Here is a 199,882-nt window from a genome sequence, read left to right on the forward strand (position 1 = left end):
CGATGCTTTTTTGGGATGTCAACAACGGAATTTCAAGACGCAGCTGGGCAAGAAACGAAGGAGCTGTTTTTGCTATAAAAAGAGCTATGGAAGCAGAGCCTTTGTTAAAGGTTACATTGCCAAATTTGGTAGATGATAAATTATTAGAATAATATTTACAGCAATAACACAATTTGTTAAAAGCTTTGTAAAGTAGAAATAAATCATCTAACTTTAAGAAACTAAACTTGGTACGATTTTTGAACCAATTTATTAGAACATAAAATCACATAAATCATGAAAACATTTAAATTCCTTCCTCTTTTATTACTTTTCATAGCTGCCTCTTGTGACTCAGTACAAGTATATTCTGATTATGATAAAGCGGTCGATTTTAAGCAGTACAAGACTTTTGCATTTATGAAATCGGGTATTGACAAAGTTGAAATTTCCGATCTGGACAAAAAAAGAATTCTCAATGCTATTGATCAGCAATTGCAAGCCAAAGGATTTACCAAAAGTGACAATCCTGATTTGTTAGTTAATATTTTCACCAAATCCCGTGAGGAAGTGAGTGTAAATCAATTCAACGCTGGATGGGGTTACGGCTGGGGTTATGGCTGGAATCCGTATATGATGTATGGAGGCCACACGACCGTTAGCTCATCTACCGAAGGAACATTATACATTGACCTTATCGATGCCAAAAAGAAAGAATTGATCTGGCAGGGCGAAGGAACTGGAACTCTTTCTAAAAACATGGATCGCAAGGACGAGATTGTCAATAATATAGTAACTCAGATTTTAGCACAATATCCGCCAGCTCTTCCAAAAGCTAAAAAATAATAGTTTATTTTCTTAGTCAAGTCAAAAAATGAATACATTTGCAGTCTAAGCACAAAAAATGAAGAACTTAATTAACATCATCATTGTCATTATTATAATTATCATTCGATAATTATGGCGGGGTGTTATATAAAAAAGTAATCAATATACAATTTATGAAACCTCCCGCCTCGGGAGGTTTTTTATTTTAAACAAACATGAAAAATTCAGCAGCAATTATCAGCATCGTAATTATTATTATTCGTTTCACATGACGAGTCAGGATTCTATTTTCTAATAAAGCCTTTCTCCGTTCAAATGAAGAAAGGCTTTTTTTTATTCAAAAAACAAACTATCCAATAATGAAACAAGAATTTACAATAACACTTTTCAGTGAAAAACAGGAAGGATTAATAAACAAAGTAGTCCTTATTTTGACTCGAAGGAAAACAAACATATACAGCTTCACAGTATTTTTCTGTAAAACAGTAAATTTATATCGTTTTACGATTACGCTTATTGAAACAGAATCGGCCGTTCAAAACCTAGTGCATCAAATGGAAAAAATCATCGAAGTTTTTAAATGTTATTCACAGACTGAAACCGAGCTTTCTACTCATCAGATTCTATTATTAAAGTTTTTAAATTTTGACGAAAAAGCAAAGCAGATCATATCAATTATCAATACCGTTCCTATTATTCAGGAAAATGATTATTGCATTTATACGTGTAAAACAGACAACGAAACAATCCAGCAATTAGACCTGATAAATTCTTTTTAATACCTTTTATGAATATAAAACATTCTTTTTGTTTTTCCTCACCCTAGCCCTCTCCCAAGGAGAGGGGATAAAAATTAGATTATTTTATATTCATAAATGATAAAATTCAAAAATTTTAAATTCCAAATACTGCAAAAATGACTTTATTTACAGCAATACAGCAAGCACAAAAACAGCTTCAGGGCGTAATCTCTCCTACCCCGCTGATAGAAAACATGAATTTATCCGAAGAGTTTTCATCGAGAATATTATTAAAACGTGAAGACCTGCAGGTAGTCCGTTCCTATAAAATAAGAGGAGCCTACAATAAAATGTCTATCCTGACCGATTCTGAAAAAGAGCGGGGAATCATCTGTGCCAGCGCTGGAAATCACGCTCAGGGAGTTGCTTATTCCTGCAATCTTTTAAAAATAATGGGCAAAATCTACATGCCAAAAACTACTCCAAAACAAAAAGTAAAACAAGTACAATTATTTGGTAAAAACTACGTAGAAATCGTTTTGACAGGCGATACTTTTGATGATGCTTACGCAAAATCTGTAGCAGATGCCACCGAAAACAACAAAGCCTTCATCCATCCTTTTGATGACTTAGAAGTAATAGCAGGACAAGGAACTGTTGGACTGGAAATACTGGACGATTACCATGAACTTATTGATTATGTTTTTATCCCCATCGGTGGAGGTGGACTGGCTTCCGGATTATCAACAGTCTTCAAACAATTGAGTCCAAACACTAAAATTATTGGAGTCGAACCTCAAGGCGCTCCGTCTATGAAAACCTCAATTGCCAACTACAAGAATACTCCATTAGACACTATCGATAAATTTGTCGATGGCGCAGCGGTAAAACAGGTTGGCGACCTGACTTTTGAAATCTGTCAAAAAAACATAGACGATATCATACTCGTTCCCGAAGGAAAAGTCTGCACTACCATATTGCGTTTGTATAATGAAGAAGCCATGGTCGTGGAACCTGCAGGAGCATTGACTATAGCAGCACTGGATTTTTACAAGGAAGAGATAAAAGGCAAAACTGTAGTCTGCATTGTTAGCGGCAGCAACAACGACATCGAAAGAACCGCCGAAATAAAAGAACGCTCCCTGCTTTACGAAGGATTGATGCATTATTTTATGATACAGTTTCCGCAGCGTCCCGGAGCTTTAAAGGAATTTGTAAATGATATTTTGGGTCCTGACGATGACATCACTTATTTTCAGTTTGCCAAAAAGAACAGCCGCGAAGTAGGATCGGTAGTTGTGGGACTGGAATTAAAGAATCCGAATGATATTGATGCGATCAAAAAAAACATGAATGTTAAAGGATTTGAGTATCGTTATCTCAACGAAAGACACGACCTATTCACCCAATTGATAGGATAAATTAACAATTCATTTTCTATCGCTTTTTAATTATACCGTATCTTTGGAAGAGCATTTTTACAATAAAAATATCATGACAAACAAAGACATTTCAAATATAGAAGACATCAAATTATTAGTCAATACCTTTTACTCAACCGTGCAAAAAGACGAGCTGATTGGTGCCATTTTCAACGAAAAAATAGGCGACCGCTGGCCAGAACATCTGGAAAAAATGTATCGTTTTTGGCAGACTATCCTACTGGAAGAACATACCTATTCTGGAAGTCCTTTTCCGCCACACAGACAGCTGCCGGTCGAAAAACATCATTTTACCCGCTGGATGGAAATTTTTACGGAAACAGTCGACACTCTTTTTGCAGGCCCATTGGCCGAAGAAGCCAAACTTAGAGCAAAAAATATGGCCGAAATGTTCAACTATAAAATTGAGTATTTCAGACACGAAGGAAGGCATCCGCTTTTGTAAGACAAAAACTGATTATAAATTACCGCAGATTCACAGATTACAAAACAATAAAATCTGCGAATATGCGGTAATTAGTTTCAAGACATTGTAATACTGATTACAATAAAAAAGATATAATATCTTAGTTTGTTAAAGTCATAACTAAAAAATTCATTTTCGTGTCCTAAAATTGTACTTTTGCTTAAAACTACATCGTTTTCGTTATGAACTCAAAAATAAAAAGCAATCCTTTACTAGACCGTTTGCCAAAGCATTTAAAGCAATTTATCAAACCTCAGGATTACAGTGAATATACTCCTGTAAACCAGGCTGTATGGAGATATGTAATGCGTAAAAATGTAGATTATCTTTCAAAAGTAGCTCACAGTTCATATCTGGATGGTTTGAAAAAAACAGGAATTGAGATTGACCGCATTCCGAGCATGTACGGAATGAACCGCATTCTCAGTGAGATTGGCTGGGCTGCGGTGGCCGTTGATGGTTTCATTCCGCCGAATGCTTTTATGGAATTTCAGGCGTATAATGTTTTGGTTATCGCGTCCGACATTCGCCAACTCGAACATATTGAATACACTCCCGCTCCCGATATTATTCATGAAGGTGCCGGCCACGCTCCTATTATTGCCAATCCTGAATATGCAGAATACCTGCGCCGTTTTGGAGAAATAGGATGTAAGGCGATTTCTTCGCATAAAGATTACGAAATGTACGAAGCGATTAGGTTGCTTTCTATTTTAAAAGAAGCTGAAGACACTCCGCAAAGCGAAATTGAATCTGCCGAAAAAGCTGTCGAAGACCTGCAGAATAATATGGGTGAACTGTCTGAAATGGCACAAATCCGAAACCTGCATTGGTGGACGGTAGAATATGGTTTGATTGGCACATTGGAAAACCCAAAAATATACGGCGCCGGTTTATTATCATCCATTGGTGAAAGTGCTTGGTGCATGACCGATAACGTCAAGAAAATCCCTTATGATTTTTCGGCTGTCCATCAAAGCTTTGATATCACCAAATTACAGCCACAGCTGTACGTCACTCCCGATTTTGCTTATTTGAGTCTGATTCTCGAAGAATTTGCCAATACGATGGCGTTACGAACAGGAGGCTTGTCTGGGGTTGAAAAACTGATTCATTCCAAAGCTTTGGGAACTGTTGAGTTAAGCACTGGTTTGCAGATTTCGGGTGTATTTACGAATGTTATTGAGCATGATGGAAAACCGATTTATTTTCAAACCACAGGAAAAACGGCTCTGGCCTACCGCGAAAAAGAATTGGTTGGACACGGAACCGAAACACATCCAGAAGGTTTTGGAAGCCCGATTGGCAAACTGAAAGGTATCAATCTAGCCATCGAAGATATGAGTCCGCGTGATTTAAAGGCATACGATATTTATGAAGGACAAACTGCAACTTTGGAATTTGAAGGTGACATAAAAATAGTTGGAGAAATCATTACAGGAAAGAGAAATCTGCATGGGGAAATCATTTTAATATGTTTCAAAAACTGTACGGTTACGCACGGAGACACTGTTTTATTCAGACCCGAATGGGGCAATTATGATATGGCGGTGGGCAAAAAACTGGTTTCGGCTTTTGCAGGCCCTGCTGATGTGAATAGCTTTGATTTGATTTCACATATTCCTTCGAGCAAAACGATTAAAGCCAAACAAACCGCTGAAAGAGATGATTTAGAAATTTTATATCAAACAGTCAGAAGCATTCGGGAGTCTAATGATACTTCGACTTCATTGGAACCGATTTTTAGAAAACTTCAAAATAACCATCCGAACGACTGGTTACTTTCTGTAGAATTGGCTGAACTTTTGCACTCCCGAAACGAAGAAAACTTGATGGAGGAAGTGCTTCTTCATTTGGAAAACCTAAAAAAGCAGCGTCCCGAAATCGAGAAATTAATTTCGAATGGACTGGAATTGATTTTTGAAAATGAGATTGTTTAAAAAAAATAAAACACGAATTCCACGAATTGACACGAATTATATTGTGTTAAAAATTAGATTTCACGAAATGGCTCTATTTAAAAAATTGAACACGAATTACACGAATTACATTGTATTAAGGTAATGTCGTCAAAATAATTGGTGGATTTAGTAAATTTTAAAAGTCCCGATTATTACGCATCATATTCTCAATATTGTCATTCCGTAGGAATCTCCGTTGGTAAGTCACGTTGTATGAGATTCCTACGGAATGACAAATAAGGACTTTTTTTAAAAAATTCGTGCTAATTCGTGAAATTCGTGTTTAAATCCTGTTGTAATTCTTTTTCGCTTGAGATTTCTTTACCGTTGTACTGCAGTTTCCAGCCCATGGTATTCGTCAGAATTAAAATCTTGGAAAGTTCGCTAATGAGACGATTTTGCGCATTGGATTTCAAGGAAGATTTCTCTATTTTCTTGGCTAAATTTGCTCTCACTGATTTGTTGATTTTATTATAATCATCGCCTGTAAACGGATTCATCTGACTTTGCTCCACATCATAAAATTTGATGTCGGGGCTGATTTTTATTTCTTCTTTTGGGATGTTTAGAATAGTGATGGTTTTATTGGCTTCGTCGATATCGTATTTCATTTGATGCAGATCATACGAAACAGTTACATCTGCGTTGACGATTATCAATGCTTTTTTCTCGAACGAAAGCATATCCATCATGTATTTCTGCTGATTTTTATAGGTCACGACTTCCGAAAAATGTCCTTCGGTAACAACTAATTTGCCAACATTGACAATTTGTTGCTGAATCAGGTTTGTATTATAGTCCAAAGATGAGTTATCTTCTTTCTTGAACTCACAAAATTTGAAAGCCAAAATTATTATGACTACGACTACAGCTGCAGCTATTATTCTTTTAATTAAGTTTTGCATTTCATTCTTTTATTTTAGCCAAATTAATTCTTTTTTTTAAAATGTCCAATGTTTCACTTTAGCCCTAAGACAAACAAGATGATTTTCGATTAAAATAAAAAAGGAATTTATGACATTTTTTCAACCTCATTCTGAAAAAATGTCATTTTTTTAAAATGGCATATATTTTGTTTTTAAGTATATATCTTGCGCAAGATTAAATATAATATTTGTTTAACAATTTAAAAATTAAACCGTTATGAATCTTATTAAAAGAAATGCTGGTCAATTACCACCTGTAAATCGTTTGTTTTTTGATGATATTTTTGGCCGTGATTTTTTCAATTGGGAAAATAACAATTATTCAACAACAAGTACAACACTGCCTTCGGTAAACATCAAAGAAACATCAGATAACTACGAAGTTGAAGTCGCTGCTCCAGGAATGGATAAAAATGACTTCAAAATCACACTAGACAGCAACCGTCTTACAATCTCTTCTGCCAAAGAAAATGAACAAACAACTAAAGACGAAAATTATACCCGTCGAGAGTTTAGTTATCAATCATTCCAGAGAAGTTTTGAATTACCTAAAAACATTGTGGATGAAGATAAAATTCAAGCCCGTTATGAAAATGGTATTTTATTATTATCTATTCCAAAACGTGAAGAGGTTAAACCAAAACCTGCAAGAATGATTGAAATATTATAAATTTAATTGATAGTAAAAAGGAAAGTTGTCATTATGTGACAGCTTTCTTTTTTTTATAAAATCATTCTGTATGAACATTTAGCCTTCATCCAAATCTTTTTAAAAAGGATAACCAATCGCAATATTGAGAATCAGATTTTCTTTTCGCCAAGAACTGCTTCCGAAATCAATATCGTCAATTACCCACCTGTCATTTTCGGGTAACCAAGGTTTTCTGAGCGGAAGTGCCAGATCTGTCCTCAAAATAAGGAACGACAAGTCAAACCGCAGACCGGCTCCGGCACCAACAGCAATATCTTTCATGAAATCTTTGGAAATTTCGGCTCCGGGCTTAAGGGGATCGGCGTTCAAAAGCCAAATATTTCCAGCATCTACAAACAGCGCTCCGTTGACAATACTAAAAAGTTTTGCCCGATATTCGGAACTAAATTCTAATTTTAAATCCCCTGATTGGTCAGGCAAATAAGAAGAATTCGGTGTTGCTGTATTGAAAAAATTTCCGGGACCGAGTGTTCTGGCTCTGAAGGCACGAATACTATTGGTTCCGCCTGATACAAATTGTTTTGATGTAGGCATAACACCTGAATTTCCATAAGGCAATCCGACGCCAACGATGATTCTGCTTGCCAATTCAGTGTCTTTACTGAGTTTTAAATAATGTCTAAAATCTGTTTTCACTTTTGCGTACTGGCTCAGCGGAACATCAAATATTTTTACGGTATCTTTTTTCTTGATATTGGCTCCAGTCAGCAAACCCGTTATGTTTCCAGCCAAATCCAATTCTCCGTTAAAATAGAAGGTATGTTTTTTACGCTTCTGCATCGTATTGGTGTACGTGTACGAATAGGTTGGTCCAAAAATCAACTGCTTCTCGATTATTTTTCCTAATGCCGGATCATCTTTAATATCTTGCTGATATTCTGGCGTTACATTATTTGGACTTACATAGGTAATATCCATGACGTTTAACTGATGTTCTTTCCTGATACTTTCCCGCCACAAATAACCCCACGAAGCATTAAAGGAATTCAGCGAATACAATTGTGTTCGGTTTTGATATTCATACCGAAGCGTAGCTTTGGTTCTGGGAACAAATTCGCTATTCCCCTGAATATTAAACGGCGTAATAAATCTGGGCCACGTCAGGCTGGTTTCGGTTCCTAGCTTGAATATATTATGACCTTTGTTTTCGCCTGCAAGCTGAAAATCGGCACCGCCAAAAACAGAAACAGTAAGTAATTCAGCGCCTCCGAACAGGTTTCGATTATTCCAGTTTACATTGACTTCAGAACCGGTATAACTCGCCGAATTGGTTTTGCCCAAAACTTCAAAACGGATGAATTTCTTTGGCAAAAGCGTTAGATAATAATACGAATCCAAAGTGTTTTTTACACTATCGGATGGCTTGAATTCATTTTTTACAAAATTAAAAGTACCCAGATTTACAAAACGATTCAACGTAAGATTATGATCTTTCCGATTATATAAATCTCCTTTTTTGAAAAGTATTGCCCTATCGAAAACCCTCGGATTAAAAGTATGTGCCGTGTCAATAATAGTAAAATCATTGTATTGAACGATGTCTTCTTTTTTATATCGAATAGTGTCTTTCGAAACCGAAAAATTGGGATATACTATAATTTTATCAATCTTATAAGCCTCTCGGGCTTTTTCGGGAGTTTCCTCTTTTATTTTTAATTTGATATTGACTAAATGATCACCTTTGGTACTATCAACCTGAGCCAGGATATAATCGGGATTAAAATAGTAAAACCCTCTTTCTTTTAGTCTGGCGTCAATGCGTTCGCGTTCGGTCTTTATAATATCCAGATCGTATGGATTTCCTTCTTTCAGCAATGATCTGCGTTTGGTTCTGGCGATGGCTTTTCCTAAAGCGGATGAATCTTCCGGAAATTTAACTTCTTTTATTTTGTACTGCTTTCTCGGCTGAATGGTATATTCTGCTGTTGCTCTTTTGTTCCGAACAGTAGAATCGGCGCTGACTCTGGCTTTAAAATAACCGTGGTTTTCTGCAAAACTTCTCAAAACATTGGCATTGTAATCGAGATCGACTTTGCTAAAAAGCACAGGTTCTTCTCCGACTTTATTTCGGAGCCAATATCGTATTCCTTTATCTTTCGTGGGTTCTCCGGCTATATTGTAAAACCATAATTTTGGGCGAAAGCCTAAGAATTGTTTATTCGGTTTAGGACGTAATAAGCCTTCCAAAGCTTTCTCCAGTTCTTTTCTTTCTTTCTTTTTCATAACAGAATCCTTCACTGTCACAGAACCGCCTGTATACAGCAGATCGCCCTCTGGAAGATACTTGGTATTACTGCATCCATAAACAAAAAGTAAGGACAGCACTATACAATATTTTAAATGTTTGATTTTCATATTGCTATGTTTTTTGCTCATTACCCTGAATTTGTTTCTCGAATTTTTCTTCTTGTTTTTCTATTCGTTTTTTTCTCTCTTTACGTTCCTTTTCATCCTGAATTATACGTTTTTCTTCTTCGGTGCGATGAAAAAGTTCACGGAATTTATTGTAACTCATCGTGATAACAAACGCCACTCCAGTTTCAATAACCTGACCCTCAACCGCCACCTGATATTCATTTTTGCGGTAAGCGCGAACCATATATCTGCCATCTTTGGTAAGCTGATAATCCAGAGAAACGTCGCCGGCTATATTCGTGGTTTCTTCATTGGCACGTTCCTTGCCTTCAACTCCAAAACTGCTTCCTACGGTAACTTTCAATCGGTCATCAAGCAGTTTTTTAGAAACAGCCACATTCAGATCGGTTCTGTTTTCCATTGATCCCGAAGTATAATCTTCGGTTGATTCTACATCAAATTCTAATTGAACACCGCTTATTAATTCTGCCGAAAGATCATTTAACTGCTGGGAAAGTATCTTGCTCACACTTTGTCTTGCCAAAGATTCGGCATTGGTACCACCACTTTCGCTTGCAAAAGGATTTTCACCAACAAAACGGTTCAGCAATAAAAGCGCAAAAACCTGTTTGTTTAACTCGGCCGGTTCTTGTCGCAATTGTTCCAGTTTTGTCTGAGAAGCCGAAACAATATCGGAGGAAACTCCATAATTTCCATCAGGAAGTATGATGTCAAAAGTGATTTCGGGTTTTAGCAGTTCGCCATTCATTTTCAATAAAGTCTGAAACGGAATTTTCTGCTTGTACGTGTTTTTTACTGTCGGACTTACTGCTCCCAATTGGTTTCCGAGCAAATCAATTGGCGGAGCCTCCACTTTATAAATCGCCGTAATATTTAAAGTTGCCATTGTTGGCTCGCCGTTCCAGATAATGTAGCTTCCTTTCTGAATATTAAATTTTCTTCGGATGGCATTAAAATTCATTTCATAAGCGCCATCCGCAACCTCGTATTTACCTGTAAGAGTGGTTTTCCCCGAAGGATCGATTCCGCCAGTAAGTTGGGCTTCGCCTTTCAAGTTAAGGTAATCACCATTTCCTTTATCGATAATCAATGTCAATTCGGCTTCTTTGTCTAAAGAAATATCAACACTGACATTCATCCCAATTAAGTCCGATTGATTTAATTTTTTTTGCATTGCAACTGTTTGTTTCAGATATAAATTATCTTCATTTACAAACTCTACAATCCCTTCTCTCTCGGCAATCGATGGATCGGATTGAGGCAAAACAACGGTAAATTTGGTTTCTTTATTTATTTTGAGATCTCCATCAACGATAGGATTTTCGAGCGTTCCTTTTATGTCTAATTTTGTATCCAAAAATAAATCTCCGTAGAACAAATCATTGTCAGTTGCTTTCGAATGTATGGCTCTGAAATCATTTGCATTTACCGTTAAATTGAAATTATAATTCCTGAAATCCGGAGATTGTATTGTTCCGTTTAGCACCATTTCATTAGCATTTTCATCGTAAAGCGTAAAGGTGTCAAACGTAATTACTTCGTTGCTGAAAGTAATTTTTTCATTCTCGGTTTTAAAATAAGAGTTAAGTTTGGTAATCCTGAAACTGCTGTCATTAAAATTCAATTCACCTAAAACTTTTGGTGCTGATGCATTTCCTGTGATTTTAAAATTACCTGACAAAAATCCAGCTCCATCAGTCACATTTCCCATCGAAAAGCCCTGAATGCTTTTAATATTCAGCTTATTGATGTCGGCATTCAAATCTAAATTTCCATCAGCGATTCTGTAATTACCATTGATTTTTACATCGTTTCCTTCGCCACTCAAAACCACATTTGCCGTAAGTACATCTGCCGTTTTATTATCTACTTTTATTTCGATGTCCCCGACAGGTTCCGCCTTGAAAGCAAAGTCATCAATTTTTATATCCGAAGTAAAAATAGGTGAAGTCATCACGTTATTTACAACCGCATTTCCGTTGATTAAACCCTGCATCAGCAGTTTGTCTTTTTTGACAATATTCAGAATGGTTTCAATTTTGAAATTCTCAAAATCAACCTGAATCGGCGCATTATTATGTGTCCCTTGCGATTGAATTTTGAGTTCGTTGCCCGAATTATCTAAGAAAAACTTATTGATATAAAGCCTTTTGTTTCCAAATTCAATGGCATTTTCAGGATCGATATTCCATTTATCATAATTTAAAACAAAATTATCAGAGTTGATTTTCAGGATATTTTTAGCATCCTGACGAAGGAATTCTCCCGCGATCATATACTGTTCTTTGTCTTTGGTATCTTTAACCTGCAAGGCGTATGAAAGAATATTGTTCTCGACTTTGCCTGATAAACTGGTAAATGGAATTTTTAATTCCCCGCTTTCTATTGTGGCAAATGAAATTTGGTATTCCAAAGCATTTTCTTTGGCTTCGACATTTATTTTACCGTCAGCGATGGTATTATTGGCATAAACAATTCTCGGAATAGTTCCTTTTATTTCTAAAGAATCGGCAACATTATTGTATTTACCAGTTATTTTTAAAGGTTCTAAACCTGTTAATTTTGGTAAGATTTTAAAAAGTATTGGATCATTATCTACCGAAATTGTAAAGGCCAATCGTTGCTCATCAGACTCACCATTTACTTTCGGATTTTGCAGATCCATGTATTTTGACAATGATTTTTTTACTGCCGATGCTAATGTTGTTAGCTTGTATTTCCCATCAACTTCGGCTTTTAAAAACTGGGATGATATTTTGATATTGTTTTGAGTATTATCTGAAAAAGCAATTACACGCACCGAATCCAAAACGATTAATTCTTCCTGCAAAATCTGAATGTTCGAAAGAAACACTTTTCCGTTCAGAAAATCAGGGTTGCTGTTAGCAATATCGGCATCAACATTTCCGCGCAGTTTCAATGGTCCAGCGTGAAGATTCAGCTTTTCCAAATCGGCAATATCGAGGTTTAATTTTAGTTTTACCGATGGATATTTATCTTTTGTATTTCCGTTGGCAGTCAAATCAAAAGTCAGGTTTGGATCTTTCATTCCCGATTTTATATCAAAAGTGCCATTGGCAATATTTCCTTTTAAAGCCAAATCTCTATAAGTATATCTGTTGAATACCACTTTTTGAATCAAACCATCCAATTCGGCCTGAGCCGTTTTTGGATCCAAACCTTTGCCTTTTACTTTCGCTTTAAGCGTGATTTTTCCGATAGAATCATTTTTAATCAATCGCCCTAAATTAAAATCCATTAAGGAAATATTGGCATCGTATTTCTCTTGTTTTTTAATTCTTTGGTCAAATAATGCATCGACTTTTGCGCTTCCAAAACTGCTGTTTAAAGCCACATTCGTTTTGAAATTCTGTACCGAACCTTTGAATTTTCCTGCTAAATTAAACTGCGAAGGCAATTGAATAGTCGCAGGAATGGTTCCCTTTGGCACAAAAGAATTCACATCTTTGGCAGTGCTTGACAGTTTTTTAATATTCAAATCATAATAGGCTTTTTTGCCATCGGGCAAACCTTTGATTTTTCCCGAAAGTGAAACTCTAGTACTTCCAATTCCGCTCATTTCGAACAACGGAATATTCAAGTCTTTTATCTTTCCGTTCAAACGGGTATTCAGATACAAAACCGCATTTGGATTGCTTTTGAAAGGGTTTGTTTTTTGCAAATCGGGAGCAAAAAGTAAAATGTCTTTGAAACCAATTTTTGATTGGTTCAAATTGGCATCAACCGAAAGATTTGCAATGTCTTTTTTCAGAGCATCAAGAGATCGATAGGTGATTTTAATTTTATTCTGAAGAAGTGTCTGCGGTGATTTCAAATACAAATTATTCAGCTCCGCATTTTTCGGGCCGTAAAAGAAATCGGTTTTTAAAGCCTGAACCTGCAGACCGCTTTTTTCATTGACGGTAAATGATTTTATATTTCCCGAAATTCTATCATTCCCATAGTATAATTTTTCGGCTTTGAAATTTAATTTATCTAAATCGAGATGACTGTAATCAATTCCTTTTGCAATTGGTTTCGACTGCATATCATCAAATTTGAAAGCGGTATTTTGGATATCAACATCGTTCAATTTCACTTCCCAGCCCGCTTGTTTAATGGCAGTCGAGTCCAAATCGGGGGTTTTAATTTGTTTTTCCTTGGCTCCCAGCCTCAGATTTACTTTTAGATTTTTTAATTCGAAAGAATCAAAAGCCAAAAGCTGTTGGTTTAAATCAATCTCGTTAACGGCTAATTCCAGACTCCCCAAACGTATTCCCGAATCCAGTTTGGAATCTTTATTATCGTATGCAATATCAATTTTTGACAAGCTGATTTTGTTGAGTCTTAATTTGAAATCTTTTCTTTTTGAAATCGTATCAACGGTTTTTACAGAGACTTCAGCAATTTTCTCTACAGCATCCTGATTCAAGACTAATTTCAGTCCGTTTAAATTAATTTTCGGAATATTGAAATCCATTTCGTCTAAATCAAACTTTTTGAATTTGGTATCAAAATGCGTGAGTTTTACCCGAATATCATTTTTGGAATAATCGTCTTTGAAATTAAAATTAACATTGTCGAGATTTATTTTTACAACGGATATTTTAAATGGTTTACTATCGGGATTTTTGGGTTCTTTCGATTCAAAAGCTTTAATGATATAATCGAAATTGAAAGTTCCTTTATTATTTCTGGAAATATTTGCAGTAGTATTTTGTAAAGAAACCGAATTAATTTCAAGTTCGGAACTTATTAATTTAAACAAATCAACATCCAGTTCTAAACGTTTTCCGGCAAGTAAAGTATCTTTTTTTTGATCTTCAAAATAAAGGCCTTCGAGAACTATATCTTTCGGAAATTTGATGGAAATATAGTCTAAAGCAACTTTGGTTTTTATTTTTTCATGGAGATAGGTAACGGCCTTGTTTTTTACAAAATTCTGAATTGACGGCACCTGAATTAAAACTATAAGAAGAAGTAAAACAGCAATTATCGAAGCGACACACCAAAGCAGTACACGTAGTGTTTTCTTAAGATAATGAATGGATTTTTGATTCATAAGTCAATAAAACACGTTAAACAAAAGCCTTATCATGAAGCACAATTATACAATTTACAAAAATGTAAAAAATATACTTCAACAAGTTACATAATTTAGTGTAAATGTTCTAAAATTTACTGAACGTATTTTATTACTGATGAACGAAACTTAAAACTTAATATGACTGTCCGCAAATAATACCATGTATTTTTTTTTCGCCACTGATTACACAGATTCTCACAGATTTCATTACAGTTATTTTTTTAATCTGTGTAAATCTTTTTAATCTGTGGCTAATTCGATCTGTTTGATATTAGTTAAGGAAAGTTATAAAACTTTATATGCGGAAATTTTTCCTTTACAAAATTTATCTTCTGATTTAGGTTTGCCAAGAATTTAAGATGCTGTTCAGATTCCGGATTAAAACTGCGGTGGCTGAGACCTTTCTGGATTTCCAGCACATCTTTCATCGTCTGGAAACTGTTTTCGTTAATACAGCTTTCACTAAAACGCTCCCAGATATAATCAATAGCGGTCTGGTTTGGGTGCAACATATCCTCGGCATAAAAACGATAATCGCGGAGTTCGTCCATCATGATTTCGTAACTGGGGAAATAGTTTATTGTTTGTTGTTTATTGTTTGTTGTTTGATAAACTGCCGTAATTAAATGTGCTTTACTGACTTGATTTTCGACAAAACCATCTTTGAGATGTCGCACTGGAGAAATGGTAAAAATGAAACTGCAATTTGGATTCAATTTTTTAATTAAATCAATAGTATTTTGAATTGATTTTTCGATAGTTTCAGCAGAAAGTAATTCTTTGCTAAACTGCTTTTGAGGTACTTTATGGCAGTTGGCAACGATGCTGTTTTTTTCGATACTGCGGTATACCCAAGAAGTTCCATAGGTAATGATAATATGACTGGCTTCTTGTAATTGTTTCTTGGTTTCCACCAAAATTTGATTCAGATTAGCAATCAATTCTGCCTTATTCGAATGACTCAAATCGGAATGCACCTCAAAACAATGCCAGCGTTCGTTATGAAAAAAAACATCTTCCTCGGTAAATACTTCATCATTCACAGCCCTATCGATAATTCTCTCAATCGAAACTGGATTGAAAATAATTCCGAATGGGTTTGTCTTACTTTGAAATTTAAAATATTGGAATTTATTGCCCATATTTTCTGCAAAGCAAGAACCCAATGAGACTATTTTAGAATTGTAGTCTATTGGGTTGGGATTTTTAGGAATGGGTATTTTGGTTGTAAAATTCATAATTTTTTCTCGCTAAAGCTGAAATTTCAAGCAAAGTACTTTTTTCTCGCAAAGGCGCAGAGTCGCAAAGAAAAACACTAATCTTTGCGACTCTGCGCCTTTGCGAGACAAATTTAATAAAATCTTTGCGAGTTGAATACTAAAGATTGTTCACAATTCTAGTAATTCCGTTTTTAATTAATGATTCATTGAAATTAATCAACAAGCCTAATTTCATACCAGTTACTTTTAAATATGTGAGAAGCTGTTTTGGATGAACATTTGAAATCTGTTCAACTGATTTTATTTCTATTATTACTTTTTCTTCAACTATCAAATCAGTTCTAAAACCAATATCCAAAAATATTCCATCCCAAACTACAGGCAGTGGTTTCTGTCTTTCAACTTTTAAATCACGTTTAGACAATTCATAATAAAGAATAGCTTCATAAACCGATTCTAACAATCCTGGTCCGAGTTTAGTATGAATTTTATACGAAACATCAACAACAATTCTAGAGATTTCATTCTCGCTCATCTTTTCTTACAAACATAATATAAATCTTGCAAAAAAAAACAATTGTTTATTTCTCACAAAAAAATTCATACGCTTGCAAATACTTTACCACTTAATAAAAAAATCTCGCAAAGACGCAGAGACACAAAGATTAGACTTGTTTTTCTTTGCGTCTTCGCGCCTTTGCGAGACAATACTATAAAAATTCAGCGAGAACTACTTCACAAGGACTTAAAATAATCAAATTTTCTCCTATGTTTTTCGCAAAACAGGAACCAATGAGGCTATTTTAGAATTGTTGTCTATTGGGTTCAAGTATTTTGGAATAGTGATTCTGGTTGTAAAATTCATAGTTTTAGACACGTAAATATCCAGCAGAAATTATACTGGCTTCAAACGTAAAGAGAAATATTAAATCTTACATAAAACTCTAATTAGCTACTTCACTAATGAATTTTATACGCATCAGTCGCAATTCATCAATATCGTAATCGCCGTCAAACTCTTTGAGGGCTTTTTCGATATTATCAGATTCGGATTCCATAAAGTAGTCATGAATTTCTTCCTGCTGGTCTTCATCAAGCATTTCGTCCAGCCAGTAATTGATATTTAATTTAGTCCCCGAATAAACGATCTGTTCCATCTCTTTGATCAGATCATCCATTTTTAACCCTTTTGCGGAAGCGATATCTGTTAAAGCTAATTTTCTGTCAATATTTTGAATGATATATAATTTATTGACAGAGTTAACACCTGTAGATTTTACAACCAGATCATCTGGGCGTATAATATCATTTTCCTCTACATAACGGCTGATTAACTCTATGAATTCTTTACCATATTTTTTGGCTTTGCCTTCTCCAACACCATGAATATTGATCAATTCGGATTGCGAAATTGGATATTTCAAAGCCATATCTTCTAAAGAGGGATCTTGAAAAACTACAAAGGGAGGAACGCCAAGTTTTTTCGCAACTTTTTTGCGTAATTCACGCAGCATTGACATCAGCAATTCATCGGCAGTTCCTGAGGATTTTGATGCAGTAATAATAGCTTCGTCCTCAGACTCGCTGTATTCATGATCTTCGGACATCAAGAAAGATTGCGGGTTTTTCATGAAAGCCAGACCTTCTTTTGTAATTTCGATAATACCGTAGGTTTCAATATCTTTTGACAGCAGTCCTGCCACAAGAACCTGACGCAATAATGCCATCCAGAATTTTTCGTCATGATTAGAACCTGAACCAAAAAACGACTGGGAATCGGTTTTATGTGCATTGATGACCGCATTTACACGGCCAATTAATGTAAAGACAATCTCTTTGGATTTATAAATATGCTTGGTTTTTTTGACTACTTCCAATAATTTGAGAACTTCGTCTTTGGCCTCTATTTTTGTTTTTGGATTACGTACATTATCATCCATATCAGCTCCCTCACCTGTTTCGCTGTCAAATTCTTCACCAAAATAATGCAGTAAAAATTTTCGTCTGGACATTGAAGTTTCGGCATAAGCCACCACTTCCTGCAGTAATGCAAAGCCTATTTCCTGCTCAGCAACTGGTTTTCCCGAAAGGAATTTTTCTAATTTTTCAACATCTTTATACGAGTAATAAGCAAGACAGTGTCCTTCACCTCCATCACGTCCTGCTCTTCCTGTTTCCTGATAGTAGCTTTCCAATGATTTTGGAATATCATGATGAATTACAAAACGCACATCTGGTTTATCTATCCCCATTCCGAAGGCGATGGTGGCGACAACAACCTCTACGTCTTCCATCAAAAACATATCCTGATGCTTGGCTCTTGTTTTAGCATCCAAACCTGCATGATATGGAACGGCACTTATTCCGTTTACCTGTAACACTTCTGCTATTGATTCTACTTTTTTACGGCTCAGGCAGTAAATAATACCCGACTTTCCTTTGTGCTGTTTTATAAAGCGTATAATATCAGCTTCAATATTTTTGGTTTTAGTACGGACTTCGTAGAATAAATTAGCTCTGTTAAATGAAGCCTTAAAGGTTTTTGCATTGGACATCTCCAAGTTTTTCAGGATGTCTTCCTGCACTTTTGGAGTTGCGGTAGCGGTAAGCCCAATAATAGGAACTTCTCCTAATTGTTTAATAATATTTTTTAGATTTCGGTATTCTGGCCTAAAATCATGCCCCCATTCTGAAATGCAGTGGGCTTCATCAATCGCTACAAATGAAATAGGCACTGTCTGAAGAAAAGCAACATACTCCTCCTTCGTTAACGATTCAGGAGCGACATATAATAATTTAGTTATTCCCGCTTGAATATCGGATTTAACTTGAGCAATTTCGGTCTTGGTAAGTGAGGAATTTAAAACATGAGCAATCCCATTTTCGGAAGAAAGGCTTCGGATAGCATCGACTTGATTCTTCATTAATGCTATTAAAGGAGATACAACAATTGCAGTTCCTTCCTGAACTAAAGCAGGTAATTGGTAGCAGAGCGATTTCCCTCCTCCTGTTGGCATAATTACAAATGTGTTCTGTTTATTAAGCAGGCTTTTTATCACATTTTCCTGCAAGCCCTTGAACTTGCTAAAGCCAAAATACTTCTTTAATTCTTTGTCTATGTCAATTTCGTTTGAATTCATTCTTTAATATGTGGTATTTTATTTAAATTTGCGGCACATAAAGATACAACTTTCTTTTACACTCACAAATTTTAAATTATCAGTTTTGATTACAAAAGAAAACATATTGGCCAGCGCAAAAAAAACAATTGCATCAGAAAGCCAGTCTATCACTAAATTAATTGACTTCATTGATGATACTTTTGCGGAAGCAGTACAATGCATCTACAATTCCAAAGGGAGATTAGTAATAACAGGAATTGGCAAAAGTGCTATTATTGCTCAAAAAATGGCAGCATCATTCAATTCGACTGGTACACCTTCCTTGTTTTTGCATGCTTCTGAAGCCATACATGGTGATTTAGGAATGCTTCAGAAAGATGATGTTGTCATCTGCATATCCAAAAGCGGTAATAGTCCTGAAATCAAAGCATTAGTTCCTCTTTTGACCCGTTTTGGGAATAAACTCATTGGCATGACTGGAAATATGACTTCCTTTTTGGCCAAAGGCTCTCATTATGTTTTAAACACAACCGTGGAAGCTGAAGCCTGTCCGCTAAATTTAGCACCTACTAACAGCACAACTGCACAATTAGTAATGGGTGATGCCATAGTGGTATGCCTTATGGAAATGAGAAATTTTAAAGCCGAAGATTTTGCAGTGTATCATCCTGGCGGCGCTTTGGGAAAAAAATTACTGCTCCGCGTAAAAGACATGCTGGAACATACATTAAAACCAGAAGTTACCCCTGATACTCCTGTAAAAAAAGCTATTTTCGAAATTTCAGAAAAACGTTTAGGTGTGACAGCTGTCGTTGAAAACAATAAGGTTGTGGGAATAATTACTGATGGTGACATACGCAGAATGCTTAACGACAGAGATACTTTTGCCGACTTGACTGCCAAAGACATTATGACCAGAAATCCAAAGACCGTACAATCAGCTGACATGGTCGTGGATGCTTTTAATATTATGGAGGATTTCTCCATAACTCAATTGATTGTTGTTGACAATGGCGAGTATAAAGGCGTATTGCATTTACACGATATTTTAAAAGAGGGAATTGTATAATGGCAAAGAAAAATCTGGGCGAAATGTCCTTTTTAGACCATCTGGAAGAATTAAGATGGCTTTTAGTAAGAAGCACTACAGCTGTAGTGATTATGGCTTGCGTAACGTATTTTATAAGTGATTACCTGTTTGATACTATCATATTTGGGCCAACTAGACCAACTTTTTTTACCTACCGTTATTTTTGTGAATTATCACACCAATTGGGATTTGCCGATAGCATCTGCATAACCGAAATGCCTTTTATCATCCAGAATACCGAAATGGAAGGCCAGGTTAATATTTTTGTATGGATGTGTATACTGGCAGGTTTTATTTTAAGTTTTCCTTATATCCTTTGGGAAATCTGGAAATTTATTGGTCCTGCATTGTATGAAAAAGAAAAGAAAGGTGCCAAAGTATTTATATTTACTTCTTCACTGCTTTTCTTTATGGGCGTGATATTTGGCTATTATGTAGTAATTCCAATGTCTGTGAATTTTGTCGCCACCTTTACAATAAGTGATGTTGTCAAAAATCAATTTACACTAGACTCTTACATTGGCATGGTAAAAACAAGTATTCTGGCTAGCGGATTGTTCTTTGAACTCCCAATAATCATTTACTTTTTAACAAAATTAGATTTAGTTACCCCTGAATTTTTGAGAAAATACTGGAAATATGCAGTTGTAATCATCCTGATTGTAGCCGCAATTGTAACACCTCCAGATGTAGTGAGCCAAACAATTGTTGCTATTCCAATGCTGCTTATTTATGAAGTAAGCATCTTGATTTCAAAAATTGTAGTATTAAATAAAAAGAGAGCAAATGCCTGATATCGTACAAGAATTCAATGACTACCGTTCTAAAATGAACGAAAAATTATTGGCCGACAATAATAAAATTGTAAAGCGTATTTTCAATCTGGACACCAATGCTTATGCTGCGGGAGCCTTGGATGTAAAAACCAAAGAGCTTTTAGGACTAGTTGCATCTGCTGTTTTACGCTGCGATGACTGCGTAAAATACCACTTGGAAACAAGTTATAAAGAGGGGGTTACCAAAGAAGAAATGATGGAAGCCATGGGAATTGCAACCCTAGTAGGCGGCACAATTGTAGTGCCTCATTTACGCAGAGCTTATGAATTTTGGGAAGCACTGGAAGAAGCCGGAACTAAATAATTGTTAATAGGTTTATTTGTTGATTCGTTTATTTGTTAATTTGTGACAGTTAAACGATTAAACGATTAAACGGTTAAACTTAAAAGATGAAGCTAAGAGCAGAAAATTTAATAAAAACCTACAAAGGCCGATCTGTTGTAAAAGGGATTTCTGTAGAAGTGAATCAAGGTGAAATTGTGGGGCTTTTAGGACCTAATGGTGCTGGAAAGACCACCTCATTTTATATGATTGTAGGCTTGGTAAAACCAAATTCCGGCAATATTTATCTGGACGAATTGAATATTACCGATTATCCAATGTATAAAAGAGCCCAGCAGGGAATTGGATATCTGGCACAGGAAGCTTCTGTTTTTAGAAAATTAAGCATCGAAGACAATATTTTGAGCGTACTGCAATTGACCAGACTTTCAAAAGAAGCACAGATTGCTAAAATGGAAAGTTTAATTGCCGAATTCAGCTTGGAACACATTCGCACCAACCGTGGGGATCTGCTTTCGGGTGGAGAGCGCCGCCGTACCGAAATTGCCCGCTGTCTGGCTACTGATCCAAAATTTATCCTGCTTGATGAACCTTTTGCCGGAGTTGACCCGGTTGCAGTAGAAGATATCCAGAGGATTGTGGCGCAGTTAAAAAATAAAAATATCGGAATTCTAATAACTGACCACAACGTCCAGGAAACACTTGCCATTACGGACAAAACCTATCTGATGTTTGAAGGAGGAATCCTAAAAGCGGGTGTTCCCGAAGAATTGGTTGAAGACGAAATGGTGCGCCGTGTATATCTGGGCCAGAACTTCGAATTGAGAAAGAAAAAACTGGAGTTTTAATTTAATTTCTAATGTTAAAATGGTAAATTTACCTTCATTGTCTTAACACACAAACAAATGTCATTAAACGAAGAACCTTCAAAAGAAACCTCAGATAAATGGAAAAATGACCCAAGCAATTGGATCTGGGGAATTTTCTACTATAACAATGAAGATCCACGCATTTTTCCTCCGAAGAAAATTGAAGAAATGGGTGTTACTATAAATTTTGCTAACCCAAAATCCGTATTGAGTTTGTTAGGTGCTTTGGCTTTTTTTGCAATGGTAATTTTCTTCATTTTGAGAAATAAGTAATTTACAGACTTATTCTACCGTAATATATTGCAGCTGCTGCAAGTCCCCATTATAGACATTAACATCAACTCTGGTATCAATTCCAGGAACGGTGGCTTTCTCTGTGAATTGCCAAAAAAGCCAATCATCTTGAATTTCTTCACGATAAAAATTATAATTTGCAATCCAGAAAAGATAATCACTAAACTCTTCTTTCAGGAAATCGTCATAATATTTTTCGCCGGTATAAATTATAGGCCTCACGCCATAATGCAGTTCTACAGCTTTTAACCATCGTTTCAGTCCTACTTTAAGCCTTTCTATTGACTGCTCTTTAGGAAGTTTTTCAATATCCAGAACTGGAGGCAGATCTCCTTTTCCAAGCTTTACTGTTTTTATAAAAAGTTCGGCCTGCTCAAGAGAATTTTCATTGGGACGATAATAATGATAAGCTCCTCGTATCATTTTATTTTTTTTGGCGCCAAGCCAATTTCTTTTATATTGCCGGTCAGGCCTGTCTTTTCCAACAGTTGCACGGATAAATACATAACGCAGTGGATATTTGTCTTCAATCGTATCCACATAGGACCAGCGGATTTTACCCTGATATTCCGAAACATCAATACCGATAGTTTTCCCATCGCTTTTTTCTAAAACTTTTAGATTACGGGCTTCAGAAAAAACATTGGTTTCATTTTCTGCATGCGATTTAAAACCGAGATAATCAGCTAAACCAGCGCGGTAATGATAGCCTATTAGAACAAGCAGAAGAATGGCTATACCAATGAAAAAGAAATCAATCCATTTTCCTGAAAAAACGCTTTTATTCTTTTTTGGTTTACGCCTTGGCACAGTTCTGCTGCTTTTTTTCATCCAAAAAATTTACTTTTTAAGCAGTTTATTATTGATTACCGAAAGTAAAACATAAAACACAATTACTAAAGCAACTCCCAAATAGCGCAGAAAAACCAGCAATAAAACAGAGATTGCCAAGAAAATAACCTGCAGTGCATTGTCCTTAAAATTAAATTTTTTGATTTTTAAGGAAAACAAAGGAATTTCAGCATTCAGCACGTATGCGCTAAACAAGGCGATTAACAATAAAACCCATTTTTCGGTCAGGACTTCCAGCACTAATAATGAATCTGCAGCATAATACTCTAAAATCAGAGGAAGGCTTAATATAAAAAGAGCATTGGCAGGTGTTGGCAGTCCTATAAACGAATCGGTTTGGCGAGTATCAATATTAAATTTTGCCAGACGCATACACGATCCCAATGTAATGATAAATCCTAAATAAGGAAAATACTGCAGATAGCCATCAGTCATAGAAGCATTACTCGAAAGCATCATTTTAAACATAACAAATCCGGGAACAACACCACTGGTAACCATATCGGCAAGGGAATCCAGCTGCAGGCCCAAAGGTCCCGAAACTTTAAATAAGCGTGCAAAAAAACCATCAAAAAAATCAAGAAAAATTCCAAGACAGACAAAAAAGAATGCCGTTTCAAATTGATTATTGCTCACGAATACCACAGCGATACAGCCACAAAAAAGATTTAACAAAGTAATCGTATTCGGGATGTGTTTTTTGATGTTCATAGTGTTTAAATTGAAGGATAAGCGTGGCAAATTTAATACTTATAAGAGAAAGTCTTGCTCGTTTTGTGGAGAGAATTTAAATTCTTTTATACAAAAATTAGTATTTAATTGAATTAAAGCAGTTACATCATCAAAAAACTTTATTTTTGGAAAATAATTAAAAAGCACTTTTTTAGCTTTCAAAATGCATCTTTTGAAATGAGCATAATCATAAAATGACCGCAAACAACTAATGCAGCTATGCGAATTCCATATTCCAATAAAAAAACATGTATTATCTCACTATGAAAAAAACACAGCTTCTTTTATTCTTTTTTATAGTGAATATCATTTACTGCCAGACCGTTCGGAAATATTCGAATGAGTTTATGAATATTGGTGTAGATGCGGCTGCTTTGGGAATGTCAAATGCTGTTGCCGCTTCGACTTCAGACGTTAACTCCTGTTATTGGAATCCAGCAGGACTGATTCATCTGGAAGAAAATCAAATCTCTTTGATGCACTCCAACTACTTTTCTAATATTGCCAAATATGATTATATCGCTTATGCCAGCCCTATCGATGATCGAAGTGCCTGGGGAATTTCGTTAATTCGTTTTGGGGTAGACGATATTATGAACACTACTGACTTAATTGATAACGAAGGCAACATTGATTACAATCGAATCGAGCTTTTTTCAACCGCTGATTATGGCTTTACATTCTCCTATGCCGTAAAATTGCCCGTTCCAGGATTTCAATATGGAGCAAACGCAAAAATTATACGAAGAATAATTGGCGATTTTGCCACTTCTTGGGGATTTGGGTTTGACTTCGGTTTGCAATTTGAAAAAAATGACTGGCAATTTGGATTAATGCTTCGGGATATAACGACCACTTATAATATCTGGAACATAAATGAAGAAGCTTATAAAAAAATAGCAGATGCTATACCTGGGCAAAATCAGGAAATGCCAGAGAGCAGTGAGATTACATTGCCCAAAGCTCAATTAGGCGTTGCAAAAAAATTTATTTTCCATAACGATTACAGCCTTTTGGCTGCTGCTAATCTGAATATGCAGTTTACGGAAACAAATGATTTAATTTCGAGTGAGTTTGTAAGTATTGATCCTGCTGTTGGCTTAGAATTTGGCTATACTGATCTTGCTTTTCTAAGAGCAGGCGTTGGAAATTTCCAGCATGTGACCCAATTGGATAATGGAGAAAAAATAGGATTCCAGCCTAATATTGGCCTAGGATTTAAATATAAGGGAATTGCTATTGACTATGCATTGACAGCATTAGGAAACCAAAGCACTGCTCTGTATTCAAACGTATTTTCTATAAAAATTGATTTACCCCTTTTTAGAAACTAACTTTGAATTATGTTAAATTCCAAAACAATCAAAATCAGTCACAGATTCACAGATTTGCAAATTCTTTTTAATCAGCAGCTCGAGCAATAAGCTAACGGTCAAAACAATTCTGTCAATCTGTGTTAAAATAAACATTATATCATGAAAACCGCATTATTAAAAAAAATATTCGTTTGCATCCTTTTTTTGGGTTCTGTTTATAATTCATTTTCTCAAAATATTTTATTATCAAAAAATGCTGCTGTCAGTGTAATGACCTGCGGAACTGGAAATGAGCTTTATTCCCTATTTGGCCATACCGCTATAAGAGTACGTGATATTGATAACAATCTTGATGTAGTTTACAATTATGGTGCTTTTGACTTTGACACCCCGAATTTTGCAATGAAATTTGCCAAAGGAGACTTAGATTATTTCATTACAAACAACCGATATGACGATTTTATCAGCCAGTATAATTATGAAAAAAGGGACGTTTACGAACAGGAATTGAATATTCCGCTATCGCTCAAGCAGAAATTATTTGACAATCTGGCTCAGTCAATGCTTTCTGAAGAACGTTTGTATCAATATAAATTTATTGATAATAATTGTACTTCAAAAGTGGTTGATGTAATCAATAAAACATTAAACGCTAAAGTAATAACTAAAAAAACAGATACTGATCAAACTTACAGAGCAATTTTATTTCCCTACTTTGACAATCATTTTTATGAAAAATTAGGAACGAGTATTGTATTTGGGACAAAAGTAGATCAGATGGGAACTAAAATTTTCCTGCCTTTTGAACTTCAAAAAAACCTGGAGCTCATTACATACAATAATCAGCCTTTATGCAAAGAAAACCAGACTATTTTAGACTTTAAAGAAGAAGCTCCAGTTTCATGGTGGAATAACTCCTACACTTATCTCTTTATTTTAGGTTTTGTAACATTGACAAACAAAAAAAGCATTGATTATATTTATCTATCCTTTATTGGGATATTAGGCCTGCTGTTTGTCTTTCTGGGATTTTATTCATCACATCTGGAATTGGGCTACAATTACAACATTTTATTATTCAATCCCGTTCTCTTGGTTATTTTGTATTGTGTAATCACAAAAAACTCAAAATGGACTTACAAGCTGGCTGCTTTCACTATTGTGTTAACGATTATGTATTTTTGTTTTATTAGCACCAAAATTCATTTGGTAATTGTTTTGCCTTTAATCATAACTAATCTGTTTGTACTGATCCGATTGGCATTCAGGCATAAAAAGCGTATTCCAATAATTATTTAATAGACTATACTAATACAAGTCTGACATATTGAAAATCCTTTGCGTCGTTGCGTGAAATTTGGCTCGCAAAGACTCAGGGACGCAAAGAATAGAGAGAATAAAATTTGTAAAAAATATACAGCAGCTAATTTATTCTGAGAAATGGTACTAGTTGCGGATAGTCATATTATTCAATTACTGTCCTCTATAAAACAAAACAGTAGAGATGGTTTTGAAAATGATATCTAAGTCCAGATAAATGCTTCGGTGTTTAATGTAATACAAATCATATTGCAGTTTAATCAAGCTTTCCTCTATTGTTTCCCCATAGGAGTAATTCACTTGAGCCCATCCCGTAAGCCCAGGTTTGATAATATGACGGGTTTCATAAAATGGCATGATTTGCGCAATTTCCCTAACAAAAACTGGCCGTTCTGGCCTAGGACCAATTACTGCCATGTCACCTTTTAGAATATTGATGAACTGTGGAAACTCGTCTATTCTCGTTTTTCTCAAAAATTTTCCAAACTTAGTAATGCGTGAATCATTGGTTTTAGCAAAAACAGCTCCTGAAGCTTCAGCATTTTTCATCATCGTCCTGAATTTTATTATTTTAAAAACAGCTCCATCTTTACCAACTCTTTTTTGAGTATAAAACAATTTGCCCTTATTCCAGAATATATTCCCTATGAAGATTATTGGAATTAAGGCAATACCAATACATAGTCCAGCTAGTGACAGAATAATTTCAAATAATCGAGAGGACAATAAATATAATTTATTTTGATTGCTGCGGCTAAATGGAAAAAAACGATAAAAATCTCTGGCAATATACTGCATGGGTATACGCTGCGTCTTGCTTTCGTAAATATGCGTATACTCTCTAATACTCTTCCCCGATTCAAGCAGGACAATCAATTGATGATATAAATCAGCTGTAATTCCATCCGTTTTTTGAGAAGCGACTACTATTTCAGAAATACCATTTTTGGCAACAAATGAAGTTAAGTCTTTTATTTCAATATGTTTTACGTTCTGATACTCTTGATCGGAATTTGAATCGCTGTCAAGATTTATATATCCGATAATTTTATAATGAGGATCAACACTTTCTAATCCTGAAACAAGTTCTTCGACCTGATCTCTATCGCATACTAAAACGGCATTTTGAACAAACCTGTTAGAGGCTAGAAAATGCAGGTAAATCATTCTCCAGGCATATAATGCTATAAAAAAAGTAATGTAAAAAAATACCAGCTGTAAACGGTTTTTAGGCAGCTCAGGCGAAAAAACAGGTGTCAGCAGATAGAAAAGCACTGTTGAGGTGGTAGTCAGAATGGTGCTTTGCAATACTTGAAGATTATTGCTGGCTACCTGCAGATTGTACATTTCAAAAATGCCTCCAAACAGATTAATATAAATGGCCAAAACAATAACCCAATAGTAATTTGCTGTTGAAAATTGAAAATAATTGAAGTTAAAAACAAATCCTAAACAATACAGGCCTATTAAAACGAAAAACACATCAAAAATCCGTAATAGCAGTTTACGCTCAGATATTTCGAAATGCATTTTTTTGGAATTACTCATTATATTTAAACTTGGGGTTCGGAGCGCAAGTTAGCTATTATATAAAAATAATCCTTTTTTTATTTCAGAATTGTGAGCCATTTCAGCTTGACATCTTGCCATTTAAATTGTTCTGATTTTTTTCTTGCGTTGGAGGTAATTTCACTATACAGATTGGAATTCTCAAGCAATCGATCAATAGCCTTTACCATTTTATCAATATCATTATCCGGTACCAATAAAGAATCTTTTCCGTTTTCTGCTAAAAACGGAATGCCCCCAACATCTGTTGAAACAACAGCCAAACCTAATGACATTGCTTCAATCACGCTCACAGGCATATTATCAAAATGTGTGGTATTTATAAAAATGGAATAATGCCTAGACAAATCAATCCAGTCTGGTTTAGACAGTCTCCCAGTAAAAAGAACATCAACATCCAAATCTTCAGCTCTTTGCCTGGCTTCCAATAAGCTGCCGTCTTTATCAGGACCAACCATGCAGAGTTTGGCCTCTGGATATTTTTGCTTAAGAGAAGCAAATACTTCTACTGCCATTACAGGATTGTATATTTTGGCAAAAGAACGCACCCATAATAAGGCAGGCATTGCTTTTTTTCGTTCGAGAAAAGGATAATTTTCCAGTTCAATTGCATTGGGAATATAAGTTACATTATCATATCCTTTAGCCCTGAACACATCGATCAAAAAAAGTGATGGAGAAACATTTTCAAAAGAATACTTAAAAATCATTTTGCATGCCACTGGATTATTTTTCAATCGGAAAGATAAATTGCCTCCATGCAGAATAGGAATATATTTGATCTTTAAAAAACGGCACAATTGGGAAGCTGCAAATGCATACCAGAAATTAGCTGTGCTGTAAGTATCAATAAGAACATAGTCTGCTGTTTTATTTTGAAATACGCTCCACAGCATGCCAAACAGCCTTAGAAACTGATTTTTTTGAGAAGAACTGTACTGTACACTATAACCTTCTTGCTCCAATAACGGGCCAAGAGTTTCAATAGTGGTAGGTGTAACTCCATGCTTGGATAATTTATTTCCTATGTACAGCAGGTTTTTCAACAGTATAAACTTTTAATAATGAAAGGGCATAAACAAAAGCAGGTGCGGCTAACCGCATGGCAGCATGATTAATTGTTAACAGCCAAAAAGCTAAAAAAGACAAAGCTAAAATATTCTGCCTGTTGATTATAAATAAAACTATTGGAGTACATAATAGAATAATTAAATCAATCAGTCCAAGAGAACCGTGTTCTGCCAGCATTCTAGTGATTTCATTATGAGAAGCCGATACAATTCCTGTTTCTTTTTCTCTGATTTCCTTATTCCTGCCCACTCCTACGCCCAAAATGGGATTGTCCCAGAACATCTGCATTTCCGAAGCAATGAGAGTTTCTCTTCCTGTTAACTGGCTCTTCTTTTCACGTCCACTTGCATCTTGATTGGCATATCGTTTGTTAATCAATCCTCCCGTTTGCATAGAACTATATCCCCATACTCCCAAGCCTGCAACAAATGATAACATGATAATAATTCCTATCTTAAATTTCACAGCATAATTTGCCTGATAATACAGCACTGCCAAAAAAATAAAAATCATTAATACAGCAGTCAATATACCTCCTCTTGAGAAGGTCACAATTCCCCTGAAAGCAAAAACGACAACCAATCCTGCATTAATTAGCTGCATTAATCTGCTTCTGGAATTTAGCACCAATTGAACAAAAAATATAAAAGCTCCTAATCCTAAAATAGTTGATACCTGATTGGGACCAAATCCGCCAGAAGTCTCAAAATTAGACTGCGTACCTGTTACCACAGCCTTGACGCTTGGTGTATATAAAAACAAGTAAACAGCAAGTGCTGCAAGTGGTATAGCAAATGCCGTAATTATCCCTAATAATCTGTCAAAAGATAGTTGCCGTTGGTAACAGTATATAGCACTAAATCCCAAACAGACTGGACCTGATAAATTAAATGCAATTGCCTTTCTTACGTCTGTATCCAAATCTAAAGTTAGTGTTGCCAAAACAATTCCAGGAATTAATAACCCTAAAAACAACCAATACAAAAAAGCATTTTTAGAAAATCCAGAATAAATCATGCCCATAAACATAAAAACCAGCACACTATATTTACCATATTCATTAAGAAAACCTCCTCCTGTCATCCTCAAAAACACTTCAGCACTTACCACATATGCAGAAATCAGCAAAGCTTCATTATTTCTGTTTTTGGTTCTTATGATATAATAAATACCAAAAATAAATATAACAAGCGTATATAACTTTGAAATAAAAGGCAGTACAAATATCGCTATACCCAGCAGAGCGTGGAATAACAATAAGTAGATATAGGATAACTCTTCTTTCTTCATTCAACTATTTTGCAGCCAGTTTAAATATTTTTTCATAACGGTCTCTTCTGTATAATCCCTCTGGATGGTATCAAAAAGAGCTTTGCCAAAATCATCTCTTAAAATCTCATTTTCTATCAAATTAACCAACGCTTGATAAAATAAATCTTCTCTGTCTGCATCAACAATAAATCCATTCTTGCCATTTTGAACAATTGTTGGAATTTCGCCGACACGAGTAACAACAGCTGCTTTTTTATACAAACCATATTCCAAAAGAGACACTGGTAATCCTTCTGATTTTGAGGTTAAAATTGCAATTGATGCCTGATTAAGTATGTTTCCTATATCTTGTTTGGAACCATACATAAAAACATTGTTTTCCAAACCATATTCTTTAATTAATTGTTTTATCTGAACGGCATATTCATCCTCAAAATCTTTTCCAGCCAAATGAAAAGTCCAGTCTGGATGAGATTCTTTTAGCTTTTGAGCTACTTTCAATAGAAAAAAATGATTTTTTTGTTCTCTTAAATTAGCCAAAGATACTATCCGTTTGCCTTCACCCCCATTTAAAATAGTATGATTAACAAAATTTGTTTCCTTTACTGTGAAATTAGGCAAATAAATAACGTTTTTAGCTTTAAGCTCTATCTCAGACCAATATTTCAGTTGTTGATTCACAGTAACAACCCCTGTAAAAAAAGAAACTGTCCATTTTAATATTAAATGAGGTCTTGAAGCTAAAAATTCGTTATTCCCATAATGGTCATGCCGAATAATTAATAATGAGGGGCAAGTTAATTTCAATAAAAAAGCAAAGAAAAAAGAAGTGCTATGGGCATGAACATGAGTAACCTTATTTTTTAGAACAAAAGACCTAAATCTAAAAAGAGCGGCAAAATCCAGCTTCCTCTTTTTATTCAAAAACAAATAGGATACTTTTGGACTAACTTGCTGTAATAATGAACCTTCCTTTCGAGTAGCTGTCAATCCTGAAAATTCAATTTTATCAGCCAAGGCATTAGCATAATTAACTGCCATACGCTCTGCCCCTCCCGCTTCTAAAGAATCAATTAATTGAACTATCCGCATTGCAGTATCTTTTTTATTTCTGTATCAAAAACATCAAGTGTATATTTACGTGACCAATCAGAAGCCTTTTTACTTTTAGTAACAAAATCTAATTCATTTTTTAAGAGTATTTCTAATTGCTGAACATCTTCATCTATTACCATTTGCAGCAACAACCCCCTATTTCCAAAATCCAGCATAAAAGGTACACAGGAAATTTTAGTTGCAATGGGAACACAGCCCCAAAACATTCCTTCAGCAATAGCTTTTGGCCACCCTTCACTTTTAGAAGGCAAAATAACAAAATGACTGTTTTGATACGCTTCCTTTACAATATCTTTAGATTGATTTCCTTTCAACGTTACAACTTTCCCTAAATTAGAATTTATAATATAACGTTCTATATTCTCTCGTTCCGCTCCTTCACCATATAAATCCAAATGAACGGAATACCCTCTCTTAAATAATTCTTCTGCTAATTGAATCGCATATAGTGGATTTTTACCTTTCACTAGTGCACCGACAAAAACAAAACGAATCGTTGGAGTTAACGATTTCTCTTGAATCATTTTTTTATCGGATTCCAAATAGGTCGCAGTAAAAAAAGGTTTTATGTTTTTAGACTGATTTTCCCATTCGCCATACACCAATACTTGCATGTTTCTGGTCAAAAAAGTATTGCTCAAAATCCATTTCTGCAAACGGTAAGTCCAAGGCTGTTTTGCTTTCGGATCCCAATTTCCAGCATATTTTGCCGTTTTCTTTTTATTGGGAAATAAAACCTGTATAAAGCAACCCAATAATCCTATATTACCAGGACAACGCAGATGAATATGATCTGCTTGGCGCATGGCATTGTATATCTTCCAACTAATTTTTGGTATTCTAATAATAGTTCTCAAAACCTCAAGAAATCCTAATAAACTTATTTGATCAATTGTTACGAATTGCAAATTATTATGATTATAAGCACAGTCTATAACGGATTTTCCTTCTTTTTGCAAGTGAGCTACTATAATTAATTCCTCGACATATTTAGTCCAGATATTCATTTCATTTACATAAGGTGCATAAGCAAAATATTGATTATTTTCTTGACTATGTGAAACATGAGTTATTATGGCTAGTTTCATCTTAAATACTACAGTATAAGTTTCATTTGAATTTATAAAATTTTAAAATTTAGTTTATAATACATATCCTAAGTAATTACCTACTCTATATCCTATGTAATTACATAAATTAGGAAATTGATGAAGTGCCATTAAAAAAACAAGCTTTTAATTATTATTTTTCTTCCTATTAACGCCAGTATCCTTTTTAAATAATTTTTTGGATGTAAATATTCATTACTCCAGTCAAGATTATTTTGAGCAATTTCAAGATATTTTTTATCCTTTAACAAATATTCAATTTTTTCGGGTATTTCTAAATAAGCTGAACGCGATGAAACCTTTTCATAATTAATATGTTCATTAAAATTTTCGACAGCAACATTTATTGGTGTTGTTACTACTGCTTGTCCATATAACAAGTATTCTCCAATCTTCCATCCGGGAGTATCTTTTAAACCATCATCTGCAATGCCGATATTACACTGTCGAAGAAGTCCAAAATATTCTTTTAATGATGTTTTATTTTTATCTAATAATAAATCTGGTGCTAATTTAGAGGATAGTAAATCAGGAAATAAACCTACTGAAGCATTTTTAAAATTCTTCCTTATTATTCTGCACGACTCTATCCTAAATTCATTTTGTAACCGTCTCCTTTCTTTTTCCTCCAAATCTATGTGATTGTCAGGATTCCACAATCTAGTATAAAAAATAACTTTACCATCATTATCCTTTGCTTTATTTAATAACCTTCTGACATCAATTGCATTATGTGATAAATTTGTAAAAGTATTAAAATAGTCAAGGGCTCTTATAATTTCAATTCTATTTATTTTATTTGTTAGAAATTTTAAATTTAACTTTGACAATAGTTTTAATGATTTATACGAATAATTTACCTGCAGATTGAGTGGAAAAACATTCTGATTCACATCTGCTATTTTCAATGATCTTTTTAGATAAAAATCATATTTTTGAGGATCGTCAATAAACTGAATATCATCAGAATAATCAAAATAAAAAGTTTTATTGCTAAAATAAAGTATAGCTCCGTTCCAAGATATTTGAGGATTAATCTGAACATCAAAATTAATATCATTTTCTTCACAAAAATATAGAGACGAAAAAACAATCATGTTATGATGAGGAGTCCAATGATGAAATTCTAATCTCATAACTGTTATTTTAAATTTATTTTTGGCTTATTAAAAATCAAACTCCACCAGCCTGCTGTTCTCCCGATCGTTTCGGTAAATGACTGTTTTCTTTGGTTTGTCGTCAAAGTATTGGAAAACCGAACTAAAGTCAATAATATAGTTATAGCATGCCACTTTAATTTTGCTCTTAGCAATGGTTTCGGATTCTTAACTCTCCAGACATACCAGCCGTTTCTTACCACCATTTTCCCGTAAAGGTATTGGTTAGGTCTGCCTGAAGCATCATGATAATGATTTAGATTAGCAGCCGTATTTACATACAACGTCCCCATTTTAGCCACTCGCAGCGTAAAATCAGCATCTTCGTACAAACCATACCCTTCAAAATAAGTGGAGAATTGTATCGTATCGAACACTTTTTTTCTAAAAGAAGAAACTCCTCCCATAAGCATTTCTGTTTGATAAATTTTACCGCTTGGAGGTAAAAAACCAACACTCCTGCCGTGAGAATACAATGACGAATATCCTGGGGGACAATCACTGTCTAAACCCAATTTTTTCCGAAGGACAAAACGGGAACCATCGTTTCGCTTCCAGCCATCGAAATAAAATTCATTAATAGGAGCGTTATAATTCTCTCCAACAAAATTCCACTGGGTTTCATTACTAATATAACCTCCAACACCCAATGCTTCTGGATATACTTGATAGGTTTGCAGTAATTGCTCAAAATAATCTTTTTCTAAAACAGTATCATCATCCAAAAAACAAACAATTTCAGAACTCGAATTCACTTTAGAAATACCAAAATTACGTTGTTTCGTTAAACCTCTATCGGCATAAGAAACTAGAAAATATTCTAAATTATCAAATTGATTTTCATGTAAAACTAATTCTGTTTCTAGATTAGTTGATCCATCAATAATCAAAATTTCATTAGGATATAATGATTGTTCCTTTACCGATTGCAACAATTGCAACAAAGGTTCTGGACGCATATAAGTGCAAATGATTAAAGTAAATTTCATAAACTAATGGATTCTTTTCCCTAAAGCCAACAGATTTTTGGCATAAAACAAGGATTTTTTAAATTGAATATTTTTATACGGAATCCGAATCAATCGGTATAAAAATGAAGCTTTTTTTCCTTTAAAAAGGTACAGAAAAAAATATTTTTTCTTATACTCTATAACTTGTTGAGGCGTAAAATGTTTTAGAATCCCATACATCACCGTAGGACTTGGCACAGGCTTAATTTTTTTTACGGGAACATCTAATTCCCAAGGCTGTACTTTTCTTTTCTTTCCTGTAATTTTTGCTTGAATGCCCCAAAATCGGTAACCTCCTGCAGGAGGCTTAAGATGCAGATTTACAGAAAAAGGATTGTGCAATACCGTGACTCCTATTTTTGATAAGGACATTCCAAAGTCGCTGTCTTCACCGTAACCCCCATCAAAATTAATGTCATTGCCTACCAGCTGTGATACATATTCCTTTTTTACACAGGAATTGGCATTACTGAACATTTGGGTACAGCCAGCAATCCATCTTTTATCTCCAAGTGTATTTAATTTATTTTCTAAATCTTGCAAATCTTGTTTTTGATGGTCGGCTCTAATATCCAGACCATTGCAGGCTCCCGAATTATTGGTTTGCAAAAAACGTATATGATTTTCTATAAAATCATTTGGAACTCTAATATCATCATCTCCAAAAACGATATAATCTCCCGTACATAAAGCAATCGCTTCATTTCTTGCTCGACAACTGCCTTTCGATTCCTGCCATTTGACAATTAGTTCAAAAGAATACTTTTTCTGTTCATATAAACTCTCATCACGATCATTTTCTGGTGTTGCATCAACTACAACTACTTGAGTAACCTTATAAGTTTGACAAGCTAAATCTTCTAATAATTGCAAAGTAAAATCTTGTCGAAACATTGTTGGAATAATGTAACTCACTGAAGGATTGCTTTCAATGGGTTGTAATTCCCTAGGTTTTAATACTGCTTTTGGTAATGTTTTTTTGAATTTATTTTTAGCATAAAAAAATGCGTCCCATTCTTTCCATTTCCAAAAACCTTTTCTGTAAATCATAAATAACGCATGATCTACTTTGAAATTTTTTATAAAAAAAGTATAGCGGTCTCTCGTTGATATATTTATTTTTTCTATTTCATTGATTGTAAATAAATCTTTTACATATAATGAAACTGCCCCAGAATTACGTACCGCATTGTAACCAAAATCTAATGCTTGTATCTGAGGGTTTTCATATTCATCATCAAAACCTTTTAGTGTTTCCCATGTTGATTTTCTAATAGCAAATGCATTAGGATTAATTCTCCAGCTCACACATTCCTCCAAATCATCAAAATCATTGATGTACCAAAAGAAAACCGCGGTTTGATATACTAATTCTGGAAAGGCATTTTTATAACCTTGTTCAAAAGAACTATGCCAGATATCTCCTGCTCCATTGGAAAGCTGTTCTAATTTGTCAAAATCTGGATTTCCATTATAATAAATAATTTCTCCTGAATTGGTTTTATATTCTTTTACTATCATCTTCGTGAGAACTGTTTATAAAATGCTAAACTCTGTTGTGCTACTGCCGAAATACTGAATTGTTGAGCCACTTTTTCTCTAGCCGAAATCCCAAATTCCTCTCGCATGGAAGTATTGCAAAGCAATGTATTAATTTTTGAGGCATATTCGGCATGACTCTTAGGATTAACCAAAAAACCATTGATTCCATCATCAACAACAGCTGTCGCCCAGCCGATATTTGAGGCTGCAATTGCTTTTTGCATCGCCATAGCTTCTATCCAAGAAACTGGTAACGCTTCCGCAAAAGAAGGAAACACACAGACTGCTGATTCACTAATATACTTTTGAATTTCCTGATAAGGCACACTACCTAAATAGCTTACATTTAACAATGCTTTTTCTGTAAATAATGGTTGCATCATTTCCCAAGTTGAAGACGATCCCGAGATAATATCTGGCACATCTTTGCCTACTAAAACTAATTTTGCTGATGGATTGAATTTTATTAATTCATTAAAAATTAGAGGCAATTCCAAAAGCCCTTTTTTGCGAATCAAACTCCCAAAATACAAAACGGTATTGGGTACTTCTGTGATTGACTTATCCACTTCAAAAGAAGTAATATCTATTGAATTAGGAATAACCGTAAACTGTTTTTGCAAACCAAAAACCCGATTTGTTTCATCTGCTGTAAACTCACTTACAGAAAGTAAAGCATCTGCCTTTTGCAGCGCTCTTTTTTCGTGAAATTTATTATGCCATTTCACAGGACGATTATCCAAATGACAAAAATAAGTATCTGAGCCATGCAATTTTATAACAATTGGGCATTTTTTAGGTTGAATAAACGAAGTAATTCCTGTCCAATCTGGCGCTTCAACTAAATCTATTTTTTTTTCAGAATAAAGCTGGTTGATGATTTTTTCTATTTTTTTTTGAGTCAAAAACCAGGATAATCCTTTTACTTTTATATTTTTAATCTGCTGGATTACAATACCATCATCTTCAAAAACACTTTCCTCCTTCTGTCCATAAATCAATACACGGACTTGACAGCCTTCCTCCAAAAGTCCTTTAGCTAAATTTCTGATACTCGTACCAATTCCTCCTGAATTTCCTGTTCTGGCATGTGGATATTCAGGAGTAAGAAAAGCTATTTTCATCACTCTCGTTCGGTCTTCAGAGGAAAGAGTAGAGTTATTTTTCATTGGTCTTGTAAATTATTAATAATTTTTAAATTCATTCTCTCACCTCTTTAGACTCCCTCTCCTTTGGAGAGGGCTGGGGTGAAGAAAAAAATCTTTTATAATACGGGCGGTAAACATCCTTGCTCCAGTATCATTCATGTGTCCGCAAGAAGAAAAATATTTATTTTCGACAACTGCATTTTCATAATTATGAATTTCTGGATACATTTTTTTTACCTTATCGAAATAATTCATTCCCGCTACATTTTCACACATAGGTGTCATCACAACAATTAGATTGATGTTGTTTTCTTTGCAAATTTGCTTTATTTCCTCATAATATTTATTGTGAGGCAAAGGATTTAAACTCGCAATATTGTTTTTCATATTACCTTTTTTGTGCTTCACTAACGGGTAATAACCTTCATTTTCTAAAGCACTTGTTTTTTCTTTTTGAATGTTTTTTATTACTTCTCTAAAACCAATTTCAGGGTCAAAAACAATGTAGCGATAAAAAGGAATATAATATAAATAATTAAAATCTTCTTCGGTTAAAAAATGTTGCTCTATAGTTTTGGAGTCGTGCAAATAGGGTAAAAACTTCGAAGAAATCCCATCAGCCCGATGGTCATTGGTCAAATTCAAATCGGCTTCTAGTATAACATTTTTTATTTTATAATGACGCTCAACCATCAATTTCAATAACAGATCAGCTTCAAACAAATGCCCGCCGCTCATTCCAAAATTGAAAGTTTTTAAGCCCCTGTCTTCAAACAGTTGAGAAACAAAATGGTTATTCGCTCGGGAAGAACCCAAAATGACTACATCATAATTTCTAGGTTTTGAATTGTAGATATAATCTATTTTTCCTCTACTAGATGATTGCAAAAAAACGCTGGTGTAGGCAAAATCAAATAAAGCCAACAAGACAAGAATGGTGGAGAAAATCTTAAAAATTAAGAAAACAAAATATTTCATTCAGGAATGTTTAATAACATTTTTTTAATTATAATTTCAGTAAAAAAATCTGCACCTTCTTTATTCAAATGGGAACAATTTTTAAACAATTCGTCACTTTTAACAGCTTGTGAAAAATCACGTAAATCAGGTATTTTCTTCTTAAGCTTTTCTACAAAATTTAAGTTTTTAGTATGTTTACAAAAAGGAGCGCAGAAAAACACTATGTCCATTTTATTTTTATAAGCATATACTTTTATTTTATCAAAATAGCGGTTTCTCTGATTTATGTAATCTGGTAAACTATTTGTATGTTCTGACGAATTCCCTTCTAAACCAACAAAACCATAACTTTCAGTAATTTTTGTTCTTTTATTAATCAAATTCATAGAAAACTCTCTTGAACCTATCTTTGCATCAAAAATACAATACCTGTAAAAAGGAAAATAAAACAGTTCTTCCTTTTCTTTAAAATGGCTTTTAAAATATTCTTTTGTTGTTTTATTTTCCCTCACAAAAGGCATCAATTCATATTGAAAAACATTCGAATATCCATCTTCAGCATTAAATATATAATCTACTTGAATAAAAATTTTATCGACGCTAATATTATATTCTTTAGTAAGCTGTAAAACTGTATAAATATCACTAAGTTTAGATGCTTGAAAGCCAAGATTAACGGCACTTTTGCCTGTTTCATCCTTTATCAATTTAGGTATTATAGTGTTTTCAACTCTTGAAGAACCTAAAAATAGATAATCTATTTTTGCATTTTTCAAACTTCTCAAATACTGGAATTTTGTTCGAGACATCGTTGCTGTCTCATAAACTTTTGTATAAACAAAATCAAATACTATAGAAATTGTTATTACAAAAAAAAGAATCAATGCTATATGTCTTGTAAATCTATTCATTAAAACTGAAAATAGATGAACTCTTTATAATCCGAATAAGTTCCAAGCGCAATTATAGACGCTAAACACAAAACCAGCCTTAAATAGGAGTATTTTCCTGAAATAGGTTCTATCTTTGTTCGGTTGTTCCACTCTACCAAAACAAATAAGCCAACCATAATCAATAATTCGTAATTGTATCTTTCATTGGAAAGGTATTGAGAAGCAAACTCTCCATTAACTAAGATTCTTTTCAAATACAATAGGGCATCAGTTATCGTTTTGGCTCTAAAAAACACCCAAGCTACACAAGAAAGTAAAAAGGTCAGCACAATATTAAGTCGCACTTTAATAGATTCTAAATTCCAACTCAAATGGGTACTTTCAATATTGTTTCTATTCTTTTTCAGTAATAATAACGGTAAAAAATATACCGCATTGATAAAACCCCAAGCCAGATAAGTCCAGTTAGCTCCATGCCAAAAACCGCTCACTACAAAAATGATAAAAGTATTCCTGATTTTCATCCAGATACCGCCTTTACTGCCACCAAGAGGAATGTACAGATAATCCTTAAACCAGGAAGACAACGAAATATGCCAACGGCGCCAAAACTCGGCAATGTCTCTGGAGAAATAAGGATAATTGAAATTCTTTAGTAAATCAATTCCAAACAATTTAGACATTCCCAATGCCATGTCGGAATAACCTGAAAAATCGCCATAAATTTGGAAGGCAAAGTAGACAGCTCCCAAAATTAAGGACAGTGAATTCATACTGCTGTAATTATCAAAAATGGCGTTGGCATAAGTGGCACAAGTATCGGCAATAACCACTTTTTTGAGTAATCCCCATAGGAACTGATAAATTCCTTCTTTGGCTTTTTCATAATCAAATGTTCGCTTCACTTTTACTTGTGGTAGTAAATGAGTCGCTCTTTCGATGGGCCCCGCAACCAATAAAGGAAAATAGCTCACGAATAAGGAGTAATCGACAAAGTTATATTCGGCTTTGATTCGTTTGTAATAAATATCAATTACATAAGATAAGCCGTGAAAAGTGTAGAATGAAATCCCAACAGGCAAAACAACATCTAACAAAAAAGGACTTGCCTTGAAACCTACTCCTGAGAGCAATTCAGCAAACGAGTTAGCGAAAAAATTATAATATTTAAAAACTCCTAGAAAACCAAGATTAATAGAAATACTTAGCCAAAACCAAAATTTTCTTTGTTTATCTGAAGCGCTTTTTTCAATTCGAATACCTGTATAATAATCCAAAAAAGTGGAGAATACCAACAGAAATAGAAAACGCCAGTCCCAGCAGGAATAAAAATAATAACTCGCTCCAATCAATACCGCGTTTTGTGTGCTTTTCGTTTTATTGAAAACAAACCAATAGAGTAAAAATACAATGGAAAAAAAAATAGCAAAAGCTAAAGAATTAAAAAACATAAATTAAAATAAGGGAATTGGGGAGCAAATTTAAGATTAATTATGGATTAGTAAGGCAAAATGTTGGTTAACCATTTGCTGTAAAGAAAAACGATTTTCTATTTCATTTCTAGTATTCAAATCGATTTTTTTAACTCCTAGATATACTTCTTCAAGAATAACAGTCAAAGCAAAAACATCTTTAGCTTTAAAAATATAACCATTAACAGCATCAGATATTGCTTCTTCATTGCCGCCTACATTGGTAGTAATAACAAGAACATTTGCGGCCAGACTCTCTAGTATAGATAAACTGAAACATTCCATGTGGGTAGGTTGCAGCATATAATCATAATGGCAATAAACAGATTTTAAGTCAGCACTGCTTCCTTTGAAATTAAAACAAGATTCTAAACCGTGGCTTCTGACTTGATCTTGCAATTGGGCTCTATAAGGGCCGTCACCATAAATATCAATGACTATTTCTTTTTTAATTGTGTCTGGCAATAAAAAAACTGCCTGAATCAAATCTTGGATTCCTTTGGATTCCCTCAAATGCGATGCGGTTAGAAAACTAGGCTTTGTTTGATTCCGTTTTTGCCTGATCTTTATTTCGTCCAATGCAATCCCGTTATAGATCACCTGTGTCTTCTTTTTTAGTTGACTACCAAAGTCCTTTATCAGCTCTTTCTTAGTATAATCTGAAACGCCGATAAACGTGTCGATGAATTTAGAATAGAGTAATCCTTTAATTCTTTTCTTTATTTTTTTTTCGAAAGAATATCCATTTATTGGTCTTGGGTTATGATCTACAGCAATGGTTTTTGCATTTGAAAATTGTTTTACTTTTTTAAAGAAAGGGGTGCACAACTCTATAAAATGAGTAATAACATATTCGTATTTTGAATTATTTCGCGAACAATAATTTAAAAAAAAAGACTCTAGACTTTCATCCTTGCTGTAAAAAATAGTGAGGGTATTATATTCTCCATGATTGGATTGATTTGGAAAAAACCAATCCACCTGAATATTATTTTCTTTGCACTTTTTATCAAACTGCCAGAAAAAGTAATCCATTCCCCCCACGCGATCGGTGATAAGTTTATAATTACATAGTACTGCTATTTTTTGAGACATATTAATAATTATAATAATTGGTTAAAAACTTCCCAAATCCGTTTTGACGCCAATTCAGGTTTTTCTCCTGCTACTATGACAAACCATTTTTTACACTCAGATACATTAGAAACTTCATTATTAATAACTTTTTTTACGACTCCTTTTAATTTCTCTTTGTCTGTGCAAAAAACAGCAGATTCATTACTGGGCATAGACCTAAAATGCACATATTCATAGTTTTGACCAATGTCACGAATTCCTTTTTTTAATTGTGGCTGTTCGTAATTTAAATAAACACAAGGCTTATTATGCGTAACAAAATCAAAAACGGTAGTTGAACAGATGTTCACAACCATTTCACTATGTTCGCAGATATTATACAGCAATTGTGCGTCTTCGGCCAAAGGCATTAAATCACCAACCCCGTGAACGCGCTCCCATAATGGATTAATTACCTTTACTACGTCCTTATTTTGCTCTAAAACCAAATCATACCTGTCAGAACTATCAAAAGGACATTTTCTATAAATAACTCCTAAATTTTCTCCTTCTAAATTTAGACTTCTTATTACATTAATTAAATCTTCTAAATAGTACTGATCTAATGGAGAAGTAGTTACATCATCTCCTGAATAACAAATGTATCTTTTAGAGTTATCCAAGCCATGTTCTTCAAAAAAAGCTTCTCTCGACAAAGCTAAGCTCTCATCAAAATGTGTTTCAAATTGTGGAGTTCCTGTAACAAAAACCTGATTTTCGACTATAAATGGATAATACATCAGTAACTCTTTTTTCATCAAATTACTCCATACCAAATAATAATCGGCCTCATAGACATTCATTGCCTTAGGCACATTATCCCAAGATTGTATAAAACAAACTGTTTTAATTGCTAAATCTTTTGCTGCCAAAATTATACTTATTGCCTGCGAATTCCTTTGATTAGAACAAAATACTATTTGGGGTTTATTTTCTAACAATTGTTCCTTACAAGCTTTATATCTTTGAGTTTTTCGCTCTTGTTTTTCAATTTTTTTTCTTAACCGAGCCAAGCCCTTTTCTGAAGCATAAATTTGAATCAATAAAAGAATAAAGAGACTTTTAAAAGGGTTTTTAACTCCTTTGAAACTTAAAGGAAATTTATATTTATCATAAACTAAATCAGTAAATTTTTTTTTCCAAAGATTTAATTCGATATGTTTTTTAGCTCTTAAGAAAAGAGGAGTTAATGGACGGACCTTCGCGTTTTTAATTTTTATTTCATTAAACCCTAAATTTTCTTTAATTGGGAAATTACTAGCATTCCAATAAATTGTTTCAAAACCCAATTCATCGCCTAATTTTTTAAATGAAGAATATGCAAAATTTCGCAATCCTCCTCCATCAGGAAACAGAACCATTATTTTTTTTTGAGACATATTAAAAATTTGTTAACATAGAAATTTAAACTTTTTGATTTTTTAATTTATCTCTTTGTACCTGTTCAATTGGTAGGACATCTTGTCCTTTAAAAGTTAAAGCTTTATGAACAGCTTTCAAATCACGAACCAATTTGCGCAAGCCTTCTGGTTCTAATGAAGCAGCATGATCAGTTCCTTTCCAGGTTCTATCCAGAGTGTAATGTCTTTCAATGATATTGGCTCCCAAAGTAAAAGCTGCTACATCTACTGCAATACCCAAGTGATGTCCAGAAAAACCTATATATTTTACCCTATCTTCATATTTTGATTTTAGTAAATTAATATCCAACAGGCACACATCTTCGAAAGGAACAGGATAACCTGAAGTACAGTTGTACAATACTAAATCTTGATTTCTTTTTTTTTGGATAAAGAAATTTACTAAATCTTCCGTTTCATTTTTTGTAGTCATTCCTGTCGAAATGTGCAATTCACCAGTATAATTTTCACAAAGCCAAGTAAGCATTTCATAATTATTATTACATGCAGATGGAATTTTGATAAACTCTGGTTGCAAAGAAGCAATTTCTTTTGCCGAAGTGGTATCCCAAACAGAAGTTGAGTAAACAATTCCAATTTCTTCGCAATACTGTTTTAAAATTGCATGCTGTGCCACATCAAATTCTAAATATTCACGATGTGCCCCATAAGTATCACCGTATGAATTAGAAGCATTAGGATGAGGAGCATTATACTGATCTTCCGTCAACAATTCTTTATTATTTCTTTTTTGAAATTTAACCGCATCGGCATTACAAAATATTTTTGCAATTTTGATTAATTCTTTAGCAATCTCCATTTCTCCTTTGTGATTACAGCCAATTTCGGCAATTACATAAGGTTTTTTATAGTTATTCATATCTTTCATTATAAGCAATTATTTTTTCACACGCTTCTCTAATAGCTCCAGCAGCAGCAGATTTTGTTAATAAGTAATCTGCTTTTTGTTTAACAATTTCTGTACCATCCGCAGGAGTAAATGACCAGCCCACGCTACAAATATTAGCCAGATCATTAACATCGTCTCCAATATAGGCTACTGTGGCAAAACTACTATTTCTATCTTTAATAAATTGTTTCAAAAATGAGTATTTATCTTTAATACCTAAATAAGTATTAGTAATCTGAAGTTTTTTCATCCTTTGATCAACTAGCTCTGAATTTTCAGAAGTCATAACTATTACTTCTACCTGATGCTGGCGCAATATTTCAAGTCCCATACCATCCCGCATATCAAAGGCTTTAGCTAACTCCCCATTGGCAGAATAAGATACTTGTCCATTGGTAAAAACACCATCAACATCTAAAACCAAATAATCAATGCGCTGGTGAACTTTTTCTTTTTTAAGTCGATTTGCTAACAACTCCTCAATTATTTTCCAATCAGTCATTGAGTCGATCTCTACTAAACTCGTTTCATCCATTTTTACAAGCCCGATTGTTCCGCTCACCCGGTTATTACTTTCTAAAAAAGCTTCTTTTGTTGTAGCATAAACAGCACCATTCTCTATTAGTAAACCCTCAAAGTCCTGTCGCCTTGGACGCTTAAAAACATCATAGTTTTGAGGCGTCCCGTCTGAATTCCAAGTAAATCGGTGTGTATTAACCACTGTTAATGCTGCTGTTTTTTTATTAGATATGATTTCATACAAAACAGCATTAATATCTTCTGAAGTTGTCATTGGAGATGTGGCTTGAAGCAGGCAAAGGATATCAAAATCATTTGTTACAGAATCAACAAATTCCATCATAACGCTTTCTGTAGTAGCAGTATCGTTAGCATTTTGCTCGCTCCGAAGTTCGGCCTTAACTTTTGGCGACCAGTAATATTCCTTTTTTATAAATGATATGATTTCTTCATCATCTGTAAATACAAACACTTCATCTAATTCAGAGAAAATTGCAGCCGTTAGTACCCATGAAAACAATGGTCTCCCTAATAACTTCTTTTTATTTTTTCCAGGAATCCCTTTAGAACCTTTACGTAATGGTATTATTGCTGTTTTTTTCATAAAATTTATTTCATCTTAATTTTGGGTTTTTTTTACTTTATTTTTATAGAACTCTCCTAATTTAAAAGGCACATATTAAATGTTTAAATACCTTTTTTAGGCTGGAAATGAATAAAATAATTTTGATCTTAAGAATTACTTTTCAGGTTGCCAATAGATTTTAGTTTCTGGAAGTTGCTTATACAATTCATATTCTTTTTTTGTTAGTCGTCTACTGTTTTTTATGATTTTTGGAACCGACCATATTAAATCTAACAAGGCTAAATTAATAGCCCTTAAAGCTTTGAAGTCTCCTTTGAATACTTTTAATTTAAACTGCATCCATATAGAATAAAACCATAATCTCGGGATACTTCTTTTAGGATAAAACAAGAAAAATAAATACCACCCTGAACGTAAAGATCTTCTCAATCTCATAACATAATCAGCATTGTTTTTTCTTGATTTAACATCTACTCTGTGATTTACCAAAACTTCAGGAAAATAATGAATTTCTATTTTTTTCTTGAATAATTGGTAGGAAGCAAAATTCTCTTCACCATAAAAAACAAACCATTCTGGATAATTGGGAATAGTACGCCAAATATCCATTCGCCATACATGAGCACAGCCTACAAAGCCTTGTACCTGATGAGGCTTTTCAATAGACAATTTAAATTTAGGCTCTTCAAGTCCCCAAAAAATACGGAGAGCAATTAACCCACAATTTATATTGTTATCAAAATAAGTTTTTATGGATTCTAGTGGATTTTCGGTAACAAAATGAGAGTCATCGTCCAGTGAAATAGCATAATCAGCTTTCGTTTCATTCAGCATTTTATTTCTACAAAAAATATAGCCTTTGGAAACAGCATTTCGTTCGAGTTGTATATTAGGAAACTTTTCTTTTACATATTCATAAGTTCCATCTGTCGAACCATCATCAATAACCACACATGAAACTGAATCATGATCAAGTAAATAACTGATTTTATTTAGACTAAAAGCTAAATCTGTTATACGATTTTTGGTAGTAATGAGTATAGAAAAAATAGAATTTGACATAATTAATTATTTTCTAAACCAATAATAATCTTTTTTAAATAATCTGCTGATAAATAATTTACTAAATCATTTCTATTCAATAACAAATTGTTTGGATTTTTCTTCCACAATTGGTATAGTTTTTCAATCAGCAATGCAATTTTTATTACATCATCAACTTCTGACCAAAAGTAATAATCTTCTCCTAATAATCTTCTTGTTTCGCTATAATAAGGAGACAAAGAAAGAATCGTCCTGTTAGCTTCTACACAATGAGCAAATTTCGCTGGTAAAAAAGGACTTATTTCTCCTTTTGCCTCTAAAATAATATTTACCGAAACATTTTTTTGTAACTGATAAACCTCATCAAAAGCTACATTGCCGTTATAAATATAAACTCCCAAAATATCCTTTTTGTAATTTTCAAGCATTTGGCTATGATAAGATGCATTTCCTAATAAAATAAGTTTTGCATCGTTTTTTGCTGTGGGATTGTTTTTCAAAAAAAGCAAGAAGCCTTTTAGTAAACCTTCTGGCGAACGCTGTTTCATTAAGTTTCCAGCATGTAGCATATTGAATTTTGAAACATCGAAATAAGAAGGAAAACTATTATTCTGTACCACATATTTTGCATTTTGATGTGGAATAACAATTCCCGTTTGAGCAAAACCAGAAAAATAACTTGACATCCATTCTTTTAATAGCAGACTCGGAAAAGCGCTGTATTTTGCTTTTCGTGATAATTTCTCAAAGAAAATCTCTTTCAAATCATATCCCGGTTCGACCCAATTGTAAGGTCTTGGATAAAAATGAAAAGGATATGGATCATGTATGTATGCCATCCATTTATTATGCAAATTTGGCAATTTAAGGACTGCATAATGAGATCTGAAACTGGCACCTTTACTTAAGGTAATGACTAAATCAGCTTCAAAAGATTGTTTTTTTAAAACTCTGCTTATACTTCTTGTATCATTAAAAAAGGTAAATGAAAACCCAAATCTCTTTTCTAAAAAGGGTGCAAGATTTATTTTGAAATTTCGAGTAAAAACTCTCTGAAATCTACTCAAAAAGTACAAAATACTCCATTTTATTTCAGGAATCACGACTGTATCTATATTCTTTAATTGTATATTTTTGCGGGTATAATGATAAACTAAAAGTTCAAATTCAGCTTCGTTTAAATTATTAATCAGAGCCACATTTGCTTTTGATCCGCTGCTATCTTCTATATCTATTGAATCGACTACAATAAGTATTTTTTTTATCATTTTTACCAATTTGTTCTTCAATCAGAATCTTAGTTTATTTTTCTTAAAAAGCTAATAATATTTTTAGAAGCGTTACCATTTCCGTACGGATTTGATTTATTTTCAAAACCATTAAAATTTTCTAATAAATCTTGTATAACATCTATTATCTTACCTTTATCCGTCCCAACTAATTTTGAAAAACCGACCGTTACCCCTTCCGGTCTTTCCGAGATATTTCTGGTTACTAAAACAGGTTTTCCTAACGAAGGCGCTTCTTCCTGAATACCTCCCGAATCTGAAACAATTAAAAATGATTGTTGCATTAACCATACAAAAGCTGGATACGATACAGGATTTATTAGCAGGATATTTTCTTTATCTGATAATAATTGATTTACAACATCTTTGACATTCGGATTCAAATGCACCGGATATACAATTATAACATCCTGACGCTTTGAGATTGTTAATAATGATTCGCATAGATTTTCCATCCCTTTACCAAAATTTTCCCTGCGGTGACCTGTTACAAGCACAATCTTTTTATTTGTTGGAATTATATTTTTTAATTCTTCTATTTCCGGATGACTAAAGTTTTCTTTTCCGATTTTGTTAAGCGTCCAGAACAAAGCATCAATGACAGTATTTCCTGTTTGGATGATACTTGATTGAGAAATTCCTTCTTTTAACAAATTAGCTGTTGCTTCGTTTGTTGGTGTAAAATGAATATCGACCAATCTTCCTGTCAACTGGCGATTGATTTCTTCCGGAAAAGGAGATTGTTTATTATAAGTTCTTAGTCCAGCTTCAACATGAGCTGTTTTTATACCGCAATGAAATGCAGCCAAAGCCACCATAGAAGAACTAGTTGTATCTCCGTGCACAAAAACTATATCTGGATTAACTTCTAAAAACACTTTATCCATTTTACTTAAAATAAGTGAACTTAGATTATTTAGTGTTTGGTTTGGCTGCATTAAATCTAAATCGTAATTAGATTTAATATCAAAAAAATCCAATACCTGATCAAGCATTTCACGATGCTGTGCCGTTACGCAAACTATAACTTCAAAATTATTCTCTTTGAGTTCGTGATATAAAGGCGCCATTTTTATGGCTTCAGGACGTGTTCCGAAACAAAGAAGAATTCTCATTTTCTAATATTTTTTTTCATTTTGTAAATTGGCAAGCGCAAAAAATAAGATTGATAATAAACAGACCATTTTATTTTTTGCAGCAAAGGCAATTTTAAAATTTTCATAATCTGATTGAATAAATCATATTCTTTATAATCTAAAGAAACTGTGATAAAATAACTAAGCAACGAATCTGTGAGTATTTGTTTTTCTTTCAGGTTTTTAATTACCAAAATTACTGCATCGCAATGCGATTTTCTTCTGAAAGGATTGTGGGTGAAAAATTCTCCGGTATTTGATTTTAAATGTTTTCTCCCGTAAAATAAAGTCTTTTTTACAGAAATCCCTTTCACTCCTGACGACAATATTCTGGAATACAATTCCCATTCTTCAGCATACATTAAATGTTCTACAAAGCGATTGTTTGCAAAATATTCTTTTTTCCACATTACAGCACAGGAATTGAAGGGCAGGCTATTATTTAACAATTTCTCTACATCATTACTATTAATATAAAATGATGAATATTCTTTTGAGCAATCAAAATTATAATCGAAATCTCCTGTAAAAACTTCTCTTTCGTATCTACAGAAAGAAATTTCTGTTTTTTCTAATTCATTTACGCACAATTCGAGGTTTTGAGGATGTACAATATCATCATCATCAAAAAAAATAATATACTCTCCTTTAGCTAGATCCAGTCCATAATTGCGGCACCCTGGCAAACCTTTTAAATAACAATTAGGACGTTTTAAAAATTGAAAACGACTATCTTTTTCTAGAATGGGAGCTATTACTTCTTTTGTATTATCTGTTCCGCCATCATCAATAATTAGGCATTCCCAATTAGTATAGGTTTGGGCCGAAATTGAATTTAAGGTTTCCCCAATAAAATGAGCTCTATTATAGGTTGCCATGATTATTGATACCATAGGATTCATATAAATAGAGATTTTAAAAACCGAACTGGTTTTAAAATTGCTTTTCCGATTTGAAACTCAAGCCGCAAGGTGTTCTTAATCTTTTCTTTTTCTTCTCTTTCAATCCTATTCAGTAAGGATTTAACAAAAAGTTCGAAATTTTCTTTATACAAATCTTGATGTTTTAAATAAATATACTGCAACAATTCATATTTCTTATTATTTGCTATTGCTGTTGTTGAATTATTTCGTTTTCTATAATTGTATAACGGCTCCTTAACTACTTTTACATGTCCTCCTTTTTTCAATAAACGAATGAAAAACTCCCAATCTTCATATCCTTTTCTCATAGTTACATCATAGCCACCAGAATTTTGCCAATCTGCTTTTTTGAATAATGATGTGCCTAATGCATTATTTGTATATAAGAAATCTAAAATCATACCTCCTTGCGGTTTGTAAACAACTGAGCTACCATCATCAAACAGTAAATTTGCAAAACAACTTACAATTTTTACTTCATCATCGTTCAAAAAAAGAGAAATTGCTTTTACACAAAACGAAGGTTCAAAAAAATCATCACTATCTAGTAGTAAAATGTAATCACCTTTTGCTTCCCTAATCCCAATATTTCGAGCTGTACTTTGTCCTTGATTTTCTTGTGTAATTAATTTAGTGATTTTTGATTCAATCTTCTTTAAAACACTTTTGGTTTTGCTATCTGAACCATCATCAATAACAATAACCTCTTTATAAGGATACGTTTGATTTAAAGCTGAATCTACAGCCTGCTCAACATATTGCCAATCGTTATAGCAAGGGATTATTATTGAAACTAAACTATTTTGGTTCATTAAATAATATTTTATATATCATTTCCCATTTTTGATCAATGATTTTCTGTGAAAAATTTTCATTCACAAAAATTACTGCTTCATTACTCATTTCTTTTAACAACATTGGTGTTTCAATAAACTTTATAACATTTGTTACAACGGCCTCGACATCGAATTCATCACATAAAAATCCAGAAAATTTATCTTTTAAAGTATATTTAATCCCCCCTGAATCAAATACAATAACAGGTAATCCGCAGGCTTGTGCTTCTAAAGTAGCAAGCCCTTGTGTTTCTCTTAGTCCATTTGTAGTTGCTTGTCCAGTTAATAAATAAACATCATGCTTCCACAATTCCTGTCGAATGTCGTATTGAGATTTACTTCCTTTCAAAAACACACAATCTTCCAATTGATATGCTTTAATCAGATTTTCTAAACTTTTTCGTTCCACTCCTTCTCCAATAATTGTCAACGAAACATTTACACCTTTTTTAACTAAAATATTGACGGCCTCTATACAAAAAATTTGTCCTTTCATCTTGTCAAGTCTTCCAATGGTAATCAATTTAAACTGATCTTGTGCTTGTTTATCACCTTTATAAGAATAAAAAAAATCGGTATTTACACTTACAGGTATTAGTATTAATTTTTCACTTGGACAGCCTAATTCTAAAAGCTTTTGTCCTAAATAAGGTGTATTAGCTGTTATTAAATCTCCATATTTAAACAAATTGTCATAATAGCCATAATTCTGAATGTAACCGCTAATTGGGAAGAAAGCATCATGACCATGAAAAGTTACTATTAAAGCTGGTTTAAAACCTGCCTTTTTTAAGATTGGCAAAGGACTAGAATTGGTTCCGTATTGAACATGAAATATTTTGGCATCATTAAATCCATTATAGAAAGACCACTCGAATAGCCAAGTAAGGTTAAATCTAGATTGTTCTTTATAATACTTTAAAATAAAACTAATTTCTTTTAAATTAAAAAATAAAATTTGAAGCCATTTTAAAATTCTTACCAGTTTATTGAATGGTATTTTATAATCTTCAATTATTATTTTGTCCAATAGATTATATTCTTCAATCAAACTATAACGTTCATTTATCTCTATTAACTTTCGAGTAACAATTTGTATATCATACCCCAAATTAATAGCAGTTACAATTTGTGCCGTTATAAATGTTTCCGACAAATGTGGAAATTCAGGAACTTTAAAAACTATCTTCTTATTCACTTTTATTATTTCATTTTTTTTTAATTAAATCTACCCAACTAGCAAATTACTAAACTTAAGTTTCTTACAAAAATGAATAATCACAAAACAAAGAGAAAAACAAGACAAACTTACCAGTAGAATACTTATAAGCGGAGTTGAACTATTTACATCAAAATTATTTATTTTAAAAATTTCCAACACTAAAGGATGCATTAAATAAATACCAAAACAGGCTTGATTTAATTGTGTTACTCGTAAAGCAATTTTTAAATTAGCACTTTCAATCTTATTAAAGAACATGAACACACCAGCACTAACTATAAAAGTATTTAAACACAAATATTCATAAAAATAATTATAGAATTTACCGTTTTTGACGGTGAAATAATAAGTTCCGAGAAAAGTAATTGTACTACCAAAAAAAATTAAAAAAATGGAGATTTTTTTTTTAAACTTAAATAAAGACAAAAAATACCCCAAAACAAAGTAGCCAATAAAACCTGAAAAATAGGTGAAATCAATTTTAGGAAAATAAATTTTGAATTTAGGTATTGTAAGGAGTAAGGTAATTGACCAAATAATTAAAACGTAAATAATCTCCTTTTTAGATGCCTGTTTGATCCATTTTCTTAAAATTGGCACTGTCAAATAAACACCGAATAACGCAAAAACGAACCATAAGTGATACTTAGATCCATAGAAAACATCTTTAATGATCTTAATTAAGCTAAAATACTCTCCTCCAAACACATAACGTTTTAAAAGACTATATATTAAAGACCAAAAAACAAATGGAGGGATTATCTTTCCAAATCTTTTTCTTAAAAAATCTATCAGTTCATAATCTTTACCTAATAATAATGCACCACTTATCATAAAAAAAACTGGAACCGAATACCGACTGATACTATCAAAAAAATTAGCAACATTCCAGTCAAACATAGATACTATCCCAAATTGATTAACTAAAGAGCCACTAACATGAATAACAATAACTGAAAAGGTTGCTAATATTCTCAAAAGAGACAAACCAAATTGTGTTGGAAAATAATTATTTCCTTCTTTCATTTTAATATTTTATTTTTTTTTAAAACTTCTCTAAATTTAATCTCTAAAATATAAAAAATCTCCTCCAAGGGCAATCTAAATAGCATCTTTAATCTCCATTTTTTGTCAATACCAATCGAAGTCTTTTTAAAGTAAAGAGAAAACAAAATACTTCTTATAATCCTTTTTATTACCGATTTAAATTCTTTATGAGGATAACTATTATTCTTTTGATTTAATTGCAACAACTCTTTTATCCATTTTAAAAACAAGACGAACTCATACGTCTCAATTGGCTGATTCAACAAAAACACCTTAGAAATTAGTTTATCAGGATATTTACAGGAATCATAATTTATTCTTTTGAATAAATATAATTTAATTTGAACATCATCAATAATTTGTTGTGGTTTGTGTTTTTTAGAAGCTTGTGTTTCATGTACTCTATACAATAACAGTACTTCTTGAATATTATAAAACTCTCCTAACCAAGCTATTTTAGTCCAAAAATCATAATCTTCACCACTGTTTTTGGCTATATCATAATAATGGCCTTCTAAATCTTTTCTTCTAAACATTGCTGCTCCCATACAAATGGAACAAGAAATTAACAATTCTACAATTATTTCATTATGTTTTTCTTTGTGTGGAATTATAGCATTAGTTCCTCCTAAATATTTTACAAGTCCTCCACAAACTAAAACATTGGGATTGTTTTCAAGAACAGTAAGCTGTTTTTCAAATCGCTCCTTGACTGAAATATCATCTCCATCCATTCTTGCAATATATTTACCATTTGCAATTTTAAATCCATCATTTGTAGCTTGTGAAACACCCTGATTTATTGGCTTGTAAATCGTTCTAATTCTTGGATCAGAATACTTTTTTATAATTTCAGAAGTACCATCAGTAGATGCGTCATCTATTATTAGTAATTCAAAATCCCGTATTGTCTGATTTAAAATACTATCAATAGCATCTTCAATATATAATGCACAGTTGTAAACAGGCATAACTACAGAAATAAGAGGATCAGTATTCATATTCTGCGAATAAATAACAACAATAAACTTTTAATCTTTAATTCAAATTCATGTATTGGATTTGCAAAAATAGATTTGAATAAAAAATAATATTTAGTTTTATTTTTTTGTGAAAATTTTAATTTTATAAATCTTGACAAATAATAATTAGAGCGATACACTCTCATATATTCGCTTGTGAAATTATCTATTTTTTGCTTTTTCCTTCGTTGATATGCTTTGTTTATAGCATAAAAATGCCAATAGTCAGCTTTGTATAAATTATCATTATGCGAAATACTGTTTTTATGAATCCTATAGCGATACAATATTTTATTAATAAATAAATGCTGTCCTTTCTCTTCCAACTTATAATATAAATCCTGATCTACGGCACGCTTCATAACAGGATCAATTCCACATGACTGAAAATAATGTTTGTTTTTAAATGTTGCAAAATGGGTTAATGCCCCATTTGCGTATGTTAAAAATGACTTGTCGAATGGCAGACTACAGCCATAAAGTCCATTAGATATAAAATTCATTTCTAAATCAACTAACTCATACTTTGACGTAATAATTGATGCTTTCCTATTTAAACAATGCGCCTCTACCATAACACTTACTGCATCATTTTTCAAAGCATCATCAGGATCTAAAAAACCTAAAATTTCTCCTTGAGACAACTTAGCACATCTATTTTTAGTATAACCACAGCCCTTATTTTCAGCATTTAAAAACAGTTTGAATCTATGGTCGTTTCTTATAAGTTGTTTTATAATAGCAACTGAATCATCAGTCGAGGCATCATCCACAATAACAACTTCCCAATTAGAATACGTCTGATTGATGATGCTTAAATAACAATCCATAAAAAAATGACCATTATTATAATTTGCTACCAAAATGGAAAAAAGAGGATTATTCATTTAATTTAAAAATGCAAGTTTAGCTGTTTTACTTTCATTTCTTCTGCTTAAAATACTCTTTTTGTCTAAAGTATTTATTAGTTTTATTTGGGAAATAATTTTCAAGAACAATTTAAATCTAAATGAAAACATAGCCTTTAGAGCATATCTATAACGTTTTTTAATTTCAGTTTGAAACGAAAACTCCAAAAAAGGATTAGATGCTTTCAATACAATTCTTCGCTTATAAAGCAATATAGAATCTTCAAAATAAACATTACTACTGCGTTCTTCTCTATCATGATAAAGCATAGCTGTACCTAAAACACCAACCTTCAATTGGTGAAAATGTACTCGGTCTATATAGTTATCATCTTCACTATAATGAAAAAAAGAAGGACTAAATCCGCCGACTATCTCAATACATTTTCGTGATAATAACCATCCAGCTGCATTTACAAAGTTCACTTTATAAATACTCTCTTTTACCTTATTTAAATATATATCTGAATACAATCCTTTACATTGAAAAGGAATTATGTAGTTAGAAAAATTATAATCCAACTGATCTCCTTTACCGTTTAAATGCATTGGGCTAACAATACCAAATTCAGGTTCCTTCTGTTGTGCAGAAATTAATTTTTCAATAGTATCTGTTTGCACCCACGCATCTTGATTTAATAAAAAAACGAAATCAGCATTAGTATCATATGCTTTTTTAATACCAATATTATTAGCGGCTCCAAAACCTAAATTATTAACATTCTGTACAAGTTGTACATTAGAATAATTAGATTTTAAAATTTCCTGAAAACCATCAGTTGAATTATTATCAATAATCAAAATATCAACTGGAATAGAACTAAATACTAAGCTATCCAAACATTTTTTAATCCATTGTAATGGATTGTATGTTACAATTACAACTATTACTTTCATAACAAGGCTTCTAGATATGCTGACTTCCATTTTTGGCATGGTTCTAAATGATTCCCTTCGGCCCATTCATTCCATGCATTAATAAATATAAATGAATCATCAAGATCTTTAAAATTTTTAGCTGTCGTTTTATTTTTATACCAATATCTAAATAAATCAGGTGTACTATTATCAAGTATAATAGCATTTTGTCCTTCCCTTCTAGATGAATTGTCCCACATTGGAGTTATGCCTGGATATATTCCTTGATTACTATTTTGAAGGTCAAAATCAACAAATTGTTTATAATCTACTATAAAATCTTTATTTTTTTTAACTCTATGCTTTAATTTAAATTTTTTACGCAATTTATTTTCGATGCGCTTAAGAATAGTCTGTTTTCTGTTTTCCAATTGATTTCTAAAGTTCTTCATCGATCTTGATAAAGGCTGAAATTCAATTATCGCATCAAAATCAAACATGGACATTTTTTCTCTGTCCCATCCAATCCAGCGTTCAAAACATCCCAAATAAAGTTCAATATTTTCTTTTCTTGCCTCTTCTCTAAAAATAGCAATTGTATTTGCCATATCTGGGAACAAGTCTGGCTTATAAAAAATAAAGAAAGGTTTACCGTTTACACGAATATATCTTTCATCTTTGAAAAAAGTCAATAAAAACTTTATATGTTCACGATCATCCTCGGCCGAATAATTTTGCTGTAATAAAACATCGTTAATACTTCCATCCCAAGCTCTGGTCCAATTTTCATTTGCCCAGCAAAACATAAAGGGAAAGTCTTCTTTCGGATTTTTCATTTTCCTGTCAACAGGCTCATTCATAACACGTTTCCCATTGAACCAATAATGGTAATAGCAAAATCCATAAACTCCATATTGCTTAGCTAATGATTCTTGAGCCAAACGCGATTCTTCTAGTCGTAAATCATAAAATCCCAAATCTGCCGGCAGATGAGGCTGATAATGTCCTTCAAATCTTGGTTGAGCTTTAGTCACATTAGTCCATTCTGTAAAGCCTTTTCCCCACCATAGATCATTTTCTGGAATGGGGTGGAATTGAGGCAGATGAATGGCTATAGGTTTGACTTTATTCATTATATTAATTTATTAAAAACAGAAGCTATATTTTGTATATAAGCATCTTTAGAAAAATAATCCATCGCTAATTTGTAACCTGCTTCTGAAGATTTTTTGTAAAAACCAGAGTCATTTATAAGATTGTTCATTTTAGTTATTGCCTCATCAGCATCATTATATAAAGACAAATCATAATTCGAATTTAGAATTTCAGATGGCCCGCCGCTATTTCTGGCTAATACTGGTATTTTATTACTCATTGCCTCTATCAGTGTTCTTCCAAAAGCTTCATTTTTAGCACAACTGATTAATATATCTATTTGCTTATAAATTTGAGTATTATCAACATATCCTAAAAAACTAACAACATCGGACAACTTATTTTTATCTATAAAATCCATTAATTCTGAATAATAATTTTGATCCGAAACTCCTCCGTATATATCCAATCTTAAATTATTATTTTCTCTATAGCATTCTTTAAATACTTGCAGTGCGAAATCTTGTTCTTTAAGACTCATAATTACACCCACGATTCCAACTGTCGTTAGATGTCTGTTTTTTTCTTTAAAAGAAATTTCTTTGGCTTCCAAAACACCATTATAGATAACTTCTGAATTATTTTTTTCTTGCCCTAACCAGTGTTCTTTAAGCAGATTTGTTGTAAAAATTGAAACATCACTTTTTTTAATTTTATTTACAACTGCCTTTCTTAATGGAATATATGAAATATTAAAATCCTTATCTCCATATTCTCTAATATGCCAAACGTGAGGTTTCTTTATTTTTTTTGACAAATCGTAACCAAAAGATAAAACAGAAGTATTCGTATAAACTAAATCCGGAAGAAATTTCTGTGCTGTTAAAAACAGTTTTTTTTCTAAAACTCTTTTATTTCTATAATAATTTATTGTCTTCTTTAAGTGATTTTGAAACGACAAATAATTAAAATAGCCACATCTTGGCAGATTTAATATTACATAATTCACACCTATCCTATGCAGTTCATCAGTCATTAAACCATTATCTGGTACAATGACCAAGAATTCATACATCGTCTTCAATCCTTCTAAAACAGTAATTAAAGAGTGAGATGCCCCATTTAGATACTGTTCATGAGCTAATACTAATATTCTAGGTTTTACAATCATTTCAAATTTTGTAATTGGACCATCTTCTATTAACTTTTTTACATTGCAGTTTTAAATTAATTACATACTCATATTTTCTAATTAGCTAATTAAAATTTTCTTTAATCAATTTACTAATATCCGGTTTCGAACCCTTTGAATTTAACTTATACTTTAATCTTTTCTCTAATATATTAACTAAATCATCTTGACTATTAATAAATAAATATTTTTGAGATTCAATCTCATTTTGATACGTCACATATCCTTTATCTCCATAGATAATATTTGTCACATCAAAATAATCGGCCTCAATGGCGGAACCAGAATAATTAGTTAAATGATAATCTGAAAAAGCTAAGAGTTCATGTAATGTTAATGAATTCGCGATATCAATCTCTACTTGTTCCTTATATTTTAATTTAAGAATTTCGCACATCTCTCTATCTTGAGGGTAACGTGGGTGTAATCTTAAATATAGTATCAAATTGGAGTTCTTATTAAGACAATCAATTATATAATCGGGCAAACCTATTCCCTGCAAAGTTACTAATACTCTAATATTAGAATCAGTTTTTAATACTTTGACAATTTTTGATGAAATTAAAGATAGATTGCCTCCTACAACATATTCTATTTTTTTTATATCTTTAAATTGATCTGTCAAATATTCTGCATCACTTTCTCTCCAGACCCAAATCTTTGAAGGAAAAAAATCTTTACTATTTTTTGTATTACTCCCCCAGCTGCTGTATGCAAAATGATTTGACGTTACTTGACTGTGTTGATATTCTACTGTCTCAATATTTAATCGATTTGCCGCTCTTATAATACTCATCATAGTATTATTATAGTAACAATATAACAGAATGTTTTTTATCCTTCCTTTTTTCAGAATATAGAAATACATTAAATACTCTGCTTGATTAATAATTATATTTTGCACTAAATGATTATATAACCTAAAATCATCCCCATAATGCAGAGATAAGAAATCACAAAACTGTCTTAATTGCCTTTGAATTTTAGAATTCCTGCTAAATTTTTGTTTAACTTCTTCTAAAAAGATTTTTTTTAAAACTTTTAAATTATAACCTAATAAAAATCCTTCTTTTTTAAAATCAAAAAGGGTAAAGGTAATTTTCAAATTTTCGAAATAGTAAACAAATGGGTCAGTATAAGGGTTAATACCTGTTTTTATACCAATATCAGAATCATGTTTGTGAGTAAAATCAGTAACAATAATGTTTTCAATATATTTATTACTTGTAAAAATTTGCTTGTAAAATTGTAATTTATCTTTTAAGGTTATTTTTATTTTAATTTCATTATAACTCTTACCTTCATTTAACTTAAAAACTTCGGTTCTTTTTAAATGGAGCTGATAAGCAGTCTGAATTTTTATAAGAGGCCACCAATCAATATCACAAAAATTAAATTCCTGATTTTCAAACTCATTAATAAAAATTTCCTGTTTTAGCATAATAAACTCAAATTCTTTAGAACAAATCTTCCTTTGGTTTTACAACATCTGCTATTTAGAATTCAATACCATTTCAGCGATTTTCCAATCTAAAGGAGTATCAATGTCAATAGAATGTTCTTCGCTCATGATATATTTTTTTATTTTTGAAAACTGAGCCATTTTACTCTTTTTCAAAGAATTAACATTTATAACATATATGGCCCCATTATACTCATATACTTTTGGACAATCTTGTCTTCTAGTATAATTACTAATTTTTGATTGATTTAAATAACCTTCTGAATTTTCTTCAAATAGTGTAAAATAGGGATTTGATTTTGTTTCTTTTACAGAAACGACCATATCTAAATCATCATTCATGTATAAATCAATTGCCTTTTTTAAATTCTCTTCCGTTCTTAATGGAGAGGTAGGCTGTAATAAAATAATAGCATCATATGATTTTCCAATATTTTCATAATAATCAATTGCATGTAAAATTACTTCATGAGTCCCAGCTTCGTCTGTCGCTAAATCTTCAGGCCTTACAAATGGGACAGTAATTTTTTTCTGTTTCTGAACTATATCAATTAAGCCCAAGTCATTTGAAGATATGCAAATATCATCATCTTCTAAAATAGTCCTAGCTATATCTATTGAATAAAATATTAAAGGAACACCATTCAGTAATTTACTATTTTTCCCTGGAAGACCTTTAGATCCTGCTCTTGCAGGAATTACTGCTAAAAATTTAATTACTGACATTATGTATTTATGACTTAGAATACTTATTAATAAATTTTTTCAAGACTTCACATATCCTTTCCAAGTCCACAGCTGTCAGACTAGCGGATGATGGCAGGCTAAATCCTGCTATTGAAGTTTTTTTTGATATAATTAAGTTTTCTTTTTTTCCATATTCCTTATATGGAGGCATTTCATGTGCTGGATAAAAAACAGGTCTGGTTTCTATTCCATATTGATCCAGATAAGACATCACATCATCTCTTTTAAACGGAGAATTTTCTTTCACCAAAACAGTATAAAGCCAATATGAATTGATTGTATCCGAATCCTCATATGGTAGTTGAAAATAATTACTCTTTTCTATACAATTATTATATGTTTGAGCAATATGTCTTTTGGCTGCTACAAAATCTGAGAGGCGCTCTAATTGGGCAACTCCAATTGCGGCCTGAATATTTGTAAGACGATAATTATATCCTACCTCTTCATGCCAATATCTTTTTGTTTTTTTCATACCATGATCTCTAAGCATAGCTGCTCTATCAGCTGTTTTTGAATCTTTAAATATGACCATGCCTCCTTCACCAGTTGTTATGGTTTTGTTTCCATAAAAACTAAAAGTAGAAACATCTCCAAAGGTTCCCAATGGCTTTCCTTTGTAATAACTTCCCAAGGCCTCTGCACAATCTTCAACAATAAATAAATTATGCTCTTTCGCAATTTGCATAATCTCATCCATATCACATGGATTACCATATAAATGAACAGGCATTATAGCCTTTGTTTTATTTGTTATAAGTGAAGTTATTTTCTTTGTATCTATATTTAGGCTTTGGGGATCTATATCTGCTAAAACTGGAGTAGCCCCTGTATAAATGATGGCGTTAATAGAAGCGACAAATGTTAAATCAGGAACAATTACCTCGTCTCCTTCTCCTATATTTAGTGCTTCGAGAGCCAAATGCAGTGCTACAGTACCATTACTTACAGCTAATGAACTGAATCCTGAATGAATTTCAGAAAACATAGATTCAAATTGTTTCACATATTTCCCTTGAGACGAAATCCAATTCGTTCTCAGGCAATCAGTTACATAAGCAAGCTCATTTCCTGATAAAACAGGTGAGGCAATACTAATTGTGCGAAGTTTTTTTATAGTTGCATAATCAACAACCCTTCCTTTATTATCAACTAAAGGAATATTTTTAATTTTATTAGATAAGTACTTTAACACAGCTTCACTATCCGTTTCAACAGGCAATGAAATAAAATTTGAATTCATAACAGCCTGCACATTACTGTCTAGATTATTCCCTTTTAATAACGCTCTTCGTGCATCACCATCTGATAATAATCCAAGCATTTTTTTATCAGAATCTACAATAAATGCTATTCCCATAGCATTTTTATCTATTAATTCTAAAGCTTCTTTCAAAGAGCTATTTCTATCCAGCAATAATTTATCTACTTCAGGCATTTTTCAAAATTTCAATATTCTGTTTGATCTCGGATACCGATAATCTTTTAATTTCAAGTACATGAATGACATTTTCATATTTATTCATTTGCTGTAAAAACCAATATGATTCATCTAAAACCCCATTAGTATCTGCCAATCCATCATTATCACTATGATGTATACCTTTAATATAACTGCTAATCTTATTGAATTCCTGAATTAGATCTAACTTAAGAGTAACACAGCTCACTTTTAAATGAGCAGTGTCTAACAATAAAAAAAGCCTATCTGATTTAATCTTACTAAATAAAAAATCAATATCACTGCTTTCACAGCATAATAAAGGATTTACATTTCCAGCTAAATTAAACTGAGCTATAACATTATTCTCAATCAAAAAATCTATTTCATTTTCTTCCGCAATCTTCAAAATTTTATTTAAAGAATCAAAGAATAATTCCCAATGTTTTTCTTTATTAAAATTACCTGTGTAATTAATTTGCTTTCCTAACTCATGTGGATTAGGGTCGATACAAAAACCAGCATGCGCAGAAAAAAAAGGAGCATTTACAGCTTTTGCTAATTTAATTCCATTGATACAATGATTTATAGAAATATTTCTAATAGCTGAATTAGAACTGGCTAAATTAAGAACAAATGGAATTTTAGGAGCAGGAAAATAATTATGAGGCAGTTTATTTTTAATTGGAGCTTTTAGAAAAAAATCTTCCATATTTTCATAATAGTCCATCCCGGAACTAAATTCGATATTAAACTCATTTTCAACGGCAATAGCAGCTATTTGCTCGGGAGTTTTTCCTAAAAAAGCTAAAGTACTTATATATATATTATTTAATATCAACTTATTTAAATTTAGCAAACATTCTTTCCCAATTTTTTCAGCTCTAATTCCATTAAAATAATTCCAGGTTTAATTTCATTACAAATTACAAACCCATATTTAACGTACATCTTTACTGCATTGTGATTATTAATATCAACAGATAAATTGATACGAGAAATATTTTTTAATTGTGCTTCTTCAATTAATCTGTCAATTATTAATTTCCCATATCCTTTTCTTTCCTTATTTTCACTCACACATATACCCAGCCATATTGTTTCACCATCCTTATCTAAATGTCCATATCCTACAGGATTTTGATCTTCATATAACAAAATAGTTGTTATATGGTTATTTAATATTGATATTGTCCTGGTTGAGAAATAACGAAAAGTATTAAGTGAACTGCCAGCATTGTTCAAAAAAGAAACCAAATCCTTTTCATCCTCAATTCTAATATTTTTTAATATTACTTCCAATCTATAAAACTATATTGTAATGCTTCATCTTTAAGCATATCTTTATTAATTCTTTTACCTATTACCATATCAAGCATATTAACAGGTAATCCATTAAAAGGGCGTTTATATCCGATATGCTCTTCTTTTATAATTGTTCCTGATAACAAATCTACATTCAAGACTAAGCTTCTCTTCATGCCATAACTATTTTCAACTTCAATTGTTGTAGGTTTTTTTAATCCTGTTCCAAGTGCTTTTTCAATATTTCTGATACCGACTACCAAGTCTTTAAATTCATCGGGATTTAAAGATGAGGAATGATCTGGTCCGTCCATATTTTTATCAAGTGTAAAATGTTTTTCAATAATTTCAGCACCTAATGCTGCTGATGCAAAACAGGCATAATTATTTTGGACATGATCTGAATAGCCTACCCTTACTTTACACGCTTCTTTCATACTAAGCATTGCTAAAAGATTAGCATCAGATATTTTTGATGGATAATTAGTGGTACATTGTAAAACAACAATATTTTCGTTTCCTTGAGAACGAATAGTCTCAACTGCCGCAAATACCTCTGACATATTCGCCATACCAGTCGAAATAATCATTAGTTTTTTCTTTTGGGCTGCATATTTTAAAAAAGGCAATTCAGTTAGCTGCCCTGAGGCAATTTTATAAGCTGTCACATTTAATTCTTCTAAAAAATCAACATCTTTTATATTGTAAGGCGTAGACAAAAAATCGATATCAAGCTCTTTACATCTTTTTATCAACAAATGATAATCATCAAGAGACAGCTCCAATTTTTTAAGCATATCAAACTGTGATTCGTTTTTATCAGTAACCTCCAATTGATACTTTGCTTTAGGTGAAGCTGCAGTAACAATTTCTTCTGCTTTAAATGTTTGAAATTTTACACAATCTGCACCAGCTTTTTTAGCCTCGTTAATTAATTCTAATGCTAAATTAATACTGCCATTATGGTTAACTCCAGCCTCTGCTATAATATATATTGATTTCATTTTAATGTACTATTAATCCCACTCACTAGGCAATAAAAAATCTGCTCCAATAGCAATCGTTGGTTTTACAATAAAATGACCAACATTACTCTGCCTTAATATTTTTTTATTTGTATCTAGATTTGTTACATGCAAATGAATACTATATTTTCCATACCTCAAATACAAGCCCTTAATAACAGTAACGACTTTAATTTTCCCATCGATTACCTTCCCTACAAAGTTTACTGAATCTGAATCTGCTTCAGCCAAAAGTTTATATTCAATATTAAAAAAGCCTAATCGAAATTTTAAGTTTTTAACATCGCTATCAGCCTCAATTTCAAATTCTACTTTTAAATCTTCACCATTTTTTATAGAAACCTCTATATGTTTTTCAGAATTTTCAATAAAATTGAAGCACTTTAATTTTACACTTCCATCTCCAATCAATTGTTCATCACTGGTTTGAAACTTTAAAAAATACTGTTCAACAACTTCTCCAACATCTTTGCTGTAAAAATCTAAATTACCATGTTCTAAAAGCATTGCTTCATTACAAACTGTAGTTACCTGAGTCATTGAATGGGATACAAATATGACTGCAGATTTAGCTAGTAGCTCGGTAATCCTATTCATACACTTTACTCTAAAACCTAAATCCCCCACAGAAAGCACCTCATCTATAATCAAAATATCAGGTTCCATCTGTGCAGCAATAGCAAAACCTAAACGCACTTTCATACCAGAGCTGTAATTTTGCACAGGCATATCAATAAATTCTTCAATTTCGGCAAAAGCAACAATTTCATCAAATTTGGCTTCAATTTCCTGTTTACTGAAGCCTATTACAGCTGCATTGTTGTAAACATTCTCCCTCCCTGTCAATATAGGATTAAAGCCAGCGCCTAGTTCTATCAAAGCGCCCACTTTACCGTACATAATCACACTTCCCTCATCGGGAGCAATCAGTCCATTCAATATTTTCAGCAGCGTGCTTTTTCCAGCACCATTATGACCTATAAGCCCCAGACATTCTCCACGTCTTACTTCAAAACTAATATCTTTCACCGCCCAGAATTCGTCTCTTCGCAGTGACTTATCTTGTTTTCTTCCTGTAATACCGCTAAAAACATCGCTTAACCCATAAAGCAGGCTTTTTTTGAGGTCCTTGGCAAATTTCTTAGAAACACCTTCGGCTTTTATCAATACTTCTCCCACAATTAACTCATTCTTTCGGTTAGTATTGGCATCGAAACTCTATAAACGACTACTGCTATTGTGCTTAAAAAAGCTGTTACAACAATTCCTAAAAACCAAAATACAGGATTTTCTAACCCGTAACCAGTTAATACATTTCGCAAATCAGTAATTATATAACTTAGAGGATTCAGTAACATTATTTTTCGCATCACACCATCTGCTGGCATTGCATATACGACAGGAGTAGCATACATTAAAAACTGTAGTCCAATAGGTATCAAACGGTTAATATCAGTATAAAGGAGACTTATTGGCATTAACAAAGTGCCAATCGCAACAAAAAATACTATAGACAAAAACAAAAGAGGCAAAAAAAATAAAATTTCTATAGAGGGTACAATTTTAAAGAAAATCAAAAAGACTATTATTAATCCCATTTTTATTAGAAAATTAAAAAAAAACTTAATTAACCCTAATGTAATTAAAGCTTCTTTGTCAAAATTGATTTTAGAAATGATACTTCTATTAGCATTGACACTTGCAGTGGTCAGGTTAATACATTCTCCTATAATTCCCCATAAAGTAGTCCCTATTAACACAAAAGCAGGATAAGGAACACTAGTAGTTGTAACGGCAATAGTTCCAGATGACTGCAAAAAAATCCAAACTAAAGAATTAATAAGTGCTGGAAAAATAGCCCAAAACACACCTAAAAAAGATTGGCGGTATTGCGCTTGTATGTCTCGCTTTGCTAATTGTCTAGCCAAATAAAAGGAGTCTTTGTATCCTTTGACACTGTCCTTTAGTACGTTCCAGAAACTATAACTATTGGAACTGGTATAAATATGTTTTTCTAAATTCATTCTTGTTGCAGCTTTTCAAAAAGCAGTTGTTATTATTTTCTTTTTAATAATAAATTTATAAGTCTTATTGAATACATTTTAACTAAAAAAGTATAATTCCCAAAAGGGTTATACAATTTGTTCCCTAATAATTTATGGTAGGTAACAAATTCTATAAAATTGTTGATGTAAAATCAAAAAAATAACTGATACTTTTTGAATTCATTTTTTTTACAAAAGTTCCAGATTTAACGGCACCGCTTCGCGATTCATACTCACATAATCAGTTGAATTCACTCGAAATTTTATCGGCAAATATACTTAAATTAACTTATGAGCCGAATTAATAAAAAAGACATTTTACAGTTTTTTTGTGTGCGAAAAAACAAACAATAAAAGTAAAATAACTAAACGTAGCTGTCGAAATAAATCCCAAAAGCCAGCCAAGGCAGTGGCAATCCAATTTATAAATAGAAGAATTAGAAACTTAAAACAATAGATTAATGGTTAAAGAGTTGATAGATTTTGAAAAAAAACAAATAAACTGTAATTAATTTCATACTTTTATTTCAAAGTAATAATAAAGTATGGCCAAAGTAATTGCACCCTTCAAAATTTCAGGAACTCTGGACGATATCAATTTTGTAAACACCCCTGAAGGCAATATTGCCCGGATGAAAAGAGACAAATTCATGACTTCTAAAGAATTTATGGCTAACCCAATCTATGACAGGATTAGGGAACAAGGAAAGGAAATGGGATATGCCTCTCGGAAATCCAGGATATTCCGCTTATTGGCAGTACAATTCTATAAAAAATCAAAAGATGTTAGCTTTGCAGGCAGAGCCAATAAAATCATACTCGAAATCCTCAAAGAAGACAATCTCAACCCTAAAGGACAACGGACTCTCGAAGAAGGAATGAAGTCACCATTCCTGTCCGAAATCCTGATTGGATTTGAAGGTAACAAAAACAGATCCTTAACCCGAACACTTCAAACAAACTTCAGCTATTCTCTGGAGCAAGCCAGCATAACAATAACGGACTTTATTCCAAAAATCCATTTAGACTGGCCAGACGAAGCAACACATGCCCATCTAGCATTGGCTGTAGCCAATTGGGACTTTGCCAATGACAATTTCGAGACCTGCTATAGCGAAGAAATCATCTGTGATAAAGAGTCCGAAAAACAGGACATAGTACTGACTTCCGAAAATCCAGAAGAAAATCATTGCCTGCTCACATTTATGTTCATTGGCTTTTCAAAAAAACAGCGTGGCAAGCATACAATGTTACACAGAAGAAACAATACCGTTTCTATTATTGCATGTCAAATGCCGAAAAAATCTTAAAATATTAAAAAATATAACATTCTGCCTCTCCCACTCTCCCAATGTCATTAAGTTAAGGATTTCTTTTTAAAGGTTATCCAAATATAATTCTCACAAAGGCGCTAAGACGCAAAGAAATTCAATTTTAACTTTGCGCCTCTGCGTCTTTGCGAGAGTAAAATAACGTTTAACTTAATGACACTCCCACCTCTCCTTGGGAGAGGGGGTTAAGGGGTGAGGTCATAATCAAAAAAGGTTCACAAGAAATCCTTGCAAACCTTTTCCACCAATATCATCTTTAACTTTTTTATTTATCTAAAACTTCAAAAGTAGAATTCATACTCTTAAACTCAGGTACAATAGCTTTCATTTTTGTAACTATGTCATCATTAGGAAAAAAATTAGCAATCCCTATTAATTCCTCAATTTCAATATGCAAATTTTCAAACTCATCTTGTATTTCTTGGGCAATCATGATTTTCTCATGATAAGTAGGTATCGTCTTAGCAGTATCATTTAATAATTCCTCATATAGTTTTTCACCAGGACGCAGTCCTACGATCTCTATCTTGATTTCTCTATCTGGTATAAACCCTGCCAATTTAATCATCTTTTTGGCCAGATCTAAAATACGGACAGGCTTGCCCATATCAAAAATATAAATCTCGCCACCATTCCCCATGGCTCCTGCTTCCAGAACCAGCTGGCATGCCTCAGGAATAGTCATAAAATAACGGATAATATCAGGATGCGTTATGGTAACAGGCCCTCCATTGGCAATTTGTTTAGTAAATAAAGGCACTACAGAACCATTAGACCCCAACACATTTCCAAAACGGGTTGTAATGAATTTAGTCGCTTGTGGTTTATTCTCTTTTTGATTCTTTATTTGTAAAGATTGGACATATTTTTCTGCAATTCTTTTGCTGGCTCCCATCACGTTGCTTGGGTTTACAGCTTTATCTGTCGATACCATAACAAATTTCTTGACCCCATACTCACAGGATAAGTCAGCTAAATGCTTAGTACCTTCAATGTTTGTCAGGATAGCTTGAGATGGATTTTCCTCCATCAAAGGCACATGTTTATAAGCCGCCGCATGATACACAACCTGTGGCTTATACAATTTAAAAACCCTTTCCATCATTTCTTTATTTCTGACATCAGCAATAATGTTACGGATCTTGGATTTCGAATATGTTTTTTCTAATTCAAGGCTCAAATGATGCAATGGAGTTTCAGCTTGATCTAATATAATTACCTTTTGTGGATTAAAAGTCAATACTTGTCTGACAATCTCGCTCCCGATAGAACCTGCGGCACCTGTAATCAAGATCGTTTTATCCTTTAATTGCTTAGATATAGACTTATTATCTAGAACTATAGGTTTTCTTTCCAGTAAATCCTCAATCTGGATGTTTTTTACTTTTTGAGAAATTTCTTTTTGATTTTCCCAATCCGTAATCAATGGAACCGTATATACCCTGTAATTAAATTCCAGACATTGATCAACAATAATTAACTGCTCATCTTTGCTAATGCTTTTGTCTGCCATAATTACAGCCTCAGCCCCTACTGAACGCATCAATGAAGGCAGTTTTTTCTTTTGGACTAAAATTGGCAGATCCAGCATCCTCTTTGATGCATTCTGATTATTCCTGTCAACAAAACCAACAATCTTAAAACGGGTAGGCGTCTCAAATTTTAATGCATTGGCTACCGAAATAGCATTGGCATCAGTGCCATATATAACTGTACGTATTAATTTGGTTGTATTTTTTTCAGATAAATACAATTCAAAAGTCTGCTTGACAACAACACGGTATAGGAATAAGCCACAAAAAGACAGTACAACATTGATAAAAAAAGCAGTAGTAAGGAAGACTCTTTCATCGTATAACAGTTCATAAGCAAAATTAAAAACCAGAAATACAATTAAGACAGAAATTTGTGAAAACAAAAGCTTTACAGCATCAATATAGGACGAATGCCTGATAATTCCAGAATAAGTTCTATAAATCCAGAAAAACATAACATTTACACCAAAAAAACATGCCGTAAAAAAAACATCATGAGTAGTTATAATATATTTTAATCCAGTACCTCTAAATATAAGCAAAGTGAAGAAGAAAGTGATTATCAAAACAGATAAATCAATCATTACTATAATCCATCTAGGGAGATAACTCAAATTGCGAATGCTCAATTTCAGATGATTCCTGGATAAAAAACGAGTATATATGAGGTTTTTAAACATATTGCATTATTATATATAAAATGAATGAAAACAAAAATACAAATTATTATTCTTGAGATTATAATTAATCAGCAAAAAACCAAATATGATAATTTGGGCACATTCATAATGAGAGAAAACTCAAATAGTCTAGATGAATAAATTTTAAATCTTTTCTACAGCAGCTTTTTGAACTGCCCAATTTCTAATCCATAAATAAAATACGATTTGAAACAGTAAAAAAGAAACTATCAGTGGTAGTGTTAATGCTCCTGCTTTATCCAGATATAACAGCAAAATATTAATTAGCAACTGAATACCTGAATACAATATAGAGACTGAGATATGTGAATACCCTAATTCATTGGCTAAATACTGATACAAGTGAGATCTGTGTGGCTGAAAAATATTCTCTTTCTTTTTGATTCGCGTAAAAATAGTTATTATACCATCTAGACCATACACAGAAAAAAACAAAAGATAACCTATCTGATTAGTCTCAAAAATTGTTTTCAGCATAAAATAACCCAAAAACAAAGCCATGCTGATGCTTCCTACATCTCCCGCAAAAGTTTTAGCTTTTTTTCTAACATTAAAAAAACCAAAAGCACCACATGACAACCCCATAGTAATTAACAATGGCAGGCTCTCTTTGTTTATTTCAACAAAAGATAAACTCAAAATTGTAATAAATGCGTACAGTACGGTAATTCCATTGATTCCGTCCATGAAATTAAAAATATTCACCCAGCCAATCGTGAGCACAAAAATAATAGGCAAAACCCAGACTGCTTGAGAAAGAAAGCCTAAATCATAAAAAATTAGGGCTATTGCTATTGCATGACAAATAAATCTCGGCAATTGAGATAAAGGTTTGACATCGTCTATAAAACTGACAAGAGCTACTAAAACCACTGCAATGGTAACCACCCAAGAAACATACCCTAAGAAGCAGGCGATCAAAATTGCTATAGGAAAAATAATGCCACCTCCACGCAAAGTAATTGACGAATGTGAAGAACGGCTGTTGGGCTTATCAATAATATTGAAGTGATCTGCTATCTTAAAATAAATAAGTTCAATGCTAATAAATAAAAGTAGTAGGATAATATAAGTCATGTAATAATTATCTGTTTTGAGCTATAAATTTTGTTATTCCTTTGTTTTTTTAAACAATTGTTTTTTTCCAATGATGCAATATAATTTCGCATCAGTGCTGTATCTTGATTTTACTTGTCACTTAAAGTTTGTACTTCAAAAGTCCAAGAAGGTATTCACCATATCCTGATTTTTTCAAAGGTTCTGCCAAATCTTTCAATTGCTGTTCACTTATAAAACCTTGTCTCCATGCAATTTCTTCGATACAGCCTACTTTTAATCCTTGACGTTCCTCAATCACTTGAACAAATTGCCCAGCTTGCATCAAACTGTTAAAAGTTCCAGTATCCAGCCAGGCAGTACCTCTGCTTAAAATTCCAACTTTCAACCTGCCTTTCTCCAGATATACTTTATTTACATCGGTAATTTCATATTCACCCCTTGCACTTGGCTTGATGTTTTTTGCTATTTCAACAACCGAATTGTCATAAAAATACAATCCTGGGACGGCATAATTAGATTTAGGCTCCAAAGGCTTTTCTTCAATAGAAATGGCTTTTAGGTTTTTATCAAATTCCACCACACCGTACCGCTCTGGATCTGAAACATGGTATGCAAAAACAACTCCGCCTTGAGGATTTGTGTTCGATTGCAGCAATTCTTGCATATTAGCTCCAAAGAAAATATTATCCCCCAAAACTAAGGCAACAGAATCTGAGCCAATAAATTCTTCTCCAATCACAAAGGCCTGTGCCAGGCCATTTGGAACAGCCTGTTCTGCATAACTGAATTTACAGCCGATTGCTGATCCATCACCTAATAATTTCCTGAAATTTGGCAGATCATGTGGAGTTGAAATAATTAATATTTCATTTATACCCGCCATCATTAAAGTTGACAATGGATAATAAACCATCGGTTTATCATACACTGGCATCATTTGCTTGCTCATCGCAAGTGTTAATGGATGAAGTCTGGTACCTGACCCCCCGGCTAATATAATTCCTTTCATTTATTTTATGTTAAGAAGACTTCATACAAAATTAAGCATTCATCAATAATTCCATACATTTAATTAAACTTTCCTTATAAGGCGGGACATCAACATTAAATGTCTGTTTAATTTTAGATTTATCTAATAAAGAATATTGAGGACGCCTAGCAGGAGTGGGATAAGCACTGCTGGGAATTCCCGAAACCGAACAGTTAAAAACGCCTATTTCTTTAATAGCCAATGCAAATTCATACCAGCTGATTTCTCCATCATTAGAAAAATGATAAACTCCAGCTTCCCATTTTGGATGGTTGATAATAGTAAGGATAGCTTGGGCCAGATCAGCCGCATATGTTGGGCTTCCTATTTGGTCATTAACCACACTAAGATTATCCTTTTCCTGCATCAAACGAGACATCGTTTTTACAAAATTGGCACCAAAACTTGAATATACCCACGAAGTACGAAGAATAATTGCATTCGGATTTTCACGCATACAGGCAATTTCTCCAGCCAATTTGGTTTGCCCATATACGTTTATTGGTTTCGTATCTGCTTCTTCTTTAAGTGGCACTGAAGCGGTACCGTCAAAAACATAATCTGTAGAAATATGAATAAGTTTGCAATTATTTTCATTACTCCAATTTGCCATAACAGCAACTGATTTATGATTCAAGATATCAGACAATTCAAACTCGGATTCTGCTTTATCGACAGCTGTATGTGCTGCACAATTGATAATAATCTGAGGGTTTATTTGAATAATTTTAGCTTTCAGATTTTCCAAATCGCACAAATCCAGTTCTTGCCAATCAGTAAAAACCCATTCATAATTCCTATACTCACTAGATAATTTTCTTAACTCTGAACCTAATTGTCCATTGGAACCTGTTACTAATATTTTTTTCAAAATTATCTTTTTTTGTTTCTTTCTTCTTGACTCTTTTATCTTAATTTGTACGTTTCACTAGAACTCCCAATCAATCGCATCAAAACCAGGCAAAATTAAATCTTTTTCCGAAACGATAACTTCGCTTGGATTCAACTGCCAGTCAATAGCCAATGTAGGATCATCATAACGGATTCCTCTCTCGCTTTCCTGATGATATTTTTGATCAACTTTATACATTACAGATGCAGTTTCACTAAGAACAGAAAAACCATGTGCAAAACCATGCGGAACCATTAATTGTTTTTTATTTTCAGCATTCAAAATTACACTGAAATGTTGCCCATAAGTTGATGAGTTTTTGCGCAGATCTACAGCAACATCTAAAATTTCTCCTTGCAGTACACGAACTAATTTTGCTTGTGCACAAGGATTGATTTGCAGATGCAAACCTCGAATTACACCTCTTTTAGAAAAGGATTGGTTGTCTTGGATGAAATCAAACGTGATTCCATTTTCATTGAATTTAGCCTTATTATATGCTTCAAAAAAATACCCTCTCGAATCTTCAAACACGGTTGGGTTTATAACAACTAAATCGTTTATAAATGTTTTTTCTATTATCATTTGATGCTCTGATTATTTAAAAGATTCAAAAGTGATTAACAATCCTTCTCTAGACGAAACAGGTAATTCTTTCCCGATGGCTTCTCTTATTTTTTTGTTTGAAACAACATAATTCTCAGTTAGTTTTTGAAGACGTTCAGAGTTAAGAGGAAGTTTTAATATATCACCCAAAGAAGCTGTTTTTTTTATAAATGACGCTGAAATATTCCAAATTCTATTTTGTTTCCCTAAACTTTGCCCCAGCAATTCTATTAATTCGTTAGTTGATAAAGGCTCATTATCAGCTATATTATAAATTCCTGAAGAAATATCAGCTCTTTCTAATAATTCTTTGACAATAAAACATAAATTATCTATACTTAAAAAAGAACGCTTGTTTTCAAACGCTCCCAAAGGCCATGGTAAACCTTTAGAAACAATTTTATACAATAAATTTAAATTTCCTTTATTACCTGGGCCGTGAATCATACAGGGTCTAATAATAAAAACTCTTTTACCGTCTGGTATTTCCTTTGATAAAATATAATTTTCTGCTTGCAATTTTGATTGTCCGTAAGGTGTTTTAGGATTGGGAACGGTATTTTCAAGCAAAACATCCGAAACATCATCAGCAGCAGCTTTTACACTACTGAAATAAATAAAATCTTTAACATCACTCTCTAAAAATATATCAAATAATTCTTTAGTTAAATCTGTATTTACTTTAAAATATTCTGATGCATCACTTGTGTTTTTAGTATCATGAGCCTTTCCTGCAAGATGAATAATTGCATCTGCAGTAAACTTATCTTTCCAATCTGAATTTCTTAGTGAAATAGAATTTATTTCAAAAAAATGCTGTGATAAATAACGAGATAAATTTTGCCCGACAAATCCAGAAGCACCTGTTATTATCGTTTTCATTTTAATTGACAATTAGTTTGTTATAAAATTCTAACTGAGCTTTCCATATAATTTCATTTTTAAAAAAATTTACTGCAAATTTTCTTCCATTAAGCCCATGTATAACAGCAATATCAGTGTTGGTAATATAAAACTCAAAAGCATTTACTAATTGCTCGACAGACATCGGATTAACCAAAATACCAGTTTCCCCATCTAAAATAGCATCTTGACAACCTGCTCCTCTAGAAACTACTATAGGTACACCGCTAGCAGAGGCCTCCATAGCAACATTACCAAAACCTTCTCTAAAATTATGAGAAGGTAATGAGAAAATATTCATTAAATGATATAAATAGTCTACATCTTTTCTTTGACCAGTAAAAATGACATTTTTATTCTCTTCCATCTTTTTCAAAATAACGGATGAAATTGAGTCACTAGTATTTTCTATAGGCCCAATAACTAATAATTTTAAATTTGTATAAGTTCTTGATAAAGTATCAAAAGCTTTATAGATTTCCTCCACTCCTTTTGACTTTACTACTCTACCCACAAAGCCTATTACAAAATCATTTTCATTTATTGCAAATTCTTGTTTTAATTCTTCTATTCTAAATTTATCTTTTTCTAAACTAAATTTCTCCACATTTATCCCATTACTGCTTGCTTTTGCCAAGATCACAGCTTTTTTTTTGTCAAGAATATTATTTTCAATTGCATAATTTGCCATTGATGGAGTTATACTTATTACATAATTAGCGCAATTGTGAGTGAATTTTTCCATAAATTCAACTATTTTTTTAGTTCTTCCTTCGGGCTCTGCTGTAGAACGTAATCCTCTTAATGTGAAAATTCTATTTTTGATACCGAGTATTCTTGCTGCCAAAACACCAATAAGTCCTGATTTAGGAGTTCCAACATTTATAATATCAGGCTTAATCTTATGAAAATGCTTTAAGGTCAGAATTAGACATTTTAAATCACTAAATAACGAAATTTCTCTTTTGTAAGGTATTTCAACTACAATACATCCTTCACTTTCACCATACTCAACTAAACCTTCACCAGAAGGTGAAAATAAATATACATCAAAGCCATTTTCTTTTAAAAATTTGGACTGCCCTCTTAAAAAACCCAAACAAAATGTGGAGCTGATAGATAATACTATTTTAGGTCTATTTTGCATTCTTATTATATTAATTAGTTGATGTACTTTCTTTATACTTGTTTTACTCTCTTTTATTATTTACTAAGTCCATTTTAGTAAATAATGTTGCTTTACCCTCTGTGTTTTCTTTAATTAATTTAGCTGGGACTCCTCCATAAATTACATTATCAGGAATATCTTTCACAACAGATGCATTTGCTGCAACAATACTTCCTTTTCCGATTTTTGTGTTGCATTTTATAGACGAATGAGACGCAATCCAAGTTCCTTTCCCGATATGAACCTGACCTGATATACTCCCTCCAAATCGGACTGAATTATTTTTAAAAACATGCTGAAGAGTACTAATAATAACATAAGGAGCCAAAACAACTTCATCTTCAATTGTTAATCCACCCAATGCATTATACCATCCTCCCTTAGCAATGTAAACATCATTTCCAATATATAGATTAAAAGAATTTAAAAGCGTAACATCTCTACCTATCTGAAGGTTTTTGCCACATTTTTTTATAAAAAACTTTGCTAAAAAACCTCTGATTTTAAAAGAAATTTTATTATCTGGCAGCCAGGATGTTAATAAAAAAACCAACCATAAAGGTAATGTATATCTAATTTGCAAATATAATTCAGACATTATTTTCTAAATTTATTAATCTCATTTCTAAAAAAATCTTTTCTCCTTTGTTGTAAGACTTCTTCAATGTATTCACAAGCCTTATCTATATTTTGTTTTGATATTGTCTCCCAATTTTCTCTCGAATTGTATATATTCACAATATCAAAACTTAATTTTCTCCAATCTCCGGGCTTATGTAAAAACGAATCGCGTAATAATTCAGGTATTCCAGCTGCCGAAGATCCTAAAGCTAATCTTCCTCTACTCATTGCTTCAATAACTACTCTTGGAAGGCCTTCTTGTTTTGATGGATGAATATACAAATCAATTTGGTCTAAAAAAGGAAGAATACCCTCTTCACCTGCTTTTAAAGTACCTACAATTTCAACTTTATCTTCAATCTTTAATTTTTTGGCAAGATTTAGAACCCATTGTGAATCTCCAGTGCCAACTAAATAAAGTTTTACATTTGGAATCTGTTTTTTATCACTAATTTTTTTCAATGCCCTTAATGCTTCTAAGTGGCCTTTATATTTAACATGAAAAGAACCAATTAAGCCTATTCTAAATTCTCCTTCATTTTGAGAAGTTGTTCTATAAAAAGTTTCTGCGATTTCAGGATTGATTACATTCTCAATTCTTACATTCGATATTGCAATGCTTTTGCCTTTTGTAGGATATCTACTTTGTAGAAACTCTTTAGTTACGTATACACAAGCAGGAGATTTATTTGCTACAGATTTGAGCTTCCACCATTCGAAAGGAGCCATTAATTTTGCCGTTATCTTTCCATAATTCCAATAAGCATCCCACGGACAGGCAACTATTTCCAATATGTAAGGCTTTTTGATATCCTCACAGACTGATTGTGCTAAATATCCTAAAGTGCTTGGCACTCTAATTATTGCAAAATCAACTTCCTGAATAATCTTTTTAAGTTTTTCTTTTACAATATTTTGTTTGATAAATCTGTCTTTCCCTGATTTTAAATCATCAATTAAACGAAACACAACATTCTCTGCAGAAGAAACGATCAGCTTATTTGGCAGCTTATCCGTTTTTCTTCCTACCACTGTTAACCAATCAAAAATTGCTAAATATCGATTCCATAATTTGTAATCAAAAACACCACCTGAACCATCGTAAACCAAATTCTCTTGTTCATTCAAAACAAAGTAATGATCATGTATAAAAACTGCTTTCATATTATTATTTCATCATTTATTAAAATTCTCCAATAAATGATAATCGTTTAAATTATTAAAAAATCTATTTTATTCGTTTTCTAAACCAATTAAGTATTGGTTTATCTATCATTTCAAATATCAGAATACTACCTATACAGACAACAACAAAAGCAATAATTAATTTAAAAAACTCGATTAAAAAAAAATCAGATTTACCAATAGTAGATGGATACACAAGTCTCGTTAAGAAAAAAACCATAAAAGGATGAAATAAATACATTGCATAACTTGCATCCCCTAGTTTTAGCCCTAATTTTATAAAAACATTTTCTTCATTGATATAATTTTCCAAAACTAAAAATGCATTTACAAATAGCAAGGCTGGGATACCTCTGGAAATATTACGCCCTAAAAAAGAAAATTCATGTGTTAAATCATTAAAAATCATAAAAACTAATGACAAAACCCCTAAAATCAATGCTGCATAAGTAAATACTAGTGTTTGTTTTGATTTATAAAGTTCCCAAAAATAATATAGTATTAATCCAAAAATAAATTCCGGCAAAAGTCCTTTTTTATAAAAATTTAATACATACAAATTTGTATTTGTAAAATAAAGACTTAGCAAAAAAAGGCCAATTAAACTACCGCAAGCTATTACTAAAAATTTTTTATTTTTAATAAAAACAATACAAACAAACATGACAAAATAAAAAAACATTTCATTGTTTAATGTCCAGCCTAAAGATAAAATTGGCCCACTGCTATTAATTCTATAAGGAATATAAAAAATGGATTTAAGAACTGCTTCTCCGTTAACCACTACATTTTTAAACCATTCAGGTTTAAAAAGAGCCAACGATAATGTAAACGCAGTTGCTATATAATAAAGTGGTGCAATACGTACAATTCTTTTTAGCATGAAATTATGAGTGTTTTTATTTACCATATATGCGATAATAAAACCACTAATTATAAAAAAAATATCTACCCCAAAACCACCCGTATCTAAACCATAAAAATTATAGTGGCTAAAAACTACACCCAAAGCTGCTACTGTTCGTAATAATTGAATACTTTTTATCAAAACTTTTTTGTTATGTAAATTAATTAATATCGATTTTGGCATTACTTTTTAAGCCACTACTTACTTTTGCTGATTTTTTTATTTTGGAAACGCTTAAATTTTCTCCATTTTTACTCTTAGATTTTAATCCTTGAATTGAAATTTGAGGCGCGAGAGACTGATTAGGTTCAACAACTAAAGTACCATAGCTATTTTTATCCCATTGAGGATTTATTATAGAAATTTTACCCTCAATAGGAGTTATTGTACTTGAAGGGTACAAATCCTTATATCCCGCTATACGCAAACCAGTTGCAGACAAAAGATCTTTATGATTTTCAATAACTACATTAATTTTCTTGCTTTTATCTTTTCCAATATCCTTTAACATCAAATCAATACCACGTGCCCCATTATTGTAGGTATTTGTATTTACAATTTTAACATTATCAACTTCACCCGGTTCAATATCTATTCCTGCTTTTGGAAAGGTACCGATACTATTGGCAAATAATGAATTATATACATTAATTCCATCTACAGCTACAATAGATAATCCATTTCTTCTGCAATAATCTACAGACGTATTATATATATTCACATTTTCTGATGGCTCCAACAATTTAGCTTTTTTTCCCTTTTCCCGAATCCAGATTTGACCAACATAAATGCCATCTCCCCAGCATTTTTCTATTTTAGAATTTAGTATTTTAACATTTTTACTGCTCCTAATCGCAATACCCATACCCCATTCACCAGTAGTTCCTAGATGCATTTCTCGATCACCTATAATGTGAGCATTATTAATAATTATATTTTCAACCTGATGAAGTCTCAACATTTCATACGTTTCTTTACTGCTAGGTTTTAAAACCAATACCGAATTATCTTGAAAATTAACAGTAGAATTACTTTCAATATCCAAACCTGCATCATTAATTAAGACTGGAAAATTAGGGAATATAGTTTTTTTGTGTTCTTTTAGACCTTTTTGCAAAAATTCAGTATAATCAACAGTTGCATCAGTAACATAATTTTTAGGAAGACTATTTGTTAAATCATAAAATTCATCTTTAGTATTAATGGTGTTCAGTAAAACAGAGCCAAAATTGTATTTATCTGGAACCATGAATTCAGGAATAGGGCTGTACTTAATTTGCGAATGACAACTTGCAAATATCAACAAAAATAAAAAGCTTAAATTTTTCATATTTATTTATTTTAAAATCCTTTTATAGCAAAATATGCCGAATAGATTGTAATAAAAAAAAGTGTAATCCAATTAACAATTTTTTTTCGAATAGCACTATCTATTTTTTCATAGAAAATCATCGCAACAACAAACATTACAGGAAATACACAGTATATCCGTCTTGTATTAATAGAGGAACTTGAAAGCAACAATAATAAAATTGCAATTCCAAATAAAATAAGTAATTCAACTTTTACAATTTTATATAATTTACGATAAAATCCATATATTAAAAAACCCCATATATAAATCCATACTATCGCAGCAATACTTTCCATAAAACGCCATGGAGTGTAATATCCTTCCTGTGTATGTTTAACTTTTACCAAATTACTGCCTTCTATAAACCAGCCACGCCAGAATGGAACAGCAGGTGCAATCTGCCCATTAATCATCATCAAAGTTTGTTTAATTCCTGGAGGTAAATTAGCAAAAGCCGCACCAAATGATACTTCCTTTCGCTCTACCCTCTCCGTTTGATTTTGATATGCCTCGGTATTTTCATCATATTTAGCAATCAATAATGGAAATAAAACAGAAAAAACGAGTACGACAGCAGTACCACCAATAATAATGAATGTCCTGTTTTTTTTAGTAACAATAAAAATATGAGTAACCAAAAAAGTAATAAAAAAAAGTGCATGTTCAATTCTAAAACCTATTAACAAAATCATTATAAAAAATAACTTTAAAAGAACATATTTTTTTTCTTTATGATACACAATTAAATAACTCCCTAGTGTATATAGAAAATAGACATGAGGATCCCTGTTAAATACAACAGAGTATATACACACAAAAGAAAAAACAGCAAAAAATAATGTATAAGTATACGCTTTTTCTTTATTAATATATTTTTTTAGCATTAAATAAATATAAGGCATCGAAAATGCCCCTAAAAAAACACTTTGAAGCTTTTGCACCAATATATTATTTTCATCCGTTAACTGAGAAAGATACGCAGCAAAAATAGAAATGAAATTAAATAACTTATATCGTAGAACAGCAGTTTCTACAGTATTGAACTTATCCCAAACATCTTCAAGAGAATTCATTTTGAAATTAGAGTTTTCCCAAAATTTCATCGAATCAACCATCATAAAAAAATCAATCTGAGGATTCTTTACATATATAAAATTCGTAATATACATGTAAATAGAATAGAAGCAGTAAGTAAAAATAAAAATAGAAAACAATACCCGATTTTCATTTTTATGTCTAAAAGTCAAAAATGTAAAAACTAATAAAAGACATAGAACCCAAAAAATCAAATAGGAATACCATCCTTCATATATAGAGTAAAAAAAGGTAAGACAAATGCCTATTAAAACGGTGAGTCCACGTGAATTTTGATAACTACATGTCATTAATTAAATATTTATGATTTCAATATAGAGCAAAATCTATTTTGTTATTTTCATTTTTAAATAAATAATTTTAATCCTTATTTAAGCAAATGTTGTAAAGCATAACTATGTCATTTACCATACTCTCAACAGAAAAATTCTTGGCAAACTGATAGGCTATTTCTTTTTTTTCCAACAACTCTTTTGTTTCAAACTCATTAATCATTTTTTTTATTTTTGATAATGCATCTGATTTAGTTTTTAAATCAAAAAAATAGTCATGATAAACACAATTTACGGCTTCATAATGTGGGGTAATATCTGAAGCAACTATCGGCAGCCTCATATATTGTGCTTCAATCAAAACATTTCCAAATCCTTCATATAATGAAGGAAACAAAAACATATCTGAAACTTCCATATATGGCTTTATATTAGTCTCCATACCAGTCATATAGATATAATCTTCTAATTCTAATTCGTTTATTTTTTTTTGAATCAGTGAAAATAATTCACCAGTACCTAATAAAATTAATTTATAATTATTCCTTTTAGGATTTAAATCATTAAACACTTCGATTAAAAAAGAATGATTTTTTTGTTCTTTAAAACTACCAATATGTATAAAAACCTTTGAAGAAATATTTTTAAAAACTTTCAATCGATTAATTTTTTCTGCGTCTAATTCTACTGTATCGTCCAACTTAGAAAAATCAATACCATTTGATACTACATAATATTTGTCTGGAAATCTCTCCCAATTCTGGGTGTAATACTTTAAATTGGCATTAGAGTGCCCAATGATTTTTTCTGAATTTTTAATAGATAAATATTTATGCAAGTTTAGATACATCTTTCTAATAGCCTTAAGTCCAAACTTCTTTTCCCATGTCAATTTAAACATAGCTTTTTGATTATGGACAGAAATAAAAAAAGGAACAGAATTGAGTTTACAAATAATTGCAAAAAAACCAGAATTATGACTGTATTGACTATGGACTATGTCATAATATTTTTTCTTTAAAATTTTATTTAAAGAATAAGCCTCATAAAGAGGGTTTCCCTTTCTTTCAAAATCAATAAGATTTACTCCAGCCTCAATAAACGATTTATCTAATTCTCCACCAACCTTACATAAAATATCAATTTTTACACCTTGAACATTATAATATGGTATAGAAGAAAGCAACATGTTTTCAATCCCTCCCATATTCAAACCGCTTGCGATAATTAAAACTCTCATTCTGATTTAAAAAATGTATTCAAATTATTAAAAACTGCCTCTTTAAAAATTATTGGGCTTTTGTTTGATTCAATATACTCCTTAACAAAGGAGCTTAATTTTTTTGACGTTAAAAATGCTTCAACCGTACAATTTTGATTCATTCCTAAAATTAATGCATGCATTCTACCTGAATATACGAAAGATGCATTATAAAAGATTTGATTTAAATCACTTAAACTATTTGCATTGAGTAATGGTATATCTAACCCATAATTTGCTTTCAAATATTCTTGAAAATTAATAGATTCAATACTGTCTGTTTGAGTTGTATAGAACAGACCAACATCATAACCTAATGAAATTAAATTTTGAATCTTCTCAACCCAACTATTATAAAATGAATCTATAGTAATTTTATCTTTATTATGTTTCACATTATATTCATGAAAACTAAAAATACCAACTAATGCTAAATTATTTTTAATCTTGTCTTCCTCAACAAACAAATAAAATGCCACATCTGGAATAACTTCTGATACGACCTGAAATTTTTCACTTAAAACCTGTTTTGAAAATTCATCTCTAACCCATATTTTAACTGCTTTTTTTAAAGCCCTTTTATATAAGAAAAATTCGAAAAAATTAAACTTGGCAGCTACACCAATTCCAACGAAACAAAGCTTAACAGACTTATTTGTATATTTAGCCCAAGTAAAAGCAGCGATAGAAAATAAACTTGGAGAAATTCTATCAGAAGAGTTTATCAATTGTCCTCCACCAATAATAACATAATGGTATTCGTTACTTTTAATTCTCTCTTTAATTAAATTTTTATTTTTAAAATACCATTTAAGAACAGCTAAATAATTTTTAAAAATTAATCCTAAATTTAAAATAATATTATTTTTCCACTTTAATCTTAGTTGTATTAATCTTGATGTTTTTTTTGAACTATTTAAATAATAATAATTGGGGCAACTTGTAATTAATGGTTTTGAATAATAATAAAAATCAACTTCATAACCCAGATCTACAAATAATTTCAACATACTTTTTTTAATTGCCTGATCACCTAAATTATCACTAAAACCTTCATTTACAATTAAAATTTTCTTCATAATATTATTTGGTTACTATTTTTTTATAAATTTTAACAAATATTTCTTTATTCATAATTAATGCTAAAATTAAAGATATTACCATTAAAATATAATTTATCCAATATATATTCAAAAGAAGCATTAAAGAAAAACAGATACATAAAATGGTCATCCAAAATAGTTTCAGGTAATTAACCTTAACAAAGAAAAAATTTTTTGTTTGTCTAACCCGAATAAAAAACATAATAAAAAAGCTAACAAAAGTTCCTAATGCCGGAGCATATAGCCCTATTTTCTTCATTAACATAAAGCTAATTATTATATTAATCATTCCTCCCATAACACTGGAAATGAAAACTCCTTTGGTGTTTTTTTCTCTCAAAAAAGCCGCTCCAAAATATCCAGAAAAAGCTGAATAAGCTACGCCTATATATAAAAAAGGCATGTATTTATATGAATCATAATATTTATTATCTATTAAATGAGTTACTAAAAATTGTGATGTTGCAATAAAAAACAAAGCCATCGATAATTCAAAATTAACATATCGATCAAATACCTTTGTATCATATAAATGCTTATCCTTTTCTTTAGTCGCAATAGTATGATCCTGCCAAGCAAGAATAAAAACAGAATTAAAAAGAGTCAATATAGTAGGAAATCTACTTGAAACCGCATAAATACCATTATATTCTGCAGAAAGAAAATATAAAATTATAAATTTATCAGATGCATTGATTAACCACCAGCTTATCATATTAGGGACTAAAGGCAAAGAAAATCTCAGCATCTCTTTAATTTTAAATAAATTTAATTCGACCCACAAAATATACTTCCAAATCTTAACTCGAAAAGCAATAAAGAAAATAGTTGTTGAATTTGCTATAATTAATGCTATAAATAATGACTCCAATTTTAATTTGAAAAACACTAAAAAAGTCACATTCAATACTAAAATCAAAAAAGCATTTATTAAGCTAGTGATAGAATACAATTTTGTTCTTCCAAGACCTCTCAAAATACATTGAAAAAAAGGCATGAAAGAATAGGTAATTATCAGAATAGGAAAGTATTTTGTAAGATGAAGCTTTAAATAAGCTGCTAAGAGATAATAAAACAAATTAAATATAATTACTCCAATAGTAATTATTGCAAAGCCATTTGAAATAATCTTTCTTTTATAATGAAAATCATCTTTTTCACATGTTAGAAGCCATCTATATACTGCATCAGACACTTGCAAAGTTATTATTGGAACTAATACACTAAGAGACGATACTACTAAATCATATGTACCAAGATCAGATAAATTCAAATAGAATGAAAAAAAAGGCAATAAAAGAAAAGTTAATATTTTAGACCCAAAATTTCCTATAGTGTAAATTAAAGTATTTTTTAGTAAGTTTTTAGACTGGCTCATTATTTTTTATATCTTTTGTACCATTCTACAAATTTACTTACCCCTTCTTTCAATTCTGTACTTGGCTTATAACTAGTTAACAATTCTAATTTTGACGTATCTGCATAAGTAACTTTTACATCTCCAGGCTGCATCGGATACATTTCTAGTTTAGCATCAATACCAATGGATTTTTCCATTGTCCTGATAAAATCCATTAACTGGATGGGTTTTGAATTTCCAATATTAAAAAGATTATAGTAAGGCTGAGTATTGTGCTGGTTAGGTGCTTTTTCAATTACTTTTACAATGCCTTTAACTATATCCCCTACATAAGTAAAATCACGCAACATATCGCCACCATTAAAAACTTTTATAGCAGTTCCTGTATAAATTGCATCAGCAAAAAGCATTGGTGACATATCTGGCCTTCCATAAGAGCCATAAACCGTAAAAAATCGTAATCCTGTTGTAGGTATTTGATATAAATGGCTATATGTATGTGCCATCAGTTCATTACTTTTTTTAGTAGCAGCATATAGACTTACTGGAAAATCAACTTTATCATCTTCTGAAAAAGGAATCTTAGCATTCATTCCATAAACAGAAGAACTTGAAGCATACACTAAATGCTCTATTTTATATTTTCTTGAACACTCAAGAATATTGACAAAACCTACTACATTAGACTGGATATAAGCATGCGGGTTTTCTAAGGAATAACGAACCCCAGCTTGAGCAGCTAAATTAACAATATGAGTGAAATTTTCTTGGGCAAATAAATTCTCTAAGCTTTTTAAATCGATTATATCAATTTTGGCAAATTTAAAATTTTCATAACTTACGCTATTACTTGATTTTCCTTCCTCAGAAATTGATTCTCTGTTGATTCCTAATTCATGTAAACGGTCATATTTTAAATTAACTTCATAATAATCATTAATATTATCAATACCTATAACATTGATACCTTTTACAAGTAAGTCTTTAACCAAATGAAATCCAATAAATCCAGCGGCGCCAGTAACCAATATTTTCATATTAATAATTTTGATTTTATAAATAGTTATATATTTAAGTTTTAATTATAAACTTGTCTAAATGATTATTAGATAAAAACTTATATTTTAGATAATAACCTATTTGTAGATTCATTTTCAGCGACTTCAAACTACTTGAAGAAACGATAATTTCTTGAATTACAATATAATTCGATGCCTTATTCTTACAATATTCTCACCCAGTAATTTTATGTCACAACATACATTTCTTATAATTTTACGCAAATCTTATTTCTAGCATACTATATAATCTCATTGGCATACTTACAGCCACTAAGCTGAATATAATACTCTATAGTGTTGTGTTACCTACTTTTTTTTTAAAAAGACATGTGAATGGTAATGGTAGAAATCTGTTTATCAGATAATCACATTGACTTTTGGTTTCTTCAAATATCTTTATATCACTGAACTAGCAAATCAGAAGAGCTTAAAGCTATTGTTTTCATAGTATCTTTTAACTAACAAACCTTTAATTATAAAGCAGGAATTTAAATTTTCTTTTTATAATTAAAAATAAAATCATCAGAAACTCTGCTACAACAAATCCAAGAACAATTCCTTTTACTTTACTAATATATTCTTTTTGTAATGGTAAAATTGGCCTGTCAACAACCTGAATTAAAGGAGTATCATTTCGCAAAGTAACTTTAGACAGCTCAAATTGCTTAACCAATTCAGCTAAGATAGCCGAATTTGCCTGTACATCTACTTGACGTTTGGCTGAAGGAGCACGTCTTACATTAAGAGCTGGATTTAACATAAAAGTATTATCATTAGCAACAGCAACACCTGTAATGGCACTATTGAGTTCAGCTCGAATTGAATCCGTCTGTCTACTTAGGCTCTCCATATTTATACGTGCCTTTTTACTTTTTGTATCTACATAAAACCTGCCTACTTGTTTTGCTAATGATTCACAAAAATACAAAGAAAACATCTCATTTGTTGAAGAAACATCCATTGAAATAATACCTACTTTTTGATCCTTTTGTTCAACTGACAAAGATTTGTCTGAGAGATTTTTATAAATCTCACCCAAAATACTATCATGTACTCTTGTAAAATATTTCCTCTTCGTATTGGGTAAAAATTGTATTTTTTTTAATTTAGAATCATTATCCCAGTTATCCCTCCAATTATTTTCCTGTATATACATCTCCGCTAATGAAATCACTTTTTCATTAACTTTAACTGGTGTCATCAAAGTTTTTTCAACCATAGTCCGAGATTTGAACAACTGGGTCAAATTAGCACTCGAAAATATTCCTCCACCACTGGCGCCAAGATTTATTCCAAAAGAACTAGCTATACCCAAAGCACCACCTAAACCTCCACCCGATTTTTCATCCTCAAGAGCAAATGATAAAGTAGCTGTATATATTGGTTTTTTTATGCATGAATAGGTATAACCTAAACTTGCTCCTATCACACCAACCAATACAATAATTTTCCATTCTGAAAACAAATAAGAAAATAGCTCCTTTGCTTTTTTAAATATTTCATTTAATGAAATTTCTTCATTAACTTCAGTTATATTGTCCATACTAAAATCCTATTTTATTTAAATGCAGTTACAATTAATAAAGCTAAACTAGTAATGACACTGCCTATACCCACCCATTCAGCAGTACTCATTTTTTGTACTTCTGGTTTTTCTGGTACTACTATTTGAGAATCCGGTAATACTTTTGGATAGGATCTGAAAAATAAAAAAGATTTAGCTACATCAGCTTTTCCGTTTGGATAAATTACATACGCTCTTTTTTTCCACCCTTTACTATCAATTCCTCCAACCGCATCCAGATAATAATTAAAATTTTTACCTTTTCGATAAGGAATTTCCGAAGTAAGCAATACATTTCCCACAACTTTAACTCCCTCATTATACTTAGACACTATAATTTCATCTCCAGGAAATAGTGTAACATTCGAATAATGATCATTATCTTTTATAATTTTTTCCCAATTGATTGGAATTGTTGCAAATTGTATATCGTTTTTCAGTTTTTTTGATAAACTTTCTTCTGAATTATTTCCTTCAACATTAACACTTGTGTTTTGTATGTCCTCTATTTGATCTTTTTGAATTGGGCGCTTAATTTTCATGCCTTCTATATTCGCAGTACTTGTTAATCCGCCAGCACGCATAACAATAGAATAAACAGATTCCTTTTTATTAGCTAAAACATATTTTCCAGGATAAACAACCGAACCGGTAACACTTACTGCTGCAGGTTTCTCATAAACAGCTATTCTGCGGATATTAATTACATCAAAAGACTCTAATGCAAAATTCTTGATTTGCTCATTATTTTCGGGAGTAAGTTCTAGATTAAAAACTTCTACTCTTTTTAAATCTTTCTCATTAATAGATTCTGCTTTAATCATTCTGGCAATTTCTACTCTTTTTGATGCAGAACCAGTCAATCCACCAGCCTGAATTACCAGATCATTTAACGTAAGATTGTCATAATAGGGATAAATACCTGGATTTTTCACCTCTCCATCAATAGTAATTTTATATTCCTCCCTGAATTCCAAAATAGAATACACAGTAAGGACATCTTCTCTTTTTAACTGAATATTGGCACTGATATCGCCATTGATAACTCCATTTAAATCAACATTTACTATTTCTGAGGTTAAATCTGGTTTCAAACGGATTATTCTGGCTCTTTTGGTATAGGCATCTTCTTTTAATCCTTCAGCTCTGCTGATCAATTCAGATACTCGCATACCTTCTGTAAAAGAATAAGTATCTGGTCTGAAAACTGCTCCCTCAATTTTTATGCGGTTTTCAAATCGGTCTAAGATTCTGGAAATTTTAAAAACATCACCTGATTTAGGAATATAGGTGGAATAATCTGCTTCATTAATATCAGCTACCTTAAACTCCTTACCTGTTTTTTGTTCAACATTTACCGATGCAGTATAGGCAAATTCATTGAATCCTGAAGCAAATGATAATAAATCTGAAAAAGACTCGCCTGCTTTCATTTCAAAAATCCCAGGTCTCTTTACCTCTCCAGACAAAGTAACCCTGTGGTTATAAGCAGGTATCCTTACAACATCATTATCCCTGAGGCCTATATTATCAGACTGATCTCCTTTTACCAAAAAACGATACAGGTCAATTTTTTTTAAAACTTTATTATTTCGAATTAATTCGATATTTCTGTAACTCCCATTTTTGCCTGGACCACCTGCCAGATGCAAAGCGTTAAAAACAGTAGCCAATGAAGAAACAGAATAATTTCCAGGCTGATTGCCACCAATCACAGTTACTTTAATAGTCCTTATTTTATTCAAAGTAACACTTACTTGTGATTGACCAGATTTTACAGTACTATATACTCTGGCAATAGCTCCTTTTATTTTTTGGGTTGCTGCTTCAATAGTGATTCCAGAAACTGAAATTTGGCCAACATATTGGATACTGATTTTGCCCTCAGGCGAAACTGTTATGCTGCTGTTATATTCCTGAACTCCATATACTGCTACTTGCAATTCATCACCTGGTCCCAATATATAATTGACCGGTGTAGCTAATTTCAAATCAGGAGCAAAAGTAAGAGCTGAATTATTAAACAGTTCTGAGCCAAAAACTAATATATCATCATTTTTCTTTGGATTTATATATTGTTCAGCGTTCTGAGTACTTACTGCTGTTAAATCACCAGTTGTCCCAGCACTCGAGACGTTATTCGAATTTATAGTAGAAGATGCTATTCGCGCTTTTAATTTAGCAAATTCAGTAGGACTCATGCCTTTTGACAATGCCATTGGTTCCGCTTGATCGATCGATATCTGGTTATTTGCCAATTGAGATTTTATTTTGGCAATGTCATTTTCTGTGAGATTATCAACATTAATAGTACTTAAATCATTTCCTTTTAAAATATCCTGGGCCATTATAGTACTGGCATGTAAGAGAGACATAAAAAGGACAATAACTGTAATTATTTTTTTCATTGCTTATTTTTTTTAACTTTATAAAACCTCTACATATGATTCAAACTTAATTTGAGATCATTATTACTTAATTAACTCTTTATATTATTATATTAATATAGACTATTTTTATATTTTCTATACGGCTTCGCCGCAGTGAATCCCATATTTGGCCCACCTTTTCATAAGAGTTTGCGAATTTACATTAAAAAAAGAGTTTTTTTCCCACTTTCTAAAAAATAAATCTGACACTTCATTTATTATTTGTAATAAAAAATAAACTACTTCTTTTCAACTTTAAGAATATATCCTAAAGATTCTAATATAAGTATGTAATGATTATGTTTTATTTCCTGTACAATAGCAGAATGAGTTGCAAATGGACCAGATTCTAGCATTATTTTCTCTCCTCTTTGCCATTTATCAACTACAATTTCAAAATCATCTGGTTTCATTAACCAGTTTTTTATGGCTGTAATTTCTTTATCTTTAACAATAGCAGGCTTTCCCAGCCAAAATAAATATCTTATGGCTCCTGGAATTTCAAAAACAGCATTACGGTCTTTTTCTTCTATTTTCACAAAAATATAGGAATTAAACAGTGGCACTTGTATTTTCTTTTTACGATCAGACCATTGGCTAATTTTGGTCACTAATGGACAGTATGCGGTAATTCCAATTTGATTTAACCGTTCCGCAACTTTCTTTTCCCACTTGGGCTTAGTGTAAACTACGTACCAGTTCATTTTTTTTATTTTTAAATACCCTATATACCTGTAATGTTTAACGGATTAAACAATTTAAACTTTAAACTTTTAAACACTTTTAAGAATACTGTTTCTCATAATATGATATATATGCTCCAGAAGTAACATTATATAGCCATTCTTCATTATTCAGATACCAGTCAATTGTTTTTTCTAATCCTTCTTCAAAAGTAACAGATGGTTTCCATCCCAACTCAGAATTTATTTTAGTAGCGTCAATAGCATATCGCAAATCGTGACCAGGCCTGTCTTTTACATAAGTTATCAATTTAGCTGATTCACCATTAATCCTGCCCAATTTTTGATCCATTAATTGGCATAATACCTTTACCAGATCTATATTTTTCCATTCATTAAACCCTCCTATATTATAAGTCTCATGATTCTTTCCTTCATGAAAAACAAGATCAATTGCTGCAGCATGATCCTTTACAAACAGCCAGTCTCTAGTATAATTTCCATCACCATACACTGGTAACGGTATATTATGTATGATATTATTAATAAATAAAGGAATTAGTTTTTCTGGAAAATGATTCGGCCCATAATTATTGGAACAGTTGGTAATTACATAAGGCAATCCATAAGTTTCACCATAAGCTCTCACGAAATGATCGGAGCTTGCTTTGGATGCGGAATAAGGAGAATTCGGATCATAAGCAGTAGTTTCTGTAAACAACCCTTCAGCTCCCAATGATCCATAAACTTCATCAGTGCTCACATGATAAAAGCGTTTTTTATCAAAATTTCCTAACCACTGCTTTTTGGCCGCATTTAATAAATTCATCGTTCCAATCACATTGGTCTTTACGAAAACCAAAGGATCCTCAATAGAACGGTCAACATGAGATTCTGCTGCTAAATGAATCACTCCGTCAAATAAATGATCTTGAAACAATGTATTTATAAACCCTTCATCGGATATATCGCCTTTTACAAAAATGTAATTAGGTTCATTTTCAATATCCTTGATGTTTTCTAAATTTCCTGCATAGGTTAAAGCATCCAGATTAAAAATTTGGTAGTTCGGATAAGCAGTAACAAATCTCCTTACTACATGCGAGCCAATAAATCCAGCTCCCCCAGTAATCAGTATCTTTTTCATCATTCTCTTTTCATTATATTTTTACAGTTGATTACAAAATATCTCCTAATCTTCTTTGATAAATTAATCAAAGTCCGCCATCAGCATCAAGCAAAACTCCCTTAACATCATAAAGCACACTGTTCTTTTTTCTTAATGAATCTATATTTAAATTTAAAAAATCAGAATGGGCAACACCCAAAACCACCGCATCAAAAGACTCATTCGGTACTTGATTTACAGTAGTCAAGCCATATTCATCATTAACCTCTGCAGGATTAGCCCATGGATCAAAAATAGTTATTTGAATTCCATAATCTTCCAATGCTTTAATAACATCCACTATTTTTGTATTCCGAACGTCTGGACAATTTTCCTTAAAAGTAACCCCTAGCATCAGTAAATTGGCACCATTTATAATTATTCCTTTTTTTATCATCAGCTTTACTACTTGTGAAGCGACATAATCTCCCATGCTGTCATTCAAACGGCGGCCTGCTAATATAATTTCTGGATGGTAACCTTTTTCCTGTGCCTTTTGAGCTAAATAATACGGATCTACTCCTATACAATGTCCGCCAACTAATCCTGGTTTAAACGGTAAAAAATTCCATTTAGTTCCTGCTGCTTTAAGTACAGCAGCAGTATCTATATCTAAAAGGTTGAAAATTTTAGCCAATTCATTAACAAAAGCAATATTAATGTCTCGTTGGGAATTTTCAATTACTTTAGCAGCTTCAGCTACTTTTATCGAAGGAGCGAGATGCGTCCCTGCTATAATAACCGACTGGTACAATTCGTTTACCTTTTGTCCAATTTCTGGTGTAGATCCTGAAGTAATTTTTAGAATTTTTTCAACGGTATGTTCTTTATCACCTGGGTTAATTCGCTCGGGTGAATATCCAGCGAAGAAATCAATGTTAAACTTTAAACCCGAAGCCTTTTCTAAAACTGGTATACATTCTTCCTCTGTAGCTCCAGGATATACAGTAGATTCATATATTACTATATCGCCCTTTTTCAAAACAGAACCAACTGCTTCACTCGATTTATACAATGGAACTAAATCAGGGCGGTTATTTTTATCAACCGGTGTAGGAACGGTAACAATAAAATAATTACAATGTGAAATCTCTTTTAAGACTGAAGTGCAATATAAACCTATTTTATCCGTATTTTTTTTGACTAGTACTTTTTGCAGTATTTCTCCATCAACTTCAAGTGTTGTATCAATACCTGACTTCAATGCTTCAATTCTTGACTCATTAATATCAAAACCTACAACTGAAAATTGTGTAGCAAACAATCGGGCCAATGGCAAACCGACATATCCTAAACCTATTACAGCAATTTTTATGTCTTTATTCAATTTCTTTAAACTATTGTTGATATTCAAATTCCAAATTATAAAAATAGATAAAAGAATTATTTATTACCAAACTATAACTCTCCTCTAAATCAAGCTGACAAAGGTAATAAAAATAAGAATCTGATTTGATCAAAAAATGAATCCAAAAAAACTAAAAAAAGATTTATAAAAACTAAAAGCATAAAGAGTTAATAATCAGTAAAAATTATTTATTCATCTTCGGTATTTAAAAATAAAAATCACTGTTTTTAGTGATGCAAATATTTTAATATAAGAGCAAAATATTACTTTAAAAACTTAGTATTTGAATACAATATTTCTCAGTCATGATAAAAAAACCACCATAAATAACTTTAAAAAAACTTTTATCTATTACAAAAAAGGGCTTAATTTAAAAATTAAGCCCTTCAAGTTTAGCAGAGTAAACTGTATTATATACAATAATTTAAAACACTAAGATCCGATAGCTTGATATACAAATCCGATATTTTCCAGCTTTGCTTTGTCTAAGATATTTCTTCCATCAAATATAAAAGCTGGTTTGTGCATATCATCATAAATTTTTTGCCAATCATAATTAGCAAATTCATCCCATTCTGTCAATATAGCAATAGCATGTGCCGCTTTGCAAGCATCATAGGCATTATTATATGAAGAAACAGTATTAGCATTTTTTTCTGCACTTCTTGTTTCAAGATAATCCAGATCAGCTAAAACTTTTCTTTCTGAAACCTTAGGATCATAAACTGCAATTTTTGCTTGTTCATTTATTAATTCATCGGCAATATAGATAGCTGCTGATTCTCTTGTATCGTTTGTGTCTTTCTTAAATGCCCATCCTAAAAATGCAATTTTTTTATCGGCTACTGTATTGTAGAGTGTTTTAACGATATTATTTGAGAAACGGCGCTTTTGATGGTCATTCATAATAATTACCTGTTCCCAGTAGTCTGCAACTTCATTTAATCCATACGATTTAGCTATATAAACTAAATTCAATATATCCTTTTGAAAACAGGATCCTCCAAATCCTACGGAAGCTTTTAGGAATTTTGGACCAATTCTGCTATCCATTCCTATAGCTTTTGCTACTTCATTAACATCGGCACCAGTTTTTTCACAAAGTTCAGAAAGAGCATTTATGGAAGAAATTCTTTGAGCTAAAAAAGCATTTGCTGTTAACTTCGATAACTCCGATGACCATACATTTGTAGTTAAAATTTTATCGGCTGGAACCCAATTGGAATAAACATCAACTAAAGCCTGAATTGCTTTTTGTCCTTCAGAAGTTGTATCACCGCCTATTAATATCCTGTCTGGATTTAACAAATCTTCAACTGCAGTTCCTTCGGCCAAAAATTCTGGATTGGATAAAATCTGAAATTGAACTCCATTGCCTGTATTATCAAGAATACTTTTAATAGCTTCTGCTGTACGAACTGGCAAAGTGGATTTTTCAACAACAATCTTATCGTTTTTAGCAACCCTCGCAATTTGTCTAGCACATAATTCAATATATTTTAAATCTGCTGCCTGGCCTTTTCCTTTACCATAGGTTTTTGTAGGAGTATTTACTGATATGAAAATAATTTCCGCTTCATCAATCGCCTTGTCTACTTCTGTTGAAAAAAACAGATTTCTTCCTCTTGCTTCTGCAACAATTTTATCCAAGCCTGGTTCATAAATTGGAATATTATCCGTATTCTTGTCATTCCATGCTGCAATTCTTTCTTCATTCAAATCTACAACTGTAACTTTAATATTTGGACATTTTTGGGCTATAACGGCCATAGTTGGCCCTCCAACATATCCTGCTCCTATACAACAAATTTTGGTGATTTTCATTTATTAAGTTTTAATTTACAAATATACTATAATCAATTTATTTTTACTTTTAAAATGTGAACTATCTTATTTTAGAGTTTTCCAATACCAATGAATCGCTTCTTTTAAACCTTCTTGCAATGAATATTTGGGATTATAGCCCAAAAGATCCTTAGCTTTATCAATACTGGCTAACGAATGAGGAATATCACCGGCTCTGTTAGGGCCATATTCAATCTTAACAGCAGCAATCTGTGAATCATACCCTGCTAAAAATGTTTTTAAATAACCTGCTAAATCATTTAAGGTGTTGCGGTCACCATAAGCTGTATTGTAAACTGTATTGACAGCTTCTGGATTTTGAGTATTCATAGCCAGCTCATTCATCTGGATCACATTATCAATATAAGTGAAATCCCTTGAATAATTTCCATCACCATTTATTTTTGGGCTTTCATGCTTCATCAATTGCATCACAAACTTTGGAATTACTGCTGCATAAGCACCATTAGGATCCTGCTTTCTTCCAAAAACATTAAAATACCGCAAACCAATGGTTTCCAATCCATAAGTTTTGCTGAAAATAGATGCATATAACTCATTTACATATTTTGTAATGGCATAAGGAGAAAGTGGTTTACCAATAACATCCTCTACTTTTGGCAGGTTATCCGAATCTCCATAAGTCGAAGAACTTGCTGCATATACAAAACGCTTCACATTGGCATCTCTGGCAGCTACTAACATGTTTAAAAAACCAGAAACATTGACATCATTTGTTGTTATAGGATCATTTATTGACCTTGGCACAGAACCTAATGCAGCCTGATGCAAAACATAGTCAGCACCACGAACAGCATTATGACAAGTTTCTAAATCACGTATATCTCCTTCAATCAGCTTGAAATCAGCATTATCAATAAAGTCCTTTAAATTATGACGATGGCCAGTTGAAAAATTATCTAGGCAAATGATATTATACTTTTTTGATAAAAAATATTCACATAAATTAGATCCTATAAATCCTGCTCCTCCCGTAATTAGAATTGTGCTTCTATTATTTTCAGCCATTTTTTATGATTTTGAATGAAATATTATTTCAGCTTCTTATCTTTAATTTTGTCTAGTAAAGATTTCTTCTTTTCAACTTCGTGATAACCGTTTGAATAATTTCCGCTGCCGTAACCATAGCCATAACCATAGCCTCCCCCATACTTAGCCTTATTTTCAAATCCATTCAAAATAATGCTCGTGTTTTTTAATTCTTCTCTGCCAATCCTGTTATTTAATAATGTAATCATTTCTTTCTTGGTAAAGTTCTGCCTTACTATATATAAATTCACATCACTATATTGCACTAATTCTAACGAATCAGATACTAATCCTACTGGCGGCGTATCTAAAATAATATAATCATACTTTGTTTTGAGCTCATCCATTAATTCTTTCATTGCATCACTCAAAATCAACTCTGAAGGATTTGGCGGTATTGGACCAGATAATATTACATCCAGATAAGGAACTGAAGTATGATTTATAATTTCATCCAATTTTTTATCCTTAATCAGATAATTTACTACTCCAACACTATTAACCAGACTAAATTCGTCAAATAATTTTGGCTTTCTCAAATCCATGCCAACAATAACAGTCCGTTTTTCGCTTAAAGCAAAAACAGTTGCAATGTTTATTGAACAAAATGTCTTCCCCTCTCCACTTACTGAAGAAGTTATCATTAACGTTTTTGCTCCTGCTACATTATTTTTTTTATACAAAAATTGCAATGACGATCGAATAGCTCTAAAGGATTCTGACAAAGCTGATTTAGGTTTATCAAAAACAGCCAATTCGCTTTTATCATGATTTACGCCAATAATACCAATTAAAGGAATAGAAGTTATTTTACTAATGTCTTCTGGATTATGAATTGTGTTATTAAGGAAAAAAATTATCGTGATAACAAGCAATGGCAGCAGTAATCCGAGAAAAATGGCTAATATATAATTCACACCTGTCTTAGGTCCTATAAGCCCTCCACCAATATCTTTTGCTGGATCTATAAAATGAATATCTGATAGATTTGCTGCTTTTACAATATCTGCCTCGCTTCTTTTTTGCAAAAAAGTACTATAGATATTATCATTCAAATCATACTTCCTTTTTATTTTAATTAGTTCCTGCTGATCGTCTGGAAGATTTTTTATTTTGCTTTCTGTCTCATTGATCTTGCTCTCGACCAAAGCTAAATCATATTCCAAAGATGCTTTGGCTGTAATTATATTTTCTAACAAAACATTTTTAACAGCTTCCATCTGATTGTCAAAATCACGAAAAATCTTTTCACTTTTAACAGCATAGGCCATCTCAGATCTTTGAGTAGAAAGTGCAATCAGCTTAGAAACATTGACAACAATATTCGGATCTTCAATTCCCGCAACTGATGGAGCAGGGAGTTTAGAATAATCTACACTGTTTTTTAAATACGATTTTAAGGAATTATAATAAGTTATTTTTCTGTTTACCGCATCTTTCTCTACATCAAAATCAAGAATCTTATCAGAGAATTTCTCACCTCCATTTCCTTCAACCTCAAAAATATTTTTACCTTTTCTAAAAGATTTTAATTCATCGCCCGTTTTTTTCAGCTGAGATTCCATTGCAACAAGCGTACTGTCAATAAAATTAATAGTATTGGTTGCAAACAAGTTTTTATTATCAAGCTGTCTTTTCATCAGCATCTTAACCGTAGAATTTAGGTACTCAACCATCCTGGCTTTATTAGTACCTTGCATACCCAGAGTGATTATAGAGCTTCCTTTATCATCAGCTTTAACATTCAAGTTTCTATAAGAAGCAACGGTTCCGTTGAAATCATTGAAACGAACAAAATATTCATTCCCTTTGTACAATCCTGGCTTGTCCTTTATTTGCAATTTCCAGTTTAAAAAAGGAAGCGTTACTAGTTGTCCAACTTTATACTTTTTTACAAAATCACCTTCAACTACTGAAGTATTGGTGTAACTATTATCTATATAATGAATTACAGAAACTGAATTTGTATCAAAAAAAATCTTTACTTCGTATTCATCTTCACTTAAAAATTTAATTGCAATAAGCTTTCCCGCTAATTGTCCTTGCTTCTTATCAATAGCTACATAAAACGGAACTGAACCATAAGCATCAATGAGGTTATACTCACCTTGAACTAAATAATCAATATAAAACTGCAATTTATCTACGACTAGTTCATTATGAGAACGAGATTGCAATGTTGTCAAAATAGTCTGTATTTGATCTGAAGCACCTCCCCAATTAAAGACAAGATTAGTGTTAGAAGTAAAAAGAGGATTGGTCTCTTCCTTTGCCGAAATCAATGTTTCAATACTATAAATCTTTTCCTTGCGTATATTAACCTGATAAGCAATAGTTAAAGCAATAATTATAGATACTAAAAACCATTTCCAATAACTAAGTATTTTAAGTAAAAATCCCTTAAAATCAAAACTTGGTCCATTTTCAAAAACCGAAAAATCTTTAATATCTAACATACTGGGGCAATGATTTTAATTTTTAAGCAACAAATAAGTTGTAGAAAGCAGGGACAATAGTGTAATAATAGTAGACAGCGACTGAATTCCTGTGCTGCCTGTTCCCCAGGTTTTCTGTTTAAGAGGTTTTACATATATATAATCATTTGGCTGTAAAAAATAATATGGTGAATTCATTACCTTTATATCTGTCAAGTCCAAATTTTTCATCTCAGTTCCATTGGGAGTTTGACGAATAATAGTCACTGATTTTCTATCACCTGTTGTGGTGATGTCTCCAGCATTAGCGACAGCTTCCATAATATTTACTTTTTCCTGAAATAAAGTTTTGGTACCCGTACTGCCCACTTCACCATTTATAGTGTAACGAAAACCTGCCAATTTTACTATAACAAAAATACTCGCCTCATCCTTAAAATATTCTGCCAGCAATTGTTTTTCAATATTGATTCTTACTTCTTCCAGTGTGAATCCCATAACATTCATTTCCCCCAGCACAGGAATTCTGATATTTCCATGATCGTCTACAGTAAAACCATCAAAATAAAGCCCAGATTCGGAATGGCTCGATGCAGAACCAGTAGCAGTTGGGTTAAAAATAGTAACAAATTTAGGATCGGATGCTTTGATTGAAATACTTATTACATCATGTGTCTGCAATCGATACGGTTTAGATTCAACCATTGTTATCGGGTGTTCATTTACAGAGTTATCTTTTTTTTGAAGATAAACTAACTCTTTTGTTGAAATACAGGATGTAAATAATACACTGATAAATAAAAAGATATAGATTAAATGCTTGTTCATTCGTATTGATTTAATGACAAATATAGTTTTTTAGTACTATTTAAAAAATTATGATATTTGATAACTGTTAATTCGTTTTTAATGATTTTTCGAAAGGTACCCGCTGTAATATACTTCGACCCAGTGTAACTTCATCTGCGTATTCCAGTTCGTCTCCTACAGCAATTCCACGGGCAATTGTCGAAACTACTATTTCTAAATCAGCTATTTGTTTATAAATGTAAAAATTTGTTGTATCCCCTTCCATGGTTGAGCTTAAAGCAAAAATAATTTCCTTGACCTGTCCCAGCTTGGCTTTCTCCACCAATGAATTTATAGTAAGCTGATTTGGTCCTATTCCATCAATTGGCGAAATCTTACCTCCCAATACATGGTAAATTCCTCTAAATTGACCAGTATTTTCGATAGCCATAACATCCCGGATATCCTCAACCACACATATTATCTGATGATTACGTCCTGGATTGCTGCAGATTTCGCAAATTTCTTTGTCTGATATATTATGACAGCTTTTGCAATACTTAATTTCGTCTCGCATTGTGACCAATGCCTGAGCTAAAAAAGCAGCCTGCTCTTTAGGCTGTTTTAAAATATGTAAAACCAATCGCAAAGCAGTTCTTTTCCCGATTCCCGGCAATTGAGCCATTTCATTAACTGCTTTCTCTATTAATTTTGAAGAAAATTCCATGGGCACAAAAGTAAGCAATTTGAGAAACTGTTTTTTAGGAAATACGTCTATTTTAAAGAGTAATCAAACTATGGAAGTACATAAAACAATTAATATTTATTTAATGTCAGCAAAACTAGAGTACAGGCAGCTTCAAACTTTATATTATTTAATTCCAATAACTGATAAAGTTCTGGATTTTCGGTTCCAGGATTAAATAAAACACGTTTTGGTTTTGCTTCGACTATATAATTATAATAATCTCTTTGACGGCTCGGATTAATGTATAACGAAATAGTATCAATATTTGTTACAGGGATTGCTTTGGTATTAATTTTGATTCCTGCCACTTCGCCGCTATTCTGCCCCAATGCTATAACAGAATGTCCATTGGCAACAAGCAGTTTGATTGCTTTAAATGCGGCTCTATCTGGCTTTGTGGTAGCACCTATAATTAATGTCTTTTTGTTTTTTGTCATTTCAAAATCTTTATGAACTGCAAAAGTAATCAAAAACCATCAAGCACTAGCTAAATAGTTATTTTTAAACCCGCATTTGGCATGCAAATTTGCAATACATTTCAAAACTCTTTTTTTAATTTATTTGATATTTGCTTAAAGAAACAATAATCTAACTCTTATATAAACTTATTTTATAGAGAAAATCGTAATTTTACATCAAAAAAAAGAAATGCATGGATTTATTTATTTACTTATTTGTTGCTTTATTTTCTGTATTAAATCCAATTGGGACTGTTCCTATTTTTGTAGGCTTAACTCAAGATGATTCTAAACAGGAATGTTCAAGAATTTCGTTATGGACCTCAATAAATGTATTTTTAATTCTTATAATTTCATTTTTTATAGGAAAGTATGTTTTGAGCTTTTTTGGAATCAGCATTGATTCATTGAGGATTGCTGGAGGCTTAATCATTGTAAGTTCTGGGTTTTCTCTGCTTTCGGGGAAATTCAACAAAAAGCGCGGTATCAACAAAAAGATAGAAACCGATGCACAAAAACGAAATGATATTGCATTGACTCCGCTTGCTATCCCGATGCTTGCTGGACCGGGTTCAATATCATTATTAATTGCTTTTTATCAGGAACATCACGAAACGAACGAACTTATAATTGCCAGTCTGGCTATATTAGCTATTGCAATTGCTATTTTTATTATTTTAAGAAGTGCTCATTATTTAGCTCAAATACTTGGGGCCTCTGGTATTGTTGCCATTTCAAGAATTGTTGGTTTTATAGTTGTCGCTATCGGTATTCAATATATTGTGAGTGCACTAATCAATATCATCAAAAGTAATTTAATGTAATTTTACAAAAAATCCCAAATTCAAATAACTGGAATTTGGGATTTAAACTTTTGAAACTTGGTTATAATTATTCTCTTGGCAAAAAAATCTCAGCCATCATACAGCGCGCACTTCCTCCGCCACAAGCTTCAATTGTATCTAAATTTGAACTCAAAATTGTAACATGCTCTTCTATTTGAGCAATCTGTTTTTTGGTAAGGCTTTGATGAGCCGAAGCACTCATTACTAAATATCTTCTGTCATCAGCTCCTTTTACTTCGAGCATATTGCCCGCAAAATTATTCACTTGCTCTTCAGTAATCAAAATCACTTCTTTTTCATCTCCTTTCAAGCTGTCAAGAACCATTTTTCTCTCTTTTTTATCATCGATGCAATCTGCACAGATAACAGCAAATGTATCTCCAATACACATCATGACATTGGTATGGTAAATCAATTTTCGTTCACCATTAACTGTTTGAAAAGCTTCAAAAATTACTGGGGTAAATTCAAAATCTTCACAAAACTCAATAAATAATTCTTCGTCTGCACGTGGAGAAAGAGCACAATAAGCTTTACTGTTTTCCCTATCCAGTAATAAGCTTCCCGTTCCTTCCAGAAAAAAACCATCATCCTCGGCAGATGTATAATCCATAATATTATTGATCACGAATCCTTTTTCTTCCAAAATATCCAGAATATCTTCACGGCGTTCTGGTCGACGATTCTCTGCAAACATTGGATAAAGTGCGACATCCCCGTTCTCATGAAAAGAAATCCAGTTATTTGGGAAAATACTATCTGGAGTATCTGCATTTTCTAAGTCATCAACTACCGTAACATCCACCCCAGCCACACGAAGCTTTTCAACAAAAACATCAAATTCCTGCTGTGCCTTTGCATTTACCGTTGCTGGCAAAAGACCTTCTAAAACTTTTTGATAATAATTATTCACTGCCGTTTGCTCATTCATTCGAAAAGCAACGGGGCGAATCATCAAAACGGAGTTTGTTGTCTGTGTCATATTCTTATTGTTTTATTGTTTCAAATCTATTGTCTAAAGTTAAACAATTAAAGCCAAAACATTATATTAATCTCTTATTAATGGTAAAGTTGAACACCTTAACAGCCCCTCTTGTTTTGCAATTTCAGCGTATGGAATTTCTTCAACAATAAAACCACTTGCTCTTAGCCAATTATTTAATCTGGTGAAATTTTTTTCAGACACTACTACATTAGTATCTATCGAAAAAACATTAGAATTCATATTATACATTTCGTCTCTTGTGATGTGGAATAAATTATCCTTCCCAAAAAGATCCAACAGAAACATATAATCAGCTTCTTCTCGAAAACCTCTTTTATATATTATTCCTTTATCATGACCAACAGGTTGAAAACAGCAATCCAAATGCAATGCATTATCACGAGCTTCAATTCTCGACTTTACTAAATCAAATTCTTTGACAATTTTATTTGGAAACAGCTCTTTTATGAAATTGACTCCATGAATATTAGTTCTTGCAGTGATATAGCTTGCATAATCACTGCCTTTGTAAGTTCCAACAAAAACATAATCATTCCAAAGCATTACATCCCCTCCTTCTATATGGACTTCTTCTGGCGGTCTAACTACTTTTGCAGCATCTATTTGATCAATTATATACTGAATGGCATCTAATTCTCTTTCCCTATCTGGCAGAATATTGGATTTGATAAAGACATCATCAATTACAAAACCAATATCTCTAGCAAATATCTGGTTATAATTCTCAATCATTTCTGGACGTAAAACCGTAACATCATATTTTTTAAAAACAGAATTAAAAGCTTCCATTTCAACAACCATATCAGCTTCAATTGGATAGGTGTTAGCCAAAATATGTTCTAATGACTTTGGATCATAAGCTTCATCTGCCTTTGGAGCAGGACCATTGCTAATTGCAGATCCTAATACCACAGTCCTCAGTCTCGAAGTTTCATTTTTAACATTTAATTTAAGCATTGTTATAAATTTTGCCAAAGATAAAAAAAAAGCTTCACTAGAATAGTGAAGCTTAAATTATCTGTTAAGAATTATTATTTAACATACTTTCTTAATGGATAACCAATATAAACTTGTCTTGGTCTTCCAATAGGTTCTTTGTTTTCTCTCATTTCTTTCCATTGAGCGATCCATCCTGGCAATCTTCCAATTGCAAATAAAACAGTAAACATATCTGTTGGGATTCCTAAAGCTCTGTATATGATTCCAGAGTAAAAATCTACATTTGGATACAAATTTCTTGATTTGAAATACTCATCCTCTAATGCCGCTGCCTCCAATTTTTTTGCAATTTCAAGAATAGGATCTTTAACCCCTAAAGTCGAAAGCACTTCGTCTGCAGCTTTTTTGATGATTTTTGCTCTCGGGTCAAAGTTTTTATAAACTCTATGCCCAAATCCCATTAATCTAAAAGGATCATTTTTATCTTTAGCTTTTGCTAAATATTTGTCAGCATCACCTCCATGAGCATGGATTTCTTCTAACATTTCTAGAACAGCCTGGTTTGCACCTCCATGCAAAGGCCCCCACAAAGCTGAAACCCCAGCAGATATTGAGGCAAAAAGACCAGCATGCGATGAACCTACCATTCTAACTGTCGAAGTTGAACAGTTTTGTTCATGATCCGCGTGAAGAATAAACAATTTATCTAAAGCATCAATAATTACAGGATTTGCAGTGTATGGTTCTGTAGGTAATTTGAACATTAAGCTCAAAAAGTTCTCTACATATCCAATTGTGTTATCATAATAATTTAGTGGATAACCCATACTTTTTCTATAGGTCCAAGTAGCAATAACTAAAAATTTAGCAATAGTCTTGCAAACAGCTTCATACATATCTTTCTCATTGCTCGCATCAACAGATTTAGGATTAAAAGCTGTTAAAGCACTAGTCAAAGCAGACAATACTCCCATTGGATGTGCGGTTCTAGGAAAACCATCCAAAATGATTTTCATTTCCTCACTTACCAAAGTGTGTCTTCTAATATCATTTTCAAACTGTTGCAATATTTCATCAGAAGGTAGTTCTCCAAATATTATTAAATAAGAAACTTCTAAAAAATGAGATTTTTCAGCTAGTTCCTCAATTGAATACCCTCTATAACGTAAAATACCAAGTTCTCCATCCAAAAAAGTAATTTCACTTTTGCACGCTCCAGAATTTTTATAACCTGGATCAAGCGTAATTACACCAGACATATCACGTAATTTACTAATATCAACGGCAGCTTCATTTTCACTTCCAACTATAACTGGAAGCTCGAACTTATTACCGTCGATTTCTAATATTGCTATTTTTGACATATTGTTTATGAAATAAAATTTAATTTATAATTTACCAAATCTAAGTAATTTCTAAGTAATTTAAAAACTTATTAAGTATCGAATTTGTTAAAAATTCAATAAAAAAGCCATTCATCATAGACGAATGGCTTAATTACTATAAATTCATTACAATTACTTTATTTTAAAAGCTTTTTTTCCAGGAAAATATGCTGAATTCCCTAATTCTTCCTCAATTCTTAATAATTGATTGTATTTTGCCATACGGTCAGAACGAGAAGCAGATCCAGTTTTTATTTGGCCACAGTTTAATGCAACTGCCAAATCAGCAATTGTATTATCTTCTGTTTCTCCAGAACGGTGAGACATTACTGAAGTATATCCAGCATTTTTAGCCATATTTACCGCTGCAATTGTTTCGGTTAAAGTTCCAATCTGGTTTACTTTAATTAAAATTGAATTTGCAATTCCTTTTTCAATACCAGTAGACAAACGTTCAACATTAGTAACAAACAAATCATCACCAACTAATTGTGTTTTACCACCAATTTTTTCTGTTAATAATTTCCAGCCGTCCCAGTCATTTTCATCCATACCATCCTCGATAGAAATAATTGGATATTTAGCAACTAATTCGGCCAAATAATCTACCTGCTCTGCAGAAGTTCTAACTTTACCAGTTGGCCCTTCAAATTTAGTATAGTCATATTTACCGTCAGCATAAAATTCTGAAGAAGCACAATCTAATGCTACTACAATTTCATCACCGAAAGAATAACCTGCTTTTTCAACTGCTAATTTGATAGTATCTAAAGCGTCTTCTGTTCCACCAGCTAAATTTGGAGCAAATCCTCCTTCATCACCAACAGCAGTACTCAAACCTCTATCGTGTAATACTTTTTTAAGATTATGAAAAACTTCAGTTCCCATTTGCAAAGCATGAGTAAAAGATGCAGCTTTTACAGGGAAAATCATGAATTCTTGAAATGCTATAGGTGCATCAGAATGCGAACCTCCATTGATGATATTCATCATCGGAACTGGCAAAGTATTTGCAGAAACACCTCCTACATATCTGTATAAAGGCAATCCTAATTCATTAGCAGCAGCTTTTGCTACAGCAAGAGAAACACCTAAAATAGCATTTGCTCCTAAATTAGCTTTGTTTGGAGTACCATCCAAATCAATCATTGCTTGATCTATCAGGTTTTGCTCAAAAACTGAAATTCCAATTAACTCTTCAGCAATTTTAGTATTTACATTTTCAACCGCTTTTAAAACGCCTCTTCCAAGGAAAGATTTTCCTCCATCACGTAATTCAACAGCTTCGAATTTTCCAGTTGAAGCTCCAGAAGGAACTGCAGCTCTTCCTAATACTCCGTTTTCTGTTACAACATCTACTTCTACTGTAGGATTACCTCTTGAATCGAAAATTTGTCTTGCGTGAATTTTAACAATAATACTCATTATTCTTATTTTTTATGTTATTAATTTGTATTTTACTCAAAATTAAGTAAAAAAATTCATTAGTCTTCATTATTTAGCCGCTAATATAATTTTATTTATTAACGATAACGTTTTAGGTCTTATGCTGATTTGATATTTTCTATAAACTGGTCAAAAAGATAAGAAGAATCGTGCGGACCTGGGCTTGCTTCTGGATGATACTGCACAGAAAAACAATTTTTATTTTTCATTCGCATACCAGCTACAGTACCATCATTTAAGTGCAAATGTGTAATCTCTAAATCAGGATGCTGATCTAATTCTTCTTTATTTACAGCGAAACCATGATTTTGAGATGTAATCTCACCTCTGTCTGTAATTATATTTTTTACTGGATGATTTATTCCTCTATGCCCGTTAAACATTTTATATGTAGAAACACCATTTGCCAAAGCAATAACCTGATGTCCTAAACATATACCAAACAGCGGTTTATTATTTTGAAGTATCTCTTTAGCAACTTGTATCGCACTTTCTAAAGGATCTGGATCTCCAGGACCATTCGACAAAAAGAAGCCATCCGGATTAAAAGAAGACAAGTCCGTATAGGTAGCATTATATGGAAATACTTTAATATAACAATCTCTTTCAGCTAAGTTTCTAAGAATGTTTTCTTTTATTCCCAAATCCAAAGCAGCAATTTTATACGTTGCATTTTCATCTCCATAAAAATACGGCTCTAAAGTAGAGACTTTCGAAGCTAATTCTAAACCTTTCATATCTGGAACTTCAGCCAGCAAAGCTTTCAATTCTTCAACAGACGTACCATCTGTACAGATAACCGCATTCATTGCACCATTTTCACGTATGTAACTCACCAAAGCTCGTGTATCAACATCAGAAATGCAGATCAAGTTTTGTTTAGCGAAATAATCTTCTAAACTTCCAGACGAATCAGTTCTAGAATAATTAAAACTAAAGTTTTTACAAACCAATCCAGCAATTTTTATACTGTTGGATTCAACTTCTTTATCATTTACTCCATAATTTCCAATATGAGCATTTGTAGCAACCATCAATTGTCCATAATATGAAGGATCTGTAAAAATCTCTTGATATCCAGTCATACCAGTATTAAAACAAACTTCACCAAATGTTTTTCCAGTGATTCCAATTGATTTACCGTGAAAAATAGTTCCGTCACTTAATAAAAGAATAGCGCTTTTTCTTGTTGTATATTTCATATCCTAATTTAATATTGTGCAAATTTAAATTTTTAAAACAGTGAACGCAATGTTTTTTAGCAATAATTATATCTATTTAAAACCGCAGACATCAGAGTAACAAAAAGATATTAAAATGTTTTAAAAATAGTCTAAATCAATTATATTCTCTGCTCCATTTAGTTTTGAGAAAAAATGCTCATTTATTTTTCAAAAAAAAGGGATAAACTATAAATAGTTTATCCCTTTTTATTATTGAATTATTATTCTCATAATTATTCAGCAGCATCAGTTGTTGGTTCAGCTTCAGCAACAGGAGCTTCAGTAGCCTCTTCTGCTTTTTTAGCTTTCCCGCCACGACGGCTTTTTGCTTTTTTAACTTCTTTTTTTCCTCCGTTGTAAAGTTCATTGAAATCAACTAATTCGATCATTGCCATATCAGCATTATCTCCTAAACGATTTCCAACTTTAATGATACGAGTGTATCCACCTGGACGATCACCTACTTTAGCTGCAACATCTCTGAATAAATCAGTTACTGCATATTTACTACGTAAGTAAGCAAAAACGATACGACGATTATGAGTAGTATCAGATTTTGATTTTGTTATAAGCGGCTCAACAAATTGTTTAAGCGCTTTAGCTTTAGCAACAGTAGTATTAATACGTTTGTGCTCGATAAGAGAACAAGCCATATTAGCTAACATAGAACTTCTATGTGCAGTCTGTCTGCTTAAGTGATTGAATTTTTTTCCGTGTCTCATGACCAATTTATTTTAACTTCATCTTGCTTCAATCCACTATGGAGAGCAAAATATGAAGTAAATTATTCTTTATCTAATTTGTATTTTGCTAAATCCATTCCGAAAGTTAAATTTTTAACAGCAACTAGTTCATCTAGTTCAGTTAAAGATTTTTTACCAAAATTACGGAATTTCATTAGGTCATTTTTATTGAACGATACTAAATCACCAAGTGTATCAACTTCAGCCGCTTTCAAACAATTTAATGCTCTAACAGAAAGATCCATATCAACAAGCTTAGTTTTAAGCAATTGTCTCATGTGCAATGATTCTTCATCATATGATTCTGTTTGTGCAATTTCGTCAGCCTCAAGTGTAATTCTTTCATCAGAAAACAACATGAAATGGTGAATTAAAACTTTTGCAGCTTCAGTAAGAGCATCTTTCGGATTAATTGATCCATCAGTTTTTATTTCAAAAACTAATTTTTCATAATCTGTTTTCTGCTCTACACGGAAGTTTTCAATAGCATACTTAACATTTTTTACCGGAGTAAAAATTGAGTCAGTAAATATAGTTCCTATTGCAGCATTCTGTTTTTTGTTTTCTTCAGCAGGAACATATCCTCTACCTTTTTCGATAGTTAAATCGAAATTCAGTTTAATTTTACTATCTAAATTACAGATAACAAGATCTGGATTCAAAACTTGGAAACCTGAAATAAATTTTTGAAAATCACCTGCTGTTAATTGATCTTTACCAGAAACAGATATAGTAACTGATTCATTATCGATATCTTCAATTTGACGTTTAAAACGTACTTGTTTAAGATTAAGGATAATTTCGGTAACGTCTTCAACAACTCCTGAAATAGTAGAAAACTCATGATCTACACCTTCTATGCGAACAGATGTAATTGCATAACCTTCTAATGCTGAAAGCAAAACTCTTCTAAGTGCATTACCAACAGTCAATCCATATCCAGGTTCTAAAGGTCTAAATTCAAATTTACCTTCAAAATCGGTTGAATCGATCATGATAACTTTATCGGGCTTCTGAAAATTAAATATTGCCATAAATTTCGACTAAGTCAATTATTATTTGTTGTACAACTCTACGATTAATTGTTCTTTAATGTTTTCAGGAATTTGAAGTCTTGCAGGTAGAGAAACAAAAGTTCCTTCTTTAAGATCTTGATTCCAAGTAATCCATTCATAAACATGACTTGAATTTGATAAAGAACGTTCGATAGCCTCTAAAGATTTAGATTTTTCACGAACAGCAACTTTATCACCAGGCTTAAGGTGGTAAGAAGGAATATTAACCACTTCACCGTTAACAGTAATGTGTCTGTGAGAAACGATTTGACGAGCACCTCTTCTAGAAGGAGCAATACCCATTCTAAAAACTACGTTATCAAGTCTTGCTTCACATAATTGTAATAAAACTTCACCAGTAACACCTTTAGTAGCTGATGCTTTTTCGAATAAATTTCTGAATTGTTTTTCTAAAATTCCGTAAGAATATTTAGCTTTTTGCTTTTCCATTAACTGAACAGCATACTCAGATTTTTTTCCTCTTTTTTTAGCCATCCCGTGTTGCCCAGGAGGATAATTTCTTTTTTCGAAAGCTTTATCATCTCCGAAAATTGCTTCGCCGAATTTACGTGCGATTCTTGTGCTTGGACCAGTATATCTTGCCATTTTAAAAAAAATTTAAGGTAGAGATTATGAATTCAGGTCTTATCCTTCGATAATCGTTATTCTACCTTTATTATACTATAAATTTGTTTGAGTATTATACTCTACGTCTTTTTGGAGGACGACATCCGTTGTGAGGCATTGGAGTAACATCGATAATCTCTGTAACTTCAATTCCACCGTTATGCAAAGAACGGATAGCAGACTCACGTCCATTTCCTGGTCCTTTAACATAAACTTTAACTTTTTTAAGTCCAGCCTCAAGAGCTACTTTACTACAATCTTCTGCTGCCATTTGAGCTGCGTATGGAGTATTCTTTTTAGAACCTCTGAAACCCATTTTACCAGCTGATGACCAAGAAATAACTTCACCTTTTTTGTTAGTCAAAGAAATGATGATGTTATTGAAGGTAGCAGAAATATGAGCCTCACCCGTTGATTCAACGATAACTTTACGTTTTTTTGCAGTTGCTTTAGCCATATTACTTATTATTTAGTTGCTTTTTTCTTGTTAGCAACAGTTTTTCTTTTACCTTTTCTTGTTCTAGAGTTGTTTTTAGTTCTTTGTCCTCTCAATGGAAGACCAGATCTATGACGAATTCCTCTGTAACATCCAATATCCATTAAACGTTTGATGTTCAAAGAAATTTCAGAACGTAATTCTCCTTCAATTTTGAAAGATGATACAGCTTCACGAATTGCTCCGATCTCGTCATCATTCCATTCTTGAACTTTTTTATCTTGGCTAACTTGAGCTTTTTCTAAAATCTCAATAGCTCTACTTTTCCCTAATCCAAAGATATAGGTAAGTGCTATAACACCTCTTTTGTTTTTTGGGATATCTACCCCTGCTATTCTTGCCATAATTATCCTTGTCTTTGTTTAAATCTAGGATTCTTTTTGTTGATTACGTATAATCTGCCTTTTCTACGCACAATGATGCACTCGGCGCTTCTTTTTTTAACTGATGCTCTTACTTTCATTTTGAATATCTTTAATATCTATAAGTAATTCTTGCTTTTGACAAATCATAAGGACTCATTTCCAATTTCACTTTATCACCAGGTAATAATTTGATATAATGCATTCGCATTTTTCCAGAAATATGAGCAATTACAATATGTCCATTTTCTAACTCTACACGGAACATTGCATTAGACAATGCCTCAATGATTGATCCGTCTTGTTCTATTGCTGATTGTTTTGCCATAAGTTAAGCTACTGCTTTTCTATTTTTACCACTTTTCATCAAACCATCATAATGCTTATTCAACAAGTATGAATTAATCTGTTGAATAGTATCTATTGCAACTCCAACCATAATTATCAATGAAGTCCCTCCAAAAAACATTGCCCAAGATTGTTGAACATCCATAAGACTCACAACAATTGCTGGGAACACAGCTATCAAAGCAAGAAATAAAGATCCTGGAAAAGTTATTAAAGACATCACCTTATCAAGATAATCCGAAGTCTCAACACCTGGTCTAACACCTGGTATAAAACCACCACTTCTTTTTAAATCGTCAGACATCTTATTAGTAGGAACTGTAATTGCAGTATAAAAGAAAGTAAATACAACTATTAATGTTGCAAATAAAAAGTTATACCAAAATCCAAACATATCACTAAAAGTGCCAACAATAGATTGTGAAGCATCTGATTTAGACAAACCAGCAACAGCAGCAGGAATAAACATAATAGCTTGTGCAAATATAATTGGCATTACACCAGATGCATTAAGTTTTAACGGAATCCATTGTCTGTTACCACCCATCATATCTTGCTCGAAATCTCCAGATGTTGTACGACGAGCATACTGTACTGGTATTTTTCTCACTGCCATAACAAGTAATACACAAGAAATAATTACAAGCAGCCAAACAATGATTTCAACAACCAATAACATTGGACCACCATTATTATTAGTTACTCTTGTTGTAAACTCTTGTATAAAAGCTTGTGGTAACCTAGCTAAGATACCAACCATAATCAAAAGGGAAATACCGTTTCCGATACCTTTATCAGTAATTTTTTCTCCTAGCCACATGGCAAAAATTGTACCTGTAACTAAGATTACAACTGATGAAAATAAAAATTCAAAAGAATCAAATCCCAAAATGAAAGCTGAACTAGGTAAAGTTCTGTAAAGATTGTAGATATAAGTTGGCCCTTGTACTAAAGTTATTAAAATAGTTAACCAACGGGTAATTTGATTGATTTTTTTTCTACCACTCTCTCCATCACTTTGCAGTTTTTGCAAATAAGGAATCGCTATTCCCATAAGTTGCACAACTATAGATGCAGAAATATAAGGCATAATTCCTAAAGCAAAAACTGACGCTTTAGAAAATGCACCTCCGGTAAACATGTCCAGAATAGATCCTAATCCATTTTTGGTTTGTCCAGCTAAGCCAGTTAATTGAGTTGCATCAATTCCTGGTAACGTTACGTGGGCACCAAAACGATAAACTAAAAGCAGACCTAAAGTAATTAAAATTCTATTCTTTAGTTCCTCTATTTTCCAAACATTACTTATTGATTCAATAAATTTCTTCATCTTAATTCTAGGAATTACATGATTACAGCCTCTCCACCAGCAGCTTCAATAGCAGCTTTTGCAGTAGCAGTAAATTTGTGAGCAGTTACTTTTAATTTTGCTTTCAATTCTCCTCTACCTAAAATCTTAACGATTTCATTTTTAGTAGCAAGACGATTAGCCACATAAACTGTCATATCAACAGTATCGGTAATTACTCCATTATCAACCAATAATTGAAGAGTATCAAGATTAACACCTTCGTATTCTTTACGATTGATGTTAGTGAAACCAAACTTAGGCACACGTCTTTGAAGTGGCATTTGCCCTCCTTCAAAACCAATCTTTTTAGAATAACCAGAACGAGATTTTGCTCCTTTGTGACCACGTGCAGCGGTACCACCTTTACCAGAACCTTCACCTCTACCTAATCTTTTATTTTGATTGTGTGTAGAACCCTCAGCAGGTTGTAAGTTACTTAAATTCATAACAGTATTTGTTATTTAGCTTCTTCAACAGAAACTAAGTGTTTAACTTTATTTATCATACCAAGGATAGCAGGATTTGACTCATGCTCTACAACTTGTCCCATTTTGCGTAGGCCTAAAGCTTCCAAACCTCTTTTTTGAGTAAGAGGACAATTGATTTTGCTTCGAACTTGTTTTACTAATAATTTAGCCATAATTTCCTTGAATTAACCTTTAAAAACTTTTTCTAAAGAAATACCTCTCTGTTTTGCAACAGTGTGAGCACTTCTCATTTGTAATAAAGCATCAAAAGTTGCTTTCACTACGTTGTGAGGATTTGAAGATCCTTGTGATTTAGACAATACATCGTGAATTCCAACTGATTCAAGAACCGAACGAACAGCTCCACCAGCAATAACTCCTGTACCATGAGAAGCAGGAATTAAGAATACACGTGCACCACCAAATTTACCTTTTTGTTCGTGAGGAACTGATTGACCATTCAAAGGAATCTTAACTAGATTTTTCTTAGCATCTTCCACTGCTTTCGCAATTGCTTCAGAAACATCTTTAGATTTACCTAATCCATGACCTACAACTCCATTTTCATCACCTACAACTACAATAGCAGAAAAACCAAAAGCTCTACCACCTTTTGTAACCTTAGTAACACGATTAACACTCACCAAACGATCTTTTAATTCAAGACCACTTGGTTTTACAATCTCAATATTCTTGTATTTAGACATAATATATTAGAATTTAAGTCCAGCAGCTCTTGCGCCTTCTGCTAATGATTTAATACGACCGTGGTATAAATAACCTCCTCTATCAAAAGTTACCACATCAATACCAGCTTTCAAAGCTTTTTCAGCAACTAGTTTACCTACTGCAGTAGCAACTTCTATATTCGTACCTTTACCTATTTCTTTTTCTCTTGAAGAAGCTGCTAACAAAGTAACACCGTTTACATCATCAATTAGTTGAGCGTAAATTTCTTTATTACTTCTAAAAACAGATAGTCTCGGGTTAGCAGCAGTACCACTAATCGTTTTTCTAATTCTGAATCTAATACGTTGTCTTCTTTCAGGTTTTGTTAATGACATAATCTTATTTTTTAAGCTGATTTACCTGCTTTTCTTCTTAATACTTCACCTACAAATTTAACACCTTTACCTTTATATGGCTCTGGTCTGCGGAAACCTCTAATTTTAGCCGCTACTTGACCTAAAAGCTGTTTATCTAACGATGTTAATTTTACAATTGGGTTTTTACCTTTTTCAGATATTGTCTCAACTGTTACCTCAGGAGCTACTTCTAAAATGATATTGTGTGAGAACCCAAGCGCTAAATCTAATTTTTGTCCTTGATTTGAAGCTCTATAACCTACCCCAACCAATTCTAATTCTTTAGTAAAACCTTCTGTTACCCCAATAACCATATTATTGATTAAAGCTCTATACAAACCGTGTTTTGCTCTTTCATCTTTATGATCAGAAGATCTTTCTACTAAGACTTGATCTCCTTCAACTGTAACAGCTACGTCCGAAAACTCCTGTGATAGTTGACCTTTTTTTCCTTTTACTGTAATAATACCGCCAGCAACTTCAACAGTTACCCCAGCTGGTATTGTTACTGGGCTTTTACCTATTCTTGACATCTTATATAGTCTTTAAAATTAGTATACGTAACAAATTACTTCTCCACCAACATTTAACTGCTTAGCTTGTTTCCCAGTCATTAGACCTTTTGAAGTTGAAACAATAGCAATTCCCAATCCATTAAGGATTCTTGGCAATTTGGAAGCGCCTGCGTACTTACGTAAACCTGGCTTACTAATTCTTTGAATATCTTTGATAACCGGCTCTTTAGTATCTTTATCATACTTCAAAGCAATTTTGATAGAACCTTGAACAGTGTTCTCCTCAAACTTGTAACTTAAGATATAACCTTGATCAAATAAGATCTTTGTTATCTCTTTTTTAAGATTAGAAGCGGGAATTTCGACAACTTTGTGGTTTGCAGCCACAGCGTTTCTAACTCGCGTCAAATAATCTGCAATTGGATCTGTATACATATGTATAAAATTGCGGTTTTGGTATTCTTGTCGGACCATCCGAAAGAACCTGAAACCATTAAACTCATTAATTAATCAACAGATAGTTGTCAATTTACCGACAAAAATCCGGCAAACTTACAACTATCTGTTGAAATATCAAAATCGCAAATAATATTTATTACCAGCTTGCTTTTTTAACACCTGGAATTAGTCCATTATTAGCCATTTCACGGAAAGTTACACGTGAAATTCCGAATTGACGCATATACCCTCTAGGTCTTCCTGTCAATTTGCAACGATTGTGCAAACGAACTGGAGAAGCATTTTTCGGTAATTTCTGTAAAGCTTCGTAATCTCCAGCTTCCAATAAAGCTTTTCTTTTCTCAGCGTACTTTGCTACCGTTTTTTCTCTTTTCACCTCACGGGCTTTCATTGATTCTTTAGCCATATCTTAATTCTTTTTAAAAGGTAAACCTAATTCAGCCAACAATGACTTTGCTTCTTTATCTGTTTTTGCAGTAGTAACAAAAGTAATGTCCATTCCAGATATTTTATTTACTTTGTCAATATCAATTTCAGGGAAAATGATTTGCTCTAAAACACCTAAATTGTAATTTCCTCTACCATCAAAACCAGTTGCTTTAATACCACTGAAATCTCTAACACGTGGTAATGAAGAAGTGATAAGTCTATCTAAAAACTCATACATTCTTTCACCTCGCAAAGTAACTTTTGCTCCAATAGGCATCCCTTTTCTCAATTTGAAAGACGCAACGTCTTTCTTTGAAATTGTAGATACTGCTTTTTGTCCAGTAATCTTTGTCAATTCATCAACTGCATAGTCAATCAATTTTTTATCAGATACTGCTGCACCAACTCCTTTACTCAAAACGATTTTTTCCAATTTTGGAACTTGCATTACGTTTGTGTAACCGAATTCTTCTTTAAGAGCAGAGATAACTCTACTCTTATATTCTTCTTTTAGTCTAGGTATATATGCCATTACTATAGTACTTGATTAGATTTTTTTGAAAATCTTACTTTCTTATCTCCCTCAACTCTAATACCTACTCTTGTTGTTTCCTTAGTTTTAGGATCAATTAGAGAAATATTTGATATTTGAATAGAAGCTTCCTTTTTTACAATACCACCTTGAGGGTTTTTTGCACTTGGTTTCGTATGTTTAGAAACTAAGTTTACACCTTCAACAATTGCTTTGTTTTTCTCTTTGTACACGCGTAAAACTTTACCTTCAGCACCTTTATGGTCACCAGCGATAACTCTTACGATGTCTCCTGATTTTATTTTTAGCTTTATCATCTTAAAAACGAATTAAAGCACTTCTGGTGCTAATGATACAATTTTCATGAATTGTTTTTCACGAAGTTCTCTTGCTACCGGACCAAAAACACGAGTTCCTCTCATTTCCCCTGCAGCATTCAAAAGAACACATGCATTGTCATCGAAACGGATATAAGAACCATCAGCTCTTCTCACTTCTTTTTTGGTACGTACAACAACTGCAGTTGAAACAGCACCTTTTTTCACGTTTCCGTTTGGTGTTGCGTCTTTAATTGATACTACAATCTTGTCTCCAACAGAGGCATACCTTCTTTTGGTACCTCCTAAAACACGGATAGTTAAAACTTCTTTAGCTCCTGTGTTATCTGCTACTTTTAGTCTTGATTCTTGTTGTACCATAATTATTTAGCTCTTTCTAGGATTTCAACTAATCTCCAACATTTTGTTTTACTTAAAGGACGCGTTTCGCTGATTCTTACAGTATCTCCAATGTTACAGTCGTTTGTTTCGTCATGTGCAACAAATTTCTTTGTTTTCAACACGAACTTACCGTATAATGGGTGTTTTACTTTAGTTACCTGAGCAACTACAATGGATTTATCCATTTTGTTTGAAGTAACAACCCCAATTCTTTCTTTTCTTAAATTTCTTTTTTCTTCCATCTTTCAGCAGAATACAATTATTGCAATTCTTTTTTAGTAAGCTCTGTAGCTAATCTTGCAACTGTTCTTCTAGCACTTCTAATTTGAAGCGGATTCTCAATTGGAGAGATAGCGTGAGCTAATTTTAGGTCAGCATGTGCTTTCTTAGCTTGGCTAAGTGCATCTTGCAACTCAGCTATAGAAAGATTTTTTATTTCTGATTGTTTCATAATATAATAATTAATTATGCTTCGAAATCTCTAGCTACGACAAATTTAGTTTTTACTGGAAGCTTTTGAGCTGCTAGGCGTAAAGCCTCTTTTGCAACTGACAAAGGAACTCCTCCAACTTCAAACATAATTCTTCCGGGTTTAACAACGGCAGCCCAATATTCAACGGCACCTTTACCTTTACCCATACGTACCTCAAGAGGCTTCTTAGTGATAGGTTTGTCTGGAAATATTTTAATCCATAATTGTCCTTCTCTTTTCATGTAACGAGTAGCAGCAATACGAGCCGCTTCGATTTGACGAGAAGTTAAGAACATTCCATCTTCATGCACAGATTTAATACCAAACATTCCATTAGAAAGTTCGTGTCCTCTTTGGGAATTCCCTTTCATTTTACCTTTTTGTACCTTACGGTATTTTGTTCTTTTAGGCTGTAACATTTTTCTTTAGTTTAAAAATTTACTTTCTTTTACGAGCGTCTGATTTTCCACCTTTATTAAAAGGTTTTCTGTCTCCTCTTGGAGCATCACCACCTTTAGCGCCAGCTTGTTTTTTGTCCATTCCGGCAAGCGGAGAAAGATCTCTCTTTCCGTAAACTTCACCTTTCATGATCCATACTTTGATCCCCATTCTACCATAAGTAGTATGAGCTTCAGCCAAAGCATAATCAATATCAGCTCTGAAAGTTGATAGAGGAATTCTACCTTCTTTGAAACCCTCTGAACGAGCCATCTCAGCACCATTCAAACGACCAGAAATCAAAACTTTGATACCTTCAGCGTTCATACGCATAGAAGCAGCAATAGCCATTTTGATTGCACGTCTGTAAGAAATACGGCTTTCGATTTGACGACAGATGCTTGTAGCAACTAGATACGCGTCAAGTTCAGGTCTTTTAATTTCAAAGATGTTGATTTGAACCTCTTTATCAGTAATTTTCTTAAGTTCTTCTTTCAACTTGTCTACCTCTTGCCCGCCTTTCCCGATAATAATACCAGGTCTTGCAGTAGTGATAGTAACGGTTACAAGTTTCAAAGTTCTCTCGATGATTACTTTTGATACACTAGCTTTTGATAAACGAGCATGGATATACTTTCTGATTTTTTGATCTTCGGCTAATTTATCACCGTAATCATTTCCACCATACCAGTTTGAGTCCCATCCTCTGATGATACCAAGTCTATTTCCAATTGGATTTGTCTTTTGTCCCATGCTGCTTAAGAATTGCTTTGTGTGTTATTGATAGCTCCTAACACGATTGTAACGTGGTTAGAACGTTTTCTTATTCTGTGTGCTCTACCTTGTGGCGCTGGACGAAGTCTTTTCAACATCATTCCACCGTCAACACGGATTTCTTTAACAAATAATCCAGCTTCTTCAAGATTACCTTCACTATTTTTTTGCTCCCAGTTATTGATTGCAGATAATAATAGTTTTTCTAATTTTCTTGAAGCTTCTTTAGGACTGAATCTTAATATGTTAAGTGCTCTTTCTACCTTCTGACCTCTTACCAAGTCCGCTACTAAGCGCATTTTTCTAGGTGAAGTAGGGCAGTTATTCAATTTCGCGAAAGCAATAGACTTATTAGCCTCTTTTCTCGCATCTGCTGTTTCTCTTTTACGAACTCCCATTGCTTCTTATTTTTTACCTTTATTTTTTGCTCCAGCATGACCTCTAAAAGATCTAGTTGGTGAAAATTCTCCTAATTTGTGACCTACCATGTTTTCTGTAACGTAAACTGGTACAAATTGACGACCGTTATGAACTGCGATAGTCTGTCCAACGAAGTCAGGAGTAATCATAGAAGCTCTAGACCATGTCTTAACAACTCCTTTATTTCCACCTGCAATGTTTTCTGCAACTTTCTTGTCTAACTTATAATGAACAAATGGTCCTTTTTTTAATGAACGTGCCATATCTTAATTATTTCTTTCTACGTTCTACGATATACTTATTACTCGGGTTTTTCGGAGAACGAGTTCTATAACCTTTAGCTGGTACTCCATTTCTTGAACGTGGATGACCTCCAGAAGAACGTCCTTCACCACCACCCATTGGGTGATCAACAGGGTTCATCGCAACAGGTCTTGTTCTAGGTCTTCTTCCTAACCATCTTGTTCTACCTGCTTTACCAGATACAACTAATTGGTGGTCTGAATTAGAAACCGCTCCAATTGTAGCTGAACAAGTCAACAAGATCAATCTTGTTTCACCTGAAGGCATTTTAATTGTAGCATATTTTCCATCTCTTGCCATTAATTGAGCAAATGTTCCAGCAGAACGAGCAATTACAGCTCCTTGACCTGGTCTCAATTCAATACAAGAAATAACAGTTCCTAAAGGAATTCTGCTTAAAGGCAATGTATTACCAATTTCTGGCTGAGATTCTGGTCCAGAAACAACTTTCTGACCTACTTTCAATCCATTTTGTGCAATAATGTATGTTTTCTCTCCATCAGCATAAGCTAATAAAGCGATAAATGCAGTACGATTTGGATCGTATTCAATTGATTTCACTGTAGCTGGAATTCCTTCTTTAGTACGTTTGAAATCAATAATACGATATCTCTGCTTGTGACCACCACCCGTATAACGCATGGTCATCTTTCCTTGACTATTTCTACCTCCAGAGTTTTTTATCGGCGCTATCAAAGAGCGTTCCGGCTTATCAGTTGTAATGGCGTCATAACCATTCACAACTCTAAATCGCTGACCTGCGGTAATAGGTTTTAATTTTCTTACTGACATTTTATCTTAGATATTGTTGTAAAAATCAATTGTTTCTCCTTCTTGTACTTGTACAATTGCTTTTTTAATTGCATTTGTCTTTCCACTGATTAAACCACTTTTAGTGTATTTGGTAGTTCTATCCGGTCTCACATTCATTGTATTAACACTCAAAACATTTACACCGTAAGCAGCTTCAACAGCTTTCTTAATTTGTACTTTGTTAGCTTTTCTGTCAACAACGAATCCGAAGCGGTTTAAAACTTCACTTTCTTTGGTTACTTTTTCCGTTACTATAGGTTTAATTATGATGCTCATATCCTATTTATTTACTTAAATTTTCTTCAATTACTTCCAAAGAACTCTCCAAAAGCACTAAATTATTAGCATTCAAAATAGCATAAGTACTTAATTCATTGGCACTTACAGCGTTTGACGCTTTTAAATTTCGTGACGACAAATATACATTTTTATTCGTATCACCCAACACAAACAAAGATTTTTTGTTTTCTAACTCTAAAGCTTTCAAAACATTAACAAAATTCTTAGTGTTTGGCGTTTCAAAATTGAAATCTTCAAGAACAATAATGTTTGATTCTTTTGCTTTAATTGAGAAAGCAGATTTTCTAGCCAAACGTTTCAAGCTTTTATTCAATTTAAATGAATAACTTCTTGGTCTTGGCCCAAAAACTGTTCCACCGCCTTTAAACAAAGGATTTTTTACACTTCCCGCACGAGCAGTACCTGTTCCTTTTTGTTTTTTTATTTTACGTGTACTTCCAGTCACTTCAGCTCTTTCTTTAGCTTTATGTGTTCCCTGTCTTTGATTAGCAAGATATTGCTTAACATCAAGATATACCGCGTGATTATTTGGCTCTATACCGAATACTGAATCAGAAAGCTGCACTTTTCTTCCAGTATCTTTTCCGTTGAAATCTAATACTTTTGCTTCCATTACTTCTGAATGATTACATAAGAGTTTTTGCTTCCAGGAATACACCCTTTAACAACAAGCAGATTCTTTTCAGCTACTACTTTTAAAACTCTAAGATTTTGAACTTTTACATTATCTCCTCCCATTCTTCCAGCCATACGCATTCCTTTGAATACTCTAGATGGATAAGAAGAAGCTCCTACAGAACCTGGTGCTCTTAAACGGTTGTGCTGACCATGAGTTGCTTGTCCAACACCACCAAATCCGTGACGTTTAACAACCCCTTGAAAACCTTTACCTTTAGATACACCTTGTACATCTACAAATTCTCCTTCTTCAAAAATTGAAACCTCAATAAGATCTCCTAATTTTTGTTCAGTTGCAAAACCTTGAAATTCAACGACTTTTTTCTTAGCAACAGTTCCAGCTTTTTTAAAGTGACCTACAGCCGCTTTTGTGGAATGTTTCTCGTTTTTGTCATCGAAACCAAGTTGCAACGCTTCGTACCCGTCAACACCTTTGGTTCTGACTTGGGTAACAACGCATGGTCCAGCTTCAATTACTGTACAAGGAATATTCTTCCCGTTTTCATCGAAAATACTAGTCATGCCGATTTTTCTACCAATTAACCCAGACATAAATATTAATTATTAATTATTAAATATAAATATAGAACGCAGCTTTTAAGCAAATCCTATTTTTAAAGTGGGTGCAAAGGTATAACTTATTTACACACAAACCAAAAAAATATTTTTTACTTAAAAACAGCGTTCCTTTTTACTCTTAAAGTACTTAAACTTTGATTTCAACTTCAACTCCACTTGGCAATTCAAGCTTCATTAAAGCATCAATAGTTTTAGAAGAAGATGAATAAATATCAATTAATCTCTTATATGACATTACTTCAAATTGCTCTCTTGCTTTTTTGTTTACGTGCGGAGAACGCAATACTGTAAAAAGTTTTTTGTGTGTTGGTAATGGAATTGGACCAGTTACAACAGCACCAGTAGTTTTTACTGTTTTTACAATCTTCTCAGCAGACTTATCCACCAACATGTGATCGTAAGATTTTAGTTTTATTCTGATTTTTTGACTCATTTTCTTAAAATTAAGCGTTTCCTTTTGCTTTTTTGATTACTGCTTCTGAAATATTAGAAGGCGTTTCTGCATAGTGTGAAAATTCCATAGTAGATGTTGCTCTACCAGAAGACAATGTTCTTAATGTAGTAACATATCCAAACATTTCTGATAATGGAACATCAGCCTTAATAGTTTTTGCACCATTTCTGTCACCCATGTCATTCACCTGACCTCTACGACGGTTAATATCACCTACGATATCCCCCATGTTTTCTTCCGGCGTAATAACTTCCATTTTCATTATAGGCTCAAGAACGATAGCACCTGCTGCTTTCGCAACTTCTTTATACCCCATTCTAGCTGCCAATTCAAAAGAAAGTGCATCAGAATCCACTGGGTGGAAAGATCCGTCCAACAACGTAACTTTCAAACTATCTACTTGATAACCAGCCAAAGGTCCTGTTTTCATAGCTTCTCTGAAACCTTTTTCAACAGCAGGGATATATTCTTTCGGAACGTTTCCTCCTTTTACTTCATTCACAAACTGCAATCCAACTGGAACTTTACCATCAACTTCATCAGCAGGCTCAAGCCTAAATACGATATCACCGAATTTACCACGACCTCCAGATTGTTTTTTATAAGTTTCTCTATGCTGAGCAGATTTAGTAAACGCTTCTTTGTACTCAACTTGAGGCTCACCTTGGTTCACTTCAACTTTAAATTCACGTTTCATACGATCAACCAAGATATCTAAGTGAAGCTCACCCATACCTGAGATAATTGTCTGTCCTGAAGCCTCATCAGTTCTAACTGTAAATGTTGGATCCTCTTCAGCCAATTTAGCCAAAGCCATACCCATTTTATCTACGTCAGCCTTAGTTTTAGGCTCAATAGCAATACCAATTACCGGAGCAGGGAATTTCATTGACTCAAGAATGATTGGGTGTTTTTCATCACACAATGTATCTCCAGTTTTGATATCTTTAAATCCAACAGCAGCACCAATATCTCCAGCCTCAATATATTCGATTGGATTTTGTTTGTTAGCATGCATTTGGTAGATACGAGAAATTCTTTCCTTGTTTCCAGAACGAGTATTCAATACATAAGAACCAGCATCCAATCTTCCTGAATAAGCACGGAAGAAAGCTAAACGACCTACGAATGGATCAGTAGCAATCTTAAATGCCAAAGCAGCGAAAGGCTCTTTTACATCTGGTTTACGTAAAATCTGTGTTTGATCCTCTTCTAATAATTCAGCATCATCTGGATGAATACCAGCAATACCTTCCTTATCCATTGGAGATGGCAAGTATTTACATACTGCATCTAACATGAATTGAACCCCTTTATTTTTGAAAGATGAACCAGCAAGCATTGGAATGATTGCCATATCAATAGTAGCTGCTCTTAAAGCATTATTGATTTCTTCTTCAGTAATAGAGTTTTCATCCTCCATATACTTATCTAAAAGATTTTCATCATAAGTTGCAATCTCTTCGATAAGGATAGAACGATAATGTTTTACATCATCAATCATATCAGCAGGAATATCAACGATATCAAATGTAGCTCCCTGCGTTTCATCATGCCATACAATAGCCTGATTTTTAACCAAGTCAACAATACCTTTAAAATCAGCTTCATCTCCGATAGGCAAAGTAATTGCTACTGCATTTGATTTCAACATATCTCTAACCTGTCCGCAAACTCCTAAGAAGTTAGAACCTTGACGGTCCATTTTGTTTACGAATCCCATACGCGGTACACGGTACTGATCAGCTAATCTCCAGTTAGTTTCTGATTGAGGCTCAACACCATCAACAGCACTAAATAAAAATACCAATCCATCCAATACACGCAAAGAACGGTTTACCTCTACTGTAAAGTCAACGTGACCAGGAGTATCGATAATGTTAAAGTGATAAGGTTTTGATTCAGGTAAAATTTTACCTTGCTCAGTTGGAAAATTCCATTCACAAGTTGTAGCAGCAGAAGTAATAGTAATACCTCTTTCCTGCTCTTGTGCCATCCAGTCCATTGTTGCAGCACCATCGTGCACCTCACCAATTTTGTGTGATTTTCCAGTATAGAATAAAATACGCTCAGTTGTTGTTGTTTTACCAGCATCAATGTGAGCAGCAATTCCTATGTTTCTTGTATATTTAAGATCTCTAGCCATTTCTTTAAGAATTAAAATCTAAAGTGAGAGAAAGCTTTATTAGCCTCTGCCATTTTGTGAGTATCCATTCTTTTCTTAACAGCAGCTCCTTCTTCTTTAGCCGCGGCTAAACATTCTGAAGCCAATCTCTGAGCCATAGATTTTTCGTTTCTTCTTCTTGCATAAAGAATCAACCATTTCATAGCCATAGAAATTTTTCTGTCCGGTCTGATCTGCATTGGAATTTGGAATGTAGCTCCACCTACTCTACGGCTACGTACTTCTACGTGAGGCATAACGTTTGTTAAAGCATCTTTCCAGATTTCTAATGAAGTTTTTTCGTCATTTTGCTTTTTAGTTTCAATGATATCAATTGCATCATAAAAAACTTTAAAAGCTGTTGATTTCTTACCATCCCACATTAAGTTGTTCACAAAACGTGTTACCAATTGGTCATTAAACCTTGGATCCGGTAAAAGTGGTCTTTTCTTTGCCGCTCTTTTTCTCATGTCTTTTGTTTTTTTACGTAGTTACGATAAATCGCATCTTTACGTGAGTTGATTTACTTTTTAGCTTCTTTTGGACGTTTTGCACCATATTTTGAACGACGTTGCGTTCTTCCTGCTACACCTGAAGTATCAAGTGCACCACGAACAATGTGATACCTAACTCCTGGTAAATCTTTTACTCTTCCGCCTCGCACTAATACTATCGAGTGCTCTTGTAGATTATGTCCTTCACCTGGAATATAAGCATTTACCTCATTTCCATTAGTCAAACGTACACGCGCTACTTTACGCATTGCAGAGTTTGGTTTTTTTGGAGTAGTTGTGTAAACACGCGTACATACACCACGACGTTGTGGACAAGAATCTAAAGCAACCGATTTACTCTTCTTAGTGATCTGAGTTCTTCCTGTTCTTACTAATTGTTGAATAGTTGGCATAATTAAATACTAAAAATTACTTGTTTATAAAATTCCCGCTTTTTACGGGGTTGCAAATGTATAAATTAATTTCCACTATACAAACCATAATTGATTTATTTTTGAAATAAGTAAACATTTGGCTTTTAACAAAATACAAATCCAGAAAATACTCGAAATACCCAGAAGAAAGATCCGAACAAAGAGAAACTTAAAAGACAAACGTTATGATTATTGTAACAAACAATAGATATTTGCGTTACCAATTCTCAAAAAGAAATCAAAATTGAAATCTAAAATCCTAATTCTGTTTTTTTCCCTTACATACATGGCTATTCTTAGTCAAAATCTTCAATTAAGGATGATTGGAAAAACTTCAATTGAAACCAGAACAATTGATTCTATTGGATATTCAATAAAACACCAAAGCATTAAATTAATAAATGAAGAAATAGATTTGTTTAGTAAAAAACTAACCGAGACAGGCTATATTAATCATCAATTTTTTGAAAAAAAAAAAGAAAATGACACCTGCTACACCGTAATGATTTCACTTGAAAAAAAAATCAAAAAAATATACATATATATAGGTATAAAAAACAATGCCTTTTTATCTAATTCATTTGAAACAAAACAAGATACCATCATATTGCCATATTCAAAATCAGAATCTTTTCTAAAACAAACCATACAAGATGTAGAAAAAAAGGGATATGCGTTTGCAAAAGTAAAACTCATTAACATCAAGCAGAAAAATCAAAACCTGCATGCAGATTTATCCATTTCAATTGGTTCCAAAAGAAACTTAAACTCAATTGAAATTAAATACACCGATCAGCAGCAAAAAAAACTTTTCCCAAAAGGAGCCGAAAAACAAATCAATAAAAAATATAAAAACACCATTTTCAACCAAGAAACGGTAAAGCAAATTAATCAGGATTTTGAACAATTCGGTTTTATCAATCAAATTAAGTTTCCTGAAGTATTATTTACAAAAGACACAACAAAAGTATTTGTATATCTAGAAAAAAGAAAAGCAAATAACTTTGATGGTTATTTAGGCTTCAACAGTACAGAAAATAAAAAAGTTCAATTTAACGGATATTTAGATCTAACCCTAATAAACGCAATTAGAAATGGAGAAGAATTATCTATTTATTGGAAAAATGACGGAAACAGTCAAAAAATTTTTAATGGCAATTTAAACATTCCTTATCTATTCAACAGCCCGATAGCCATAAAGGCACAAATCAATATTTTTAAACAAGACAGTATTTTCCAAAACACAAAGACTGCTTTACAATTAGGCTACTTTCTAAATTACAATAAACGGTTTTATATCGGATACGAATCTACCGAGTCAAGCGATATCCAAAATCAGAATAGTCAAAATTTGACCGATTACAAAAACACATTCTACACTGCTTCTTTTGAATTCAAAAAAAACAATTCAAAAAACAGAATATTTCCAATAAAATCATTTGCAAACTTCACAATCGGAACAGGAAACAGAGCGACAGCGACCAGCCCTTCATTGAACCAAAATTTTGTAAACTTTAACATAATGAATAATTTTTATATTAATGAGAAAAATATTATAAATATAAAAAATCAAAATTATATTTTAAAAAGCCAAAATTACATCACAAATGAATTATACCGGTTTGGAGGCATTAATTCAGTAAGAGGATTTTCAGAGAATAGCCTGCAGGCAAATTTAATGATTGCTTTGATGACAGAATACAGATATTTAATTTCATCAGATTTATTCTTCAATTCTATCCTAGACTACTGTTATTACAAAGATCCGACAATTACCTCTAAAAAAAATAACGACGAAAAACTTCTAGGGATAGGTCTCGGATTAGGCGTTCAAACCTCAAGCGGATTATTCAAATTCACCATTACAAACGGGAAGACAAAAGAGGAAGAAATAAAATTTTATAACACAAACATAACGATAAGTTATAATGTTAAATTTTAGCCTTAACAAAAAAAAGAGTTTCAGATATTAGGATAGTTAACAAATTATTATGATTTTTGCGATACTAATTCAAAATATTTAAAAATGAAACTAAAGTTCAATGGATTCTTAGTACTTATTGTAGTACTAGTGGCGCAACTAACTTTTGCGCAAGAAAGATCTGTTTCAGGGATTGTTTCCGACAATGCAGGAATGCCATTACCAGGTGTGAGTGTATTAATAAAAGGAACAAAAAATGGAACTCAATCAGATTTTGATGGAAAATATTCTATCAAGGCACAGCCAAGCGATGTATTGGTATTTAGTTATGTTGGTATGAAATCTTCAGAGAAATCTGCCAGTTCAACAACGCTTAATGTGAAATTAGCAAGTGACGCAACGCAATTAGAAAGTGTTGTAGTTACAGCAATGGGTATTACAAGAGAGAAAAAATCATTAGGTTATGCCACTCAAAAAGTAGATGGAGGAGAAGTTAACAATGTTCCTTCTACGAACTTTGTAAACAACATGGCTGGTAAAGTTGCTGGTTTACAAGTAAAAACAAGCGGAAACATTGGAGGATCAACAAATGTTGTAATTCGAGGTTTTAAATCCATTAACGGAAACAATCAAGCATTATTTGTAATTGATGGAGTACCTGTTGACAACTCAAACACTAATAGTGTAAGACAACAAACTGCTGGTAATGGATATGATTACGGAAATGCGGCTGCTGACATCAATCCAGCTGACATTGAATCAATCAACGTTTTAAAAGGAGCTGCCGCAACTGCGCTTTATGGTTCAAGAGCCGCAAATGGTGCAATTATGATTACAACCAAAAAAGGAAAAGGACAAAAAGGTATTGGCATATCCTTTGACTCAAGTGTAAGCATTGGAACTGTTGATAAATCAACTTTTACAGATTATCAAACTACTTATGGACAAGGTTATTTTCCATCCTTTAGAACTGCATTTGATGTTAATGGAGATGGAACAAATGATAAAGTTGTAAGAACAAATCATGATGGATCATATGGTCCAGCATACGATGGGTCTTTAGTTTATGGTTGGGATTCTTTTGTTCCAGAATCGCCATATTACAAAACTGCAAGAAAATGGCAAGCTGCAGAAAATGGAGCAATTACATTTTTCGAAAACCCAATTACAGCAACAAATTCGATATCTCTTAGCGGTGGGGGGGATAAAGGAAATTACTCTTTATCATACACAAACACATCTGCTAAAGGTTTACTACCAAACAGTAGTCAAGACAAAAACTCTTTCTTAGGAAATGCATCATACAAATTAAATGATAAATTCAGTTCAAGTTTTTTCGCAAATTATATAAACACTAGAACTGTTGGACGTAATAGTACTGGATACTCAGGTAATATTATTTCAGGTTTTAGACAATGGTTTTCTTCTAACATAGATTTACAAGAACAAAAAGATATATATTTCGCAACAAGAAAGAACTATACATGGAATCCTAATAGCCCAACAAACATTACTCCCGCATATTGGAATAATCCATATTTCGAGAGATATGAAAACTATCAAAATGATACAAGAAACCGCTTCTTAGGAAATGCAAGTCTTTCCTATAAAGCTACAAAATGGCTGGATGTAGTTGGTCGAGTATCGGTTGATACATATGCTGATATACAAGAAGAAAGAAGAGCCAACGGATCATACGGAGGTGATGCATTTGGTATCGCTCAATCCAACGAATCATCTGGATACCAAAGATTTAATCGAAATTACTCTGAGTTTAACTATGATTTAATGTTGAATTTTAACAAAGACATTACTGAAGACTTAAACCTTAAAGGTGTAGCTGGTGTAAATATTAGAAGACAAAAATCTAATTCAATACTTTCTTCAACATCTGGAGGCCTATATGTTCCAAAGTTGTATACATTAACAAATTCGGTTAACACTGTTGAAAAACCTGTTGAAACAGAAACTAACCAAGGAGTAAATGGTTATTACTTAAGTGCTTCATTAGGATACAGTAGTTATTTGTTTTTAGACGCTACAATTCGTAGAGATGTATCATCTACTTTACCAAGTGATAATAATGAATACTACTATCCTTCAGTATCTTCAAGCTTTCTATTTTCAAATTTATTGGATCTAGATTGGTTAACTTTGGGAAAAGCAAGACTTGGATATGCAGAAGTAGGAAACGATGCTCCTTTTGCTAAAACTAATGATTATTTTATTAGTCCATCACCTTTTGGAACCCCACTTTATTCGGTAAGTAGTACCAAAAACAATCCTAATCTAGAACCAGAAAGAACAAAAAGTTGGGAGGCTGGTTTAGAAATGCAATTTTTAAAGAGAAGAATTGGTTTTGATTTATCTTTATACAAAACAAATACAATAAACCAAATTGTAGATTTACCGATTTCTGAATCAACTGGCTACACAAGAGTTTACACAAATGTTGGTAATATTGAAAATAAAGGAATAGAACTTACTCTTAATTTAGTACCAGTACAAACAGAGAACTTCTCATGGGACATAACATCAAATTTCACTAAAAACAAAAACACAATTAAATCTTTGATAGAAGGAATTGACAATTATCAATTAGGCTCTTTCCAAGGTGGAGTTTCTGTAAACGCAACAGTTGGACAACCGTATGGTACTATTCAAGGTACTGTTTATGAAACACATGCAAACGGTCAAAGACTTGTTGATCAAACAACCGGAAAATATGTGATTTCTTCAACTAATGACAACGTATTGGGAACTTTTGTTCCAGATTGGAACGCTGGAATTAATAATAAATTTGCATACAAAAACTTTACTTTTAGCTTTTTGGTAGACATTCAACATGGCGGAAGTATATTTTCTTTAGATAGATGGTACGGTGAAGGAACAGGGATAACAACAAATACTGTATTCACAAATGACTTAGGAAATCCTGTTAGAAACACGATAGCAAATGGAGGTGGTATGTTATTGTCAGGAGTAGACGAAAATGGAAATCCAAATACAAAAAGAGTAGAAACTAGCGATGGAACAGATGGAGTATTTGGTTATTTAGGTTCCGCATCATCTGATTATGTTTACGATGCTTCATATGTAAAATTGCGTGAAGTAACTTTTGGATATACTTTTCCTAAAAAGATGCTTGGCGAAACATTCCAAGAATTGTACCTAGGTCTTTCAGGCACAAATTTATGGATCATTGACAAAAACCTACCAGATGCAGACCCTGAAGCAGGTTTAAGTTCTGGAAATCTTCAAGGTTTTCAATCAGGAGTTCTACCTACAACAAGAAACTTTGCTTTCAATTTAAAAGTTAAATTTTAATTCAACCAAATGAAAAAACTACTAATATTAATAGGCGTATTATCATTCACATTTTCGTGCAGTGAAGATACCTTAACAGATATGAATACTGACACAAAGAGCCCATTAGTTGTTCCTGCAGATGCTCTTTTAGGTAATGCTGAGAAAAATTTATTCGATCAAATGACGAGTACAAATGTTAACACTAATGTTTTCAGACTTTTTGCCCAACATTGGACAGAGACCACCTATTTAGACGAATCAAGATACGATATTCTACAAAGAAACATTCCGGACAGACACTGGAGAGTTATTTACAGAGATATATTGACAGATTTGAAAAAGGCAAAAGAAATTGCCAATGAGATAGCAACTGTGACTCCAAAAGAAGAAAAGATAAAACAAAATAAAATTGCTATCATTGAAGTTTTAGAAGTTTATGCTACTTCAATTTTAGTTGATACTTTTGGAGATATTCCTTATACTGAGGCACTGGATCCAGAAAAGTTCCCTTCACCTAAATATGATAAGGCGATAGATATCTACAAAGACCTTTTTGCAAAACTAGACAAGGCATATGCAAAATTTGATAGTAGTTTTGCAAGTTTTGGAGCTTCTGACTTTATTTATTCAGGGAACATAGCTAAATGGAAAATTTTTGCAAATTCACTAAAATTAAGAATGGCAATAACCGTAGCTGATGAACCATCTTTAAATCCTGCAATTAAAGCTAAAGAAGCATTTGAAGCAGGAGTAATGACCTCTAATGAGTATAATGCTACAATACAATATAAATCAACTCAACCAAACACAAATCCTCTATATGAAGATTTAGTATCTAGTGGCAGATATGATTTTATTGCGGCTAATACTCTAGTTGACAAAATGAATGACTTGAATGATCCAAGAAGGGCAAAATATTACATTCCTATTGAAGGAGAATTTATTGGTGGACCTTATGCACAAGGTGGTGATTTTGAAAGCTATTCATCTCCTGGTGATCCAGCTAATGAAGATGGTGACCACACAGTATTATTAGATCCAGAATTAGAAGGCTTATTATTGAGCTATACTGAAGTATCATTTTATCTTGCAGAAGCAGTTGAAAGAGGATTTATAAGTGGTACAGCCTCTACATATTACAATGAAGCAGTTACTTCATCTATATTATATTGGGGAGGGAATCAAGCTGAGGCAGATGCATATTTAGCAAATCCAAATGTAACATATTCAAGAGCAGCAAGCTGGCAAGAGAAAATTGGTGAACAATCATGGATTGGTTATTACAATAGAGGTTTTGAAGCATGGACTTCTTATAGAAGATTAGACTTTCCAAAACTGTTAGCTCCATCAAATGCAGCGAGTGCTGCAGAAAATAAAGTTCCGGTTAGATTTACATATCCAGTGTTGGAACAAACATTAAACAACACCAATTATAAAGCAGCAGCAACTGCTGTAGGTGGAGACAAATTAAGCACTAAGTTATTCTGGGATAAATTCTAATTATCAGATTAACCATTTATTAAAACCACCAGCAATGCTGGTGGTTTTTTTTTTATACAAACATTATACCTATATTTGCCCTATGGAAAAAGAACATCAAATATTTGGAATAAGAGCAATAATTGAAGCTATTCAAGCTGGAGCAACAGTGGATAAAGTATACATTCAGAAGGAAGCAAGTGGCGAACTGATGAAAGACTTAATGAAGGTAATGAAACGTGGTAATATTAATTTCTCGTATGTTCCCGTAGAAAAATTAAACAGACTGACTCCCAATAACCACCAAGGTGCTGTAGCAAGCATCTCTCCTATTTCTTTTTTTGATTTAGAAACATTAATAGAAACTGTTGTCGAAAACGGCAAAAAACCATTGTTTTTAATTTTGGATCAAATTTCGGATGCTCGTAATTTTGGTGCAATAATTAGAACTGCCGAATGTACAGGTGTCAATGGAATTATTATTCAAAAAGCGGGTTCGGCACCAGTAAATGGTGACACGGTAAAAACATCTGCTGGTGCAGTGTTTAATATTCCTATTTGCAAAGTGGAACATATTAAAGATGCTATTTTTCTTTTGCAAGCCAGTGGTATAAAAACGGTAGCTGCTACCGAAAAAACGGACCAAAACATTTATGATATTTCCTTGAATGAACCTGTAGCAATCATTATGGGCTCAGAAGATAGAGGAGTAAATCCTTCTGTACTTAAAATAGTGGATGAGAAAGCAAAATTACCAATGTTTGGATCTATTGGATCTTTAAATGTTTCTGTAGCTTGTGGCGCATTTTTATATGAAGCGGTGAGACAAAGAGGATAGAAAATTTAGATTACAGAATGCAGATTTTAGATTGCTAACTGAACGAAAAACATTACCATGCATAAAACTTAAAATGAATGAATCAAGACTAGGGTTTTGATTCATTTTTTTCGTTTGGAGGATCTTGATTTTCTATAAAATCATACACAACATTTGAGTTTGACAAAAAAAAAGGACTGATTTCTATTTGGGTTTCTTCTATACTTTCTGGTTTTGGCAAATTAACAAAATTTCCATTTTCATCAAATCTTTGCATAAATTTATCTTCTGACGGGTCATAATCGGGACGTTCCCAATCGTATTTTATCACTTTTTTGAACTCTGGCTTTTTGTAGAAAAAAGTAAGTGCAAAACCTGCAATTAGACCAGACAAATGACCTTCCCAAGAAATGGTGTCGTCAATTTTTGGAAAAACATACCAAACCATTCCGCCATAGAGTACTACAATAGTAAGTGACAAGGCTACCAAACGATAATATTGCGTCTGGATTCCTTTAAAAAAAATAAAAGAAACCAGTACATAAATTAAACCACTAGCCCCAATGTGATAATTATCCCTTCCTATAAACCAAGTAAGGCTTCCAGACAGCAGAATACCAAATATTAAAATTCCCCAAGCTTCTTTGCTATAAAAAAAGAACAAAGCTGCTAATAGAACTAACAATGGAATTGAATTATTATAAAGATGTTCAATATCCGAATGAATGAATGGACTAAAGATAATTCCCTGCAATCCCGAAAATGTTCTTGGCAAAATTCCGTTGCTGTCAAAATCGAAACCGAAACGGATTTCTAGCCAATATATAAACCATAAAAGGAGTACAAAAAAAAGCGGTACTCCTATTACGGAATTATTGAATTTAAAATTATTTTCTTCCATTGTTTTTTAGACTTCTTAGATTGTTAGATTTTTGGAATGTTAGACTCAATTAATTTTAGCCTTTAATCAGTTACATTTGAAACCCATATTACCTCTTCAAAAATGTATCCAAAAGTAATTTAATGCTATTTTGTCATATAAATCTATATTTTGTTATAAAAACAAATCCCATAGCCCTGATGGAAACGGCATCCTTTTGTGCCGGGGTTCGGCACAAAAGATATAGTGGACAGCAGGAATAGCTCATGAAAAATATACTTGTAAAACTGAAAATTACGTAATTTTACAAAATGGAAGCACCACTAGCAGAACGTATACGCCCACAAAAGTTAGAAGATTATATTAGTCAGTTGCATTTGGTTGGTCCAAATGGCTCGCTAACACAACAAATTGCAAAAGGAATTATACCTTCATTAATTTTTTGGGGACCGCCAGGAACTGGCAAAACAACTTTGGCACAAATTATTGCCCAAGAGTCCAATCGTCCCTTTTATATATTGAGTGCAATTAATTCGGGGGTTAAGGATATACGGGATGTAATTGAAAAAGCGAAACAAAGCGGTGGTTTATTTACTGCCAAAAATCCAATTTTATTTATTGATGAGATTCATCGTTTTAGCAAATCGCAACAAGATTCCTTATTGGCAGCGGTTGAAAAAGGATGGATTACCCTTATTGGTGCAACGACCGAAAACCCTAGTTTTGAAGTCATTCCCGCTTTATTGTCTCGCTGTCAAGTCTATATCTTGAACGCATTTACAAAAGTAGATTTAGAACATTTGCTGCAAAGAGCAATGAAAAAAGACAGCTATTTGGCATCCAAAAAAATAGAACTGCGCGAAACAGAAGCTTTATTGCGCCTTTCTGGCGGGGATGGACGCAAACTATTGAATATTTTTGAACTGGTCGTAAACGCTTCGGCTGAAGATGAAATTGTCATTACCAATGATCGTGTTTTTGAACTCGTTCAACAAAATACGGTTTTATATGACAAAACCGGCGAACAGCATTATGACATTGTTTCGGCATTTATAAAATCGATTCGAGGCAGTGATCCCAACGGAGCTGTTTATTGGCTTGCCAGAATGATTGAAGGTGGCGAAGACGTGAAATTTATTGCCCGAAGAATGCTGATTTTATCCAGCGAAGATATTGGCAATGCCAATCCAACAGCTTTTATAATGGCTAACAACGCTTTTCAGGCTGTTTCTACTATTGGCTATCCAGAGAGCAGAATTATTTTGAGCCAATGTGCTATTTATCTGGCTACTTCTCCAAAAAGCAATGCTTCTTATTTGGCAATTGGCACCGCACAGCAATTGGTTAAACAAACTGGAGATTTACCTGTACCTATTCATTTGCGCAATGCTCCGACCAAATTAATGAAAGAATTGGGATATGGTGAGGATTATAAATATTCGCATGATTATGCCAACAATTTTGCCGAGCAGGAATTTTTACCTGAGGCATTAAGTAATACTCCTATTTATGTTCCTGGACAAAATTCCAGAGAAAATACTACACGTGAATTTCTTAAAAATCGTTGGAAAGACAAATACGGGTATTAATATAAAAAAGCCCACGAGAACCGCAGGCTTTATAATGATATCGAAATAATTTACTTATAATTCCAACGTTTGCAACCTTAAAACTTCACTGTGATTTTCTCTGACATCAAGGTTTCTTTATCATAATATTCAAAAAACCATTGATTATTTTTAAGGATTGCAACTCCTTGCAAATTATCTTTGACCGCCAAATAGATGGAAGGATTTGTAGTTTTATATACCTTCATTACCACTTTTGGAGTGCTATCGATTAATTGAAATCCATTTTTGATGGGCTGCGCAAATAAAACGGTTCCATCTGGCTCTCCGCTCGTATCGGGAACATTTACTGCCACTGCCGCCACCGCAACAGCTGGCATAACTGATGAGGAAGCTGCTGTACCAATACTGTTACTGTTTGTGCTGGAAGCTGAAGTACCATTATATTTATAGCCCAATGCATATACAGATTGAAAAGCCATATTCAATGCTTCGCTATAAGCTACTTCATACTCTTTCTCCTTGCTTTTTCCTACTTCAGATTTATAAATCTCTTTTCCGTTGCAATCCTTCAAAACAACAAAAAGTTTTGTTACTAAAAACGCATTGTCTTTCAATACATCTACATATAACATACTGCATCTGTCATTATATCCGCTTGGAAAAGTTTCATTGGCATAAAAAGCTTCAAAACCTGCTTTTTTTAAATTAACCTTAGTTAAAGTACTAAGACGATATTGATTGTCTGATTTTAGAAAATCATATCTTAAAGGAATAACAACCGCTTTATAATCATTGACTGATTGAGCAAATCCAATGCTTGAAACAAGCAGCAATAGGTATATAAATTTTGACTTCATGATTTATAAATATTTTTTGAGTTCTAATAAATGATTTACTTGTTTAATATTTTGTTCTGTTTTAATATTCTTGTCATTAAAAAAAATAGCGTCTAATCCGGCATTTAGAGCGCCCTGCACATCAGCTTCGAGGCAATCACCAATCATTATACTGTTTTCTTTTTTGGCTTTCGCCAAATCCAAGGCGTATTCAAAAATAACGGGATTAGGTTTCTTCACACCTGCCATTTCCGAATTTGTTATCGTTTTGAAAAAACCTGCAATATTCGAGTTGTTTATTTTTTTATACTGCACATCGGCAAAGCCATTGGTAATAATATGCAATTTATACTTTTTCCCAAGATATTCCAACACTTCTATCGTACCGTCGAATAAACAATTATTTTGAGGCAATAACTCAATGTAATCCTGTGCGATACTCTCTATTTGGGCATCTGACACAAAATATTCCATAGCATCAAATGTATGTTTAAGACGATTGTATCTCAATTCGGCGTGGGTAATTTTATCGTATTGGTATAATTTCCAGCAGGCTTGATTAATCGGGATATATTTTTCTATAAAACTGGCTATTTCAATAGTGGGATGATCTTTCTTGAAAATCGTGTCAAAAGCCAGTTCCGAATTTACGTCAAAATCCCAAAGCGTATGATCCAAGTCAAAGAAAATGTCGGTTATTTTAGAAGATAACATGTAATCGTATTATTTAAAAATTCGTTTATCAAAAGGAAAATCACTTTGCTCTGTAATTCTGATTTTATGAAAATCAATATGATACGGATTTATCAAAAAGTTAAAATCTCCTTTTACCACCGCCGAAGGAACCTTTAGAATACAAGCTTCATTTCGCTTTATAAAATCATCTCCCAAGAGAGGTGTTTCAAAGGTACAAGGAAAAACATTCCAATCTATATTAACTTTGTTAAGATCTAGAATTTCGATAAAAATATCATCTGGAATTTCAATAGTTAACATCACAAAATCACTAGGTAAAGTTGCCAATGAAAGATGCACTAAAACTTCGGCCATTGCCAAAGCCCTATTGTGGGCACAATAAATAATTTCTGTTCCCTTTGAATTCCAACGTGCTCCCGAAATGGAAGCTCCTTTTCCCGATAATTCAATCGGATATTTTTTTCGTGCCAATCGAAAGACTTCCATTAGACAAAAATACCTTGATCAATTTTATTCAATTCATTAATCACCATTTCTTTTCCATAGGAATCTTTGAGCAATTCAATTGGCTGTAGATTTCCAAGTGCAAATGATGGGGTGTTTAGCCATAAATAAAATTGTGCTTCGGTGTCAAAAACAGTATTTCCTAAAGAAGTTACCTCTGCCAATTCCAATATTTTTTCGGATTGAAGGGGTTTGAAAATAAAATCTTCCTTGATTTTATTTCTTTGAAGTGACTTAGTGGAAATTCCCAAAAAAGAGGCCCAGTCTTCCTCGTTAAAAGGAGTGATTTCCTTTATCAAATTGAACAACTCATATGGGATTCCTTCGCGAATAGCGTGCACAATCAGCATTCTATTTTTCAGGAATTCATCATAAGTAATATTCTTATTCAATAGTTTGTATCCTCGCTCCTGCTCTACCCTATTAACCAAAACTCTTACGGCTTTATCAATAGCTTCTCCCGATTTAAATTTTATTGCTTCCATAAAAAAGACATTTGACTGTAAATATAAGACAAATGTCCAAATCAAGCAACTTTTTTAAAATATTCCTTCGTCAGCAAAACTATAATAACCGTTTTCTGTGATAATAATGTGATCTAAAACTGGAATATCCAGATTTTGTCCTGCCAATTTAATCTTTTTGGTTATTTGGATATCGGCATCGCTAGGTTGCAATTTCCCTGAAGGATGGTTGTGTACCAAAATAATTGCTGTCGCATTCTGCTCAAAAGCTATTTTAAAAATAATTCGTACATCAACCATTGTTCCAGTCATTCCGCCTTTACTCAATTGTGTCTTGAAGAGAATTTTATTGGAATTATTCAAAAACAAAACCCAAAATTCCTCGTGAGATAGCTCTCCAATTATTGGATGCATCACTTCAAAAACAGCTTTGCTTGAAGTTACTTTGGACAACTCAATTACATCTTCACTTCTCCTCCTCCTTCCCAATTCCATGGCTGAAATTATCGAGATCGCCTTGGCTTCGCCGATACCTTTAAAATTCATTAATTGACCAATAGACAATTTTCCTAAAGCATTCAAATTATGATCGACACTAGCTAAAATCCTTTTGCTCAAATCCACCGCCGATTCATTACGGTTTCCAGAACCAATGAGGATTGCAATCAATTCGGCATCGCTTAAAACACTTTTGCCCTTGAGCATTAATTTTTCACGAGGCTTGTCATCTTCTGCCCAATGTGTGATCGGTATGCTGTTTTGTTCCATTTGCCAATGATTATAATTGAATGTTTTCAAATGTAATCAAAATCTTATTTTAAACATAAAACAATAGCCAGTATTTAATCTCAATCTTGTTATTCAGCAGGAATCTATGTTGAACCAGAATGAGATTCCTACGGAATGACAAACTGTGAGATTAGAATAAAACCTTAATACACAATCTTGTCATTCCGTAGGAATCTATATTGACTTAGTCTGAACAACCTGCTTCAATCTTTCAAAAGTAAAAACCTATACTTTACTCACTTGAGATTCCTACGGAATGACAAACTTTGCCGTTATTGCATTTTTCTTTTATCACTCCAAAATCTAATTCAAGTTTATCCACCATCTTGTCATTCCGTAGGAATCCATATTGAACCAGAATGAGATTCCTACGGAATGACAAACTGTGAGATTAGAATAAAACCTTAATACACAATCTTGTCATTCCGTAGGAATCCATATTGAACCAGATGAGATTCCTACGGAATGACAAGATTGTGTTAATTTAAAAGGAACTAATACCGCACTTATTGAGATTCCTGCGGAATGACAAACTTTGTCGCTTATTTTATTACTCAATCAATCCCTTTACCTCATCAAAATTCAAGCCTCCGTAATTTCCGGAACTCATCAATAATAAAGCGGAATTTTCAAGATTTAGGTTAAATAAATATTCTTTGAAAGCGGTTGGATTAGTGTAAATAATCAAGTCTTCTCTATTGAAAGCTTTTGCAATTTGCTCATAAGTAACTTCTTCCAATTGTTTGATTTTTACTGCATCCGGAGAATAAAAAACCACCGCAATATCAGCATATTCTAACGCTCCTTCGTATTCTTTCAGGAACTCGGCATTCAGACTGCTGTAAGTGTGCAGTTCCAAACAGGCCACCACGGTACGATTTGGGTATTGTTCTTTGACTGCTTTGGTAGTTGCAGACACTTTACTTGGCGAATGGGCAAAATCTTTATAAGCTACTTTGGTTTTGCTTTCTGCAATTTTTTCCAAACGCTTCGATGCTCCTTTGAAACTCGCAATCGCTTCATAGAAATCCGCTTCATCAACCCCCATATTCTGGCAGATCCATTTGGCTCCAGCCAGATTATTTAAATTATGCGCTCCGAATACTTCAATAGGCATTGGTCCTTCTGGAGTTTCCAAAAGTGTAACTCCATCTTTTACTTCGTATTTTGGAGTATGATAAGCCAATTTTCGAATTGGATTAGTCGCTTTTTCGGCAACACGTTTTACCTCGGAATCATTTTCATTATAAACCAATATTCCGCCGTTTGTAATTTTATCAATAAAAATTTCAAACTGCTCTACATAAAAATCATAGGTTGGAAAAACATTGATATGATCCCAAGCAATTCCCGAAATCAATGCAATATTTGGCTGATACAGATGAAATTTAGGTCTTCTGTCAATTGGCGAAGACAAATATTCATCACCTTCGAGAACCATAAAATCATTCTCCTCGGTAAGATGCACCATTGTGTCAAAACCTTCTAATTGGGCACCAACCATATAATCCACTTCAATATTATGGTAATGCATCACATGCAGAATCATCGAAGTAATAGTCGTTTTTCCGTGAGAACCACCAATAACAACACGTGTTTTATTTTTGGACTGCTCGTACAAAAACTCGGGATACGAATAAATTTTCAAACCCAATTCCTGTGCTTTCAATAGCTCTGGATTATCAGCTTTGGCGTGCATTCCAAGGATTACAGCTTCAATATCGGCAGTGATTTTCTCTGGAAACCATCCCAGCTCGGCTGGCAAAATTCCTTTTTTTTCCAAACGTGATTTTGAAGGTTCAAAAATCGCATCGTCACTTCCTGTAACCTGATATCCTTTATTGTGTAATGCCAATGCTAAGTTGTGCATTGCGCTTCCGCCTATGGCAATGAAATGTGTTTTCATTATTTAAGTTTAAAAGTTTAAAGTTTAAGTGTTTAAAATAGTTTCTATAGTTGTCAAACTATTTTTAAACCACATTAAACAATCTTAAACTATTTATTTTTATTTTTATATTCTTCCCAAACCTTATTGGCTTTATCGGGTTGTTTCATTTTGTTTTTATAGAAATCCGCCAATGTCTGATAGCATATTTTCGATCCTCCTATCAAAATTGCTCTTTTGTATTGCACCTCAGCCTCTGCATATCTTTTGAAATACTCATCGATATGACCACGGGATAAATAACCATCAACAGGAGACAGTTCTCTCAATTCACTGGAATATTTTATGGCCTTGGACTCACTTCCTCCAACTATTGCTGGCAATTGCAAATTCAGTTCAATTAATGCCCATCTCGCCTCAATGTGTTTTGGATTCAACTCTATTGCTTTTTCAAAAGAAGATCTGACTTCGCCGATCATACCTAAAGCCTTTATTTTACTGACTTCTAATGATTTCATTCCCAAAGCCCCTCCGTATTTGTAATAATAATTGGCTTCGGCAGGCTTTAACGTTTTCAGCTTTTTATAATAGTTTATGGATTTATCCCACAACTTATTCTGACCTGCAATATCGCCCAAATATTCCAAAGTTCGAAGATGATTTGGACTGCCTTTCAAGTAATTTTCCAAAAGAGGCTCGGCTTGATCAAAATTCCCCTCCTTGAATAGTTTTTCTCCCTTCATAAAATTGGTTTGACCCAAAATTATCATTGGTAATAACAGGAATAGGATTAGTGAGTTTTTCATACTTCAAAAATAAGAAAATGTACCAACTATCATTTAGTTTTAAGTAAAAATTAGTAATTTGTGAAAGAAAATTTTGATTGTTTTAAAACCTTCTAAAAGTGCATCATCAATGAAAAAATTACTGTTTGTCTTCCTTTTATTTTCAACTTCTTTCTATGCTCAAAATTATCAGAAAAACTGGAATAAGGTAATCAAAAATGAAAACCTTGGCAAAATAAAAACTGCCAACCAAATTGTAGATAAAATCTACAAAAAGGCTTTCGCGAAAAAGGAAGAAGTTCAAATCATCAAATGTTTTTTTTATAAATCGAAGTACAGCCAAGTGCTGGATGAAAATGCAAAAAAATTGATTCTGGCCAATTTGAAAGCCCAGATTAATCAGGTTTCAATTCCATCAAAAGCGATTTTGAATTTGGTATATGCGAAATGTCTCAATGACAACAATGAAAATTATGATGACATAGCAGTCGTAGTTGCAGATACAGTAGCAGTTGTTGCTGATTCACTTGAAGTAGTGAATAACGATAGTGCAATTGATACAGTAGTCGCTACTGATTTAAATATAAAAGATGATATTTTAAAAATTTACGAAAAAACATTAGAAAACGAAGCCGTTTTAAAAGCAACTCCTTTAACTAATTACGAACCAATTTTTGATTTTTTTACTTTAGAAAAATTCAAAAAAGAAAATCTGTTTGATTATTTACTAAAAGAAAATATTGCTTTTTATAAATCAAAAATAAATGAATGGCAGTTTGAATCTAAAGATTTTGAACCAAATAAAAATGCTTTTCTAGGAAATTCTGAAACTTTTACAAAATTAAACCTCGATTTTATCAAAGATGAAAATCTAAAAAAAGTGCTTTCGTTGTATCAAAAACTGGAAACTGATGCTCCAACTTTTGAAAATAAATTTGATCGTATTTTATTCTGTTCCCAATTCCTGATAAAATCAGATGAAGAATTATTGAAAACTTTGATTTCTTTAGAAAAAGAGACAAAAGAAGTTACTCAACTGCAAAAAATTCAATTAGAAAAGGCAAATGTTTATAGCAAATTGGCTTCTAAAGAAACCCATCCTGATTATAACAGCAAAGCAATTACCGAACTGGATCTCGTTTTGACGACTAATAACAATTCGAATGCCTACAAACTGGCCACTCAAAAGAAGGAAGAATTGCTTTCCAAAACCATTCAGGTTGAACTCCAAAAATACATTTACAATAAACAAAATGCCAGAGCTTTTATTCACTATAAAAACTCAACCAATTTAACGGTTTCCTTTTTTAAAATAAATTACGTAAAAATTGCCGAATTTTACAATAACCCCAACAAAATCGATAGTTTATCAACTCAAATCATAACTAATAAAAAACCATTAATCACAAAAAATTACGAACTCGTTGACAAAAAAGATTATTTCGAATACACCACCGAAGTTCTTTTGCCTCAGCTGGAAACTGGCAGTTATTTGGTTTATTTTGAAAGTGATACCGATAACAAAGACAAAAAAGGATTTGGTTACGAAACCATTACGGTCTCAAATATTTCAGTCTTAGCCAATACAAAAGTATATACGGATTACTACACAGTTCTCGACAGAAAAACAGGCAAACCGATGGAGAATGTTGTTTTAAAATCGAAAGATTTTGACATAAAAACCAATGCGGATGGCTTGGCAACGTACAAGAAAAAAGAAAACACTAACTACTATTATGATAATTCTCCTATTCTAATAACCACCATAAATGACACCGTTTTAATTAGAAAAAATTATATTGCCTATATCGCTGATTATTCTAAAAATAACGAAGATGAAATTGTTAAAGGAAAAGTAGAATTCTACTTAGATCGAGCCATTTATCGCCCTGGTCAAACAGTTTATTACAAAGGAATTGCTATTCAGAAGAAAAACAACAAATCAAGCGTTGTTGCTAATACTACTTTCAAAATAACCATACAGGATCCTAATTATAGTAATTTCAAAGAATTTGATGTGACTACGAATGAATTTGGTTCTTTTTCGGGTGAATTTGTTTTGCCTAAAACAGGCTTAACAGGTGATTTCACAATTGAAGCAAATGAACCAGATGATTATGAGAAAGATGCTACACATAATAAAACAAAAGGCGAACATCCCTTTTGGGATAACGTAGATTTTGAAAATACATCCACTTATTTCAAAGTTGAAGAATACAAACGTCCGAAGTTTGAAGTGCTTTTTGAACCTAAAAAAGAAAGTTTTCAGGTAAATCAATCTGTTGCTATAAAAGGAACGGCCAAAGCATTTGCAGGAAGCACTATTTCAGATGCCAAAGTGACCTATACCATAACCCGATTTACAAATTATTATAGAAATTATTATGGCAATGAGCAAAGTGAAATTTTAGCAACTGGCGAAACCAAAACAGATGCATCGGGAAAATTTGCAATTGATTTCATAGCCAAACCATCAAACAATATCAACAAAGACCTGCTTCCTGTTTTCAACTACCGAATAGACGCAAGTGTTACCGACATTAATGGAGAAACGCATACAGCCGTAACTACAATCAAGGTGGGCTATCACGATTTGATGCTGAATGCTTCCGTTCCATATAGCATCGAGACAAAAAACAAAAATGAAATCATACTGAATAGCACGAATCTAAACGGAGAATTTAAAGCCGTAAAAGGCGAAATCAAATTGTTTTTGATAAGTCCGCTTCCAAATAAATTCAAATCCCGAATTTTCTGGCATCCAGAGATTAAAACAATTCCAGATGCGGATTTTGAAAAGTTATTTCCTTACGAAATTAACTACTCCGAAGCTTCCAAAAAGCCAACAGAAACTTTAGTTTTTTCTAAGAAAGTAGACACCGAAAAAGACAAAAATCTCGCACTCGATTTTATTTCCAATTACCAATCCGGAAATTACAAAGTAGTATTTTCTGCCAAAGACAGTTTCGAAAATCCTATCGAAACCACTTCTAATTTTCAAATCATACAAAGCAAAGACAAATTCAACCCGAATAAATTATTCACTGTAGAACAAATCAACAAAGACCCGAAGAAAGATGGTTTTGTAACCGTTCAGCTTCGATCTGTATTAGACACATTACACATTCATACCACAGCCAATTATAAAAACGGTACTTTCTATGAAAAAAATATTGTTTTAGAAAATCATCAGGCAACTATTACGATTCCGCTCCAAAAAGAATTTGAAAAATCATTGGCAATTGGTTTTGAAAGTGTTTTTGAGAACGAAACATTTAATAATCAATTAGAAGTTTTATTAAAATTTGAAGAACCAAAAATGGAATTCCTTGTTGAAAGTTTTAGAAATAAAATTCAGCCTGGAAGCAATGAAAACTGGTCTTTTAAATTGAATGCCTCCAACACCAAAACGGAAGCCGAAATTTTGGCTTCGATGTATGATAGTTCTTTGGATCAATTCACCAAAAAAGAATGGGGTGCATTGGGTTTTTATGATTATAACAACAATGGCATAAACTTTAGATCTAGTTTAGGATTCGATAAAACCAACACTTATATCCGTGGTTTAAATTTGGAATCAAAACTGTTAGAACTTCAAAATGAAGAAACTCAACTAAAATGGTTTGGTTTTAATATTAACAATTCTTTTTTCTATGGAGATGACGGTTTAATTTACATAAAAGACAAAAAAGTTGGGAGTGAAACAATTAAAGGAGATCCTGATGCAGTATTAACTATAGAAGAAGTTGGAAATGCGATGGCAATTACCCTTCCTCCTGCTCCTAAACAAGACCAAGTTAAGTTTGTAAAACCAGCATTAGCAAAAGCAGAAGATGCCGGATTAAATGAAGTTGTTGTAGTTGGTTATGGCCAGACGAAAAAAGATTCTCTTAGTGGAATATTAATCAGAGGTAATGGCTCAGTAAACGCAGCAACACCTTTATATGTTATCGATGGAGAAATTGCCTCCGAAGAAACCTTTAAAAATCTAAATCCTGCAGACATTCTTTCTATAGATGTTTTAAAAGATACCAAAGCAACCGCCTTATATGGAAGCAAAGGCGCAAACGGGGTTGTAATTATCACAACCAAAAAATCATTGGAAGCCTTAACGCAAGTAAAGGCACGAAAAAATCTTTCAGAGACCGCTTTCTTTTTCCCAAATCTAAAAACAGACGCAAAAGGAAAAGTGAGTTTTAATTTCACTTCACCCGAAGCGTTAACAGCTTGGAAACTTCGCTTATTGGCACACAACAAAGATATCGTAACTGGTTATATGGAAAAGAGTGTTATTACTCAAAAAGATTTGATGGTAATGCCAAACTTCCCAAGATTTTTTAGGGAAAAAGACAGCATCATCATCACGACAAAAGTGGCGAATGTTACCAATGAAGCCAAAACCGGCATTGCAGTTCTTCAGCTTTTTGACGCTGCAACCATGCAGGCTGTTGATGCAAAAATGAACAACACAAAGACCATTAAAAACTTTACGATTCCTGCACTTGGCAATACAACCGTTAGCTGGAAAATCTATATTCCCGAAGGATTGCAGGGCGTGCAGTATAAAGTTTTAGCCAAGGCAGGCAATTTTTCAGATGGGGAAGAAAATATTTTACCTGTTCTGACAAATAATATGCTCGTGACCGAAAGCATTCCAATTTGGGTACGCGAAAATTCGAAGAAAGAATACACTTTTGAAAACTTAAAAAACAACAATTCAAGTACTTTAAAAAACCATCTGTTTACATTAGAATATACTTCTAATCCGTCTTGGATGGCAATTCAGTCACTTCCTTATTTAATGGAATACGAACACGAATGTGCCGAACAGACTTTTGCCCGTTTTTATGCAAATGCCTTGGCATCGGAGATTATTAATAGTAATCCAAAAATCGCAGATCTTTTTGAAACTTGGAGAAAAAACGGAAAACTGAATTCCAAACTGGAAGAAAACGAAGAATTAAAATCGTTGATTCTTGCCGAAACGCCTTGGCTGAACGATGCTCAAAATGAAGACGAGAAAAAGAAAAATCTAGCCTTGCTTTTTGATCTGGAAAAAATGAAAAATTCGCAGGAAAACACTTTTAACAAACTTAAACAAAAACAAAAACCTTCGGGAGGTTTTGCCTGGTTTGACGGAAGTGACGAAAACGAATACATAACCAGACATATTTTGGCAGGTTTGGGTCATCTTTCAAAATTAAGCCCAACCGAAAACAATACCGCCAAAATAAAACAAATTGCCTCGACAGCGATTCCGTTTTTGGATCAAAAGTTTTTGGAATATCATAAAACGAGAATCCAGAATTTAAAATCAACCGACAAATTAATTTGGATAAATCCTTATTCGGATTTGCATTATTTATACACCCGCAGTTTTTATCTGAAAGATTATCCCCTTTCGGATACACTGAAAAAAGCGAGCAAACGCTATTTGGAAACTGCCAAAAAAGATTGGTTAAACTATTCTTTATATGAAAAAGGAATGACAGCTTTGACATTGAATCGTTTTGGCGAAAAAGAAACTGCCAAGAAAATCATCGAAAGCCTTAAAGAAACCGCTTCCAACAACGAAGATTGGGGAATGTATTGGATTGCCAACAAATCGGGCTGGTATTGGTATCAGGCACCCATTGAAACGCAGGCTCTGCTGATTGAGGCTTTCGCCGAAGTTGACAATGATACCAAATCGGTTGATGCTATGAAAGTCTGGTTATTAAAAAACAAACAGACCAAAAACTGGCCAACCACAAAAGCAACTACCGAAGCAGTTTACGCATTACTAATGCAAGGCAACGATTGGCTGAGCGTAAAAGACAATACCATTATCAAAATTGGAGACGAAAAAATCCTGACCAAAAAACTCACCGAAAACCAAAAAGAAGCCGAAACGGGTTACATCAAACTCAACTGGAAAGCTGACGAAATCAAAAAAGAAATGGCCACAATTGTCATCGAAAACAAATCGAAAGTACCCGCTTTTGGTGGTGTTTACTGGCAGTATTTTGAAGATTTGGACAAAATAAAAAACAATTCGAATACAAGTTTATCAGTTGCCAAAGAATTATATCTAAAGACAAGCTCCGACAAAGGCAACGTATTGAAAAAAATAACGGCAAACAATCCGCTAAAAATTGGTGATTTGGTTACCGTTCGATTGATTATTACAGCCAAGGAGGATTTTGAATTTGTACATTTAAAAGATATGCGCGCTTCCTGTTTCGAGCCTGTAGATGTACTTTCTAGCTATGAATACAAAGACCGTTTAGGTTTTTACAGAAGCACCAAAGACACTGCAACCCATTTCTTTTTTGACCAGATAAACAAAGGAACTTATGTTTTGGAATATGATATTAGAGTGAATAACTTGGGAGATTTCTCTAATGGCATTACAACTATCGAAAGTATGTATGCCCCAGAGTATACCAGTCATACCAAAGGAATCCGAGTGAATGTAAAAGAGTAAACAACAACTTTAATTTTCCCTATATTTGTAGTAAATAAAATGATTATGATAACTGATATCAACGAATTGGATTTTGAAAAAACATATTCCTACGCCGATTATCTAACTTGGAGATTTCAGGAAAGGTTAGAAATATTCAAAGGAAAACTTTTCAAAATGAGTCCTGCTCCAAGCACTGCTCATCAAAAAGTAGCCAGTAATCTGCATGGAATATTGTGGGGCAAATTCAAAAATCATTCTTGTAAATTATTTTCAGCACCTTTTGATGTTCGCCTATTGGATAAAAAAAAATCCACGATTGATAGTGAAATATTCACAGTAGTTCAGCCCGATTTGTGTGTGATTTGTGACGAAAATAAATTAGACCAAAGAGGCGCTTTTGGTGCTCCTGACTTGGTTATCGAAATACTTTCTCCTGGTAATTCTAAAAAAGAAATGAAATACAAATTTGACTTGTATGAAGAAGCTGGAGTTTTAGAATATTGGATCGTAAACCCCGAAGATAAAACGTTTTTAATATATGTTTTAAAAGATAATCAATTCATAGGACTACATCCTTTAATAGAGGAAGATCAAATAAAAAGCCCTTTGTTTCCTCAATTGGATTTCATTCTAGAGGAAATTTTTAAATAATATTTTTCCCAATTTAAATTCAAATATAATTACCGTCTTGTCTTAGTAACTTGACGGTTTTTTTTATACACAAATAACACTTCAAACACATTGGGATAACATAACGGTTTTACATTCGTAAAAACTAAAAATGAAAAGACGAAGAAAAATTCCGCTGGTAGTTATAAGTGACGTTCATCTAGGAACTTATGGGTGTCAAGCCAAAGAGTTATTACAATATTTAAAATCAATAAACCCTCAAACATTGATTTTAAACGGAGACATTATCGATATGTGGAGCTTTACCAAAAGTTACTTCCCTGCATCCCACATGAATGTCCTGAGACAAATCATAAAAATGTCAAACCAAGGTACTCGGGTAATATATGTCACAGGAAATCATGACGAGGCCTTACGAAAATATTCCGATTTTATTTTAGGAAATTTTGAATTGGTCGATAAGCTCATTCTAGATCTGGATGGCCAAAAAACATGGATTTTTCACGGCGATGTATTTGATTCTTCAACACAGGGCTATGCCAAAATACTAGCCAAACTAGGCGGAAAAGGATATGATTTATTAATTCTGATTAATAGCCTGATCAATTGGTTTTTGCAGCTTTTAGGCAAGGAAAAAAGAAGTTATTCCAAAATGATAAAAGATAGTGTCAAAAAAGCTGTATCGTTCGTATCCAATTTTGAAACTACAGCCGCCGAAGTCGCCATTCAAAAAAAATACAGTTATGTAATTTGCGGACACATTCACAAACCGCAAATGAAGGAAATAATAAATGAACACGGAAAAGTATGGTACCTAAACAGTGGCGATTGGATTGAAAATCTTACCGCGCTGGAATACAAAAAACAAAAATGGAGTCTTTACCATTATAACAGGGAGCATTTCACAGGGTCTGATACCCCAGAAGATAAAGTAGTGAACGATATTGTAAATAAAATTCTTTCTTAAAACTCACAGTCAATGAAAATATTTTACGCAATACAGGCAACCGGTAACGGACATATCAGCAGAGCGCAGCAGCTATACCCTTATTTACAGAAATTTGGTGAAGTCGATTTTTTTCTCAGTGGATGCAATGCAACGCTCGATATTAATTTACCAATAAAATTCAAAAGTGCTGGATGCAGCCTGCACTACAGTAAATGCGGAGGCTTGAACTACTGGGACATTGTCAAGAATGTAAGGCCAAAACAAATATATAAAGACGCTAATATACTGCCTCTAAAAAACTACGATGTGGTTATTAATGATTTTGATTCTATTACTTCGCTGGCATGCAAAATGCAAAAAACTCATTCCGTGCAATTTGGCCATCAGGCAAGTTTTATATCTCCGCTAACTCCAAGACCCGAAAAAAAAGACCTAATGGGCGAAATGATTCTGAAACATTATGCTCCCTCACCAAAACACATCGGCTTGCATTTTGACAAATATGATGATTTTATTTTTCCTCCCGTTATCAAAGATGAAATTGTAAACGCAACACCCAAAAATAAAGATCATATCACTGTTTATCTGCCTTCCTTTCAACAGGATTGCCTGGAAAAGGCTTTCAATAAACTTCCTAATTTAAAATTTCACTGGTTTTTGCATGGCATACAAACTAAGCACACCGTAAGGAACATCACTTATTTTCCTGTCAATCAAAAAGACTTCAATAAAAGCCTCATAAACTGCGATGGGATTATCACTGGCGGAGGATTCGAAACCCCATCTGAAGCTCTATATCTCGAGAAAAAAATACTTTCGATTCCTATCCGAAAGCATTACGAACAGGAATGCAATGCAGCAGCGCTAAAAAAATTGGGAGTTCCCGTATTGTATGATGTGGGTAATGATTTTGATTTAATAATCGAAAACTGGCTGGATTCAAAAATACAATACCCTAAAATGAAGGCCAATAACATTCCCGAAACTTTGCAGTTTCTATTTGATACTTATAATGATTAAATATACATAACAGAAAACCGTCTCACTTATAAAAATGAAACGGTTTCTATTAATATCTATAAAGACAGCGATGCACTAACAAATCGGTATGCAGTGTTTGTTATTTGACAATTGTCATTTCATTAATAATGTTTTGCGCGCCTGCATATTTATCAATAATCCAAAGCACAAAACGAATATCAAGATTAATAGTACGCTGCAGTTTTTTATCAAAAATAACATCACCAGCCATTGCCTCGATATTTCCATCAAAAGCAACCCCTATTAATTCTCCTTTTCCATTCAACACAGGAGAACCGGAATTTCCTCCAGTAATATCATTATCCGTTAAAAAATTTACAGGCATATATCCCGATTTATCGGCATATTGACCAAAATCCTGTTCTTTATTTAATTCCAGCAGACGAGCTGGAAGATCAAATTCGGGATCACCTGCTTTATACTTTTTAACCATTCCGGCCATTGTTGTATAATTATTAATTTTGGCATCATTGCGTTTGTCTGCAGGCAAAGAACGAACTTTACCATACGTCAATCGCAAAGTGGAATTGGCATCAGGATATTGAATCGTATTCAATTTTGACGCTCTTAAACCTTCAACTAATTTGCGGTAAGCAATTGCAAAATCATCATCAGCTTTTAATTGTTCAGGAGACTTCGCTCTCAATTTTGTCATTAAATCATTTGAAATAACATACAATGGATCATTTGCTATTAATTCTGGTTTTGGGTCTTTCATAAAAGCCTCAACCGATTCTTTATCAGCAAAAATACTTTCGGTAACTGCTTTGTCAACATCGGCAGCAAAATTACCTTTATTATTTTCTTTCATTTTAGCTATAACCGCAGCCAAACCATATTCTGATGCTTTTGCAGCATACAAATTCAGTTGAGCAGTCAAAACTTCTTTCTCCAAAGGAGCATAAAAATCCTCATAATAATTTTCGATTAAACTATTTATCTTAGGAAGCATTTCAGTTCTTTTGGCTTCATTTTCCTTGTAATATGCAATCAATGCGTTACCAAGTGCAGAAGAGCTGACTCCATAAGAAGCAGTTCGCAGCAATTGAGTAAGATAATTATCGTGACGTGATTTCAAATTTGTTTGAACATAATAGTCATTTATTACACTAATAACATTTCCGTATTGTTCTTTATTTTCAGGTTTATTTGCCCAAGCGTTAAATTTAGACTCTTCACTAGACTTTGTGCCAGCAGTTTTTGCTTTAGTCAATGCATCAATCATCCCTTGGCGGTTTTTCCAATAATTCGCTGTTGAAGCATATTTAGAAGCATATTTCAATTTTACTGCTTCATCTTTGTCCATAAACTTTTTCATGTTATCCATCCCTGTCTTTGCGCCCTCAACCCAAGCTGGATATGCATAACTTACGTTTTGTGCAATTCCGCCGGCTGGCATCCAGCGATTAGTTCTTCCTGGATATCCCAAAATCATGGCAAAATCATTTTCTTTTGCTCCAGTAATATTTATTGGCAAATGGTGTTTCGGCTGCAAAGGCACATTGTCTTTAGAATATTCAGCTGGATTTCCATCTTTATCAGCATATACTCTGAACATAGAAAAATCGGCAGTGTGACGTGGCCACTCCCAGTTATCAGTATCACCTCCAAATTTTCCAAGACTTTCCGTAGGTGTCCCTACCAGACGAACATCCTTGTAATCTTGGTAAACAAAATAGTAATATTCATTTCCCTGAAAAAATGGACGTACAGATACCGTATATTTACCTCCTTCATTGTTCTCTTTTTCGATTAGAGCAATTTCCTGCTGGATTATTTTATTACGCTCTGTCTCTGTCATTTTATCATTTACTTTTGATAAAATTCTTTTGGAAACATCATCCATACGAACAAAAAAACGAACATATAATGATTTGGGTTTTAATTCCTCGCTTTTATTTTTTGCCCAAAATCCATTTTTTAAATAATTTTGTTCCTCAGTAGAAAGTTCAGCAATGGCATTGTATCCGCAATGGTGATTAGTTAAAACCAATCCTTCTTTTGAAACGATTTCGGCCGTACAGCCACCATTGAATTGGACAATAGCATCTTTCAGACTATGATGATTAATACTATAAATTTCTTCGGCTGTCAGCTGCAGGCCCATTTTTTCCATATCTCTATGGTTTAATCTTTCGATAAACATTAAAAACCACATTCCTTCATCAGCTCTCACAGGAAAAGCCATTAGGCACATGGTCAAGAATAACACAATTTTTTTCATAAATATTTGTTTTCTGGTTTTAAATACGGATTGGCTTTCTAAATTGATTACTGCTAATTTTAATCATGCCATTCCTTATCTGAATAATTTTTTAGATGATGCGAATATAAGTCATTTTCGCAACGAAAAGTATTTTTTTATCGTAAAATCAAAAACAAAACATTGATTGTTAACTTACTTTTAGGAATTATTCAATACAAAAAAAAGTGCCCTATTGCTAGAACACTTTTTTTACTTTAAAATCTAAAATTTTACTCATTCAGCATTTTCCAAAGCTTGTCTTTCAGCTCCGTCAATCCCTGCTGGGCAACCGATGAAATGAACAAATAAGGAATGCCTTTGAATTCTTCATCTAATTGTGTTTTTAATTCAGCTTTCAGTTCATCATCCAGCATATCGATTTTTGAAATCACCAGCAGACGCTCTTTATCCAGCATTTCCGGATTGTATTTTGTCAGCTCATTTACCAGAATATCATACTCATCCTTGATGTTTGGAGTATCCACAGGAACTAAAAACAATAGAGTCGAATTACGCTCGATGTGGCGCAGAAAATAGTGTCCCAGTCCTTTTCCTTCGGCAGCGCCTTCAATAATCCCTGGAATATCAGCAATTACAAACGATTGAAAATCTCTGTAAGCAACAATTCCAAGATTTGGTTTCAAAGTCGTAAATGGATAATCCGCAATTTTAGGCTTTGCTGATGTCAATACCGATAATAATGTTGATTTCCCAGCATTTGGAAAACCTACCAAACCAACATCTGCCAAAACTTTAAGTTCGAGGATCACGTCCATTTCCAAACCAGGCAGACCTGGTTGTGCATATCGCGGAGTTTGATTGGTTGAACTCCTGAAATGCCAGTTTCCTAATCCCCCTTTTCCACCACGGCAAAGAATCTGTTTCTCACCATCTTCTGTTATTTCAAAAAGGGTTTCACCCGTTTCTTTATCTTTTACAACTGTTCCTAATGGAACTTCAATGTACTTATCTTCACCATCGGCACCTGTACTTCTGTCACCTCCACCATCACCACCGTGGCCTGCTTTGATATGGCGCGCAAACTTTAAGTGAAACAAAGTCCAAAGCCCTTTGTTCCCAACTAAATAAATGTGTCCGCCACGTCCGCCATCACCTCCATCTGGCCCTCCATATTGGATGAATTTTTCTCTATGCAAATGCGTAGATCCTTTTCCTCCTTTTCCGGAAGAAACATAAATTTTTACATAATCTACAAAATTTCCCTCTGTCATATTCTCTTGTTTGTGGTTTGCTTTTTAAAGTTTAATCGTGTTTAAATTATTTAAACCGAGTCATTAAAGTCAATTTTAAACTTTTAAACCATTTTTTTTAATCCTTTAAGGCTTTCACCATTACTTTATCAATCTTCACGCCATCCATATCAATGACTTCCAGTACAAATTTTTGCCAAACCAGCTTTTCGCCTTCTTTTGGGATGTGTGACAATTCTGTCATTATTAATCCGCTTACTGTGGTTACTTCGTAATCCCCTATCAGATCATCCAATTCGAAATAAGTCAGGAAATCATGCAGCGAATAATGTCCGTCTACCATCCAGCTTCCGTCTTCTCTTTCTATTAATTGGAAATCATCTTTATAGAAATCAGATGCATTTCCAACCAATGCCTCCAGAATATCATTCAGCGTTATTATTCCTTGAAAAACGCCATATTCATCAGAAACTAATGCGTAATGAATTCCTGTTTTCTTGAATTGTTCCAAAGCTTTGTAAGCGGTGGTTTGTTCCATCATAAATGGAGCATCTGTCATGATTTCAGCTAGATTGAAATTATCGTTATCAACATTGGCAAAGATGCTCTTCAGATTAACAACTCCTACGATATCATCATGATTTTCATTATAAACTGGATAAATAGAATGCAGTTCTTTGATCATAAATCCTCTTACCTGACTCTTATCGGCACGCAGAGGAAGCATCATTACTGATTTTCTGTGTGTCATTAACGAATTGATTTTTCTATCGCCAATATGAAAAACACGTTCTACAATATCCTGCTCAATTTCCTGAACTTCCCCAACTTCAGTCCCTTCTTTGATGATAGCCTTGATTTCTTCCTCAGTTACTTTCCCGTCTGCGGTTGGTTTTATTCGAAAAATATCAAGCAGAAAATCAGTCGAAGTAGTTAACAGCCAGATGAATGGCGCTGTAACTATTGATACTATTTTCATTGGCATAGCAACGGCTTTGGCAATGCCTTCGGGATAATTCAAGCCAATCCTTTTTGGCAGTAATTCTCCTAAAACCAAGGAAAAAAAGGTCAATGCAACAACTACAATCCCAACTGCGATGGAATGTGCATAAGGTATTAGTGAATGAAATCCTTTTACGAATGTTTCTACATCGGAAGTAATTTTGTCTCCACTAAAAATACCTGTAAGAATTCCAATTAGAGTGATTCCTATTTGTACTGTAGACAGGAATTTATTTGGGGAATTTGCCAGATCCAATGCGATCTGGGCATTTTTATTTCCTTTTTTTGCAGATGTTTCCAATCTGTTTTTTCTGGCCGAAATCAATGCGATTTCTGACATCGAGAAAACCCCATTTAAGAGTATTAGAAAAAATATTATTACTATTTCCAATGTTTAGATAATTCGTTTATATATTGGATTTTATGTAATCCTTTTGTTTTACAGTCTTATTTTAATAGCCCAGATGGAAGTGAAAAGCTCATGGCTATAAAAAACTAATTTTTCCTGTTATAAAAGAGCGACTCCTCACCTCAACCCTCTCAGGGAGAAAATTGGATGATTCTTCTTTGTTCCTTTTATGACATAGAAAAATAGTTTTTTATGGCTGTGACTTGTAACGTACAGCTGGACACGAGCAAAGCGAACTGGCGAAGCAGATGCTCCTATAAATTATCGATTACCGCAGTAAGTCTTTCTGTAATTTCTTCGATTGTTCCGATTCCATTTACAGCGTGAAACTTATTCTGGTTTTTATAATATCCAATTAGCGGTGCGGTTTTTTCATTGTATTCCTGATAACGGTTTCTGATTTTTTCTTCATCCTGATCGTCTACTCTTCCGCTGGTTTTACCTCTTTCTAACAATCTGGCTACTAATATATTGTCATCAGCTTCAAGAGCAATAGTCGCTGCAACGCTTGATCCGATGGTTGGCAAAAAGGCATCCAGAGCTTCAGCCTGGGCAATTGTTCTTGGGTATCCGTCAAATAAAATTCCATTTGAATCCAAGTGTTTGTTTACCTCATCGATAAGCATTTTGGTAGTTAATTCATCTGGAACTAAATCTCCAGCATCCATAAAAACTCTTGCTTCCTTACCTAATGGAGTATCATTTTTCAGATTGTAGCGAAAAACATCTCCTGTAGAAATGTGTTGTAAGCTGTATTTTTCTTTTAAAAATTCTGCCTGGGTTCCTTTTCCTGCTCCTGGCTTTCCAAATAAAACAATATTGATCATAATTTAATTTAAAATTTAAAAATTTAATGATTGAAAGATTTACAGACTTTGTCAATAAATTTTTATTCCTATTTATTATTTTTAGTTTTCAAAACAAAATTTTAAAATTAAAAGACTTTATTACTGCTCTTTCAATTTTTAAAATTTTTTAATATCTATTCTTTTAATTGATACACTTCTGGCAGATTTCTTCCTAGTCCATCGTAATCCAATCCAAAACCTACTATGAATTTATTTGGAATCCGGATTCCAACATAGTCAATTTTAATATTTTTTTTGAAGGCATCTGGCTTAAAAAAAAGCGTTGCAATTTTAAAATGCTTTACATTCTGGCTTTTGAACAGATTTTTCAATTCTTCCAAAGTGTTTCCAGTATCGATAATATCCTCCAGGACAATTACAGTACGCCCTGTTAAATCCTGGTTTAAACCTATTAATTGCTTAACAGATTCAGTTGAAGATGTGCCTTCATAAGAGGCTAATTTGATAAAAGAAACTTCGCAGGGTTTTTTATATAATTTTAAAAAATCAGAAACTACCATAAAAGAACCGTTCAAGACACCAATAAAAATTGGGGTTTCGTCAAAAAAATCGTCTTCTATTTGTGCAACCATTTTTTGGATAGCAAAGTTTATTTCTTTGGCTGAAATAAACGGAACAAATTGTTTATCGTGTAGTTGTATCACAGTTTAAAGTTTTAAAATATTTGGCAAAGATAAGGATTTCACTTTTGACAATTGTAAATTGATTTGTACTTTTAAATCAAAAACAGAAATGATGGTCACTGAATTCCAGAAAAATTTAGATTATGTAACCGGACATAGAGAAAACCGGCAGAAATATGCTGATGAAGTCCTGCATAATCCAGAACTTTTTCCTGAGTTAGTCAGGCTGTCTTTTCAGGTTTCAAATAAAAATTCCTCCAAAGCCTGCTGGATTCTGGAATTTGTATGCTATCAAAAATTGGAATGGATGGAAGAACATCTGGATTTTTTTTGTTCCAACATCAAAAACCTGAAAGACGAAAGCTCCATTCGTCCCGTGTCAAAAATTTGTCAGCTCTTAATATTCTCTCATTATAATAAAAAAGAAATCTTACTTGCCGAAAAACATCTGGAAACAATTATCGAAAGCTCATTCGATTGGCTTATAAACGATACAAAAGTAGCTGCCAAAGCTTACTCCATACGTACATTATATATTTTGGGCCAGCATTATGACTGGATTCATCCCGAATTAAAAATTATAATTACCAAAGATTTCCCTGATCATAGTGCCGCTTATAAAGCTGTCGCTAAAGAAGTTTTGAAGAAAATAAAATAGCGTTTTCTTAATCAATCAGGAAAAAGTATCTTTGCAGATGCGAAGCAATGTGCAGCGCAGACAAAGTAAATACCATCACATGAATTATTTTTCTTCTGATTTTAAATTAGGAATTTTAGGAGGCGGGCAGCTTGGCAAAATGCTATTGTTTGACACCCGGAAATTTGACATACAGACTTACGTTTTAGATCCAAGTGACGAAGCTCCCAGCAAGATTGCCTGTAATCACTTTGTTCAAGGCGATTTAATGGATTTTGAAACCGTTTATAATTTTGGAAAACAAGTTGATGTTTTGACATTCGAAATTGAATTAGTCAATCTTGATGCCTTGGAAAAATTAGAAAACGAAGGCAAAAAAGTATATCCTTCGCCTAAAACCTTGAAATTGATTCAAAACAAAGGAATCCAGAAGGATTTTTATATCAAAAATAATATTCCAACAGCTCCTTTTAAAAGATATGCTACCTTAAAAGACTTGGTAGTCGATTTAGTTGAAGCCAATATTGAACTTCCTTTTGTTTGGAAATGTACCGAATTTGGATACGACGGTAATGGCGTGAAAATCATCAGACAAACAGCTGATCTGGAGAATTTGCCAAATGTGGAATGTATTGCCGAAACAATGGTGCCTTTCAAAAACGAACTGGCAGTAATTGTATGCCGTAATCCACAAGGAGAAATAAAAACGTATCCAGTTGTGGAAATGGAATTTCACCCGGAAGCCAATCAGGTGGAATACGTTATCTGCCCTGCCCGGATTGACGACAAAGTAGCAGAAAAAGCAAGAGCTATCGCATTGAATGTTTCACAGCAATTCAATCATGTTGGTCTTCTGGCCGTAGAAATGTTCCAAACCGAGACCGATGAAATTCTTGTCAACGAAGTAGCCCCTCGCCCACACAACTCAGGACATTACTCAATTGAGGCTAGCTACACTTCGCAATTTGAAAATCATCTGCGCGCCATTATGGATTTACCGTTAGGAAACACCGATAGCAAAGTAGCCGGAATTATGGTTAACTTGGTAGGAGCCGAAGGTTTTTCGGGAGATGTAGTTTACAAAAACATCGAAACTATTTTGGGATGGAACGGCGTTACCCCTCACATTTACGGAAAAAAACAAACACGCCCTTTTAGAAAAATGGGGCACGTTACAATTGTCAATGAAAACATGGCCGAAGCAAGACGCATCGCAGCCGATGTTAAGAATACGATTAGAGTGATTAGCGGTCAGTAAAATTCAGTTTACACTGTTTTATTTTTTAATTAAATTTGTAAAAACTCAATAAATGAAAATCTCCAAATTACATATCGACCAATTTAGGCATTTAGAGAATCTGGATTTTGATTTTACTTATCCTGAAGATTTCCATATTGAAGAAAAAAGAGGACAGCCTTTGGATAAAATATGCTTTATTGGGCAAAGTGCTACTGGAAAAACTAGTTTGTTGGAATTAATAGATATTAAAACTCATAACAACTCATATATTGACTATCCAGAAGAATTTAAACACCACTCATCGCTAGAAAAGCTAAAAGCATTTTTATGTGTTTTTTTTGATGATAGTACTGAAGAATTTTGCATCCAAAATCAAGAAATATTAATAAATTATTCTGTTGAAAAAAAACTAAAAACTAATGATTTAACTAAAAAAATATTTTTCCCATCAGAATTAAATATAAACAAAGTAATTAATTTTCTTAACCCAGATGATTTACAAATTTTAAATTTTAAAGATAAAAATTCTCTTTTAGAAAATTACAATCAGTTTAAACTCGGAGAAAATAACTACAAAGAAATTTACCGATTTTTATTGAATGATTTTATTGATTATCGTGAAAAACTCTTGAAAAAAAGTTCTGACATTTTTAACTATTCAGATATAAATGAAATTATTAATGATTTAAACATTTGGAGAAAAGAAAATCCAAACCCAAATGAAGAATTTGCAATAAAATTTAATGATGTTTTAAAAAAATTAAATTTAGAAGTTGATATTAACAATCCCTCATCGTTCTTAAACATTAAGCAGACCAAAGATGACATCTTTATACCAATAAATTCTCTTAGCACAGGAACAAAACTATTAATATCCTTATTATTACCACTATACAAATTCGACACAAAAGGTTCAATTATTTTAATTGACGAACCTGAACGTTCTTTATATCCTGATATGCAGATGGATTTAATGGAATATTATCAAAATTTGGCTCCAGAAGCACAATTTATTGTAGCAACTCATTCACCATTTATTGCCGCATCATTTGAAGCAGACGAGCGTTTTATTCTTTATTTTAATGAAGAAGGAAAAGTGGCGGTAAGAAGAGGTGAATCACCCATTGGCGATGACCCAAATGATATATTAAAAAATGATTTTGGATTAGAATTTTTAATGAATAAAGAAGGTGTTAAAGCATTTGAAAGATATAGAAATTTAAAAAAGCTCTTAGCTACTGAAAAAAATGATGTTGAAAAAGATAAATTATTAGAAGAAATTCTTTCATTAGCCAATGCCTATAAATTCTAATGAGAAAGCAAACCAAACACCCTAATTCTTTAGCAAAAGATATTGAATACATAAAAGATGGAGACAATTCAAATCTTCGAGATATACTTTTCAAAGAACAAAAGGGATTTTGCTCCTATACAGAAACTTATTTAGGCAGAACCGACCAAAAAGATATCGACCATTTTAATCCTTCAAAAGATTATAACGAAAGAAACAACTATTTGAATCTTTTTCTTTGCAAATCACAATGGAATAAAGAAAAATCAAACAAGTGGGCAGATTTTCAACCTGTCTTATCTCCGTTGAATGATGATTTCGAAGACAGAATCTCTTACAATAAAGATTTAAAGCTTTTTGAAGCCAAAGACGAAAATGATATTGAAGCAAAACATCTAGTAAAGTTATTGAAATTAGATGATTATGATTTATCTGTTGAAAGAAAAAAATATATTGAATTATGTAAAGAATTAATAACTTATTATGAAAATCCAACAATATATTTTCAAAAATTGACTCAAAAAAATCCAAACGAACTTAAATTCATTAGAAGCCTAGAAATAGAATTCAATATTGACATTTGGAATATGATTCCAGAACTAAAATAAATAAAAAAACAAATGAGCAAAGTAGCCATCATAATGGGAAGCATATCGGATATGCCGGTAATGCAGGATGCCATAGATATATTAAAAGAATTTGGAGTCGAAACAGAAGTAGATATTGTATCGGCTCACAGAACACCGGAGAAATTATTCGATTTCAGTAAAAATGCTCACAATCGGGGTATTTCTGCAATAATTGCTGGAGCAGGCGGAGCGGCTCATTTGCCAGGAATGGTAGCTTCGATGTCACCGCTGCCTGTAATTGGAGTTCCTGTAAAATCAAGCAACTCAATTGATGGCTGGGACAGTGTTTTATCTATTTTACAGATGCCTGGCGGTGTTCCTGTGGCAACAGTTGCTTTAAACGGAGCAAAAAATGCTGGAATTCTTGCTGCGCAGATTATTGGAAGCAATGATAAAATTATTTTAGACAAAATTATTTCATACAAAGAAGGACTTAAGGAAGCTGTTTACAAATCTTCTGAAAACCTGAATAAATAAAAAAAAGCTCCTAAAAAAGGAGCTTTTTCAATACTGTAAAATTCTAAACTTGGGGAAATTTAGCGTTATCAATATAATTTCTTTTGATTTGGAACAAAAAGAGTATCATTTTTGACTGAATTAATTTATTATAACAAATTAATTACTCGACAAAAGTACACAAAAAATCGACAAATAACACATTGGTATTAAATTTTTTTAACAAATTTTACTTTTAGAATCTATAACATAAAACATGACAGCTTATTATTTGTAACAAATTACACTCTTAAACTATGAATATACTGCTTCAAAAATTTGACACTAAGCTAGACACAGCGCCATTTTCCAAAATAAAAAACGAGGATTATCTTCCTGCATTTCAAGAAGCAATTAGTTTAGCAAAAGCCGAAATTGACACTATTGTTAACAATACAGAAAATCCTACTTTTGAAAACACAATTGAACCTTTATCGTTCAGCGGAGACACTTTAGACCGAATTTCGAACATCTTTTTCAATCTAAATTCAGCTGAAACGAGCGACGAAATGCAAAAAATCGCTCAAGACGTTTCACCTCTATTATCTGAGTTTGGAAATGACGTTCGTTTGAATGCCGATTTATTTGCCAAAGTAAAAACGGTTTACGACCAAAGAGCAACTTTGAATTTAAACCCGGAACAGACAACACTTTTGGACAAACAATACAAAAGTTTTTCCAGAAACGGAGCCAATTTAGCTGAGGAAAAGAAAAACCAATTAAGGGAAATAGACAAAGAACTATCGAAATTGAGCCTGCAATTTGGCGAGAATGCCTTGGCCGAAACCAATGCTTTCGAATTACACCTGACTGATGAAAAAGATTTGGCTGGTTTACCTGAAGGAACAATCGAAGCAGCCCGTTCATTGGCGAAAGCACAAGATAGAGAGGGCTGGATTTTCACGTTGGATCATCCTAGCTACCTTCCGTTTGTTACTTATTCTGACAACCGCGAATTGCGTAAAAAAATGGCGATTGCTTTTGGTGCCAGATGTTTTCAGAATAACGAATTGGACAATCAGGAAATTGTTTTAAAAATTGCTAAACTCCGCTTTGAAAGAGCCAATCTTTTGGGCTACAAAACGCACGCTCATTTTGTTCTAGAAGAACGCATGGCCGAAAGTCCAGAGAAAGTAAAATCGTTTTTAAATGATTTATTGGCCAAAGCTAAACCTGCAGCGCAAAAAGAATTTGAACAATTATCAGCTTTCGCGAAAGAATTGGACGGAATAGAACAGCTTGAAAAATGGGACGGAGCTTACTATTCAGAGAAATTAAAACAGCAGTTATTCAACCTGGATGACGAAAAACTGAAACCATATTTTCAATTGGAGAAAGTATTGAATGGTGCTTTCACTATTGCCGGAAAACTATACGGATTGACTTTTACCGAAGTCTTTGACATCGATAAATACCATGAAGAAGTGACCACTTACGAAGTAAAAGATCAAAACAATGATTTGGTTGCTGTTTTCTACGCCGATTTTTTCCCAAGAAAAGGAAAACGAAACGGGGCGTGGATGACTTCTTTTAAATCGCAATATGTAAAAGACGGTAAAAACGAAAGACCGCAAATTTCCAACGTTTGCAACTTCACCAAACCAACAGAAACCAAACCATCGCTTTTAACATTTAACGAAGTAACCACCTTATTCCACGAATTTGGCCACGGATTGCACGGAATGTTAGCCAATACAACGTATCCTAATTTATCAGGAACGTCAGTTTATTGGGACTTTGTGGAACTGCCAAGCCAGATTATGGAAAACTGGTGCTACGAGCCGGAAGCATTGGCTTTGTTCGCACACCATTATGAAACCGGAGAAGTTATTCCGCAGGAATATGTCGAAAAAATCAAGGAAAGCGCAAGTTTCCAGGAAGGAATGGCAACGATGCGTCAATTGAGTTTTGGATTACTGGATATGGGCTGGCACGGTCAGGATCCAACCAATATTACCAATGTCAAAACTTTTGAAACCGAACAATTCGCCTCTACACAATTATATCCGGATGTAAAGGAAAATGCAATGAGTACTGCCTTTTCACATATTTTTCAAGGAGGTTATTCTTCGGGTTACTACAGCTACAAATGGGCAGAAGTCCTCGATGCTGATGCATTTGAATACTTTCAGGAGAAAGGAATTTTCAACAAAGAAATCGCCGAGAAATTCAAAGAAAATGTACTTTCAAAAGGAGGAACTGAACATCCAATGGTATTGTACAAACGCTTCAGAGGACAAGAACCTAAACCAGATGCTTTGCTGAAAAGAGCGGGTCTTTTATAGATTTCTAGATTATTAGACTTCTTAGTCATTTATAAAAACCGAGGCAGAAACGCTTCGGTTTTTTTTCATTTCAAAAACTCCCTGAAATTTTCCTAGGTCACCACCAAAAAACTATCCTATTCACCAATTTTAGTATAAATTTAGTGAACGTATTCACCAAAATCATACTTTTTTATCTTTTGATTTAAAAAAAACTTAGAATCTTAGTCACTAAGAAACTCAGCAACTTTATAAAAAAACAACCATCAGCCACCAAAAAATCGGCACTGCTTCGACCCAAAATGAAGTATAATATTTGGATCGGTTTGTATTTGCAAAATATATAAACAACATCAGCATAATTACCATAATAAGATTTATAACAGCATCATGATAATTGAATGTCGATATAAAAATCTCCAAAAACCAGAATGGAACCAGCAATAAAAAACCTAAAAGTTTCGTCTTTTTTACACCAATCATCTGCGGAACCGTTTTTAGATGCGGATCGTCATTGGCCAAATCAATAATTTCAAAAACCAAAATCAGTACAAAAACCAAAATAAACCGCTGAATACATTTTATAAAAAAATCAGAAGAAAAAGGAACTTCTGCATTAATAAAAGGCAAAACCAAGGTTGCTCCCACCCAGCAAAGTGCGACTATGTAAATTTTTACACCTGCCCAGTTTCGGGCATTTCTCCTATTCGGAAAAAAAGGCAAAGTGTAAAGTGCCGTCATCGCAAGAATCGCAACAGCGACAGTTTGTGTAATCCGATTTAAATGAAAAAAATAATACCCCACGAGGAAAAATGAAATAAAGCTCAAAACCGCAATAATCTTCAGCTGCTTCCTGACAATTCTTTTATTGACACGAACCAAAGCATCATATTTCACAAAATTATAACCGACAATTGTTCCGAAAAACACGAATAATGCCATTGCCTCATCATGCGGGATACGAAATACATGAAACGTAATCTGAACCAATGCAAAACAGGACAAAGCCACATGAATGCTGCTGTTCAGGTAAAAATTCAATAGCTGTTTCAATAGCTTCATTTCGTAAATCTAATTAATTATTAACAAATCAACTCTTTAGTTATAAATTTCATAAAAATTGAAGTTAAAAATACCCATTAAATTATTAATAATACTTAATTTTGCGCCACAAAAAAACAACACATTTACTGTAAAATGTAATAATCCTTGTGTAAACTTGATTTAAACAAAGAATATATTTTGCAGATTACATTTCTTTTTTAAAAATAGACAGCTACAAATGAAAACAGATGCTTTTGCTTTAAGACACATTGGGCCAAGAGAAACTGACCTTGAACACATGTTCAAAACAATTGGCGTTAATGATATGACGCAATTACTTTATGAAACATTTCCTGATGGAATTCGTTTAAAAGAAGATTTACAATTAGACCCTGAAATGACTGAATATGAGTACGCAAACCATATTCATGAATTAGGCAAAAAGAATAAAGTTTTCAAATCATACATCGGTTTAGGGTATCACCCAACGATTGTTCCTGCTCCAATTCAAAGAAACATTTTTGAAAACCCGGGATGGTATACTGCCTACACTCCTTATCAGGCTGAAATTGCCCAAGGACGTTTGGAGGCTATCCTTAATTTCCAGACTGTAGTTACTGAACTTTCAGGGATGGAAATCGCCAACGCTTCTCTTCTTGACGAAGGTACCGCTGCTGCTGAAGCTATGGCTCTGTTGTTTGACGTTCGTTCTCGTGACCAAAAGAAAAACAACATAAACAAATTCTTCGTTTCTGAAGAAATCCTTCCGCAGACTTTATCTGTACTACAAACGCGTTCTACTCCGGTGGGAATCGAATTGGTAGTTGGAAACCACGAAACTTTCGATTTCTCTACAGAATTCTTCGGAGCAATCCTTCAATATCCCGGTAAATACGGACAAGTTAATGACTACGCTGCATTTATCGCTAAAGCTGCAGCAAACGAAATTAAAGTTGCTGTCGCTGCCGACATCTTATCTTTAGCTACTTTAACTTCTCCCGGAGAAATGGGAGCTGACGTAGTTGTAGGTACTACGCAGCGTTTTGGAATTCCAATGGGTTACGGCGGGCCTCACGCCGCTTACTTCGCAACCAAAGAAGAATACAAACGTTCAATGCCGGGGCGTATCATCGGTGTATCTATCGATGCTAACGGAAACCGTGCTTTGCGTATGGCTTTGGGAACCCGCGAGCAGCACATCAAACGTGAAAAAGCGACTTCAAACATCTGTACCGCTCAGGTATTATTGGCGGTTATGGCCGGTATGTACGCTGTCTATCACGGCCCAAAAGGTTTGAAATATATCGCAGACAAAGTTCACGCATCGGCAGTAACTGCTGCAGAAGCTTTGAACAAATTGGGAGTTTACCAAACTAACACTGCATTCTTCGACACTATTTTGGTTAAAGCTGATGCCCAAAAAGTAAAAGCTATCGCTGAAAGAAACGAAGTAAACTTCTACTATGTTGATGCTGAAACTATCTCAATCTCTTTCAACGAGACTACTTCAATTTCTGATGTTAACCAAATCATCGCAATTTTCGCTGAAGCTGCAGGTAAAGAAGCCTTCACAGTTTCTGAATTGTCAACTGCATCTCAATTGCCTTCTTCATTGGAAAGAACTTCTTCTTTCTTGACTCATGGAGTTTTCAATAACCATCATTCTGAAAGCCAGTTGATGCGTTATATCAAAAAATTAGAGCGTAAAGATTTATCATTGAACCATTCTATGATTTCTTTGGGTTCTTGCACAATGAAATTGAACGCTGCATCTGAAATGCTGCCTCTATCAATGCCAAATTGGAACAGCATTCACCCATTTGCTCCTATTGAACAAGCAGAAGGATACATCACTATGCTTAAAAAATTGGAAGACCAACTAAGCATAATCACTGGTTTCGCAGGAACCACATTACAGCCAAACTCTGGTGCTCAAGGTGAATACGCAGGTTTGATGACTATCCGAGCTTACCACATCTCCCGTGGCGAAGGTGACCGTAACGTATGTTTGATTCCTTCTTCTGCCCACGGAACAAATCCAGCTTCTGCAGCTATGGCGGGAATGAAAATTGTTGTTACAAAAACTACTCCGGAAGGAAACATCGACGTTGAGGATTTGAGAGCAAAAGCTATCGAACACAAAGACGATTTGTCTTGTTTAATGGTAACTTACCCATCAACTCACGGTGTTTATGAATCAACTATAATCGAAATCACTCAATTGATTCACAATAACGGAGGATTGGTATATATGGACGGTGCCAATATGAATGCACAAGTAGGCTTAACAAACCCTGCTACAATCGGTGCTGACGTTTGTCACTTGAACTTACACAAGACTTTTGCCATCCCTCACGGTGGCGGCGGACCTGGTGTTGGACCAATCTGCGTAAACGAAAAATTACTTCCTTTCTTACCATCTAACCCTGTGTTACACGTTGGTGGCGAACAGGCAATTACAGCTATTTCTTCTGCTCCTTACGGATCTGCTTTAGTATGTTTGATTTCTTACGGATACATCACTATGCTGGGTGCTGAAGGTTTGAGAAGTGCTACTGAACACGCTATCCTTAACGCGAACTACATGAAAGCGCGTTTCGAAGGACACTACCCAATTCTTTACACTGGTGAGTGCGGAAGAGCGGCCCACGAAATGATTTTGGATTGCCGTGCATTCAAACAAAACGGAATCGAAGTTGGTGATATCGCAAAACGTTTGATGGACTACGGTTTCCACGCTCCAACGGTTTCTTTCCCGGTAGCCGGAACATTAATGATCGAACCAACTGAATCTGAAGATTTAGCTGAGTTAGACCGTTTCTGCGACGCTTTGATTGCTGTCAGACAGGAAATTGAAGAAGCAACGGCCGAGGACAAAAACAATTCATTGAAAAATGCTCCTCATACTCTGGCAATGTTAACTTCTGATTCTTGGGATTTACCATACACAAGAGAGAAAGCAGCTTACCCATTGGATTACATCGCTGACAACAAATTTTGGCCTTCCGTACGTCGTATTGACGATGCCTACGGAGACAGAAATCTGGTTTGCAGCTGTGCGCCGATTGAAGCATACATGGAAAACTAGAATTACAGATTTTTACAATACACAAAAACCCTTTCAGTTTTATAACCGAAAGGGTTTTTCAGTATAATTTCCAAAAACAAAGCAGAAACTTTCTGCATTAGATCAGCTTCAGTACTGCTGACCGCTGTATCTGAGATAGCGAACTGATGAAGCATGGCTTCAACGCAAAGTCATCAGCAAACAGATGCTATAAAAAGAATTGACCTTTTGTGAGGGCTGTATGCTGGTTATTTTTCGAGTATAGTATTGATAAAACTCTTTTTTATTTTAAACTCTTTCAATCAGCCTGATTTTTAATAACTAGTTCAGGTTGAAATTATAAATAATCTTACCAGTTTGTTTTACCGGAGCATCGGAGCTTGCATCCCATTTGGTATTCATAGCAGCAATACGCGCCTGATCTAATAAGCATTTTGCAGTATTGGTTGTCCCCTTTATTCCTGGGGTCGCATTAATGGTATTTCCATTTCGATCTACAGAAACTTCCACAACCACTTTACCGGATTCGTTGCAAGTATATTTTGGGGCAGGTTTAGAAAGTGCTTTTCGGTTGCCAAGCGAATAGCCTGAACCACCGGTCCCGCCACCAGATCCTGAGCCACTTCCTGGTCCGTAACCGCTGCCATTGCCTATACCAGTTCCGGTTCCGTTACCACCACCGGTTCCTCCGCCTGACCCGCCTGTGCCGTAATAACCGGTTGCAGTTAAACTTCCGTTGGATTTTCCCTTGTTACCGGCAGTTTTGTCGTCACCATCACCTCCCTTTTTAGAACCTTTTAGTATGCTGGACAAAGCATCATTCGTAGAATTAGATACTTTTGGTTTTACAACTTCTTGTTTTGGCGTTTCTTTGACAACAGCTTCTTGTTTTTTAGGTTTTTCTTTTTGCGGAATAACCGCACTTTCTTCGGTTGAATTTTCCTGTGATATAATGGATTCCTGCGGAGTGCTTTTGGCAGGAGTCTGTTTGGTCTGGTTTTGGACATTCAAGACTTCACTTTGAGTATTTTTGCCCGATCCCAAATCACTATCGCCAAAATTTATACTAACGCCTCCGCCCCCTCCTCCGCTTGCCATCATTTCTTCCAAATTGGAAGGTGGCCAAAAACGGATGAAAAACAACAGCAGCAATAATGATGCATAAATTAGTATGGATAGGATTAATGATTTCTTTTGGTCACTGGAAAGTATAGAACTCATTGTGGAATTTGAATTTAAAAGTGTACTTGTAAAAAACGTTGAAAAGTACTAAAAATTGTCAAGAATAAAAAACTGCCAAGATGTTAAACCTTTTGAAACAGCAAAAAAAACGGATCAAATCAGATTTTCGATATCTATTGATCCGCTTAGCTTATGGTATAAATGTGTTATACTAATTGTTTCAATGCAATTTCAAAAGCAGTTGCACTGATATTTGTTTTGGAGGGGTTTAAGGCATGGGTTTTTTCAATAGCTGTTTTTATGATTTCGGATGCGTCATGAAAAATTGCCTCATCCGTCATCTGCACCTTTTTTTCCATGAAATAAGCAAAAACTCTCGCCATCCCGCAATTAGAAATAAAATCAGGAATTAAGCTTACTTTATGATCAACTTCTTCCATAATTGGGCCGAAGAAAATTGCAGCGTCGGCAAAAGGCACATTCGCTCCACAGGAAATTACTTCGAGCCCATTAGCAATTAAACTCTCGATCTGGTTCTGGGTTACTAATCTCGAAGCGGCGCAAGGCGTGAATATTTCGGCACCTATCATCCATATTTTTTGATTGATTTCTTCAAACGGAGTCATGCTGTCTGCAACTAATTTGTTTCCGTCTTTGGCAAGAAATAAAGTTTTTATTTCTTCAAAAGTAAAACCTTTTTCATTAATCAATCCTCCGTCCCGGTCAATGATTCCAATGATTTTAGCACCCATTTCGGCTAGATAGAATGCGGCGGCTGAACCCACATTTCCAAAACCCTGCACTATGGCTTTTTTCCCTTTTACTGAGCCTCCGTAAATATCATAGAAATGGCGCACCGCCTCGGCAACTCCATAACCTGTAATCATATCGGCAACAGTATATTTTCGGGTCACATCTGGAGAGAATTTAGGATTTTCGATCACTTTGATAACACCTTGACGCAACTGGCCTATTCTGTTGATTTTATCAGCTTCTGTCGGTTTAAAATGACCATTAAAAACCCCTTCCTGAGGATGCCATACACCGCATTCTTCGGTCATTGGGATTACTTCATGAATTTCATCTACATTCAAATCTCCGCCCGTTCCATAATAGCTTTTCAATAAAGGGGAGACGGCTTTGTACCAGCGTTGTAAAACCCCTTTTTTTCGAGGATCATTTGGGTCAAAATTAATTCCGGATTTTGCCCCGCCAATAGCTGGGCCAGAAACCGAAAATTTTACTTCCATAGTTTTTGCCAATGACAAAACCTCATTCATATCAAGACCTTTTCTCATTCGGGTTCCTCCGCCTGCTGCACCTCCACGAAGAGAATTTATCACAGTCCAGCCTTCGGCCTCGGTTTCGGAATCTTTCCAGTTAAAAATTATTTCGGGAGCTTTATTTTCAAATTTCTTTAATAAATCTTTCATATTGTTGTGATATATTTATTTTTCACAAATATATAAAAGGTTTAATGAGAAATATGTATTGGTTAATTTATTTTTTTTGAGGTATTTATAAAAAAAAAGTGCCTTAAATAAAGCACTTTTGTTTTGGGGCATTTGAATTAATAATAATAAAACCATTCGGTTTTAAATAAACGAGCATGATGGTATTGGTATTGGCAGCCACTCTAATTCATGCTCATCTTGTAATTGTGGTATTTAAATTGTTTTTGAAATTCTAAAAAAGTCTGTGTTATATGCCTAACAAGCTATTTTTTAGTTCATCATCCACTGGTCTGTCACCCAGCCATATTCCGAAAAATACTTTTTTGAAATCAAATCCAGGAATTTTTCCTTTGAGTTCTCCATTTTTAACAATCCAAACTGATGAATCGGCTGGATTGTAAGTTAATTCATAAACATCTCCCTTGGTAATTTCATCGGCCAGAAAACCTTTTAACAATTCCATTCTTGGTTTGTACTTATCAAAATCAGCACCAGCAGATTTTTCGAATCCAGCATGTAATGCTCTTGTTAATTTACCAGATGAAACTAATGCCGAAGTAATTTCAATACGAATTGACATTTCTAAGTTGTCATTGATAATTTCTACAGGGTTTTGCGAAAGCTGGCTTAAATATAAGGCTTGGATATACACTTCTACCCACATTTTTGATCTGGATCCTGCTCCATTAAGCTGTAAAGTCTTGCCCTCAAATTTCATTGTTCTAGGAAGAGTTACCCCTTCAAATACAATTTGTTTTTGAGCATTTGCTTCAGAAGAAAACAAAATGCTAACCATAAAAATAAACCCTAGTGCTATTTTTTTAACAATCATATTAATTTGTTTTTTGGGCAAAAATAATGCTAAATTATTATAAATCACACCATAAGAATACTTTGTTTTGTTAAATATGCATATTACAACGTTATCGTTAGCTGTTTTATATTAAAAAAATGACCGTAGTAAAAAATCACTTACAGCAGAAACGGAAGAATATTCCATTATTTATTTTTATAAAATATCTTCTAGTTTTTCAAATATCACTCCTGAGCTATGGTCATGTTGAGCACCAGTTACACTTTGCAATGCATTTACTTCGTCACGCATTTTTAAAACACCTAATAAACCAAAAATTAACGCTTCCTTGAATTCTAAAATTTTTGGTGAAGGAATGATAATTTCCATTTTGGGCATATAGAACTGGATTCTTTCGATCAGGAAGTCATTATAGGCACCGCCTCCGGTTATCAGCATGCTTCTTTTCTTTTCTTTTGAGGTTTCAAAATTATTTAAGGAAAATGCTATCTGAACGGAAATGTGTTCGGTGTATGTATGCAGTTTGTCTTCTGTAGAAATAGAATATTTTTCAATTATTGGCAAAACCACTTCTTTAACAAATTCAAAACCTAATGATTTTGGCGGGAGGATTTTGTAAAAAGGTAATGAATTTAATTCATGCAGCAAATCAGTATTCAATTGTCCACTTCGGGATATCTGGCCTTTGTTGTCATAATCCAGCCCCAATTGATTGGCATAAAAGTTAAGAACCGTATTGACCGCTGAAATATCAAATGCAATCCTGCTGTTGTTTTTTTCAAAAGACACGTTCGAAAAACCGCCTAGATTCATACAGTAATCGTATTCATGAAATAATATTCGGTCTCCAATAGGAACCAGCGGCGCACCTTGACCACCCAATTGCACATCTTGTACACGAAAATCGCAGACTATTTTTTGCTGTGTTAATCTGGCTATTTCAGGCAGATTCCCAATCTGAAGCGTAAAGCCGTTTTGAGGCTGATGCAAAATCGTATGTCCATGGGAGCAGACTGCGTCTAAATTATGGATCGCATATTTCTTTATAAAAACATTGATGATCGAAGCTAGTAATTGTGTGTAATTTTTGTTCAGCTCCACTAGCTGATTTTCGGTGTAATCTACAGCAGTTTTTAAGATAGAAATCCAATTCGAATCGTAAGAAATAGTCTCGGATTCCAGGATTTCGAATGTCCATCTATCATTTTTTATCCAGAATTGAATATGTGCCAAATCGACTCCATCCAGCGAAGTTCCTGACATGACTCCGATAACGTTATAGTAATCTTTTTTCATAGTCCAAATTTACGATTCAAAATTGAAAATTTCATAATTTAAAATTACCTTTGGCAATATTTTTTTAACAAAAACCACACTTTATTTTATATTATTATGAATTTTAATCTAACCGAAGAACAATTAATGATACAGCAGGCAGCGCGGGATTTTGCTCAAGCTGAGCTGCTGGAAGGAGTGATAGAACGAGACGAACACTCCAAATTTCCTGCCGAACAGGTCAAAAAAATGGCCGAACTTGGTTTTTTAGGAATGATGGTAGATCCAAAATATGGAGGCTCTGGACTGGATAGCGTTTCATACGTTCTGGCCATGACAGAAATTGCCAAAGTTGACGCTTCGGCGGCCGTGATTATGTCGGTAAACAATTCTTTGGTTTGCGCAGGATTAGAAAAATATTGCAACGAAGAACAAAAGATAAAATATCTTGTACCTCTTGCCAAAGGAGAGGTGATTGGAGCATTCTGTCTTTCGGAACCAGAAGCTGGATCGGATGCAACTTCGCAAAAAACAACAGCAATCGATAAGGGAGATTATTATTTGCTAAATGGAACCAAAAACTGGATTACCAATGGCAATTCGGCTTCAACATATATTGTAATTGCTCAAACAGATATCGAAAAAGGACACAAAGGAATCAATGCTTTTATTGTCGAAAAAGGATGGGCTGGATTTGATATTGGCCCCAAAGAAAAGAAAATGGGAATCCGCGGTTCCGACACGCATTCTTTATTGTTTAATGATGTAAAAGTGCCTAAAGAAAACAGAATAGGTGCCGATGGCTTTGGATTTAATTTTGCCATGGCAGTTTTAAATGGAGGACGTATTGGTATAGCTTCGCAGGCATTAGGAATTGCAACAGGCGCATACGAGCTGGCTTTGAAATATTCGCAGGAACGTAAATCTTTTGGCAAAGAAATTTTCAAGCATCAGGCAATTGCTTTTAAATTGGCTGATATGGCGACTCAAATTGCGGCAGCAAGATTGTTGTGTCTTAATGCGGCAACTCAAAAAGACGAAGGAAAAGATATTTCGCAGTCAGGAGCAATGGCCAAATTATTTGCTTCACAAACCGCTATGGACATTACTATCGAAGCGGTGCAAATTCATGGCGGCAACGGATATGTAGCCGAATATCACGTAGAACGAATGATGCGGGATGCCAAAATCACTCAGATTTATGAAGGAACTTCCGAAATTCAGCGTATCGTAATTTCAAGAACTTTAATAGCATAAATGTTTTAAAATAGCTTCTAAGTTACTAAGAGGCTAAGTTTCTAAGTTATATTGATTTTAGCAACTTAGAAGCTTAGTTACTTAGTAACTCAGAGACTAATAAATAAATCCAAACTTGAATTTCGAGTTTGGATTTATTATTTTATAATGTGTTTTTTGAAATGTGACTTTGTTTATTTTTACATTAAATTAGTAAATCACTTATAAGTAGTTATGTACGAAGAATTAAAATATTGGTACCTTCGGGATCACAAGCTGTTTTGGACATTGAGTATGTCACAAATCAGACAGTTGTGCATTATTACAGGTTTCAAAAAAGCGAAGAAAGGAGATATTATCTATTTTTCTTCCTCAGATGTGCCCAGAGTTTTTCTGCTTAAAAAAGGGAATATCAAAATCGTTGCTGTCGATGAAGATGGAAATGAAACTATCAAAGACATTATTCAAAAAGGAGATTTGTTTGGTGAATTGACATTGGAAAACGATGTGAATTCCAATGAATATGCAAAAGCACTAACAGATGAAATCATTATCTGCAGTTTCTTGTTGTCTGATTTTGAAAATTTATTACTTCAAAATCCTAGTCTGGCGTTGTCTTATACCAAGTTTGTAGGATTGAAAATGAAACGGATTAAAAACAGTTATGCTAATTTAATTTCGAAAGATGCCAAAACCAGACTGCATCAATTCCTAAAAGACTGGGCTGAGAGAGAAGGCAGGCGAACCGATAATAGAGTTATTCTTGAAAATTATCTCACTCAAAATGATATGGCGCAGATTATTTGTACTTCCAGACAGACAGCCACACAATTACTGAATGAGATGGAAACCAATGGTTTATTGCATTATAATCGCAAAGAAATTATTATTGAAGATATTACTAAATTGTAATTTTTGTTTTATATGACTATCCTTAACTAATACCAAACAGATCGAATAAGCAACAGATTTAAAAAAAAATAGTAATGAAATCTGTGTAATCAGTGGCGAAAATAATACATGGTATTATTTGCGGACAGTCATATTATTTTAAATTAGCGGGCTCATTTTCATGAAGGAAAATTGTCCATCACCTTGCGCTTATTGTCCATTTTATAAATTTTAAAGCTGTCGCATCTTTGTAATGTCAATAATGACAAGCAATTTTAAAAATAAATAAAATGACAACTACAACATTTTCAGTCCCAGTAAGATCAGAAGTTTCAGAAAACAATCAGGCAATTTTTGACAATCTGCAAAAAGCATTAGGATTTGTTCCAAATTTATACGCAACGATTGGTTATTCAAAAAATGGATTAGAAAAATACTTAGCGTATCAAAATGCTAAAACATCTTTAAACAATAAAGAAAAAGAAGCAGTAAATTTAATCGTAAGCCAGGTTAATAACTGTGTGTATTGCGTGAGCGCCCATACTGTTATTGGGAAAATGAATGGTTTTACAGACGAACAAATACTCGACATCCGAAAAGGAAAAGCTAATGATGCAAAATTGAATGCATTAGTACAGCTTGCTGGTGAAATTACTAAAACAAGAGGAGAGGCTAATTCGGATTTAGTGGATGCTTTTTTTGCTCAAGGTTTTACTAATGAAAATTTAGTAGATCTGTTACTTTTAATAAGTGATAAAACGGCGATGAACTATTTGCACAATTTGACAAAAGTGCCAGTTGATTTTCCTTTGGCACCATCTTTATAATTTGTGTTTTTAAATAATAACAATAGATTGCAAACCAGTTCAATAAGAGGTGGTTTGCATTATACTTTAATAATTATGAAGCAAAAACATCCACTTCCACCATTTAATATGGAAACTGCTTTGCAAAAAGTACAGTTAGCCGAAGATGCGTGGAATAGCAAAGATCCAGAACGTGTTGCTTTGGCCTACACTGTTGACACGGAATGGCGCAATCGAACCGATTTTATTAATGGCCGTGAAGCTGTAAAAGAATTTTTAAAAGGCAAATGGGAAAAGGAGCTCGATTATAAGCTGAAAAAAGAGTTATGGGGTTTTCGCGAAAATCGAATGGCAGTCCGTTTTGAATATGAATATAGAAATGCTGATGGCCAATGGTTTCGTGCCTACGGAAATGAAAATTGGGAATTCGATGAAAATGGCTTGATGCGCAAACGTTTTGCCAGTATCAATGATTTGCCAATAGAAGAGAAAGACAGAAAATTTAAATAAGTAATTTGGGAATACGTTTTTATTTTTATAAAAACACTTCTCATTGGTGTAATTCGTAATTGTTAATTCATAATTATTACTTAGTCATGGCTAAAAACTTTGCAGAAATAGCATTTTCGGATGCTGCCAAAGCGTTACAGGAAGAACATGGTAGCCGAAAAGGGTATGAACGAATGGAAAAGTTCAATATCGTTGATGGCTTATCCGAAAATGAAATGGGTTTTATAGCCAATCGGGATAGTTTTTATTTGGCATCTATTGGCGAAAAAAACTATCCTTATATTCAGCATCGTGGAGGACCAAGAGGCTTTGTGAAAGTCTTGGATAAAAATACAATTGGTTTCATCGATTTTTCGGGAAACAAACAATACATATCTGTAGGGAATTTTGCGACCAACAATAATGTAGCATTAATTATGGTCGATTATCCGGCAAGAGCGAGATTGAAAATTTTGGCCAAAGCAGAAATAGTGGAACTTAAAGACAATCCCGAATTATTAGCCAAACTCGATTTGGGTGAGTATAAATTTCATCCAGAGCGTATGATGCTTTTTCATATTGAGGCTTTTGATTGGAATTGCCCGCAGCACATCACACCACGATTTACCGTAGAAGAAATACAGCGAGCTTTCGAACCAAAGTTTGCCCATATTCAAAAATTAGAAGAAGAAATAGAAAATCTTAAAAACAAATTAAAAGAAGCAGGTTTAAGCTAAATTTGTTTATAAAAATTATAGTATGATAAATCAATCCGCCTTTACTTTAGTCAATCCTCAAAACGGAAATCTTGCTTTCAAACTTTTTTCTTTTGAAAGCAATGCTTGTTTTGATCACATTCAGCGATTGAATTATTATTCATTAATTTGGGTTCAAAAAGGAAAAGGCAAAGTAAAAGTTGATTTCTCTGAATATGATTTTACAGAAAATCAATTGTTGGCTTTTGCACCTTATCAGCCGTTTATGCTGTCACCAGATGATCTATTTGAAGGGAAAGTGATTCATTTTCATCCTGATTTTTTTTGCATCATGAAACACCATGACGAAGTAGCTTGTAATGGGGTTTTATTCAATAATATTTATGAACCGCCGTATGTAATGGTTAATGAAATGGCTGGAGCTACATTCAATATGGTTTTGGAACAAATGAAAATTGAAATGCAAAATCCGGCAATGGCACAATATGAGTTGCTGATATCTTATTTGAAAATTTTTCTCATTACAGCTTCTCGATTAAAAAAAGAACAACAAGCAGTTGCAACTTCAGTAGTAGATGAAAAATCGACGCCATTTGTCCTTCAAAATTTAAGAAATTTCATTGAGCAAAATTTCAAAACCAAACATTCTGCCAGCGATTATGCCGAATTGCTGAATATTTCTCCAAAAGCTTTAGCTAAAATTACCAAAAATCACTTCAATAAAACGTTGACGAATTTAATTGCAGAACGCATTATTATCGAAGCCAAGCGTGAGTTGTACTTAACAAATAAGGCAGTAAAAGAAATTGCCTATGAACTTGGGTACGAAGATGAGCATTATTTTAGCCGTTTCTTTAAAACTAATGCTGAGGTTTCTCCTCAAACCTACCGTGACACTGTTGGTTTTGCCAGAGCTGTCAATTAATTTTTCGAAATTTTACCTCCAATGTAAACTACCCGACATTTTGCCTTTTTTTACTGTTTTAAATTTGTATTGTAGAAATATTTAAATAAAAGGTTATCATGAAAAGAGTTATAATATTAATGTTGGTTGTCTTTGCATTCTCGGCAACATTTGCTCAAAGTGCAAGAAAAAAAATATCTGAATATAATTTGGAAAATAAAGTAGCCATTCAAGGCTATGATCCCGTGTCTTATTTTAAACAAAATAAAGCTGTAAAAGGGAAAAAAGAAATTTCAGCTTCATACGAGGGTATTATTTATCAATTTTCTTCTGCATCAAATAAAGAAATTTTCTCGAAAAATCCTGCTTCTTTCGAACCACAATATGGAGGTTGGTGTGCCTATGCAATGGGAAGCGCCGGAGAGAAAGTCGAAATCAATCCCGAAACATTCAAAATCATTGACGGAAAATTGTATCTGTTTTATAATGCCTTTTTCAATAATACTTTAAAAAGTTGGAATAAGGACGAAAACAACCTGAAAGCAAAAGCGGATGCTAATTGGAAAAAAATTATAAAATAAGAGATCATGAAAACATCAATTTTAATTTGGATAGTGCGTTTAACGGCAGCAATCATTTTGCTACAAACGCTTTATTTTAAATTTTCCGGAGCTGAAGAAAGTGTTTATATTTTCTCAACTTTAGGAATGGAACCATACGGAAGAATTGGATCAGGAATTGTAGAATTAATCGCTGCTATTTTAATTCTGATTCCCAGAACAACTTTATTAGGTGCTTTGATGGGAACCGGTGTTATGCTTGGAGCTATTTTTTCGCATCTTTTTGTATTGGGAATCGAAGTGAAAAATGACGGAGGAGAGTTATTTGTTCTGGCAATAATTACTTTTCTTTGTTGTATTGCTTTGATTTATTGGAATAAAAGTAAATTGCCTAATCTGTTAAAATTAAAACTGTAGTATGCTAATTTCATCCATAAACAATAGCTTAGATGAGTTGATTGGTTTACTCAATCAATTATCCGAAAAACAATATTCAGAATCTTGTTTTGAATTGAGCGGTTCGAGTATTGGTGAACATACACGGCATATTGTTGAGATGTTTCAATGTTTGAACCGAAATTATAATTCCGGAATCGTAAATTATGATAAGAGAGATCGAAATAAATTGATTCAAACCAACACTGATTTCGCCATTAAAATGATTTTGGAGATCAAAAACACAGTCTCGAAGGAAAATAAAAATCTGGAATTGCAACAAATTATTGATGGTGAGCCAATTCAAATTCAAAGTAATTATTATAGAGAATTGTTGTATAATTTAGAACATTGCATACATCATCAGGCATTGATAAAAGTGGCAGTTCTAAAATGTGAAAGTATTGCTGTTGATGATAATTTTGGTGTCGCCCGTTCTACAATTGAATACAGAAAACAATGTGCACAGTAAGTTTTGTTTGTACCAATGATGCAATTATCATCACATCGAATCGAGATGAAAAAATAGTTCGACCGAGTGCAATTCCGCCTAAGAACTATGTTTTGAATGGTAAAAACATTATTTATCCTAAAGATCCAAAGGCAGGAGGAACTTGGTATGTAGTTGATGAAAAGGGTACTGTTTTGGTGTTACTTAATGGAGCGGTTGAAAAGCATCAAGTCAAATTGCCGTATCGAAAAAGCAGAGGTTTGATTGTTCTTGAAATGATTAGTAGTTCGTCGCCAAAGGAGTTTTGGGATGAAATTGATTTAGATAATATCGAGCCTTTTACCTTAGTTTTGTTTCAAGATAAACAACTTTTTCAATTGCGTTGGGATGGAATCGAAAAATCAGTCCTAAATTTGGATATTCATAAAAATCATGTTTGGTCTTCGTCAACCTTATATTCTAAAGAAATTCGAGAACAACGAGCTAAGTGGTTTTATACTTTTTTAGCTAATAATTTAAAAATTACCGAAGATAAAATGCTTCATTTTCATCGGTATACCGAAACTGATGACAAGGAACATGGTTTGATTATCAATAGAAATAATGAAATGAAAACCTTGAGTATTACCCAGTCTATTATTGAGAAAAATAAAGTGATAATTAATCATTTGGATCTGATAGCAGAAAAAGAATACTCCAAAACTTTTATAGCTATTTGATATCATAATCATCCTGATTTTTACTTTTGCCAATCAGAATACAATTAAAACATAACTCTTGAAATTATTCTTTCACAAATTGACCCACTGGGAATATTGGCCTTTTCAAATGGTTTACATACCTATATATTTTTTATGGGCGTATTATTCTATTAAGGCAAAATCTATTTTTTTCTTTAATGCTTCCAATCCCACTATCAAAAATGGCGGTTTTATGATGGAAAGTAAAAAGCAGATTTATAACCTGATTCCACAAAATTATTACCCAAAAACCGAATTGATTCCAGTAGGAACTTCTTTAAAAAATATAAAAAACATCCTTGAAAGTGCATCAATTACCTATCCTTTTATTGCTAAACCCGATATTGGTCTGCGCGGTTCAGCGGTCAAAAAAATAGAGACTTTCTCCGATTTAAAACAATATGCTGAAAAAGCTCATTTTGATTTTATTGTGCAAAATCTGATTCCGTATAAAAATGAAATAGGTGTTTTTTATGTACGATATCCACACGAAAAGCAAGGAAGAATTACCGGCATTGTAGCCAAAGAATTTTTAATTGTTACTGGAAATGGTCACGCAACTATTGAAGAATTGATAAAAGAAAATCCTAGATTTGAACTGCAATTAAAAGTACTGAAACAAGAATATGGCAGTAAATTACAGAAGGTTTTGCCTGTGGGCGAGAAAATAAATCTGGTTCCTTATGGAAATCATGCACGCGGGGCTAAATTTCTGGATGTAAGTCATTTGATAACGCCAAAACTTACTGCAGTTTTTAATGAAATGTGTGGTCAGATTTCTGGTTTCTATTTTGGAAGACTGGATGTAATGTTTGATACTTTCGAAGCATTAGAACAAGGAAAGAATTTCTCGGTTGTAGAATTAAATGGTGCTGCCAGCGAACCTACTCATATCTATGATCCAAAACATAGCCTGCTTTTTGCTTGGAAGGAATTGGCACGACATATTACGTATATGTATGAAATTAGTTCCGCTAATTATCAAAATGGATTTCCGTATCTGTCACATAAAGCAGGAATGAAAGAATATCGTCTGCATCAAATGCAGAATAAGAAAATTATAAACTTTCAATAAATGAAAGCTTTTAAAAATATAGCAGTTGGATTTGTGGTGAGCTTTCTAGGCTCACTGCCTCTTGGTTATTTGAATATCATTGGAGTTGAGGTTCTTTCTAAAGTTGGAATAAATCCTTTGATTTTTTATTTGTTAGGAGTTATTGTTGTTGAAGCTGTTGTAATTTATTTCACTGTGATTTTTGCCAATAAATTAGTGAACAATAAAAAGTTAATGAAAGGGATTGATTTCTTTGCTGTGTTTTTTCTTTTTCTGCTGGCTTATTTGTTTTATGCTCATTCGAATCAATCAGTTGAAGACCATAATTATTTAGAAAGTTATGTTCGGTATTCTCCTTTTCTAATCGGAATGGTATTGTGCGGGATGAATTTTCTTCAAATACCGTTTTGGGTGGCTTGGAATTTATATTTGATGAATGCCAATCACATAGTATTGGATAGTAAACTAAAATTTCATTATATTTTTGGAACTTTAGTGGGGACCTTTTGGGGAATGTTATTAGCAATATTGGTACTGGATTCTTTATCGAAGAACACATTTTCTTTTTCGAAATACATTATGCCGATATGTATTCCGCTATTTTTTGTTGTTTTGGCCCTCTTCCAGATTTTTAAAGTCTATAAAAAATACATTAGATAAGAATCAAAGACGATTGACTCATGTCGTATGCCAAAATAAAATAGTTGTTATTATTAAATTGAAAATCACCAATAACAGACCATTTTAGCTTTCCAATATGTGCTTTTTGTGAGGGTATATTGGTTTTGTTGATAAAAGTAATACCCACAGGAAATTTTTCCAAAAGATGAATCCGCATAAAATCGAAGAAAGGATTAATCAGCCCTTTTCCTCTGTATTTTTTGTCAATGCAGATTGGACCGTATTGAAAAGTATTGCTATCAGTCATTTTGAAATCCTTAAAGGTAAGCTCGGGAAGCATTGGTGTCATATAATTAAAAATTGGCCATTGACTGAAATACTGCCAGCTTGCAGCAAAAATGTAAGCGATGATTCTGTTATTGTCTTTGGCGGTAAATAGACCTTCCTGACGGATTACCTCTTCTAATTGTTCAACAGAAAAAGGAGTTGTTACAAATCCAGCAGTTTTTTCTTCTTCAGTCATATTAGTTACCAGATAAATGTCTTGTAATGCAATTACACCTTCAATGTCAGTATTTTTTGCCACTTCAAATTGGATAGTATCAGTCATTTTTATGGAGTCTATTGTTTTTTACAAAAATAAGTAAAAGTCTGATGTTAATTTTTCGTGATGTAACGAATATGATTTTTTAAAATTATAGTTTTTTAACTGATTTGATTATTTTTGCTGGATGAAAAATATCATTATAACTGGGACAAGCAGAGGAATAGGTTTTGAATTGGCTTTAAAGTTTGCCAATGCTGGACATCAGGTACTGGCTTTGTCAAGAAAAGCTAATCAGGAACTGCTTTCTCATAAAAACATAACCTTTCTTTCTGTTGATTTGTCCAATGAATCCGACTTGCAGCAAGTGACTGAATTTCTTTCATCAGCTTGGAAAAAAATTGATGCCGTTATCCATAATGCTGGAAGTTTGATACTGAAGCCTTTTTCGGAAACCACTCAGGCCGATTTCGAACATATATATAAAGTAAATGTTTTTGGCGTTGCCAATTTAACTCGTATCTGCCTGCCCTATCTTCAAAGAGGAAGTCATGTGGTAACAATCAGTTCTATGGGAGGAGTGCAGGGAAGCCTTAAATTTGCTGGTTTGGCAGCTTATAGTTCGAGCAAAGGAGCAGTAATTACTTTGTCGGAATTATTAGCAGAAGAATATAAAGAACAAGGCATTTCTTTTAATGTCCTGGCTTTGGGTTCAGTTCAGACCGAAATGCTGCAAGAAGCATTTCCAGGTTATCAGGCACCGCTTTCGGCTGATGAAATGGCCGATTATATCTATGATTTTACGCTGACGGGAAATAAATATTTTAATGGTAAAGTATTATCCGTTTCTTCCACTAATCCATAACTGATTTGAGCGAAACACTTTCAAAATACCTTCCCGAGCACGCAGTAAAACCAGTTTTCGAACTGATTGTTGCAAATCAGGTGCATCTCAAAATTGTTAACGAAAGACAGACACGGCATGGTGATTATAGAAAAGGCCCAAGCGGAAAACACGAGATAACAGTAAATGGAAGCCTTAATAAATATAAGTTTCTAATTACACTAATTCATGAGATTTCGCATCTTGTGGCGTTCGAAAAATTTGGAAGAAATATTAAACCTCATGGTAATGAATGGAAATATTCCTTTCAAAGAATGATGATGCCGTTTATCCGGCCTGAGATTTTCCCTAATAATTTACTACCTTTGATAGCCAGGCATTTTAAAAATCCAACTGCGAGCAGTGATACAGATGCAACATTGGCACTTGCTTTAAAGCAATATGATAAGCCGAATGATAAAAATTATATCTTTGAAATTCCTTATGGAAGTGTTTTTAGGATTTCAAATGGGAAGATTTTCAAGAAAATAGCAATACGAACTAAACGATATGAATGCCTGGAAGTAAGTTCGGGACGATTGTATTTATTTAATCCAAATGCTGAGGTAGAATTGCTCCCCAATTAACTGCTCAGCAAAAAATTAAAAACAGATGAACAAAAATTATTACGCAATATTGATGGCAGGCGGAATCGGTTCACGATTTTGGCCGGTAAGTACGACTGAATTCCCTAAACAGTTTCATGACATGCTGGGTTCTGGAGAAACTTTAATTCAAAAAACATTTAGCCGATTGTCACAAATCATTCCGAAAGAGAATATCCTGATTTTGACACATGAAAGCTACAATAATCTGATTCTCGAACAGCTGCCGATGGTAAAACAGGATCAAATTGTTTTGGAACCTGCTATGAGGAATACAGCCCCTTGTATTTTGTATGCTTCGTTAAAAATAAAAAAAATGAATCCAGATGCCTTGATGGTTGTTGCACCAAGTGACCATTGGATTGAAGATGAAATGCAGTTTGTAGCCAATCTCCAGCGTTCTTTCGATTTATGCGAAAGAGAAGAGTCTTTAATGACTTTGGGCATTTTGCCAACAGCTCCAAATACTGGTTATGGCTACATTGAATTTGACAAATTGGACAGCCGTTCGATAAAAAAAGTAGTTCAGTTTAGAGAAAAACCAGATTCTAAAACGGCAAGACGATTTATACAAAGCCGTAATTATTTGTGGAATGCTGGAATTTTTATATGGAGCGTTAAATCTGTTTTGAAAGCTTTTGAACAATTTCAGCCTGAGATGTTTGATCTGTTTATAAAAGGATTCGAGGTGTATAATTCAGATGGTGAGCATGCATTTATTCAGGAAAACTATCCAAAAGCCGAAAATATATCTATAGATTATGCCATCATGGAAAATGCCAAAAATGTGTATGTGCTTCCAGCAACTTTTGACTGGAATGATCTAGGTACGTGGGGCTCACTGCATGAAAAATTACCAAAAGATGACAATAATAACGCTGTTGTAAATGCTAGTGTATTATTGCAAAATTCATCTAATAATATTATCAGGACAGCTTTAGGAAAACAAGTAATAGTAGATGGGCTGGATGATTATATTATAGTTGATAAGGATTCTATTTTATTGATTTATCCAAAAAGCAAAGAACAGGATATCAAAGGGATTGTTTCCCAGCTGAAATAATTACCAGACAAAAGGGGCAGTAATTTTCATTAAATTATTGCCCCTTTTACTTTCACCTTTTAAAGAAATTTATTCTTTTAAATGAGCTTCTCTGACTTTTTTGAATAATTCTGAAGAATAAACAAATTCTACAATAGCCTCATTATTAGTCCTGAAGATTTCTTCCTTGTTTCCCTGCCAAGCTTTAAGTCCATTTTTCAGGAATAAAATATTATCCCCAATTTCCATCACAGAGTTCATATCGTGTGTATTTACAACTGTTGTGATATTATATTCTACTGTTATTTCCTTAATAAGATTGTCTATCAGGATTGCTGTATTTGGATCTAGTCCCGAATTGGGCTCATCGCAAAATAAGTATTTAGGATTGTTAACAATAGCTCTTGCAATGGCAACCCTTTTCTGCATTCCTCCCGAAATTTCCGAAGGCAATTTTTTATGAGCACCCACAAGATTTACTCTTTCCAAAACAAAATCAACACGTTTCTGGATTTTTAATCTGCTGTCATTGGTAAACATTCTTAATGGGAAAGCTACATTTTCGGCAACAGTCATGCTGTCAAAAAGAGCACTTCCTTGAAAGAGCATTCCAATTTCGGTACGGAGATCTCGTTTTTCATCTGCATTTAAATCGGAATAAATTCGCCCGTCAAACGAAATAGTTCCAACTTCTGGGGTATGTATCCCTAATAATGATTTCAATAAAACGGTTTTTCCGGATCCACTCTGGCCTATAATCAAATTGGTTTTACCTGCCTCAAAAACACTGGAAATTCCTTTTAGAATTTTGACACCATTAAATGATTTTTCTATGTTTTTTATTTCTATCATTTTGTTAGAAGTAATTGAGTGATAATGTAATTTATAACAATAATAGCAATCGAGGTCCAAACAAATGATACGGTACTGGCTTTTCCAACCTCAAGAGCCCCACCTTTCATATAATAACCATGAAAAGAAGGAATTGTTGCCAATAGCATGCCAAAAATAAAGGTTTTGATAAATGAATATACAATATGAAAAGGCAAGAAATCTTTCTGGAGGCCTTCAATGTAATCAACATTTGCTCCGAAACCACCATAAACAGTAGCGATGTAACCGCCTGCGATTCCTAGGAACATTCCAATTCCAATTAGAAAAGGATATAAAAGCAATGCAATTATTTTTGGAAAAACCAAATAGTTAAGAGAGTTAACCCCCATTACTTCAAGTGCGTCAATCTGTTCGGTAACGCGCATAGATCCTATACTGGAAGTTATAAAAGAACCCATTTTTCCAGCCATGATGATTGACATGAAAGTTGGTGCAAATTCTAGAATAACCGATTGGCGGGTGGCAAATCCAATAAGATATTTTGGAATAAAGGAATTAGTCAGATTCAGTGCCGTTTGTATAGAAACAACCCCACCAACGAAGAAAGATATGAAAGCAACAATTCCTAAAGAATCAATAATCAAATCATCAACTTCTTTGAAAATCAAATCTTTCATAACCGACCATTTTGTTGGTTTCTTAAAGATTTCTTTCCACATCAAAAAATATTTCCCAATTTGGGATAAATAACGAATGAGCATCATTTTCTAGTATTCAGTTTACGGGTTGCAGTATTCGGAAAAGAATACAGGTATGCAAAAATACTGTATTTTGTTGGAATTTTTGTTTTTAATTACAGAAGGGAAATATTAAAACAATTTCTCTTTCATTTTTTGCAAACGATAACTGCGTATAAACTTTGCCTGTTCATTGGTAACCAATAATGGCGTTTTTGCTGATTTTGCTTTCCAGAACCCTTTGATGTAATCTAAAAAGAGCAGCGGCTTTTTTTTCATCATAGCTAATTTAGCCGATGCAATTGCTGTAATCCAGAAACCGTAACCTAACGTATAAAAAGCTTCCCCTTGCTTATAACGAGCAGTCTTGTTGTAGTTGGCACCGGTTGGCTTAAGGTGTTTTACGTGTAAACTGGAATCAGTTACTACTTTCCATCTGTAGAATTTACAGAGTAATTCGTCTACAGTGTCCCAGCCCATGGCAGGTTTTAAACCTCCAATTTGTTTGAAAGTTTCTTTTCGATACGCTTTTAATGCGCCTCTGATGTGGTCCTTATCGGTAAGGTTTTCTAAAATCCAGTCACCGTTTTTTTCGATGTAGCAAAATCCGCCAGCCATTCCAATTCTGTCATCCGATTCGAAATGCTTGATTATGGTTTCAAAATAATTAGGAGGAAAAATCAAATCGGCATCTGCTTTTACAATAAAATCATAAATAGAGTCTAGGGTTTCTAACCCTTTTTGGAACGCTTGGATAACTTTACTCCCTGGTAAATGTATGGCATCTGATGTTTTGTCGACTAGTGTAATCCATGGATATTTTTCAGAGAATTCTAAAACAATTTCGGCAGTCTTATCTGTTGAATTATCATTTACAATAACTATTTTTTTTGGTAAAACGGTTTGATTTATTAAAGATTGTAATGTTGGCCTAATAAATTTTTCTTCATTATGTGAAGGAATAACGACGTAATAATTCATAAAAAAAATATTTGTAGAAATTGTAAAATTATGAATAATATTAATTAATAAGGGATTCCTGTTAAGAAATCCCTTTTTTAATTTTTTAATAATGATGCTGATTAGTTGACACTTGCCTGATCATTTTTTGTGCTTGGATTTTCAGTTGCTTTTTTATCTGTAAAAGCATCAATACTATCATAAATTACAGGGATAATTTCTTTTCCAGATTTATCAATGAAGCCTATTTTTCCTTTTGAATCCTTCACTAGAGCCCAGTCTTTTCTGACTTTATCAAATTCTTCTATGGCAGTATATTTCAAAGGGACAATAATAGTACCGTCCCCATTTATAAATCCTTTAATGTTTTGAGATTCAATTAATACCCAGTCTTTAGTGTATTCTCCAAATTTACCAATTTTATCATAAATAGAATGAACTATTTCTTTTCCTGTATTGTTGATGAAACCAAATTTTCCGTCTTTTTGTACCAAAGACCACCCTTTTTTGTATTCATCATAAGCGCCTATTGATGTATATTTTGCTTCGGTAATAATTTTCCCTGTTTTATCAATAAGCCCATATAGGTTTTCAAGTTCTATTTTTGCCCAATCTGGATGAATTTTACCAAATGCTTCAATTGAATTATATTTAGGGGAAACTATTTCTATTCCTGATTCGTCAACGAGCCCAAATAAGTCATTTGACTTGACAATATATAGTTTTTGACTAAAAGATACTGTAACTAAGAATAACATGCTAATCGATAAAATTGTCTTCATAAAAAATTTAGATTTAATTATGCTAATTTATCACATCGCCGACTAAATGCCAAATAAAAACGCTTAAATGCGTAAAAAATAATTAATTATATTATCATACTTACAAAAAATAGAAAGAGTCTAAATTGATGAATTTACGTAAGACAAAAACTATAAAAAAATCAAAATGAGATTTCTAATTTTTAATCTTTTCCGCGTAAATAATGTAATATCTTGGCGTGAAAAAACGCAGCAATGGGCGGAAACCTATTTTTTTAACCGGATGCGTGAATTTTTCTCTATCAATGATTTTCCAGCCTGTCTTTTCCAAAAGCCAATCCAGCTGCCAGTCTTCAAATTCATGGTAATGCCTGTCCCACATATCGGTTTTACTTCTATAGGCAGAAGAAAACCATAAACGCAATGGAATTGATATCAATAATTTATCGGATTTTATTTCGGTTAAAATAGTGTACGGATTAAGTAAATGCTCAAAAATTTCAAACGCAGTTACCACATCTTGTTTCCCTTCTGAAAAAACACTTTGATTTACATCTAAATCTTCGCCTGTTGTATTGGTAACTGTATATCCTTCTTCTTTCATGATTTTGGAAAAAGGATTGTCAACACCTAAATCTAATATCGTCTGAGATGTGGGGATGTGTTTTTTTAAAAATTCTAAAGTATGCTTGAATCTTTTATTGGGAAATGTTTTTTCGTACATGATTTTTTGGCTAACACTTTTGCGATAGCGTGTGCAAATATAAAGATTCTGTTTCTTTTACAGTTTGCAATTGTAAAATTGTCAAATATTATTTGTTACAAAGGAAAAGCCCACAGCGCTAATGAAAGTGATGTGGGCTTGCAATATAAACGTACAGGTAATCTCTTAATATCTATAAACAAAAGCATTGATATTCATTCCGGCTCCTACTGATGCAAAAATGATAACATCTCCTTTATTTATCTCCTGATCTTCAATCTGTCCACGAATTAAAAGATCAAAAAGTGTTGGAACTGTTGCAACACTGCTGTTTCCTAATTCATGAATGCACATAGGCATAACATTTTTTGGAGGAGTCTGTCCATGCAATTTATAAAAACGGTGAATAATAGCTTCGTCCATTTTTTCATTAGCCTGATGAATCAGGATTTTTTTGACATCATCAATTTGCAAACCGCTCTTTTCCAAACAGCTTTTCATGGCGGCTGGAACTTGACTTAATGCAAATTCATATATCTTGCGGCCATACATTTTGATGTATTTGGTGTCTGGATCAAGCTCTGGATTGTATGATTTTCCGAAGAAAAGGAAATTAGCCTCCTCGGCAGCATATGTAGCGCTTTCGTATGAGAGCAGTCCAGTTTCATCATCAGAGGCTTCTATAACCGAAGCTCCTGCCCCATCAGAATAAATCATTGAGTCTCTATCGTGAGCATCTACTACTCTGGATAAAGTTTCGCCACCTATCACAAGGCATTTTTTTGCCATTCCTGATTTGATAAAAGCATTCGCCTGCAATACACCTTCTATCCATCCTGGACAGCCAAAAAGAATGTCATATGCGACACATTTTGGGTTTTTAATCTGTAATTTATGCTTTACTCTTGTAGCTAAGCTCGGAATGATGTCTGATTGGGTTGTGCCTTGCTTTACATCGCCAAAGTTGTGGGCAAAAATAATATAATCAAGTGTTTCAGGATCTATGCCTGCATTTTGTATGGCCTTTTGTGAAGCAAAAAAAGCTAAGTCCGAAGCCGTAAAATGATCCTCGGCGTACCTCCTCTCTTCGATACCAGTAATACCTTTGAATTTGTTAATTACAACTTCGTTTGGATAAGCAAAAGGAGAACCATCTTCGTTTAGGAAAATATGCCCGCTAAAATCAGTATTGTTAATCTTTTTCTCAGGAATGTAGCTTCCTATACCAGTTATTTTTATTTTCATTTTGATAATTTCCAGAATAAATTTTTGCTAAATTAATTATAATAAATGTATAATAGACAATATATTTATTATGCATGCATATAATTATGAAATATTAAATTTATTGTAAAAATATTGAATATATTTTATTAGAAATCACTAAATGATACATTTTATTCTTGGAATAATTATAAATAACAAACTGAATATTGAATGTTAAAAAAGAAAAATGTTTTGCTTTTTAAATAATAAATCCTCGTTAATTCGGCTTTCCTGAGTGTGTTTTGTTCTTGAAGATGGCCAAGGCTCTTACTATTCGCGGACGATTGTATCGCTGCAGGAAAACCGGGTATAGATTGAGCAGAATATTGAGTATAAATAACCATAGGGATTTGATGATTCCGAACTTCGATACTACAAACAGGGTAAAGCCAAAAACAATAATAAAAATAATTAAATGACCTAGTTCGTCTTGTTTTGTGCGATAGTGAAGATTTGTCAGGGCTTTTAGATTTTTTTCGACTGGTTTGGATTTTTTGTTCAGTTTTTCCCAGCCAACAGCAACCAATAATTTCCTGAAGATATTTACACCCAAAGATTCATATATTTTCCCTCTGTGTTCCCAAGGTTTTTCATCAAAGTAAGGAGAGGCAAGTGGACTTTTTAACACTTCGGTAAATGTAAGCACACTTGCCATCAGCAGAAAGTTAAGACTGAATGCAAATGAAAAACCTTGCATTCCTATATATTTAGCCAAGGCATAAACCAAGGCAATCGAAATGCATACTATAAAAATTAAAGTGATATTTTTTTTCATATAAATTCTGCTTGTTTTTACTATTAACCTGAACCTGAGGAATAATGTATTTCGCTTCTATGGAGCTTAGATAACACAACAATTTGTTTTCTACAAATATTATGCTCTCACCTAGTATTTAAGGTTCCTATAGCTCCATAGAAACGAAATATTTTACAATTAAATCCGGTTCATGTTATTACATAATTTTTCGTAACAAGAGTTAAATTTAGCTATATTTTTACAAACAAATCATTCCAATACAAAACCATATCCAAAATACATTTAGATTTCGTTGGTTTTTTTTTCATCATCTATATATTCCAAAATATCACCAGGCTGACATTCTAATGCTTTGCAAATTGAATCTAAAGTACTGAAACGGATTGCTTTTGCCTTCCCAGTCTTTAAAATAGACAGGTTAGATAATGTCAGATCAACTCTTTCAGAAAGTTCATTTAGGGAAATTTTTCTTTTTGCCATCATTACGTCTAAGTTTACAATTATTGGCATAGCTTAAACAGTTAAATCGTTTTCATTTTGAATAATAACTCCTTTTTTGAATATCGTAGCAATAATATAGATTACAGCTCCCATCAAAATAAATGCCTGACTGTCTGCCCAAATTTGGTTTAAGCTTTCAGTAACAAAACCATTTTTCGTAAAATTCTCAGCTAACTGTCTGGCAATGCAGCTTAAAAATCCAATCAAAAGCGTGCAGTAACTAATTAGTAAAATTTGCCTGGAGACAAAAATGCTGAACGGTTTTGATAAATCCATTTTATGCATTAGCCTGATAACGGCATAAAATAGGCAAGCTTTTAAAATTGAAATAATTAGAATAAAGCTATAGATACCAAAAAAAACTAATCTGCTTTTTTTATACATCTCAGTTAAATCCAATGTCTGATAAAGATTTTGCACAAATTCAGGCTTATAAAGGCTGAAAAAGAAATTTACTATCAAACCTCCTGCTTCAATAGATAGACCTATAAAGATGAGCCAAGCTACAATATATAAGCCCCAAAATACAATGCTGTTTGTTTTGAACATAATTATTAAGTTTAAAATTATATTCAAATGTAATAAATATTTATTGATAAACAATAAAAAAGTAATTTTTATCAATAAATATTTTACAAGTCAAGGAACAGAACCTTATCCTCGAAAAAAACTGCCTCCCTATAAAAAAACTGAACCAAATAACAACTGCTGGATTTTGCAGTTTTGTACCTATTTACAACCCTTGTTATCAGCCTTTATTTATTATTAACCTATTTTGTCAATAATAAATCCAATAATTATTGCAACTGTATAAAAAGAAACCATTCCTATCATATACGCAGAAAATGACTTTAAATAGTTTATTATTTGTTTCTTGTCAAAAAAATCAGCAATTGCAAAAGTTGTATATGCAATTCCTAACAATCCTGCAGCTTTAAGGAAATTAACATGGAAAATCCCCTGTAACAGAGAAAAAAATGCAAAAATCAACATTCCAATTCCCATCACATAACAAAGTAAAATTATTATTTCATAAATATTGTAATTTGTTTTTCTAAAGAAAAATTTGATAAAAATTGCAATAAAAATTCCCATCATAATATTGGCATAACCATAATGGCCCTGTATCCATTTTAATATTTTTTCAATTGCTGTATTTTCAAGTCCTTGATAAAAAACATACTCTTCTTCAATATGGTAAAAATGACTTACCAACGTGTAGATCAGTGAAGTTATTATAATGAAAATAATTGGCTTTACAAGTCTGTTTCTGTTATCAGTAAAAAATTCTCTAACATTTTTTCCAGGTCTTATTAATAATTCCTTAACTGTAAAAAAAATACCTTTATCAAAATGCAAAACATGTTCAATTTCGTGTTTTATATAGTGTGCATCAATTCTTTTTAGGTATGCTGATTGTCCACAGTCTGAACAAAATTTTCCAGCTAATTCTGATTGGCAATTTTTGCAATATTTAGTCATGTTTTAACAATTTCAGGATTTTACTTGATTTTCTTTTAATTTTATGGAGTTATAACCACTAACGTGAGATTGGTAAACCTCCCTCATCCCATTATCAAATATAAGAAAAAAGCAGTGTCAAAACAGGAATTTTCGTATTTTTAGAAATACGGCATATCACAGGAGTTCTTACAATAAAATCAAGTGTGATTTATTGATGGATTTGCAATCTTTGCAGATTTCATGAAACTTAGTTTTGTACAGTTCATCACAAGTGAAAGCTGTCTGAGTTCTAACAAAGTGTTTCTCAAAACTTTTCTGTACGGTTATCTCAAAAACCAAGTAAACTGACCAGCATTAAAATCAATTTATTTACAATCACTTGGGACTGGTAGCGATAACAAATTTTAAATTATTTTTTACTCCTATCTGCAGTACATCGACCAAATCCTGCACTTGCAGATTGAATGGAATCCTAACGATAACAGTCTGGTCTTTTTCGGAACTTATCTTAGACATCAACGCAGTTTCCAGCTCTTCGAATGCAACAGGTTCTTTGTCGATGTAGAATTTTTTGTCCTCGGTAACCGATAAACTGATGTATTGCTTGTTGGTTTTTTCATTGGATTTTGCTTTGGGCAAAGTCATCTTGATGACATTTGGATTGGCCAAAGTGGAGATAATCAGGAAAAACAGCAGTAAAAAAAACATAATATCACTCAGGGAGGAAGTGGCTACTTCGGCGTGAAATCTTCTTTTTCTTTTGATGGACATGATTTATGCTTTTTGAATAATATTCACGAATTCCAGAATCTGCTTCTGCACTTTTAAGGCATAGCTGTCGATTTTTCCATTCAGCAAGTGATAGGCACTGTAGGCAATAATCCCCACAATTAATCCAGATCCGCTGCTGATCATTTTTTCGTATAAACCGCCCGATATATTACCAATACTGATATTCTCGGTCACAGAGATGCTATAAAAAATCTTGATTACTCCAGAGATGGTTCCGATAAAGCCAAGTGTTGGAGCAATACCTGCAATCAATCCTAATTGTCCTAAATGCTGTTCCATTTGTGCAATTTCGATATCGGCAGCGCGATCCATATTCGACTCGATTTCCGAAATGGGACGGCCAATCAGTAAAATCCCTTCTTTGATTACATTTCCTGAAGCGGTATCTGTCCTTTCGGTTATGGTGCGGGCCAAATCGAACTTACCTGCCATAAGGTGATCGCGTACATCACGCATTAAAAGCGGATCTACTTTTGCCTTTTTATGAATATACAGATACCTCTCTATGATTAAATAGAAAGTATAAAATAATAATATTGCGATAGGAATTAAAAAAAAACCTCCCTTTAAAATAAATCCCAAAACAGAAATTTCTGTATTTGGCGCTATCTTTTCGACAACAACATTGGAGGCAGTGGTAAGAGTATCAGCTTGTAATTGTATAAAACTAAACATATTTTTATTCTGGGTTTATAATCGTTAATTCTAAAAAATATTTCAATTTTGCAGAAACTATTTTTCACTGTAATATTAAACTAAAAAAAGGGAAAAATATTTCAATTTACAACTATTTTATCAAAAATAAATGAACTATCAGGAAACCACAAATTGGATGTTTAACCAGCTTCCAATGTATCAATTACAAGGAGCATCGGCTTATAAAAAAGATTTAACCAACGTAAATCTGCTTGCCAGTCATCTTGATAATCCTGAAAAAAAACTAAAGTGCATCCATGTAGCGGGAACCAACGGCAAAGGCTCTACTTCGCACATGCTTGCTTCGATACTGCAGGAAGCAGGATATAAAGTGGGGCTTTATACTTCACCGCATTTAAAAGATTTTAGAGAACGAATCAAGATTAACGGAGCCGAAATCTCCGAAGATTTTGTCTGCGGGTTTGTAGCCCGGCATAAATCTTTTTTTGAGGAAAACGATATGAGTTTCTTCGAAATGTCAGTTGGATTGGCCTTTGATTATTTTGTAAAAGAAAATATTGATATTGCTATTATTGAAGTGGGTTTGGGCGGAAGACTTGACGCTACGAACATCATCACACCCCTGGTTTCGGTAATTACAAATATTGGGATTGACCACGTTCAGTTTCTGGGCAATACCTTAGAACTGATTGCAGCTGAAAAAGCTGGAATTATAAAACCCGGAATTCCTGTTGTTATTGGCGAATATACCCCAGAAACCCAGCCAGTATTTTTGGCAAAAGCCAAAGAATGCCAGTCGGAAATATACTTTGCATCTGATCTGATTACCGAAATCTACCTTTCGGATCTGATAGGCGATTATCAGGAATATAACAAAAAGACAGTTGTGCAGACTTTTAAAATCCTGAACGATCAGACGAATTTCAATGTAAGTTCCGAGAATATAAAATCGGGGCTGCTGCATGTTGTAAAAAATACCGGCTTACAAGGAAGATGGCAGCAATTGGGCAAAAAACCAAAAGTAATCTGCGATACGGCGCACAACAAAAATGGTCTTGAAATTGTCTTGAAACAGATCCAAAAAGAGACTTTTGAGAACCTGCATATTGTATTGGGAGTAGTTAATGACAAAGAGCTGGATGAAGTATTACCGCTGTTCCCTAAAAATGCTGTCTATTATTTTTGTAAACCAAATATTCCGCGCGGTTTAGATGCTGATCTATTGAAAGAGAAAGCCTCTTCTTTTTCATTACAAGGAAAAACCTATAACTCTGTAGCAGACGCTTATAAAGAAGCAAGGGAGAATGCCGCAAAAAATGATTTTATCTATATTGGCGGAAGTACTTTTGTAATCGCTGAATTGCCGCTAAATATCGACAAATAACCCCTATTTAGAATTTCTTTAAAATAAATTAATATCACTTAATTACTTGATTAACAATTAACTAACTTTATAAGTGTTTTTTATTAATTAATCATTTAATCGTTAGTTTATTATGAGAAAGAGAAACTTTTTTTCGTTGAGGATGTTAATTTTAACATTCCTGTTCTGCATAACTATTTATGCACAAGATCTCCCCAAACCTGTTTTTATTACAATGACTACCCTACACAGAAATTACAATACCGACAGCAAAGATTGGAAGGCAACGGAACAAGAGTACTTTGATAAGGTAACAAGCAAAAACCCCCTTATATTGGGTTCGGAAATTTTAACGCACTATTATACCGATAACAGCTCTGAAGTTATACTAGTAAGCGTTTACAAAACTTGGGAAGATATTGAGAAATCAAATGATGTCTCCGAAGATCTCATTAAAAAAGCGTGGCCTGATGAAAAAGCAAGAACCGCTTTTTTTGACAAACAGAAAAGCTATTATCTTCCTATGCATTCGGACGAAATTTACTCTTCTATCGAAACGATAGGCTCAAAAGAATTTAAAGCCACTTCCAAAGAACCCATGATTGTGTATATCCGCAAATCACAAATGTCCCTGAGCGGCAAAGGCAAAGGCATGAAAGAATATAATGAGAAAGTTACATTGAAAAATCCTTTCATTAAAGCTTATTATCCATTTCGCCATGCATGGGGTGCTGACAGCAGAGATTTTATGGAAGCCTACTTCTATGATTCCTTTGCAGATATCGAAAAATCAGGTCTAAAACAAGATGAACTGGTTAAAGCCGCTTGGCCGAAAGAAGCCGACAGCAAAGCTTTTTTTGATGAATTAAAACTTGCATTTACTGGCATTCATGGCGACTACATTTACCACAATCTGCCTGAGGTTTCTAAATAAACAAAAAGTACAAATTGCAAAAGGTCTTTATTGATGCAATTTGTACTTTTTTATCTTCAATTATTTATCTTCGGTATCCTGAGTTTCTTCGATATCCTGACCCTGTTTACCAACTTTGACTTTTGGATTACTGTTGGTTCCGGTAACAGTGAGCGGAATTCCAAAAATTCCAAAAGGCGGCAGTCCCAGTCTCATTTTGATATTCAATCGCCCATCAAGGCTGGAAGTTCCTTCTATTCTTGGCCTGAAACCAGCAAACTTAAATTTGAAACGGTCAATAGTAATAATGTTATTTTTTACAGTAGTTTTAATATCAACTTTAGACAGCTCGGGATTTTTAATTTCTTCGTGATCTGTTTTTTTACTTACGGCGTTAAACATTTTCATTCCTTTCACCTTTACATCCTTAATAGACAGCACACCGCCTCCTATTAATGATGGATAAACTGGCATCATCTGCTGATTCAGTCTTCCTTTTATTTTGTAATCCAACGATACAATTCCTTCTGCATTTTCGGCTGCACTAGCCATTTCTTTGAACATTTTAACTTCGTTGTAAGCTCTTTTTATATTAAAATCATTAGCTTTAATTTCATATTCAAAAATAGCTTTTTGAGGTGTGATTCCCTGATAAGCAGCATTCATAGCGACATTGCATCCTATTAAATTGAATCCCGTATTCTGCATCACTATTTTACCGTTTTTCATTTTAACAGCTCCTTTTCCGTCCTGTAAAGTAAGCCCCTGATAATTGATTTTGTGTGCCGTGGCATAAAATTGCAAATCCATATTTGATGGAATAAGAATTACGCCTGTTTCTTGCGGGGCAGGTTTTTGCGCACTGTCTGAAACAGCATCCGCAGGAGCTACTGAGGAAGAAACGGTGCTTGACATAAACTCATCAACATTGATAAATTTTGAATTCAATGCAAACGATCCTCTCAAAGTACCTTTTTTGGAAGACATAAAATTGAATACATTTTTCAGATAGCCATTCATTTTAAAATCAGACTGCCCATATGAAGCCAAAAATGTATTGAAAGACATTTTGTCCTGATTGAACCTGAAAATTCCTTCTTTAATCAATAAGGATTTTGGCAGATACTCGGTAGCAACCTTTATGTTTCTAAGCTCTAGAGTTCCTTTATTCTGCAATTTGCTGTAGTCTCCTTTTTCGGCATAGCTCTGAACTCCTTTCAATTCCAGATCGGCTTTGATAAAACCATCTACATCCAGTCCTTTTTGCGAAAACACTTTATATATTTTACTGATATTTAAAGTTCCTTTGGCTTTAATATCATAATTTAAATCATCAAAATTTTTCAAATCGGCTTGTACAAAAAACGGCTCTCCCTCAAAAGTAAAACTGGCAGGTTTCAAAACTACCGAGAGCCCATCATAAGTCCCTTTTTGATTATTTATTTTAGAAACTACATTAATATCAGTGATTGGATTTGGATAATATGGCGTTTTTACAAATCCGTCAATCAAATTCAAAGTCCCGCTGGCATTTGGGAAAAGTTTATTCTTCTGATCAAATTTTCCTTTGGCTTTCAAATCACCAGCCAGCATTCCTTTTAATTCTATATCTGGAATTCCAAGGGCTTTATTTAATTTTTCCAAATCGATTTGAGAATTCAAAGCCATATCAATATCAGGAGCGGTCATCCCGCTCATTCTCAATTTGGCCTTAATGTAATTTTTATCCACATTCAAGGATAGATTTCTGGCATCTAACATTAAAAGTTCAGGATTTAAATTAGGCACTTGGGCAGAAATGTCAATATTTAAATCAGATACAGGAAAAGCACTTTTTTTATAATTTACAAAACCATCTTTTACTTTAAAATCGAGATTCAGATCAGGACCTATGTTTTGTGAGGCAATGTATTTCCCTTTTAAGGAAAACAATAAATCTACATTCCCTTTTAATTCAGTGTCTTTGAGCCACGTAATATACTTTGGCGGAAAAGCCGTAAAAAGATCATAGAGATTGCTTTTATCCGATTTTAGAAGAAAATCAATATTATAACCATCTTTCAGGAAATCGAATTTTCCTTTAAAATCCACCAAAAGTTTATTAATCGACAAGTCATTTTCTTCAAAAACAAATGACAATGAATGGGTGTTTATTTTGGTAATCAGATCTCCATCAATTTTTTTGTTCATCAAGTAAGGTTCATTGGCATAAATGATATTCAGCTTTTCGATTTTTAATTTCGAGTGCAGCTCAAATATCGCCTGGCTCAGATCACCATTTCCTAAATAATTAAATCCTGAAGCATCTACATAGACATTAGTCGATTGATCGTCATAAATAAGTTTACTATTATTGATTTCAATTTCTTCTAATTTTAATCCGGTATCCGACTCTTCTTCTTTCGGGGCAGTTTCTTTTTCGGCTGCATATACATTATAATTAGCCTCCCCTTTTTTATTGACTTTTATGTTCACCAATGCATTAGAAAGGAAAATCTGATCAATCTTTATACTTTCTCCAAAAACTACACTGCTCAGGTTAATTCCAAATGCAATTTCATCGGCACTGACTAGCTTTTCGTTTTGAAAAGGCACCGATCCATTAAGGTTGAACTTAGTCAAAGTTAAAGTCAGCGATGGAAAATGTGTAAAAAATGAAACGTGAGCATCCGAATAATTCAGTTCGCCGTTTAATTTTTCATTAGCTGTTTTTTTGACTTGTTCTTTTATTTTATCCGAAAAAATTAAAGGTGTAATAAACATCAAGGCTAATAAAACTGCCAGCGTAATGCCAGTATATTTTAAAATTTTAACTCCGATTGTTTTATAATTGACTGCTGACATGTAATGTGTTTACTGTATTAAGAAAATAAAAATGATGAATTATCCGCTAATGCAAATGAATTTTAACCGTGTACCGTTTCGCTTTTACCATAATTGGTAATGATTGAAGTTTCAAACTCAATCCACTCCTTCCAGCGTTTATCTACATCAAAATTATCTGTATATTTTCGGGCAAATCCAAGGAAAGTAGTATAATGTCCCGCTTCCGAAATCATAAGATCTCTATAAAATTTTGCTAATTCTGCATCTTTTATGTTTTCAGACAATACTTTAAACCGTTCACAGCTTCTGGCTTCAATCATTGCCGAAAACAGAAGCCTGTCTACTAAAGCATCTTTTCGGCTGCCATCTTTTTTCATGAATTTAAAAAGTTCATTGACATAATGATCTTTGCGTTCCCTGCCCAATGTCAGCCCCCTGCTTTTGATCAGATTGTGAACTAATTGCAGATGATCCAACTCTTCTTTGGCAATAACCAGCAATTCGGTCACTAATTCCTCTAACTCTGAGTTATAAGTAATCAGGCTTATTGCGTTTGAAGCCGCTTTTTGCTCACACCAGGCATGGTCTGTCAATATTTCTTCTATATTCGACTCTACAATATTTACCCAGCGTGGGTCTGTAACTAACTTTAATCCAAGCATAACCAATTATTTTACTCCTGCAAAATTAGTATTTTCAGATGGATTTTACACTTTAAATAATGTTTTAACCAGCCAAATTATATTATTTTGCACCATTAACTTTTACAATGACACAACAAATCCGAACCCTTTTAATCATTGGCTTTGTATGGCCCGAACCCAATTCCTCTGCCGCGGGCGGACGAATGCTGCAATTAATAACTCAGTTTCAGCAGCAAGGTTTCAGTATTACATTCGCCAGTCCAGCTATGGACAGCAGTTTTATGGCAGATTTATCCTTATTAAAAGTAACCAGAAAATCAATTGCCTTAAATTGCTCGAGTTTTGATGCTTTTGTCAAAGAACTGAATCCAACTGCCGTTTTATTTGACCGATTTATGATCGAAGAACAGTTTGGCTGGAGAGTAGCCGAAAATTGTCCCAATGCTTTGCGGATATTGGACACCGAAGATTTACATTGTCTGCGACAGGCAAGACAAAAAGCATTTAAGGGAAAACGCGAATTTGAACTTGTTGATTTATTAAGAGAAGATGTTGCCAAAAGAGAAATCGCCAGTATATTGAGATGCGATTTATCTCTGATGATTTCTGAGTTTGAAATGGATTTATTGAAATCCATTTTTAAAATAGATGAAAAATTACTGTATTATTTACCTTTTTTATTAGACGAAATTTCAGGAAAAACATTCGAAAAACTTCCCTCTTTTGAAGAAAGAAACGATTTTGTTTTTATTGGCAACTTTCTTCATGAGCCCAATTGGAATGCTGTACAATATTTAAAAGAAACTATCTGGCCATTGCTGCGGAAACAGTTGCCCGAAGCTGAACTTCATATTTATGGTGCTTACCCTTCCCAAAAAGTTACTCAACTGCACCAGCCCAAAGAAGGTTTTCACATTAAAGGCCGTGCAAATGACGCCAATGAAGCAGTACAAAATGCAAGAGTAGTTTTGGCTCCATTACGTTTTGGTGCTGGAATAAAAGGAAAGCTGATTGAATCCATGCAATGTGGAACTCCCAGTGTTACAACTGCAATTGGTGCCGAATCCATGCGGGGGAATCTGCCATGGAATGGATTTGTAACAGATGACATAACTCAATTTGTAAAATGTGCTGCACACTTATATCAGGATGAAAAGCTCTGGCGAACTGCACAGCAAAATGGAATAGCTGTTATTAATCAGCGGTATTCAAAAAAAATATTTGAAAATGATTTTGAAGAGCAAATACAATTCCTGCTTTCCAATTTACAGCAGCATCGTCTGGACAACTTTTTCGGAGCATTGCTGCATCATCATACATTAACAAGTACAAAATATATGTCACGCTGGATTGAAGCCAAAAACAGCAGAAAAGATTAAAGCCAGAAAAATGAAATTGAATTTGAGAAGTATTGCATTTTCATTTTATCAAACCAACCTCAGTCTTATTTTATCTCTTTAACCTTAAAATTGCTGATTTTTATTTGAAAAAATTGGCAAACACGGCTTCATTTCTAAAATAATCAGAAATAAAAATCATTTTTTTTATATTTTAAAACACTAAAAATTAAGCAACTGAATATTTTCTTAAAATAAAAAGCAAAATATATTTGAAAATGTTTTGCATAAGCGAAAAACCTGCCTATATTTGCACTCGCAATCACAAAATGATAGCAGCCTAATAAAATAGGGCGATTAGCTCAGCTGGTTCAGAGCACCTCGTTTACACCGAGGGGGTCGGGGGTTCGAACCCCTCATCG

At 33.3% G+C, this 199,882-nt stretch carries 191 protein-coding genes (1 of these 191 only partly in view); 50 read left to right on the forward strand and 141 right to left on the reverse strand.

Annotation, left to right across the window (positions count from 1 at the left end):
* The 6 genes from hutU to ABEG11_RS06995 form a co-directional block, all read left to right on the forward strand.
* A protein-coding gene (gene hutU / locus ABEG11_RS06970; protein ID WP_348823461.1) for a urocanate hydratase crosses the window boundary here: on the forward strand, nucleotides 1-152 show its 3' portion. Its footprint begins 1,828 nt before the window's first position; 152 of the gene's 1,980 nt are visible here — the last part of the coding sequence; the start codon falls outside the window, past its left edge; it ends in the stop codon at nucleotides 150-152.
* Between the two features lie 124 nt (nucleotides 153-276).
* Complete coding sequence (locus ABEG11_RS06975; protein WP_348823462.1) at nucleotides 277-825, forward strand: DUF4136 domain-containing protein; 549 nt, start codon at nucleotides 277-279, stop codon at nucleotides 823-825.
* A 341-nt stretch (nucleotides 826-1,166) separates the two neighbouring features.
* Nucleotides 1,167-1,586, forward strand: coding sequence for a hypothetical protein (locus tag ABEG11_RS06980; RefSeq protein WP_348823463.1), 420 nt, complete (start codon nucleotides 1,167-1,169; stop codon nucleotides 1,584-1,586).
* Between the two features lie 137 nt (nucleotides 1,587-1,723).
* Nucleotides 1,724-2,968, forward strand: a complete 1,245-nt coding sequence (gene ilvA / locus ABEG11_RS06985; RefSeq protein WP_348823464.1) for a threonine ammonia-lyase IlvA — start codon at nucleotides 1,724-1,726, stop codon at nucleotides 2,966-2,968.
* A 73-nt stretch (nucleotides 2,969-3,041) separates the two neighbouring features.
* The gene (locus ABEG11_RS06990) at nucleotides 3,042-3,434 is read left to right on the forward strand and encodes a group III truncated hemoglobin (RefSeq protein WP_348823465.1); all 393 of its coding nucleotides are present in this window, start codon (nucleotides 3,042-3,044) and stop codon (nucleotides 3,432-3,434) included.
* 203 nt (nucleotides 3,435-3,637) lie between these two features.
* Nucleotides 3,638-5,395 (forward strand): aromatic amino acid hydroxylase, encoded by a 1,758-nt coding sequence (locus tag ABEG11_RS06995; RefSeq protein WP_348823466.1) that lies wholly within the window; start codon nucleotides 3,638-3,640, stop codon nucleotides 5,393-5,395.
* A gap of 284 nt (nucleotides 5,396-5,679) precedes the next feature.
* Here ABEG11_RS06995 and ABEG11_RS07000 read toward each other — a convergent pair whose 3' ends face one another.
* Nucleotides 5,680-6,321, reverse strand: a complete 642-nt coding sequence (locus ABEG11_RS07000) for a DUF4230 domain-containing protein (RefSeq protein WP_348823467.1) — start codon at nucleotides 6,319-6,321, stop codon at nucleotides 5,680-5,682.
* Between the two features lie 238 nt (nucleotides 6,322-6,559).
* Here ABEG11_RS07000 and ABEG11_RS07005 point away from each other — a divergent pair, with 238 nt between their 5' ends.
* Entirely contained in the window at nucleotides 6,560-7,012 is a 453-nt protein-coding gene (locus ABEG11_RS07005) for an Hsp20/alpha crystallin family protein (RefSeq protein WP_348823468.1), read from the forward strand.
* Between the two features lie 99 nt (nucleotides 7,013-7,111).
* Here the strand turns inward: ABEG11_RS07005 and tamL are convergent, their stop codons facing one another.
* The 5 genes from tamL to recQ form a co-directional block, all read right to left on the reverse strand.
* The gene (gene tamL, locus ABEG11_RS07010; protein WP_348823469.1) at nucleotides 7,112-9,409 is read right to left on the reverse strand and encodes a translocation and assembly module lipoprotein TamL; all 2,298 of its coding nucleotides are present in this window, start codon (nucleotides 9,407-9,409) and stop codon (nucleotides 7,112-7,114) included.
* Between the two features lie 4 nt (nucleotides 9,410-9,413).
* Nucleotides 9,414-14,492: a translocation/assembly module TamB domain-containing protein gene (locus ABEG11_RS07015; protein WP_348823470.1), complete on the reverse strand. Its 5,079-nt coding sequence runs from the start codon at nucleotides 14,490-14,492 to the stop codon at nucleotides 9,414-9,416.
* A 299-nt stretch (nucleotides 14,493-14,791) separates the two neighbouring features.
* Nucleotides 14,792-15,754: a GSCFA domain-containing protein gene (locus ABEG11_RS07020; RefSeq protein ID WP_348823471.1), complete on the reverse strand. Its 963-nt coding sequence runs from the start codon at nucleotides 15,752-15,754 to the stop codon at nucleotides 14,792-14,794.
* A 139-nt stretch (nucleotides 15,755-15,893) separates the two neighbouring features.
* On the reverse strand, nucleotides 15,894-16,271 hold the full coding sequence (locus ABEG11_RS07025) for a GxxExxY protein (protein WP_348823472.1): 378 nt from the start codon (nucleotides 16,269-16,271) through the stop codon (nucleotides 15,894-15,896).
* 409 nt (nucleotides 16,272-16,680) lie between these two features.
* Nucleotides 16,681-18,876, reverse strand: a complete 2,196-nt coding sequence (gene recQ / locus ABEG11_RS07030) for a DNA helicase RecQ (RefSeq protein WP_348823473.1) — start codon at nucleotides 18,874-18,876, stop codon at nucleotides 16,681-16,683.
* Nucleotides 18,877-18,961: 85 nt separating this feature from the next.
* Between recQ and ABEG11_RS07035 the strand changes: the two genes are divergently transcribed.
* From ABEG11_RS07035 to ABEG11_RS07055, 5 genes are all read left to right on the forward strand, one after another.
* Nucleotides 18,962-19,927: a KpsF/GutQ family sugar-phosphate isomerase gene (locus ABEG11_RS07035; RefSeq protein ID WP_348823474.1), complete on the forward strand. Its 966-nt coding sequence runs from the start codon at nucleotides 18,962-18,964 to the stop codon at nucleotides 19,925-19,927.
* Nucleotides 19,927-20,742, forward strand: a complete 816-nt coding sequence (gene tatC, locus ABEG11_RS07040) for a twin-arginine translocase subunit TatC (RefSeq protein WP_348823475.1) — start codon at nucleotides 19,927-19,929, stop codon at nucleotides 20,740-20,742. Before ABEG11_RS07035 ends, tatC begins: the two co-directional genes overlap by 1 nt.
* Nucleotides 20,735-21,088: a carboxymuconolactone decarboxylase family protein gene (locus tag ABEG11_RS07045; protein WP_348823476.1), complete on the forward strand. Its 354-nt coding sequence runs from the start codon at nucleotides 20,735-20,737 to the stop codon at nucleotides 21,086-21,088. The genes tatC and ABEG11_RS07045 overlap by 8 nt, the downstream gene beginning before the upstream one ends.
* 86 nt (nucleotides 21,089-21,174) lie before the next feature.
* A complete protein-coding gene (gene lptB, locus ABEG11_RS07050) occupies nucleotides 21,175-21,915 on the forward strand; it encodes an LPS export ABC transporter ATP-binding protein (RefSeq protein WP_348823477.1) in 741 nt (246 codons plus the stop codon).
* Nucleotides 21,916-21,972: 57 nt separating this feature from the next.
* The gene (locus ABEG11_RS07055) at nucleotides 21,973-22,209 is read left to right on the forward strand and encodes a DUF5808 domain-containing protein (RefSeq protein WP_348823478.1); all 237 of its coding nucleotides are present in this window, start codon (nucleotides 21,973-21,975) and stop codon (nucleotides 22,207-22,209) included.
* 9 nt (nucleotides 22,210-22,218) lie between these two features.
* On the opposite strand, the gene ABEG11_RS07060 is transcribed toward ABEG11_RS07055, so the two are convergent.
* Nucleotides 22,219-23,061, reverse strand: a complete 843-nt coding sequence (locus ABEG11_RS07060) for a glycoside hydrolase family 25 protein (RefSeq protein WP_348823479.1) — start codon at nucleotides 23,059-23,061, stop codon at nucleotides 22,219-22,221.
* Between the two features lie 9 nt (nucleotides 23,062-23,070).
* Nucleotides 23,071-23,793 carry a CDP-alcohol phosphatidyltransferase family protein gene (locus ABEG11_RS07065; protein ID WP_348823480.1) on the reverse strand — a complete coding sequence of 241 codons (723 nt, stop codon included), beginning with the start codon at nucleotides 23,791-23,793 and terminating at the stop codon, nucleotides 23,071-23,073.
* A gap of 284 nt (nucleotides 23,794-24,077) precedes the next feature.
* On the opposite strand from ABEG11_RS07065, the gene ABEG11_RS07070 reads away from it, so the two are divergent.
* Nucleotides 24,078-25,148 (forward strand): putative type IX sorting system protein PorV2, encoded by a 1,071-nt coding sequence (locus ABEG11_RS07070; protein WP_492764711.1) that lies wholly within the window; start codon nucleotides 24,078-24,080, stop codon nucleotides 25,146-25,148.
* A gap of 141 nt (nucleotides 25,149-25,289) precedes the next feature.
* Nucleotides 25,290-26,429: a lipoprotein N-acyltransferase Lnb domain-containing protein gene (locus tag ABEG11_RS07075; RefSeq protein ID WP_348823481.1), complete on the forward strand. Its 1,140-nt coding sequence runs from the start codon at nucleotides 25,290-25,292 to the stop codon at nucleotides 26,427-26,429.
* A 174-nt stretch (nucleotides 26,430-26,603) separates the two neighbouring features.
* On the opposite strand, the gene ABEG11_RS07080 is transcribed toward ABEG11_RS07075, so the two are convergent.
* The 36 genes from ABEG11_RS07080 to ABEG11_RS07255 form a co-directional block, all read right to left on the reverse strand.
* Nucleotides 26,604-27,998 (reverse strand): sugar transferase, encoded by a 1,395-nt coding sequence (locus ABEG11_RS07080; RefSeq protein WP_348823482.1) that lies wholly within the window; start codon nucleotides 27,996-27,998, stop codon nucleotides 26,604-26,606.
* Nucleotides 27,999-28,057: 59 nt separating this feature from the next.
* Complete coding sequence (locus ABEG11_RS07085) at nucleotides 28,058-29,065, reverse strand: glycosyltransferase family 4 protein (protein WP_348823483.1); 1,008 nt, start codon at nucleotides 29,063-29,065, stop codon at nucleotides 28,058-28,060.
* The gene (locus tag ABEG11_RS07090; RefSeq protein WP_348823485.1) at nucleotides 29,037-30,380 is read right to left on the reverse strand and encodes an O-antigen ligase family protein; all 1,344 of its coding nucleotides are present in this window, start codon (nucleotides 30,378-30,380) and stop codon (nucleotides 29,037-29,039) included. Before ABEG11_RS07090 ends, ABEG11_RS07085 begins: the two co-directional genes overlap by 29 nt.
* Nucleotides 30,381-31,454 (reverse strand): glycosyltransferase, encoded by a 1,074-nt coding sequence (locus ABEG11_RS07095; RefSeq protein WP_348823486.1) that lies wholly within the window; start codon nucleotides 31,452-31,454, stop codon nucleotides 30,381-30,383. It abuts the gene before it with no gap.
* Complete coding sequence (locus ABEG11_RS07100) at nucleotides 31,445-32,566, reverse strand: glycosyltransferase (protein WP_348823487.1); 1,122 nt, start codon at nucleotides 32,564-32,566, stop codon at nucleotides 31,445-31,447. Before ABEG11_RS07100 ends, ABEG11_RS07095 begins: the two co-directional genes overlap by 10 nt.
* A gap of 131 nt (nucleotides 32,567-32,697) precedes the next feature.
* Nucleotides 32,698-33,723, reverse strand: a complete 1,026-nt coding sequence (locus ABEG11_RS07105) for a hypothetical protein (RefSeq protein ID WP_348823488.1) — start codon at nucleotides 33,721-33,723, stop codon at nucleotides 32,698-32,700.
* Nucleotides 33,724-33,728: 5 nt separating this feature from the next.
* Nucleotides 33,729-34,733, reverse strand: a complete 1,005-nt coding sequence (locus tag ABEG11_RS07110; RefSeq protein ID WP_348823489.1) for a glycosyltransferase family 2 protein — start codon at nucleotides 34,731-34,733, stop codon at nucleotides 33,729-33,731.
* 3 nt (nucleotides 34,734-34,736) lie between these two features.
* Nucleotides 34,737-36,275 (reverse strand): glycosyltransferase family 2 protein, encoded by a 1,539-nt coding sequence (locus tag ABEG11_RS07115; RefSeq protein ID WP_348823490.1) that lies wholly within the window; start codon nucleotides 36,273-36,275, stop codon nucleotides 34,737-34,739.
* Nucleotides 36,272-37,465 carry a glycosyltransferase family 4 protein gene (locus tag ABEG11_RS07120; RefSeq protein WP_348823491.1) on the reverse strand — a complete coding sequence of 398 codons (1,194 nt, stop codon included), beginning with the start codon at nucleotides 37,463-37,465 and terminating at the stop codon, nucleotides 36,272-36,274. Before ABEG11_RS07120 ends, ABEG11_RS07115 begins: the two co-directional genes overlap by 4 nt.
* A 39-nt stretch (nucleotides 37,466-37,504) precedes the next feature.
* Complete coding sequence (locus ABEG11_RS07125) at nucleotides 37,505-38,422, reverse strand: hypothetical protein (RefSeq protein ID WP_348823492.1); 918 nt, start codon at nucleotides 38,420-38,422, stop codon at nucleotides 37,505-37,507.
* Nucleotides 38,419-39,315 (reverse strand): hypothetical protein, encoded by an 897-nt coding sequence (locus tag ABEG11_RS07130; protein WP_348823493.1) that lies wholly within the window; start codon nucleotides 39,313-39,315, stop codon nucleotides 38,419-38,421. Before ABEG11_RS07130 ends, ABEG11_RS07125 begins: the two co-directional genes overlap by 4 nt.
* Complete coding sequence (locus ABEG11_RS07135) at nucleotides 39,315-40,748, reverse strand: MBOAT family O-acyltransferase (RefSeq protein WP_348823494.1); 1,434 nt, start codon at nucleotides 40,746-40,748, stop codon at nucleotides 39,315-39,317. The genes ABEG11_RS07130 and ABEG11_RS07135 overlap by 1 nt, the downstream gene beginning before the upstream one ends.
* A 36-nt stretch (nucleotides 40,749-40,784) precedes the next feature.
* Nucleotides 40,785-41,864: a glycosyltransferase family 4 protein gene (locus ABEG11_RS07140; protein ID WP_348823496.1), complete on the reverse strand. Its 1,080-nt coding sequence runs from the start codon at nucleotides 41,862-41,864 to the stop codon at nucleotides 40,785-40,787.
* Between the two features lie 8 nt (nucleotides 41,865-41,872).
* A complete protein-coding gene (locus ABEG11_RS07145; protein WP_348823497.1) occupies nucleotides 41,873-43,174 on the reverse strand; it encodes a UDP-glycosyltransferase in 1,302 nt (433 codons plus the stop codon).
* Nucleotides 43,175-43,289: 115 nt separating this feature from the next.
* Entirely contained in the window at nucleotides 43,290-44,165 is an 876-nt protein-coding gene (locus tag ABEG11_RS07150) for an N-acetylneuraminate synthase family protein (RefSeq protein WP_348823498.1), read from the reverse strand.
* The gene (locus ABEG11_RS07155; protein WP_348823499.1) at nucleotides 44,158-45,318 is read right to left on the reverse strand and encodes a cytidylyltransferase domain-containing protein; all 1,161 of its coding nucleotides are present in this window, start codon (nucleotides 45,316-45,318) and stop codon (nucleotides 44,158-44,160) included. The genes ABEG11_RS07150 and ABEG11_RS07155 overlap by 8 nt, the downstream gene beginning before the upstream one ends.
* Nucleotides 45,319-45,453: 135 nt before the next feature.
* Nucleotides 45,454-46,362, reverse strand: a complete 909-nt coding sequence (locus tag ABEG11_RS07160; protein WP_348823500.1) for a glycosyltransferase family 2 protein — start codon at nucleotides 46,360-46,362, stop codon at nucleotides 45,454-45,456.
* A gap of 2 nt (nucleotides 46,363-46,364) precedes the next feature.
* Nucleotides 46,365-47,612 carry a UDP-glycosyltransferase gene (locus ABEG11_RS07165; protein ID WP_348823501.1) on the reverse strand — a complete coding sequence of 416 codons (1,248 nt, stop codon included), beginning with the start codon at nucleotides 47,610-47,612 and terminating at the stop codon, nucleotides 46,365-46,367.
* Nucleotides 47,613-47,641: 29 nt separating this feature from the next.
* Nucleotides 47,642-48,748, reverse strand: a complete 1,107-nt coding sequence (gene wecB / locus ABEG11_RS07170; protein ID WP_348823502.1) for a non-hydrolyzing UDP-N-acetylglucosamine 2-epimerase — start codon at nucleotides 48,746-48,748, stop codon at nucleotides 47,642-47,644.
* Entirely contained in the window at nucleotides 48,745-49,671 is a 927-nt protein-coding gene (locus tag ABEG11_RS07175; RefSeq protein WP_348823503.1) for a glycosyltransferase family 2 protein, read from the reverse strand. The genes wecB and ABEG11_RS07175 overlap by 4 nt, the downstream gene beginning before the upstream one ends.
* Nucleotides 49,668-50,504: a glycosyltransferase gene (locus tag ABEG11_RS07180; protein ID WP_348823504.1), complete on the reverse strand. Its 837-nt coding sequence runs from the start codon at nucleotides 50,502-50,504 to the stop codon at nucleotides 49,668-49,670. The genes ABEG11_RS07175 and ABEG11_RS07180 overlap by 4 nt, the downstream gene beginning before the upstream one ends.
* Entirely contained in the window at nucleotides 50,491-51,726 is a 1,236-nt protein-coding gene (locus tag ABEG11_RS07185) for a glycosyltransferase (protein ID WP_348823505.1), read from the reverse strand. The genes ABEG11_RS07180 and ABEG11_RS07185 overlap by 14 nt, the downstream gene beginning before the upstream one ends.
* A 30-nt stretch (nucleotides 51,727-51,756) precedes the next feature.
* Nucleotides 51,757-52,776, reverse strand: coding sequence for an acyltransferase (locus ABEG11_RS07190; protein WP_348823506.1), 1,020 nt, complete (start codon nucleotides 52,774-52,776; stop codon nucleotides 51,757-51,759).
* Nucleotides 52,773-53,798, reverse strand: a complete 1,026-nt coding sequence (locus ABEG11_RS07195) for a glycosyltransferase family 2 protein (protein WP_348823507.1) — start codon at nucleotides 53,796-53,798, stop codon at nucleotides 52,773-52,775. The genes ABEG11_RS07190 and ABEG11_RS07195 overlap by 4 nt, the downstream gene beginning before the upstream one ends.
* Nucleotides 53,795-54,706 carry a glycosyltransferase family 2 protein gene (locus tag ABEG11_RS07200; protein WP_348823508.1) on the reverse strand — a complete coding sequence of 304 codons (912 nt, stop codon included), beginning with the start codon at nucleotides 54,704-54,706 and terminating at the stop codon, nucleotides 53,795-53,797. Before ABEG11_RS07200 ends, ABEG11_RS07195 begins: the two co-directional genes overlap by 4 nt.
* Nucleotides 54,707-55,624 carry a glycosyltransferase family 2 protein gene (locus ABEG11_RS07205; protein ID WP_348823509.1) on the reverse strand — a complete coding sequence of 306 codons (918 nt, stop codon included), beginning with the start codon at nucleotides 55,622-55,624 and terminating at the stop codon, nucleotides 54,707-54,709. It lies immediately after the preceding gene.
* Nucleotides 55,621-56,718 carry a glycosyltransferase WbsX family protein gene (locus tag ABEG11_RS07210; protein WP_348823510.1) on the reverse strand — a complete coding sequence of 366 codons (1,098 nt, stop codon included), beginning with the start codon at nucleotides 56,716-56,718 and terminating at the stop codon, nucleotides 55,621-55,623. Before ABEG11_RS07210 ends, ABEG11_RS07205 begins: the two co-directional genes overlap by 4 nt.
* Nucleotides 56,718-57,851, reverse strand: a complete 1,134-nt coding sequence (locus tag ABEG11_RS07215; protein ID WP_348823511.1) for a glycosyltransferase family 4 protein — start codon at nucleotides 57,849-57,851, stop codon at nucleotides 56,718-56,720. Before ABEG11_RS07215 ends, ABEG11_RS07210 begins: the two co-directional genes overlap by 1 nt.
* A gap of 85 nt (nucleotides 57,852-57,936) precedes the next feature.
* Nucleotides 57,937-59,313, reverse strand: coding sequence for a hypothetical protein (locus ABEG11_RS07220; RefSeq protein WP_348823512.1), 1,377 nt, complete (start codon nucleotides 59,311-59,313; stop codon nucleotides 57,937-57,939).
* A 51-nt stretch (nucleotides 59,314-59,364) separates the two neighbouring features.
* Nucleotides 59,365-60,060: an acylneuraminate cytidylyltransferase family protein gene (locus ABEG11_RS07225; protein ID WP_348823513.1), complete on the reverse strand. Its 696-nt coding sequence runs from the start codon at nucleotides 60,058-60,060 to the stop codon at nucleotides 59,365-59,367.
* Between the two features lie 7 nt (nucleotides 60,061-60,067).
* Nucleotides 60,068-61,519, reverse strand: a complete 1,452-nt coding sequence (locus ABEG11_RS07230) for an aminotransferase class I/II-fold pyridoxal phosphate-dependent enzyme (RefSeq protein WP_348823514.1) — start codon at nucleotides 61,517-61,519, stop codon at nucleotides 60,068-60,070.
* Complete coding sequence (locus tag ABEG11_RS07235; protein WP_348823515.1) at nucleotides 61,512-62,363, reverse strand: TIM barrel protein; 852 nt, start codon at nucleotides 62,361-62,363, stop codon at nucleotides 61,512-61,514. Before ABEG11_RS07235 ends, ABEG11_RS07230 begins: the two co-directional genes overlap by 8 nt.
* An 11-nt stretch (nucleotides 62,364-62,374) precedes the next feature.
* Entirely contained in the window at nucleotides 62,375-62,824 is a 450-nt protein-coding gene (locus tag ABEG11_RS07240; protein ID WP_348823516.1) for a GNAT family N-acetyltransferase, read from the reverse strand.
* Nucleotides 62,815-63,831 (reverse strand): N-acetylneuraminate synthase, encoded by a 1,017-nt coding sequence (gene neuB / locus ABEG11_RS07245; protein ID WP_348823517.1) that lies wholly within the window; start codon nucleotides 63,829-63,831, stop codon nucleotides 62,815-62,817. The genes ABEG11_RS07240 and neuB overlap by 10 nt, the downstream gene beginning before the upstream one ends.
* Nucleotides 63,832-63,843: 12 nt before the next feature.
* The gene (locus ABEG11_RS07250; protein WP_348823518.1) at nucleotides 63,844-65,031 is read right to left on the reverse strand and encodes an ABC transporter ATP-binding protein; all 1,188 of its coding nucleotides are present in this window, start codon (nucleotides 65,029-65,031) and stop codon (nucleotides 63,844-63,846) included.
* Nucleotides 65,032-65,033: 2 nt separating this feature from the next.
* Nucleotides 65,034-65,876: an ABC transporter permease gene (locus ABEG11_RS07255; protein ID WP_348823519.1), complete on the reverse strand. Its 843-nt coding sequence runs from the start codon at nucleotides 65,874-65,876 to the stop codon at nucleotides 65,034-65,036.
* Nucleotides 65,877-66,442: 566 nt separating this feature from the next.
* On the opposite strand from ABEG11_RS07255, the gene ABEG11_RS07260 reads away from it, so the two are divergent.
* Nucleotides 66,443-67,207, forward strand: a complete 765-nt coding sequence (locus ABEG11_RS07260; protein WP_348823520.1) for a hypothetical protein — start codon at nucleotides 66,443-66,445, stop codon at nucleotides 67,205-67,207.
* Between the two features lie 286 nt (nucleotides 67,208-67,493).
* Here the strand turns inward: ABEG11_RS07260 and ABEG11_RS07265 are convergent, their stop codons facing one another.
* From ABEG11_RS07265 to ABEG11_RS07395, 27 genes are all read right to left on the reverse strand, one after another.
* Nucleotides 67,494-69,443, reverse strand: a complete 1,950-nt coding sequence (locus ABEG11_RS07265; protein WP_348823521.1) for a polysaccharide biosynthesis protein — start codon at nucleotides 69,441-69,443, stop codon at nucleotides 67,494-67,496.
* Between the two features lie 144 nt (nucleotides 69,444-69,587).
* Nucleotides 69,588-70,541, reverse strand: a complete 954-nt coding sequence (locus tag ABEG11_RS07270) for an MraY family glycosyltransferase (protein WP_348823522.1) — start codon at nucleotides 70,539-70,541, stop codon at nucleotides 69,588-69,590.
* Between the two features lie 121 nt (nucleotides 70,542-70,662).
* Nucleotides 70,663-71,532, reverse strand: coding sequence for a glucose-1-phosphate thymidylyltransferase RfbA (rfbA, locus tag ABEG11_RS07275; protein ID WP_348823523.1), 870 nt, complete (start codon nucleotides 71,530-71,532; stop codon nucleotides 70,663-70,665).
* 31 nt (nucleotides 71,533-71,563) lie between these two features.
* On the reverse strand, nucleotides 71,564-72,463 hold the full coding sequence (rfbD, locus tag ABEG11_RS07280) for a dTDP-4-dehydrorhamnose reductase (protein WP_348823629.1): 900 nt from the start codon (nucleotides 72,461-72,463) through the stop codon (nucleotides 71,564-71,566).
* 18 nt (nucleotides 72,464-72,481) lie between these two features.
* Nucleotides 72,482-73,030: a dTDP-4-dehydrorhamnose 3,5-epimerase gene (gene rfbC / locus ABEG11_RS07285; protein WP_348823524.1), complete on the reverse strand. Its 549-nt coding sequence runs from the start codon at nucleotides 73,028-73,030 to the stop codon at nucleotides 72,482-72,484.
* A 12-nt stretch (nucleotides 73,031-73,042) separates the two neighbouring features.
* The gene (locus tag ABEG11_RS07290) at nucleotides 73,043-73,933 is read right to left on the reverse strand and encodes an NAD-dependent epimerase/dehydratase family protein (protein WP_348823525.1); all 891 of its coding nucleotides are present in this window, start codon (nucleotides 73,931-73,933) and stop codon (nucleotides 73,043-73,045) included.
* Between the two features lies 1 nt (nucleotide 73,934).
* Nucleotides 73,935-75,101, reverse strand: coding sequence for a glycosyltransferase family 4 protein (locus tag ABEG11_RS07295; RefSeq protein WP_348823526.1), 1,167 nt, complete (start codon nucleotides 75,099-75,101; stop codon nucleotides 73,935-73,937).
* Nucleotides 75,102-75,144: 43 nt separating this feature from the next.
* Complete coding sequence (locus ABEG11_RS07300; protein ID WP_348823527.1) at nucleotides 75,145-75,720, reverse strand: acyltransferase; 576 nt, start codon at nucleotides 75,718-75,720, stop codon at nucleotides 75,145-75,147.
* Nucleotides 75,720-76,907 carry a glycosyltransferase family 4 protein gene (locus ABEG11_RS07305; RefSeq protein WP_348823528.1) on the reverse strand — a complete coding sequence of 396 codons (1,188 nt, stop codon included), beginning with the start codon at nucleotides 76,905-76,907 and terminating at the stop codon, nucleotides 75,720-75,722. The genes ABEG11_RS07300 and ABEG11_RS07305 overlap by 1 nt, the downstream gene beginning before the upstream one ends.
* Nucleotides 76,908-76,971: 64 nt before the next feature.
* Nucleotides 76,972-78,018 carry an acyltransferase family protein gene (locus tag ABEG11_RS07310; RefSeq protein WP_348823529.1) on the reverse strand — a complete coding sequence of 349 codons (1,047 nt, stop codon included), beginning with the start codon at nucleotides 78,016-78,018 and terminating at the stop codon, nucleotides 76,972-76,974.
* Nucleotides 77,996-79,165 carry a right-handed parallel beta-helix repeat-containing protein gene (locus ABEG11_RS07315; RefSeq protein ID WP_348823530.1) on the reverse strand — a complete coding sequence of 390 codons (1,170 nt, stop codon included), beginning with the start codon at nucleotides 79,163-79,165 and terminating at the stop codon, nucleotides 77,996-77,998. The genes ABEG11_RS07310 and ABEG11_RS07315 overlap by 23 nt, the downstream gene beginning before the upstream one ends.
* An 11-nt stretch (nucleotides 79,166-79,176) precedes the next feature.
* Nucleotides 79,177-80,262 (reverse strand): hypothetical protein, encoded by a 1,086-nt coding sequence (locus ABEG11_RS07320; RefSeq protein WP_348823531.1) that lies wholly within the window; start codon nucleotides 80,260-80,262, stop codon nucleotides 79,177-79,179.
* A 382-nt stretch (nucleotides 80,263-80,644) separates the two neighbouring features.
* Nucleotides 80,645-81,796 (reverse strand): glycosyltransferase, encoded by a 1,152-nt coding sequence (locus ABEG11_RS07325; RefSeq protein ID WP_348823532.1) that lies wholly within the window; start codon nucleotides 81,794-81,796, stop codon nucleotides 80,645-80,647.
* On the reverse strand, nucleotides 81,793-82,896 hold the full coding sequence (locus ABEG11_RS07330) for a polysaccharide pyruvyl transferase family protein (RefSeq protein ID WP_348823533.1): 1,104 nt from the start codon (nucleotides 82,894-82,896) through the stop codon (nucleotides 81,793-81,795). The genes ABEG11_RS07325 and ABEG11_RS07330 overlap by 4 nt, the downstream gene beginning before the upstream one ends.
* A gap of 4 nt (nucleotides 82,897-82,900) precedes the next feature.
* Nucleotides 82,901-84,298 (reverse strand): lipopolysaccharide biosynthesis protein, encoded by a 1,398-nt coding sequence (locus tag ABEG11_RS07335; RefSeq protein WP_348823534.1) that lies wholly within the window; start codon nucleotides 84,296-84,298, stop codon nucleotides 82,901-82,903.
* On the reverse strand, nucleotides 84,298-85,317 hold the full coding sequence (locus ABEG11_RS07340) for an NAD-dependent epimerase/dehydratase family protein (protein WP_348823535.1): 1,020 nt from the start codon (nucleotides 85,315-85,317) through the stop codon (nucleotides 84,298-84,300). Before ABEG11_RS07340 ends, ABEG11_RS07335 begins: the two co-directional genes overlap by 1 nt.
* Nucleotides 85,318-85,810: 493 nt before the next feature.
* The gene (locus ABEG11_RS07345; RefSeq protein ID WP_348823536.1) at nucleotides 85,811-86,884 is read right to left on the reverse strand and encodes a Wzz/FepE/Etk N-terminal domain-containing protein; all 1,074 of its coding nucleotides are present in this window, start codon (nucleotides 86,882-86,884) and stop codon (nucleotides 85,811-85,813) included.
* A 14-nt stretch (nucleotides 86,885-86,898) separates the two neighbouring features.
* Nucleotides 86,899-89,313 carry an SLBB domain-containing protein gene (locus tag ABEG11_RS07350; protein ID WP_348823537.1) on the reverse strand — a complete coding sequence of 805 codons (2,415 nt, stop codon included), beginning with the start codon at nucleotides 89,311-89,313 and terminating at the stop codon, nucleotides 86,899-86,901.
* Nucleotides 89,314-89,573: 260 nt separating this feature from the next.
* Entirely contained in the window at nucleotides 89,574-90,038 is a 465-nt protein-coding gene (locus ABEG11_RS07355; RefSeq protein WP_348823538.1) for a UpxY family transcription antiterminator, read from the reverse strand.
* 79 nt (nucleotides 90,039-90,117) lie between these two features.
* The gene (gene rfbB / locus ABEG11_RS07360; protein WP_348823630.1) at nucleotides 90,118-91,164 is read right to left on the reverse strand and encodes a dTDP-glucose 4,6-dehydratase; all 1,047 of its coding nucleotides are present in this window, start codon (nucleotides 91,162-91,164) and stop codon (nucleotides 90,118-90,120) included.
* A 67-nt stretch (nucleotides 91,165-91,231) separates the two neighbouring features.
* The gene (locus tag ABEG11_RS07365) at nucleotides 91,232-92,512 is read right to left on the reverse strand and encodes a nucleotide sugar dehydrogenase (RefSeq protein ID WP_348823539.1); all 1,281 of its coding nucleotides are present in this window, start codon (nucleotides 92,510-92,512) and stop codon (nucleotides 91,232-91,234) included.
* A gap of 453 nt (nucleotides 92,513-92,965) precedes the next feature.
* The gene (locus tag ABEG11_RS07370; protein ID WP_348823540.1) at nucleotides 92,966-94,357 is read right to left on the reverse strand and encodes a UDP-glucose 6-dehydrogenase; all 1,392 of its coding nucleotides are present in this window, start codon (nucleotides 94,355-94,357) and stop codon (nucleotides 92,966-92,968) included.
* 66 nt (nucleotides 94,358-94,423) lie between these two features.
* Nucleotides 94,424-95,407 carry an SDR family oxidoreductase gene (locus tag ABEG11_RS07375; RefSeq protein WP_348823541.1) on the reverse strand — a complete coding sequence of 328 codons (984 nt, stop codon included), beginning with the start codon at nucleotides 95,405-95,407 and terminating at the stop codon, nucleotides 94,424-94,426.
* A 23-nt stretch (nucleotides 95,408-95,430) separates the two neighbouring features.
* Complete coding sequence (locus ABEG11_RS07380; protein ID WP_348823542.1) at nucleotides 95,431-97,884, reverse strand: exopolysaccharide transport family protein; 2,454 nt, start codon at nucleotides 97,882-97,884, stop codon at nucleotides 95,431-95,433.
* Nucleotides 97,885-97,899: 15 nt separating this feature from the next.
* Nucleotides 97,900-98,691, reverse strand: coding sequence for a polysaccharide biosynthesis/export family protein (locus ABEG11_RS07385; RefSeq protein WP_348823543.1), 792 nt, complete (start codon nucleotides 98,689-98,691; stop codon nucleotides 97,900-97,902).
* 67 nt (nucleotides 98,692-98,758) lie between these two features.
* On the reverse strand, nucleotides 98,759-99,379 hold the full coding sequence (gene recR, locus ABEG11_RS07390) for a recombination mediator RecR (protein WP_348823544.1): 621 nt from the start codon (nucleotides 99,377-99,379) through the stop codon (nucleotides 98,759-98,761).
* A gap of 89 nt (nucleotides 99,380-99,468) precedes the next feature.
* The gene (locus ABEG11_RS07395) at nucleotides 99,469-99,837 is read right to left on the reverse strand and encodes a CoA-binding protein (protein WP_348823545.1); all 369 of its coding nucleotides are present in this window, start codon (nucleotides 99,835-99,837) and stop codon (nucleotides 99,469-99,471) included.
* Nucleotides 99,838-100,052: 215 nt separating this feature from the next.
* Between ABEG11_RS07395 and ABEG11_RS07400 the strand changes: the two genes are divergently transcribed.
* Nucleotides 100,053-100,682 carry a MarC family NAAT transporter gene (locus tag ABEG11_RS07400; protein WP_348823546.1) on the forward strand — a complete coding sequence of 210 codons (630 nt, stop codon included), beginning with the start codon at nucleotides 100,053-100,055 and terminating at the stop codon, nucleotides 100,680-100,682.
* Nucleotides 100,683-100,749: 67 nt separating this feature from the next.
* On the opposite strand, the gene ctlX is transcribed toward ABEG11_RS07400, so the two are convergent.
* The 37 genes from ctlX to rpsL form a co-directional block, all read right to left on the reverse strand.
* Nucleotides 100,750-101,685 carry a citrulline utilization hydrolase CtlX gene (ctlX, locus tag ABEG11_RS07405; protein WP_348823547.1) on the reverse strand — a complete coding sequence of 312 codons (936 nt, stop codon included), beginning with the start codon at nucleotides 101,683-101,685 and terminating at the stop codon, nucleotides 100,750-100,752.
* A gap of 66 nt (nucleotides 101,686-101,751) precedes the next feature.
* Nucleotides 101,752-102,666, reverse strand: a complete 915-nt coding sequence (locus ABEG11_RS07410; protein ID WP_348823548.1) for a dimethylarginine dimethylaminohydrolase family protein — start codon at nucleotides 102,664-102,666, stop codon at nucleotides 101,752-101,754.
* A 74-nt stretch (nucleotides 102,667-102,740) separates the two neighbouring features.
* Nucleotides 102,741-104,012 carry a citrate synthase gene (locus ABEG11_RS07415; protein ID WP_348823549.1) on the reverse strand — a complete coding sequence of 424 codons (1,272 nt, stop codon included), beginning with the start codon at nucleotides 104,010-104,012 and terminating at the stop codon, nucleotides 102,741-102,743.
* A 153-nt stretch (nucleotides 104,013-104,165) separates the two neighbouring features.
* The gene (gene eno / locus ABEG11_RS07420; RefSeq protein ID WP_348823550.1) at nucleotides 104,166-105,458 is read right to left on the reverse strand and encodes a phosphopyruvate hydratase; all 1,293 of its coding nucleotides are present in this window, start codon (nucleotides 105,456-105,458) and stop codon (nucleotides 104,166-104,168) included.
* Nucleotides 105,459-105,577: 119 nt separating this feature from the next.
* Complete coding sequence (gene carA, locus ABEG11_RS07425; protein ID WP_348823551.1) at nucleotides 105,578-106,681, reverse strand: glutamine-hydrolyzing carbamoyl-phosphate synthase small subunit; 1,104 nt, start codon at nucleotides 106,679-106,681, stop codon at nucleotides 105,578-105,580.
* 254 nt (nucleotides 106,682-106,935) lie between these two features.
* Nucleotides 106,936-107,424, reverse strand: coding sequence for a 50S ribosomal protein L17 (gene rplQ, locus ABEG11_RS07430; RefSeq protein WP_194639926.1), 489 nt, complete (start codon nucleotides 107,422-107,424; stop codon nucleotides 106,936-106,938).
* Between the two features lie 62 nt (nucleotides 107,425-107,486).
* A complete protein-coding gene (locus ABEG11_RS07435; protein WP_008464329.1) occupies nucleotides 107,487-108,479 on the reverse strand; it encodes a DNA-directed RNA polymerase subunit alpha in 993 nt (330 codons plus the stop codon).
* Nucleotides 108,480-108,500: 21 nt separating this feature from the next.
* Nucleotides 108,501-109,106, reverse strand: coding sequence for a 30S ribosomal protein S4 (gene rpsD, locus ABEG11_RS07440; RefSeq protein WP_348823552.1), 606 nt, complete (start codon nucleotides 109,104-109,106; stop codon nucleotides 108,501-108,503).
* A 94-nt stretch (nucleotides 109,107-109,200) separates the two neighbouring features.
* Entirely contained in the window at nucleotides 109,201-109,584 is a 384-nt protein-coding gene (gene rpsK, locus ABEG11_RS07445) for a 30S ribosomal protein S11 (protein WP_024981527.1), read from the reverse strand.
* An 8-nt stretch (nucleotides 109,585-109,592) separates the two neighbouring features.
* Nucleotides 109,593-109,967 (reverse strand): 30S ribosomal protein S13, encoded by a 375-nt coding sequence (gene rpsM, locus ABEG11_RS07450; RefSeq protein WP_035637331.1) that lies wholly within the window; start codon nucleotides 109,965-109,967, stop codon nucleotides 109,593-109,595.
* A gap of 2 nt (nucleotides 109,968-109,969) precedes the next feature.
* The gene (gene ykgO / locus ABEG11_RS07455) at nucleotides 109,970-110,086 is read right to left on the reverse strand and encodes a type B 50S ribosomal protein L36 (RefSeq protein WP_002987490.1); all 117 of its coding nucleotides are present in this window, start codon (nucleotides 110,084-110,086) and stop codon (nucleotides 109,970-109,972) included.
* A gap of 11 nt (nucleotides 110,087-110,097) precedes the next feature.
* A complete protein-coding gene (gene infA, locus ABEG11_RS07460; RefSeq protein ID WP_007136545.1) occupies nucleotides 110,098-110,313 on the reverse strand; it encodes a translation initiation factor IF-1 in 216 nt (71 codons plus the stop codon).
* A gap of 3 nt (nucleotides 110,314-110,316) precedes the next feature.
* Complete coding sequence (secY, locus tag ABEG11_RS07465; RefSeq protein WP_348823553.1) at nucleotides 110,317-111,663, reverse strand: preprotein translocase subunit SecY; 1,347 nt, start codon at nucleotides 111,661-111,663, stop codon at nucleotides 110,317-110,319.
* Between the two features lie 14 nt (nucleotides 111,664-111,677).
* Nucleotides 111,678-112,130 (reverse strand): 50S ribosomal protein L15, encoded by a 453-nt coding sequence (rplO, locus tag ABEG11_RS07470; RefSeq protein ID WP_100843395.1) that lies wholly within the window; start codon nucleotides 112,128-112,130, stop codon nucleotides 111,678-111,680.
* A gap of 11 nt (nucleotides 112,131-112,141) precedes the next feature.
* On the reverse strand, nucleotides 112,142-112,324 hold the full coding sequence (gene rpmD / locus ABEG11_RS07475) for a 50S ribosomal protein L30 (RefSeq protein WP_035637325.1): 183 nt from the start codon (nucleotides 112,322-112,324) through the stop codon (nucleotides 112,142-112,144).
* A gap of 12 nt (nucleotides 112,325-112,336) precedes the next feature.
* Nucleotides 112,337-112,861 carry a 30S ribosomal protein S5 gene (gene rpsE, locus ABEG11_RS07480; protein ID WP_156101349.1) on the reverse strand — a complete coding sequence of 175 codons (525 nt, stop codon included), beginning with the start codon at nucleotides 112,859-112,861 and terminating at the stop codon, nucleotides 112,337-112,339.
* A 3-nt stretch (nucleotides 112,862-112,864) separates the two neighbouring features.
* On the reverse strand, nucleotides 112,865-113,215 hold the full coding sequence (rplR, locus tag ABEG11_RS07485) for a 50S ribosomal protein L18 (RefSeq protein ID WP_194639922.1): 351 nt from the start codon (nucleotides 113,213-113,215) through the stop codon (nucleotides 112,865-112,867).
* Between the two features lie 11 nt (nucleotides 113,216-113,226).
* Nucleotides 113,227-113,769 carry a 50S ribosomal protein L6 gene (rplF, locus tag ABEG11_RS07490; protein WP_348823554.1) on the reverse strand — a complete coding sequence of 181 codons (543 nt, stop codon included), beginning with the start codon at nucleotides 113,767-113,769 and terminating at the stop codon, nucleotides 113,227-113,229.
* A gap of 18 nt (nucleotides 113,770-113,787) precedes the next feature.
* Nucleotides 113,788-114,186 (reverse strand): 30S ribosomal protein S8, encoded by a 399-nt coding sequence (gene rpsH / locus ABEG11_RS07495; protein WP_194639919.1) that lies wholly within the window; start codon nucleotides 114,184-114,186, stop codon nucleotides 113,788-113,790.
* Nucleotides 114,187-114,346: 160 nt separating this feature from the next.
* Entirely contained in the window at nucleotides 114,347-114,616 is a 270-nt protein-coding gene (gene rpsN / locus ABEG11_RS07500) for a 30S ribosomal protein S14 (RefSeq protein ID WP_194639917.1), read from the reverse strand.
* A gap of 3 nt (nucleotides 114,617-114,619) precedes the next feature.
* Complete coding sequence (gene rplE / locus ABEG11_RS07505) at nucleotides 114,620-115,171, reverse strand: 50S ribosomal protein L5 (RefSeq protein ID WP_194639908.1); 552 nt, start codon at nucleotides 115,169-115,171, stop codon at nucleotides 114,620-114,622.
* 2 nt (nucleotides 115,172-115,173) lie between these two features.
* Nucleotides 115,174-115,488 (reverse strand): 50S ribosomal protein L24, encoded by a 315-nt coding sequence (gene rplX / locus ABEG11_RS07510; RefSeq protein ID WP_103804342.1) that lies wholly within the window; start codon nucleotides 115,486-115,488, stop codon nucleotides 115,174-115,176.
* 12 nt (nucleotides 115,489-115,500) lie between these two features.
* Entirely contained in the window at nucleotides 115,501-115,869 is a 369-nt protein-coding gene (rplN, locus tag ABEG11_RS07515; protein WP_007803649.1) for a 50S ribosomal protein L14, read from the reverse strand.
* 2 nt (nucleotides 115,870-115,871) lie between these two features.
* Nucleotides 115,872-116,132 carry a 30S ribosomal protein S17 gene (gene rpsQ / locus ABEG11_RS07520; protein ID WP_194639906.1) on the reverse strand — a complete coding sequence of 87 codons (261 nt, stop codon included), beginning with the start codon at nucleotides 116,130-116,132 and terminating at the stop codon, nucleotides 115,872-115,874.
* A gap of 17 nt (nucleotides 116,133-116,149) precedes the next feature.
* Nucleotides 116,150-116,341 carry a 50S ribosomal protein L29 gene (rpmC, locus tag ABEG11_RS07525; protein ID WP_348823555.1) on the reverse strand — a complete coding sequence of 64 codons (192 nt, stop codon included), beginning with the start codon at nucleotides 116,339-116,341 and terminating at the stop codon, nucleotides 116,150-116,152.
* A 14-nt stretch (nucleotides 116,342-116,355) separates the two neighbouring features.
* The gene (rplP, locus tag ABEG11_RS07530; RefSeq protein ID WP_017495016.1) at nucleotides 116,356-116,781 is read right to left on the reverse strand and encodes a 50S ribosomal protein L16; all 426 of its coding nucleotides are present in this window, start codon (nucleotides 116,779-116,781) and stop codon (nucleotides 116,356-116,358) included.
* A 19-nt stretch (nucleotides 116,782-116,800) separates the two neighbouring features.
* Nucleotides 116,801-117,553 (reverse strand): 30S ribosomal protein S3, encoded by a 753-nt coding sequence (rpsC, locus tag ABEG11_RS07535; RefSeq protein WP_194639902.1) that lies wholly within the window; start codon nucleotides 117,551-117,553, stop codon nucleotides 116,801-116,803.
* Between the two features lie 5 nt (nucleotides 117,554-117,558).
* Nucleotides 117,559-117,972: a 50S ribosomal protein L22 gene (gene rplV, locus ABEG11_RS07540; RefSeq protein WP_348823556.1), complete on the reverse strand. Its 414-nt coding sequence runs from the start codon at nucleotides 117,970-117,972 to the stop codon at nucleotides 117,559-117,561.
* Nucleotides 117,973-117,978: 6 nt separating this feature from the next.
* Nucleotides 117,979-118,257: a 30S ribosomal protein S19 gene (gene rpsS, locus ABEG11_RS07545; protein WP_035637298.1), complete on the reverse strand. Its 279-nt coding sequence runs from the start codon at nucleotides 118,255-118,257 to the stop codon at nucleotides 117,979-117,981.
* A gap of 7 nt (nucleotides 118,258-118,264) precedes the next feature.
* Entirely contained in the window at nucleotides 118,265-119,089 is an 825-nt protein-coding gene (rplB, locus tag ABEG11_RS07550) for a 50S ribosomal protein L2 (protein ID WP_194639899.1), read from the reverse strand.
* Between the two features lie 6 nt (nucleotides 119,090-119,095).
* Nucleotides 119,096-119,386, reverse strand: coding sequence for a 50S ribosomal protein L23 (gene rplW / locus ABEG11_RS07555; protein ID WP_077377770.1), 291 nt, complete (start codon nucleotides 119,384-119,386; stop codon nucleotides 119,096-119,098).
* Nucleotides 119,387-119,393: 7 nt separating this feature from the next.
* Entirely contained in the window at nucleotides 119,394-120,023 is a 630-nt protein-coding gene (gene rplD / locus ABEG11_RS07560; protein WP_348823557.1) for a 50S ribosomal protein L4, read from the reverse strand.
* Nucleotides 120,023-120,640, reverse strand: a complete 618-nt coding sequence (rplC, locus tag ABEG11_RS07565; RefSeq protein WP_348823558.1) for a 50S ribosomal protein L3 — start codon at nucleotides 120,638-120,640, stop codon at nucleotides 120,023-120,025. Before rplC ends, rplD begins: the two co-directional genes overlap by 1 nt.
* Before the next feature lie 154 nt (nucleotides 120,641-120,794).
* Complete coding sequence (gene rpsJ / locus ABEG11_RS07570; RefSeq protein WP_007803605.1) at nucleotides 120,795-121,100, reverse strand: 30S ribosomal protein S10; 306 nt, start codon at nucleotides 121,098-121,100, stop codon at nucleotides 120,795-120,797.
* A 10-nt stretch (nucleotides 121,101-121,110) separates the two neighbouring features.
* Nucleotides 121,111-123,267, reverse strand: coding sequence for an elongation factor G (fusA, locus tag ABEG11_RS07575; RefSeq protein ID WP_348823559.1), 2,157 nt, complete (start codon nucleotides 123,265-123,267; stop codon nucleotides 121,111-121,113).
* Between the two features lie 11 nt (nucleotides 123,268-123,278).
* Nucleotides 123,279-123,755 carry a 30S ribosomal protein S7 gene (gene rpsG / locus ABEG11_RS07580; RefSeq protein WP_012022493.1) on the reverse strand — a complete coding sequence of 159 codons (477 nt, stop codon included), beginning with the start codon at nucleotides 123,753-123,755 and terminating at the stop codon, nucleotides 123,279-123,281.
* Between the two features lie 53 nt (nucleotides 123,756-123,808).
* The gene (gene rpsL / locus ABEG11_RS07585) at nucleotides 123,809-124,192 is read right to left on the reverse strand and encodes a 30S ribosomal protein S12 (protein ID WP_007136570.1); all 384 of its coding nucleotides are present in this window, start codon (nucleotides 124,190-124,192) and stop codon (nucleotides 123,809-123,811) included.
* A 340-nt stretch (nucleotides 124,193-124,532) separates the two neighbouring features.
* Between rpsL and ABEG11_RS07590 the strand changes: the two genes are divergently transcribed.
* The 4 genes from ABEG11_RS07590 to rlmB all read left to right on the forward strand — a co-directional run bounded on the left by ABEG11_RS07590 (nucleotide 124,533) and on the right by rlmB (nucleotide 131,760).
* Nucleotides 124,533-126,155, forward strand: coding sequence for a BamA/TamA family outer membrane protein (locus ABEG11_RS07590; protein ID WP_348823560.1), 1,623 nt, complete (start codon nucleotides 124,533-124,535; stop codon nucleotides 126,153-126,155).
* A gap of 129 nt (nucleotides 126,156-126,284) precedes the next feature.
* Nucleotides 126,285-129,461: a SusC/RagA family TonB-linked outer membrane protein gene (locus ABEG11_RS07595; protein WP_348823561.1), complete on the forward strand. Its 3,177-nt coding sequence runs from the start codon at nucleotides 126,285-126,287 to the stop codon at nucleotides 129,459-129,461.
* Between the two features lie 9 nt (nucleotides 129,462-129,470).
* Nucleotides 129,471-130,943 (forward strand): SusD/RagB family nutrient-binding outer membrane lipoprotein, encoded by a 1,473-nt coding sequence (locus ABEG11_RS07600; RefSeq protein ID WP_348823562.1) that lies wholly within the window; start codon nucleotides 129,471-129,473, stop codon nucleotides 130,941-130,943.
* Between the two features lie 82 nt (nucleotides 130,944-131,025).
* On the forward strand, nucleotides 131,026-131,760 hold the full coding sequence (rlmB, locus tag ABEG11_RS07605; protein ID WP_348823563.1) for a 23S rRNA (guanosine(2251)-2'-O)-methyltransferase RlmB: 735 nt from the start codon (nucleotides 131,026-131,028) through the stop codon (nucleotides 131,758-131,760).
* Nucleotides 131,761-131,848: 88 nt separating this feature from the next.
* On the opposite strand, the gene ABEG11_RS07610 is transcribed toward rlmB, so the two are convergent.
* Complete coding sequence (locus ABEG11_RS07610) at nucleotides 131,849-132,640, reverse strand: rhomboid family intramembrane serine protease (RefSeq protein WP_348823564.1); 792 nt, start codon at nucleotides 132,638-132,640, stop codon at nucleotides 131,849-131,851.
* A 290-nt stretch (nucleotides 132,641-132,930) separates the two neighbouring features.
* On the opposite strand from ABEG11_RS07610, the gene ABEG11_RS07615 reads away from it, so the two are divergent.
* The gene (locus ABEG11_RS07615) at nucleotides 132,931-134,208 is read left to right on the forward strand and encodes a replication-associated recombination protein A (RefSeq protein ID WP_348823565.1); all 1,278 of its coding nucleotides are present in this window, start codon (nucleotides 132,931-132,933) and stop codon (nucleotides 134,206-134,208) included.
* A gap of 77 nt (nucleotides 134,209-134,285) precedes the next feature.
* Here the strand turns inward: ABEG11_RS07615 and ABEG11_RS07620 are convergent, their stop codons facing one another.
* From ABEG11_RS07620 to ABEG11_RS07650, 7 genes are all read right to left on the reverse strand, one after another.
* On the reverse strand, nucleotides 134,286-135,047 hold the full coding sequence (locus ABEG11_RS07620) for a hypothetical protein (protein ID WP_348823566.1): 762 nt from the start codon (nucleotides 135,045-135,047) through the stop codon (nucleotides 134,286-134,288).
* A 3-nt stretch (nucleotides 135,048-135,050) separates the two neighbouring features.
* Entirely contained in the window at nucleotides 135,051-135,740 is a 690-nt protein-coding gene (locus ABEG11_RS07625; protein ID WP_348823567.1) for a YjjG family noncanonical pyrimidine nucleotidase, read from the reverse strand.
* A gap of 9 nt (nucleotides 135,741-135,749) precedes the next feature.
* Nucleotides 135,750-136,193 carry an RES family NAD+ phosphorylase gene (locus ABEG11_RS07630; protein WP_348823568.1) on the reverse strand — a complete coding sequence of 148 codons (444 nt, stop codon included), beginning with the start codon at nucleotides 136,191-136,193 and terminating at the stop codon, nucleotides 135,750-135,752.
* Nucleotides 136,194-136,207: 14 nt separating this feature from the next.
* Nucleotides 136,208-136,711, reverse strand: a complete 504-nt coding sequence (locus tag ABEG11_RS07635) for an Xre family toxin-antitoxin system antitoxin (protein ID WP_348823569.1) — start codon at nucleotides 136,709-136,711, stop codon at nucleotides 136,208-136,210.
* A gap of 54 nt (nucleotides 136,712-136,765) precedes the next feature.
* The gene (gene radC, locus ABEG11_RS07640; RefSeq protein WP_348823570.1) at nucleotides 136,766-137,458 is read right to left on the reverse strand and encodes a RadC family protein; all 693 of its coding nucleotides are present in this window, start codon (nucleotides 137,456-137,458) and stop codon (nucleotides 136,766-136,768) included.
* A gap of 571 nt (nucleotides 137,459-138,029) precedes the next feature.
* On the reverse strand, nucleotides 138,030-139,385 hold the full coding sequence (locus ABEG11_RS07645; RefSeq protein WP_348823571.1) for a UDP-N-acetylmuramate--L-alanine ligase: 1,356 nt from the start codon (nucleotides 139,383-139,385) through the stop codon (nucleotides 138,030-138,032).
* Between the two features lie 89 nt (nucleotides 139,386-139,474).
* The gene (locus tag ABEG11_RS07650) at nucleotides 139,475-140,170 is read right to left on the reverse strand and encodes a tetratricopeptide repeat protein (protein ID WP_348823572.1); all 696 of its coding nucleotides are present in this window, start codon (nucleotides 140,168-140,170) and stop codon (nucleotides 139,475-139,477) included.
* A gap of 109 nt (nucleotides 140,171-140,279) precedes the next feature.
* Here ABEG11_RS07650 and ABEG11_RS07655 point away from each other — a divergent pair, with 109 nt between their 5' ends.
* The 4 genes from ABEG11_RS07655 (at nucleotide 140,280) to ABEG11_RS07670 (ending at nucleotide 149,196) form a co-directional block, all read left to right on the forward strand.
* A complete protein-coding gene (locus ABEG11_RS07655; protein ID WP_348823573.1) occupies nucleotides 140,280-146,615 on the forward strand; it encodes an alpha-2-macroglobulin family protein in 6,336 nt (2,111 codons plus the stop codon).
* A 39-nt stretch (nucleotides 146,616-146,654) separates the two neighbouring features.
* Nucleotides 146,655-147,248: a Uma2 family endonuclease gene (locus ABEG11_RS07660; protein ID WP_348823574.1), complete on the forward strand. Its 594-nt coding sequence runs from the start codon at nucleotides 146,655-146,657 to the stop codon at nucleotides 147,246-147,248.
* A 130-nt stretch (nucleotides 147,249-147,378) separates the two neighbouring features.
* Entirely contained in the window at nucleotides 147,379-148,194 is an 816-nt protein-coding gene (locus tag ABEG11_RS07665) for a UDP-2,3-diacylglucosamine diphosphatase (protein WP_348823575.1), read from the forward strand.
* Between the two features lie 12 nt (nucleotides 148,195-148,206).
* The gene (locus tag ABEG11_RS07670) at nucleotides 148,207-149,196 is read left to right on the forward strand and encodes a glycosyltransferase family protein (RefSeq protein WP_348823576.1); all 990 of its coding nucleotides are present in this window, start codon (nucleotides 148,207-148,209) and stop codon (nucleotides 149,194-149,196) included.
* 100 nt (nucleotides 149,197-149,296) lie between these two features.
* Here the strand turns inward: ABEG11_RS07670 and ABEG11_RS07675 are convergent, their stop codons facing one another.
* From ABEG11_RS07675 to hpt, 5 genes are all read right to left on the reverse strand, one after another.
* The gene (locus tag ABEG11_RS07675; RefSeq protein WP_348823577.1) at nucleotides 149,297-151,441 is read right to left on the reverse strand and encodes a S46 family peptidase; all 2,145 of its coding nucleotides are present in this window, start codon (nucleotides 151,439-151,441) and stop codon (nucleotides 149,297-149,299) included.
* Nucleotides 151,442-151,692: 251 nt separating this feature from the next.
* Nucleotides 151,693-152,694 carry a GTPase ObgE gene (gene obgE / locus ABEG11_RS07680; protein WP_348823578.1) on the reverse strand — a complete coding sequence of 334 codons (1,002 nt, stop codon included), beginning with the start codon at nucleotides 152,692-152,694 and terminating at the stop codon, nucleotides 151,693-151,695.
* A gap of 97 nt (nucleotides 152,695-152,791) precedes the next feature.
* Nucleotides 152,792-154,066, reverse strand: coding sequence for a hemolysin family protein (locus tag ABEG11_RS07685; protein WP_348823579.1), 1,275 nt, complete (start codon nucleotides 154,064-154,066; stop codon nucleotides 152,792-152,794).
* A gap of 272 nt (nucleotides 154,067-154,338) precedes the next feature.
* Nucleotides 154,339-154,911 carry an adenylate kinase gene (locus tag ABEG11_RS07690; protein WP_348823580.1) on the reverse strand — a complete coding sequence of 191 codons (573 nt, stop codon included), beginning with the start codon at nucleotides 154,909-154,911 and terminating at the stop codon, nucleotides 154,339-154,341.
* 155 nt (nucleotides 154,912-155,066) lie between these two features.
* Nucleotides 155,067-155,597, reverse strand: coding sequence for a hypoxanthine phosphoribosyltransferase (hpt, locus tag ABEG11_RS07695; protein ID WP_348823581.1), 531 nt, complete (start codon nucleotides 155,595-155,597; stop codon nucleotides 155,067-155,069).
* An 88-nt stretch (nucleotides 155,598-155,685) separates the two neighbouring features.
* Here hpt and ABEG11_RS07700 point away from each other — a divergent pair, with 88 nt between their 5' ends.
* From ABEG11_RS07700 to ABEG11_RS07725, 6 genes are all read left to right on the forward strand, one after another.
* Nucleotides 155,686-156,234, forward strand: a complete 549-nt coding sequence (locus ABEG11_RS07700; RefSeq protein ID WP_348823582.1) for a HEAT-like fold family protein — start codon at nucleotides 155,686-155,688, stop codon at nucleotides 156,232-156,234.
* Between the two features lie 79 nt (nucleotides 156,235-156,313).
* Entirely contained in the window at nucleotides 156,314-157,471 is a 1,158-nt protein-coding gene (locus ABEG11_RS07705) for a 5-(carboxyamino)imidazole ribonucleotide synthase (protein ID WP_348823583.1), read from the forward strand.
* 52 nt (nucleotides 157,472-157,523) lie between these two features.
* Nucleotides 157,524-158,765, forward strand: coding sequence for an AAA family ATPase (locus ABEG11_RS07710; protein ID WP_348823584.1), 1,242 nt, complete (start codon nucleotides 157,524-157,526; stop codon nucleotides 158,763-158,765).
* Nucleotides 158,765-159,352, forward strand: coding sequence for a hypothetical protein (locus ABEG11_RS07715; protein ID WP_348823585.1), 588 nt, complete (start codon nucleotides 158,765-158,767; stop codon nucleotides 159,350-159,352). The genes ABEG11_RS07710 and ABEG11_RS07715 overlap by 1 nt, the downstream gene beginning before the upstream one ends.
* 12 nt (nucleotides 159,353-159,364) lie before the next feature.
* Nucleotides 159,365-159,850 (forward strand): 5-(carboxyamino)imidazole ribonucleotide mutase, encoded by a 486-nt coding sequence (purE, locus tag ABEG11_RS07720; RefSeq protein ID WP_348823586.1) that lies wholly within the window; start codon nucleotides 159,365-159,367, stop codon nucleotides 159,848-159,850.
* A 275-nt stretch (nucleotides 159,851-160,125) separates the two neighbouring features.
* Entirely contained in the window at nucleotides 160,126-162,153 is a 2,028-nt protein-coding gene (locus ABEG11_RS07725; RefSeq protein WP_348823587.1) for a M3 family metallopeptidase, read from the forward strand.
* A gap of 228 nt (nucleotides 162,154-162,381) precedes the next feature.
* On the opposite strand, the gene ABEG11_RS07730 is transcribed toward ABEG11_RS07725, so the two are convergent.
* Complete coding sequence (locus ABEG11_RS07730; RefSeq protein WP_348823588.1) at nucleotides 162,382-163,194, reverse strand: UbiA prenyltransferase family protein; 813 nt, start codon at nucleotides 163,192-163,194, stop codon at nucleotides 162,382-162,384.
* Nucleotides 163,195-163,414: 220 nt separating this feature from the next.
* Between ABEG11_RS07730 and gcvP the strand changes: the two genes are divergently transcribed.
* Complete coding sequence (gene gcvP, locus ABEG11_RS07735) at nucleotides 163,415-166,264, forward strand: aminomethyl-transferring glycine dehydrogenase (protein WP_348823589.1); 2,850 nt, start codon at nucleotides 163,415-163,417, stop codon at nucleotides 166,262-166,264.
* A 300-nt stretch (nucleotides 166,265-166,564) separates the two neighbouring features.
* Here gcvP and ABEG11_RS07740 read toward each other — a convergent pair whose 3' ends face one another.
* The 4 genes from ABEG11_RS07740 to ABEG11_RS07755 all read right to left on the reverse strand — a co-directional run bounded on the left by ABEG11_RS07740 (nucleotide 166,565) and on the right by ABEG11_RS07755 (nucleotide 170,989).
* Entirely contained in the window at nucleotides 166,565-167,464 is a 900-nt protein-coding gene (locus tag ABEG11_RS07740) for an energy transducer TonB (protein WP_348823590.1), read from the reverse strand.
* Between the two features lie 167 nt (nucleotides 167,465-167,631).
* Complete coding sequence (locus tag ABEG11_RS07745) at nucleotides 167,632-168,858, reverse strand: Glu/Leu/Phe/Val dehydrogenase dimerization domain-containing protein (protein ID WP_348823591.1); 1,227 nt, start codon at nucleotides 168,856-168,858, stop codon at nucleotides 167,632-167,634.
* A gap of 268 nt (nucleotides 168,859-169,126) precedes the next feature.
* On the reverse strand, nucleotides 169,127-169,711 hold the full coding sequence (locus ABEG11_RS07750) for a chalcone isomerase family protein (protein ID WP_348823592.1): 585 nt from the start codon (nucleotides 169,709-169,711) through the stop codon (nucleotides 169,127-169,129).
* Nucleotides 169,712-169,888: 177 nt separating this feature from the next.
* Nucleotides 169,889-170,989, reverse strand: coding sequence for an anhydro-N-acetylmuramic acid kinase (locus ABEG11_RS07755; RefSeq protein ID WP_348823593.1), 1,101 nt, complete (start codon nucleotides 170,987-170,989; stop codon nucleotides 169,889-169,891).
* Between the two features lie 96 nt (nucleotides 170,990-171,085).
* Between ABEG11_RS07755 and ABEG11_RS07760 the strand changes: the two genes are divergently transcribed.
* From ABEG11_RS07760 to ABEG11_RS07815, 12 genes are all read left to right on the forward strand, one after another.
* A complete protein-coding gene (locus tag ABEG11_RS07760) occupies nucleotides 171,086-172,225 on the forward strand; it encodes an acyl-CoA dehydrogenase family protein (protein ID WP_348823594.1) in 1,140 nt (379 codons plus the stop codon).
* 213 nt (nucleotides 172,226-172,438) lie between these two features.
* Nucleotides 172,439-173,116, forward strand: coding sequence for a Crp/Fnr family transcriptional regulator (locus ABEG11_RS07765; RefSeq protein ID WP_194639773.1), 678 nt, complete (start codon nucleotides 172,439-172,441; stop codon nucleotides 173,114-173,116).
* A 269-nt stretch (nucleotides 173,117-173,385) separates the two neighbouring features.
* Nucleotides 173,386-173,922 (forward strand): carboxymuconolactone decarboxylase family protein, encoded by a 537-nt coding sequence (locus ABEG11_RS07770; protein WP_348823595.1) that lies wholly within the window; start codon nucleotides 173,386-173,388, stop codon nucleotides 173,920-173,922.
* A gap of 75 nt (nucleotides 173,923-173,997) precedes the next feature.
* A complete protein-coding gene (locus tag ABEG11_RS07775; RefSeq protein WP_348823596.1) occupies nucleotides 173,998-174,411 on the forward strand; it encodes a nuclear transport factor 2 family protein in 414 nt (137 codons plus the stop codon).
* An 86-nt stretch (nucleotides 174,412-174,497) separates the two neighbouring features.
* Nucleotides 174,498-175,127 carry a pyridoxamine 5'-phosphate oxidase family protein gene (locus ABEG11_RS07780; protein ID WP_348823597.1) on the forward strand — a complete coding sequence of 210 codons (630 nt, stop codon included), beginning with the start codon at nucleotides 174,498-174,500 and terminating at the stop codon, nucleotides 175,125-175,127.
* Between the two features lie 22 nt (nucleotides 175,128-175,149).
* A complete protein-coding gene (locus ABEG11_RS07785) occupies nucleotides 175,150-176,031 on the forward strand; it encodes a helix-turn-helix domain-containing protein (RefSeq protein ID WP_348823598.1) in 882 nt (293 codons plus the stop codon).
* Between the two features lie 98 nt (nucleotides 176,032-176,129).
* Nucleotides 176,130-176,591: a YHS domain-containing (seleno)protein gene (locus tag ABEG11_RS07790; RefSeq protein WP_348823599.1), complete on the forward strand. Its 462-nt coding sequence runs from the start codon at nucleotides 176,130-176,132 to the stop codon at nucleotides 176,589-176,591.
* 6 nt (nucleotides 176,592-176,597) lie between these two features.
* Nucleotides 176,598-176,987 carry a DoxX family protein gene (locus ABEG11_RS07795; protein ID WP_348823600.1) on the forward strand — a complete coding sequence of 130 codons (390 nt, stop codon included), beginning with the start codon at nucleotides 176,598-176,600 and terminating at the stop codon, nucleotides 176,985-176,987.
* A gap of 1 nt (nucleotide 176,988) precedes the next feature.
* Nucleotides 176,989-177,477: a DinB family protein gene (locus tag ABEG11_RS07800; protein WP_348823601.1), complete on the forward strand. Its 489-nt coding sequence runs from the start codon at nucleotides 176,989-176,991 to the stop codon at nucleotides 177,475-177,477.
* Entirely contained in the window at nucleotides 177,465-178,175 is a 711-nt protein-coding gene (locus ABEG11_RS07805) for an NRDE family protein (RefSeq protein ID WP_348823602.1), read from the forward strand. The genes ABEG11_RS07800 and ABEG11_RS07805 overlap by 13 nt, the downstream gene beginning before the upstream one ends.
* A 214-nt stretch (nucleotides 178,176-178,389) precedes the next feature.
* Nucleotides 178,390-179,271, forward strand: coding sequence for an ATP-grasp domain-containing protein (locus ABEG11_RS07810; protein WP_348823603.1), 882 nt, complete (start codon nucleotides 178,390-178,392; stop codon nucleotides 179,269-179,271).
* The gene (locus ABEG11_RS07815; RefSeq protein ID WP_348823604.1) at nucleotides 179,272-179,910 is read left to right on the forward strand and encodes a hypothetical protein; all 639 of its coding nucleotides are present in this window, start codon (nucleotides 179,272-179,274) and stop codon (nucleotides 179,908-179,910) included.
* Here ABEG11_RS07815 and ABEG11_RS07820 read toward each other — a convergent pair.
* On the reverse strand, nucleotides 179,903-180,481 hold the full coding sequence (locus ABEG11_RS07820; protein ID WP_348823605.1) for a GNAT family acetyltransferase: 579 nt from the start codon (nucleotides 180,479-180,481) through the stop codon (nucleotides 179,903-179,905). The two genes, ABEG11_RS07815 and ABEG11_RS07820, sit on opposite strands and share 8 nt — an antisense overlap.
* 121 nt (nucleotides 180,482-180,602) lie before the next feature.
* Here ABEG11_RS07820 and ABEG11_RS07825 point away from each other — a divergent pair, with 121 nt between their 5' ends.
* Genes ABEG11_RS07825 through ABEG11_RS07835 form a run of 3 tightly spaced genes read left to right on the forward strand, consistent with a single transcriptional unit; the run spans nucleotide 180,603 to nucleotide 182,966 of the window.
* Entirely contained in the window at nucleotides 180,603-181,280 is a 678-nt protein-coding gene (locus ABEG11_RS07825; protein WP_348823606.1) for an SDR family NAD(P)-dependent oxidoreductase, read from the forward strand.
* Nucleotides 181,281-181,285: 5 nt separating this feature from the next.
* On the forward strand, nucleotides 181,286-181,885 hold the full coding sequence (locus ABEG11_RS07830) for a SprT-like domain-containing protein (protein WP_348823607.1): 600 nt from the start codon (nucleotides 181,286-181,288) through the stop codon (nucleotides 181,883-181,885).
* A 25-nt stretch (nucleotides 181,886-181,910) separates the two neighbouring features.
* Entirely contained in the window at nucleotides 181,911-182,966 is a 1,056-nt protein-coding gene (locus tag ABEG11_RS07835) for a mannose-1-phosphate guanylyltransferase (protein WP_348823608.1), read from the forward strand.
* A gap of 69 nt (nucleotides 182,967-183,035) precedes the next feature.
* Here the strand turns inward: ABEG11_RS07835 and ABEG11_RS07840 are convergent, their stop codons facing one another.
* The 12 genes from ABEG11_RS07840 to ABEG11_RS07895 form a co-directional block, all read right to left on the reverse strand.
* The gene (locus tag ABEG11_RS07840; RefSeq protein WP_348823609.1) at nucleotides 183,036-183,797 is read right to left on the reverse strand and encodes an ABC transporter ATP-binding protein; all 762 of its coding nucleotides are present in this window, start codon (nucleotides 183,795-183,797) and stop codon (nucleotides 183,036-183,038) included.
* Nucleotides 183,794-184,543, reverse strand: a complete 750-nt coding sequence (locus ABEG11_RS07845; protein ID WP_348823610.1) for an MlaE family ABC transporter permease — start codon at nucleotides 184,541-184,543, stop codon at nucleotides 183,794-183,796. Before ABEG11_RS07845 ends, ABEG11_RS07840 begins: the two co-directional genes overlap by 4 nt.
* A gap of 105 nt (nucleotides 184,544-184,648) precedes the next feature.
* Nucleotides 184,649-185,497 carry a glycosyltransferase family 2 protein gene (locus ABEG11_RS07850; RefSeq protein WP_348823611.1) on the reverse strand — a complete coding sequence of 283 codons (849 nt, stop codon included), beginning with the start codon at nucleotides 185,495-185,497 and terminating at the stop codon, nucleotides 184,649-184,651.
* 101 nt (nucleotides 185,498-185,598) lie between these two features.
* Nucleotides 185,599-186,258, reverse strand: coding sequence for a WG repeat-containing protein (locus ABEG11_RS07855; RefSeq protein WP_348823612.1), 660 nt, complete (start codon nucleotides 186,256-186,258; stop codon nucleotides 185,599-185,601).
* 175 nt (nucleotides 186,259-186,433) lie between these two features.
* Complete coding sequence (locus ABEG11_RS07860) at nucleotides 186,434-186,961, reverse strand: methyltransferase domain-containing protein (RefSeq protein ID WP_348823613.1); 528 nt, start codon at nucleotides 186,959-186,961, stop codon at nucleotides 186,434-186,436.
* Nucleotides 186,962-187,126: 165 nt separating this feature from the next.
* Nucleotides 187,127-188,185, reverse strand: coding sequence for a 3-oxoacyl-ACP synthase III family protein (locus ABEG11_RS07865; protein WP_348823614.1), 1,059 nt, complete (start codon nucleotides 188,183-188,185; stop codon nucleotides 187,127-187,129).
* Between the two features lie 238 nt (nucleotides 188,186-188,423).
* Nucleotides 188,424-188,981: a glycosyl-4,4'-diaponeurosporenoate acyltransferase CrtO family protein gene (locus ABEG11_RS07870; protein ID WP_348823615.1), complete on the reverse strand. Its 558-nt coding sequence runs from the start codon at nucleotides 188,979-188,981 to the stop codon at nucleotides 188,424-188,426.
* Nucleotides 188,982-189,245: 264 nt separating this feature from the next.
* Nucleotides 189,246-189,473, reverse strand: a complete 228-nt coding sequence (locus tag ABEG11_RS07875; RefSeq protein WP_348823616.1) for a helix-turn-helix domain-containing protein — start codon at nucleotides 189,471-189,473, stop codon at nucleotides 189,246-189,248.
* A 3-nt stretch (nucleotides 189,474-189,476) separates the two neighbouring features.
* Nucleotides 189,477-190,013 (reverse strand): DUF2975 domain-containing protein, encoded by a 537-nt coding sequence (locus ABEG11_RS07880; RefSeq protein ID WP_348823617.1) that lies wholly within the window; start codon nucleotides 190,011-190,013, stop codon nucleotides 189,477-189,479.
* 216 nt (nucleotides 190,014-190,229) lie between these two features.
* Nucleotides 190,230-190,946 carry a DUF3667 domain-containing protein gene (locus ABEG11_RS07885; RefSeq protein WP_348823618.1) on the reverse strand — a complete coding sequence of 239 codons (717 nt, stop codon included), beginning with the start codon at nucleotides 190,944-190,946 and terminating at the stop codon, nucleotides 190,230-190,232.
* A 357-nt stretch (nucleotides 190,947-191,303) separates the two neighbouring features.
* Nucleotides 191,304-191,699: an ExbD/TolR family protein gene (locus ABEG11_RS07890; RefSeq protein ID WP_348823619.1), complete on the reverse strand. Its 396-nt coding sequence runs from the start codon at nucleotides 191,697-191,699 to the stop codon at nucleotides 191,304-191,306.
* A gap of 3 nt (nucleotides 191,700-191,702) precedes the next feature.
* On the reverse strand, nucleotides 191,703-192,395 hold the full coding sequence (locus ABEG11_RS07895) for a MotA/TolQ/ExbB proton channel family protein (protein WP_348823620.1): 693 nt from the start codon (nucleotides 192,393-192,395) through the stop codon (nucleotides 191,703-191,705).
* Between the two features lie 130 nt (nucleotides 192,396-192,525).
* On the opposite strand from ABEG11_RS07895, the gene ABEG11_RS07900 reads away from it, so the two are divergent.
* Together ABEG11_RS07900 and ABEG11_RS07905 are read left to right on the forward strand one after the other, a co-directional pair.
* Nucleotides 192,526-193,761 (forward strand): bifunctional folylpolyglutamate synthase/dihydrofolate synthase, encoded by a 1,236-nt coding sequence (locus ABEG11_RS07900; protein ID WP_348823621.1) that lies wholly within the window; start codon nucleotides 192,526-192,528, stop codon nucleotides 193,759-193,761.
* A gap of 214 nt (nucleotides 193,762-193,975) precedes the next feature.
* Nucleotides 193,976-194,674 carry a hypothetical protein gene (locus ABEG11_RS07905; RefSeq protein ID WP_348823622.1) on the forward strand — a complete coding sequence of 233 codons (699 nt, stop codon included), beginning with the start codon at nucleotides 193,976-193,978 and terminating at the stop codon, nucleotides 194,672-194,674.
* A gap of 60 nt (nucleotides 194,675-194,734) precedes the next feature.
* Here the strand turns inward: ABEG11_RS07905 and ABEG11_RS07910 are convergent, their stop codons facing one another.
* Both ABEG11_RS07910 and ABEG11_RS07915 read right to left on the reverse strand, forming a co-directional pair.
* On the reverse strand, nucleotides 194,735-197,497 hold the full coding sequence (locus tag ABEG11_RS07910; protein WP_348823623.1) for an AsmA family protein: 2,763 nt from the start codon (nucleotides 197,495-197,497) through the stop codon (nucleotides 194,735-194,737).
* A 62-nt stretch (nucleotides 197,498-197,559) separates the two neighbouring features.
* The gene (locus ABEG11_RS07915; protein WP_348823624.1) at nucleotides 197,560-198,141 is read right to left on the reverse strand and encodes a MiaE family protein; all 582 of its coding nucleotides are present in this window, start codon (nucleotides 198,139-198,141) and stop codon (nucleotides 197,560-197,562) included.
* 107 nt (nucleotides 198,142-198,248) lie between these two features.
* On the opposite strand from ABEG11_RS07915, the gene ABEG11_RS07920 reads away from it, so the two are divergent.
* A complete protein-coding gene (locus ABEG11_RS07920; protein WP_348823625.1) occupies nucleotides 198,249-199,502 on the forward strand; it encodes a glycosyltransferase in 1,254 nt (417 codons plus the stop codon).
* The last annotated feature ends 380 nt before the right edge of the window (nucleotides 199,503-199,882 follow it).

Origin of the sequence: Flavobacterium aestuarii, from assembly GCF_040049115.1 — a bacterium.
Lineage (GTDB): Bacteria > Bacteroidota > Bacteroidia > Flavobacteriales > Flavobacteriaceae > Flavobacterium > Flavobacterium aestuarii.

Bases quoted from the DNA above. Each gene is read 5' to 3' on its own strand.
- ABEG11_RS07700 (WP_348823582.1), top strand. From the start codon at position 155,686: ATGATGGTCACTGAATTCCAGAAAAATTTAGATTATGTAACCGGACAT.
- ykgO (WP_002987490.1), bottom strand. From the start codon at position 110,086: ATGAAAGTAAGAGCATCAGTTAAAAAAAGAAGCGCCGAGTGCATCATT.
- ABEG11_RS07375 (WP_348823541.1), bottom strand. From the start codon at position 95,407: ATGGCTGAAAATAATAGAAGCACAATTCTAATTACGGGAGGAGCAGGA.
- ABEG11_RS07385 (WP_348823543.1), bottom strand. From the start codon at position 98,691: ATGAACAAGCATTTAATCTATATCTTTTTATTTATCAGTGTATTATTT.
- ABEG11_RS07045 (WP_348823476.1), top strand. From the start codon at position 20,735: ATGCCTGATATCGTACAAGAATTCAATGACTACCGTTCTAAAATGAAC.
- recR (WP_348823544.1), bottom strand. From the start codon at position 99,379: ATGGAATTTTCTTCAAAATTAATAGAGAAAGCAGTTAATGAAATGGCT.
- ABEG11_RS07120 (WP_348823491.1), bottom strand. From the start codon at position 37,465: ATGAAAAATAACTCTACTCTTTCCTCTGAAGACCGAACGAGAGTGATG.
- ABEG11_RS07635 (WP_348823569.1), bottom strand. From the start codon at position 136,711: ATGGAAGCAATAAAATTTAAATCGGGAGAAGCTATTGATAAAGCCGTA.
- ABEG11_RS07055 (WP_348823478.1), top strand. From the start codon at position 21,973: ATGTCATTAAACGAAGAACCTTCAAAAGAAACCTCAGATAAATGGAAA.
- ABEG11_RS07805 (WP_348823602.1), top strand. From the start codon at position 177,465: ATGTGCACAGTAAGTTTTGTTTGTACCAATGATGCAATTATCATCACA.
- ABEG11_RS07845 (WP_348823610.1), bottom strand. From the start codon at position 184,543: ATGATGCTCATTCGTTATTTATCCCAAATTGGGAAATATTTTTTGATG.
- rpsS (WP_035637298.1), bottom strand. From the start codon at position 118,257: ATGGCACGTTCATTAAAAAAAGGACCATTTGTTCATTATAAGTTAGAC.
- ABEG11_RS07305 (WP_348823528.1), bottom strand. From the start codon at position 76,907: ATGAAAGCAGTTTTTATACATGATCATTACTTTGTTTTGAATGAACAA.
- rplR (WP_194639922.1), bottom strand. From the start codon at position 113,215: ATGTCATTAACAAAACCTGAAAGAAGACAACGTATTAGATTCAGAATT.
- ABEG11_RS07725 (WP_348823587.1), top strand. From the start codon at position 160,126: ATGAATATACTGCTTCAAAAATTTGACACTAAGCTAGACACAGCGCCA.
- rplP (WP_017495016.1), bottom strand. From the start codon at position 116,781: ATGTTACAGCCTAAAAGAACAAAATACCGTAAGGTACAAAAAGGTAAA.
- ABEG11_RS07005 (WP_348823468.1), top strand. From the start codon at position 6,560: ATGAATCTTATTAAAAGAAATGCTGGTCAATTACCACCTGTAAATCGT.
- ABEG11_RS07295 (WP_348823526.1), bottom strand. From the start codon at position 75,101: ATGCAAAATAGACCTAAAATAGTATTATCTATCAGCTCCACATTTTGT.
- rplQ (WP_194639926.1), bottom strand. From the start codon at position 107,424: ATGAGACACGGAAAAAAATTCAATCACTTAAGCAGACAGACTGCACAT.
- ABEG11_RS07715 (WP_348823585.1), top strand. From the start codon at position 158,765: ATGAGAAAGCAAACCAAACACCCTAATTCTTTAGCAAAAGATATTGAA.
- ABEG11_RS07315 (WP_348823530.1), bottom strand. From the start codon at position 79,165: ATGAAAAATTTAAGCTTTTTATTTTTGTTGATATTTGCAAGTTGTCAT.
- ABEG11_RS07400 (WP_348823546.1), top strand. From the start codon at position 100,053: ATGGATTTATTTATTTACTTATTTGTTGCTTTATTTTCTGTATTAAAT.
- ABEG11_RS07115 (WP_348823490.1), bottom strand. From the start codon at position 36,275: ATGATAGTAAAAGAATATAAAACCAATTCAGGAGAAATTATTTATTAT.
- ABEG11_RS07335 (WP_348823534.1), bottom strand. From the start codon at position 84,298: ATGAGCCAGTCTAAAAACTTACTAAAAAATACTTTAATTTACACTATA.
- ABEG11_RS07265 (WP_348823521.1), bottom strand. From the start codon at position 69,443: ATGTTTAAAAACCTCATATATACTCGTTTTTTATCCAGGAATCATCTG.
- tatC (WP_348823475.1), top strand. From the start codon at position 19,927: ATGGCAAAGAAAAATCTGGGCGAAATGTCCTTTTTAGACCATCTGGAA.
- ABEG11_RS07745 (WP_348823591.1), bottom strand. From the start codon at position 168,858: ATGAAAGATTTATTAAAGAAATTTGAAAATAAAGCTCCCGAAATAATT.
- ABEG11_RS07395 (WP_348823545.1), bottom strand. From the start codon at position 99,837: ATGACAAAAAACAAAAAGACATTAATTATAGGTGCTACCACAAAGCCA.
- obgE (WP_348823578.1), bottom strand. From the start codon at position 152,694: ATGACAGAGGGAAATTTTGTAGATTATGTAAAAATTTATGTTTCTTCC.
- ABEG11_RS07655 (WP_348823573.1), top strand. From the start codon at position 140,280: ATGAAAAAATTACTGTTTGTCTTCCTTTTATTTTCAACTTCTTTCTAT.
- ABEG11_RS07790 (WP_348823599.1), top strand. From the start codon at position 176,130: ATGAAAAGAGTTATAATATTAATGTTGGTTGTCTTTGCATTCTCGGCA.
- ABEG11_RS07180 (WP_348823504.1), bottom strand. From the start codon at position 50,504: ATGAACCAAAATAGTTTAGTTTCAATAATAATCCCTTGCTATAACGAT.
- ABEG11_RS07340 (WP_348823535.1), bottom strand. From the start codon at position 85,317: ATGAAAATATTGGTTACTGGCGCCGCTGGATTTATTGGATTTCATTTG.
- ABEG11_RS07065 (WP_348823480.1), bottom strand. From the start codon at position 23,793: ATGAACATCAAAAAACACATCCCGAATACGATTACTTTGTTAAATCTT.
- carA (WP_348823551.1), bottom strand. From the start codon at position 106,681: ATGAAATATACAACAAGAAAAAGCGCTATTCTTTTATTAAGTGACGGA.
- ABEG11_RS07270 (WP_348823522.1), bottom strand. From the start codon at position 70,541: ATGACTTATATTATCCTACTACTTTTATTTATTAGCATTGAACTTATT.
- ABEG11_RS07300 (WP_348823527.1), bottom strand. From the start codon at position 75,720: ATGTCTGAATTATATTTGCAAATTAGATATACATTACCTTTATGGTTG.
- ABEG11_RS07675 (WP_348823577.1), bottom strand. From the start codon at position 151,441: ATGAAAAAAATTGTGTTATTCTTGACCATGTGCCTAATGGCTTTTCCT.
- ABEG11_RS07625 (WP_348823567.1), bottom strand. From the start codon at position 135,740: ATGTTATCTTCTAAAATAACCGACATTTTCTTTGACTTGGATCATACG.
- ABEG11_RS07210 (WP_348823510.1), bottom strand. From the start codon at position 56,718: ATGAATAAAGTCAAACCTATAGCCATTCATCTGCCTCAATTCCACCCC.
- ABEG11_RS07100 (WP_348823487.1), bottom strand. From the start codon at position 32,566: ATGAAACTAGCCATAATAACTCATGTTTCACATAGTCAAGAAAATAAT.
- recQ (WP_348823473.1), bottom strand. From the start codon at position 18,876: ATGAATTCAAACGAAATTGACATAGACAAAGAATTAAAGAAGTATTTT.
- ABEG11_RS07165 (WP_348823501.1), bottom strand. From the start codon at position 47,612: ATGATAAAAAAAATACTTATTGTAGTCGATTCAATAGATATAGAAGAT.
- ABEG11_RS07000 (WP_348823467.1), bottom strand. From the start codon at position 6,321: ATGCAAAACTTAATTAAAAGAATAATAGCTGCAGCTGTAGTCGTAGTC.
- ABEG11_RS07415 (WP_348823549.1), bottom strand. From the start codon at position 104,012: ATGTCAAAAATAGCAATATTAGAAATCGACGGTAATAAGTTCGAGCTT.
- ABEG11_RS07600 (WP_348823562.1), top strand. From the start codon at position 129,471: ATGAAAAAACTACTAATATTAATAGGCGTATTATCATTCACATTTTCG.
- ABEG11_RS07755 (WP_348823593.1), bottom strand. From the start codon at position 170,989: ATGAAAAAAGATTACTATAACGTTATCGGAGTCATGTCAGGAACTTCG.
- ABEG11_RS07015 (WP_348823470.1), bottom strand. From the start codon at position 14,492: ATGAATCAAAAATCCATTCATTATCTTAAGAAAACACTACGTGTACTG.
- rfbB (WP_348823630.1), bottom strand. From the start codon at position 91,164: ATGAAAAAGATACTGATTACTGGGGGAGCTGGATTTATTGGCTCGCAT.
- ABEG11_RS07225 (WP_348823513.1), bottom strand. From the start codon at position 60,060: ATGTCAGTAATTAAATTTTTAGCAGTAATTCCTGCAAGAGCAGGATCT.
- ABEG11_RS07865 (WP_348823614.1), bottom strand. From the start codon at position 188,185: ATGAAAATAAAAATAACTGGTATAGGAAGCTACATTCCTGAGAAAAAG.
- ABEG11_RS07200 (WP_348823508.1), bottom strand. From the start codon at position 54,706: ATGAATAATCCTCTTTTTTCCATTTTGGTAGCAAATTATAATAATGGT.
- ABEG11_RS07815 (WP_348823604.1), top strand. From the start codon at position 179,272: ATGAAAGCTTTTAAAAATATAGCAGTTGGATTTGTGGTGAGCTTTCTA.
- ABEG11_RS07330 (WP_348823533.1), bottom strand. From the start codon at position 82,896: ATGAAGAAAATTTTAATTGTAAATGAAGGTTTTAGTGATAATTTAGGT.
- ABEG11_RS07915 (WP_348823624.1), bottom strand. From the start codon at position 198,141: ATGCTTGGATTAAAGTTAGTTACAGACCCACGCTGGGTAAATATTGTA.
- gcvP (WP_348823589.1), top strand. From the start codon at position 163,415: ATGAAAACAGATGCTTTTGCTTTAAGACACATTGGGCCAAGAGAAACT.
- tamL (WP_348823469.1), bottom strand. From the start codon at position 9,409: ATGAAAATCAAACATTTAAAATATTGTATAGTGCTGTCCTTACTTTTT.
- ABEG11_RS07350 (WP_348823537.1), bottom strand. From the start codon at position 89,313: ATGAAAAAAATAATTACAGTTATTGTCCTTTTTATGTCTCTCTTACAT.
- ABEG11_RS07095 (WP_348823486.1), bottom strand. From the start codon at position 31,454: ATGCGGATAGTTCAATTAATTGATTCTTTAGAAGCGGGAGGGGCAGAG.
- ABEG11_RS06990 (WP_348823465.1), top strand. From the start codon at position 3,042: ATGACAAACAAAGACATTTCAAATATAGAAGACATCAAATTATTAGTC.
- ABEG11_RS07325 (WP_348823532.1), bottom strand. From the start codon at position 81,796: ATGAGAGTTTTAATTATCGCAAGCGGTTTGAATATGGGAGGGATTGAA.
- ABEG11_RS07620 (WP_348823566.1), bottom strand. From the start codon at position 135,047: ATGAAGTCAAAATTTATATACCTATTGCTGCTTGTTTCAAGCATTGGA.
- ABEG11_RS07760 (WP_348823594.1), top strand. From the start codon at position 171,086: ATGAATTTTAATCTAACCGAAGAACAATTAATGATACAGCAGGCAGCG.
- ABEG11_RS07105 (WP_348823488.1), bottom strand. From the start codon at position 33,723: ATGAGATTAGAATTTCATCATTGGACTCCTCATCATAACATGATTGTT.
- ABEG11_RS07850 (WP_348823611.1), bottom strand. From the start codon at position 185,497: ATGAATTATTACGTCGTTATTCCTTCACATAATGAAGAAAAATTTATT.
- ABEG11_RS07920 (WP_348823625.1), top strand. From the start codon at position 198,249: ATGACACAACAAATCCGAACCCTTTTAATCATTGGCTTTGTATGGCCC.
- rpsD (WP_348823552.1), bottom strand. From the start codon at position 109,106: ATGGCAAGATATACTGGTCCAAGCACAAGAATCGCACGTAAATTCGGC.
- rfbC (WP_348823524.1), bottom strand. From the start codon at position 73,030: ATGATAATAGAAAAAACATTTATAAACGATTTAGTTGTTATAAACCCA.
- ABEG11_RS07840 (WP_348823609.1), bottom strand. From the start codon at position 183,797: ATGATAGAAATAAAAAACATAGAAAAATCATTTAATGGTGTCAAAATT.
- ABEG11_RS07645 (WP_348823571.1), bottom strand. From the start codon at position 139,385: ATGAAAACACATTTCATTGCCATAGGCGGAAGCGCAATGCACAACTTA.
- ABEG11_RS07130 (WP_348823493.1), bottom strand. From the start codon at position 39,315: ATGAATAGATTTACAAGACATATAGCATTGATTCTTTTTTTTGTAATA.
- ABEG11_RS06980 (WP_348823463.1), top strand. From the start codon at position 1,167: ATGAAACAAGAATTTACAATAACACTTTTCAGTGAAAAACAGGAAGGA.
- ABEG11_RS07590 (WP_348823560.1), top strand. From the start codon at position 124,533: ATGATTGGAAAAACTTCAATTGAAACCAGAACAATTGATTCTATTGGA.
- ABEG11_RS07380 (WP_348823542.1), bottom strand. From the start codon at position 97,884: ATGTTAGATATTAAAGATTTTTCGGTTTTTGAAAATGGACCAAGTTTT.
- ABEG11_RS07750 (WP_348823592.1), bottom strand. From the start codon at position 169,711: ATGATTGTTAAAAAAATAGCACTAGGGTTTATTTTTATGGTTAGCATT.
- ABEG11_RS07835 (WP_348823608.1), top strand. From the start codon at position 181,911: ATGAACAAAAATTATTACGCAATATTGATGGCAGGCGGAATCGGTTCA.
- ABEG11_RS07890 (WP_348823619.1), bottom strand. From the start codon at position 191,699: ATGTCCATCAAAAGAAAAAGAAGATTTCACGCCGAAGTAGCCACTTCC.
- secY (WP_348823553.1), bottom strand. From the start codon at position 111,663: ATGAAGAAATTTATTGAATCAATAAGTAATGTTTGGAAAATAGAGGAA.
- ABEG11_RS07660 (WP_348823574.1), top strand. From the start codon at position 146,655: ATGATTATGATAACTGATATCAACGAATTGGATTTTGAAAAAACATAT.
- ABEG11_RS06995 (WP_348823466.1), top strand. From the start codon at position 3,638: ATGAACTCAAAAATAAAAAGCAATCCTTTACTAGACCGTTTGCCAAAG.
- ABEG11_RS07160 (WP_348823500.1), bottom strand. From the start codon at position 46,362: ATGTCAAATTCTATTTTTTCTATACTCATTACTACCAAAAATCGTATA.
- ABEG11_RS07260 (WP_348823520.1), top strand. From the start codon at position 66,443: ATGGCCAAAGTAATTGCACCCTTCAAAATTTCAGGAACTCTGGACGAT.
- ABEG11_RS07080 (WP_348823482.1), bottom strand. From the start codon at position 27,998: ATGAGTAATTCCAAAAAAATGCATTTCGAAATATCTGAGCGTAAACTG.
- ABEG11_RS07355 (WP_348823538.1), bottom strand. From the start codon at position 90,038: ATGAACTGGTACGTAGTTTACACTAAGCCCAAGTGGGAAAAGAAAGTT.
- ABEG11_RS07025 (WP_348823472.1), bottom strand. From the start codon at position 16,271: ATGAGCGAGAATGAAATCTCTAGAATTGTTGTTGATGTTTCGTATAAA.
- rlmB (WP_348823563.1), top strand. From the start codon at position 131,026: ATGGAAAAAGAACATCAAATATTTGGAATAAGAGCAATAATTGAAGCT.
- ABEG11_RS07155 (WP_348823499.1), bottom strand. From the start codon at position 45,318: ATGAAAAAAACAGCAATAATACCATTACGTAAAGGTTCTAAAGGGATT.
- ABEG11_RS07255 (WP_348823519.1), bottom strand. From the start codon at position 65,876: ATGAATTTAGAAAAACATATTTATACCAGTTCCAATAGTTATAGTTTC.
- ABEG11_RS07610 (WP_348823564.1), bottom strand. From the start codon at position 132,640: ATGGAAGAAAATAATTTTAAATTCAATAATTCCGTAATAGGAGTACCG.
- ABEG11_RS07795 (WP_348823600.1), top strand. From the start codon at position 176,598: ATGAAAACATCAATTTTAATTTGGATAGTGCGTTTAACGGCAGCAATC.
- neuB (WP_348823517.1), bottom strand. From the start codon at position 63,831: ATGAAATCAATATATATTATAGCAGAGGCTGGAGTTAACCATAATGGC.
- ABEG11_RS07820 (WP_348823605.1), bottom strand. From the start codon at position 180,481: ATGACTGATACTATCCAATTTGAAGTGGCAAAAAATACTGACATTGAA.
- rpmC (WP_348823555.1), bottom strand. From the start codon at position 116,341: ATGAAACAATCAGAAATAAAAAATCTTTCTATAGCTGAGTTGCAAGAT.
- ABEG11_RS07320 (WP_348823531.1), bottom strand. From the start codon at position 80,262: ATGAATTCTCTTGAAGATGTTTGGGATAAGTTCAATACTGTAGAAACT.
- ABEG11_RS07020 (WP_348823471.1), bottom strand. From the start codon at position 15,754: ATGAATTTTACAACCAAAATACCCATTCCTAAAAATCCCAACCCAATA.
- ABEG11_RS07075 (WP_348823481.1), top strand. From the start codon at position 25,290: ATGAAAACCGCATTATTAAAAAAAATATTCGTTTGCATCCTTTTTTTG.
- ABEG11_RS07875 (WP_348823616.1), bottom strand. From the start codon at position 189,473: ATGCCAATAATTGTAAACTTAGACGTAATGATGGCAAAAAGAAAAATT.
- rplD (WP_348823557.1), bottom strand. From the start codon at position 120,023: ATGGAAGCAAAAGTATTAGATTTCAACGGAAAAGATACTGGAAGAAAA.
- ABEG11_RS07195 (WP_348823507.1), bottom strand. From the start codon at position 53,798: ATGAATACTGATCCTCTTATTTCTGTAGTTATGCCTGTTTACAACTGT.
- infA (WP_007136545.1), bottom strand. From the start codon at position 110,313: ATGGCAAAACAATCAGCAATAGAACAAGACGGATCAATCATTGAGGCA.
- ABEG11_RS07665 (WP_348823575.1), top strand. From the start codon at position 147,379: ATGAAAAGACGAAGAAAAATTCCGCTGGTAGTTATAAGTGACGTTCAT.
- ABEG11_RS07810 (WP_348823603.1), top strand. From the start codon at position 178,390: ATGATGGAAAGTAAAAAGCAGATTTATAACCTGATTCCACAAAATTAT.
- ABEG11_RS07870 (WP_348823615.1), bottom strand. From the start codon at position 188,981: ATGAAAAAAAATATCACTTTAATTTTTATAGTATGCATTTCGATTGCC.
- ABEG11_RS07855 (WP_348823612.1), bottom strand. From the start codon at position 186,258: ATGAAGACAATTTTATCGATTAGCATGTTATTCTTAGTTACAGTATCT.
- ABEG11_RS07690 (WP_348823580.1), bottom strand. From the start codon at position 154,911: ATGATCAATATTGTTTTATTTGGAAAGCCAGGAGCAGGAAAAGGAACC.
- ABEG11_RS07710 (WP_348823584.1), top strand. From the start codon at position 157,524: ATGAAAATCTCCAAATTACATATCGACCAATTTAGGCATTTAGAGAAT.
- ABEG11_RS07730 (WP_348823588.1), bottom strand. From the start codon at position 163,194: ATGAAGCTATTGAAACAGCTATTGAATTTTTACCTGAACAGCAGCATT.
- ABEG11_RS07650 (WP_348823572.1), bottom strand. From the start codon at position 140,170: ATGAAAAACTCACTAATCCTATTCCTGTTATTACCAATGATAATTTTG.
- rpsC (WP_194639902.1), bottom strand. From the start codon at position 117,553: ATGGGACAAAAGACAAATCCAATTGGAAATAGACTTGGTATCATCAGA.
- rpsG (WP_012022493.1), bottom strand. From the start codon at position 123,755: ATGAGAAAAAGAGCGGCAAAGAAAAGACCACTTTTACCGGATCCAAGG.
- rpsQ (WP_194639906.1), bottom strand. From the start codon at position 116,132: ATGGAAGAAAAAAGAAATTTAAGAAAAGAAAGAATTGGGGTTGTTACT.
- ABEG11_RS07825 (WP_348823606.1), top strand. From the start codon at position 180,603: ATGAAAAATATCATTATAACTGGGACAAGCAGAGGAATAGGTTTTGAA.
- rpsL (WP_007136570.1), bottom strand. From the start codon at position 124,192: ATGCCAACTATTCAACAATTAGTAAGAACAGGAAGAACTCAGATCACT.
- rpsM (WP_035637331.1), bottom strand. From the start codon at position 109,967: ATGGCAAGAATAGCAGGGGTAGATATCCCAAAAAACAAAAGAGGTGTT.
- ABEG11_RS07310 (WP_348823529.1), bottom strand. From the start codon at position 78,018: ATGCCAAAATCGATATTAATTAATTTACATAACAAAAAAGTTTTGATA.
- ABEG11_RS07765 (WP_194639773.1), top strand. From the start codon at position 172,439: ATGTACGAAGAATTAAAATATTGGTACCTTCGGGATCACAAGCTGTTT.
- ABEG11_RS07215 (WP_348823511.1), bottom strand. From the start codon at position 57,851: ATGATTGTAAAACCTAGAATATTAGTATTAGCTCATGAACAGTATCTA.
- ctlX (WP_348823547.1), bottom strand. From the start codon at position 101,685: ATGACACAGACAACAAACTCCGTTTTGATGATTCGCCCCGTTGCTTTT.
- rplX (WP_103804342.1), bottom strand. From the start codon at position 115,488: ATGATAAAGCTAAAAATAAAATCAGGAGACATCGTAAGAGTTATCGCT.
- rpsK (WP_024981527.1), bottom strand. From the start codon at position 109,584: ATGGCTAAAGCAACTGCAAAAAAACGTAAAGTTATCGTTGAATCAACG.
- ABEG11_RS07060 (WP_348823479.1), bottom strand. From the start codon at position 23,061: ATGAAAAAAAGCAGCAGAACTGTGCCAAGGCGTAAACCAAAAAAGAAT.
- wecB (WP_348823502.1), bottom strand. From the start codon at position 48,748: ATGAGAATTCTTCTTTGTTTCGGAACACGTCCTGAAGCCATAAAAATG.
- ilvA (WP_348823464.1), top strand. From the start codon at position 1,724: ATGACTTTATTTACAGCAATACAGCAAGCACAAAAACAGCTTCAGGGC.
- ABEG11_RS07800 (WP_348823601.1), top strand. From the start codon at position 176,989: ATGCTAATTTCATCCATAAACAATAGCTTAGATGAGTTGATTGGTTTA.
- radC (WP_348823570.1), bottom strand. From the start codon at position 137,458: ATGGAACAAAACAGCATACCGATCACACATTGGGCAGAAGATGACAAG.
- rplC (WP_348823558.1), bottom strand. From the start codon at position 120,640: ATGTCTGGGTTAATTGGTAGAAAAATCGGCATGACTAGTATTTTCGAT.
- rfbA (WP_348823523.1), bottom strand. From the start codon at position 71,532: ATGAAAGGAATTATATTAGCCGGGGGGTCAGGTACCAGACTTCATCCA.
- ABEG11_RS07230 (WP_348823514.1), bottom strand. From the start codon at position 61,519: ATGCCTGAAGTAGATAAATTATTGCTGGATAGAAATAGCTCTTTGAAA.
- ABEG11_RS07370 (WP_348823540.1), bottom strand. From the start codon at position 94,357: ATGAAAATCACCAAAATTTGTTGTATAGGAGCAGGATATGTTGGAGGG.
- ABEG11_RS07150 (WP_348823498.1), bottom strand. From the start codon at position 44,165: ATGAATAACTATAAAAAACCTTATGTAATTGCCGAAATTGGCTGTAAT.
- ABEG11_RS07615 (WP_348823565.1), top strand. From the start codon at position 132,931: ATGGAAGCACCACTAGCAGAACGTATACGCCCACAAAAGTTAGAAGAT.
- eno (WP_348823550.1), bottom strand. From the start codon at position 105,458: ATGAGTATTATTGTTAAAATTCACGCAAGACAAATTTTCGATTCAAGA.
- ABEG11_RS07190 (WP_348823506.1), bottom strand. From the start codon at position 52,776: ATGAAAGAAGGAAATAATTATTTTCCAACACAATTTGGTTTGTCTCTT.
- ABEG11_RS07770 (WP_348823595.1), top strand. From the start codon at position 173,386: ATGACAACTACAACATTTTCAGTCCCAGTAAGATCAGAAGTTTCAGAA.
- ABEG11_RS07885 (WP_348823618.1), bottom strand. From the start codon at position 190,946: ATGACTAAATATTGCAAAAATTGCCAATCAGAATTAGCTGGAAAATTT.
- rplN (WP_007803649.1), bottom strand. From the start codon at position 115,869: ATGGTACAACAAGAATCAAGACTAAAAGTAGCAGATAACACAGGAGCT.
- purE (WP_348823586.1), top strand. From the start codon at position 159,365: ATGAGCAAAGTAGCCATCATAATGGGAAGCATATCGGATATGCCGGTA.
- ABEG11_RS07135 (WP_348823494.1), bottom strand. From the start codon at position 40,748: ATGTTTTTTAATTCTTTAGCTTTTGCTATTTTTTTTTCCATTGTATTT.
- ABEG11_RS07905 (WP_348823622.1), top strand. From the start codon at position 193,976: ATGACTACCCTACACAGAAATTACAATACCGACAGCAAAGATTGGAAG.
- rplV (WP_348823556.1), bottom strand. From the start codon at position 117,972: ATGGGAGTTCGTAAAAGAGAAACAGCAGATGCGAGAAAAGAGGCTAAT.
- ABEG11_RS07785 (WP_348823598.1), top strand. From the start codon at position 175,150: ATGATAAATCAATCCGCCTTTACTTTAGTCAATCCTCAAAACGGAAAT.
- ABEG11_RS07140 (WP_348823496.1), bottom strand. From the start codon at position 41,864: ATGTCTCAAAAAATAGCAGTACTATGTAATTATAAACTTATCACCGAT.
- ABEG11_RS07175 (WP_348823503.1), bottom strand. From the start codon at position 49,671: ATGAATCCTATGGTATCAATAATCATGGCAACCTATAATAGAGCTCAT.
- ABEG11_RS07910 (WP_348823623.1), bottom strand. From the start codon at position 197,497: ATGTCAGCAGTCAATTATAAAACAATCGGAGTTAAAATTTTAAAATAT.
- rplB (WP_194639899.1), bottom strand. From the start codon at position 119,089: ATGTCAGTAAGAAAATTAAAACCTATTACCGCAGGTCAGCGATTTAGA.
- ABEG11_RS07670 (WP_348823576.1), top strand. From the start codon at position 148,207: ATGAAAATATTTTACGCAATACAGGCAACCGGTAACGGACATATCAGC.
- ABEG11_RS07110 (WP_348823489.1), bottom strand. From the start codon at position 34,733: ATGAAATTTACTTTAATCATTTGCACTTATATGCGTCCAGAACCTTTG.
- ABEG11_RS07410 (WP_348823548.1), bottom strand. From the start codon at position 102,666: ATGCTTAAATTAAATGTTAAAAATGAAACTTCGAGACTGAGGACTGTG.
- ABEG11_RS07860 (WP_348823613.1), bottom strand. From the start codon at position 186,961: ATGTACGAAAAAACATTTCCCAATAAAAGATTCAAGCATACTTTAGAA.
- ABEG11_RS07220 (WP_348823512.1), bottom strand. From the start codon at position 59,313: ATGCTAAAACAGGAAATTTTTATTAATGAGTTTGAAAATCAGGAATTT.
- ABEG11_RS07900 (WP_348823621.1), top strand. From the start codon at position 192,526: ATGAACTATCAGGAAACCACAAATTGGATGTTTAACCAGCTTCCAATG.
- ABEG11_RS07290 (WP_348823525.1), bottom strand. From the start codon at position 73,933: ATGAAAACGATAATAACAGGTGCTTCTGGATTTGTCGGGCAAAATTTA.
- rplF (WP_348823554.1), bottom strand. From the start codon at position 113,769: ATGTCAAGAATAGGTAAAAGCCCAGTAACAATACCAGCTGGGGTAACT.
- rpsJ (WP_007803605.1), bottom strand. From the start codon at position 121,100: ATGAGTCAAAAAATCAGAATAAAACTAAAATCTTACGATCACATGTTG.
- rplO (WP_100843395.1), bottom strand. From the start codon at position 112,130: ATGAATTTAAGTAACTTACAACCTGCTGAGGGTTCTACACACAATCAA.
- ABEG11_RS07435 (WP_008464329.1), bottom strand. From the start codon at position 108,479: ATGGCAATATTTAATTTTCAGAAGCCCGATAAAGTTATCATGATCGAT.
- ABEG11_RS07205 (WP_348823509.1), bottom strand. From the start codon at position 55,624: ATGAAAGTAATAGTTGTAATTGTAACATACAATCCATTACAATGGATT.
- ABEG11_RS07345 (WP_348823536.1), bottom strand. From the start codon at position 86,884: ATGGACAATATAACTGAAGTTAATGAAGAAATTTCATTAAATGAAATA.
- rplW (WP_077377770.1), bottom strand. From the start codon at position 119,386: ATGAGCATCATAATTAAACCTATAGTAACGGAAAAAGTAACCAAAGAA.
- ABEG11_RS07125 (WP_348823492.1), bottom strand. From the start codon at position 38,422: ATGAAATATTTTGTTTTCTTAATTTTTAAGATTTTCTCCACCATTCTT.
- ABEG11_RS07895 (WP_348823620.1), bottom strand. From the start codon at position 192,395: ATGTTTAGTTTTATACAATTACAAGCTGATACTCTTACCACTGCCTCC.
- ABEG11_RS07740 (WP_348823590.1), bottom strand. From the start codon at position 167,464: ATGAGTTCTATACTTTCCAGTGACCAAAAGAAATCATTAATCCTATCC.
- ABEG11_RS07070 (WP_492764711.1), top strand. From the start codon at position 24,078: ATGAAAAAAACACAGCTTCTTTTATTCTTTTTTATAGTGAATATCATT.
- rpsN (WP_194639917.1), bottom strand. From the start codon at position 114,616: ATGGCTAAAGAATCAATGAAAGCCCGTGAGGTGAAAAGAGAAAAAACG.
- ABEG11_RS07775 (WP_348823596.1), top strand. From the start codon at position 173,998: ATGAAGCAAAAACATCCACTTCCACCATTTAATATGGAAACTGCTTTG.
- ABEG11_RS07090 (WP_348823485.1), bottom strand. From the start codon at position 30,380: ATGAAGAAAGAAGAGTTATCCTATATCTACTTATTGTTATTCCACGCT.
- rpsH (WP_194639919.1), bottom strand. From the start codon at position 114,186: ATGTATACAGATCCAATTGCAGATTATTTGACGCGAGTTAGAAACGCT.
- ABEG11_RS07705 (WP_348823583.1), top strand. From the start codon at position 156,314: ATGAATTATTTTTCTTCTGATTTTAAATTAGGAATTTTAGGAGGCGGG.
- fusA (WP_348823559.1), bottom strand. From the start codon at position 123,267: ATGGCTAGAGATCTTAAATATACAAGAAACATAGGAATTGCTGCTCAC.
- rpmD (WP_035637325.1), bottom strand. From the start codon at position 112,324: ATGGCTAAATTATTAGTAAAACAAGTTCGAAGCAAAATCAATTGTCCT.
- rplE (WP_194639908.1), bottom strand. From the start codon at position 115,171: ATGGCATATATACCTAGACTAAAAGAAGAATATAAGAGTAGAGTTATC.
- ABEG11_RS06975 (WP_348823462.1), top strand. From the start codon at position 277: ATGAAAACATTTAAATTCCTTCCTCTTTTATTACTTTTCATAGCTGCC.
- ABEG11_RS07780 (WP_348823597.1), top strand. From the start codon at position 174,498: ATGGCTAAAAACTTTGCAGAAATAGCATTTTCGGATGCTGCCAAAGCG.
- ABEG11_RS07880 (WP_348823617.1), bottom strand. From the start codon at position 190,013: ATGTTCAAAACAAACAGCATTGTATTTTGGGGCTTATATATTGTAGCT.
- lptB (WP_348823477.1), top strand. From the start codon at position 21,175: ATGAAGCTAAGAGCAGAAAATTTAATAAAAACCTACAAAGGCCGATCT.